This window comes from Pseudomonas sp. 1 R 17 (assembly GCF_900067035.1).
GTDB lineage: Bacteria > Pseudomonadota > Gammaproteobacteria > Pseudomonadales > Pseudomonadaceae > Aquipseudomonas > Aquipseudomonas marginalis.
The window spans coordinates 53,675-283,653 of sequence record NZ_FKLB01000053.1 but is presented as its reverse complement, the minus strand read 5'-3'; the positions used below and the strand labels follow the sequence as shown (position 1 = coordinate 283,653).

Below are 229,979 nucleotides of genomic sequence, written 5' to 3'. Positions count from 1 at the left end.
ACCAGCCGCTGCCTTGCAGCGGCTTTTGTATTTTCTGAAATAACGAAGTGGAGAGCCGCATGGTTCCCGTAATCGCCCTGGTGGGCCGACCTAACGTCGGCAAGTCCACCTTGTTCAACCGCCTGACCAGGACTCGTGACGCCATTGTCGGCGACTTGTCCGGTCTGACCCGTGATCGCCAATACGGTGAGGCAAAGTGGCAAGGGCGCTCCTACATTATTGTCGACACCGGTGGTATCTCCGGTGATGAGCATGGCATGGACGAAAAGATGGCCGAGCAGTCCCTGCTGGCCATTGAAGAAGCCGATGTCGTGTTGTTCCTGGTGGACGCCCGCGCGGGCTACACCGCTGCCGACCAGATGATTGGCGAGCACCTGCGCAAGCGCAACAAGCGTTCCTATCTGGTCGCCAACAAGATCGACAACATCGATCCTGAGGCGGCCCGTGCCGAATTCAGCCCGATGGGGCTTGGCGACGCGATCCCGGTCGCCGGTGCCCACGGTCGCGGCATCACCCAGATGCTGGAAGTCGCCCTGCGCGACTTCCCTAAGGATGACGCCGAGGAAGAAGAAGGCGAAGAAGAGATCGTTGCCGAAGGCGAGGAAGCCAAGCGCATTCCTGGCCCAAGCGAAAAAGACGGTATCAAGATTGCGATCATCGGTCGCCCGAACGTGGGCAAGTCGACCCTGGTCAACCGCATGCTCGGTGAAGACCGGGTAATCGTCTACGACCAGCCCGGCACCACCCGCGACAGCATCTACATCCCGTTCGAGCGTAACGACGAGAAGTACACGCTGATCGACACCGCCGGTGTGCGCAAACGCGGCAAGATCCACGAGGAAGTTGAAAAGTTCTCCGTGGTGAAAACCCTGCAGGCGATCAAAGACGCCAACGTGGTGATCTTCGTGATGGACGCCCGCGAAGGCGTGGTGGACCACGACCTCAACCTGCTGGGTTTTGCCCTCGAAGCCGGTCGTGCCCTGGTCATCGCGATCAACAAGTGGGACGGCATGACGCCGAGCGAGCGCGATTTCGTCAAGATCGAGCTGCAGCGCCGCCTGTTCTTCGTCGAGTTCGCCGATATCCACTTTATCTCGGCCCTGCACGGCACGGGTGTGGGTAACCTCTACGCTTCCGTACAGAATTCGTTCAAGTCCGCCGTTACCCGTTGGCCGACCAACCGTCTGACCCAGATCCTCGAAGACGCCGTTGGCGAGCACGCACCGCCGATGGTCAACAACCGCCGGATCAAACTGCGTTACGCCCACTTGGGTGGTGCCAACCCGCCGATTATCGTGATCCACGGTAACCAGATCGAGAAGGTGCCCAAGTCCTATGTGCGTTACCTGGAAAACACCTACCGCCGTGTCCTGAAACTGGTCGGTACGCCGATCCGTATCGAGTTCAAGGGTGGCGAGAACCCGTACGAAGGCAACAAGAACACATTGACTGACCGGCAGGTGAACAAGAAGCGTCGTTTGATGACTCACCACAAGAAGGCCGACAAGAAGCGCAGGGATAAAAAGTAGCAGCTGCAAGTTGTAAGCTACAAGCTGCAAGCTAAAGCGGGTTTGCTTGCGGCTTGAAGCTTACAGCTTGTAGCTCAAACCGCCAGGCACATAAAAGGGCTCTGAATGAGCCCTTTTATGTGCCTGGCGGTTTGCCCCTTGACCTGCTTGCAGCTTGCAGCTTAAAACTTGCAGCTCACCCGAAGGGGGCTCCCATGATCACCAGCAAGCTGCCAAATGTCGGCACGACTATTTTCACTACCATGTCGCAACTCGCTGCCGAAACCGGCGCGCTCAACCTGTCCCAGGGGTTTCCCGACTTCAATGGGCCTCAGGCTTTGCTCGATGCCGTGGGCAAACATGTCGCCAGCGGGCACAACCAATATTCACCGATGACCGGCCTGCCGGCCTTGCGCCAGCAAGTGGCGGCCAAGATCGCCCGCAGCTATGGCGCCACGGTGAATGCCGACAGTGAAGTGACCATCACCCCTGGCGCCACCGCCGCGATCTTCTGCGCGATCCAGGCGGTGATTCGCACTGGCGATGAGGTCATTGTGTTCGACCCCTGCTACGACAGCTATGAGCCCTCAGTCGAACTGGCCGGTGGCCGCTGCGTGCATGTGCAACTGAGCCTGCAAGGCTTTGCATTGGACTTCGAGAGGATCAAGGCCGCGCTGTCGCCACGTACGCGCATGATCATCCTCAATACTCCGCACAACCCAACCGGCGCGCTGATCAGCCGCGCCGAGCTGGACCAGTTGGCCGAACTGATCCGCGACCGCGATATCTACCTGGTCAGCGACGAGGTCTACGAACACCTGGTATTCGACGGCGTGCCCCACGTCAGCGTGCTGGCCCATGAAGAGCTGTACCCGCGAGCGTTCGTGGTCAGCTCCTTCGGCAAGACCTACCACGTCACCGGCTGGAAAACCGGCTACGTGGTCGCGCCACCGGCCCTGACGGCCGAACTGCGCAAGGTGCATCAATACGTCAATTTCTGTGGCGTGACCCCGTTGCAGTTCGCGTTGGCCGATTTCATGGCCGAACACCCGGAGCACGTCGATGAACTGCCGGGGTTCTACCAGGCCAAGCGCGACCTGTTCTGCGACCTGCTGGCACCGTCGCGTTTCAGCTTTAGCCGGGTGGCCGGTACCTACTTCCAGTTGGTCGATTACTCACAAATACGCCCGGACCTGGATGACGTCGCCATGTCCCTGTGGATGACCCGCGAGCATGGCGTGGCGACCATCCCGGTCTCGGTGTTCTACCAGAGCCCACCGCAAGGCCAGCGCCTGGTGCGCCTGTGTTTTGCCAAGCGCGAGGAGACGCTGCGACAAGCGGCTGAAAAACTATGCGTGATCTGACGGCATTGCCTGACTTGAATATCGCCCTGGTCCAGACCACCCTGGCCTGGCACGACCGCCAGGCCAACCTCGAGCATTTCGAGGGGCTGCTGGAGCAGGTCCGCGGCGCCGACCTGATCGTGCTGCCGGAAATGTTCACCACCGGTTTCTCCATGGCGTCGCAAACCCTCGCCGAGCCGGAAAACGGCCCGACCCATCAGTGGCTCCAGGCCCAGGCTGCGAAGTACAACGCCGTGATCACCGGCAGCGTGATCATCCAGGCCGCTGATGGCAGCCACCGCAACCGCCTGTTGTGGGCGCGGCCGGATGGCGAGGTGTTGCACTACGACAAGCGTCATCTGTTTCGTATGGCCGGTGAACACAATCACTACACCCCCGGCGAGCGCCAGGTGCAGTTCGAATTAAAAGGCTGGCGTGTTCGGCCGCTGATTTGCTACGACCTGCGCTTCCCGGTGTGGAGTCGGGATGCCCAGGACACTGACTTGCTGCTGTACACCGCCAATTGGCCGGGGGCGCGGCGCCAGCATTGGAACCGCTTGTTGCCGGCGCGGGCTATCGAGAACCTGTGCTACGTAGCGGCGGTGAATCGAGTGGGCACCGACGGCAAGGGCTTTGCCTACACTGGTGATAGCCAGGTGCTGGATTTCCAGGGTGAGAGCCTGCTGAGTGCGGGGGAGGCGGACGGGGTGTTCCAGGTGTGCCTGGACGCGGCTGAACTGGCGGCGTACCGCACCAGGTTTCCGGCGAACCTGGATGCCGATAGCTTTCAGTTTGTCTGACAGGCCGTTATCGGGGGCAACCCAAATCTGAAACTCAATAAAAAAGGCCCCTGGATTCTCACCCAGGGGCCTTCTGTATGACGGCGAAGGTTACGCCGCTTTCGCTTCCTGCTGGCTCAACGAGCGGTTCAGCGCACTGAACAGTGCCTTGAAGCTCGCCGTGGTGATGTTTTCATCAATACCCACGCCATGCACCGGGCGTTCACCGTTCACACGCAGCTCGATATAGGCCGCGGCCTTGGCGTTGGTGCCCGCGCCGATGGCATGTTCGTTGTAGTCCATGATCTCCACCCCAATCGGCAGGCCGGCTACCAGGGCTTCCAGTGCGCCGTTGCCTTTGCCTTTCCAGTGCAGGTTGGTTTCGCCCTGGCCCTTGCCCGAGACTTCCACTTCGACAAAGCTGTTGCCGTTTTCTTCCTGCAGGCGATGGCTGACCAGCGCGTACGGAGTGTTGGCTTGCAGGTATTCACGCTGCAGCAACGCGTAGATCTGCGGTGCGGTCATCTCCAGGCCCACACGGTCGGTTTCGGCCTGGACCACCTGGCTGAATTCGATCTGCATGCGGCGCGGCAAGCTGATGTCGTATTCCTGCTCCAGCAGGTAGGCGATGCCGCCTTTGCCCGACTGGCTGTTCACCCGAATCACCGCCTCGTAGCTGCGACCGATATCGGCCGGATCGATCGGCAAGTACGGCACTTCCCACAGCGCATCCTCTTTCTGCTGGGAGAAGCCTTTGCGGATCGCGTCCTGGTGAGAACCGGAGAAGGCGGTGTGCACCAGATCGCCGACGTACGGATGACGTGGGTGTACCTGGATCTGGTTGCACTCCTCGACGACTTTACGCACGCCGTCGATGTCGGAGAAGTCCAGCTGCGGGTCGAGGCCCTGGGTGTACATGTTCAAGGCCACGGTGACGAGGTCGACGTTACCGGTACGCTCGCCGTTACCGAACAGGCAACCCTCGACACGGTCCGCGCCGGCCATCAGGCCCAGCTCGGTGGCGGCTACGCCGGTGCCGCGGTCGTTGTGGGTGTGCAGGCTGATGATCACGCTGTCGCGACGGTTGATATGGCGACCGAACCACTCGATCTGGTCGGCATAGATGTTCGGCGTCGCGCACTCGACGGTGGCTGGCAGGTTGAGGATCATCTTGTGCTCAGGCGTCGGGTTCCAGACCTCGATCACGGCATCGCAGACTTCCTTGGCGAACTCCAGTTCGGTAGCGCTGAAAGTCTCCGGCGAGTACTCGAAGGTCCACTGGGTTTCCGGCTGCTGGGCGGCGTACTTGACGAACAGCTTGGCCGCGTTGACCGCGATGGCCTTGATGCCGTCCTTGTCCTGGTTGAACACGATGCGGCGGAACGACGGCGATGTGGCGTTGTACAGGTGCACGATGGCCTTTTTGGCGCCGCGCAGGGATTCGAAGGTGCGTGCGATCAAGTCTTCACGGCCCTGGGTCAGCACCTGGATGGTGGTGTCCTCGGGGATGTGGTTGTCTTCGATCAGGGTACGCACGAAGTCGAAGTCGGTTTGCGATGCGGCAGGGAACGACGCCTCGATTTCCTTCACGCCGACCGCGACCAGGGTCTTCCAGAAGCGCAGCTTTTTCACCGCGTCCATCGGCTCGATCAGCGACTGGTTGCCATCACGCAGGTCGGAACTGCACCAGATCGGCGCGGTGGTGATGGTTTTGGAAGGCCAGGTGCGGTCCGGGATATCGATGGTCGGAAACGCGCGGTACTTCGAAGACGGGTCTTTGAGCATGCTCATCGGGAAATCCTTTGTTGTAGGGGCCGAGAAAAGGCGGCCTGCCGTAGAACTGTTTTTAGGGATAAAACGTAAAGACGAGGCAGATCGATTCAGCCTGGCAGTCGTGCGCTGACGAGGCACAGGCTGCGGTGCTGGCGAAGCTGGATGAGGGTGTGAGAGGTTTTCATGGATTTAACCCTACCCGGGGGGGATAGGAGATGGCAAGCGCTCAAGAAAAATTGATAGAAAATCTACGGTTTCGCATTTTTGTAGTTTTTTATTGTTTGTTTTGTGGTTTTTTGTGGTTTTTATTTTGCTCATCTTCGTGGGTGCGCAATGGGCGGTTGCCGTACGGCGACGTTAGCGCCGGTACGGCATCCTGGGTTGCCTGCTACGGTAGTCGTAGATCATCAACGTTTTGCTTGAATTCAATATCCGGTTGTAAATCGGCGAAACTTGGGGAGGTAGTGTCTTTCGCGGCTGGGGGGATCGCCAAGCTTTTTGCGCCCTGGGGAGCCTCGATAATCGAGATTCCGACCCCTTTGTTCAACTCGGCAACCCCTGGAACACCGGCGGCCGTATTCATGTGCACGTTGCCAACCAACGCCACCCATTTCTCCCCCGGTGGTGTCTTCCCAATGATTTTTGTCGCGTAGTAATTGAAGTCTGACAAGCGCTCTTGGACGTAGCCTTGGTTACCAGCCCTGGCCGCGAAGTTATCGCTATGGGCTGTGAGGTAAGGATGCTCGAGCCCTATGACCTTAATGCCGTGTTTGTCGGCTTCCTGAATGAGGTCATACGGGGTCGGACTGTTTGGTGCATAGGTTGAGTAATCGTAAGGGCGGGGATAGGCATATCTCGCATCCTGAGGTTGATAGGCGCCGGCGCCGAACACTGGAGAGCCCTCGAAGTACGGGGCATTTTCGAGATAAATCGTTGTGACTCCGTTTGCTTTTAAGTTCGCCATGTTTTCAATGATGAACTTGTAGCCCCCTGGCTCGTCGTGAAGTTCGCCTATGACCAGGCCATTTACATCGGCTGGCGCCAAGGTCGATTTAATCAGTTGGGCCGACGTCGCATTGTCAGGGATGGCTGGAATGGCAGGCCGTGCCGGCAGTTGCCCCGCACTCATGCGGGCAAAGAAGTCCTGCACGTCACGCCTGAACCAACGCCTCAGTTGCCCGGTGGTGGCCGCGTTCCCGTCGAAGTCTCTGGCCGCTTGGCCACTGAGCACGCGATCCATATATTCGTCGCCCGGTGGTGAAGTTCGTCCTCTGTGCCTCTTGGCGCCGGGCAACTCACTCAGGCGCCATTCCCCTGTCCCGGTTGATTCCATGAACGCCACATTCTTGTAGATGCTGGGGGCATCCGACGGCACTTTGGGATCGATAATACTGACCCGTCCATGCCTGGCGTTGAACACAGAATAAATCTGGTAGGGGCGGTTGATTCCGGTGCTGTCGGTATAGCGGATGTAACAGTTTTCTCCCACTTGATAAATGCCATTGGCGTCTGGTCTGACGCCTCTAAGCGTGTCTTCAGGGACGGAATAGGCGCTCAGGTCTCGCGGTGGCGTAACGGATTGCGCGACGGGGCTGGGGATTGCCTGGGACGCCCTGATGCCCGCGCTGGTCGAAGGGACGGCAGGCGGGACAGGCGCGCCGGGCGGGGGCGTTCCCTGGGTGAGCAGCGACCTTGCGACGGGAGCGGCGGGGACGGGCGTTCCCGCCGCGCGAAACACCGGACGCAAAGGCGTGCTCGGCACATGGGGCAGGCCTGATGCAAGCGCGGTGAAGTCGGCGAAAAGGTTGACCCGGCCGCCGCGTGTGAGCAGTCCACCTGGCAAGTGCCGGGCATTGCCCTGGATGGTTTTCAGTGCCGCTCGGCCGAGCCGACTGCCCACCTTTACCCCGGTAGAAATGCCCTTGCCGATGACTGGTATGAAGTCCAGAAACAGGCTGCCCACCTCCACGCCAAACATGATCTTGTTACGCGTCGATTCGGCGTTCACTTCTGCGCTGCTGGTTGACTGGAAGTCGGCTTTATCGATTAGCAAGCGCGTCTGTTGAGTGAACAATTCATCGTGGATGTCTGTTTCCATCGGCTTTAGGGTTATGGAACCAGCGAGGCTTTTTCTTCCTTTGTCAAGAACCTCGGCGGCTGCAAGAAGGTCGGTGCCCCCACTGGTGACGACTCGGCGCGCAGCGTCCACGGATTGCTGAAAATCGTCCTTTTCCGTTGGCGATTTTCTGCTCTGGGTATAGGCCTGCCATTCTTTCTTCTCCAGCAGCGTCGTCAATGCGTCCAGGTTGGGCAGTTCCCTGAACGCCAGTCCGTCGGGGGCTCCGGGGCTGTAGAGCACCACAGAAGCGTCGGTTTGATTGCCGATGACCATCACGCCGCGAACCGGTAGGCCCAGCTGGAGCAGGGTGTTGGCAACAATCGTTTGTCCATCCACCTTCGCACGCTGGGCCGGATCCGGATGATCCAGAACCGCGTTGATCCACTGTACGCCCCGCTTCAAGGTCTTGTCGGTGCTGGCATCGGCTTGGAACCCACCGGGGTTGAGTTGTGCCAGGAAGGCTTCTTTCACCATCAAGTCGGCATTGCTGGCTTTCCACGCCTTGTGTAAATCAGCAGCCGGCCCCGATGCGGCATCCGGCGCCATGCGCGTCTCCAGCAGCTTGGTGTATTCGCCACCCACATCTGCGGTGTAGACCAGGTGCTTGAGTTGTTGTGTATCGAGGGTGATCGGCCGCCTCTGATCATCTGGAACCGGTGAGCCCTTGGTGTCTTGCAGCGCCAGGGTCATGGTGGTTTCGGTGTGCTTGTGGCTTTCGCCCATTTCCCAGTGGCTTGGGTTTTTCAGGGCCAGGTCGGACAGTGACAGATAGGTGATGGTAGTGGAGGGGGGTTGTGGAATGCCGGAGCGACCGAGGTGGAAACGCGTCTTGGTGACTACTTTAACCATCAGTTGATCGGCGTCCACATTGGCCTGGGGGTAAGCCTGTTTCAGCGCCTCATTCATTTGCGACGTGGCAAAGCTGGATAAGGACGGAATGTTTTCCAGCAGGGGGGCGAGTTGTTCAGCGCTCTTTGTCGCTTTCCCTTCCAAGTGGCTGTAGAGCAATTCTTGAGCGGGGCTGAGGTTTTTCAACCAGCCCGGCTGGCCTTTCTCGGCCAATTTCTCGTTACGCGCAAGCATGGCGTTGCTGCCGTCGACTTGTGCCGACCAGTCAGCGGCATCATCCAGGGCCGTCATGAGCGTCGGCCCCAGCGTTGATGTGGGGCTTGATGGCCGCTGCGGGGTGAATGTCCTGGCCATCAACGCATCGACTTCCGCGCCCTGGCGCTGGAGCAGCAAATTTATCCCCTCTGCCTGCACATCCCCGGCCAGGGGTGCCACGCCTAGCATCAAGTCATCCCCCGTAGGCGGCGACGCGCGGTTTTGCAGCGAAAGCGGCAGGCTTTGCCTCAACAGCTCGGCGGCCGGCCCGCCGCTGTCGAGCCGTTGCGCCAATGCTTCGCGTAACAGTGCCGGGGTTGCGAATTCCTCGAAACCTTCGCTGGGGGTATAGAGCACCACGGGGCCATTCTGGTCGTTGAGCTTAATCTCCCGACCGGTGGCAGGCCAGGTCGGGGTGGACGCTGAAGAGCCATCCTTGCTGGTGATCATGAACGCACCGGCGAAGGCTGCACCCTGTACTGTGCCGTCATCAATGGTGATGGGGTACACACCGGGCCTTGATCCGTCAGGCAGTTTACTTTCCCGTTCCTCTAGAGACGGGTAGCGCAGCGCGTTGTCGATCAACTCTTTACTGGCCGGGCTCAGCGTGCCGTCCATCTTGCGGATGGCTGCCAAGGTCGACAGTTGCTGTTTGTGGACCCATAACAGTTGGTCCTGTGGCGAGGGCGAGTTCGCTGAAAGCTGGGGCGTGGTCCAGTATTCCCGAAGCGTCTGAGCGTACTCGGTGGCAATGCTCCTGGCGATGGTGTGCAGCGAGGCGGTGGGCTGGAGGACATTGACTGCCTCATCGGGCGCTGGCCGGGTCACAAATTCGGTCCTGACCCCCGGTGTCTCGAATAGCTGTTTGCTCGGGTTGGCATAGATTTCCCGAATCGCACGGCTCAAGGCAGTCATTATCGGCTCGGAGGATTTCAACTGTTCTACGCCGTTGTTTGACGTATAGCTATTGAACGAAACCTTGTCCGGGTCGAGGGGATTCAGTTGAGGAAACGCCTGTGCCAGCCGTGTCTGCAAAAAGTTTTTGAAATCAGGACGCTGGCGTTGCTCTGAGGCCATCTCGTCCATGAGGCTGGAGTACTGTTCATTCAGTAGCTGCAGATCGCCGATCTTGAAGTGATTCGAGAGAGGGCTGCGGATGGCAGTGGCGGGGTTTATGTCCGATGAGTAAGGGGCGGAGAGGCTGGCGAGTCCCCGTATGGACGAACGAGACCTGGCGGGGGCGGGTTGTGGGCCTGGGCTGTCGTTCTGGACTGTTGGCGTAGATGATGCAGGGCGAGAAGGTGGAATAACGGTTTGGGGTTGCGCGGGCTTGAAGTCAGAGATATGCATTAAGGAAACTCCACAAGACTTGCTTTATGTGTCCTTGTGAGCGAATTGTCCTCCCTGGGACTCGATGTGTGGGTGGCAAGTCAAGCGATGACGGTTCCTTCGAAAATAGGCGGGAATGGCGACGCACTGTGTCGAGATCGGCGCCATGGTTGTTGAAAGAGGGCGGTCGTCAGTGACCGGTCTATACGTGGGGTTTGAACGTCCAGACCGGGCTGAATGCGCTGCCGCGTATCAGGGCTGGAAGGCGCCGATAAATATCGCAGGATCGACCCGTGCGTCATTGAGGCTGATATTCCAATGCATATGCGGCCCGGTCGCACGGCCCGTCGAGCCGACCTTGCCCACCACCGTACCGCGCACCAGTTGATCGCCGACTTTTACATCGATCTTCGACATATGGCAGAACATGCTGATAAAGCCCTGGCCGTGGTCGACAAACACGGTATTGCCATTGAAGAAGTAGTTGCCGGTCAGAATCACCTTACCGTTCGCCGGCGTCTTGATCGGTGTACCGGCCGGCACGGCAAAGTCCAGGCCCGAATGAGGATTGCGCTCTTCATCGTTGAAGAAACGGCGTACGCCAAACTTGCTCGACAGCGGCCCGTTCACCGGTTTGTCCAGCACCAGGTTGCTCGGCAGGTTCGGGCTGAAACTGCGATAGGCCTTGAGCTGCACGGCCAACTCGCCCTCGATGCGCTTGAGCTGCGCCGGGTCGGGGTTGACCTGGCTTTTGTTCTTCAGGGTGATGCGCTGTTCCGGGTATTTCTTGTAGCCGACGATAAACGGCAGGCTGCGCCCGCCGCTGCTGATGCGCTCGTTGCCCGGCTTGACCGTCAGCGGGATGCCGACAATCGCCAGCCAGTTGTCCTGCTCCTTCACCACCAGCACGGGTTTGCCCTGGTACGTGGCTTTCGGCGCGGTAGCCGAAGGGCCCAGTTCAACCACCGCAACGCCGCCGGGCACCGGCTTGTTCAAGGTACGGCTGATATAGCTGTCGGCATGAGCGTTAACGGCGAGGCATAGCAGCAACAACACACTAAAGAAACGTGGCATCAATCAATCCAATAACGAAAGGGTGACGGGGGTCAGGTGGTTATCTTCCACCCGCACCTGCAATTGGCCTTCACCGAGGCGCGCGGTGAGGCGCTGGCCGGTGTGGGTCTGCGCGGCGTTGCGGATGGCCTGGCCACGCTCGTCGAGCAAAATGCTGTAGCCACGGCCCAAGGTTGCCAGCGGGCTGACTACGTGCAACGTCTGCACCTGGCTTTGCAGTTGCAGGCGACGCGCCTTGAGGCCTTCGCGCATGGCGCGGGGCAGGCGTTCGGCAAGGCTGTCCAGGCGCTGGCGCAGCAGGGCCAACTGGCGCCCCGGATGCTGGCCGGCGAGACGGGTTTCCAGGCGGATCAGGCGTTCGCGGCGGGTATTGAGGCTGCGCTCGAAGGCGCGGCGCAGGCGCATATCCAGGTCATCCAGGCGCTGGGCCTGCTGGCGCAGACGTTCGCCGGGGTGCCGCAGGCGCCGGGCCATGCCTTCCAGGCGCAGGCGGTCGTGGGTCAGGCGATTGCGCATCAGCATCACCAAGCGGCGGTGCAGGCTTTCGACCTGGCGCACCAGGTTGCCGGCGTCGGGGGCCAGCAACTCAGCGGCCGCCGAAGGTGTGGGCGCGCGTACGTCGGCAACGAAATCGCTGATGGACACATCGGTTTCATGGCCGACGGCACTGACGATTGGCGTCACGCAAGCATCCACTGCCCGCGCCACGGCTTCTTCGTTGAAGCACCAGAGATCTTCCAGCGAACCGCCGCCACGGGCCAGGATCAGCGCGTCAAAGCCACGGGCATCCGCCAGCTTCAGCGCGCGCACAATCTGCGGGATCGCTTCGCGGCCTTGTACGGCGGTGGGGATCAACGTCAATTGCACCTGGGGCGCGCGACGACGGAACACGCTGATGATGTCGCGGATCACCGCACCGGTGGGCGAACTGATAATGCCGATGCGGCGCGGGTGCGCGGGCAGCGGCACCTTGCGTTCGGCACTGAACAGGCCCTCGGCGCTGAGTTTTTCCTTCAGGGCATCGAAGGCCAGGCGCAGCGCGCCATCCCCGGCGGGTTCGACGGTATCGAGGATCAACTGGTAGTCGCCACGGCCCTCGAACAGCGAGACCTTGCCGCGTACCTTCACCGCCAGGCCATCCTTCAACGCCTGGCGGACCCGCGCGGCGTTATTGCGAAACAGCGCACAACGCACCTGGGCGCCACTGTCCTTGAGGGTGAAGTACACATGGCCGGAGGCCGGGCGGGCGAGGTTGGAGATCTCGCCTTCGACCCAGATATTGGTGAACACGTCTTCCAGCAACACCCGCGCGCGGCCGTTGAGCTGGCTGACAGTCAGGACTTCGCGGTCCAGGCCCAAGCGGGCAAAGGGATCTTTAATCATGGACGGCAGTTTATAGGCATTCGTGCAGGGTTTGACAGAACTGCTCCACCAACGCGCTCGGTGACTGCTGGCAGGCCAGGGCGACGGTGCTCAGGCAGTCCGGGTCGGCCAGGGGCAAAAAGTGCACGTTGGCGGGGGCGATGTCCTGCATGGACTTTGGCAGCAAGGCTATACCGAAACCGGCCTGGATCAACTGCAACTGGGTGGTTTTGCGTGACATCACTCGCGCGGCCTTGGGGAAAAATCCCGCACGCATGCACAGTTCGGCCGACAGATAACTCAGGCCGCCACGCTGGGGATGGGGGATCGAGATAAACGCCTGGTCTTTCAGTTGCTCCAGTTCGATGGGCGCCTGGCTGCGTGCCAGCGCATGACTCGCAGGCACGGCCAGCAGCAGGGGTTCGCTGTATAAAGGCATGACCCGTACACCTTCGCGCTGGCGCAGCACGGGTAAACGCAGCACCCCGACTTCCAGGCGACCGTCGGCGATTTCTTCCAGCTGCGCTTCGGAGGACAGTTTGCCGATATCCATCGACACCCCAGGGCAGCGCTCCAGCCAGGTGCCGATGCCTTGCAGTAAAGGCCCGCTCATCGGCACGGTGCTCGAATGGCTGAGGCGCAGTGTGCCCAATTCGCCGTTGCCCACTTGGGTCGCCATCTGGCTGGCCTTGAGCAATTCGCCCAGCAGGTTGCGCGCCCGTGGATAGAAGGCTTCACCGGCGGCAGTCAGCCGCGGCTGGCGCGCGGTGCGTTCGAACAGCGGGGTTCGCAGTTGGTTTTCCAGCTCCTTGATCTGCCGGCTCAGGGCCGATTGCGCCACGAACAAACGTTCGGCGGCGGCACTGAAGCTGCCGCTGTCGGCGATTTCGACGAAGTAACGCAGTTGGCGGGTGGAGATCACACGTCATGCCTTTTCGAGATGGGTGGAGGGCTTTGAAGATATTAGTCGCATCCCTTACCGATGGCTAAAGTGATGGTCATCTCCAATAAGGAATTACCCATGAGCCCGGTTGAGCTGATGAGTCAGTGGTCGTTTGGTGGTATGGATTGGCTGGTGATCGGCCTGGGCGTGGTGGTGGCCTATATCGTGTTCGGCATCGCCGGTTTTGGCACGGCGCTGGTGGCGGGGCCGATCCTGATTGTGTTTATGCCGCTGTCGAAGATCATCCCGCTGCTGGTGCTGCTGGATTTCGTCGCGGCCTTCGGCGGCCTGCTGCAAACGCGCCGGGACGTGAACAAGCCGGAGCTGCTGCGATTGCTGCCGTGCATGGCGATTGGCTGCACCCTGGGCGTGGTGTTTCTGCTCAACCTGCATTCGGACCTGTTGCTGCTGCTGATGGGGCTGTTTATCAGCGCCTATGCGATCTACAGCCTGGCGGTGAAAACCCGGCCAACGCAGCTGGCCGCTGGCTGGTCGATCCCCATGGGCACCGTAGGCGGGTTGTTCGGTGCGTTGTTCGGCAGTGGTGGCTTTTTATATGCAATCTACCTCAACAGCCGCTTGCCCAAGGACGCGGCGCGCGCCACCCAAAGCGCGCTGATCAGTTGCAGCACGGTGGTGCGCCTGAGCCTGTTCCTGATCGCCGGGGTGTATGCTGACTGGCCGCTGTTGATGTTGGCGCTGTGCCTGCTGCCGGCGATGGCCCTGGGGCTGTGGTGTGGGCGCAGGCTGACCATGCGCATGTCCCGCGAGGCCTTCGTCCGGCTGGTGACGTGGTTGGTGCTGGCCAGTGGCATTGCGTTGATTGGGCGGTACTTGAGCACTTGACCTGATTTCTTCAGGGATTAAGCTGCCGTCCTCCCGGGCCTCATCGCGGGCTTGTCCGCGATGAGGCCAGAAGCCACGCCGCAGGTCTCCCATGAATTCCCAAAGCATCCTTGTCCCGAAAATCTCCACCTTGCCCGTCCACGAACCCCGCGCCCGGGCGATCGTGCGGTGGCTGGTGCGCAAGAACATCATCAAGGAAGAACTGACCACCTGTGGCCGCACCGGCAACCGCATGGCCTATGCCCTGGCCGACGGCGCCCGCGCCGTGGTGCTGCACCCCGAGGCGCTGCCGTTCAACGAGCCGGTCAACGGCCTGGAGATCATCTACAAGCGCTGCATCTATACCCCGGCCAAGGGCTTTCTCGAGGAGGCCGGCTGCCCGGAATGCCTCAAGGAAGTCGGCGAGGCGCTGTTCGAAAGCCTGGAAGACTGGATGCCCGGCCACACCGACAACTTCACCTGCCCGCTGTGTGGGCATGAAGATGACATCAACGGTTTTCTGTTCCTGCAGGCGTGCGGGTTTTCCAACCTGGGGTTCATCTTCAACAACTGGGCGGAGGCGGGGTTCAAGCAGAGCTTTATCGACGAATTCGCCGATTGGCTGGACCAGAAGATCAGCTGGGTCAAAGTCGAGCTGTAGTCCTTCTATCACTATTCCCAAATATGTCAGAGTTTTACATTGAGACCTGGGGGGTGTCTGAGTATAATGGCGCGCTTCCATTTTCCCGCTCGGGAGCCCCCGCGATGCTGCGTATCAGCCAAGAAGCTCTGACATTCGACGACATTCTCCTAGTGCCCGGTTATTCCGAGGTGCTTCCTAACGAAGTCAGTCTCAAGACCCGCCTAACCCGTGGCATCGAGCTGAATATTCCCCTGGTTTCCGCTGCCATGGACACCGTCACCGAAGCCCGTCTGGCCATTGCCATGGCCCAGGAAGGCGGCATCGGCATCATCCACAAGAACATGACCATCGAGCAGCAAGCTGCCGAAGTGCGCAAGGTCAAGCGTTACGAAGCCGGTGTGGTGAAGGATCCGATCACCATCGAAGCCGACGCTACCGTGCGTGACCTGTTCGACCTGACTCGCCTGCACAACATCTCCGGCGTTCCGGTACTGCACGATGGCGACCTGGTCGGCATCGTCACTTCCCGTGACGTGCGTTTCGAGAACCGTCTTGAAGTCACCGTCCGCGAAGTGATGACGCCTAAAGAGCGCCTCGTGACTGTCAAGGAAGGCGCCGACAAGAACGATGTGCGCGAACTGCTGCACAAGCACCGTATCGAGCGCGTGCTGATCGTCGACGACAAATTCGCCCTCAAAGGGATGATGACCGTCAATGACATCGAAAAAGCCAAGGCTTACCCGCTGGCCAGCAAGGATGACCAAGGTCGTCTGCGCGTCGGCGCTGCGGTCGGTACCGGCAAAGACACTGGCGACCGCGTGGCGGCCCTGGTCGCTGCCGGCGTTGACGTGGTAGTGGTCGACACTGCCCACGGTCACTCCAAAGGCGTGATCGACCGCGTTCGCTGGGTCAAGCAGAACTTCCCTGAGGTGCAGGTGATCGGCGGCAATATTGCCACCGGCGCGGCCGCCAAGGCCCTGGCCGAAGCCGGTGCCGATGCGGTCAAGGTCGGTATCGGCCCTGGCTCGATCTGCACCACGCGTATCGTTGCCGGTGTGGGCGTGCCGCAAATCAGCGCCATCGCCAACGTCGCCGCTGCCCTTGAAGGCACTGGCGTACCGTTGATCGCCGACGGCGGCATTCGTTTCTCCGGTGACCTGTCCAAGGCTATCGTTGCCGGTGCTTCCTGCGTGATGATGGGCTCGATGTTCGCCGGTACCGAAGAAGCGCCGGGCGAGATCGAACTGTTCCAGGGCCGTTCCTACAAGGCTTACCGCGGCATGGGTTCGCTGGGCGCCATGTCCCAGGCGCAAGGCTCTTCCGACCGTTACTTCCAGGACTCCTCGGCAGGCGCCGAGAAGCTCGTGCCGGAAGGCATCGAAGGCCGTGTGCCGTACAAGGGCACCCTGAGCGCCATCATCCATCAACTGATGGGCGGCCTGCGTTCCTCGATGGGCTACACCGGCAGCGCCGACATCGAAGAAATGCGCACCAAGCCAGAGTTCGTGCGGATCACCGGCGCCGGCATGGCTGAATCCCATGTCCACGACGTGCAGATCACCAAGGAAGCGCCAAACTACCGCGTAGGTTGAGGCTTCCAGCAAAATGTTAAGTAACCGGGGCTGTTCTTCAGCCCCGAGTTGTTTCTGATTCATTAGACGAGACTGACTTCATGGCCCTCGACATTCACGCCCACCGCATCCTGATCCTCGACTTCGGTTCCCAGTACACCCAACTGATCGCCCGCCGCGTGCGTGAAATCGGCGTGTACTGCGAACTGCACCCGTTCGACATGGATGACGAAGCGATTCGCGAATTCGCACCGAAAGGCGTCATCCTCGCCGGTGGCCCCGAGTCCGTGCACGAAGCCAACAGCCCGCGTTGCCCGCAAGCCGTGTTCGACCTGGGCGTTCCTGTCTTTGGTATCTGCTACGGCATGCAGACCATGGCCGAGCAACTGGGCGGCAAGGTTGAAGGTTCCGAGCTGCGTGAATTCGGTTATGCCCGTGTCGACGTGGTCGGCAAGAGCCGCCTGCTGGACGGCATCGAAGACCACATCGACGCCGATGGCCTGTTCGGCCTCGACGTATGGATGAGCCACGGTGATAAGGTCACCAGGATGCCGGAAGACTTCCACATCCTGGCCAGCACCCCGAGCTGCCCGATCGCCGGCATGTTCAGCGACGAGCGTCGTTACTACGGCGTGCAGTTCCACCCGGAAGTGACCCACACCAAGCAAGGCGGGCGCATCCTGTCGCGCTTCATCCTCGACATCTGCGAGTGTGAAGCCCTGTGGACCCCGTCGAAAATCGCTGAAGACGCGATCGCCAACGTACGCGCCCAGGTCGGCACCGACAACGTGCTGCTCGGTCTGTCCGGCGGCGTTGACTCCTCCGTGGTCGCTGCGCTGCTGCACAAGGCCATCGGCGACCAACTGACCTGCGTGTTCGTCGACAACGGCCTGCTGCGCCTGCACGAAGGCGAGCAGGTAATGGCCATGTTCGCCGAGAACATGGGCGTCAAGGTGATCCGCGCCAACGCCGAAGAGCAGTTCTTGAACAACCTGGCCGGCGAATCCGACCCGGAGAAGAAGCGCAAGATCATCGGCCGCACTTTCATCGACGTATTCGATGCCCAGTCCAACAAGCTGGACAACATCAAGTACCTCGCCCAGGGCACCATCTACCCCGACGTGATCGAGTCGGCCGGCGCCAAGAGCGGCAAGGCCCACGTGATCAAGTCCCACCACAACGTGGGTGGCCTGCCTGAGGAAATGAACCTCAAGCTGGTAGAACCGCTGCGCGAACTGTTCAAGGACGAAGTCCGCCGTCTGGGCCTGGAACTCGGCCTGCCGTACGATATGGTCTACCGCCATCCATTCCCCGGCCCGGGCCTGGGCGTGCGCATCCTCGGTGAAGTGAAAAAGGAATACGCCGACCTGCTGCGCCGTGCCGACCACATCTTCATCGAAGAACTGCGCAAGGCCGACTGGTACCACAAGGTCAGCCAGGCGTTCGTGGTGTTCCAGCCGGTTAAGTCCGTAGGCGTTGTAGGCGATGGCCGTCGTTACGCCTGGGTCGTGGCCCTGCGTGCCGTGGAAACCATCGACTTCATGACCGCCCGTTGGGCACACCTGCCGTACGAACTGCTGGAAACCGTCAGCGGCCGTATCATCAATGAGATCGAAGGTATTTCGCGCGTTACTTATGACGTGTCGAGCAAGCCGCCGGCGACGATTGAGTGGGAATAAGCAAGGCGAGCCTGAATGGCCTGCGTTGAGTGAGTAAAAAACCTGGCCTCGGCCAGGTTTTTTATTGCCTGTCAGGCAGGAAGCCGACTTTGCAGGCTCATGCCCATATTGGTAAGGGCGCTGGACAGCTGTTCCAGCGTGGGGAACCGTATGTCATGCACGCCTGCCCAGGCCGGGCGGTCGATGTAAAAGCTGCCGTCGGCCAGTCGATTGATGGGGGTCGCAACGATGCCCCTGTCTCTGCTGTGGTGCCGCAGGGTGTAGTTGCCCTGGTTTTTGTCGATCAGGTACATGCCCTTGCGAAACAGCAGTCGCTGCTGTTGCTCCAGCGTCCTGTGCACCGGCGGGGCTTCCACTTGTACGCGTAGGTCGGCATTCAAGGTGTCGAAGCTGTCGCCGACGCTTTCATGACTGGGGGCGTTGTCGCGATCAATGGCGATGCCGGGGTCGATACGCACCTCGTTACCTTGCCCCGGAAAGACCTCTTCTATACGCAGCCCGATACCTCCTTCCAGTTCACTGAGACCGGCGAATCCATTAAAGGTATTGATGTTTCTGGCCCCGGTCAGTACCAGCCATTTACCGCCGCCGTTCAGCGCTATGTCGGCTTGGATAAGGAGGTGGGCGAGGTAATTGCTCATCACCTGCTCTGAAAGATCGGCGATAGGGGTGGGGTATTTGTAATGGGCTGCGCAATCGATAGCCTGCACGCGTATGCCATTGGCCCTGGCGGTCTTGACCAGTTCCAGTTCATTGAACTGCCCGGATGGATCGGTGCCCAGCTTGCCAAGGTAGCTTTCCAGGTCCTCCGGCATCTTGCCGGTCTGGAAGTAGTGGTTCAGATCATCCTGGGCGAAGTCGTTGAGCAGGCGCCGCATATACAGGGTTTTCACGCCCTTGCGCGCGAAGAGCGGCATGTTGTTGATCAGCAGGCGGGTGCTGCTGATACGGTCCAGGGTTTCGCCGATGACGTAGCCCGGTAGGTCTTCGGGCAGGCGTTCGAGGACTTCTTCGAAGGCCGTTGTCGGTTCAAAGGCGGGGATGTCCGGACGAGGTGGCAGGCGGGTCCAGGACAGTTCCTTGTAGAAGTCTTGCGCCGATTGCAGCAGTTTGCGGTGCGTTTCGCCGAAGTAGTAGGTGAAGCGGTCAATACGGCCGAAGCGGCTGTGAACATGGGTTTCAGTGAGGCCCATTGCCCAGCGTTTCACTTCCGGGCGGGTGGATGGCGGGGTATCGAAGGGGCTGGTCACCCTGCGCAGCGAGTGGGGTGGCGTGGTCATCGCTTGTGGCGGTGGCGGGACCCGCGAGGGGGCCGGCCCCCGGGCGCTTTTGCTGGAGTTTCCCCCGCCGCCTTTCAAGCCGTTGCTGTGGGGCACAGGTTCCCATTCGTTGAGTTCGTTCAGGCGCACCGGCAGCGCGCCGGAAAAGCCATGGGGGTTGTTCGGGTCGACAATCGCCCAATGCCCACGACCGTTGGGGTCGGCTTCGTAGCGCACGTAATAGGCTTGATCGTTCATCAGGATGGCTTGCTGAGGCATGCCGTCGGAGGTCCGCAGGCTATAGACCTGCTGGAATTTTCCGGGGGCGGTATCCAGGTGTTCTCCTTCCAGTATCAGGTTGGCCTGGTAGGTGGCAGGTACCGCAGGCTCAGGCACCGGCGGTGCGCTGGCGGGCGCTGTGGGCGGCGTCAACTCAATGGGCTCCACTGCGAGGGTGTCGGCCGCTTCGGCGATATCGGGCATGACCCCGTCGGCTTTCAACAGTGCCAGGTTAAACAGCGTATCGATGGCACTGAATACCGCGCCCAGCTCCCCGGCGTGGCGTTCGGCCGGGGTCTTGCCGTTGATGGCCTGGTCGATGTTCAGGCCAAGATTTGCCGCACTGGCCCCCACGACCACCAACGCCACCGGCCAGCCGACCACGGCCATCGGGCCAAAGGTTTTGCCAAAGGCGTTCAGGTAGCCGATCCAGAGTTTCTTGCGCAGGTCGCCATTGCTGCGCAGGGAAAAATCCGCGTCATTGCGCATGCGCGTCTGACTCGATTGCGCCAGCCAGGTAAAGGCATCGTCCTCGATGGCCTGGTCGGCTTGATTGATCAGGCGGTGGTCCCAGGTGCCCCAGTCGACAAACAACTGGTCGAGTTGGTGGGACAGGCCCTTGTCCACCCAGTCCGGCGGCAGGGTACCCGCCAGGGCCTGGGCGGTGCGATAGATCAGCACGGGGGTGAGCAGCATCTGTTTCCACGTCACGGCAGCGGTGTCGTCCTGCTGGATCTGCGCCGACAGCGGGAAATGGGCCATGAAGCGGGCGCGGTTATCCGGGTGGCTGGTCTGGTTCAGCAGCCAGAAATGCAGGTCGGCAGGGGTCTCGAAACAGTGGAAGGCCTGTGACTCGCCCGGTACATAAAGGATTTGCCGCCCATCGCCGTCGACGATGCGCAGGATATCCGTGGCGGTATGTCCACCGATATCCAGCGCCGCCACACGCAGCCCGCCGGCTGAAGTGGCCTTGGCCTGCAGGTTGGACAGGGTTGGGGGCCAGCACAGATTGCTGGCCAGGGCCCGAATCACCGTCTGCAACTGTGACGTGGTGAGATCCCCGGCCTGTCGTGCTTGCAGGGCCTCGGCCAGGCAGTTGACCTTGGCCAGGGTGCGAAAATCATCGAAGTGAGCGCTCCAGAATGCATCCATGCGCGTGGTGTAGCGATCGCTGAAATTGATCGCCCAGAAGTCCTTGAGCACCGCGCTGGCGGACAGCCGCACTTCGTTATGCTGATCGAATAACCGCGCCTCGGCACCCTCGCGATAAAAGCCACCATCACCGTCGAGCAGGTCGGCATTGTCCTGGTCATGTACCTCGAAGCGGTGAATGACCAGCTGCGTCAGCGTCATCGACGCCTGGGGTTTTTCGTTGTGGCTCCAGCCCGTAAACGTCGCCGGGTCACCGACACCGCCGGTGAAGCGGTGCCAGTGCACGTGATCGGGATCCAGGGTCGCCAGACCGTGTTTTGCGAGAATCTCGCGGGCGGCCTCGATGGCCATCCTCTGCATGTTCGGGCACGCATCCAGCACGATGGGCGCCAGGGCCCTGAGTTGTTGCTGAGCGGCGGGGGAGGTGTCGGCAAGCGGCATGCTGCTCTCCTTAAGGGGGAAGAGCCGAGCATGCCAAGCCGTTTAGACGGGCGATGGGTAGATAGTTAGCGCCTGGCGATATCGGAGAAGTAAAACTTATCCAACGTATGCCGCGACTCGGTGTACTCGAACTGTCGCCCGTCCTGCAAAAACGTCTGGTTGCTCACCACGATCACATGGCTTTGCCCTTCGAGGTCCAGGTGCGTCTGGTCGTCCTTGCTGCGGGGCAGGGCTTCGATGGTGCGCTGGGCGTAGCTGATCTGCAGTTGCAAGGTCTGCTCGATGAAGGCGTAGATCGACTGTTCGGCGATCGCCTGGTCCAGGCCTGGGATCAGGTCGGCGACGAAGTGGTTGATGTCGAGGATCACCCGTTTGCCGCCGATGCGTCGTACCCGTTTGATGCGTGTGATGAGGCTGCCGGGTTCGGCCTCGATGTGTTGCAACAATGGGCCTTCCAGGGGGAGCTGGGTGAATTCGACCACTTCGGTGCGTACGTCATCGCCCAGGTCGGCGTGGGTTTCGTGAAAGCTGACGATGCCGCCGAGTTGGAACTCAATCGGGTTGGGCGAGAGCACGAAGGTGCCCTTGCCGTGGATCTTTTGCGCAAACCCACGTTCCTGCAGTTGCTCGATGGCGCGACGCACGGTGCCTCGGCTGGCCTGGTAGCTGTCCATCAATTCGGTTTCGGAGGGCAGGCGCGTGCCGCGTTGCAGGCGTTCGGTGGTGATGCTGGCAAGCAGATCGGTATAGATCTGGTTGTATTTGCTCATGGATAGGGCTCTGTGCCGCGTTGGCGTTCAAGGCAGGAACCTTAGAGGCAGAGCGGGAGTTTGTCCATTAGACCCATGGATTTCTGCGGCTTGCAGCACAGCGGTGTCCTGCAGGGAATAAACAAAATCAAACTCGTACAGACGAGTTGTTGCTTTAACTCGTCTGTACGAGTACTTTTGCCTTCGGCGTGCTGCCAATGACTGCCCCCAATAAAAAAAATCAAAGTGGAAACCAAGCATGAGCCACGACTATTCCAACATTGCCCGCGAGATCCTCGAGTACCTCGGGGGCAGCGACAACCTTGAGCAAGCTGCCCACTGCGTGACCCGCCTGCGCCTGGCGCTCAAGGATCCGAGCCTGGTCAACAACAGCGCGTTGAACCAGGTCGAACTGGTCAAGGGCTCGTTCTTCACCGGCGGTTTGTTCCAGGTGGTGATCGGCCCCGGCGAAGTGGAAAAGGTCTACGCCGCCCTGCGCGAACAGACCGGCCTCGCCGCCGCCACCATCGCCGATGTGAAGAAGAAGGGCGCCGACAAGACCAACGCCATGCAGCGCCTGGTACGGGTGTTCTCCGATGTGTTCATGCCGATCCTGCCCGCGTTGATCATCGCCGGCCTGCTGATGGGCGTGAACAACCTGATGGGCGCCAAGGGCATGTTCATCGAGGGCCAGACGCTGCTGGAGGCGTATCCGAACCTGGATGGCCTGTGGAGCCTGATCAACCTGATGGCCAACACCTCGTTCGTGTTCCTGCCGGCGTTGGTGGGTTGGTCGGCGGCCAAGCGCTTTGGCGGCAGTGAAATCCTCGGCATCGTGCTCGGCCTGATGCTGGTGCATCCCGATCTGCTCAATGCCTGGAACTACGGCAAGGCGGTCGCCGGGCTCGACGGCCAGAGCCTGCCGTACTTCGATATTTTCGGTTGGTTCAAGATCGAGAAAGTCGGCTACCAGGGGCAGATCCTGCCGATCCTGATGGCGGCGTATGTCATGAGCGTCATCGAGAAATGGCTGCGCGCTCGTGTGCCCAACGCCATTCAATTGCTGGTCGTGCCAATCACCACCATCGTCGTCACCGGCGTGCTCGCGTTGGCGATCATCGGCCCGGTGACCCGTCACCTCGGCATCCTGATCACCGAAGGCGTGGTCACCCTGTTTGACCTGGCGCCGATGGTTGGCGGAGCGATTTTCGGGCTGCTGTACGCGCCGCTGGTGATCACCGGCATGCACCACATGTTCCTCGCCGTGGACCTGCAACTGATCTCCACCCAGGGCGGCACGTTTATCTGGCCGATGATCGTGATGTCCAACCTGGCCCAGGGCAGCGCCGCGCTCGCGGTGTTCTACACCACCCGCAATGCGCGGGATAAAAGCATGGCCTCGACCTCAGCGATTTCCGCGTACTTCGGCATCACGGAACCGGCGATGTTCGGGGTGAACCTGCGCTTCAAGTTTCCGTTTTACGCGGCCCTGGTGGGCTCGGCGCTGGGCAGCATTTTCCTGTCGCTGAACAAGGTGCAGGCCTCGGCCATCGGCGTCGGTGGTTTACCTGGGTTTATCTCGATCGTGCCGCAATCCATCGCGATGTTTGTGATCGGGATGGTCATCGCGATGGTCGTGCCGTTTGTACTGACCTGTGCGTTGAGCATGAAGATTGTTCGGCCGGGTTATCGCGTCGCCTGATCAATCGCCATCGAGGCCCGAGAGGCCAGCACAAAACTCTACTGAAGGAACCCACCATGCAAGACTGGCAACACTCGGTGATCTACCAGATCTACCCCAAGAGCTTCCACAGCCACGCGGGTAACGCCACCGGTGACCTGCTGGGCATCGTGGACAAACTCGACTACCTCAAATGGCTGGGCGTGGATTGCCTGTGGATCACCCCGTTCCTGCGCTCGCCGCAACGGGACAACGGCTACGACATCAGCGACTACTACGCCATCGACCCCAGCTACGGGACCATGGCCGACTGCGACCTGCTGATCAGCGAAGCGGCCAAGCGTGGCATCAAGCTGATGCTCGACATTGTGGTCAACCACACCTCCATCGAGCATGAGTGGTTCCAGCAGGCGCGCAGCAGCCTCGACAACCCCTACCGCGACTTCTACATCTGGCGCGACCAGCCGAACAACTGGGAATCCAAGTTCGGCGGGTCAGCCTGGGAATACGAGGCGCAAACCGGCCAGTACTTCCTGCACCTGTTCGACCACACCCAGGCCGACCTCAATTGGGACAATCCCCAGGTGCGTGCCGAGGTGTTCAAGTTGATGCGCTTCTGGCGTGACAAGGGCGTGGGCGGTTTCCGCCTGGACGTGATCAACCTGATCTCCAAGCCCGCCGATTTCCCCGAAGACAACAGCGACGGGCGCCGCTTCTACACCGACGGCCCGAACGTGCATGAATACCTGCAGGAGATGCACCGCGAAGTCTTTGAAGGCCATGACCTGATCAACGTCGGCGAGATGTCGTCCACCAGCCTTGAGCATTGCATTCGCTACTCGCGGCCAGAGTCGAAAGAGCTGTCGATGACCTTCAACTTTCATCACCTGAAAGTCGATTACCCGAACCTGCAGAAGTGGGTGAAGGCTGACTTCGACTTCCTGCAACTCAAGCAGATCCTCTCCGACTGGCAACTGGGCATGCAGGCCGGTGGCGGCTGGAACGCGCTGTTCTGGTGTAACCACGATCAACCCCGGGTGGTCTCGCGGTTTGGTGACGACGGTGAGCATCGCGTGGTCTCGGCCAAGATGCTCGCCACCGCGCTGCACTTCCTCCAGGGCACGCCGTTCGTGTACCAGGGCGAAGAACTGGGCATGACCAATCCGGGCTTCGACAGCATCGATCAGTACCGCGATGTGGAGACCCTGAACATCTTCCGCCTCAAGCGCGATGCCGGTGAATCCGAAGCGGCGAGTATGGCGGCGATCATGCAGAAGTCCCGCGACAACGGCCGTACGCCGATGCAGTGGAACGCGCAGCCGAATGCGGGTTTCAGTAGCGGCGAGCCCTGGATCAGCCTCCCGGCGAATGCCGCGCAGATCAACGTTGAACACCAGCGCGACGATCCCGACTCCGTGCTGCATCACTACCGCGCACTGATCGCCCTGCGCCGTCACGAACCGCTGATTCAAGAGGGGGTTTACCGCCAACTGCTGCAAGACCATTTGCAGGTCTGGGCGTACCTGCGCGAAGGCCACGGCGAGCGCCTGCTGGTGCTGAACAACTTCTACGGCCAGCCCTGTGAGGTCCAGCTGCCTGGCGACGTGATCGAGGCCGCGACCGAGCAACGCCTGCTGATCAGCAACTACCCCGACTGCCCGCGACGCTCGGCCACGGTCGTCTTGCGTCCCTACGAATCGTTCGTGCTGCACCTGATTGATTGATACGCCCCCTGTAGGAGCGAGCTTGCTCGCGAAAAACCTGAGAGCGCCGCGTTAAACCAGTATCGCTGCGTAATCGTTGGCGTTCTTCGCGAGCAAGCTCGCTCCTACAGGGAATCGTGTCGTGCAAGGACAGTAATAAAACAATAAAAATAGAAGGAGCATTCATGAAAACAACAATAAAGCTGGGCCTCGTTGCATCCTGCCTGAGCCTGCCATTCGGCGCGCAGGCCCTGGAATTTGCCGGTTACTTGCGCAGCGGCGCGGGGACGTCGACAGGCAGTGGCAAGCAGCAATGTTTCCAGTTGCCGGGGGCGCAAACCAAATATCGACTGGGCAACGAATGCGAGCAGTACGCCGAACTGGAACTGCGTCAGGACCTGCTGACCCTCGACGATGGCTCGGTGCTCAGCGTCGACGCCATGGCGTCGCTGTACAACCAATACGACCGCGCCCTTAAATTCCAGGGCGAAGACAACGGCTCGGCGCGCATGCCGCAGATGTATGCGCAGTGGTCGAACCTGCCTGCCCTCAATGGCGGTTCGCTGTGGGCCGGTCGGCGTTACTACAAACGCAATGACATCCATATTTCCGACTTCTACTACTGGAACCAGAGCGCCACCGGCGGCGGAATCGAGGACGTGCTGATCGGCGACCTCAAGTACAGCTACGCCATTTCGCGCAAGGACAACCTGTACCAGAAGGAATACGCCACCCGTCACGACTTCAACGTCGCGGGCTTCAAGACCAACCCCGGCGGCGAGCTGGAGCTGGGCTTGAGCCATATCGAAAAGGCCGGCGGGCGCGACACCCACAGCGGCTGGGCGCTCACCGCGCAGCATGTGCAAAAAAACTTCCTGGGCGGCAAGAACAAATTCGCTTTGCAGTACGGCGAAGGCCCCGGCACCGGCCTGGGCTACACCGGCAATACCTTCCTGGATAACAGCAGCAAAAGTTATCGCGCCGTGGAGTTCTTCGACTGGCAGGTGACCCCGCGTTTTGGTGGGCAGATCGAGGCGGTGTACCAGAAGGATATTCGCCCCGGCAGCCAGGACCAGACCTGGATGTCCATCGGCGTGCGCCCTGCGTATGCGATCAGCGAACAATTCAAGTTGGTCACCGAGCTTGGGCATGATCAGGTCGATGCCACCGGCGGCACGCGCAAGCTGAGCAAATTTACCTTTGCCCCGACCTGGTCGCCCAACGGCCCGGATTTCTGGGCGCGGCCGGAAGTGCGTTTGTACTACACCTATGCGACCTGGAACGAAGCGGCCAAGCGTGCAGCGAATGAACTGGCGGCGGGCTCGGCGTTGTCCGACACCGGCGCCTATGGCACCGCGCGGCATGGGTCGAACGTTGGCGTGCAGGTTGAATACTGGTGGAAATAAGTCATCCATGGGATAGGCATCCACCCAAGGATCTTTACAGAACAAAACAGCAGGTGACGTCATGACCGCAACTCAACCCCTGGAACTGCTGGCGCCCTTGTCCGGCGTGCTGCTGGCACTGGACAAGGTGCCTGACCCGGTGTTCGCCAGCCGCATGATCGGCGACGGCCTGTGCATCGATCCCACCTCGCAGACCCTGTGCGCCCCCCTGGCCGGGGTGATCAGCAATATCCAGGACAGTGGGCATGCGGTCAGCGTCACCGACGACAACGGCGTGCAGGTGCTGATGCATATCGGCCTGGACACCGTGAGCCTGGCCGGCAAGGGCTTCACCCGCCTGGTCGAGGAAGGCCAGCGGGTAGAAGCCGGGCAAGCCTTGATCGAATTCGATGCCGACTATGTGGCACTCCACGCACGCAGTTTGCTGACCTTGATGCTGGTGGTCAGCGGCGAGCCGTTCACGCCGTTGGCAAGCGGCCTGGTGGAACGGGGCCAGCCGGTGTTGCAGGTAGCGCCCGGCAACCGGGTAGAGGAGGCCGATGAGGAGGAGGGCGATGCACGCTTCTCAAAGCCGTTGACCTTACCCAACGCCAACGGTTTACACGCGCGCCCGGCCGCCGTGTTTGCACAAGCCGCGAAAGGTTTTAACGCGAGCATTTACCTGCACAAGCAAACCCAGAGTGCCAACGCCAAGTCGCTGGTGGCGATCATGGCGCTGCAAACCGTGCAGGGCGATACCTTGCAAGTGAGTGCGGCCGGTGACGATGCCGAGGCGGCGATCCAAGCGCTGGTCGCGCTGTTGCTTGAAGGCTGCGGCGAGGCCATTGCGGCGCCGGCTGCACAGCTTGAAGCGCCCGTGCCGGTATCGTCGGCGACGCTGCTGCGAGGCGTTTGCGCATCGCCGGGATCGGCGTTTGGCCAGGTGGTCCAGGTTGCTGAGCCCGAGCTGAAGGTGACTGAACAGGGCGCTGGCGAGGCGTTCGAGCGCGGCGCTTTGGACCGTGGCTTGCTGGCTGCAACCGAAGCGCTGCAAGCCCTGCAAACCCAGGCGGCAGGCAGTGCCCAGGCGGAGATTTTCCGCGCCCATCAGGAATTGCTCGAAGACCCGACGCTGCTGGAACAAGCCCACGGCCTGCTGGCCGAAGGCAAGAGCGCCGCATTTGCCTGGAACAGCGCCACGGTCGCCACTGCCCAGCTGTTCCAGAACCTGGGCAATGCCCTGTTGGCCGAACGTGCGGCGGACCTCGCGGATGTCGGCCAGCGTGTGCTGAAGCTGATCCTCGGAATTCAAGACCGCGCCTGGGACCTGCCCGACCGCGCGATCCTGGTCGCCGAGCAACTGACGCCTTCGCAAACCGCCAGCCTCGATCCCCAAAAGGTGCTGGGGTTTGTCACCGTCGGCGGCGGGGCGACCAGCCATGTGGCGATCCTCGCCCGTGCCTTGGGCTTGCCGGCGATCTGCGGGGTGCCGGAGCAGGTCTTGGCGCTGGCGAATGGCAAGCAGGTGCTGCTGGATGCCGATAAAGGCGAGCTGCATCTGGCGCCGAACCTGGCTGAAATCGAACGCTTGGAAGTGGCTCGCCAACAACAGGTGCAGCGGCATCAGCGCGATGTGGCGCAGGCTGCGTTGCCCGCCATCACCCGCGATGGTCATCACGTCGAGGTCACGGCCAACGTCGCTTCGCTTCAGGAGGTGGAGCAATCCCTGACCCTAGGGGGTGAAGGCGTGGGCCTGCTGCGCTCGGAATTCCTCTACCTCGACCGTAACCGCGCGCCGAGCCCCGAGGAACAGGCCACCACTTACAGCGCCATCGCCCGTGCCCTGGGTACTGAACGCAACCTGGTGGTGCGCACCCTGGACGTGGGCGGCGACAAACCGTTGGCCTACGTGCCGATGGAAGCGGAGACCAACCCATTCCTGGGTTTGCGCGGGATTCGCCTGTGCCTGGAGCGTCCACAGCTACTGCGCGAGCAGTTGCGCGCCATCCTCGCCAGTGCCGGCCTGACGCGGCTGCATATCATGTTACCGATGGTCAGCCTGTTGTCGGAGCTGCACCTGGCGCGCAAGATCCTTGAAGAAGAGGCGCTGGCGCTGGGGCTTGTCGAGCTGCCGAAGCTGGGCATCATGATCGAAGTGCCGTCCGCCGCCTTGATGGCCGACGTGTTTGCGCCCCATGTGGATTTTTTCTCCATCGGCACCAACGACCTGACCCAATACACCCTGGCCATGGACCGCGATCACCCACGGCTGGCCAGCCAGGCCGACAGCTTTCACCCGGCGGTATTGCGCCTGATTGCCACCACCGTCAAGGCCGCTCATGCCCACGGCAAATGGGTGGGCGTCTGCGGCGCGTTGGCGTCGGAAGCGCTGGCCGTGCCGTTGTTGATCGGGTTGGGGGTCGATGAGTTGTCGGTCAGCGTGCCGTTGATCCCGACCATCAAGGCCACCGTGCGCGAGTTGGACCTGGTCGACTGCCAGAGCATCGCCCGCCAGGTGCTGGGCCTGGAAGAAGCCGCCCAAGTGCGCGAGGCCCTGCGCGACTATCAAACAGCCACCGTTGTGCTGGAGAACTGAGCATGTTGGATAAATTGAAGCAGGCGTTCTGGAAGGCCCTGACCCCGGATTTGATCGCCGAGACGGTCGAGGCACCGACGCAGAATCTGTTGTCGCCCGAAGTGCTGAGTGCGTTGGGGGGTGCGGATAACCTCAAGTCGCAACAGCGGGTGGCGCTGACGCGGGTGAGGGTGCAGTTGCAGGATGTGGGACGATTGGATGAGGCGGCGTTGAAAGCAGCGAGTGTGCCGGCGGTGATGGTGTTGCCGGGCGGTGTTGTGCACCTGATCACCGGTTTATAAGACGACGTCGATCAACGTTGAGCCATTTGAATGAGCTGCAGTTCGTGTGTGGTGAGCGGGCCTCTCTGGTGAGCAGGCTTTTTGTGGTGAGCGGGCTTGCCCCGCGCTGGGCTGCGAAGCGGCCCCAATAGGGCCGCCGCGATTTTTCAGGAAAACCGTAGCGCCTGGTTTTGGGGCGGCTTCGCCACCCAGCGCGGGGCAAGCCCGCTCACCACAAAAAGCCCGCTCACCACAAAAGCCCCGTCACTACAAAGGCCCGATCACCGGCCCGCTTACCACAAAGCGCTCTCCCACACGGGTACCTAGAGCTTCGGGTTGTCTTCCGGCGGTTTGGTCTTGTCCACACCCGGCACATGCAGATTACCTTCCACCACCTGGTTACCCTCCAGCTGGGGCTGGGTCACCCAGGTCAGGATGTCGTAGTAGCGCCGGATGTTCGCCACGAAGTGCACCGGCTCGCCGCCTCGGGCGTAACCGTAGCGGGTCTTGCTGTACCACTGCTTCTGCGACAGGCGCGGCAGCATCTTCTTCACATCCAGCCACTTGTTCGGGTTCAGGCCTTCCTTCTTCGCCAGGATGCGCGCGTCGTCCAGATGGCCGGTGCCGACGTTATAAGCAGCGAGGGCGAACCAGGTGCGGTCGGGCTCGGCGATCTTGTCGTCCAGCTCGTCCTTGATCTTGGCCAGGTACTTGGCGCCGCCCATGATGCTTTGCCTGGCATCCAGGCGGTTGGACACGCCCATGGCCTGGGCGGTGTTCTGGGTCAGCATCATCAGGCCGCGCACGCCGGTCTTTGAGGTGACCGCCGGTTGCCACAGCGATTCCTGATAACCGATAGCCGCAAGCAGGCGCCAATCGACTTTTTCTTCCTTGGCGTAGGCGCGAAAGTGTTTCTCGTATTTGGGCAGCCGCTGCTGCAAATGCTGGGCGAAGGTGTAGGCGCCGACATAGCCGAGTACATCGACGTGCCCGTAATAGCGGTCTTTAAGGCGTTGCAGGGTGCCGTTCTTTTCCACCTTGTCCAGGTAGCTGTTGATCTCGTTGAGCAGGCTGTTGTCGTCGCCGGCCGCCACGGCCCAGCTCTGGTTGCAGGCATTGCCGAGGTCGAACGCCACCCGTACGTTGGGGAAGTACACTTGGTTCATCGCCACTTCGTTGGAGTCCACCAGGGTCAGGTCGATTTGCCCCTCGTCCACCATGCGCAGCAGGTCGACCACCTCGACAGCATCGGATTCTTCGTATTCGATGGCCGGGTTCTGCTTTTTAAGCGCCGCCAGTTGTTCGGCGTGGGTGCTGCCCTTGAGCACCATGATCTTCTTGCCCACCAGGTCCGCCGCGTTCGTCGGGCGTGACTGGCCGTTGCGGTAGATGATCTGCGGGGTGACTTCCAGGTAAGGATGGGAGAAACGCACCTGTTGCTGGCGCTGCTCGCTGCTGACCAGGCCGGCGGCGGCGAGCACCGGGCCGTTGGGTTTGCCCAGCTGGCCGAACAGGTCATCGAGGTTGTCGGCGGTCTCGATTTCCAGCTTCACGCCCAGGTCATCGGCAAAACGCTTGACCAGTTCGTATTCGAAACCGGTTTCACCGTTGCGGTCCTGGAAGTAAGTCGCCGGGCTGTTTCGGGTAATCACCCGCAATACGCCATCCTCCTTGATTCGCTCGAGCGTGCTGGGTTTATCAACACAGGCGCTGAGCATCAGGAAGAGTCCGGTGACGATGAGCCATCTGGCGCATCGCGGGCGCAAAGCAGTTGGGGAGAACATCTGCGCAGTATACGCAAACGGCCCACGGCGCCATATCTCGACAGCGGCGGACTTGTCTGCTAGCGCCGCCAAAACTGTGCTGCAACCCGCAGAAACGTGGCTTGGCGCCCGATTGTGACGGTTAAAATAACTGCGCGGAATGCCTTGGATAACGCCCCGATAGCGTGCAAACCGTGCCAACTGACGTTCGGCAGCCGCCAGCGGTGCCGTTTCGGGTGCCGTTGGCGATGGTTTACGCTAGAATGCACGGCCTCAAAGCACACCCCTTCCCGAGGCTGTCCCGAAGATGTTGATCCTGCGCGGCGCTCCTGCCCTTTCTGCCTTTCGCCACAGCAAACTCCTTGAACAACTGAGCCAGAAGGTTCCAGCGGTTACAGGCCTGTATGCTGAATTTGCTCACTTCGCCGACGTTACCGGCGTCTTGACCGCCGACGAACAGCAAGTGCTCGCACGCCTTCTGAAGTACGGCCCAAGCGTTCCCGTTCAAGAGCCGACCGGCCGCTTGTTCCTGGTTCTGCCACGGTTCGGCACCATCTCGCCCTGGTCGAGCAAGGCCAGCGACATCGCCCGCAACTGCGGCCTGGCGAGCATCCAGCGCCTGGAGCGCGGTATTGCCTTCTACGTTGCCGGCCAGTTCAGCGACGCCGAGGCCGAGCTGATCGCCAGCAGCCTGCACGACCGCATGACCCAGATCATCGTCAGCCAGTTGGAACAAGCTGCCGGCCTGTTCAGCCACGCCGAGCCCAAGCCGCTGACCGCGATTGACGTGCTGGGCGGTGGCCGCGCTGCGCTGGAGAAGGCCAACACCGAGCTGGGCCTGGCCCTGGCCGAAGACGAGATCGACTACCTGGTCAACGCCTTCACCGGTCTCAAGCGCAACCCCCACGACATCGAACTGATGATGTTCGCCCAGGCCAACTCCGAGCACTGCCGTCACAAGATCTTCAACGCCAGTTGGGACATCGACGGCGAGAACCAGGAAAAAAGCCTGTTCGGCATGATCAAGAACACCTACGTGATGCACAGCGAAGGCGTTCTGTCGGCTTATAAGGACAACGCCTCGGTCATCGTCGGCTCGGTTGCCGGCCGCTTCTTCCCGGACCCTGAAACCCGCCAGTACGGCGCGGTGCAGGAGCCGGTGCACATCCTGATGAAGGTCGAGACCCACAACCACCCGACCGCGATTGCCCCGTTCCCGGGCGCGGCCACCGGTTCCGGCGGCGAGATCCGCGACGAAGGTGCCACCGGCCGTGGCGCCAAGCCAAAGGCCGGCCTCACCGGTTTCACCGTGTCCAACCTGCAGATCCCAGGCTTCGAGCAGCCGTGGGAAGTGCCGTACGGCAAGCCTGAGCGCATCGTCACCGCACTCGACATCATGATCGAAGGCCCGCTGGGCGGCGCCGCGTTCAACAACGAATTCGGGCGCCCGGCGCTGACCGGCTACTTCCGTACCTTCGAACAGTCCATCACCACCCCTCATGGTGATGAAGTGCGCGGTTACCACAAGCCGATCATGTTGGCCGGCGGCATGGGCAACATCCGTGAAGAACACGTCAAGAAAGGCGAGATCCTGGTCGGCTCCAAGCTGATCGTGCTCGGCGGCCCGGCGATGCTGATCGGCCTGGGCGGCGGCGCGGCTTCCTCCATGGCCACCGGCACCAGCTCGGCCGACCTGGACTTCGCTTCCGTACAGCGCGAAAACCCAGAGATGGAACGTCGCTGCCAGGAAGTCATCGACCGTTGCTGGCAGTTGGGTGACAAGAACCCGATCAGCTTCATCCACGACGTCGGCGCCGGTGGTTTGTCCAACGCCTTCCCGGAACTGGTCAACGATGGTGACCGTGGTGGCCGTTTCGAACTGCGCAACATTCCAAACGACGAGCCGGGCATGGCCCCGCACGAAATCTGGAGCAACGAATCCCAGGAACGTTACGTACTGGCGGTCGGCCCTGAAGACTTCGCGCGCTTCCAGGCCATCTGCGAACGCGAGCGTTGCCCGTTTGCCGTGGTCGGCGAAGCCACTGCCGAGCCGCAGTTGACGGTGACCGACAGCCACTTCGGCAACAACCCAGTGGACATGCCACTCGAAGTGCTGCTGGGCAAAGCCCCGCGCATGCACCGTTCGGCGGTGCGTGAAGCCGAGCTGGGCGATGATTTCGACCCAAGCGCCCTGGACCTGGCCGACAGCATCGAACGTGTGCTGCACCACCCGGCCGTGGCGAGCAAAAGCTTCCTGATCACCATCGGCGACCGCACCATCACCGGCCTGGTGGCCCGTGACCAGATGGTCGGCCCATGGCAGGTGCCGGTGGCCGACGTTGCCGTCACCGCTACCAGCTTCGACGTCTACACCGGTGAAGCCATGGCCATGGGCGAGCGTACGCCGCTGGCCCTGCTGGACGCCCCGGCGTCGGGCCGCATGGCCATTGGTGAAACCCTCACCAACATCGCCGCGTCGCGCATCGGCAAGCTGTCCGACATCAAATTGTCGGCCAACTGGATGTCCGCTGCCGGTCACCCAGGTGAAGACGCGCGTCTGTACGACACCGTGAAAGCGGTCGGCATGGAGCTGTGCCCGGAGCTGGGCATCACCATTCCGGTGGGCAAGGACTCCATGTCCATGGCCACCCGTTGGAACGATGAAGGCGTGGACAAGAGCGTCACCTCGCCGCTGTCGCTGATCGTCACCGGCTTTGCGCCGGTCACCGACATCCGCCAGACCCTGACCCCGCAACTGCGCATGGACAAGGGCACCACCGACCTGATCCTGATCGACCTGGGCCGTGGCCAGAACCGCATGGGCGCCTCGATCCTCGCGCAAACCCACGGCAAGCTCGGCAAACAGGCGCCGGACGTGGATGACGCCGAAGACCTGAAAGCCTTCTTCGCCGTGATCCAGGGCCTCAACGCCGACGGCCACCTGCTGGCCTACCACGACCGTTCCGACGGTGGTCTGCTGACCAGCGTGGTCGAGATGGCCTTCGCCGGTCACTGCGGCCTGAACATCGTGCTCGACAGCGTTGCCGAGGACGCCTCTGAAATCAACGGCATCCTCTTCAACGAAGAGTTGGGCGCGGTGATCCAGGTGCGCCAGGACGCCACGCCGGACGTCCTCGCACAATTCAGCGCCGCTGGCCTGGACGACTGCGTGGCGGTGATCGGCCAGCCGATCAACAACGGTGAAATCAACATCTCGTTCAACGGCGACACCGTGTTTGCCGGCCAGCGCCGCTTGCTGCAACGCCAGTGGGCCGAGACCAGTTACCAGATCCAACGCCTGCGTGACAACGCCGACTGCGCCGAGCAGGAATTCGACGTGATCCTGGAAGAAGACAACCCGGGCCTGAGCACCAAGCTCAGCTTCGACGTCAACCAGGACATCGCCGCGCCGTACATCAAGAAAGGCATCCGCCCACAGGTTGCCGTGCTGCGTGAGCAGGGCGTCAACGGCCAAGTGGAAATGGCGGCTGCATTCGACCGCGCCGGCTTCAATGCGATCGACGTGCACATGAGCGACATCCTCGCCGGTCGCGTTGACCTCAATGAGTTCAAGGGCCTGGTGGCCTGCGGTGGTTTCTCCTACGGCGACGTACTGGGTGCCGGTGAAGGCTGGGCCAAGTCGGCGCTGTTCAACAGCCGTGCCCGCGACGCGTTCCAAGGTTTCTTCGAGCGCAACGACAGCTTCACCCTGGGTGTGTGCAACGGTTGCCAGATGATGTCCAACCTCCACGAGCTGATCCCGGGCAGCGAGTTCTGGCCGCACTTCGTGCGTAACCGTTCCGAGCAGTTCGAAGCCCGCGTCGCCATGGTGCAGGTGCAGGAATCCAACTCGATCTTCCTGCAGGGCATGGCCGGTTCGCGCATGCCAATCGCCATCGCCCACGGTGAAGGCCATGCCGAGTTCGAAAGCGAAGAGGCGTTGCTCGAGGCCGATCTGTCCGGCTGCGTGGCCATGCGTTTCGTCGACAACCACGGCAAGGTCACCGAAAGCTACCCGGCCAACCCGAACGGCTCGCCGCGCGGGATCACCGGCCTCACCAGCCGCGACGGTCGCGTGACCATCATGATGCCGCACCCGGAGCGCGTGTTCCGCGCCGTGCAGAACTCCTGGCGCCCGGAAGAATGGAACGAAGACGGTGCCTGGATGCGCATGTTCCGCAACGCCCGCGTGTGGGTGAACTAAGACCGTGTACAAGCTCGCCTTCTTCGTGCCCGACAGCCATGTGGAGACGGTGAAAACCGCCGTCTTCGCTGCTGGCGGCGGACGCATCGGCGACTACGACCGCTGCGCCTGGCAAGTGCTGGGCCAGGGCCAGTTTCGCGCGTTGGACGGCAGCCAGCCGTTTATCGGGCAGGTTGGCCAGGTTGAAGTGGTTGAAGAGTGGAAGGTCGAGTTGGTGGTGGCCGATGAGTGGGTCAAGGCGGTTGTCGCGGCCTTGAAGCTCAGCCACCCCTACGAGACACCGGCGTATGAAGTGTGGCAGTTGGCAGATTTCTGATCGGCTGGCTGTTAAAACAAGAAACCCGCTGGGCCAGTTTGGCCAGCGGGTTTTTTGTTGGCTGTCATGCAATCAGGGCCAGGCCTTCAACGACTCAGGGCGCGGGGGTCAGCCCGACTTCCACCCGCAGTGCACTGATCAAGGTGCTTTCGTAGCTGAAGCGCTTGCCCTGCATCGGTTCCCAGCGGTCGACGTAATACAGGCCGTCAGCATTGACCTTGATGGGCGTCGACACAATTTCCCCGGTGCGCGAACGGTGCAGCACATTGTTCTGCGCCGGTGTTGGGCGTTCGATCAGGAAATGGCCGGGTCTTTTCAGCCGAGACCGGTCGACCGGAACGAACGGCGCTGGCGCCGTTAAGCCTTCCACACCGGCCTCCAGAACTAAGTCGCTACGCAAGGCCCTGGCATCGAGGTCTATGCCTTCGGAAAATGTCTCCCAGGTGCCGGGGCGAATGTTTCGCGCCAACGCGGGGGGCGTGTCCCTGACATGCAGGCTGACGGCACCTTGCAGTTCCGCCAGTCCGGGCACCCCCAGGTTGTTGTTGGTGTGAGTGCTGCCGATGAACGCGACCCACTTGTGTGGCCCATGCGCCGCCTGGTCGGCCTTGATCACATTTGAGGCGAAGTAGCTGAATATTTGGTTGCGCGTTACAGACATGTCCCCACCCAGCCCTTTGAGGTGATAACTGGCGGCGCAGTCCAGGGCGCGGACGCGCAAGCCGTGCTTGCCGGCTGCCTGGACGACTTCCGTGTACGTATCGCGGCCTTTGTAGCCGCGCATTTGCCCCTGGTCCAGATAGTTCAGGTAGCGCTTGAGGGTGTCCGGCAGGTGTTGGGTGCGCAGGAAAGTATCCAGCGCCTCCTGGTGCATATCGGTCAGCAGGTGTTCCACATACAGTGTCTTGAACTCCAGGGCTCTGAGTTTTTTCATCTGCTCGCGCAGCAGTCGCTTGCTCGATTGCGCAGCGTGCCCTTCACCGATCACCAGCCCCGTGAATTCGCTATGGCGGATGCTTTCGAGCAGCGCCTCTGGGTTTTTTGGTAAACCCAGGACTGAAGGCGCGGGCCTAGTGGGTGGCACGTGGTTGTCCAGGTAGGTTTCTGCATCTGTGTTCAGGCGTTCTCTCACGTTCTGGAAAGCCTGAAGCGCTTCGCGATGCTCCGGGTTCGTTGCGTAGTAGCGGGTATTGAGCCCATATCGCGTAGAGGTCTGTTGAGTGATGCTGTCCCTGAAAGATGGGGCTATATCGTAGTCGCTGAAATGGGTTGCGACGGCGATTGAGGCAACGGGTGTTGCCGGCTCGGGCGCCTTGTAGGCCGTGTGAAGGGTCAGTCGGTAGTCACCTTGAGCGAGTGGATCACCCGTTATGGCGCCAGGTTTGTCGACCCAGATACCCACCGGCTGGCCTGGGCCGACATCATCCACCCGCAAGGCCAGCGCGTCGTGCAAGTCGGCCAGGCCCGGCGTTTTATCGAAGGTACGCAGGCGCGAGGAATCCACTAACGCGATCCAGCGTGCGTCGGGCTCGTCGATGGCGTCGGTCTCGATGGTCTTGTGGGAATAGAAATTCCTCGAAGCGTTATCCCGCGGCGTAGTCACCGGGGTGTCACCCATTTGCAGGGCATCCTCCAGTTGATACGAGGTCGAGGCGTCGAGGGCTCTGAGTTTCAAGCCCTTTTTTTGCGCCTGGCGCACCAGGGCGACAAACGAATACTCGGCGTCTTCGGCGAAGCCAAACGCCTGGTCAATCGTCTTCAGGTGGCGTTCGATGTGCTGCCAGGATTTACCGGTGTTGAGCTTCTGCAATTTTGTGCGGAATAAATCGGCAGGCAGGTGCTCGATGTACAGGTACTTGAAGCCTTTGCTCAGCAAGCTGTCCATTTGCGTTATCAGGAGTTCTTTACTGGCGATGGAGCCTGGTGCCGCGCCGATGACCAAGTGCCGGTTTGCGGCCAAGGCATCGCTGGCCAGTAGTTGCGTAAATGAGGCGTCGGCGTCGATGGCCGGGACGTCGGCGCGGGCCGGCAACGGATCAAGGTGTTTGAAGAACGCTTCGGCGTCACTCGTCAAGCGTTCGGCCTGTTGCAAATAAGTGGTGCGCAGGGAGTGCAACTCGCTGGCGACGTGCCCCAGCGCGCCCTCCCGCGAGCCGAATTCCCATTCAGTCCGCTGCACGATGCTGGCCCGCACATCCGGATTGATCGCCAGTTCCAGTTTGCTCGCGTACTTCACCGGTATTTCATAGGGCTTGAGCGGCTCCGGTGTGTCGGGCAGTTTTTCATATTTAGGTGCGCCGCCGGTGATCCCGGTGCGGCTCCAGACGCCTTGCGCATCCGGGGCTGCCACGCGTGTGGTGGAGACCAGTTTGCCACTGGCCGGGTCCAGTCGGTAGAGCAGGTAGCGGCCGATGGGGTCCGGGGTTTTCTTCGCCCACAGCGCTTGGCCATCGAAGAGTACCGCTTGCATGTCTTCCAGGGCCAAGGGCTTGGGTTGCAGAGGCTGGACAAGTTTCAAGGCTTCGCTGGGGACGGCAGTGCGCCTGGCGATCGGGCTCACGGCGGGTCGGGCAAGCTGCCTGAGGGACACTAGGGCCGGGCGCAGATCGGTGAATGCGGCGCCGGCACTGTTGAGCATGTAGCCGATCAAGTGCTCCAGTGCGGCGCCGGTATCGCCCTGCTGGTAAGCGTGCAAGGCCAGCATGCCGTCCTTGAACGCCAGCAGCATGCCCAGGCTCAGGCTGAGGACGGGGAAGGGCGCGGTGGCAATCGCAGTGACCCACTCCACGCAGGTCCACAGAATACCGGTGATCATCTTGAGTCGATTGACCGTGGTGCCTTCAACATCGTCGATCTTGCGCTGCAGCTTCATGTTGTAAAGCGCTTGGCGCAGGTCCGGCAGGGGCACGCGGGTGGCGTCGTAGCGCGCAAGGCTGACGGAGGTCTTGTTCAGGTCCTCGGGTAATTGCGCCTTGGCGTTTTCCAGGAAAGTCCGTACTCGTGTCTGCGACTGGGCCCCTACCCGCAGGGTCAAATAGCCGACCATGCCGGGAATTTTTTTCAGCAGGTAATTGAACTGCCGGGCCTCGCGAAAGCTGATGCCATCCGGTGCGTTGGGGGTGTAGAGCAACGTCGGGAAGCCGCTGTGGCTGAACAGGAAGGTGTCGATGACCCACTCCCCGTCGACCAGCAGTCGATGGATGGCATAGGTGCCGCGCTGGTCGGTGGCGGTACTGCCCATGCTGGCGATACTGCGTTCAAGCCACTCCCAATCGACCCCGGCGATATGCCCTTGCAGGCGGCACTCCAAGGCAGCGTTCTGCATCTGGCGTTGGGTGATGCTCAGGGTTGCATTGCGCCGCAACTCGTAATCCGCGCTGCCGACATTCAATAGGCGGGCCCTGACCTCGTTGATGTAGCGCTGGCCGATCCACACACCGGTGACCGAGCGGGCGACCTTTTCTGCGGTCAGCGGGCTCAGGTCAATGCCGTTGGGACCTTTGAAGCGGGCCGCCCGCGAAAACTTTTCGTCGAGAAAACCCACGCCGTCCGCGTAGCCGTCACGGTACAGCTGGGTGTAGGTCAGCGGTTTCGGCGTCCAGGCGCCGAGCAGTGCCGGCGGCGAGAAGGCCCAGACGGTATCGGGGTCGACATCGTTCTGGTGACGTCCCAGCAGCTCGTTCAGGCGCTTTTTTGCCTGCTCATGCAGAAAGTCGGGGAAGCTGGGGAAGTGCGCATCGGACAGCGCAAAGACGTTGTAGGCATGCAGTGCACCCTCGGCGTCGTCAGCCAGTTTCAAAAGCTTCTGGCGGTTGGCGTTACTGGTGGAGCGGTACCAGTCCGGTGTGCTGAAGGCATAGTCGTCGACCCGTGTCGCCAGCACATGGGCCGACATGGCCTTGAGGCAATGAGCATGGTTGCCGATGTTGCCAAAGCGGACCTCTTTGTATTCCTCGGCATGAGGCTTGAAACTCAGGCCAGTCAAGACCTGCTTCATCGCTGCACGAAAGCGCAAGGCGACCCGCGTGATCAGGTAATCGGTGAGGGTGCCGGGCGGTTGTTTCGAACCGTTGTCCAGGCTCCAGCCAAGGATGTGCTGCTGGCAGGCAACCTCATCGTCGAATGCCTGGAATTGCTGCCGCCCAGGTGCCTCAGGGGTACACAGCAGCAGGCGTATGACCTTGCCGTTGCCGTCGCTCTGGCGCAGCACCCACATATCCTGCAACTGGGCCTCATGCAGAGACAGGGTTGCGGCGCTCAGGCGGGCGTCGGTGCCTTGGCGCAGGGTCTGCACCAATTGGAAGTCGTCTTCACTGAGATGGCCCTCGAGCACGGCGGTATAGGCCAGCGCGTTGATCCTTTGGTCGAGCATCTGTTCGATCGCGAGGCTGGTTTCGGGTTTTGCATGCATCTGTTGTTGCGCAGCGGCGAAGTCGAGGCGCGGTTGCAAGGTGCTAAGCGTCTGTACCAGCCAGGTCACGGTGAGGTCCTTGTATGCCTCTGGCAGTGGCGCTTCTTGATAGGTGAGCGTGGTTTTTTTCAGGAAGTCCGAGCCCGTCTGCTCGTCACCTTCGTGCAGCCCGCGCAGGGTCAGGTCGATCAGGTTGCGGTCGTGTTCGTACTCGCCGATGGGGGAGACGTAGCGACGGGTAGTGATCACCAGGCGTTCCGGTTCCAGGTCGTGGATATCCAGGTCTTCGCTCAGCCGCTCCAGCAGTTGATAGCGGGCCAGTGTTGCAGGCGTGGTGACCGGTCCCAGCAGTTCAAGCAGGTGTTGGCGGGCGGTGTTGTAGTCTGCCAGGTGCCTGGCCAATTCGGCCCGGCGGGTTTCGCTGGCGCTCCGGTACCAGTCCGGGGCGCTCTGGCGCAGGTAGCGCTCCAGCACGCGCTGGGCACGCCATGCCAGGCGTGCGGCCAGGTCGGGCAGGGACGCGACGATGGCGTGGTCCAGTGCGCTGATCAGCGTGTCCACGGCCTGCTCGGGGTTGTTCACCAGGCTCAGGGCATGGTCAATGTCTGCGTTGCGCTTATCGATCAGGGCGTTGTAGGTGTGTTCGAACAGCGGCCGGTCATTGATGGGCGTCAGTGCCAGCGGCCAGATCGCGCCGGGGCTGATGTGGTGGTAGCGCACCGGCAGCAGGTGCATGAAGTCGCGGCGTTGCGCGGCGTCATCCATGCCGCGCTGCAAATGCGCGTTCAGTTGAGGCAGGGAGCCAAAGGTTTCAATCCCGCGCGTGGGGGTGAACAGCATCACTTCGCCCACGGCCGGCATGGAGGAAAGGTCGGTGACGACCGGGCTGGTGCGTTCGGTCAGGACAAAGGCCCCGGCCAGTTCGATGGTTTGTGCTTGATAGTCCAGGGTCAACGCATAGAAACCAGGCCGCAGTGTGCTGCCCAGCGGCACACGCTCCAGCATGGCCTGTTGTTGCGGGTGCAGCAGACGGTCCTGGGCGCTCAGGGCGGTTTCGTTGGCAAGGGCAGTGAAACCGGCTTCAAAGGTCATGAAGGATTTACGCGGTTTTCCGTCGATCTGCTCGTAACGGTCGAGGTGTTCCAGATGGGTGTTGAGTGTGGCCTTGAGCGTGACCAGTTGTTGGGGCAGGTCAGCCTGTTTCAGCGATTGGTAAAGCGTTCGGCTCTTGTGCAGGAACTGCTGCCGGTAGCTCGCCAGGATTGCGTTGGTTTTTTCCAGATAGGCCTGTTCGGCTGAGGGTTTGTGTTCTGGCAACAGCGGTGCTTCGACATTGAGCAGGTGATGACCGATCTGATTGAGGTTGCTTTCGATGCCTTCAAAGGCCTGGGATGGTGTGTTCACAGGCGCGCTCTCCATGCTGATGATAGGAACCTCAGCATGGAGCGCTGCACCGTTGGCAAGGCGGTAGATAAGTCGCGATGTCAGGCGCTGGTGTGCACCGGATCACGGTTGGCCAGGGCCTTGAGCGCGCTGCTCAAGCCCTGGGCCGATTCACCCACCAGCAAGTGCCAGATGCCGTCGTCGAGCTGGCGGATTCCCTGGCAACCCAAGGCTGTGAGCTGCTGCTCGGACAGCGCTTGGTCATCAGCCAGCTTCAAGCGAATGCGGCTCATGGCCACGCACTCCAACTGCAACACATTACGCGCACCGCCCAGTGCATTCAGCCATTGTTCGGCGTGTGGCGGGGTGACAGCGCCGGCCTCGGGTTGAGCGGGGGCCGAGGGCGACGATGGCTGGCCGGACGTGGGCATGGCCAAGCGAATCTCGTCGGCAATGCTGTCCGCCAGTGGGCCCACCACCACCTGCAAGCTGCCGCCGTTACCGGGGCGCACCACGGCCATCGCGCCCAGGGCTTTGAGCTCTGCATCCACGGCCTTGTTGCGATCGACCATGTCCAGGCGCAGGCGTGTGGTGCACGCGCCGACACTCAGCAGGTTGTCAGCGCCGCCCAGCGCACGGATGTAGGCGCTGGCCCGTTGATGGTCGGTCATGACTTCGGTCGGGGCGGCCTGGATATCTTCCCGGCCCGGTGTCTTGAGGTTGAAGCGACGGATGCAGTAGCTGAACACGCTGTAGTAGATCACGGCATAGGCCAGGCCCACCGGCACCATCAGCCAGCCATTGGTGGACTTGCCCCAGCCCAGCACCATGTCGATAAACCCACCGGAGAAGGTAAAGCCCAGGTGGATGTTCAGCAAATTGGTGACGGCCATCGACAGGCCTGTGAGCAGCGCGTGCAGCAGGTAAAGGAACGGCGCGAGGAACATGAACGCGAATTCGATGGGTTCGGTCACGCCGGTCAGGAAGGAGGTCAGCGCCATCGACAGGAAGATCCCGCCCATGACTTTGCGCCGCTCCGGCAGGGCGTTGCGGTACATCGCCAGGCAGGCAGCGGGCAGGCCGAACAGCATCACCGGGAACATCCCCGTCATGAACTGGCCGCCCTTGGGGTCGCCGGCGAAGTAGCGGGTCAGGTCGCCAGTGACCACCGCACCGGTCAGCGGGTCGGTGAAACTGCCGAACACAAACCACGCCATGTTGTTGAGGATATGGTGCAGGCCGGTGACGATCAGCAGGCGGTTGAACACGCCAAACACGAACGCGCCGAGGCTGCCGCTTTCCATCAGCAATACGCCGAAGCTGTTGATCCCGTGCTGGATAGGCGGCCAGATCAAGCCAAATATCACCCCCAGCGCCACCGCTGAAAACCCGGTGACAATCGGCACAAACCGCCGCCCGCCGAAGAACGCCAGGTACTCCGGCAGCTTGATGTCCTTGAAGCGGTTATACAGCGCACCGGCCATCAAGCCGCTGGCGATACCGGCGAGCATGCCCATGTTGATGGTAGTGTCCATCACCTTGAGCGTGGAGATCATCACCAGGTAACCAATTGCCCCGGCCAGGCCTGCGGTGCCGTTATTGTCACGGGCAAAACCCACGGCAATACCGATGGCGAAGATCAGCGCCAGGTTGGCGAAGATCGCCTGCCCGGCATCGTGCATCACCGCGATGTTGAGCAAGTCGGTGTCGCCCAGGCGCAGCAAGAGACCGGCGATCGGCAAGATCGCGATCGGCAGCATCAGCGCACGGCCCAGGCGTTGCAGGCCTTCAATAAAGTGTTGGTACATGGCGTGTCTCCTTTTTTCTTGTTGTTGTCAGCTCAGCGGCCAGTGGTGTTGACAGGCTTGGCGAACCGCCCTGGCGCTGCTCAGGTCGAGCAGGCCGAGGCTCAGTTGCCGGCATTGCGCCGCGTCCAGGTGGCGGACGCGGTCCTTGATTTCGCCGATCTGCGGCGGGCTGACCGACAGCTCGCTGACCCCCAGGCCGACCAGTACCGGCGTGGCCAGCGGGTCGCTGGCCAAGGCCCCGCAGACACCGACCCAGCGGCCATGCCTGGCCGCGCCGGCGCAGGTCTGGGCGATCAGCCGCAGCAATGCCGGATGCAGCGCATCGACCCGCGCAGCCAGGCCGGCGTGGTCGCGGTCCATCGCCAGGGTGTACTGGGACAGGTCATTGGTGCCGATGGATAAGAAGTCCGCGTGCTCGGCCAACTGCTCGGCCATCAGCGCGGCGGCGGGCACTTCGATCATCACCCCCAGCTCCGGGCGCTGGGTCAGTTCCAGCTCGGCGCACAATTGATCCAGGCGTTGGCGAATGTGCAGCAGTTCGTCGACTTCGCTGACCATCGGCAGCAGGATGCGGCAGCGCTCCAAGGGGCACACTTGCAGCAGCGCACGCAGTTGCTGATCCAGCAGCTGCGGGCGTACCTGCGCCAGGCGAATACCGCGCAGGCCCAAGACCGGGTTGGCCTCGACGGGCAGCGGCAGGTAGTCGAGTTGTTTGTCGCCGCCCACATCGATGGTGCGGATGATCACCGACTTGTCGCCCATAGCATCCATCACAGCTTGATAGGCTTGGCGCTGCTCCTGTTCATCCGGCGCCGTGCGGCGGTCGACGAAGAGGAATTCGGTGCGCAGCAGGCCGACACCGTCAGCGCCATTTTCAAAGGCCACCTGGGCCTCGGCGCTGGAGGCGACATTGGCGGCCACTTCGATGTTCACGCCATCGCGGGTTTGCGCCGGTTGTTGGGCCTGGGCCTGTTGCTGCCGGCGACGCACTATCTGCGCGTCGCGGATCCGGTGGACTTCGGCATGACGCGCCTCGCTGGGGGCCAGTTCCAGGCGGCCGTTGCCGGCGTCGAGCACCACGCGCTGGCCGTGCGGCACATCGAGCACCTCAGCGCCCAACGCGACGACACATGGCAAGCCTTTGCCCCGCGCCAGGATGGCGACATGGGACGTGGCGCCACCTTCGGCCATGCAGATCCCGGCAGCCTGTTGCGCGCTCAGTTGCAGCAAATCCGAAGGGGTCAGTTCATGGGCGCTGACAATCGCTCCCGCAGGCAATTCGAAATGCCAGGCTTCACCCAACAGTGCGCGCAGGACCCGTTGTTGCAGGTCGCGCAGGTCGTTGGCGCGTTCGGCGAACAGCGGCTTGCCCAGGGCCAGCAATACCGCGCACTGCGCCTGGATCGCATCACGCCAGGCATGGGTGGCGGCGCTGCCGTGTTCGATAGCTTCGGTGGCGGCGTCCAGCAGGGCGGGGTCTTCGAGCAGGGCCAGGTGGGCGGCGAAGATCTCTTCTTCTTCGACGGCCTTGCGTTGGCGAGCCTGGTCCAGGGTGCTGCGGATTTCACCGCGCACCTGCTCCAGGGCTGCGTCCAGGCGTTGCAGTTGTTCGTCAGTGACGTGATGGCCGGGGTCCGACGGCAACTCGATACCCGCCAGCCGAAACAACGGCCCGCAGACCAGTCCCGGTGCCGCGCACACGCCCTGCAACACATCAACTTCCGTGGTTGCCCGGCGCGGCATGGCGACGACCGGTGCGTGGGGTTCAGCCTTGACGGCGGCGGACAAGGCCGCGACCAGCGCCTGCAGCGCGGCTTCGGCGTCCTTGCCGCGACAGGTCACGCGCACCTCGTCGCCTTCGCCAATGCCCAGCCCCATCAGACCGATCAGGCTGTCGCAGGCGGCCGACCTGGCGCCGAAGTGCACCTGCGCCTGGCTGCTGAAACCCTGGGCGGTCTTGCGAATCAACGCCGCCGGTCGTGCGTGCAGGCCGCCACGGTGCGTCACGTGCACGCTGGCGCTGGCTTCGGCGACGGCGTAATCCACAGCCGTTTGCTGCGCTGCGTTCGCACGCGGCACAACCTGCACCAAGGGGTCGCCCTGCTTGACGGTTTTCGCGGCCAGCGGGCGCATTTCAAAGTGTTCGCCATTGGTGAGGATGATCAGGCTGACCAGGCTTTTGCACTGGCGGGCAATACGGTCCAGGTCAAAGCGCACCAGCGCCTGGCCATTGCTGACCCGGGCGCCTTCCTTGACCAGCAGGGCAAACCCTTCGCCGTTCAATTCGACCGTGTCGATGCCGATGTGCAGCAACACTTCGGCGCCGTTGTCGGCGCGTATCGTCAAGGCGTGGCCGGTGCGGGCGACGTGGATGACCACGCCATCGCACGGCGCATGCAGGCAATCGTTGAGCGGGTCGATCGCCATGCCGTCGCCCAGGGCGCCGCTGGCGAACACGTCGTCAGGCACGTTGCCCAGGGCCAGTAACGGCCCGCTGAGGGGGGCGTTGAGGGTCAGTTCATTATTGTTGTTGGGCATGGGCACGGTACTCATCAGGAAAGCGCGACTCAGTGAGTGCGGGTAACTTTGCTCAGGTGGCGCGGCTGGTCCGGGTCCATGCCTCGGGCGACGGACAGGCCGGCCGCCATGACATAGAAACTCTGGATCGCCAGGATCGGGTCCAGGCTCGGGTGTTCGGCGCGGCTCAGGGTCAGGTCGCGTTCGGCGATATCGTCCGGTGCTGCGAGCAGCACGCGGGCACCGCGTTGGCGCATATCGGCGGCCAGGCTCAACAAGCCGGCTTGCTCGGCACCCCGTGGTGCGAAGACCAGCAGCGGGTAGTCCGCGCCGATCAAGGCCATCGGCCCGTGGCGTACCTCGGCGCTGCTGAAGGCTTCGGCCTGGATCGCCGAGGTTTCCTTGAGCTTGAGCGCCGCTTCCTGGGCGATGGCAAAACCGGCGCCCCGGCCGATCACCATCAGTTGCTGGCAGCCGCGCAGCGCCTCGATGGCGGGCGTCCAGTCCTGCCCGGCGGCTTCACGCAGGCCTTCGGGCAGGGCCTGGCAGGCTTGCAGCAAGTCGGGCTCCTGGTTCCAGTGGCCGATCAACAGCGCGCTGGCGCTGAGGGTGGCGATAAAGCTCTTGGTCGCGGCCACGCTGAGTTCCGGCCCGGCGCACAGGGGTACATGGAATTCGCAGGCGGCTTCCAGCGGCGAGTCTTCGGCGTTGACCAGCGAGATGCTCAAGGCGCCACGCTTGCGCAGCAGGCGCAAGCTGTTGACCAGGTCCGGGCTTTGCCCCGACTGGGAGAAACCGAACGCTACCTGGCCGCTGACTTTCATGGGTGCTTGCAACAAGGTCACCACCGACATCGGCAACGACGCCACCGGGATGCCGACATGCTGCATGGCCAGGTAGGCGAAGTAGCTGGCGGCGTGGTCCGAGCTGCCCCGCGCAATGGTCATCGCCACCTGCGGCGGCTGGCGGCGCAGGCGGCCGGCGACTTCTTCCAGCAGTGGGCCCAGGCGTTGCAGTTGTGCCGCGACGGCGTCAGCGGAGGCCAAGGCCTCTTCAAGCATTTTTGAAGACAATGGTTTCTCCTTCGACCATGACGTCGGTGAGGTGCAGGGAGCGGTCCAGGCGTACGCAGTCGGCAAAGCTGCCCGGTTGCAGGCGGCCGCGTTCTTCCAGACCCAGGTAATCCGCCGGAAATTGCGACAGGCGTTGTGAGGCTTCGCTGATCGGCAGGCCGATCTTCACCAGGTTGCGCAGCGCCTGGTCCATGGTCAGCGTACTGCCGGCCAGGGTCCCGTCGGCCAGGCGTACACCGCCCAGGCATTTGGTCACGGTGTGGCTGCCCAGCTTGTATTCGCCATCGGGCATGCCGGCGGCGGCGGTGGAATCGGTGACGCAATACAGGCACGGGATCGCCCGCAGGGCTACGCGCATGGCACCGGGGTGCACATGCAGCAGGTCCGGAATCAATTCTGCGTACTTGGCGTGGGCCAGCGCGGCGCCGACGATGCCCGGCTCACGGTGATGCAACGGGCTCATGGCGTTGTACAAATGGGTAAAGCTGGTGGCGCCGGCGGCGAGGGCGGCGACGCCTTCTTCATAGCTGCCCAGGGTGTGGCCGATCTGCATGCGCACGCCGCGCTCGCTGAGGGCGCGGATCAGGGCGTCGTGGCCGGCGATTTCCGGGGCGATGGTGATCACCCGGATCGGCGCCAGGCGCAGGTAGGCTTCGACTTCGGCCATCAAGGCGGTGTGGGCGAAGTTGGGCTGCGCGCCGAGTTTTCCCGGGTTGATGTAGGGGCCTTCCAGGTGCACGCCGAGTACCCGGGCGCTGCCCGTAGGACGCTGCTCGCAGAAGCGCCCGAGTTGGCCGAGCACGCTGGAGATTTCATCCACCGGCGCGGTCATGGTGGTGGCCAACAGCGACGTCGTACCAAAACGCACATGGGTGCGGGTGATGGTCTCGAAAGCGTCGGCGCCTTCCATGATGTCTTTACCGCCGCCGCCGTGGACGTGCAGGTCGATAAAACCCGGCAGTAGGTAGGGCAAATCGTTGTCGGCCGGGTCGCAAGGTTCGCCCTCGATGGCGATGACTTTGCCGTGCTGGTGCACCAGGCGGCCGCGCATCCAGCCGTGGGGCGTGAGGATATTGTCTTCGGACATGGGCAGTTCTCTAAGGCCGCAACTCGGCGGCAAAGTCGTAGCGGCGCAGTTCTGCGACGAAGTCGTAGTAGTCGTTGCGGCAGTAGGTGTCGGTGATTTCGATCGGCGTGTTGTCGGCGGTGTAGCCCACGCGAGTCATCAACAGCATGGCGGTGCCGGGGGCGATGCCCACCAGTCTGGCGAACTCGTCCGAGGCATTGATCGCCTGGATGTGTTGCAGGGCGCGCACGATGGGCTTGCCGATGCTTTCGAGGTATTCGTACAACGAATTGCCGATGGCTTGCGGCTGCGGCAGCACCGAGGCGGGCATGGCGGTCATCTCGATGGCCATCACTGTGTCATCGGCTTTGCGCAGGCGTTTGAGGCGCGCCACCTTGTCGGTCGGCGACAGGCACAGGCGTATCAGCTCTTCGTGGGTCGGCGGCGTGATGTCGCGCTCCAGCCATTGGGAGCTGGGCACGAAGCCTTTGAGGCGCAACATTTCGCTGAAGCCCGACAGGCGTGACAGCGGCTGCTCCAGGCGTGGCGTGATAAAGGTGCCGGAACCCTGGCTGCGGCGGATCAGGCCTTGGGCGAACAACACTTCCAGCGCTTTACGGGCGGTCACCCGCGAAATGCTCAGCTGTTCGCTGAGGGCGCGCTCCGAGGGCAGGGCCTGTTCGGATTTCCACTGGCCGGCATGGATCGCCGCTTCCAGGTTGCGGGCCAATTGCAGGTACAGCGGCGTGGATTGTTTGTCGTCGGGACGCAGCGTCAGGATGGGGTTCATCTATGAGGTTTCCGATGCGGTTATTGGAGTGTTGTCGCCCGGTATTGGCCGGAAGCTAATACCACTTAAATACCATGTCAATGCTGCCAAAACGGTGCGAGTACCGGTTTCAGGGCGCCTTAATGGTGCCCGGTATAAAGTGGTATTAGAGAGGTCTTTATCGCGCGCAGAAGTGCGCAGCCCGCGCGGTGAACTGGTATTCACCGGCAGGCGTGGGAGGGGGAGGGAAATATTTTTAATTAAATTACGAACGGTCGAAGATTTACGGGCGGATCTCGATCAGCGTGCCGTCCTTGACCAGGTTCCAGACTTCGCGCATATCGACGTTGCGCATACCGATGCAGCCGTCTGTCCAGTCCAGGGTGTGGAACCACTGCTCCGGGTAGTCTTCGGTGTCGGGCGTGCCGTGGATCATGATCATGCTGCCGGGCTTCACCCCTTCGCGGCGGGCGCGGGCGGCATCGCTGATATTCGGGTAGGAGATGTGCATGGACAGGTAGTAGCGGTCGCTGGTCTTGCGCCAGTCGATCCAGTACAGGCCTTCCGGGGTGCGGCGGTCGCCCTCGATCAGCTTGTGGCCCTTGGGGTTTTTGCCCAGGGAAATCCGATAGGTCTTGAGGGGCTTGCCGTCGTTGATCAACTGCAATTGGTGGGCGGACTTGAGCACCAGGACTTTTTCGACCGTCTTGCCGCCCAGGGTTTCCACGGTAGAGGCCGGCGAAAGCGTGGCGAACGACAGGCAGATCAGAGCAAGCAACCAACGCATTAAAACGGTATCCCTGTGGCGACGAGCTGCCGAATGGTTATTGGGCGGGCTTTGAAGAAAGAGGTGGCACGGCTTCGCTGCGCACCGGGAAGGACTGCTGGCGGCGGTCGGCGAAAAAGTATTCTAGGGTACGCCCGACCGTGCGGAAAGCCAGCTCGGACCAAGGGATGTCCGCCTCGTCGAACAGCTGCACTTCGAGGCTTTCGGGGCCGGCGGCGAAGTCCAGGTCGACCAGTTCGGCGCGGTAGAAGATATGCACCTGGCTGATATGCGGCACGTCGATCAGCGTATAGATCGCCAGGTTGCGCACGCGGGCGCAGGCTTCCTCCAGGGTTTCGCGCGTGGCGGCCTGTTCGACGGTCTCGCCGTTTTCCATAAAACCGGCGGGCAGGGTCCAGTAACCCAGGCGCGGCTCGATGGCACGACGGCACAGCAGCACTTTATCGCCCCACACTGGCACGGTACCGGCGACGATATTGGGGTTCTGATAGTGGATGGTGGAGCAGTGATCACACACAAAACGCAGGCGCCCGTCGCCTTCGGGAATGCGTTGGGTCACCGGTTTACCGCACTGGCTACAGAAATTCATGCTGGGGTTCCTGGAAAGTGCGCCTATCTTGGCGTGGCGGGCGGGGGCCTGCAAGTTGTCGTTTAGCGACACCTGCCGGGTTTTGGGGTTGGGCACCCGCACGCTTTGGTGCATGATGCAAGGTAGCCAACAGACCGAGATGACTCATGCTGGACGAGCTACTTCGCCGGGTAAGCAATCACACCCCCCACACGCTGGAAACCGACGGGCGTTTCCCCGAGGCCGCGGTGCTGGTGCCGATTACCCGCAGTGACGAACCTGAGCTGATCCTGACCCTGCGCGCCAGCGGCCTGTCGACCCATGGTGGCGAAGTGGCCTTTCCCGGCGGGCGCCGCGACCCCGAAGACCCGGACCTGATCTTCACCGCCCTGCGTGAAGCCGAAGAAGAAATCGGCCTGCCCCCCGGCCTGGTGGAAGTCATCGGCCCACTGAGCCCGCTGATCTCCCTGCACGGCATCCGGGTCACGCCCTATGTGGGGGTGATCCCCGACTACGTCGAGTACCTGGCCAACGATGCTGAAATCGCTGCCGTCTTCAGCGTTCCCCTGGACTTTTTCCGACAGGATCCACGCGAACATACCCACCGAATCGATTACCAGGGTCGCAGTTGGTACGTGCCCAGTTATCGCTTCGGCGAATACAAGATCTGGGGCCTGACGGCAATCATGATCGTCGAGTTGATCAATCTGCTTTATGACGACGCCCAGATAAGCCTGCACCAGCCGCCCAAGAGCTTCATCAATACCTAAGCCGTCGTTTGAACGGCCAGCCGTGAGGGAACAGCATGAAATACCGCCTGGGCGATGCCCGCGTCGAGACCCATCCACACAGCTGGGTGGCGCCGAATGCCACGCTGGTGGGCAAGGTCAAGCTGGAGGAGGGCGCCAACGTCTGGTTCAACGCGGTGCTGCGTGGCGACAACGAGCTGATCCTGATCGGCAAGAACAGCAACGTCCAGGACGGCAGCGTGATGCACACCGATATGGGCTACCCGCTGACCCTGGGCACCGGCGTGACCATCGGCCATAACGCCATGCTGCATGGCTGCACGGTCGACGATTACAGCCTGATCGGTATCAACGCGGTGATCCTCAACGGCGCCAAGATCGGCAAGCACTGCATCATCGGCGCCAACGCGTTGATCGGCGAAGGCAAGGAAATCCCCGATGGCTCCCTGGTGATGGGCTCGCCGGGCAAAGTCGTGCGTGAGTTGACCGACGCACAGAAGCGGATGCTGGAAGCCAGCGCCGCGCACTATGTGCATAACGCCCAGCGTTACGCGCGGGACCTGGTTGAGCAGGAAGAATGAACCCGATTGAACGCCCCGTCGCCTCGCCGTGCGTGAGCATTTGTGCGCTGGACGATGACGATATCTGCACCGGCTGCCAGCGCACCGTGGATGAGATTACGCGTTGGAGCCGCATGGACAACGCCGAGCGCCGGGTGGTGTTGGGGTTGTGCCATGAGCGGGCGGTGGCGAGTGGGTTGGTGTTTATGGTTTCTGGGAAATCCGGTGCCTGATAGACCGCCATCGGGGCAAGCCCCCTCCCACACTTGACCGCGTTTGATCTGTAAGAATGCGGTCAACATGTGGGAGGGGGCTTGTCCCCGATGAGGCCCTCCCAGACGACATATTTCAAAATGTGAAGTACCCTGTGCCCCTTGTTCACAGGTCCCTCGCCCCATGCTCTTCCTGATCGCCTACATCAGCAGCGTCGTGCTGATCAACTTCGCCTTCTCCACTGCCCCGCACCTGGACGTCATCTGGTCGGCCTGGGGCGGCCTGGTGTTTATTCTGCGCGACATGGTGCAAACCCGCTTCGGCCACGGGGCGATCATCGCCATGCTGGCGGCGCTGGTGTTGTCGTATATCACTTCGGACCCGTCCATCGCCCTGGCCAGCGCCACGGCATTCGCGGTGTCGGAATGCATTGACTGGCTGGTGTTCAGCATCACCAAGCGCCCGCTCCACGACCGCCTGTGGATAAGTTCGGCGCTCAGCATTCCCCTTGATACCTTTATCTTCTTCGGCCTGATCGGTGCGCTCACCCCTGCCGTGGTGGGCACCGCCTTGGCGTCGAAGTTCGCCGGGGTCACGGCGGTGTGGCTGATCATGGCCTGGCGCATCCGCAAGCGGGCCGTCGCCAACTGAGGCCAATTTTTACAGTTCATGTAAAATGCCGGCCTTTCTCCCCATGATCCGCTCCCCTGAGGACCTGAGATGACCCGAATCGGAACTCCATTGTCGCCAACCGCGACCCGCGTTTTGCTGTGTGGCTGCGGCGAGCTCGGCAAGGAAGTGGTAATCGAACTGCAACGCCTGGGCGTTGAAGTGATTGCCGTGGATCGCTACGCCAATGCGCCGGCCATGCAGGTTGCGCACCGTAGCCACGTGATCAACATGCTCGACGGCGCCGCCCTGCGAGCCGTCATCGAAGCCGAAAAGCCGCACTTCATCGTGCCGGAAATCGAAGCCATCGCCACCGCGACGCTGGTTGAGCTGGAAGCCGAAGGCTTCACCGTGATCCCGACTGCGCGCGCCACGTCGCTGACCATGAACCGTGAAGGCATCCGTCGCCTGGCCGCCGAAGAACTGGACCTGCCGACCTCGCCGTACCATTTCGCCGACACCTTCGAGGACTACAGCAAGGCCGTCCAGGACCTGGGTTTCCCCTGCGTGGTCAAGCCGGTGATGAGTTCGTCGGGCAAGGGCCAGAGCCTGCTGCGCAGCGCTGACGACGTGCGCAAAGCCTGGGATTACGCCCAGGAAGGCGGACGTGCAGGCAAGGGCCGAGTGATCATCGAAGGTTTTATCGACTTCGACTACGAAATCACCCTGCTGACCGTGCGCCACATCGGCGGCACCACCTTCTGCGCGCCGGTCGGCCACCGTCAGGAGAAAGGCGACTATCAGGAATCCTGGCAGCCACAGGCCATGAGCCCGGTTGCGCTGGCAGAGTCCGAGCGCGTCGCCAAAGCCGTGACCGAAGCCTTGGGTGGCCGTGGTCTGTTTGGCGTGGAACTGTTCATCAAGGGTGATCAGGTGTGGTTCAGCGAAGTGTCGCCACGCCCGCACGACACGGGTTTGGTGACGTTGATTTCCCAGGACCTGTCGCAGTTTGCCCTGCATGCGCGTGCCATCCTGGGCTTGCCAATCCCGTTGATCCGTCAGTTCGGGCCTTCGGCGTCGGCGGTGATTCTGGTGGAAGGGCAGTCGACCCAGACCGCGTTTGCCAACCTCGGCGCTGCACTGAGCGAGCCGGACACGGCGTTGCGTCTGTTTGGTAAGCCAGAAGTGAATGGCCAGCGCCGCATGGGCGTGGCGTTGGCGCGGGATGAATCGATTGAAGCGGCTCGGGCCAAGGCGACCCGTGCTTCCCAGGCGGTTGTGGTAGAGCTTTAAAGCATCGGGAGCAAGCCCCCTTCCACATTTTGATCGCATTGTTCCAGTAGAAATGCGGTCAAAATGTGGGAGGGGGCTTGCTCCCGATAGCTGTTTATCAGACGACCTTGTTCAAATCGTTATCCCGCGTCTCTTTCAGGCACAGCACAGCAATCAAGCTGAGCAACGCTGCCGCCGACACATACCCACCGACATAACTCAGCCCACCCATCGCCACCAGCTTGGTCGCGAAGAACGGTGCAGCCGAAGCGCCCACAATCCCACCCAGGTTATACGCTGCCGAAGCACCGGTATAACGCACGCGGGTCGGGAACAGTTCCGGCAGCATGGCGCCCATCGGCGCGAAGGTTACGCCCATCAGGAACAGCTCCAGCGCCAGGAACAATGCCACGGCCCAGGTCGAACCGTGGGTCAGCAGGGGCTCCATGGTGAAGCCGGACAGGATCGCCAGGATTGCGCCGACGATCAGCACCGGCCTGCGTCCGTAGCGATCACTGGCCAAGGCGGCCAAAGGCGTGGCAAGGCCCATGAACAATACGGCAAAGCACAGCAGCCCAAGGAATGTCTCGCGGCTGTAGCCCAAGGTCGACACGCCGTAGCTCAGGGAAAACGCAGTGGTGATGTAAAACAGCGCGTAGCACACCACCATCGACGCGGCGCCCAGCAGCACCGGCAGCCAATGCTGGCTGAATAACTCCACCAGCGGCACTTTCACCGGCTTTTCCTTGGCCACGGCGTTGGCGAACACCGGAGTTTCGTGCAGTTTCAAGCGTGCATACAGGCCGACCATCACCAGCGCCGCGCTGAGGATGAACGGAATACGCCAGCCCCAACTGCGGAACTGCTCGTCGTTGAGGCTCATGGCCAGGATCAGGAACAGGCCGTTGGCGGCCAGGAACCCGAGGGAGGGGCCCAGTTGCGGAAACATGCCGAACCAGGCGCGTTTGCCTTTGGGCGCGTTCTCGGTGGCCAGCAAGGCGGCGCCGCCCCATTCCCCGCCCAACCCAAGGCCCTGGCCGAAACGCAGCACGCACAACAGGATCGGCGCCCAGGCCCCGATGCTGTCATAGCCGGGCAGCAAACCGATCAGCGTGGTGCACACGCCCATTAGCAGCAACGAGGCCACCAGCGTGGATTTTCGGCCGATACGGTCGCCAAAGTGGCCAAACAATGCCGAGCCCAGCGGACGCGCGATAAAGGCGATGCCAAAGGTCAGGAATGACGCCAGCATCTGCGCAGTGCCGGAGGTCTGCGGGAAGAACACCGGGCCGATCACCAGGGCTGCGGCGGTGGCGTAAATATAGAAGTCGTAGAACTCGATGGCGGTGCCGACGATGCTCGCGGTGGCGACTCGTGCAGTCGAGTTGGTCGGGGCGGCGGTCGCAGCCTCGTTATAGGTGGTGCTCATTGAGTTATCCCTGACAGTCGTTGCGCGTTTGGACGCGGATTATTATTGGGTCGAACCCCCTTGGATCAGGGTAGTGCGCGGGGCGGCTCGGGATGGGAGCGAACACCGGTCAGACACGATGCAGCGGAGCCTGGACGCGCGGAGTGCGGGTAGCACGCGGTCGGGCGGGGCTTGGGTAAGCCGCAGGGATTATAGGAAGGGGTGTGTGGATCCAACAAGGGGCTGACACGCTGCAAATCCAAATGTGGGAGGGGGCTTGCTCCCGATGGCAGTGGGTCAGTCCCCGAATGCAGTGAATGGCACACCGCTATCGGGAGCAAGCCCCCTCCCACATTGGATTTTGGTTTGTCAGGAGAGCTATGCGGCGACAGGCACTCGGCTGGTGTGCCAGATCAGCACTTTCGCTACGCGGTTGTCTTCGGTCTCGAGGATTTCCAGGCGATAGCGCCCGATCTTAAGGCACACCGCGCAATCCGGAATGGTTTCCAGCGCTTCGGTCACCAGGCCGTTGAGGGTCTTTGGGCCGTCGCTGGGCAGGTGCCAGCCCAGGCTCTTGTTCAGTTCGCGGATCGAGGCGGCGCCATCAATGATGTAGCGGCCGTCGGTCTGGGCTTCGATGTGCGGGTTGTCGGTGCTTTGCTCACTTTCGAATTCACCGACGATTTCTTCGAGGATGTCTTCCAGGGTGACGATGCCCAGCACTTCGCCGTACTCATCCACGACCATGCCCAGGCGCCGCTGCTGTTTGTGGAAGTTCAGCAGTTGCAGTTGCAGTGGGGTGCTTTCCGGGACGAAGTAGGGTTCGTGGCAGGCGGCGAGCAATGCGTCCTTGGTCAGGCTGGCATCGGGCAGCAGGTGCTGGACCTGGCGGGTATTGAGCACGGCCTGGACCTGGTTGATATCACTGTGGAACACCGGCAGGCGGGTGCGCGGGGAGGTGCGCAGTTGTTCGATGATGTCTTCAATCGAGTCGTCGAGGTTGATGCCGTCCACTTCACTGCGTGGCACCAGGATGTCATTGACCGTGATGTTGTCCAGCGCGTGGATGCCAGGCATGCCGGGGGATCGGTCGGCGTCGGCATCAGGCTCGGGTTTGTCATCGTGGTCGGGTAGCGGTTCATCGCTCTTTTTAACCACCCCGGATTTGCGCGCAAACGGGCGCAATAACAGCAGGCTGATGCCGTTGAGCAGCCAGGCCAGGGGATAGAGAATTTTCAGCGGTACGCCCAGCAGCGTATTGCCAAAGCCCAGGATCGCTTGCGGATAACGGGTGGCCAGGGCGCGCGGCAGGTAGTCGGCCAGCACCAGCAGGAGTGCACAGGACATCAGCCAGCCGAGCCAAGGGCCGTTCTGTGCCCAGGCATAAATCGCCAGCAGGGTGCAGAGAATCACCACGGCGGCGCGACACAGGCTGTTGCACAGGATCAGGCTGTGACGCGGGAAATTCAGGCGGGCGGCCGCTTTGTCTCCCTGGCGAGTGCCGGGGCGCAGGGCCAGCAGGTGCTGTTGTGCGGCTTCGATGGCGGTAAACAGCCCGGCCCATAACACCAGCAAGGCGATTACCGCGAGCATCGGCCCCAGGGGCAAGTTGTCCATGATTGCTGCCCGTCAGATATGCAGGATGTATTCGCGAACCAGCTTGCTGCCGAAATAGGCCAGCATCAGCAGGCAGAAACCGGCCAGGGTCCAGCGGATCGCTTTATGCCCGCGCCAGCCGAGGCGGTTGCGGCCCCACAGCAGCACGCTGAACACGATCCAGGCCAGGCAGGCCAGCAGGGTCTTGTGCACCAGGTGCTGGGCAAACAGGTTTTCGACGAACAGCCAGCCGGAGATCAGCGACAGCGAAAGCAGGGTCCAGCCGGCCCACAGGAAACCGAACAGCAGGCTTTCCATGGTTTGCAGCGGTGGGAAGTTCTTGATCAGGCCGGAAGGGTGCTTGTGCTTGAGTTGGTGGTCCTGCAACAGCAGGAGCAGGGCCTGGAACACCGCGATGGTGAACATGCCATAGGCCAGGATCGACAGCAGGATATGCGCGAGGATGCCGGGCTCTTCGTCAATCACCTGTACGGTGCCGGTGGGGGCGAACTGCGCCAGCAGCACCGTCAGCACGCCCAGGGGAAAGAGCAGGACCAGCAGGTTCTCGACGGGGATCCGGTAGCAGGCCAGCAATGTCAGCGCGATGACTGCTGCAGCGATCAGGCTGGCGGCGCTGAAAAAGTCCAGGCCCAGGCCAACCGGGGTCATCAGGTGGGTGAACAGGCTCGCGGCGTGGGCCAGCAGGGCGAGGACGCCCAGGCCGACCAGCAGGCGTTTGTCCGCCTTGGTGCCTTGGGCAAGACGAGTGCCCTGATAGAGGGTCGCAGCGGCATAAAGGAGTGCGGCGGCGAGGCTGGGTAGCAAACTGGGTGACAAGGGGACCATAAATCCTGATAGACAAGCCCGAAAGGCGCTGAGTTTGGCATACACCTGCGTTCCACGAAAGACTCCCGGACCAGACAGCGGGTGTGCATGGACGCAGTCTTCGCTATAATCCGCGATCTGCCCACGCCGCAGGCTCGTCGAGCGCTGTGTTTAATAGCGATTTACCACAGCCTGGGCTGCCATTACCTCGGTCTACCAATGCATTTCGATGATTAGGGCCTGAAAGGATCGCGCATGTTTGAAAACTTGACTGACCGTCTCTCGCAGACGCTGCGCCATGTAACCGGCAAGGCCAAGCTGACCGAGGACAATATTAAAGACACCCTGCGCGAAGTGCGCATGGCGTTGCTGGAAGCCGACGTGGCCTTGCCAGTGGTGAAGGACTTCGTCAACTCGGTCAAAGAGCGCGCAGTGGGCACTGAAGTGTCCCGCAGCCTGACGCCGGGCCAGGCCTTTGTGAAGATCGTCCAGGCCGAGCTCGAAAGCCTGATGGGCGCGGCCAACGAAGATTTGAACCTCAGTGCCGTGCCACCGGCCGTCGTGCTGATGGCCGGTCTGCAAGGTGCGGGCAAGACCACCACCGCCGGCAAGCTGGCGCGCTTCCTTAAAGAGCGCAAGAAGAAGTCCGTGATGGTGGTATCGGCCGACGTGTACCGTCCGGCGGCCATCAAGCAGCTGGAAATGCTCGCGGGCGAAGTGGGCGTGACCTTCTTCCCGTCCGACCTGAGCCAGAAGCCGGTCGACATCGCCAACGCCGCTATTAAAGAAGCAAGGCTCAAGTTCATCGACGTGGTCATCGTCGATACCGCCGGTCGCCTGCACATCGATGAAGAGATGATGGGCGAGATCAAGGCGCTGCATGCCGCGATCAACCCGGTCGAGACGCTTTTCGTGGTCGACGCCATGACCGGCCAGGATGCGGCCAATACCGCCAAGGCCTTCGGCGACGCGCTGCCGCTGACCGGCGTGATCCTCACCAAGGTGGACGGCGACGCCCGTGGCGGTGCCGCGCTGTCGGTGCGTGCCATCACCGGCAAGCCGATCAAGTTCATCGGTATGGGCGAGAAGAGCGAAGCGCTCGAACCGTTCCACCCTGAGCGTATCGCCTCGCGTATCCTCGGCATGGGTGACGTGCTCAGCCTGATCGAACAGGCCGAAGCGACGCTCGACAAGGACAAAGCCGATAAGCTTGCTAAAAAGTTGAAGAAGGGCAAGGGCTTCGACCTCGAAGACTTCCGCGACCAACTGCAACAAATGAAGAGCATGGGCGGCCTTGGCGGCCTGATGGACAAGCTGCCGAACATCGGCGGTGTGAACCTGGCGCAAATGGGCAATGCCCAGGGCGCGGCAGAGAAGCAGTTCAAGCAGATGGAAGCCATCATCAACTCCATGACCCCGGCCGAGCGCCGCGACCCTGAGCTGATCAGCGGTTCGCGCAAGCGTCGGATCGCCATGGGTTCCGGCACCCAGGTGCAGGACATCGGGCGCTTGATCAAGCAGCACAAGCAGATGCAGAAGATGATGAAGAAATTCTCCGCCAAGGGCGGAATGGCCAAGATGATGCGCGGCATGGGCGGTATGTTGCCCGGCGGCGGCATGCCGAAAATGTAAAGTATTCGAGCGGGAGTTCACTCCTGCTCCGACCCACAGGGATGTGGGATCTCCAGCAAACCCGCCGTTGGCGGGGGCTGACCTGCCGTTTTAACCGACGGCTCTCTAGCAGATCTGAATGGCCCGCTGATAGGCGCCAGAAAAAGACATTTGCAAAAGTCCGGATATTCCTTAGAATATGCGGCCTTTCGGGCACCTATGCCCGCTGTGCATTTAGATTTGCAGCACCGACTACAGGAACGATGTTCACATGCTAACAATCCGTCTTGCCCTTGGCGGCTCCAAAAAGCGCCCGTTTTACCACTTGACCGTAACTGACAGCCGCAACCCACGTGACGGCTCTCACAAGGAACAAGTAGGTTTCTTCAACCCGATCGCTCGTGGTCAAGAAGTCCGCCTGTCCGTGAACCAAGAGCGCGTAGCCTACTGGCTGAGCGTTGGTGCACAACCGTCTGAGCGTGTTGCCAAGTTGTTGAAGGACTCGGCTAAGGCCGCAGCCTGAGCAATATGAACGCGACGCCAACTGTTGCTGATGATTTGATCGTTATCGGCAAGATTTATTCTGTTCATGGCGTTCGCGGCGAAGTGAAGGTGTATTCCTTTACTGATCCGACTGAAAACCTGTTGCAGTACAAGACCTGGACGCTCAAGCGCGAAGGTAGTGTGAAACAGGTCGAGCTGGTCAGTGGACGCGGGAGCGATAAGTTCCTGGTCGCAAAGCTCAAGGGTCTTGATGATCGTGAAGAAGCTCGTCTTCTGGCCGGTTATGAGATCTGCGTGCCGCGCAACCTGTTCCCTGAATTGACCGACGGCGAGTACTACTGGTACCAGTTGGAAGGTCTGAAGGTTATTGATCAACTCGGGCAATTGTTCGGGAAAATCGATCATCTTCTGGAAACCGGCGCCAATGATGTAATGGTGGTCAAGCCTTGCGCTGGCAGCCTGGATGATCGCGAACGCCTGTTGCCCTATACCGAGCAATGCGTGTTGGCTGTCGACCTGGCGGCGGGCGAGATGAAGGTGGAATGGGACGCGGACTTCTAAGCGTGGCTAATTTGCGCATTGAAGTGATCAGTTTGTTTCCCGAGATGTTCTCCGCCATCAGCGAGTACGGCATCACCAGTCGGGCGGTGAAACAGGGGCTGTTGCAGCTCACCTGTTGGAACCCGCGAGACTACACGACGGATCGACATCACACTGTGGACGATCGCCCATTTGGCGGTGGCCCGGGCATGGTGATGAAGATCAAGCCCCTGGAAGACGCGTTGGCTCAGGCCAAGGCAGCCGCCGGGGAGAAGGCGAAGGTTATTTACCTGTCCCCTCAAGGCCGCCAGCTGAAACAGGCTGGGGTCCGCGAACTGGCGAATGAGGAAGCACTGATCCTGATTGCCGGTCGCTATGAAGGCATTGACGAGCGTTTTATTGATGCTCATGTCGATGAAGAGTGGTCGATTGGGGACTATGTCCTGTCTGGCGGCGAGCTGCCGGCGATGGTCCTGATAGATGCGGTTACACGACTGCTGCCTGGAGCTTTAGGGCATGCGGACTCCGCGGAGGAAGACTCCTTCACGGACGGTTTGCTGGATTGCCCGCACTACACCCGACCGGAGGTGTATGCGGATCAGCGTGTTCCCGACGTATTGCTAAGTGGCAATCACGCACACATCCGGCGTTGGCGTTTACAGCAGTCCCTTGGTCGGACCTATGAACGACGCGCCGATCTTCTGGAAAGCCGCTCGCTTTCTGGAGAAGAGAAGAAGCTGCTCGAGGAATACATCCTCGCGCGGGACGATAGTTAACAACGTATCGATGGTAGGTCCATTGACTTACCTTAGGAGCACAGCATGACTAACAAAATCATCCTTGCACTCGAAGCAGAGCAGATGACCAAAGAGATCCCTACCTTTGCCCCGGGCGACACCATTGTCGTCCAGGTGAAAGTGAAGGAAGGCGACCGTTCGCGTCTGCAAGCGTTCGAAGGCGTGGTAATCGCCAAGCGTAACCGTGGTGTGAACAGTGCTTTCACTGTTCGTAAAATCTCCAACGGTGTTGGCGTAGAGCGTACTTTCCAGACCTACAGCCCGCAAATCGACAGCATGGCCGTCAAGCGTCGCGGTGACGTACGTAAAGCCAAGCTGTACTACCTGCGTGACCTGTCCGGTAAAGCAGCTCGCATCAAGGAAAAACTGGCTTAAGTCCAGCTTCCCGATGCAGAAAAAAGCAGCCTACGGGCTGCTTTTTTGTGCCCGCGATTTGAGGTCCGGGATAGGATCTACCTGATTCCGCCATTTTTCTGTTCGAGTCCCTATGCCCGCCATCGACCACCCCCTGATCGACCGTTTCCTCGATGCCCTATGGCTGGAAAAAGGCCTGTCAGATAACACCCGCCAGGCCTACCGCAGCGACCTGGCGCTGTTCAACGGCTGGCTGCAGGAGAAACACCTGGAACTGATCAATGCCGGCCGCGAGCTGATCCTCGATCACCTGGCCTGGCGTCTGGAGCAGAACTACAAACCCCGTTCCACTGCACGATTTCTCTCCGGTGTGCGTGGCTTTTATCGCTATTTGCTCAGGGAGAAACTGATTACCCTCGATCCGACCCTGCAAATCGATATGCCGCAACTGGGCAGGCCCTTGCCCAAATCCCTGTCGGAAGCCGACGTCGATGCCTTGCTCGCTGCGCCCGACCTCAGCGAAGCCATCGGCCAGCGTGACCGCGCCATGCTGGAAGTGTTGTATGCCTGTGGCCTGCGGGTCACGGAGCTGATCAGCCTGACTCTGGAGCAAGTCAATCTGCGCCAGGGGGTGCTGCGGGTAATGGGCAAGGGCAGCAAGGAGCGGCTGGTGCCGATGGGGGAGGAAGCGATTGTGTGGGTCGAGCGCTACATGCGCGATGCCCGTAGCGAGCTGCTTGGCGGGCGGCCCAGCGATGTGCTGTTTCCCAGCCAACGCGGCGAACAGATGACCCGCCAGACGTTCTGGCATCGCATCAAACACCAGGCCAAGGTCGCGGGGATCGGCAAGAGCCTGTCGCCCCACACTTTGCGCCATGCATTCGCCACCCATTTGCTCAACCACGGTGCGGATTTGCGCGTGGTGCAAATGCTGCTCGGGCACAGCGACTTATCCACCACCCAGATCTACACCCATGTGGCGCGTGCGCGCTTGCAGGATATGCATGCCAAGCACCACCCGCGAGGCTGAAAAGCGCCAATTTATTCCTCCACGGGCTGCCCTGCGGCCCAACTGTGGTAGGCTTTGCCGGTTAGCAAAGGGGACCGCCCGCACCCGTGTTTCCGTATTGGCGCGCCTGCACCCGTCCCTGCATCTGCCTTCAGGAGTTTCCATGCGCTTGACCCAGATTATTGCCGCCGCAGCCATTGCGTTGGTTTCCACCTTTGCCGTCGCCGATGACGCTGCCGAGCAGACCATCCGCAAGAGCCTGGCCAACCTGCAACTCGACACCCCGATCGAAAGCATCAGTGCCAGCCCCATGGCCGGCCTGTATGAAGTCAAGCTCAAGGGCAGCCGCGTGCTGTACGCCAGTGCAGACGGTCAGTACATCGTCCAGGGCTACCTGTTCCAGCTCAAGGACGGCAAGCCGGTCAACCTGACCGAGAAAGCCGAGCGCCTGGGCGTGTCCAAGCTGATCAACGGCATCCCGGTGGCTGAAACCGTGGTTTACCCGGCTATCGGCGAGACCAAGACCCATATCACCGTGTTCACCGACACCACCTGCCCGTACTGCCACAAGTTGCATGCCGAAGTGCCTGCGCTGAACAAGCTGGGTGTGGAAGTCCGCTACGTAGCGTTCCCGCGCCAGGGCCTGGGTTCGCCAGGCGACGAGCAGTTGCAGGCCGTATGGTGCTCGGCCGACAAGAAAGCGGCCATGGACAAGATGGTCGATGGCAAGGAAATCAAGGCCGCCAAGTGCGCCAACCCGGTGTCGAAGCAATTTGCCCTGGGCCAGTCCATCGGCGTCAACGGTACACCGGCCATCGTTTTGGCTGACGGCCAGGTGATTCCGGGCTACCAGCCGGCACCACAAGTTGCCAAACTGGCGCTGGGTGCCAAATAAACCAGCATCGTCGAACCTTTGGCGATCATGGCTCGTGGATAAGTCGACGGGCCATTAATTGAAAGCCGCAGTTGTGTGGCTGTTTTTCACGGCCGACCTAGCGTCGGCCGTTTCATGGGGAGTTCTTCAGTGAAACCGGTCAAAGTAGGCATCTGTGGGTTAGGGACCGTCGGTGGCGGCACCTTCAACGTACTTCAGCGTAATGCTGAAGAAATTTCCCGCCGTGCAGGGCGTGGGATTGAAGTGGCGCAAATTGCCACGCGTTCGCCAAAGCCTCAGTTCCAAACGACCGGTATTGCGATTACCAACGATGTCTTCGCCGTGGCCACCAACCCTGAAATCGATATCGTCATCGAGCTGGTGGGCGGTTACACCGTGGCTCGCGAGCTGGTGCTCAAGGCCATCGAGAATGGCAAGCACGTGGTCACCGCCAACAAGGCGCTGATCGCCGTACACGGCAACGAGATCTTCGCCAAGGCCCGCGAGAAGGGCGTGATCGTGGCGTTCGAAGCCGCCGTGGCCGGTGGTATCCCGGTGATCAAGGCGATCCGTGAAGGCCTGTCCGCCAACCGCATCAACTGGGTGGCCGGCATCATCAACGGCACCGGTAACTTCATCCTCACCGAAATGCGCGAGAAGGGCCGTACCTTCGAAGACGTACTGACCGAAGCCCAGGCCCTGGGGTATGCCGAAGCCGACCCGACATTCGACGTGGAAGGCATCGACGCGGCGCACAAGCTGACCATCCTGGCGTCCATCGCCTTTGGTATCCCGCTGCAGTTCGACAAGGCCTACACCGAAGGCATCACCCAGTTGACCACTGCCGACGTGAACTACGCCGAAGCCCTGGGCTACCGCATCAAGCACCTCGGTGTCGCGCGCAGCACCCCGGCGGGAATCGAGTTGCGTGTGCACCCGACGCTGATCCCGGCTGACCGCCTGATCGCCAACGTCAATGGGGTGATGAACGCCGTGATGGTCAACGGTGATGCCGCTGGTTCCACGCTGTTCTACGGCGCCGGTGCCGGCATGGAGCCGACCGCTTCGTCGGTGATCGCCGACCTCGTGGACGTGGTGCGCGCCATGACCAGCGACCCGGAAAACCGCGTGCCGCACCTGGCCTTCCAGCCGGATTCGCTGTCGGCCCACCCGATCCTGCCGATCGAGGCATGCGAAAGCGCCTACTACCTGCGCATCCAGGCCAAGGATCATCCGGGCGTGTTGGCCCAGGTGGCCAGCATCCTGTCGGAGCGCGGTATCAACATCGAGTCGATCATGCAGAAGGAAGTCGAGGAGCAGAACGGCCAGGTGCCGATGATCCTGCTGACCCACCGGGTGCTCGAGCAGCACATCAACGATGCCATCCAGTCCCTGGAAGCTCTCCAGGGTGTGGTTGGGCCGGTAGTACGGATTCGCGTCGAACATTTGAATTAATCCAGCTGCAAGCTATTGGCTGCAAGCTGCAAGTAAAAGCCGATCAGCTTTAACTTGCCGCTTGTAGCTTGAAGCTTGAAGCTCAAACCAAAGGTTTGCTTTTATGCGCTACATCAGCACCCGCGGCCAGGCACCGGCCCTGAATTTCGAAGACGTCTTGCTGGCAGGCCTTGCCACTGACGGCGGCCTGTACGTGCCGGAAAACCTGCCACGCTTTACCCAGGAAGAAATCGCTTCGTGGGCCGGCCTGCCGTACCACGAGCTGGCGTTCCGGGTGATGCGCCCGTTCGTCACCGGCAGCATCCCCGATGCGGATTTCAAAAAGATTCTGGAAGAGACCTACGGCGTGTTTTCCCACAGCGCCATCGCGCCTCTGCGCCAGCTCAACGGCAACGAATGGGTGCTCGAGCTGTTCCATGGCCCGACCCTGGCGTTCAAAGACTTCGCCCTGCAACTGCTGGGTCGCCTGCTGGACTACGTGCTGGAGAAGCGCGGCGAGCGCGTGGTGATCATCGGCGCCACCTCGGGTGATACCGGTTCGGCCGCCATCGAAGGCTGCAAGCACTGCGAAAACGTCGACATCTTCATCCTGCACCCGCACAAGCGTGTCTCGGAAGTACAGCGCCGCCAGATGACCACCATCTTCGGCGAGAACATCCATAACATCGCCATCGAAGGCAACTTCGACGACTGCCAGGAAATGGTCAAGAACAGCTTCGCCGACCAGGACTTCCTCAAAGGCACACGCCTGGTGGCGGTGAACTCGATCAACTGGGCGCGGATCATGGCCCAGATCGTCTACTACTTCCACGCCTCGCTGCAGTTGGGTGGCCCGGCGCGCTCGGTGTCGTTCTCGGTGCCGACCGGCAATTTCGGCGACATCTTCGCCGGCTACCTGGCCCGTAACATGGGCCTGCCGGTCAACCAGTTGATCGTCGCCACCAACCGTAACGACATCCTGCACCGCTTCATGAGCGGCAACCAATACGTCAAGGAAACCCTGCACGCCACCTTGTCGCCGTCCATGGACATCATGGTGTCGTCGAACTTCGAACGCCTGCTGTTCGACATGCACGGTCGCAACGGCGCAGCCATTGCCGGCTTGATGGACACCTTCAAGAGCGGCGGCGGTTTCAGCGTTGATGAAGAGCGCTGGACCGAAACCCGCAAGCTGTTCGACTCCCTGGCCGTGGACGACGCGCAGACCTGTGAAACCATCGCCGAGGTCTACGCCCAGACCGGCGAGCTGCTCGACCCGCACACCGCCATTGGGGTGAAGGCCGCCCGCGAATGCCGTCGTAGCCTGGATATCCCGATGGTGATCCTCGGCACCGCCCATCCAGTGAAATTCCCGGAAGCGGTGGAGAAGGCGGGTGTCGGCAAGGCGCTGGAACTGCCGGTGCACCTGACCGACCTGTTCGAGCGTGAAGAGCGTTGCACGGTGCTGCCGAATGACTTGAAGGCGATGCAGGCGTTTGTCAGCCAGCATGGCAATCGTGGCAAGCCTTTGTAAGGCAGGTCACCAAGACAAAAACGCCGCTTTCCCTTCCTTGGGTCAGCGGCGTTTTTTGTTTCTGGCAGGCCCGACAGCGTGCCGTTTACAAGAGCAACTTAATCGCTACTCCAGTAATCGAAGCAATCGTTGCGACCACGGCCATTGCTACGCCCATGGGGTACCAGAAAGTTTCACAGTTTATTTTCAGGGATTCCGATCTGAGCTTGTCTTGCTCAGCCTGCATGCGTGATATTTCTGCGTAAATGCGCCTTACATCGGCATGCATTTTCTCCATCGTCGCCAGTCGCTCATCGTTTTCCACCATCGCATTCCTCCTTCGCAATAAGGGCCTTTGGCATACGCTTTACCCACGTGGCACTGTGATCAGCGCTCATCGAGTATAGGATTCACCCATGGCCTGCGCGGCAGGGGAAGCCCAAAACAGCAGCCCATTGCGTAAGCATTTATGTGCCGCCGTTTTTTGCCTGTCATGTTGCAAGCGCATGCTGGAAACGTCATCCCCCGACAACCCCGCATAAACGAAAAAGCGAACTTTCCTACGTCACAACCAGTCACTTAGGATAGATGCAGCTCCCGTTTACAAGAATGTTTGCGAACTATTGAGTGGTGATCGAGATGGAAAGTATCAGCCTATTGCTCGAAGAGGCACTGAGCCCTTATCAGGTGACGTTGACCACCGCAGGTGTGCAGGAAGAGTGCCTGGTAACCGTGAAGAACCCCGCCGGTGCGATCATGGTCGAGCGTGAAGTCGACCGGGCGCAATTGCTCGATAAGCGCCTATTGGTGGATGTGGTGGATTGCCTGCTGCGTGATCTCAAGATCGCTGAAGGACGCCTGGAACCCTCGGTCATCGCGGCCTTGCGCAACGCCGCCCAGACCCGCAGCGCTGCCGTTGCATGAAGAATTGTTTATAGATGGAAACTTCCCACGTCATGGCCGGTCAGATTTCGTAACAGCAAGAGCAAACATTGTGCTCCGGTGTTTGTGCCTTGTTGTACTGGTCTTTGTAGGCCACGTTTAACCCCGAAGTGTCTCCCCACTCTTCGGGGTTTCTTTTTGCCTGGGATTTGTCACGGCGCCGGCGAGTCCTGGAAAAAGCTCGGGTTGTCTCGCAGGTAATGTTCACGCATGACAGGGTCCAGCCAGGCGGCATAGGACTGTTGTACTTGTGCCAGCGGGAGGCTGGGCAGAACCCGGTTGATCCGTTCCATGGCTTCGCGCCCCTCAGGTGTATCCGAGCAGCCGATATGCGTGCGCTGGTAAGGCGCTGTGCCCTTGATGGGGTAGAAGCTGAGGTCTTCGGCTGCGATCCCCTGTTGCATCGCGTGGTAGCGGATTTCCGGCCAATAGCCCAGCACTGCCTCCAGCCGGCCCAGGCGCTGCATCTGCAGCAAGCTGCCAAGGGCATCGTTGCCGTAGTGCAGTGCCAGTTTGTGTGTGTCGGCCTGTTTCAGTCGCTCATCGATAACGGCGCCGTAGCTGCGTTCCGCGATCGCGCCTACCCTTGCCTTAGGGGCGTCGAAGAAGGCCTGCAGGTCAAATTGGCCGTCTACGATAAACGCCGCCAGGGCGCCCTGCTGGCTGCGTCGGATCGTGATGCCATTACTGGCGACCACAAACGCCTGCCTGGAAAATACGATGTACCTGGCCCGCTCGGCCGTCCACAGCAAGGATGGATCGCAGGTGAGCGTGGGTTCGCGCAGCATCTGCATGCCGCGCGCGCGATTGACGTGCATTACCTGGTGGCGATATTCCGGCAAGTGTCCGATCAGTATCGGCAGCAACTGGTCCAGGGCACCCTGGCCTTTGCCTGGCCCTTCGAAGATGGTCAGCGGCGGCAAGTCGCGCAATAACCAGATCAACGTGCCCTCTGCGCTCGCCGGTACGGGCCAGCCGCCGGCCAGCATGGCGGCCAGGTACAGCGCAATGAGCCAGTGTTTGCAGCCGTGGGGCATCAGATTGCACCTTGCTCACGCAGGCGGACAATGGCGGCGGCGTCGTATCCCAGTTCGCCCAACACCACGCCGTTGTGTTCACCCAGTTGCGGCCCCACCCATTCGCAACTGCCCGGTGTGTCCGACAGCTTGGGCACGATGCCCGGCATCTTGAAGTCCTTGCCGCCGGGAAGCCGGGCCTTGAGGAACATCTCGCGCGCGAGGAATTGCGGGTCGCCCAGCATGTCCTCGGCGCTGTAGATACGGCTGGCGGGCACTTCAGCCTTGTTGAGTTGCTCCACCACCTGCTCCAGCGGCAGCGAGTTCACCCAGCGATCAATCACGCCATAGAGTTCATCGCGACGGCTATCGCGCCCGTCATTGCTGGCCAGTTGTGGATCGTTCGCCAGGTCTTCCCGGCCGATGGCACTCATGAAGCGTTTGAAGATGGCATCGCCGTTGGCACCGATCTGTACGTGCTTGCCGTCCGCGCTGGTGTGGATCGACGACGGCGTGATGCCTGGCATGATGTTGCCGGTACGTTCGCGAATAAACCCGAATACGTCGAACTCGGGGATCATGCTTTCCATCATGGCGAAGATGGCTTCATACAGCGCCACATCGACCACCTGGCCCACACCGCCGTTAACCTCGCGATGACGCAGCGCCATCAAGGCGCCGATGACCGCCCACAGCGCGGCGATGGAGTCACCAATGGAGATTCCGGTGCGCACCGGCGGGCGATCTTCGAAACCGGTGATATAGCGCAGCCCGCCCATGGACTCGCCCACTGCGCCAAACCCGGGCTGGTCTTTCATCGGCCCGGTCTGGCCAAAACCCGAGAGGCGCACCATCACCAGTTTCGGATTCAGCCCATGCAGGGTTTCCCAGCTCAGGCCAAGCTTCTCCAGTACGCCGGGACGGAAGTTTTCGATCAGGATGTCGGCGTCTGCCAGCAGTTGCTTGAGAATCGCCAGCCCGTCCGGGTGCTTGAGGTTCAACGTCAGGGACTTTTTGTTGCGCGCCTGCACAAACCACCATAACGAGGTGCCTTCATACAGCTTGCGCCATTTGCGCAACGGGTCGCCGCCGTCCGGGGATTCGACCTTGACCACCTCGGCACCGAATTCAGCACAAATGCGTGAGGCGAAGGGCCCGGCGATCAGGGTGCCGAGTTCGATGACTTTCAGGCCGGCAAGCGGTTTGGCATTAAACGACATGGGGATCCTTGTCTGCGCAGAACGGTGATGTGAAGCCTTTTAACATAGGCGAGCAGGCCAGGGATAAGGATGATGCAGCGCAGGATTCGTTGAATGGCCTCGCCATCGGTTAGACTGGCCGCCTTTCCCTGTCTCTAGAAGCCCGTTCATGGCCCAGCCGTCCACGACCTACAAATTCGAACTCAACCTCACCGACCTCGACCGTTCGGTGTACGAGAGCGTCAAGCAGACCATCGCTCGCCACCCCTCGGAAACTGAAGAACGCATGACCGTGCGTCTGCTGGCCTACGCCCTTTTTTACAACGAACAGTTGGCGTTCGGTCGTGGCCTGTCAGATGTAGACGAGCCAGCTCTGTGGGAAAAAAGCCTGGATGATCGGGTTTTGCATTGGATCGAAGTCGGCCAGCCGGATGCCGACCGCCTGACCTGGTGCTCGCGCCGCACCGAGCGCACCAGCCTGCTGGCATACGGCAGCTTGCGCGTTTGGGAGGGCAAAGTGGTGCCGGTGGCGAACAACCTGAAGAATGTACACATCGCAGCAGTGCCCCAGGAGATTCTGGAGGTCCTGGCCAAGGACATGCCCCGCGTGATCAAGTGGGACGTGATGATCAGTGAAGGCACGATCTTCGTCACCGACGACCGTGGCCAGCACGAAGTGCAACTGCAATGGCTGGTCGGCGAACGCGGTTGAATTGGAGCTGCAAGCCTCAAGCTACAAGCTACAAGCTACAAGCTTGAAGCTTGCAGCTAATATCCCCCTACAGAGAACTCCCCAACGTCCCATGCGTATCGATCCCCGCCCGTTGCCCGCCGTCTTGCCCTTCCTGGGTGAATTGCCACCGCTATTGACCCGTCTCTACGCCGCTCGTGGCGTGCAGTCCGAGGCCGAGCTGGACAAGAGCCTGGCGCGGTTGATTCCCTATCAGCAGCTCAAGGGCATCGACGCGGCGGTGGACTTGCTGGTGACGGCATTAGAGCAGCGCCAGCGCATCCTCATCGTCGGTGACTTCGACGCCGATGGTGCCACCGCCAGCACCGTAGGTACCCTGGGCCTGCGTTTGCTCGGTGCGGCCCATGTCGATTACCTGGTGCCCAACCGCTTCGAATACGGCTATGGGCTGACCCCGGAAATCGTCGCTGTGGCCCTGCAGCGCGAGCCGCAGTTGCTGATCACCGTGGACAATGGCATCTCCAGTGTCGAAGGCGTGGCGGCGGCGAAAGCGGCGGGGTTGCAGGTATTGGTGACCGATCACCACTTGCCTGGTGATGAGCTGCCAGCGGCGGATGCCATCGTCAACCCGAACCAGCCGGGCTGTGAGTTCCCGAGCAAGGCCCTGGCCGGCGTGGGCGTGATCTTCTACGTACTGATGGCCCTGCGCGCGCGTTTGCGCAGTTTGGGCTGGTATGAAAACAAGCCTCAACCCAACATTGGCGAGCTGCTCGACCTGGTCGCCCTGGGCAGCGTCGCCGACGTGGTTCCCCTGGACGCCAATAATCGCATCCTCGTGCATCAGGGCCTGGAGCGTATTCGTGCCGGTCGCGCACGGCCGGGGATCAAGGCGATCCTCGAAGTGGCCAAGCGGGATGCAGCGCGCATCACCTCCACCGACCTCGGCTTTATCCTCGGGCCACGCTTGAACGCCGCCGGGCGCCTGGACGATATGAGCCTGGGCATCGAATGCCTGCTCACCACGGATTTCGCCGCGGCACGGGAAATGGCCGCACAACTGGACGGCATGAACCAGGACCGCAAATCCATCGAGCAGGGCATGCAGCGCGAAGCCCTGGCTCAGCTCAAGGACTTGCCGGTGGACTCAATGCCCTACGGCTTGTGCCTGTTTGATCCGGACTGGCACCAAGGTGTGATCGGCATTCTTGCGTCGCGCATGAAGGAACGGTACTTCCGCCCCACCATTGCCTTCGCCGATGCAGGCGATGGGCTGCTCAAGGGCTCAGGGCGCTCTGTGCAAGGCTTCCACATCCGCGATGCCCTGGCGGTGGTCGCGAGCCAGCACCCCAACCTGATCAGCAAATATGGCGGCCACGCCATGGCGGCGGGGTTGACCTTGCCCGAGGAAAACTTCCCACTGTTTGCCGAGGCCTTTGACGCCGAAGTGCGTCGGCAGCTGCGCGAAGAAGACCTCACCGGGCGCCTGCTGTCCGATGGCACCCTGGCGGTGGAAGAGTTTCACCTGGAACTGGCGCGCGCATTGCGCCACGCCGGGCCGTGGGGGCAGCACTTTCCCGAGCCGTTGTTCCATGGCGTGTTCCAACTGGTCGAGCAGCGGGTAGTAGGGGAGCGGCACCTGAAAGTGGTGCTCAAGAGCGAATGCGGGTCGGTGAAGCTCGATGGCATTGCCTTCGGCGTCGACCGGGAAGTCTGGCCGAACCCGACCGTGCGTTGGGTGGAGTTGGCCTACAAGCTGGATGTGAACGAGTTTCGTGGCAATGAAACCGTGCAATTGATGATCGCGCATATCGAACCGCGTTAAATCTCACTGACACCACAAACAACTGTGGGAGGGGGCTTGCCCCGATAGCGGTGTTTCAGTCAGCTTACCTCTAGCTGACCCACCGTCATCGGGGGCAAGCCCCCTCCCACATTTTTTATCGCCTACAGCCTGAGATTACTCGGCTTTGTCCTTGGCCTGGTGCTTGACGATGATATCCACCAACCGCTTGGCCAGTGCCGGATAGTTCTCATCGAAGTGATGCCCGCCCGGCAGTTTCACCGCCTCGCCCACGGCGGTCTTGTCGGTGCAGCCACTCTCGTCGACTTCTTCGGCACCGTAGATGCACACCACCTTGTCAGCCGGCAGCTTGGCCATTTCCGGGCCGGTCGCGGCTTCTTTGCCGGCGTTGCCCAGCCAGCCTTCCACTTCGATTTCAAAGCTGCCGGTGCGGGCGAAGGCCAGCAGGATGATGACGTCCACACGCTGTTGTTCGTTTTCCGGCAGGCGGTTGTAGATCGCCGGCAGTACGTCGGCACCGAACGAGTAACCGGTCAGTACAAAGCGCTTGGTGCCCCACTTCTGCCGGTAGTGCTGCATCAGCTCGGTGAGGTCCTTGGCGCTTTGTTCCGGGGTCTTGTGCTGCCAGTAGTAGCGCAGGGTGTCGATGCCGACCACCGGGTAGCCGATCTTGGCCATTTCGCCGGCCACGTCGCGGTCGAGGTCACGCCAGCCGCCATCACCGGAAAGGAACAACGTCACGGTGTCCTTGGCCTGGCCAGCCGGCACTTCCACCACGGGAATCGCCAGGCCGCCGTTGTCCGAACCCACCAGTTGCTTGCGCAGTTCGTTGTTCAGCACTTGCGGATAGTGAATGTCGTAGTCGCTGATACTGGTAGTGGCGCGCGGGGTGTCACGTACGAAACTGGCGCTTTCATCGTCAGGGTTGTCGTTCCAGGCCACCAGCCAATTACCGTGTGCGGCGGTTTTCGGCAGTGGGTCCTTGCACCCTTCCTGCACCAACGCGAAGCCGACGGAGATGGCGTTGGCCTTGTCGTCGCTCTGAGTGGCCAGCCAGCGCCAGGCGAGGGCGGCGCCAGGGCCGATGCCGCTGACCAGGGTCGCGGGGCCCTTGAGCTGGCCCAGGGCGCTTTGCAGCGCTTGTTCCTGGAGCTTGCAGTCATCCTTTGGCAGGATCACCTGGACGATCTGCGCCTTGCCGCCCTGGCTCAGGGTAATCAACTGGCTATCGGTCAGTGTTTCGTCAGCCATCACCGCCACCGCGACGCGGGCTTTCGGGGTGCCGGCCGGGGTCACGCGGGTCATCACCGAGCCGTCGGCCTGGGGCAGTTGCTCCAGGGTCGGCTGCGGGGCAGGGCGGTTCCAGAACCAAAAGCCGCCACCCAGGACCAGGGCGAGCAGCACTACAAAGGCCAATACATACCGCCAGGAGCGTCGAATCATCAGCGTTTCACCAATCCAGTCAAGCCGCCCGCGATCAGGGCGGCGGTATCGGCCAGTGCCACCAGCGGGTCAAGTCCCGCGGGCACGGCCATGTAACGGGGTTCCCAGTCAGGCTGGAACTTGTCTTTGAAGCGGCGCAAGCCTTGGAAGTTATACAGTTGCTCGCCGCGACGGAACACCATCGAGCCCAGGCGCTGGGTCAGTGGCGCGCCGCGTCGCGGTTGCAGGCCCGACAATGGCACCATGCCGAGGCTGAAGCGGGCGTAGCCGTGACTCTTATAGTGTTGAATCAGGCCGACCATCATGAATTCCATGGTCAACTTGGGCGCATCCGGGTGGGCGCGCATCAGGTCGAGACTGGCCAGGTCGTGGTTGTAGGTCTCGAGCAGGTTGGCGAAGGCCACCGGGCGGCCTTCGAAGCGAATGATCGCGATACGAAAGTGCTTGAGGTAGTCGTCGCTGAAGCGTCCGAGGGAAAAGCCTTTTTCCCGCACATTCTTACCGGTAAGCCAGGCGTCCGAGATGACTTTTAATTCATCCATCGGTGCCGTGCCGGGTTCAAAGATCTCCAGGGACAGGCCGTCCCGGGTGCCACGGTTCCAGGTGTAGCGCAGGTCCTTCATCTCTTTGCCCTTGGCTTCCAGGTCAAAGCGTTTCAGGTCGACGCGGGCTTCCTCGCCCAGCTTGATCGCGGTGAGGCCGATGTCCATGTAATAGGGCAGGTTCTCGGCGCGTACCTGATAGAACACCGGGCGCGCATGATGGATGTCGCACAGGTCGCGGAACTGCCAGATCATTTCGGCACGGGGCTGGGTCGGACCGATCGGGTCATACAAGGCCACCAGGCTGCGGCCGCGACGGGCATACATCAGGAACGCTTCGTCATTCGGGTGGAACAGCAGCGCCTTGTCGCCGGTCAGCGCCAGGCCGCCGTCGGGTTGCGACGATGCCATCAGGATCTTGCTGGCGCGTTCCAGCTCCTCGGGTGTCGGCAGGTGGATCACCGGGCGTGCGGTGCGCAGCAGCCAGGTCAGCGAGACGATGACCAGCAGCACGGCGGCGCCCAGCAGCGAGCGCAGGCCGCGCGGGGCATTGGCATCGAGGGTGAACTGCCACCACAGTTGATGGCTGTACGGTACATCTTGATACGCGAACAGCAGCAGCCAGATAGAAGCCCCCAGCACACAGACGCTGGCCACCAGATACAGCGGTGAGAAAGGCAGCTCGGTCAGGCGGCTGGCGCGATAGAACGAGCGGCGGAAGATCGCCAGCAGTATCGCCGTCATGGTCATCAGGCTGGCTTCTTCCCAATCGAACCCCTTGAGCAGCGAGAGCAGGGCGCCCACCAGCAGCAGCACCATGGTCAGCATCCACGCAGCCGACAGGCGTCGACGCAGGCCCTGGGCCAGCAACAGGCACAGCACGCCGATCAGGCTGGCACCGAAGTGCGAGGCGTCAATCAGGCGGTGGGGGATCAGGAAGCCGATGTTTTCCAGGCGTGAGTCGATTTCTGGCGTGGCGCCGGAAAACAGCAGGACCACGCCGGACAAAAAAACCAGTACGGCCAGCACCGGCGCCGCCAAACCCGAGGCTACCCGCAGGCTTTGCTGAGTCTGGAACAGGCGCTGCGCTTCGTTGACCAGCAGGAATACGCAGGCGATCAGCAGCGGCAGGACCACGTAGATCATGCGGTACAGCAGCAGGGCGGCAGCCAATGGCGCGGCACCGAGCTTGTCGGCGAATGCGGCGAGCAGGATGGCTTCAAATACGCCCACGCCCCCTGGCACATGGCTGAGCACACCAGCGGCCAGCGCCAGCAGGTACACGAGCAGGAACGGGCCGAAAGGCGGTGCTTCCGGCAGCAGCATATAAAGGACGGTGGCGGCAGCGGCAACGTCCAGTGCGGTGATGATCAGTTGCAGGAATGTCAGGCGGCGACCGGGCAGACGCAGGGTCCGACGCCCGGCTTTTACCAGCAGGTTGTCCGGGTAGGGTTGTTCCGGCAGGCGGCGGCGATAGATGCCGATGCACAACATGGCCGACAGCAACAGCACTGCGCCGGCAACGCCGCCGAGCACCGTTTGTGGCAAATGCAGGTAGGTCGACGCTGCCGGCAAGTTGCTCAGCGTGGCCAATGCAGCCAGCGGGGGCAGGGCGCAGCCCAGTGCCAGGCTGGCGAACACGGTCATGTGGGCGACTTCCGAAGCCCCGATGCCATGGCGTGCATATAAACGGTAGCGTACCGAGCCGCCCGAGAGCATCGACAGGCCAATGGCATTGCCGATCGCAAAGGCAGTAAAGCCGCCAAGGGCCAAGGTCTTGGCCGGCAGGTTCACCCCGGCATAACGTGCGCCGGAAAATTCATAGCCCAACAGAATGACAAAACCGGCGACGGCGGCGGCGAATGCGCCGAGCAACGCGGGCCTGGGCACTTCCAGGATCGAATCGTGGAGGGCGTAGAGGTCCAGTTCCAGCAACAGGTGTCGGCAGGCGATCAGGGCGATAGCGAACAGCAACAAGGTAACGGCCAGCCCGATGGGTTGCCGGTATTTGCTCAACAGATCCAGCCAGCGCAAGCGGGTGGGGGCGATAGGTTGTTCTGCTGTGACGGTGTCTTGTGGTTCAGACGAGTTGGCGCGCATCAATCACCTCGTGGATTGTGCGCGACAGGATGGAGGTATCCAGCCAAGTTACCAATCCCTATGGACAAAATAATTACAAATATTAACGCGGATCACCGGGGGCGGCGACTGCGGCCATTGGTCGTAGAGGCGTAAGCATAGCGTGCAATGAGATGGACTCTACAAACCGTGTACGGTTTCATGAAAGATGCCATGCCATTGTTTCAGAAGAACTTTTTCATCGGATACAAAAAAGGCCACTCTTTCGAGTAGCCTTTTTTGATGTTTGGTTGCGGGAGCCGGATTTGAACCGACGACCTTCGGGTTATGAGCCCGACGAGCTACCAGACTGCTCCATCCCGCGTCTGTGGGCGGCATTCTACAGCCAGATGGCGAGGTGTCAACCGTTAATGAGCCGATGGGTCAAATAAGTGTGAAATAGCTGACATGTAACCTAAGTTCGCGATTGAAAACGCTTTTTGTAGTGAGCGGGCTTGCCCCGCGCCGGGCTGCGGAGCAGTCCGTGGTGAAGTGCACACTATCTTGTGTGGGGCTGCTTCGCAGCCCAGGACGGGACAGCCACAACAAAAAAGGCCACTCTTTCGAGTAGCCTTTTTTGATGTTTGGTTGCGGGAGCCGGATTTGAACCGACGACCTTCGGGTTATGAGCCCGACGAGCTACCAGACTGCTCCATCCCGCGTCTGTGTGTCGGCATTCTACAGAGGATCACGAGTGTGTCAACCTGTGAATCGAAGAAAAGCGCTTGTGGTTCAATCGGTTAGGTCTCCATGCGGGGCCATTTGAGGCGTGCGGGCCAGTAGGGCCAAGGGTTTCAGCTCTATTGGAAGGCTAATTTCGATTGAGAAAATAAATTCATCTAGGAAATTTCCTACCACTCAATCGGAAGATTCAAACTACTGGTGCTATATACAGGGGTGGATGCGATACTGGCCACCCGTTGGATTACACCCGCCTTTCTACTTATGACGCAGCGCAAAATCATCCACGTTGACTGTGATTGCTTCTACGCCGCCATTGAGATGCGCGATGACCCGAGCCTGGCGCAAAAGCCCCTGGCAGTAGGTGGGTCGGCAGATCGAAGGGGCGTGATCGCTACATGCAACTACGAAGCGCGGGCGTATGGGGTGCGTTCCGCCATGTCGTCGCGACATGCCCTGAAGCTCTGCCCGGACCTGACCATCGTCAAGCCGCGCATGGATGCCTATAAGGAGGCGTCGAAGGAAATCCAGACGATCTTTCGCGACTACACCGACTTGATCGAGCCCCTGTCGCTGGACGAGGCCTACCTGGATGTCTCCGATAGCCCGCACTTTGGCGGCAGCGCCACGCGCATCGCCCAGGACATTCGGCGCCGGGTCTCCAACCAATTGCACATCACCGTGTCCGCCGGCGTGGCGCCGAACAAGTTCTTGGCCAAGATCGCCAGCGATTGGAAAAAGCCCAACGGCCTGTTTGTCATCACCCCGGATCAGGTCGAGGACTTTGTCTCCCAACTGCGGGTAAGCAAGTTGCACGGCGTGGGCAAGGTGACGGCAGACAAGCTGGCGCGCCTGGGCATCGAAGACTGCCTGCAATTGCGCGAATGGAACAAGCTGGCGCTGGTACGTGAGTTCGGCAGCTTTGGCGAGCGCTTGTGGAGCCTGGCCCGTGGGATAGATGAACGTGTGGTGCAGAACGACAGCCGGCGGCAGTCCATCAGTGTGGAAAATACCTACGATGTGGACCTGCCGGATCTCTCAAGCTGCCTGGCGAAACTGCCCGAACTGATGGAGACCCTGGCAGGGCGCATGGCGCGTATCGACAGCAGCTACAAGGCGGGCAAGCCGTTCGTTAAGGTGAAGTTTCATGACTTTACCCAGACGACGTTGGAGCAGGCGGGCGCGGCGCGGGATCTGGAGAGTTATCAACAGTTGATGACCCAGGCGTTCAATCGCGGTGGGAAACCGGTGCGGTTGTTGGGGATTGGGGTGCGGTTGCTGGACCTGAGTGGCGGGAACGAACAGTTAGAGTTCTCCTGGTAGAAGCCGGGAAAAAATGTGGGAGGAAGCAAGCCCCCACATTTGGATCTGCAGCGTTTTCGAAGCCTCAGCGTGCTCCGGGATCCGCCACCAACCGCCCCGCATCCTTGGTCAACGCCTGCAGGAATTCCTGCTGCAACTCGGGATCATTGCGGGTCAGTTCGATCAGGCTTTGTTCCAGTTCGCTGGCTTCTTCCTCCAGGCCCAGCTCCGACAGGCGCTTGACCCGGTGCACCCACTGGCTGACTTCATCGTCTTCCAGGTCGTCGTAGATCAGGCCGTGGGCTTCCAGCAACTTGCCGCGCAGGGTGCTGCTGATCGCCAGGGTCGAGTCCGAGTGCACGTCGTCCTGGCCATCTTCCACGCTGATCTTCAAGGTCGTGACGCGGTTCAGGTCCTGCTCGGCAAACGGGCTGTCCAACAGGTTCAGGCGCAGCACGCCGTTGCGGTCGGTGGTCAGCTCATGGGTCTGTTTGCCGGCGGTGACCTGGACCGGGCGCTCGCTCCAGGGCAGGCTCGAATACTCCACGCGTTTGTCGCGCTGGACTTCATCGATACCCGCCAGGTTCTGTTGCGCGCGCCCATGGGATTGCACGTTCATGAACGGGTTGAGACCGTCCACGCCGTAGGTCAGCCAGTCGTGGGTCATGCTGGTCGGCAGGTTGCCGAGGGCGAAGATGTTCGCCACGTTGGCGCCCGCACCCGCGACCAAAGCCAGTGCACCCAGGGGCATCTCATAGAGTTTGCGCCAGGGCTGGTAAGGCGTGTAGCGATCGTAACGACGGGTAACTTCGAATTCGGTGACCTCAAAGGTCTTTTGCTCGTGAATGCGAACCCGGCGTTGCGGCAGTTCCAGCACTTTGGGTTCGCCTACATCGATCTGCAGGCTGTGGTCGAGCAACTTACGCTCGACCCGCTCCTCGTGCTCACTGCGTTGCGACATCTGATTGGCGCAGCCGCTGACCAGCAGGGCGCCGCACAAGGCGGCGCCCCCCAGGGCTCTGGTGTTTCGCTTGAACATGACGTCTCTTGATCTGGTTTTCAGCGACGAATACGCGCCTGGAGGAAAGACAGCACGTCAGCCACCGGCAAGGGTTGGGCTTCGGCTTCGGTCCGGCTCTTGTATTCCAGATTGCCATCGGCCAGGCCGCGGTCACTGACCACGATCCGGTGCGGGATGCCAATCAGCTCCATGTCGGCGAACTTGATGCCCGGGCTGGTTTTCTTGTCGCGGTCATCCAGCAGCACTTCAAAACCAGCGGCCGTCAGTTCGGCATACAGTTTGTCGGTGGCTTCGCGTACTTGCTCGGTTTCGTAACGCAGTGGTACCAGGGCCACCTGGAAAGGCGCGAGGGCGTCACTCCAGATAATGCCTTTCTCGTCGTTGTTCTGCTCGATGGCAGCGGCAACCACGCGGGAAACGCCAATGCCGTAGCAGCCCATGTCGAGGGTAATCGGCTTGCCGTTCTCGCCCAGCACTTCGCACTTCATCGCCTTGCTGTACTTGTTGCCCAGCTGGAAGATGTGCCCGACTTCGATGCCGCGCTTGATTTCCAGGGTGCCCTTGCCGTCCGGGCTTGGGTCGCCGGCCACCACGTTGCGCAGGTCGGCCACGGTCGGCACCGGCAGGTCACGCTCCCAGTTCACGCCGAAGTAGTGCTTGTCGTCGATGTTCGCGCCGATACCGAAGTCGCTCATCAACTCGACCGAGCGGTCGATGATGATCGGCAGCGGCAGGTTCAGCGGGCCGAGGGAACCGGCACCGGCGCCGATGGCGTCGCGCAGTTCGGCATCGCTGGCCATGACCAGCGGGCTGGCCACGCCAGGTTGCTGGGCGGCCTTGATTTCGTTGAGTTCGTGGTCGCCACGGATCACCAGGGCGATCAGCTTGCCTTCTTCTTCGGCGTGCACGATCAGGGTCTTGATGGTCTTTTCAATCGGCAGATTGAATTTCTCCACCAGGGCCGCGATGGTCTTGGTCTCTGGCGTATCCACCAGGCGCAGTTCTTCAGCCGGGGCTGGACGGGAGGTTTCCCGTGGCACGGCTTCGGCTTTCTCGATGTTCGCCGCGTAGTCGGAACCGTTGCTGAACGCGATATCGTCTTCGCCGGACTCGGCCAGCACGTGGAATTCGTGGGAGCCGGCACCGCCGATGGAGCCATTGTCCGCTTCAACCGCCCGGAACTTCAGGCCCAGGCGCGTGAACACATTGCAGTAAGCCTGGTGCATGCGGTCATAGGTGACCTGCAGCGATGCCTGGTCAGCGTGGAACGAATAGGCGTCCTTCATGATGAATTCGCGGCCGCGCATCAAACCGAAGCGTGGACGGATTTCATCGCGGAATTTGGTCTGGATCTGATACAGGTTCAGAGGCAGCTGTTTATAGCTGCTCAACTCGTTGCGCATCAGGTCGGTGATCACTTCTTCATGGGTCGGGCCGGCGCAGAAGTCGCGGCCATGACGGTCCTTGAAGCGCAGCAACTCAGGGCCGTACTCTTCCCAGCGCCCGGATTCCTGCCACAGCTCGGCCGGTTGGGTGCTCGGCATCAACACTTCGAGAGAGCCGGCGGCGTTCATTTCTTCGCGAACGATGGCTTCGACCTTGCGCATCACCTTCAAGCCCATGGGCAGCCAGGTGTACAGGCCCGAGGCCAGTTTGCGGATCATGCCGGCGCGCAGCATCAGCTGGTGGCTGATCACGACCGCATCGGAAGGCGTTTCTTTCTGTGTGGCGAGCAAATATTGACTGGTACGCATGGTAGGCCGTTGTCGGTTGCTTGGACTTGAAATGACTTGGGATTGTACGGGCGCAAACTGCCGCCGTACAGGCATCAGAATGCAGGGCTGTCTGTAGGCGCAGAGCTTGCTCGCGATGGGGGCGCCGCGGTCTGGCTTTTAAAGGGCCCCCAGAATCAGTCCTCTACCTGCGGATTCAACCGAATCCGCCGATTCTCCTGATACCAGTGCAACGCAATCAGCAGCAATGTCGGCACGCCCAGCATGCAGGTGATCAGGAAGAAGTTGTGGTACCCGAACTTCTCCACCATCACCCCCGAATACCCGCCGATCAGGCGAGGCAACAACAGCATGATCGAGCTGAGCAGCGCATATTGGGTGGCGGAAAACTTGAGGTTGGTCAGGCTCGACAGGTAGGCCACGAATGCCGACGTGGCCAGGCCCGAGCTGAAGTTATCCAGGGAGATGGTGAAGATCAGCATCTGCAGGTCGGGGCCCATGTCGGCGAGCATCACGAACAGCAGGTTGGTCCCCGCCGACGTCACGCCGCCGATAAACAGGATCGGCAGGATGCCGAAGCGCACGATCAGCAGGCCGCCCATGCCGGCGCCGAGCAGGGTCATGATCAGGCCGAAGATCTTGCTGACCCCGGCGATCTGATCCTTGGTAAAGCCCTGGTCGATGTAGAACACGTTGGCCATCACGCCCATCACTGTGTCGGACATGCGATAGGTGGCGATCAGCCCCAGCAGCAGCAATGCCTGCCAGCGGTAGCGCAGGATAAAGTCGTTGACCGGCGTGAGCACCGGCGCCAGGCCCCGTCGGCCCATGGCCGACAGGCACAGTGTGGTGAGAATGATATAGAGAATGGCGCGCAGGAACGCGCGGTCGTCCATCAGCAAGTCCCACAGGCTGACGCCCTGGAACAGCACGCTGGCGAAGTCGGTGTTGAACAGCTGGGTGAACATCGCCGGTACGGACACCAGCAACACGATCAGCACGAACACCGACACCAACTGATGCACGAAGCTGTAGCGCCCGGCCTGCAACTGGGTGCGCAGCGGTACATTCGGTTCGCGCATGAACAGCGTGGTCAGCAGCGCCGGGATCATCAGCACGCCGAACAGCACATAGGTGCCGGTCCAGGCCGAGTGCTTATAGTTGAAGCCGGTGGAGCCGAAGCCTTCGGCAAAGAACAACGCACCGGCCGTGGCCAGCAGGGCGGCGATGCGGTAGCCGGACATATAGCTGGCGGCCAGGGCGGCCTGGCGGCTGTCGTCGGCGATTTCCAGGCGATAGGCGTCGACCGCGATGTCCTGGGTGGCGGAAGCGAAGGCCACCACGACGGCAATGGCGATCAGCCAGGACAGGTGTTTCTGCGGGTCGCAGAAGCCCATGCCGATCAATCCGAGGATCACCAGCGACTGTGCAAGCACCAGCCAGGAGCGACGACGTCCGAGTTTACCGAGCAGTGGCAGACGCCATTGGTCGAGCAGCGGCGACCAGACCCATTTGAAGGCGTACGCCAAACCGATCAGGCTCGCATAGCCGATGGTCTCGCGGGCCACACCGGCCTCACGCAGCCACACCGAAAGCGTCGAGAACACCAACATGTAAGGCAAGCCGGCGGCAAAGCCGAGCAACAACAGCACTAACGTCGAGGGGCTGGCATAGGCGGCGAGCGCGGCGCGCCAGGTTTTACGGGGCATGGGCTGGAGTCTGCCTCAGATTCACGGAAACAAAGCGCGCACTCTAACCGCTGTGCTCTACCGGGCGCCAGCCATGGCGCTGAATATCCACGCGATTGTTGCGCACCGTGACGCCCTCATCACGCAAGCGCGCCCGTTGCTCGTCGCCTGAGGCGCTGCCCACCGGCAGACTTATCCGACCACCGGCACCCAGCACGCGATGCCAGGGCAATGTGGTGCCCTCGGGAAGTTGGCTCAAGGTACGACCCACCCAGCGCGCGGCGCGTCCCAGCCCGGCCAGTTGCGCCAGTTCGCCGTAGCTCACCACGCAACCGGCGGGGACTTGCGCCAGGGTCAGGTACAGCGCGGTGCGGCGCATTTCGGCGGGGGTTTGTGGGGCATCGGCAGGCTGATTGACTGTGGGCATATCCGTTGGGATCTTCGGTCTTTTGTAAGAAACGTCTGTAAGTATGCTGTTGAGAATTGAACTCAACACAAATCCTTGAGTCAGTCCTAGCTATCTAACACGATAATCGCCCCTTTTCGCCAACCTTGAGCTCCCCATCCGCTTATGTTGTCCAGAACCCTGCTGTGCCTCGCTGTCTTCAGTGCCTCCACGCCCCTGCTGGCCGATACCGTCTGGTTAAAAAACGGTGATCGCCTGACCGGCAAGATCAAGGTCTTCGACGGTGGCAAGCTGCTGATCCAGACCGACTACGCCGGCGCCATTCCGGTGGACTGGAAGCAGGTGAAAACCCTGGAGAGCGACCAGGAGTTGCTGGTCAAGCAGGACGCCTACACCGGCGAGAAGGCCAAGTCCCTGCAGGCGGCGGACGATGGCAAGGTGGTGCTGGCCAATGGCGAGGCGCCCAAGACCGTCGAGCTGGCAAGTATCCAGCAGATCATCAAGCCCAAGCCGGTGATCGAAGACCTGGTGTGGAAGGGCAATGTCGACATGGCGCTGGACTACAAGCGCGCCGAAAAAGACACCAATGACTACGACATCGACTTCAAGACCACCGCGCGCCATGGCCAATGGCGCCATACCGGGCAGGGCGAGTACAACCGCGAGTTCCAGGACGACGTCACCACCACCGACAACTGGGCGCTGGAGTATGACCTGGACCGCTTCATCACCGAGCACTGGTTCTGGCAGGGGCGCCTGACCTACAAGCGCGACAAGGTTGAAGACCTGGCGCGTCAACGTACCGTCGGTACCGGCCCGGGCTACCAGTTCTGGGACGACGAGCTGGGTGCGTTCTCCCTCGGCTCGCTGGTCAACCGCACCGATTACGAGTACGCCGATGGCGGCAAGGACAACTTCTATTCCTTGGCCATGAAGTGGAACTACAACCGCTACCTGGTGGGCAAGACCGTTGAGTTCTTCACCAATGGCGAGGTGGGCAAGCCTATCGACGGCCCGGCCGAGTACTCCCTGGATGCGGAAATGGGCCTGCGCTATAAAGTCACCGAGTGGGCGTCGCTCAACCTCAAGGCCGAGCGCGACGTGATCAGCGGCGATTCGGAAAGCAGCCTGAGCAAGACCCGCTATACCGCAGGCTTCGGCGTCGCCTGGTAATCGAGCCGCTGGCAACCGGCGCGTAGATTGATTACCTTGTGTTGAGATCCATTCCCATACGCTATGGGCGGCCGAATACCCGAGGAGTCATACGTTGAGCACGCAGGTTGCCAAGAACGCCCGAGAGCTGTTGCTCAAGGAATACCGTGGGGCTCTCTCCACACTGTCCAAGGCCATGCCCGGCTTTCCGTTCGGCTCGGTCGTGCCGTATTGCCTCGACGAGCAGGGCCGCCCGCTGATTCTGATCAGCCGTATCGCCCAGCACACCCATAACCTGCAAAAAGATCCCAAGTGTTCGCTGCTGGTCGGCGAGCGTGAAGCGGATGATGTGCAGGCCGTGGGGCGCCTGACCTACCTGGCCGAAGCCGAGAAACTCGAGGACCCGGTCGCCATCGAAGCAGCGGCCGAGCGCTATTACCGCTACTTCCCCGATTCGGCCAACTACCACCAGGCCCACGATTTCGATTTCTGGGTGCTCAAGCCGGTGCGTCACCGTTATATCGGCGGGTTTGGCGCGATTCACTGGGTCGACCAATTGACCCTGGCCAACCCCTTCGCGGGCAAGGCCGAGCGCAGCATGATCGAGCACATGAACAGCGACCACACCAAGGCCATTGCCCATTACGTCGAGTTGGCCGGCTTGCCTGCTTTCGAACCTGCGCAATTGGCCGGCATCGACAGCGAAGGCCTGCATCTGCGCATCGGCCAGGCTTTGCACTGGCTGCCGTTTGCGGCGTCTTGCAACACGCCGACACAAGTACGTGAAGCCCTGGTTTCATTGGCCCACGCCGAGGTCTGGCCGAAAAAAGCCGTCGCTGAAGCTTGAATTCACGAAACGGCGACGTCATCTAAGGTGGACTGGCAAGGCATTCTTGCGTTGAGGAACCTTTTGATGCGCCCTTTTTTATTGCTCTTTCTGCTGTTCCCGGTGTTGGAGCTGTTCGTATTCGTTCAAGTCAGCGGTGCGATCGGGTTTTTCCCGGCCCTGTTGCTGATCATTCTCGGCTCGATGCTCGGCGTCCTGGTGTTGCGCGTCGCCGGCCTGGCCACGGCGCTGCGTGCCCGTGAGAGCCTGAACCGCGGCGAACTGCCGGCCCAGACCATGCTCGAAGGCCTGATGATGGCGTTGGCGGGCGGCCTGTTGATCCTGCCGGGCTTTATCAGCGACGTAGTGGGCCTGGTGATGCTGCTGCCGTTCACCCGCAAATTGCTGGCGGGCAAGATGCGCCAGCGCGCCGAAGAGGCCGCTATTCGCCAACGTGCGTTCGCCGACGACCTGCAACCCCGTGGCGGCCCGGCTCCGCGCCAACCGTTGGGGCGAGAAGGCGACGTGATCGAAGGCGAGTTCGAACACCGCGACAGCAAATAACCGCTTCACTGGCACGGCACCTTCGGGTGCCGTGTTGCTTTTATAGGCAGGCAGACGCAAAAAAAATCATCGCCGGCCCCTTGTAATAAGCTTATGCGCCCTTATGTAACGGTCACCGCAAGGTTTCTGGTGGCGACACCGGACAGACTTCCGTGTTTCGCCCAGCGAACCGCGACCGGCACTGCCGGAATACAACCCGCCGGTATCGATACCGGCCGATGAAAAACACAATTAGGAGAGATCGACAATGAGCAAGCTTCGTCCTCTGCACGACCGCGTCGTAATCCGTCGCAGCGAAGAAGAAAAGAAAACCGCTGGCGGTATCGTTCTGCCAGGTTCGGCTGCTGAAAAAGCCAACCACGGTGTGATCGTCGCTGCAGGCCCAGGCAAGACTCTGGAAAACGGTGACGTACGTGCGCTGGCCGTTAAAGTCGGTGACAAGGTTGTATTTGGCCCTTACTCCGGCAGCAACACTGTGAAAGTCGACGGCGAAGACCTGCTGGTTATGGCTGAGAACGAGATTCTCGCCGTTCTGGAAGACTGATTTCCCCGCTCATTTTCCCGTTACTACAAAGTATTTAAGGAATATCGATCATGGCTGCTAAAGAAGTTAAATTCGGCGATTCCGCCCGTAAGAAAATGCTCACCGGTGTCAACATCCTGGCTGACGCAGTAAAAGCGACCCTGGGCCCGAAAGGCCGTAACGTGATCATCGAGAAGAGCTTCGGCGCTCCGACCATCACCAAGGACGGCGTTTCCGTCGCCAAAGAAATCGAACTGGAAGACCGTTTCGAAAACATGGGCGCGCAGCTGGTCAAAGACGTTGCCTCCCGTGCCAACGATGACGCAGGCGACGGTACTACCACCGCCACCGTTCTGGCTCAGGCGATCGTCAACGAAGGCTACAAGGCCGTTGCTGCCGGCATGAACCCGATGGACCTCAAGCGCGGCATCGACAAGGCCACCATCGCCATCGTCGCTGAGCTGAAAAACCTGTCCAAGCCTTGCGCCGACACCAAGGCTATCGCCCAGGTAGGCACCATCTCCGCCAACTCCGACAGCTCCATCGGCGACATCATTGCCGAAGCCATGGAAAAAGTCGGTAAAGAAGGCGTGATCACCGTTGAAGAAGGCACTGGCCTGGAAAACGAACTGTCGGTTGTCGAAGGCATGCAGTTCGACCGTGGCTACCTGTCCCCGTACTTCGTCAACAAGCCGGAAACCATGGTTGCCGAGCTGGACAGCCCGCTGATCCTGCTGGTCGACAAGAAGATTTCCAACATCCGCGAAATGCTGCCAGTGCTGGAAGCCGTTGCCAAAGCCGGCCGCCCACTGCTGATCGTTTCCGAAGACGTTGAAGGCGAAGCCCTGGCGACCCTGGTTGTGAACAACATGCGTGGCATCGTTAAAGTCGCAGCCGTCAAGGCTCCAGGCTTCGGCGACCGTCGCAAGGCCATGCTGCAGGACATTGCCGTCCTGACCGGCGGTACCGTTATCTCCGAAGAGATCGGCCTGAGCCTGGAAAGCGCCACCCTGGAAAACCTGGGTAGCGCCAAGCGCGTGACCATCTCCAAGGAAAACACCATCATCGTTGACGGTGCTGGCGTTGACGGCGACATCCAATCGCGCATCACTCAGATCCGTGCCCAGGTTGCCGAGACGTCTTCGGACTACGACCGTGAAAAACTGCAAGAGCGCCTGGCCAAGCTGTCCGGCGGCGTTGCAGTGATCAAGGTTGGCGCGGGTTCCGAAGTTGAAATGAAAGAGAAGAAAGCCCGCGTTGAAGACGCCCTGCACGCAACCCGCGCAGCCGTCGAAGAAGGCGTGGTACCTGGCGGTGGCGTCGCGCTGATCCGTGCCCTGGAAGCCCTGACCAACCTGGCCGGCGACAACGCTGACCAGAACGTCGGTATCGCTGTGCTGCGTCGTGCGGTTGAAGCACCGCTGCGTCAGATCGCTGCCAACTCCGGCGACGAGCCAAGTGTTGTGGTCAACGAAGTCAAGAACGGCAAAGGTAACTACGGTTACAACGCTGCGACTGGCGTCTATGGCGACATGATCGAAATGGGCATCCTGGACCCTACCAAGGTGACTCGTTCCGCGCTGCAGGCCGCAGCCTCCATCGGTGGTCTGATCCTGACCACCGAAGCTGCAATCGCTGACAAGCCAAAGGCTGAAGGCTCGGCTGGCGGCGGTATGCCAGACATGGGCGGCATGGGTGGCATGGGCGGCATGATGTAAGCCAGCCTTACCCCTGTACTGAAAAAGCCCCGCCTGCAGTGATGCAGGCGGGGCTTTTTTGTGGGCGGCGGCTTGGGCTCAGGTGGGCGCCGCGCGCTTGGATGGCCGGTACAGCAACAGGCAATACAGCCCCAGGCAGATCAGCCAGCAGAAAATTGCCGTCCACACGTTATGGGAAAAGAAGTGCGCGCCTTGCATCATACGGCTGACGGAAAAAACGCTGCCCAAGCCGACGGCGAAGATGAATGCGTAGCGCGCCAGGCGCGGCTGCCGGTCACGCAGTGCAAAAAACAGGGCGAACAAGGCGAACCCGGTGGCGGCATGACCGCCTGGCCAGCAGCGCCCGGGTTTATCGGTGGGCGGGCGAGGGCTCAGCAGTTTGCTGTAGGTTTCCTGACCGCCGAATTCCTGGACGCTCCACGGGCACTGGACGCCGGTGATGGTTTTCAGCGGAGCGACAAACGCGGTCGCCAGCCCGAGTGACAGCACCAGGCAGCCCAGTTCACGACGATAGGGTTTGAGCCGTCGGAGAATAAACGTGCCGGCAAATCCCAGGATCGCCAGGACCGAGAACAGGATGACCAACTGTTTGGCACGATCATGCAGGATGTCTTCGAGGAAGAAACTGTAACGCCCGATGAAGCCGCCCTCCGCGCCGTTGTAGAACAGCTTGGCGAGGTTCATGTCCAGCGAGGTCAGCTCCAGCAGCAGCAATAGGAGCGCAGCGCCGCCGGGGATGCCCAGGCAGAGCCATAGGTTGAGAGGTTTGGAGACGGGGACGGCGGGGGTGGTTCCCATGGTGGACCCTGGTGAAAAACGTCCCGTACTGACCTGTACGGGGCGTTTTGGTTAGCGCGTGCTCAGTGCCGGGGCCTCTTCCTTGGGCGCTCTCCAGCTCAGTAACTGTTGTTTGAAGTCATAGCTGGCGGCCTGGTAGTAGGTGATCGCCCGCTGGATCAACGGGTCATCGCTGCCGACCCGCAACTCCTGGCTCTCACCCAGGGCCTGGTCGTGGCGGCGCAGGCCCAGGCGTGGGCTGAGAATGGCCAGGTCCTTGCCGTCGAACAGGCCCAGGTGCTGGTAGTTGCCGAGCACCACCCGAGGTGGCAGTGGGTTGTCTTGCAGCAGGTTGCGACCAAAGAAGGTGGATTCGTAGCTCAGGTTGAGCAGGCCCAGCAGCGTGGGCGCCAGGTCGATCTGGCTGGCCAGTTGTGCGCTTTCCCGTGCGTCGATCAGCTTGGGCGCATAGATGAACAGCGGAATCTGGTAGTTGGTGATGGGCAGGTCTTCCTTGCCTGCGCTGCCGGCGGTGTGGTCGGCGACGAAGATGAAGATCGTGTTATCGAACCAGGGTTTTTGGCGGGCGGCTTCCAGGAATTGGCCGATGGCGTGGTCGGTGTATTTCACCGCGCCGTCGCGGCCATTCCCGGATTTGATGTCGATACGCCCATCCGGGTAGGTGTAGGGGCGGTGGTTGGAGGTGGTCATCAGTTGCAGCAAAAAGGGCTGCTGCTTGGCGTAGTCGGTGTCGGCCAGTTTCAGGGTTTGGTTATACAGGTCCTCGTCAGCCATGCCCCAGGCGTTCTTGAACGAGATTTCTGACTCGGGCACGCTGCTCTGGTCCACGACGCGATAACCGTTGCCGCTGAAAAACGCGTTCATGTTATCGAAGTACCCGCGCCCGCCGTACACAAACACGCTGTCGTAACCGACGGCCGTGAGCTGTTGCCCCAGGCTGGCGAAGCCGCTTTCACGACCGATGCGCTTGACGATCGAGCGCCCGGGCGTGGGTGGAATCGCCAGGGTGATCGCCTCCAGGCCACGGTCGGTGCGAGTGCCGGTGGCATAGAAATTATTGAAATACAGGCTCTGTTTACGCAGCGCATCCAGGTTAGGCGTGAGGTTGCGCTCGTCGCCGTTGCTGCCCATGTACTTGGCGCTGAAACTTTCGATGGTCACCAGCACGACATTGGGTTTGCGCGGCGTGCCCGGATTGGTGATGGCGCGGCGGATATCCAGCGAGTCCTGGCCGATAAAGCGGGCGTTGGGTTCGCTCAGCTCTGTACGCAGTTGCGTGGCGATAACCTCAGTCGGCAGGGTTTTGTAGAACTGTGGGTAATCCAGTTCGTTGTTACGGAATGCGGCGAAAAACTGATACGGACCATTGCTGGCCAGTTCGTTCTTGTAGGCGTTGCCGCCCTGGGCTCGCGGGCTGTCCTGGCTGACCAGTTGCAGGCTGAGGCCAGCAATCACCAACAGGGCCAGGGCATTCACCAGGCGACCGCGCATCGGCGGCAGTGGGGCGCTCATCGCCGCATTGAACGGCTTGCGCAAGGCCAGGCTCAAGACAATCGCCAGCATGGCGAGCAGGCTCAGCAGTTTGCCGATCGGGTAGGACTCGAGCAGGTTGTTCAACACCTCGTCGGAGTACACCAGGTAATCGACGGCAATGAAGTTGAAGCGCACGCCGAATTCATCCCAGAACAGCCACTCGGCCACCGAGGTAAACAGCATGGCGAACAGGCTGACGGTGAGCACGGCCTGCAGGAACCAGCGGTGACCGCGACGGCGCCACAGCACGGGCGGGCACAGCAGCAAATACAGACCCAGCGGCAGTGCCGCATACGCCAGGAAACCCAGGTCGTACAGCAGGCCCACGCCAAACACCGGCAACAGGTTGCCGCCGACTTCATCCAAATGGGTGATGAGCAGCACGCCACGAGTGAGCAGGAAAATAACCAGCCAGGCACCGGTTACCAACAGCAAATAGCGCATTGGCGCCGTCTTGAGCAACCCCATGTCCATGTTCCTTATATCAATGGGGGGCGATCTTCTGCCTGACACTGTAGTCAGTTTGTGAAGCTATAGTGAAAAACTCGTTGGTAGGCTGAATCGGTTGAAAACCTATATTGGCACGCCTTTCCGCTCTATCCCTGAGCCACACTTGGCCTTAAGCTGCGCGAGCCAACACGGCCGTTACCGCGTACGGAGACACTGCCCATGCGAATTCTATTGGTTGAAGACAACCGCGATATTCTGGCCAACCTGGCCGACTACCTGGGGCTAAAAGGCTACACCGTGGACTGTGCGCAGGACGGTTTGTCGGGCCTGCACCTGGCCGCCACCGAGCATTACGACTTGATCGTGCTCGACATCATGCTGCCTGGCATCGATGGCTACACCCTGTGCAAACGCCTGCGTGAGGACGCGCGCCGCGACACGCCGGTGATCATGCTCACTGCCCGCGACCAGTTGGATGACCGGCTGCAGGGCTTCAAGTCCGGCGCCGATGACTATTTGCTCAAACCGTTTGCCCTGTCGGAACTGGCTGCGCGCATCGAAGCGGTGCTGCGCCGTGCCCAAGGCGGCGGTCGCCGCGCCCTGCAAGTGGCCGATCTGAATTACGACCTCGATACCCTGGAAGTGACCCGCGAAGGGCGCCTGCTCAAGCTCAACCCGGTCGGCCTGAAGCTGCTCGCGGTCTTGATGCAGAAAAGTCCCCACGTATTGCGTCGGGAAGTGCTGGAAGAGGCGCTGTGGGGCGATGACTGCCCGGACAGCGACAGCCTGCGCAGCCATGTCCACCAGTTGCGCCAGGTGATCGATAAGCCGTTCGCCAAGCCGTTGCTGCAAACCGTGCATGGTGTGGGTTACCGCTTGGCCGAGGGCCGTGATGGAGTTTAAGCAAAGCCTTGCCCAGCGGATCATCATCGCCTTTGCCTTGATGAGTGCGTTGGTGGCGGGGGCCTTCGCCATGGGCATCGTCGCCACCGTGCACCTGGTGGAAGAGAAGTTGATCTCGGCAGGCTTGGGCGGTGACCTGCAGCGCCTGCTGCTGATGGACACCGTCGAGGACTGGCGGCACCGGCCCGAGCCCGACCAGCTATTTTACTTCAGCGGTGGCCCCGGGGATTTTGAATTGCCCAAGGACCTGCGGCATCTGGAACCAGGGTTTCATGAGGTGTTTCGTGAGGCGTTGTCGTACCACGCCATGGTAGAAGTGGTCGACGGTCGGCGCTATGTGCTGCTGCAGGATCAAAGCGATTTCGAAGAGCGCGAGCGCGTGCTGTTTGCCGTGGTGCTGGTGGGCTTCGTGCTCAGCCTGGCGCTGGCGGTATTCCTCGGCTGGGTGCTGGCCCGTAAAGTGATGGCGCCGGTGGTGCGCCTGGCTCGCCAGGTGCGGCACCGCGACCAGTTGCTGGGCCTGGCGCCGCCCCTGGCACCGGACTACGCGGCCGACGAAGTGGGTGAGCTGGCGGTGGCCTTCGACGCCACGCTGGGGCGCCTGCGCCAGGCGTTGTCCCGCGAGCAGTTGTTCACCAGCGATGTCAGCCACGAACTGCGCACGCCTTTGATGGTGCTGGCCAGTTCCTGCGAACTGCTGCTGGAAAACCCGGCTATCGATCAGCGTGGGCGTAACCAGGTCGAGCGAATCGCCCGGGCCTGCGAAGAAATGCGCGAACTGGTGCAAACCTTCCTGATGCTGGCCCGGGCTCAGCATGATGAGGGGAGCATGTCGCCTAGGGCCAATCTGTCCCAGGTCGCTGATGATCTGCTCGGCATCTGGCGCGAGCCCATCGAACACAAGGGCCTGGAGTTGATCTACCAGCCGGGCGACCCGCTGGATACGCGCTACAACGCGACCTTCCTGCATGCCGTGATGGGCAACCTGTTGCGCAATGCCCTGCATTACACCGAAAGCGGCTTCATCCGGCTGACCCTGGAGCCGACCGGGTTTGTGGTGGAAGACAGCGGCGTCGGCATTCCCGAAGACAAGCGCGAAGCGATGTTCGAGCCGTTCGTCCGCGGCAGTGAGAAGCGCGGCGAGGGTCTGGGGTTGGGTTTGTCACTGGTCCAGCGCATCTGCGAGAACCAGGGCTGGAGCGTTACCCTCAGCACCGTGGAGCCCAATGGCTGTCGCTTTCATGTCCAGTTGAGTCAGGTCAACGCCTGAACGTTCCCGCTGCCGTTATCCTGCCAGAGATCCCCGTAATTCGGCGAAGATGGCCCCATGATATTGCTTGTATCTGTAAAGTCTTGAAATATATGAGATTGGACAGGACAAGTTTTTCACAAGGGGTTGACCTGTTGATCACAGGACGCTGCTTAAGGTTGTAGGCATCAGCAACTGGAGATCCGTTGATGCCTACCCCGATCAAGCTCGAATTTTCCGAAAAGTACGACGATCAGCACGCCCACGAATATTTGCTCAAGCATCAGGACAATCTGGCTCGCCGGTTGTCCCACAAACGCGACGAGCAACTGGCCCGTGGCGCGTTGGCGATGGCCGGCGAGCCTGGCCTGGTGCTGGACCTGCCGTGTGGCGCCGGGCGTTTCTGGCCGCTGCTGGCGGAAAAACCCAACCGTGTGATCATCGGCGCCGACAATTCGGCCTCCATGTTGAAGGTCGCGATGGCCGCCCAGCCCGCAGAAGTGGTGAAAAGGGTACGACCCTTGCAGACATCTGCCTTCGATATCGATTTGCCGGATAACTCAGTCGACAGCATTTTCTGTATGCGCCTGCTCCACCACATTGGTGATCCGGCGCACCGTCAGGCAATTCTGCGGGAGTTTCAGCGGGTTACCCGTGACAGCGTGATCATTTCGCTGTGGGTCGATGGCAATTTCAAAGCCTGGAAACGCAAGCGTCTGGAAGGAAAGCGTCGCAAGACAGGTGAGCAGGAAGGTTACCAGAACAGATTTGTGTTACCGGCTGCTACTGTTGAAGCAGAGTTCGAGCAAGCCGGATTCCGTGTTCAGGAATCCCTGGACTTCATACCGCTGTACGCCATGTGGCGGGTGTATGTATTGCGCAAGAGGTAACAGGATGGCAGTTGAGTGCGTAGCAGGCAGTCACGTAGCTCCCGAAGAACGCTTCGATTATTTCTGGCGTCAGCAAGGCGAATGGGTCGAAGAGCCCAATCGCCGGCGTGGCGGTGAAAGTGGTGTACAGCGTGTAATGACTGCCAATGGCCGTTTGCTCTACAGCAAGCGCCAGACGGGCCATATCTACCGCAGTTGGCTGCACCCGTTCGGACGCCCCACGGTGCTGCGCGAGCGTGATGCCCTCAGGGGCCTGCGACTGCTGGATGTTCGCGTGCCCGAAATGGTCTTTTGTGAGGCGCGTCGTGACCCCGAGCACCACTGGAAGGCGCTGCTGGTAACCGCCGCCCTAGACGGCTTCGACGAAATTGAAAACTGGTACGCCGCCGGTGGTCGCGAAGAGTATGGCGAGCAGGTGCACGAGCGCTTGCTCAAGGAGTTGGCTGCCACCCTGGCCCGCATGCACAAGGGCCGCTGGCAGCACGGTTGCCTGTACATCAAGCATATTTTCGTGCGGGTGACGGGCGAGGGCGACTCGGCCCAGGTGGAAGTGGCGCTGCTGGACTTCGAGAAATGCCGCCAGCGCTTGACCGCTTATCGGGCAGCCTCCCATGACATGTTGCAGTTGCGTCGCCATTCGTCGTGGAACAGCACCGACTGGGAAAAACTCAGCTACTTTTACCAGACGGCGTTTGGCAGCGCTATCAAGGGTTTAACCAAATGAAGCTAGAAATAGCACGAGGTTTGTTCCTGGTCGGGGCGATGGGCATTGCGGCCCTGGCCCTGGCCGCATGGGAGCAACCTCGCACACAGGTGCTCAGTGCGGTGCAAGGTGGCGGGCAATGCCTGTTGCCCCGCGTCGCCAAGGCGAGTGCGGCGGTCAAGCCTGATCATGAGTTGCTGTTGTTCATGTTTGGGATGTCCCAAGGGATGAGGCCGCAGAGTTGAAACGATTCAAACCCCCGAAGAAGGGCCTTGCGATGCGAGGCCCTTTTTTTTACCTTCCAACCTTACTCGCAACGCGGCTGCTACAAGAGCCTCACCCCCGTAGATACCGTCTTATCGCAAATCCGTAGATACCGTCTTATCCAACACCGCGCAAATCCGTAGCAGCTGCCGAGCGCAAGCGAGGCTGCGTCAGGCGCGCTGCCGATTCAGGCTCGAGTCGCGGCCGACGCAGCCTCGCCAAGGCTCGACAGCTGCTACGGGGGGCGGTGTTGGATAGACGGTATCTACGCAGGTCAGATCAGATGCAGGTGGTTATCCCAGAGCCCCGCCGGTAATTCCAACGGTTTGGCGACCAGCTGTTTCTGGCGGCAATCGTAGTAGCGGCAACGGCCCTGGCCCGAGGTGACGACAAACCCGTCCGCCACTGCGCCGACGCCTGCGCAATCGGGCAACGGTCCATCCAGGCGCAGCTCGGCGGTGTCCATGTCCCAGATAAAGAAGCGGTTACCACGGGGTGCGGTCAACGCCACCAGGCGCAACTCGCTGTGCACGGCGACGCTGGCGGTGTAATGCCCCATGGCCTGCAACTGCTCATCGGCCACCGGGAACGCCACGAACGGCTGGCCCGGGCGCTTGATCGCCAGCAACTCGGAGCGCTCCTGGGACGGTCCCATGAACTGCTGGCCGGTGAGAAGGGTGCCATCGCTGGCGATGCCCATATGGCGCACGCTGTTCATCTGCTGGCCGAGGGTTTCCTTGCTGATCAGCGTGCCGTCACGGTGCATCAGCACCAGGCTCGGTTCCATGGCGTTGAGGTTCATCTCCACGCGGCTTTCGGCTTCGGTGCGAATGCCGCCGTTGGCTACCACCAGGGTTTCGCCGTCGGGCATCCACGACACCTGGTGCGGGCCGATGCCATGGGTGGAGATCTCGCCGCTGTGCACCAGGCGCTCGCCTTCGAACTTGTACACACCGAGCAGGCCACGGCCGGGGTCTGACGTGTCGTTCTCGGTGGCGTACAGCCAATTGCCGCTCTTGTGGATAACCGCATGGCCGTAGAAGTGGCGGTTGGCGTTCGAGGTGAGGGTTTGCAACAGCGCGCCGTTACGCAGGTCGATCAGGTAACTCTCGGTGCCTGGGCGGCGGGCAACAAACAGTGCAATCGGCAGCGTCGGGTGGTTGATGATGTCGTGGCAGCGCTGGCCGACCTGGGTGGCGAACACCTGCTTGCCGTCCAGCTGAAAGCCCACGGCATAGTGCTTGCCGTCTGCATCATCGCGCGCCGACAGCAGCAGCGGGCCCCTGTCTTTCCCTTTGAACAGCGTCCAGCCACCCAACGTGAGTGCGCTGAGCAGCACGCTGCCGATCGCCAAAGCCTGTCGCCTGAGCATCATCAGTCACCGTCGTTGGCATTGAAGCCCAGTTGGATCCCCAGCGCCTTGGCCAGCTCGCCTTCGTGCAGGCGGTGGACGACGTTGAGGCTGTCGTAGATGTCGTTGAGCTGCTGGCGTCCGGCGTCATCGTTCAACAGTTCGTTGAGGGTGCGCTGGTTGCTGGCGAACAGTTTCAGCGCGGCGGCATAGGCCGCGTCGATCTTGTCGGCCAATGGCTTCTGATCCGCCGGCAGCAAACCACGCAGGCCCTTGTTGTCCACGCCGACCCACACGGTCTGGGCGGCGGCGAGGCTGGCTTCCAGGCTTTGCAGGGACGACTGGCTGCGCCATGCATCGGCCTGGAACGGCTGCGGGATGCCCTTGGTCTGGCGGCCCATGGGCGTGCCGAGTTTTTTCTTCAGGGTGTCCAGTGCGGTCACTTGTACGCGCAGCAGATCGGCGATGGCTTCGTGGGAATCAGCGTAGCGCTGGTTCGGAAACTTGCTCATCTGCGCGAGCATGCCGTCGGTGCTGTTCCAGCTGGCCAGGATCTCTTCGGCCAGGGCTTTCTGGCGCTCACCAATGGCCACCAGCAGCGGACAGTAACGGGCTTTCTGCGCATCGTCGGCGATGTCGGTCCTGGCGTCGTAGAGGATGTATTCGTAGGCCGACAGGCCCTGCACCACCACGCTGGACTTGGCCAGTGCGGCACCGTCGATCTGCGGCTGGGCGGCGACCAGTTGCTCGACCTGGCGGCCCACCAGGTTCTTCTTGTCCGGCCAGAACTGCACCTGCCACGAGCGGTTGCCCTCGGCCAGTGGGCCGATCAGCAGCGGTTGCAACTCGGCCCAGGCTTTTTGCGCGTGGAGGAAGTCGGCGCGGGCGGTGTCCAGGCTTTCTTTGCCCTGGCAGTAGGCCAGGGCGCTGACGGCCAACTGGCGGTCGGCTTCGACCCAGCGGCTGTAGGTCGGCAGGATCACCTGCTTGGCGATCGCCGCCGAGGTCACGGCTTGCGGGTCTTGTGGCGAGCAGGCGCCCAGGGCGAGGGCGGCCAGGCTGGTGAACAACAACTTGGGACGGAACATGTCGAGCTCCCTTCTGTAATTGGGGCGAAGCTTATAAAGAATTCAGGAACGCCAGCAACGCAGCGCGCTGCTCGGCATTGAAGGACAACACATGCTGCTGCGCCGCTTGTGCTTCGCCGCCGTGCCACAACACGGCTTCGAGCAGGTTGCGGGCGCGGCCGTCATGCAGGAACTGGGTATGACCACTGACGGTCTGCGTCAGGCCGATGCCCCACAACGGCGGCGTGCGCCAGTCGCGGCCACCGGCCTTGAATTCCGTGCGGTTGTCGGCCAGGCCTGGGCCCATGTCGTGCAACAGCAGGTCGCTGTAGGGGCGAATCACCTGGTTGGCCAACTCGGGTTCGGCGGCATTCGCAGCGGTGGTGAACGTCGGTTTATGGCAACCCTGGCAACCGGCCTGGTAGAACAGGTTTTTCCCGGCCAGCACCTGCGGCGTGTCGACGTCGCGGCGCACGGGCACGGCCAGGTTGCGCGTATAGAACAGCACCAGGCGCAGGATGTTGTCGCTGACTTCCGGCTCGCCATCGGGGCCATTGCCGTTGGGTGCCTGTTTGCAGGCGACTTGGGCGTCGGTGCAGTCATCGAAGGGTCTCAGGGAGGTGGTGAGGCCCATATCACCAGAGAACGCGTGAACATTTTGTTGATTGAGATTGGGTTGCCCGGCTTTCCAGCCAAAACGCCCGAGTACGGTTGTTTGCTCGGCGTCATCCCAGACCCGATTCGCCCTGCCGACGAGGGCTTCCTTGTCGGCGGTCTTCGGGTCGGTATTGCGCAGGATGTCCGCGTCGCTGATGGCTTCGAGCAGGCCCAGGCCGATCATCGGCGGGGCGATGCGTGCGGAGAAGCGCGTGTCCGGATGCATCGGGCCATAGCCGAGCTGGGTGATTTGCAGGTCGGGCTTGCGCAGCTCGACGACGGTGCCGTCCTTAAAGGTGACGTTGACCGGCGTGTAGTCGACGCGCACCTTGCCTTCTGGTTCGACGCCGGGCACGGCCATGTCCTGCAATTGCCCGCCGTAGACGGGCTCGGGCACCACCCCGGCTTGCTCGATGAGCTTGGCGTAGGGCGCCTGGTCCTGGGTAGACAGGGGAATCGACAGGCGCACCAGCATCGACACCGCATTGGCCGCGTCGGGCAGCGGCGGGTGGCCACGGCCGTCCTTGATATGGCAGTTCTGGCAGGCGTTGGTGTTGAACAGCGGGCCCAGGCCATCCCGGGCGGTGGTGGTGGACGGCGCGATCACCCAGGGGCTGCGAAAGAAGCTGTTGCCCACGCTGAAATCCAGGCGGCGCGTGGGCGACAGGTTGGCCGAGGGCAGGGAAAACGCATTCTGGTCGCGCTTGTTCACCGTCGTCGCGCCGCCCGCTCGCGATTCACCCGGCTCGGCCTTGGTGAAGCGTGGGGCGTCGTCGCAGGCGGCCAGGCTCAAGGCCATCAACGCTGCGCACAGGCGAAAAAGCGAACGAAACATCGAGTTTCCCGGACGAAGGCTGGAAATAAGGTCGCAAAGTCTAACAGGGCGGGGCGGATTGAATAAGAGCAATTATCGTTTGGTGGCATCCCGATTCATTCCCGCTAGAATGACCGCACATTTTTTTCTGGAGGTGGCCAATGCAGGCTCTCGACGCTTTGCTCAACCGTGTTTCCGTGCCGCGTTTGCTGGAACCGGCACCGACCCAGGAGCAGCGCGATGTGCTGTTCGCCGCAGCCATGCGTGCGCCCGACCACGGCCAACTGCGCCCTTGGCGTTTCCTTACCGTGGAAGGTGCCGCCCGTGAGCAGATGGGCACGCTGTTGGCCGAAGCCGCCCGTTTGCAGGACGCCGATGCTCCCCAGGCTGTCATCGAAAAGGCCCAGAACGGCCCGCTGCGTGCACCGCTGGTGGTGGTGGTGATTGCCCGCCTGCAGGAGCACTTCAAGGTGCCCAAGTCTGAACAACTGTTGGCAGCCGCCTGCGCGGCCCACGGCATTCTGCTGGCGGCCTATGCCCAGGGGATTGGTGCGGTGTGGCGCACGGGTGAGTTGTCCTATTCGGCCCACGTGGCCAAAGGCCTGGGGCTGACGGCGGATGAGGAGGTGATTGGCTTCCTTTATTTGGGTACACCGCAGAACCCGCCGCGTACGGCGCCGAAGGAAGATGTGGCGGCGTTTGTGAAGGCCTGGACGGGTCTCTAAGCAGTAGGCGATCAAAATGTGGGAGGGGGCTTGCCCCCTCCCACATTTGACCATTGGTGTGTCTTACACCTTGAATTGATCCATGAGTTTCATCTGCTGGCTGGCCAACGCATTGAGCTGGCTGCTGATGGCCGCCGATTCGGTGGCCTGGCCGGTGAGGGTTTCGGTCACGGTGCGGATCGCCGAGACGTTGCGGTTGACCTCTTCGGCCACGGCGCTTTGCTGCTCGGCGGCGCTGGCGATTTGCAGGTTCATGTCGCTGATCACCGTCACCGCATCACTGATCTTGCCCAGGGCCTGCGCGGCTTGATGGATCTGCCCGGCGTTACTCTGGGCCTGGCTCTGGCTCGAGTGCATGGTTGCCACCACGCCACGGGTGCCGCTCTGGATGCGTTCGATCACCAGGCGGATTTCCTCCACGGAATCCTGGGTGCGCTTGGCCAGGTTGCGCACTTCGTCTGCCACCACCGCAAACCCCCGGCCGCTTTCCCCGGCGCGTGCGGCTTCGATCGCCGCGTTGAGCGCCAGCAGGTTGGTTTGCTCGGCAATGCTGCGGATCACTTCCAGGACTGAACCGATCTGCTCGCTATTGACCGCCAGGGCTTCGACTTCGCCCACCGCCTTGCTGACTTCTTCGGCGAGGGTGGTGATGTCGCGGGTGCTCTGCTCGATGATCGACATGCCTTCACGGGCCGACTGATCGGCGCCGCGTGCCGCGCTGGCGGCATTGGAGGCGCTGTTGGCGACGTCATGGGCGGTGGCGCTCATTTCGTTGGACGCCGTGGCCACCTGGTCGATTTCGCGGAACTGCACCTGCATGCCTTCGCTGGTCTGGCGTGCGATGGCCGAGGACTGGTCAGCCGTGCCACGGGCTTCGGTGATGCTTTGCTTGATCTGCGCGATGGTCGGTTGCAGCTTGTCGAGGAAGCGGTTGAACCAGTTCACCAGTTCGCCCAGCTCATCCTTCTTGGCGTAGGCCAGGCGCTGGGTGAGGTCGCCGTCGCCGCTGGCGATGTCTTTAAGCATGGCTGCCACGCTGTTGATCGGACGGGTGACGCCGGTGGCGGTGAGCCAGATCAGCAGCAAGCCGAGCAGGCCGGCGGCGGCACCGACCAGCAGGGCCTTGAGGGTGCCGCTGGCCTGGGCTGCGTCGAGCACGCCTTGAAGTTTCGTGCTGTCGGCAAGCATCACGTGTTTGGGCAGTTTGATCACTACGCCCCAGGCTTTGGCATCGGCAATGGGCTTGACCGGGTAAACCGCGCGGATGGTGTCGCCTTGTTCGCGGTTGACATAGCTGCCACTGGCGAGCAGTTGCACGATCTCCTTGCCTTCTGCACCGAGGGTGTCGACCAGGTTTTTTCCAACCTTGGCGGGTTCGCCACTGTAGGCCGCAATCAGGCCGTTGCTGGAAATGATCTCAAGGTGTGCCGCACCGTCGAACAGCTCTTTTTGCGCGGCGTCCGTGCTGGCTTGCAGGGTGTTGAGGGCGATATCGACACCGACCACGCCAATGACTTTCCCGTCCACGATCATCGGCAAGGAGATGGTGGTCATCAGTACCGGTGTGCCGGTCACCGTGTCTTCATATGGGTCCAGCAGGCAGGTGCTTCGGGTGTCCCGGGGGCAGGTGTACCAAATGTTATAGGGCGTTCCGCTGAGGTTGAGGGTGGTCTTGGTCAGGTCTTCCTCGAGCATGATGGTGTTCAAGGGTTCACCACCGACGCGGTTCCAGTAGCTGGAGAAGCGGCCTTTTTCATTGGACGCGCGGGTCTTGTCATTGGCGAACTCGCTGTCCTTGCCGTCCAGGCCATAGGGCTCGAACGCCAGCCAGATGCCGAGCACTTTGCTGTTGCGTTCGAAGGTGGTTTTCAGGCTCTGGTTGAGTTCTTCACGCAAGGCGCCGGGGTCCAGCGAGCGCTTGGTGGCCAGGTTGCGCAGGTCTTTGACCTGATCGGCGATGGCGGTGATCACGGTAAGATTTTCACCAAAGGTTTTCCGCAGCAGCACGGCTTGCTCCGCTGCCTTGGCTTGCAGCAGGTTCTGCACGCTGCTGGTGAGCATTCGCGAGCTTGAATCGCTGATCAGATGGTCGTTCTGGTTGGTTTCGTAAAGGTTGATGCTGATGATCAACGCTATTACGCCCAGCAGACATAGCCCGGACAGCAGCACGATTTTCAAACGTATGGAGAGGGTGTCGAACATAGGTTCACTCGCGAATGGGCGTGTGGAAATGCATGCAATCCAGGGCCAAGTCCATTCAGCGCTATGTCTGAAACATCGGCGTAACAAATCAATTCATGAGAGATAGGCGATGGGCGGTAGGAAAGCGGCTACAGCCGGCGTCACACGGGCTGTGCGAGCCGTTCCGGGCGTGACCAGATCCACAGGTTGCCCAGGCTCATCCCGGCAATCGCCAGGTAGATCGGCCAGCCGTGGTCGAGCATCACCAGCATCAGGATGGCGCACAGCAGCATGCTCACGGTGGCACTGACTTTGGCCCGGCGCGCGATGATCCTGCCGTTGCGCCAGTTGAACAGGATCGGTCCGAACAGGCGGTGGTTTTCCAGCCAGGCACTGAGGCGCGGTGAGCTTTTGGTCGCGGCCCAGGCGGCCAGGAGGATGAACTCGGTGGTGGGCAAACCCGGCACCACAATCGCCACCAGCCCGATGCCCAGGCTGACGTAGGCCAGCAGGCCGAAGAGGATCTGTGCGATTTTCGAGGTGGATTGGGGTTTGCGGGTCATGGTGTGTGCAAAGTAGGGGATAACAAAAGAGTCGGCATTGAAATGCGGTTTAAATGTGGGAGGGGGCTTGCTCCCGATAACGGTGCATCAGCCAACAAATAGGTACCTGACCCTCCGCCATCGGGGTGCAAGCCCCCTCCCACAGTTGATTGCATTTCAATGTGGGCGATCAGGCCAGTTCAGGGGCGCTAGCGTACGCCTGTTCCAGCAACACGGTGAAGCGTACAAACGCATCCACCGCGCCTTTTTCCGCTGCGGCTTCTTCCTCGGCGCTCAATTGCAACGCATCCAGGGTGCGAGTGAAGCTTTTCCAGCCTTCGGCGCGACCACCGGCCGGCTCACCCAGGTGGCGGGCACCGAAGGTTTCGCTCAGGCCCAGGCCTACGGCGCGCTTGATCAGGAACGCAGCGCCCAGCTTGGAACCTTCGGACACGAAGAGCCAGCCCAGGGCTTCGGCCTTGCTCGGGTTCTTCAGTGCGCCCGCGACCGGGGCGGGCACTTCGGTGTCCAGGTCAGCCAGGTCCAGCTTGGCGGCCTCGGCGCGGCAGCGTTCGGCCAGGTCGGGCACGATCTTGATCAGTTCGGCATCGTTGTACAGGGCTACCAGTTCTGACTGGAACAGGTATTGCGCCACCACGAACCGCGCGAAGTTGGCCTGGGTTTCAAACGGGGCGTGGGCCTTGACCAGCGCATCCAGCTTGGTATGCGGCTCGTTGGTGATCTGGTTCAGGCGCTGGGAGCGCAGGCTTGGGCGTTCTGCGGTAGAAGAAGCGGTCATGAAAAAGTCCTTGAGAAGGGGGAGCGCCTTATGGCCCTTAAAGAGAGCTGTTATCAACTAGACGAACAAGAAGACGCGGCACAGTAAAAAATCCTCACCTCGCCGCTGAAATTTCGACGAGGTGAGTCGGGTGTCGTCAGATGTCCCAGATCAGGTTGATCGCAACGTTGCGGCCCGGCTGGGTCAGGCGGTCGAGGTTGGCCGGTCCGGTCACCGCGGCTTCGCCGACACTGTCGTAGCTGCGTACGTCATCCCAGTTCCAGTACTTCTTGTCGGTGAGGTTGTAGAGGCCGCCGTTGATGGTCACGTCCTGGGTGACTTTGTAGAAGGCGGTCAGGTCGACAACACCGAAGCCCGGAGTCTTGAAGGGCCCGCTGGTGTCGCCGTCCGGCGCGTGGAAGGTACTGCTGTCGACGCGATCCTGCTTTTTCACCAGGGTCCAGCTCAACAGACCACCGTAGTTGTCCTGGTCGTAGCCCAGGCCAAACACGCCCTTGAGCGGGTTGACGCTGTTCAGCGGCTCGCCGTTATCGTCGTTACGACCGTAGGCATAGGACACCGAACCCTGGGTGTAGAGGCCCTGCGGGGCGCCGAATGCATCCAGGTTCAGGCGCCCTTTGGCTTCGGCCCCTTTGATGGTGGCGCGCTTGATATTGATGGCCTGGAACTGTTCGACCGTGCCGCCGACGACGGCGTTGTCCTCATCGATAAAGTCGCGGTACTTGTTGTAAAACACGGCGATTTCAAAGGATCCCTCGTCAAATTTGCCGCGAATCCCGGTTTCGATGCCCTTGCTGGTTTCTGGCTTGAGGTCGGGGTTGGGTTCGACGGTGTAGCCCAGGTTGAGGTTTTCAAAGCGGCCGTACAACGCCTTGGCGGATGGCGTACGGAAACCTTCGGCATATTGGCCGAACCAGGTGTATTGATCCGTCAGGGCGTAAGTCAGGCCGAACTTGGGCGTCACACGGTGCCAGGTTTTTTCCTTGTCGCTCACCGGGTCCGCGCCTGTCGGGTTGACGGTGTTGAGGAACGCCTGGGTCAGCTTGGGTTTGAGCTGGGTGTAGTCGTAGCGCACGGCGGGCAGGAAGGTCCATTTGTCCCAGCTGATCTGGTCCTGTGCGAACAGCGAATACGTGTTGATGGTCGGGTCGGGGAAGTCGCTGGACTTTTTCACGCTGTCAGTGGCAATCGGGCTGGGCGCGCCGATGGCGGTGCAGCCACTGCCGACGGCCACACAGGTCGCGCCGCCCTCGCGCGAGCCGGTGACTTTCTGCTGCTTGAGGGTGGTGCCGTAGGTCACTTGGTGATCGGTTTCACCGAGGCTGAACGCTTTGTCCAACTGAGCATCGAAAATCCACTGTTTTTCCTGGTACAGCGTGTCGCGGGTACGCAGGACACGACGACCTGACTGATAGATCTCGGCAGTGGTCTGGTCGGTCTTGGCGATCTGGTAGTTGAGGCTGGTCTTGATCCGGTCGGCAATCGGCGACTCAAGGGCGAAGCTGTTTTCCAGGCCGAAACGTTCGCGGGTAATGGTGTCGTTACCACGGCGATCACGGTACAGGTTGAAGCCTCGGCCGCCGATGAACGGGCCGCCCACCGCGTTCTTCAGGTTGACGTCGCGATCATCCTTGTACTTCTCATAGGTCAGGCCCAGGCGGTTGTCATCGCCATAGTTCCAGCCGAGCTTGGCCAGGATGTTGGTGGTGCGCGCGTCTTCGGGGTTGGCGCCGGTACGGGCCAGGCCGGTGGCGTTGTTGCCGTCGTAGGATTCGGTCTCATGGCCATTGCGCTGGCTCAGGTGCAGCAAGCCATCGAAGTCCTGCACGCGGCCGGCGACGGTGCCGGAGGTCAGCCAGCTTTCGTCGGCGGAACTGTAGCCGGTCTTCAGGCGTGCGCCGACGTCCTGGCCGGGCTTGATGATGTCGTCCGGGTCGAGGGTGAAGTAACTCACGGCACCGCCGATGGCGCTGCTGCCGTAGAGGGCCGAGGCCGGGCCGCGCAGGATCTCGACGCGCTTGACGATCTCCGGGTCGACGTAGTTGCGGCGGGTCTTGGCGTAGGGGCCGTTGAAGAAGTTGTCGGGCACTTCCACACCGTCCACCTGGGTGAGGATGCGGTCGCCGTCGATCCCGCGGATGTTGAACCCGGCATTGCCGGCACGGGTGCCAGCGCCGCCGACCGAGACGCCGGGCTCGTAGCGCACCAGTTCACGGATGGTGTTGACGTTCTGGCGGTCCAGTTCTTCGCGATCATGCACGCTGACGGTGCTGGGTACGCTGTTCACATCCTGCGCGTTACGGGTGGCGCTGATGGTCACCTGTTGCAGGTTGAGGGTGCTGCCCGCCGTGCGCTTTTCCAGGACGATGTTGTTGTTGCCCAGCTTGCGGTAGCTCAGGTTGGTCCCCACCAACAGCCGGTCCAGGGCTTTCTCCGGCGACAGGGCGCCGCGCACCCCAGGGGACGACACACCCTGGCCCAGCTCGGCGGGCAGGCCGACTTGCCAGCCGGTCACGCTGGTAAAGGCGTTCAGCGCCGAAACCAGTGGCTGTTGCTCGATGCTGAAGCTGTAGTTGCCGTGGTTGCGGGCGGCAGGTTCGGCGGCAGTGGCGGCCATCACTGGCGAACCGGCCAGCAGGATGGCGGCGGTCAGCAAGGACAGCACGGGGGAGGAGGACCGGCGGTTGAAACGAGAGGACATCGAGAGCGCTCCGGAAGGTACGAATCTTATAGTTGCGAACCGAACCAAATAGGAATCAGTTGCATTGGCTAAGACGAGACGTACCGCCGAAGGCTATCGAGTAAAAATAATTCTCATTTAGTTCAAAATCACCAGCGCGGGGTATTCCGACAATGTGGCTGAGGTGATGTGGGCCAGGGAGCGCACCACATCCAGGGGTTGGTCGAGGCGGTAGTTGCCGGTGACGGCAACGCTGGCGAGCTTGTCGTTGGTGTTGACGATCCAGCCGGGGTAGTAGCGACGCAGCTCGGCGAGCACTTCGCTCATCGGGCAGTTTTCGAAAATCAGCCGGCCTTGCACCCAGGCCAGGTCCTTGCTGGCATCCAGCCGGGCCGGTTGGCCAAAGCCCTTGGGCCCGATGCGGATGCTTTCGCCGGCACTCAGGCGCACGCGGGCATCGTCGAAGGTGTTGCTCAGGTCGACATCGCCGCGCTGCACCTGCACCTGGGCTTCGCCGTTGAGGTAGCGCACGGCGAAGGCGGTATCACGCACGCTGGCGCGCACGGGGCCGGCGTCGATTTCCAGGGGCAGGCCATGGCCGGGCATGATTTCGAAAAAGGCTTCGCCCTGGTACAGGCGGACGATGCGCTGGTGGTCCTTGATGCTGCTGGAAAACGCCGAATTGGTGTTCAGCAACACTTTCGAGCCATCGTCCAATTGCAGGCGCTGGCGTTCGCCCACCACCGTGAGATGGTCGGCTTGCAGGCGTACCGGCAGGTTGCTGAAGCTGAACAGGCCGATCAACAGCACGGCGGCGGTGGCCAGCGGTTTCCAGTGCGGCTTGATCCGGCGCCAGCCCCTGGGTTTGCGCGGCGCGGCCAGGGCGACGGCGGCGCTGTGTACCGGCGCGCCACCCCAGGCGGCCTGGGCCTTGCCGAAGGCGTGGACGTGGGCGGGGTCTTGGGCCAGCCAGGCTTCGAACTCGGCCTGCTGCCCGGGCGCTGGGCACTGCAAGGCGATCAGCCAGTCGAGGGCCTGGTCCATAGCCGTGTCTTGCAACACCTCATGAGCCAGCTCATGGGGGCGCAGTTTATTCGGGTCCGTCACGGTGTTCCTCGGGTCTTCGCCACGTTTTATTCATCTTTCCTACAGCTTGGGTCGACAATTTCGTCGGCTGAAGCTTAAGGCCGATCCAGTCTTTCGGCCACACCTACACAAATGGCCATGATCAATTTCAGTTCCTTTTGCACGGTGCTCAAGGACACGTCCAACTGATCGGCGATCTCCTGGTAGCTGCAACCGTGCAGGCGGCTGAGGATGAAAATCTGCTGCTGGCGCGCGCTCAACTGGCCGAGGCTGATGCTCAGGTGCTCAAGCAATTGCTCGGCCTGGGTGGCGTCTTCGGGGGTGCTGATGGGGGCGGCGACGCTTTGCAGGATGTCCAGTGGCACATCTTCCTGCAGGGTGCGCGCCTGAACCCTGCGCGAACGCAAATGATCCAGCGCCAGGTTGCGCGCGGTCTGGTAGACGAAGGGTTCGAGGTGATCGATCGGCCGCTCGCTGAGGGCCCGGGTGACGCGCAGGTAGGTTTCCTGCAACAGGTCCTCGGCGGTGCTGTGGTTATTCACCATCCGCTGCAAGGTGCGTAGCAGAATCACCCGTTGGGTGAGAAAGACTTGGTTGAAGCGAGATTGGCTCACAGTGATACCAGACCGATTTGCAGTTAATGATAATGCTTATCATCAACTCAAATGGCAAGTGGCTATTTCTGTGAGCCTACATGGGGCCAGTGTGGGAGGGGGCTTGCTCCCGATGCAGTGTGTCAGTCGATGCATTCATCACTGATACCCCGTCATCGGGAGCAAGCCCCTCCCACAAAAGCCATTCCACAAAGGGTGTTATTCGGCGTTACACAAAGCCAGGCAGTTATCCAGCATGCGGTTCGAGAAGCCCCACTCGTTGTCATACCAGGCCAGCACTTTCAGCAACTTGCCGCTGACCTTGGTGTGGTTGGCATCGAAGATCGACGACAGCGGGTTATGGTTGAAGTCACTGGAGACCAGCGGCAGGGTGTTATAGCCGAGGATCTTCGAGTGTTGGCTGGCTTCCTTGAGCAGTGCGTTGACTTCGTCGGCAGTGGCGTCTTTCTTCAACTGCACGGTGAGGTCCACCAGCGACACGTTGATCACCGGTACACGCACGGCCATGCCGGTCAGCTTGCCTGCCAGCTCCGGCAGCACCAGGCCCACCGCTTCGGCGGCGCCGGTCTTGCTTGGGATCATGTTCTGGGTGGCCGAACGCGCGCGGTACGGGTCGGTGTGGTAGACGTCGGTCAGGTTCTGGTCGTTGGTATAGGCATGAATCGTGGTCATCAAGCCGCTTTCGATACCCAATTCGCGGTGCAGCACCTGGGCGACCGGCGCCAGGCAGTTGGTGGTGCATGACGCGTTGGAGATGATCTGGTGGGATTGACGCAGGATGTCGTGGTTCACGCCGTAGACCACGGTCGCGTCCGCGCCTTTGGCCGGGGCGGAGATGATCACCTTGCGTGCACCAGCGGTAATATGGGCGGCAGCCTTGTCACGGTCGGTGAACAGACCGGTGCATTCGAACACCACGTCGACCTTGTGCGCCGCCCACGGCAGGTCGGCCGGGTTGCGAATGGCACTGACGGCAATCCGGTCACCATTGACGGTCAGGCTTTCCTGATCGTGGGCGACCTCTGCATCGAAAGTGCCGTGCACGGTGTCGTATTTGAGCAGGTGGGCATTGATCGAGCTGTCGCCCAAATCATTGATGGCGACGATCTGCAAATCCTGGCGATAGCCTTGGGTATACAGTGCGCGCAGGACATTACGGCCGATACGGCCAAAACCATTGATTGCGATACGAAGAGTCATTGGAAAGTGCCTGTCGTCGATTTGTTGTAAGAATTACAAGATTATTCGCATAAAAATAGAAAACAAGCCTTTTTAGTGGCAATATTTTGTTCAATCTACAACGAGTGACCTGAATCAACTGGTCCGATGATCCAAACGACTCTCTGCCATCCCATGAGCTGCGGGCGTTTGATCAGCATAGACACTCAGGTCGCCACATCCGTTAGCCTGGAGTTCTACACATGCATCCCCGCGTCCTTGAGGTCACCGAACGGCTTATCGCCCGCAGCCGCGCCACTCGTGAGGCTTACCTTGCGCTCATTCGCGGCGCAGCCAGCGACGGTCCGATGCGCGGCAAGCTGCAATGCGCCAACTTCGCCCATGGCGTGGCCGGTTGCGGCACCGAAGATAAAAACAGCCTGCGCATGATGAACGCCGCCAACGTGGCAATTGTTTCGTCATATAACGACATGCTCTCGGCGCACCAGCCGTACGAACATTTCCCGGAACAAATAAAGAAAGCCCTACGCGAAGTCGGCTCGGTCGGCCAGTTCGCCGGCGGCACCCCGGCCATGTGCGACGGCGTGACCCAGGGCGAGCCCGGCATGGAACTGAGCCTGCTCAGCCGTGAAGTCATCGCCATGTCCACGGCGGTAGCGCTGTCCCACAACATGTTCGACGCGGCGCTGATGCTGGGCATCTGCGACAAGATCGTGCCCGGCCTGATGATGGGCGCGCTGCGCTACGGCCATCTGCCGATGATTTTCGTACCGGGCGGGCCGATGCCGTCGGGCATCTCCAACAAGCAGAAGGCCGATGTGCGCCAGCGCTACGCCGAAGGCAAGGCCACTCGCGAAGAGCTGCTGGAATCGGAGATGAAGTCCTACCACAGCCCCGGCACCTGCACCTTCTACGGCACCGCCAACACCAATCAACTGCTGATGGAAGTGATGGGCCTGCATTTGCCGGGTGCCTCGTTCGTCAACCCGTACACGCCGCTGCGTGACGCCCTGACCCGCGAAGCCGCGCACCAGGTCACGCGCTTGACCAAGGCCAACGGCAACTTCACGCCGATCGGCGAGATCGTCGATGAGAAATCCATCGTCAACGCCATCGTTGCGCTCAACGCGACGGGCGGTTCCACCAACCACACCCTGCACATGCCGGCCATCGCCATGTCGGCGGGCATCATCCTCACCTGGGACGACATGGCCGACCTCTCCGAGGTGGTGCCGACCCTGTCCCACGTGTATCCAAACGGCAAGGCCGACATCAACCACTTCCAGGCAGCGGGCGGCATGTCGTTCCTGATCCGCGAGCTGCTTGAAGCCGGCCTGCTTCACGACGACGTCAACACCGTGGCCGGCAAGGGCCTGAGCCGTTATGTCCAGGAACCATTCCTGGTCGACGGCGAGCTGGTATGGCGCGATGGCCCGATCGAAAGCCTCGACGAAACCATCCTGCGCCCGGTGGCGCGCGCGTTCTCGCCGGAAGGCGGCCTGCGTGTGATGGAAGGCAATCTCGGCCGCGGAGTCATGAAAGTCTCTGCCGTAGCGCCTGAGCATCAGATCGTCGAAGCGCCGGCGGTGGTGTTCCAGGACCAGCAGGACCTGGCTGATGCGTTCAAGGCCGGCCAGCTGGAAAAGGATTTTGTCGCCGTGATGCGCTTCCAGGGCCCGCGCTCCAACGGCATGCCGGAACTGCACAAGATGACGCCGTTCCTCGGCGTGCTGCAGGACCGTGGTTTCAAGGTCGCACTGGTGACAGACGGGCGTATGTCCGGCGCGTCGGGTAAGATCCCCGCCGCGATTCACGTCAACCCCGAAGCCCAGAGCGGCGGGCCACTGGCACGGGTCAAAGATGGCGATATCATTCGCGTGGATGGCGTGAAGGGCACCTTGGAGCTTAAGGTGGACGCCGAAGAATTTGCAGCGCGCACGCCTGCCACGGGCCTGTTGGGCAATAACGTGGGGGCCGGTCGCGAGCTGTTTGCATTTATGCGCTTGGCCGCAAGCTCCGCAGAGCAGGGCGCCAGCGCCTTTACCTGTGCCTTGGAGACGCTTAAGTGAAGCTAGCGCTGGTCGGTGACATCGGGGGTACCAACGCCCGTTTTGCGTTGTGGCGAGATCAGGCACTGCATTCGATCCGGGTGCATGCCACGGCTGATCACCAAAGCCCTGAGGACGCGATCAAGGTCTACCTCAAGGAAGAAGGCCTGCAAATCGGCGACATCGGTGCGGTGTGCCTGTCGGTCGCCGGGCCGGTGAGCGGGGATGAATTTAAATTCACCAACAATCACTGGCGCTTGAGCAAGACTGCGTTTTGCCAGGCCTTGCAGGTGGATGAGCTGCTGCTGGTCAATGACTTCTCGGCCATGGCCCTGGGCATGACGCGTCTTAAACCCGACGAATTCCGCGTGGTCTGCCCTGGCACGCCGGAACCGTTGCGTCCGGCGGTGGTGATCGGTCCGGGCACCGGCCTGGGTGTCGGTACCCTGCTGGACCTCGGTGCAGGTCGTTACGCGGCGTTACCGGGGGAGGGCGGCCACGTCGACCTGCCCCTGAGCAGCCCGCGGGAAACCCAGCTGTGGCAGCATATCTACACCGAGATCGGCCACGTCAGCGCCGAAACCGCCTTGAGCGGTGGCGGTCTGCCGCGGCTGTACCGGGCGATTTGTGCGGTCGATGGCCACACACCGGTGCTCGACACCCCTGAAGCCATCACGGCGGCGGGCCTGGCGGGCGATCCGGTGGCCATGGAAGTGTTGGATCAATTCAGCATCTGGCTGGGCCGGGTAGCCGGCAACAATGTGCTGACCACTGGTGGGCGCGGTGGTGTGTATATCGTGGGTGGGGTGATTCCGCGGTTTGCCGACTTCTTCATCAACAGCGGTTTTGCCAGGAGCTTCAGTGACAAAGGCTGCATGAGCGACTACTTCAAGGGCATCCCGGTGTGGCTGGTGACTGCGCCGTATTCCGGGTTGACCGGGGCTGGCGTCGCATTGGAACAGGCGTTTGCCTGACCCGCACCACCTATAACAACAAGGAGGACCCCGTGAGCGTAATCAGTAAATCGATTCTCCTCGTCGACGACGACCAGGAAATCCGCGAATTGCTGCAGACCTACCTCAGTCGCGCCGGTTTCCAGGTGCGTGGCGTGCCGGATGGCGCGGGGTTCCGCCAGGCGATGAACGAGGCGCCATGCGACCTGGTCATCCTCGATGTGATGCTGCCGGACGAAGACGGTTTCAGCCTCTGCCGCTGGATTCGCCAGCACCCGCGCCAGGCGCAGGTGCCGATCATCATGCTCACCGCCAGTTCCGACGAAGCCGACCGCGTGATCGGCCTGGAACTGGGAGCCGACGACTATATCGGCAAGCCGTTCAGCCCCCGCGAGTTGCAGGCGCGGATCAAGGCCTTGCTGCGCCGCTGCCAGTTCGGCCAGGAGCGCAGCGGCAATGGCGATGTGCTGGTGTTCGACGAATGGCGCCTGGACATGATCAGTCATCGGCTGTTCCACGTGGATGGCGAAGAGGTGATCCTCTCCGGTGCCGACTTTGCCCTGCTCAAGCTGTTTCTCGATCACCCGCAGCAGATTCTCGACCGCGACACCATCGGCAACGCCACCCGTGGCCGCGACCTGATGCCGCTGGACCGGATCGTCGACATGGCTGTCAGCCGCCTGCGTCAACGCCTGCGCGACACCGAAAAACCCCCGAGGCTGATCCGCACCGTGCGCGGCAGCGGTTATCAACTGGCAGCCAGCGTGGTTGCCGGCAATGCCCACTGAGCCGCTGAGCGAACGCCGCCGGCGCTTCCCGGTACCGCGCTCCCTGCTGGGGCGCATGTTGCTGCTGACCTTGCTCGCGGTGCTGTTCGCCCAGGCGCTGTCCAGCGTGATCTGGGTCTCGCAGTTGCGCGCCACCCAGCTCGAAGGCCTGGTCACCAGCGCCCGTAGCCTCGCGCACTCGATGACCGCCAGCGTGAGTTATTTCCGTTCGTTGCCGGTGGCCTATCGGCCGTTGGTCCTTGACCAGTTGCGCAGCATGGGTGGTACCCGTTTTGTCGTGACCCTCAATGATCGGCCACTCGACATGCAAGTGTTGCCGCAAACCCCGCGCAAGCAGGCGGTGCTGGTGGCCGTGGATGAAGTCCTGCGCCAGACCCTGGGCGCCGACGTGCCTATCTCGGTGGAGTTCGTCAGCGCCGAAGACCTGCGCATCTTCAACGCCGGGTTGAAACTGGATGAGTTGCCGCGCTCCTGGGCCCATTACGCGCTGACCCTGGAACCCGTCAACCCGCCGGTATTGGTCACCCAGATCGAACTCGCCCCCGGCGAATGGCTGTACATCGCTTCGCTGTTGCCCGAGCCCTACACCAGCCTGGAAGAACAGGGCCTGCCGTCCCAGCAGGTGTGGTTTATCGTGCTGACCAGCGGCTTTTTGCTGCTGTTCATCGGCCTGCTGGTGCACTGGCAAAGCCGGCCGCTCAAGCGCCTGGCGCGGGCGGCGCGTGACATGTCCCTGGGCGCCGATGTGGAACCGGTAGCCGAAGGCGGCGGCAGTGAAGTGGTGGAAGTGGGTCGCGCGTTCAATGCGATGCGCGAACGCATCAGCCGTTACCTCACGGAGCGCAGCCAATTGTTCAGCGCGATTTCCCACGACCTGCGCACACCGATTACCCGCCTGCGCCTGCGCGTGGAATTGCTCGAAGACGAGAACCTGCAAACCAAGTTCGGCCGTGACCTGGATGAGTTGGAGTTGCTGGTCAAGGGCGCGCTGCAATGTGTAAAAGACACCGATATCCACGAGAACATCCAGCCGGTCGACCTCAACCATGTGCTCGAATGCCTGGTGGAGCCTTATGTAGCGCCCAACGGCAACGGCCGGGTCACCCTGGACGGCGCAGCAGTGGCGGCGTACCCGGGCAAGCCGCTGGCGCTCAAGCGCTGCATCGGCAACCTGATCGACAATGCCTTGAAGTACGGGCAGAACGCCCATTTGCGTATTGAGGACGATGGCGCGGAGTTCATCCTGCACGTCGACGACGAAGGCCCTGGCGTGCCGGAACAGCGTTTGGAACAGGTCTTCGAACCGCATTTTCGCCTGGCCGGCCAGCAGCAGGGTTACGGTTTGGGCTTGGGTATTGCGCGCAATATTGCCCATAGCCATGGCGGTGAAGTGAGTTTGCAGAATTTGCGTGAGGGGGGCTTGCGGGTCACCCTGCAACTGCCCCGGACCCTGGACTGACTTCTCCGTAGCTGCCGAGCGCAAGCGAGGCTGCGTCAGGCGCGCTGCCGATTCAGGACCGAGTCGCGGCCGACGCAGCCTCGCCGGGGCTCGACAGCTGCTACGATGCCAACCCATCAAGGCCTCACCCCCGTAGCAGTTGCCGAGCGCAAGCGAGGCTGCGTCGGGCGCGCTGCCGATTCAAGCCCGAGCCGCGACCGACGCAGCCTCGCCGGGGCTCGACAGCTGCTACGGGGTTTTGCGCGGTGCGGGATAAGACGGTATCGACGGAAAGGGGGTCAGACGCTTTGGCGCAGTCGTGCCAAATCCCTCAGCGGCGGTGCCCCAAACAACCGGCTGTACTCCCGGCTGAACTGCGACGGGCTTTCATACCCCACCCGATACCCCGCCGCCGACGCTTCCAGCCCTTCGGCAATCATCAGTCGACGTGCTTCCTGCAAACGCAGCTGCTTCTGGTACTGCAGCGGGCTCATGGCCGTAATCGCCTTGAAACGGTGATGCAGGGTCGAGACGCTGAGGTTCACTTCCTTGGCCAGGTCATCGATGCGCAGCGGTTGTTCGTAGTTGCCATTGAGCCACTTGATCGCCTGGCTGACGCGATGGCTCTGGCTGTTGGCCACGGCAATTTCATACAGGCGATAACCCTGGGGACCTCGCAGCAGGCGGTAGAGGATTTCACGGTTGATCAGCGGCGCCAGCATGGCAATGTCTTTGGGCGTATCCAGCAGGCGCGCCAGGCGCAGCACGGCGTCGAGCAACTGGGGGTCGATGCGGTCCACATACATCCCGCGCGATGTCGGGCGCGTGGGCACGCCCATGGGGCCGGCCTCGGCGATCAAGGCGGTGAGCTGCGCCGGGTCGATATTGATGCGCACTGACAGGTTCGGATCTTCCGGCGTGGCATCGATGATTCGCCCGGCCACCGGCATCGCCACCGAGAACACCAGGTAATTGAGCGGGTCGTAGGCAAAGATTTCGTCGGCCAGGCGCACTTCCTTGCTGCCGTTGGCGAGGATGCACAACGCCGGCTCCACCAGTACCGGCATGAAGTCACGCGGCGTGTTGTGGCGGTTCAGGAACAGTGACGTAATCGCCGTGCCATAGGAGCCGTCTTCCCAGGTATGACGATGCACGATGCTCGCCAGCTCGGCGCGCTGTTTTTCCGTCTCGGCGTCGAGGGGCATGGACTGTTGTTCGGGCGACGGCATAAGGCGTCCTCTGCATGCTTTTTTGATGGGCTCAGCTTAGCGGCGGCTTTTCAAACAGTGTTAGGTCGATTCTGCACAATCCTTGCCTGATCCTGCGACGTGTCGTGAATCAGGCAAGTTCTCGGGCTGTCATGTCCCTGAAATAAGGCGTTTGCCTGTGGAATCGAACCGGCGGTCCCTACGTCCTCTCTACGCTTCTCGCAGGATTGTGCAATAAGCCTGCAGGAATTGACTAACCGCGCCCGCACCCGCGCCGTTATCTTTGATCCTGTGGCAACACGCCCTCACAGTGCTTGCCGAGCATCACTTCTCAACGGGAGAGTCGAACATGTCCACCCCCATTCCCGCGAGCCATATGGCCTTTATCCGCGCCCGCACCGGGTGCAGCACCGAACTGGGTGCACGCTTGAGCAGTTTGATCGAACCGGGCCGTCAGGCTCAGGGTTGCCTGCAATTTTCGTTGCAGCATTCCCAGGTCGATCCCGATGTCTGGTTGATCTCGGGTTTCTGGAGCAGCGAGCAGGCGATGAGCGCCTACTTCAACTCGCCGGCCCTGATGATCTTCACCGAGCTGTTGAACGACATGGTCGTGCGCAGCATGGACTTCCAGACCTTCACCGATGCCTCCGCCGCCAATGCCTACGGCGAGTACCTGCAACTGGCCGGTTAATGGTTAGAATGGCCAACTTTTCCATTGGCCAGGACCTGCAACATGGCACGTAAACAATTTGCCCACCACGAAGCCGTATCCGCCGTAGTACCAGGTGAAGGGGGCTACAGCGCCGCCGTCGCCGTCAAGGCGCTGGATGGCATGGGCGCACCGCAGTTTCACAAGATCCTGGATGGACAGACCTTCAAGACCGCCTCCGACGCCGATGATGCAGCCACCGTGCAGCTCGAGCGGCTGATCGATGTGGATGAAGAGGGTCAACTGACCTGGGCGAGCGCCGCGAGCTGAACAACGCCGACCCTCTAATGTGGGAGGGGGCTTGCTCCCGATAGCAGTGTGTCAGTCAACAACGATGTTGGATGTGCCATTGCCATCGGGGGCAAGCCCTAATGCCAGTCAGTTAAGCGTACATCGCCTCCTGTAGGAGCGAGCTTGCTCGCGAAAAACGTCAACGATAACGCGTGCTTCCTGAATGAACGCGGCGCCTGTGAGTTTTTCGCGAGCAAGCTCGCTCCTACAAAAAGCCTTAACTGACTGGCATTAGGGCAAGCCCCTCCCACTTTTTTGGTGTATTTCAGTCAGGGTTTGCTGGCGCCTGGGCGATACATCTTGAACAGCGCCTCCGGGCCCAACTGGAAGTAGTCCGCCGGGCCGCCGCCGCGCAGGATCGGTTCGGCGGCGGCAGTGTCGTACACCCCATCCTTGAGCAGCCACTTGGCAATGTGCACCGCGACCACCTCGCCCAGCACCAGCCAGCTGGGCACCAACTGCTGGTCGGCGCGCTGCAGCTGGATGATCTGCGTCACCTTGCACTCGAACGACACCGGGCTCTCGCCCACTCGCGGCACGCCGACGATTTTCGACGCCACCGGTGTCAGGCCGGACAACTCGAACTCATTCACCTCCGGCGAGACGGCCGCGCAGCTCTGGTTCATCTGCTCGGCCAGCGGGCGGGTGGCCAGGTTCCACACAAACTCGCCGGTCTGTTCGATGTTGTTCAGGCTGTCTTTGCGCCCGACGCTGGAAAACCCAATGATCGGCGGAATGTAGTTGAACGCATTGAAGAAACTGTAGGGCGCAAGGTTCAGGCGCCCGTTACTGTCGTGAGATGAAATCCAGCCAATCGGCCGTGGCCCGACAATGGCATTGAACGGGTCATGTGGCAGGCCATGGCCGTTGGCCGGTTCGTAGAAGTGGATAGCGTCAGACATGGCCGGGTTCCTGCTGCGGGGTTCTGGGAGGCAGCCATAGTGCAATCCATGGCGACGAATTTCCATCGGCCCTATGGAATTTTCATTCAGCGGCCACCTATTTTTCACAGCGGCCCGTTCAGTCTGCGCCCAAGGTCGATACCCCCTATAAGACTGAGCCTCGGAGCCTTCTACCGCATGAATAAACTTCCTCAGATCACCCTGGCGTTCTGGGTCATGAAAATCTGCGCAACCACCCTGGGCGAAACCGCCGGGGACTTGTTGTCGATGACCCTGAACGTCGGTTACGCCATCAGCTCGATGATCCTTATCAGCGTGTTCCTGGTCACTCTGGTGACACAACTCTGGTCGAAAACCTACAACCCGGTGCTGTACTGGATCGTGATCCTGTCCACCAGCACCGCCGGCACCACCATGTCGGATTTCATGGACCGCACTCTGGGCCTGGGCTATGCCACCGGGTCGATGATCCTGATCGTGATCCTGATGATCATCTTTGCGATGTGGCATCTCAGTGGTGACTCGCTGAACGTGAACAAGGTGCAGACTTTCCGAGGCGAGCTGTTCTACTGGATGGCGATCCTGTTCTCCAACACCCTGGGCACTGCGTTGGGCGACTTCCTGGCGGACGATTCGGGGCTCGGCTTTGCCGGTGGCGCCTTGTTGATTGGTTCGACCATCGCCGCGGTGCTGGCGCTCAAGTACTTCACCCAAATCTCGTCGGTGCTGTTGTTCTGGGTGGCGTTTGTACTGACCCGGCCGTTTGGTGCAACCCTGGGCGACTTCCTGACCAAGCCCCATGAAAAGGGCGGGTTGGATTTCGGCACCATTGGATCATCGGCGGTATTGGCGGCGGTGCTGGTGGTGATGATTGCCGGGGCGTCGTATGCACAGCGGCGGCATGGCCGGAGCCCGGTAGCAGAGGTGTCCTGATTCAACAGGTGGGAGCGGGCAAGCCCGCTCCCACATTTGTTACTGCATCCAACCGTTAGTCCGTGGTGATGCGCGAATGCTTGCGTGTGTCCTTCATGGTCACATAGACCACCAGCGACACCGCAATACACGCAGTCACATACCAGTAGTAACCGGTTTCCATCCCGATGCTCTTGAACCACAGCGCGATGTATTCAGCGGTACCGCCGAAGATCGACACGGTCAGTGCATAGGGCAGGCCTACGCCCAGGGCGCGGATTTCGGTTGGGAACAGTTCAGCCTTGACCACGGCGTTGATCGAGGTGTAGCCGCTGACGATGATCAGCGCGGCCATGATCAGGAAGAACGCGCCCCACCAGGTCTGGATAGTATGCAGGGTGGTGAGGATCGGTACGGTGAACAGTGTGCCGAGGATGCCGAAGGCGATCAGGATCGGCCGACGCCCGACTTTGTCCGACAGCCCACCGACGATCGGTTGCAGGCACATGAACAGGAACAGCGTTGCCGCCGAGATCGTGGTGGAATCGGAAATGCTCATGCCGACGGTGTTCACCAGGTACTTCTGCATGTAGGTGGTGTAGGTGTAGAAGGCCAGGGTGCCGCCCATGGTCAGGCCGACCACGGTCATCAGTTCCTTGGGGTGGCGCATCAAGGTGCGCATGGCGCTTTCCTTGGCTTTTTCCTTCTTGGTGAACGACTCGGTTTCTTCCATGCCGCGACGCAGGTACAGCGCGACCACTGCGCACAGGGCGCCGATGGCGAACGGGATACGCCAGCCCCAGTCGTACAGTTGCTCGGTGGTGAGCACTTGTTGCAACACGATCAGTACTGCCAGGGCGATAAGCTGGCCGGAGATCAGGGTCACGTACTGGAAGCTGGAGAAGAAACCGCGACGTTCCTTGGTGGCCATTTCACTCAGGTAGGTGGCCGAGGTGCCGTATTCGCCACCGACCGACAAGCCTTGCAGCAGGCGGGCGAACACCAGCAGGATCGGTGCGCCGACGCCGATGGTTTCGTAACCGGGGCTCAGGGCGATGATCAACGAGCCGAAGCACATCAGCAGGACCGACGCCATCAGTGCGGCTTTGCGACCCGCACGGTCGGCGTACAGGCCCATCAGCCAGCCACCGATCGGACGCATCAGGAAGCCCACGGCGAAGATCGCGGCGGTGTTGAGCAATTGGGCGGTGGTATCGCCTTTCGGGAAGAAGGCTTTAGCGAAGTACAGCGAGAACGCGGCGTAGACGTACCAGTCGTACCACTCGACCATGTTGCCGACCGACCCGCTGAAGATCGATTTGATGCGGCTGGTGGTGGTGCGTTCTTTGGCCGGCGCGGCCGCCGACCCCAGGGGCAAGGTGTTGGAGTTATCCATTGAAGGATCCTTCATCTAGTTGTTTTTATGGAGCGGCGCGAGCGCAGCCTGGCTGGGGCTATAGCAGGAGCTGTGCCAGGTAGATGAAGGCCCGGTCTAGAAGGGGCTCGGGTTTATTTTGAGCGGAAAGTCGCTGATGCTTTTTAGGGGGATGAGCGGAAATTCGCTCATTCATCTTTCAGGAACATGTCCCTGGCCAACCCATGGCGCTGCATCTTTTCGTTGAAGGTGCGCCGTGGCAGCTGCAACTCCGCCAGCACCGCCTTGATATCACCTTTATGCCGGGTCAATGCGGCCTTCAGGCAATGGGCCTCGAACGCCTCCTGCTGCGCGGCCAGCGATTGCCCGGCTTCGATGCCTTCCGGTTCCGGTTCGCCAAGGCCCAGCACCTGGCGTTCGGCGACGTTGGCCAGTTCGCGCACATTGCCCGGCCAGTCATGGCTGAGCAGGCGCCCCAGTTGCGCGCCGCTCAGCGGTTCCACGCTGCGACCCAGGCGCTCGGCGGCGCTTTGGGCAAAGTGATCGAACAGCAGCGGGATGTCTTCGCGGCGCTCGCGCAGAGGCGGCAGGCGCAGTTGTGCAACGTTCAGCCGATAGGCCAGGTCTTCGCGAAAGCGCCCGGCGCGGGCTTCTTCCAGCAGGTCCGGCTTGGTGGCGGCAATGATGCGTAAATCCACATGAATGCTTTGATTGGAGCCCAGGCGTTCCAGCTTCTGATCCTGCAATACCCGTAACAGCTTCACTTGCTGGGCCAGGGGCATGCTTTCGATTTCATCGAGGAACAGCGTACCGCCATGGGCGTACTCCAGTTTGCCGATGCGCTTGCCCTGGGCACCGGTGAAGGCGCCGCTTTCGTGGCCGAACAGTTCGGCCTCGAACAGTTGCTCGGGAATCGCCGCGCAATTGAGCGCCACAAACGGTTTTTTCGCGCGTGGGCCGAAGTCATGCAGGCAGCGGGCGACCAGCTCCTTGCCGCTGCCGGTCTCGCCACGGATCAGCACGTTGACCGGCAAGGTCGCCAGGTCGAGTACCTGCCGGCGCAGGTTCTGCAAGCCCCGGGACACGCCGAGCAGGCTCGACTCCAACTGTGCCCGATGATCGGCCTGTTGGTGCAGGCGGCGGTTTTCCAGGATCAGCCCGCGCTTGTCCAACGCGCGGCGCAGGCTGTTGAGCAAGGCATCGGGGCTGAAGGGTTTTTCCAGGAAGTCGTAGGCGCCGTCGCGCATGGCTTCGACGGCCATCGGTACATCGCCATGCCCGGTCAGCAGGATGACGGGCAGGTCGGCGTCACGGCGTTGCACTTCGGCCAGCAGCTCCAGGCCGCTGAGCCCGGGCATGCGCACGTCGCTCAGGATCACCCCGGGAAAGTCCTTGGGCAGTTGCGCCAGGCAGGCTTCGGCGCGGCTGAACAACTGCACCTCGAACCCCGACAAGCTCAGCCATTGCTCGACGGCCGTACGAATGCTGGCTTCGTCATCGACCACAATCACCGCGTTCAACATAAGTCGGGTGTCTCCAGCGCGATAGGCAAGGTCAGGGTAAATACCGCGCCGTCGCCACGGTTACTGGCGCTCAGGCGTCCGCCCAATTCGTGCACGATAGCGTAGGAAACCGCCAGGCCCAAGCCGAGCCCGTCGCCCACCGGCTTGGTGGTGAAGAACGGGTCGAACACGCTGTTGAGGTGCTCTTCGGCAATCCCGCCGCCGCTGTCGCTGACCGTGAGTTGCCACAGTTGCTGATCGGCGTGCAGGCGGATTTTCAGGCGCTTGCGGGGTTTGTCGGCCATGGCGTCGAGGGCGTTGCGCAGCAGGTTGATCAGCACCTGTTCGAGGCGGATCGCATCGCCGCGTACCCAGGCGGGGCGGGTCAGGTCGAGCACGGTGCCGATGGCTTCATCACGCAGGCGCGCGTCGAGCAGGTGCAGGGACTGGTCGACCACGGTGGCCAGGTCGAGGCGTTCGCGCAGGCCGCTGGGGCTTTTGCGCGCAAAGGTCTTGAGATGGCCTGTGAGGGCGGCCATGCGTGTGAGCATATCGTCCAGCGGGGTCAGGGCCTTGTAGGCGTCGTCCACCCGACCGTGGTCCAGCAGCAACCGCAGGGTCGCCAACTGCATGCGCTGGGCGGTCAGCGGCTGATTGATCTCATGGGCGAGGGCGGCGGACATCTGCCCCAGCGCCGCTAACTTCGCCGATTGCACCAGGCCATCCTGGGCAGTGCGCAGGGCCTGGGTGCGCTCTTCCACAAGCTGTTCGAGTTCTTCGCGGCTGCGCTGGCGCAAACGGGCCAGGCGCCAGCGTTGGCTGAGGAACAGCACCAGGAACACCAGCGCCAGCCAGGAGCCGGCGGCGGCAAGGCCGGCGTTGCGCTGGTCCTCAAAGGCGAACTGGGGTTTGCGCAACAGGTGCAGGGTCCAGCCCTCGGCTTTCAGCGGCAGGGACTCCCAGATGTAATTGGCGTTGCCTTCGGGGCCGTTGACGCGCATCAGGTGGCTGTTTTCGTCGAAGCGTTGCAACGTCTGGGTGTCCAGCGGCTGCAGTTGTTTCTTGTCGTATTGGCGGGTGGCCTTGAGTTCGACCAGGTCGCTGGCCGACAACGGGTGCAGGTTGCGATAACGCCAGCCCGGTTGGTTGGCGATAAACACGATGCCGCGCGCGTCGCTGACCAGCAACAGGTCATCACCCTGGGCCCATTCGCGCTCCAGCTCAGGGAATTCCAGTTTCACCACCATGGCGCCAAGGAACTGCTCGTGTTCATCCAGCACGGCGCTGGAGAGGAAATACCCCGGGATCCCGGTGGTCACGCCGACTGCGTAAAAGCGCCCGGTGCCCTGGCTCTTGGTCTGGCTGAAATACGGCCGAAACCCGTAGTTGTGCCCGACATAACTGCTCGGCAAGTTCCAGTTGCTGGCGGCCACGGCCAGGCCTGTGCGGTCCATCAGTTCCAGGGTGGAGGACTGCGCCGCACCGTTGATGCGTTCGAGCTTGCGGTTGAGCAGGTCCTGGGTGCCGGCGTCCAACGGGCCTTTGAGCGCGTTGATCATCTCCGAGTCCAGCGCCAGCACAGCGGGCAGGGCGCGGTAGCGTTCGATCAGGGTGTGCAGGGAATTGGCGTACAGCGCCAGTTGCTGGTTGGCGCGTGCCGCATCGTCCACCAACGCCTGGCGTTCGGCATGGCGTGTGGCCAAGGCAGCGGCCAGCAACGCACCGGCGATGATCAGCAGGGAATAGCAGGTCAGGCGCAGGGGACGAGGGATCACGATCATACGGTGATGGGCAGGCACGGTAAGGGGAGTGCACCATAGCATGAGCGGCTTGGGTCTTGTGGTGAGGGGCTGTCGTGGCTGAAGGGGAGAGTGGGTTTATTGTGGTGAGCGGGGCAAGCCCGCTCACCACAATAAACCCGCTTGCCATAGGTGAATCAGCAGGCAATAAAAAAGCGACCGGGCCATGGGCCGCAGTCGCCTTTATCCTTGCGGGAAAGTGCTTACTGCACTTCTACCGCCAGGCTTTCACTGATCTTTTTCTGCCAGATGGCCGGACCGGTGATGTGGACGGATTCGCCCTTGCTGTCCACCGCAACGGTGACCGGCATGTCTTTCACGTCGAACTCGTAGATCGCTTCCATACCCAGTTCGGCGAAGGCAACCACACGCGACTTCTTGATGGCTTGGGCCACCAGGTAAGCAGCGCCGCCCACGGCCATCAGGTACACGGCCTTGTGGTCCTTGATCGCTTCGATCGCGGTAGGGCCACGCTCGGATTTGCCGATCATGCCCAGCAGGCCGGTTTGCTCGAGGATCTGACGGGTGAACTTGTCCATCCGCGTCGCGGTGGTCGGGCCAGCCGGGCCAACCACTTCTTCGCGCACCGGATCAACCGGGCCGACGTAGTAGATAAAGCGACCCTTGAGGTCCACCGGCAGGTTTTCGCCCTTGTTCAGCATCTCGACCATGCGCTTGTGCGCGGCGTCGCGACCGGTGAGCATCTTGCCGTTGAGCAGCACGGTTTCGCCCGGCTTCCAGCTCTGCACTTCTTCCGGGGTCAGGGTGTCGAGGTTGACGCGACGGGCCGATGGACCGGCTTCCCAGACGATTTCCGGGTAGGCGTCCAGCGGTGGCGCTTCCAGCGACGCCGGGCCCGAACCGTCGAGCACGAAGTGCGCGTGACGGGTGGCGGCGCAGTTGGGGATCATGCACACCGGCAGCGAAGCGGCGTGGGTCGGGTAGTCCATGATCTTTACGTCGAGCACGGTGGTCAGGCCACCCAGGCCCTGGGCGCCGATGCCCAGTTGGTTGACCTTCTCGAACAGCTCCAGGCGCATCTCTTCGATACGGTTCTGCGGGCCGCGCTTTTTCAGCTCGTGGATGTCGATGGATTCCATCAACACTTCCTTGGCCATCACCGCGGCTTTTTCGGCGGTGCCGCCGATGCCGATGCCGAGCATGCCCGGTGGGCACCAGCCGGCGCCCATGGTCGGAACGGTCTTGAGCACCCAGTCGACGATCGAGTCGGACGGGTTGAGCATGGCCATTTTCGACTTGTTCTCGGAACCGCCGCCCTTGGCCGCCACATCCACTTCCACGGTGTTACCCGGGACGATGGAGTAGTGGATCACGGCCGGGGTGTTGTCCTTGGTGTTCTTGCGTGCGCCGGCCGGGTCGGCCAGGATCGATGCGCGCAGGACGTTTTCCGGCAGGTTGTAGGCGCGACGCACGCCTTCGTTGATCATGTCGTCCAGGCCCATGGTGGCGCCATCCCAACGTACGTCCATGCCCACGCGCACGAACACGGTGACGATACCGGTGTCCTGGCAGATCGGGCGATGGCCGGTGGCGCACATGCGCGAGTTGATCAGGATCTGCGCGATGGAGTCACGGGCTGCCGGCGATTCTTCGCGCAGGTAGGCCTCGTGCATCGCCTGGATGAAATCAACGGGGTGGTAGTAGGAAATGAATTGCAGGGCGTCGGCAACGCTCTGAATCAGGTCGTCTTGCTTGATCACGGTCATGAGTCGCGCTCCTCTATAAGGGAACATTCAATAAAGGTGGGCTCAGTGGGGTGCATCGGTCGGCTGAGTCCACCTTTCCAAGGCACGCCAAGTGGTGCAGGCGCGACGCTAAAAAGGCGCGGCAGTATAACCCGGCACGGTGGCCGATACACCCGACTATGGTCAAACTGTCGCAGGCATGATTCCCTGTGCGCACCCCTTGTGATTGAGTCCTTCCATGCCTGAACTGTACGTCGGCGAACGCCATTGGTCGGTAGCCACCGGCAGCAACCTGCTGGATGCCTTGAACCAGGCGGGTGTGGCTGTGCCCTACAGTTGCCGTGCCGGCAGTTGCCATGCGTGCCTGGTGCGGTGCCAGGGCGAGGTCGAGGACCGTCAGCCCGCTGCCTTGAGCCCGGCACAACGCCAGGAGGGCTGGCGCCTGGCGTGCCAGTGCCAGGTGATCGGCGATCTGCAGGTCGAGGCGTTCGACCCGCTGCGGGACGGCCTGCCGGCCCAGGTGGTGGGGGCCGATTGGTTGAATGCCTCGGTGCTGCGCCTGCGGCTGCAACCGGAGCGTGGACTGCGGTATCGCGCCGGGCAGCACCTGGTGTTGTGGGCCGGGCAGGTGGCACGGCCTTATTCCCTGGCCAGCCTGCCTCAGGAGGATGCATTCCTGGAGTTTCATATCGATTGCCGCCAGCCCGGCGCATTCAGCGATGCCGCGCGAGCCTTGTCGGTGGGTGATCGCCTGCGCCTGGGAGAATTGCGTGGCGGCGCGCTGCAATACGATCCCGACTGGCAATCCCGGCCGCTGTGGCTGCTGGCTTCCGGTACCGGCCTGGGGCCGCTGTGGGGTGTGCTGCGCGAGGCGTTGCGCCAGGATCACCAGGGCGCCATCCGTATGATTCACCTGGCCCATGATGCCGACGGTCATTACCTGGCCGGACCCCTGGCCGAACTGGCTGCGCATCATCCGAACCTGACGTTGGAGCTGTGGACTGCGGCCGAGTCGGCCCAGGCATTGGCGCAACTGCGGCTTGTTTCCCGGCAAACCCTGGCCTTACTCTGCGGGCATCCTGTCAGCGTCGAGGCCTTCTCCAAGCGCCTGTTCCTGGCGGGACTGCCGCGCAATCAACTGCTGGCCGATGTGTTCCTGCCCCGTGGTTGAGTGCTGAATTCCACTGCCGTGAGACTCGCCATGACCGACGCCATCCTGCTGCAACGCGAGCGCGGGCTGCTGACTCTGCAGCTCAATCGCCCGGACAAGAAAAACGCCCTGACCCGAGCCATGTACAGCCAATTGGCCGAGGCGTTGGAGCAGGCCGATGCGGACCCGCAGGTCAATGCCGTGCTGATCCAGGGCAGCAGCGAGTGTTTTACGGCCGGCAACGATATAGGCGATTTTCTCGAGCAACCGCCCGGTGACCTCGACAGCCCACCGTTTCACTTTATGAAAAGCCTGCTCAACTGCCGCAAGCCGGTGATCGCAGCCGTAGCGGGTGCGGCGGTGGGGATCGGCACGACCCTGCTGCTGCATTGCGACCTGGTGTACATCAGCCGCGATGCCCGGTTGCGCATGCCGTTCGTCAATTTGGGGCTGTGTCCGGAGTTTGGGTCGAGCCTGATCCTCCCGCGTTTACTGGGGCACGCGAAGGCGGCTGAACTGCTGTTGCTGGGTGAGGGCTTCAGCGGCGAACAAGCGGCCGCGTGGGGGATTGCCACCGAAGCGTTGGGCAGTGGCGAAGCGGCATTGGCCAAGGCGCGGGAAATGGCCGAGCGCTTTGAAACCCTGACGCCGGGAGCGGTGCAGGTCTGCAAGCAGTTGATGAAGAGCGTGGACCGTGAGCAGTTGCGGCAAGTGATCGAGGAAGAGGGGGCGTTGTTTGTGCAGCGCTTGAAGTCGCCGGAAGCGATTGCGGCGTTGTCGGGGTTTATGGACAGGCGCTAACCCCATGTGGGTGCGACGATTCGACATGCTCCCTGCCACACGGAAAGCAAAAAGCCCCGCCATTCACATGGCAGGGCTTTTGTTTTTCAGCCTGTCACTCAGACCATTGGGTCGCCAACGTGCAGGATCTTCATGCCGTTGGTGCCGCCGATGGTGTGGTAGCTGTCGCCTTTGGTCAGGATGACCCAGTCGCCTTTCTCCACTACGCCGCGCTTGATCAACTCGTCGATGGCCGCCTGGCTGACTTCATGGGGCGGCAACGACGCCGGGTCGAACGGCACGGTGTATACGCCACGGAACATGGCCGCACGGGCCTGGGTTTCGCGGTGCGGGGAGAACGCGTAGATCGGTACCGAAGAACGGATACGCGACATGATCAACGGCGTATAGCCACTTTCGGTCAGGGCAATGATCGCTTTCACGCCCGGGAAGTGGTTGGCGGTGTACATGGCGGCCAGGGCAATGCTCTGGTCGCAGCTTTCGAACACTTTGCCGATGCGGTGGCTGGAGGTCTTGCTGGTCGGGTGCTTTTCGGCACCGACGCAGATACGCGCCATGGCCTGCACGGCTTCCAGTGGGTACGGGCCGGCGGCACTTTCGGCCGAGAGCATCACGGCGTCGGTGTAGTCGAGCACGGCGTTGGCCACGTCGGACACTTCGGCGCGGGTCGGCATCGGGTTCTGGATCATCGACTCCATCATCTGGGTCGCGACGATCACCGCTTTGTTGTGGCGGCGTGCGTGCAGGATGATCTTCTTCTGGATACCGATCAGTTCGGCGTCACCGATTTCCACACCCAGGTCGCCACGGGCAACCATCACCGCGTCGGACGCCTTGATCAGGCCGTCGAGGGTTTCATCATCGGCCACGGCTTCGGCGCGCTCGATCTTCGCCACCAGCCAGGCGGTACCGCCGGCTTCGTCGCGCAGTTTACGGGCGTATTCCATGTCGGCAGCGTCGCGCGGGAAGGATACGGCGAGGTAGTCCACTTCCATTTCAGCGGCGAGCTTGATGTCGGCCTTGTCTTTTTCAGTCAGGGCTGGGGCGGTCAAGCCACCGCCGCGACGGTTGATGCCTTTGTGATCGGACAGCGGACCGCCGATGATCACGGTGCAATTCAGTTCGGTCGGGGTCGCGGTGTCAACGCGCATCACCACGCGACCGTCGTCCAGCAGCAGCTCGTCACCGACGCCGCAATCCTTGACCAGGTCCGGGTAGTCGATACCCACGACGTCCTGGGTGCCTTCGGTCAGCGGGTGGCTGGTGGAGAAGGTGAATTTGTCACCGATCTTCAGCTCGATACGCTTGTTGGCGAATTTGGCGATACGGATTTTCGGGCCTTGCAGGTCACCCAGCAGTGCGACGAAGCGGCCATGTTTGGCGGCCAGGTCACGCACCAGCTTGGCGCGAGCCTTGTGCTCGTCCGGGGTGCCGTGGGAGAAGTTCAGACGGGCAACGTCCAAACCAGCCAGAATCAGCTGTTCGAGGACTTCCGGCGAGTTGCTTGCCGGGCCAAGGGTGGCGACGATTTTGGTACGACGGACGGACATGCACAGACTCCTGAGTTCAAGCGCTGAGGAAGGCTACTATGCTCTTTGGTTGTAGTCATTGTTCGTTTGCACTACTTATCGACGATTCGCTTGTTTTCGCGCCGGTTGAATAGATGAACATCCTTGAAGATTTTTGACGAGGGGTCGATACACTGCACAAGACAGGAGAACCTTCATGCGAATTTTGCTCATTGCTGCCCTTGCCGTCAGTGTTGTCGGCTGCACCCGTTGGTCGATGGACCACCATTTGAACAATGCCTACCGTGCATACAAGGTCGGGGATTGCGAGCGCGTCACCTTGGAGCTATCCCAGGTCGACCGCGAGAGCCGTACACGGCGTTATGTACAGCCGGAAGTTTCGATGTTGCGCGGGCAATGCCTGGAACGCCAGAAACTGTTCGTCGACGCCGTGCAAACCTATCAATTCATCATTAACCAGTACCCGTCGAGCGAGTACGCCTACCGTGCCCGCGCGAGGCTGGATACCTTGCAGCAACTGGGCCATTACCCCGGTGCGAGCGTGGCACAGCCGCGGCCCGCCTCTTTGTAATGGCATTCGTCATTTAATAACTGGCCCGTTGCCAGTCTTGGGCTATTCTTTCAACGTTCGTTTGTACAAGTTTCTATTCGAACGGATGCAGGGCCCGGATTCGGCAGCTGTCGAGTGACAAAATGTTGTCCGTTGTCACACCGAGATCCAGGGAGAGCGAGCAATTGCGCTCGTTCCGAATCACTGGCACGGCCAGAGTCATGGCCACTGGATGGCGATCTCACCATGTTTACCGACCGACGGATCGAGCGGCATCAACTACCGTATTTCCTGCAAGTGTTTAACCGTGTCACCGACAAACCCATAGGTTTTTTGGGTAACGTCTCTGACGACGGGCTGATGTTGGTCAGCCAGTTACCCATGATGGTCGATGTGGACTTCGAGTTGCGCTTGAAGATACCCGGGGCTGACGACACGTTCCATGTCATTGACATCACCGCGACCTGCCTGTGGAGCCATGAAGATATCAACCCGCAGCACTATGATTCCGGGTTCAGCGTGCTTGAAGCCCCCGAGGAATATGGGCAACTGATCAACGTGCTGTTGCAGTACTTCAGTTTTGATTCCTTGGAGGCTTCGGCCTAGAAGCGGCGCGCTGTCGACGCGGCCGGGGTGCTGCTGTCCCTGCCGCAGTCGTGCGCTTTTTTAGAATACTCCGGCTTTCTTCCAACCCAGGTAGCGTGTCACCAGGGCCGCGCCCATTTCTGATGGCAACGTATCCAACGCCGACAGGCCGTGGGCGTTCATGCGGTCATGCAATTCATCCCGAGTATTGAGGTAGTCGACAGTGCCGCTGTAGGCCAGGGCTTCGGGCAAGGTTTGTACGGGGGATTGGCGCAGTCGATCGAGTACTTCCTCACGCATACTCGCCACCAGCACCCGATGTTGACGACTGATGCGCTTGACGGCGGAGAGCAGGGCTTCGTCGTCCTCATCCCGCAGGTTGCTGACAATAATGACCAATGCCCGACGTTTCTGCCGGGCCAGCAGTTGGCTGGCCGCTGCCTGGTAGTCGGCGGTTCGGCGGCTGGTGTCCAGGTCATAGACCGTATTGAGCAACAGATTCAATTGGCTGCTGCCCTTGACCGGTGCCAGGTAGCGTGGCTGGTCAGTGGCAAAGGTGCACAACCCCACCGCATCGCCCTGGCGCAGGGCCACATAACTGAGCAGCAGGCAGGCATTGAGGGCGTGGTCGAAATGGGACAGCTCGTCATCCTGGCTGCGCATGCGTCGGCCGCAATCGAGCATGAACACGATCTGCTGGTCGCGCTCGTCCTGATACTCCCGGGCGATGGGGGTACGTTGCCGAGCGGTCGCTTTCCAATCGATTTGTCGCAGGCTGTCGCCCTCACGAAACTCGCGCAGCTGATGAAACTCCAGTCCCAATCCTCGTCGTTGCCGTTGACGTACCCCCAGTTGGCTCAGCCAGTTATCCACACCCAGCAGTTGTGCCCCGTACAGGCGGGCGAAGTCCGGATAGACGCGGGTGGCATCCTCGGTTTCGATAAAGCGCCGTGCAGACCAGAGCCCCAAGGGACTGGGCAGGTGGATTTCGCAGCGACTGAACGCGAAATGCCCACGCCGCAAGGGGCGCAGACGATAACCCAGCTCACTGCGTTCACCAGGGTGCAGTTCGATGGACTGGGGCAGGTTTTCCACGCCCAGCCCGTCGGGGATGTGATCGAACACCTGCACTGTCAGCGCCTGTGGGTAGTCATGTTCCAGGGACAGGCGGACTTCGCCCCAGCGCCCCAGCGCCAGGCTGCCGGGCATCTGCCGGTGCACGCGTGGTGAGGGTCGGCGGCGCAGTCGCAGTGCGTCGAGCATGGCCAGCAGCAACAGCGCCAGGAGCAAGCCCCATGTTATTGAGTGCAAGGTCTCGGGTACCTTGAACTGCAAGGCGGCCGCAGCGCCCAGCAGGATACTCAAGCCCAGCAGTACGCTGAGCCAGGCTAATAACAGACGGGTCGGTTTCATGGACGGGTCATTGCCGGGGGGCCGGAATCTGGTCCAGCAGCTGCTTGAGCACCTGGTCGACCTCCAGCCCGTCTATATCCAGTTCTGGCGCAAGGCGTACCCGATGACGCAGTACTGCCAGGGCACAGTCCTTGATGTCATCCGGTGTGACGAACTCGCCTGCGCGTAACAAGGCCCGTGCGCGGGCGCCGCGTACCAGGGCGATGGAGGCTCGCGGGCCGGCGCCTATGGCCAGTCCCGGCCAACTGCGGGTTGCTCGCGCCAGGCGCACGGCATAGTCGAGCACGTGTTCATCCAGGGGCAGTTCACTGGCGATCCGTTGCAGCTGCAGCACGTCCTCGGCCTCCAGCACGGTGCGCAACGGTTGCACGTCCAGCATGTCGGCCCGTGATGAGCGTGTCACTTCGCGCACCATATCCAGTTCCTGCTGCGCATCGGGGTAGTCCATGCGTACCTTGAGCATGAAACGGTCCAGTTCGGCTTCCGGCAGGGGGTAGGTGCCTTCCTGTTCGATGGGATTTTGCGTGGCAAGTACCATGAACGGCTGGCCAATGGGCAGCGCCTCGCCTTCGAGGGTGACTTGCCGTTCCTGCATGGCTTCGAGCAGGGCTGCCTGGGTCTTGGCCGGAGCGCGGTTGATTTCGTCGGCCAGCAACAAGTGGGTGAATACGGGCCCCTTGCGCAGCTTGAACTGTTCGGTGTGCAGGTCGTACACCGCGTGGCCGGTGACATCGCTCGGCATCAGGTCCGGTGTGAACTGGATCCGCGCGAATTCGCCGTCAAAGCAACGGGCCAGGGCACGTACCAGCAAGGTCTTGCCCAGCCCGGGGACACCCTCGAGCAATACGTGGCCGCCGGCGATCAGCGCGGTGAGTACATCATCGATTACCTGATCCTGCCCGATCACCGCCTTGCGCAGTTCAATGCGCAGGGCCTGGGCCTGCTGGCTGGCGCGTTGCAGAGAGTCGCCGGGCAGGGTGTTAGCGCTGGGAAATTCGCTCATAGGGCATTCCTGAGGGTTTGCAGGCACGCCACCTGCCGGCTGAAATCGGCACTGGAAAGCCGTTTCGTCGGGAGTGGGCCGAGGGCCTGGCTGATGACGTGGGAGGGTTGGCGCGTCAGGTGGGCAAGTACTCGCCCCTGTTCCGTATTGTCGAGATGTTCAAAGCCAGGATGACGCCGCCGTGCGGCGCGCAGGATGTCGCGCTGCAAGGCCTGCAACAGTGTGCCTTGGCCGCTGCGACGCAGCAGGAAGTCGGCGCTGGCTTTCAGATGCTCCTGCAATTGCCGGCGTGCCTTGGGGGCGGGCGCCTGGATTGGGCCCTGGCGCATACCTGCCTGCCAGAGTGCCAGGGCAATCAGGGCAATGAGCGCCACCAACGCCTGGGGGAAATAACGCAGCAGCAGGGTGAACAGGTCATCTACGTCGCCGTTGAACAACAAGGTTACGGCAGTGCCCTGGGTCAGATGCCACAGCAGCCAGGCATTGTCGTGTTTGCCAATGTCCGGCGTTTTCCACAGCTCGCTGTCGGTGATCACCGTTACGCGGCCTTGCCCGAGGTCGAGTTGCATCAAGTGGCTCGACCGCGCGCTATTGGCTGAAAATTGTGCCAGGTGCTTGGGGTCGATGAGATTGAAGTCGGTGTCGAAACTGAAATAGACCGGGGCTGTGTCGTTGTCGACATACAGTTTGGTCAGGTCCGGTGCTTTATTTTTGCGGGTCGGGGCCGGGGCGGGGGCGTCGGGTTCATCGCTGAGGACTTGGTGGATAGGCAGGCGATCGAGCAGCAGGTCGCCGCTCTTGCCGGTTTCGTCGTCCCACAGGGCCTCGGCGACTACCAGTAGATGGCCGCCGGACCTGGCCCAGTCCAGGAGTTGCCCTGCCTGGCGTGGCGACATGTTGCCGCGTTCGCCCAGCAACAGCAGGCTGTTGCCCTTGGCGGGCAGGCTCGCCAGGCGTTCCAGGCCATTGGCGCGCTCCACGGCCAAGCCTTGCAGGCGCAGAAAGTGTTCGGCTGCCAGGTAAGGATTGGCCTGGGCTTCCGGGGAGGGGCCGCGGTCCACCACTTCTTCATAGGGGATCGCTTTGCTCCATGCGTAAAAACCGCCCGCTCCAAGCAGGCACGCCAACAGCAGCCCCACCCACAGTAATGGCCGGTTCATCGGACGCCTCCCGCACTGAACAGGGCACGCCAATCGTTGCACAATGTCTGCTGGACTGAGACCGGGGGCAGGTGATGGCCATAGGCGAGGTTTTGCCAGTGCCGCGTCAATTCATCACTGAAGGCCAGCAACTGCGGCTGCTGCAATTGGTGAACCCGTTGCAGGATCTGGCCTTCGGTGTCAGCACTTTTAAGGGGCAGGTTGAAGTCATGCAGCAACCTGCTCAGCAGGCCACGATACAAAAGGCCGAGGGCCTCCCGTGGCTGGGTAGACCAGAGTTGCTCGGCGGCGCTGGCGATATCCTCGGGCAGGGTCTCGGCGCCCAGTTCCAGGCCGAACAATTGCGCGGGTGGTGGTTTCGCTGCTTTGGGTGTACGTGCCCCGCGCAGGCTGACAAAGGTGTGCAACCAGTCCCGATAACGCCAGGCCAGCAGGGCCACACCACCGATCAGCAGGCTCCATAACAGCACTTCCAGGCCTTGGGCGACAGGCTTGAACGTGTTGCTGTTGAGGTTGTCCAGCAGCGCTTGCAGCCACGCCGGAAGTTTGCCGTCACTGTGTGCCTTGTTTTTAACGACGGGCTTTTCTTCGCCAAAGCGATAGCGGGTGACGGTTTCCGGATTTTTGAAGGGCGGCTTGTCCAGCAGCGACTTGATGGACTGGCTTGCGCTTTGGGGAGGTAGTGGCTTGGCGTCATCCGCCATGGCGGGCAGGTTGAATGGCAGCAAGGTCAGCCCGATCACCAGCACTAACAGTGGCGCCACACTGCTCAGACGCTGGCGCAGGCGGCGGAATACCAGCTCCAGGTCCCACGCCTCCAGCAGGGTGCGGCGATTGAGATAAAGGCTGAAACCACAGGCAACATAGATGGGCTCCCAAAACACCAGGATCAAGGCGTAGAAGGCGTTGCTCAAGTGTTCCAGCCAGACCCCCTCGGAGCCCGTCGCCAGCGCCAGCCGTTGCCAATCCCAATCCCAATCCAGTTCAAGCTGTTGCGGAATGAATAGATAGAACAGCGCCATGCAGCCGAACCACAGGCCGATTTCCAGGTGCACCCCAACGGTGGTCAACCAGCGCGCGGCTCCTGCATTGCGCTGCAGCAGCACGCCCAGGCGTTTCTGGCGCGCCTGGCCGTCCAGGCCTTCGAGCTGGCTGACCGGCATTACAAAACTGCGGCTGAGGCTAAGTCGGCGCCAGGTCAGGCTGGCCAGCAGTTGGTGGTTAAGCAGTCTTGGCCATTCGCGCACGGCCTGCTTAAGGCTGGGTGTTTCGCCGAACAGGGCTTTGGAGAGGATATATAAAGGCAAGCGGTCGAACGCCGGTTTGAGCCACCAGAACAGGAACATGGCTGTGGACGGGTATTTCCATAGCAACGCGGTAAGCAGGGCAAAAACCGGCAGGGTCACCAGCGCCCAACTGCTCATCAATAGCAGGCGATGTTCCCGGGCCATTAATACCCCAAGGTCCATGGCCTCCCATGCGGTACGCGGGCGAATCGCCACGCTGGCATTACTCAGGCGCATGGCGAGTCCGTCCGGCAAGGGTCAGGTAAGCCGCCACCAGCAGCCAGAGTGCAGCACCCACCAGGTATTTGATCCAAGGGGCGATCTGGGTGGTGGAAGACCAGTAGGCCTCGATAAATGCTGCGATCAGCAGGAACACCATGACACCGCACAGCAATTGCACACTCTTGCGCGCTGCGAGCCGCAGGGATTCGCCACGGGTCAGTTGCCCCGGGGCGATCAACGCCCAGCCCAGTTGCAAGCCTGCGGCACCGGCGAGTGCTATGGCCGTCAACTCAAAGGCCCCATGGCCGATGACAAATGACCAGAAGGTCTGCCCATAGCCGATTTCGGTCAGGTGCCCGGAAACCGCGCCGATGATCAGCCCGTTGAATATCAGGAAAAACACACTGCCCAGGCCGAACAGCAAGCCGGCGGCAAATGTCTGAAAGGCGATACCGATGTTGTGCATGACGTAGTAGCCAAACATCATCCAGTCTTCGCTCGACGCACGTTCGGCGGCGCGCCCCAGCCGGCTGGCCTCGGGGTCATACATGCCCTGCATCTCTGCCACCTGCTGGGGGCTGACAATGCTGTAGATCAGGTCGGGGAACAGGTAGACCAGCAGGGCAATGCCCAGCAGGCTGCCAAAGAACAGCAGGCTGGCAATCAACACGAAACGCCACTGTTCTCGCACCAGACGCGGAAAATCGGCCAGGACGAAACTCAGCACGTTCGCGGCCAATTGGCTGCGGTGGCGATACAGTTGTTGATGGCCGCGCAATGCCAGTTGTTGCAGGGGATCCACCAGGTAACTGCTGTAGCCGCGCTCCTGGGCGAGGGCCAGGAGCTGACATAGACGCCGGTATTGATGAGGGAAATCGGCCATATCACTGGCCTTGGCCTTGCCGTGTTCCAACTGCTTCAGTTGTTCGGCAAAAGCTTGCCATTGGTGTTGGTAACGGCTTTCGAAAAGACTCTGCTTCATGTCGGCCCCAGCAGGCCGCGGGCCACACCGTTGAGTTGCTCCACGGCGCGGGCCGGGGACACCTGCAGCGGCGTCGCGAGGATCGAGGCGAGTTCGTGTACCCGTTCAGGGGACAGTTCGCCCTGGCGTTCGGCGAAGCCAAGAATCGCTCGCTGTTCACTCAGGTCCAGGGCAAACGACAAGCGCAGGGCTGCAGCTTGGGGCACCTGGGGACGTGCCAGAGGCTGTTCGCGGTAGACCACCAAGGTGCCAGCGGCCAGGTCGCCAAGGCGTTTGAAATGAGGATGTTGCAGGCAACTGATTGCGCCGAGAAAGTAGCCGAAAGGCAGCATGTCGACAAACCGCAGGAGGTTGCGGATCAGCGACGCCGACCAGCCTATGGGGGTACCGTCGTCCTGCACGACCCGCAAGCCCATGACCTGTTTGCCCGGTGAGCAGCCCTGGTTGAGTACCTCGAACAGCACCATGTACCACCAACTGACCAGGAACAGCAGAAGCGACCCCAGGCCAACACCTATATTGCCGAGCAACGCCAATGGCACCAGCAGCACGCCCATGATCACTGCACGTGCGCCGAGGTCGAAGGCAAATGCCAGCGCCCGTGGCACCAGGCCGGCTGGGCGCAGCGGCAGGTCGATGCCCTCCGGGGTCTCGATCTGGTAGAGGGTGTCCAATGGGGCTGATGGCATCGCGATCCTTGGCAGTGCAGAGCGGCTGGAGACACGGATGCTAACAGTGTCGGTGATGGAAGCAACTACTCAAGGTTTTGCTGGATGTTTGTACAGTAGAATTGGTGCTGGCCCCGAACACGGCTGAACGCCTAGACTTCGTCGATCTTCAGCACAGGAATAGCCCGTGACCTCCATTTTCTGGTACGACTATGAAACCACCGGCATCAACCCGCGCAGCGATCGCCCACTGCAGGTTGCCGGCATTCGTACGGACCTCGATCTCAACGAGGTCGGCCCGCCGGTCAATCTTTACTGCAAGCCCAGCGACGACATCCTGCCCCATCCCGCCGCCTGTGCCATTACCGGCATCACCCCTGTAACACTGGCGGAAAAAGGCCTGGCCGAGGCCGATTTCATGACCCGTGTACATGCCGAACTGGCGGCCCCGGGGACGTGCGGCGCAGGCTACAACACCTTGCGGTTTGACGATGAAATGACGCGCTACAGCCTGTATCGCAATTTTTTCGACCCCTACGCGCGGGAGTGGCAGGGCGGTAACAGCCGCTGGGACCTGATCGACGTGGTTCGCACTGCCTACGCCCTGCGCCCGGAAGGCATCGAGTGGCCCCAGCAGGACGGGCGCGTGACCCTCAAGCTCGAGCGCCTGACCGCCGCCAACGGGATTGACCACGGCCAGGCCCACGATGCGTTATCCGACGTGCGTGCCACCATCGCCCTGGCTCGCCTGGTGCGCGAGAAGCAGCCCAAGCTGTACGACTGGCTGTTTCAACTGCGCAGCAAGCAACGGGTGATGGACCAGGTGCGCTTGCTGCAACCCATGGTGCATATCTCCGGACGTTTTTCTGCCGAGCGTCATTACCTGGGGGTCGTGCTGCCCCTGGCCTGGCACCCGCGCAACCGCAATGCGCTGATTGTCTGCGACCTTGGGCTCGATCCCCAGGGGCTGCTGGACCTGGATGCCGCTGCCTTGCGCCAACGCCTGTACACCCGTCGTGAGGACCTTGCCGAGGGCGAGCTGCCGGTGCCGCTCAAGTTGGTGCATATCAACCGTTGCCCCGTGGTCGCGCCCTTGAACGTACTGCGGGCCGAGGATCGTGAACGCCTGCAATTGGATATGGATATTTGCCAGGCGCGGGCGCTGCGGCTAACTGACGCACAGGCACTTTGGCGCGATAAGTTGGCAGTCATTTACGCCGAGGAAGATTTTGCACCGAGTTCAGACCCGGAACAGCAGCTTTACGAGGGTTTTATCGGGGATCGTGATCGACGCTTATGCGAGCAAGTCCGGGCGGCTGAGCCTGCGCAATTAGCCAGCCAGCAGTGGCCTTTTGATGATCACCGTTTGCCTGAATTATTGTTTCGCTACCGGGCGCGTAACTTCCCCGATACGCTGAACAGCGAGGAGCTACAACGCTGGAAACTTTTCTGTCAGCAACGTTTGGCAAATCCTGAATTCGGCGCGCCGAATACCTTGGAGGCATTTAATCACGCTCGGCAGGAGTTGGCCGTTAGTGCGACGCCGTTTCAGCAGCAGGTGCTGGAGCAATGGCAGAGATATGCTGACTCTTTAGCCGCTCGTGTGAATCGGTAGTAGCGGTTTGTAGAAAAGACGGTCAATAAAAAACGCCAGCAAGCTGGCGTTTTTAATGGGTCGCGTATCAAGCGCAGACCGGGTGAGGCTTAGCCCAGCAGGGTAGCCCAGCCTTCAACCACGTCACCGCCCCACTTGGCTTTCCACTCTTTCAGGGTTTTGTGGTTACCGCCTTTGGTTTCAATCACTTCGCCGTTGTGCGGGTTCTTGTATTGCTTGACCTTGCGAGCACGCTTGGTACCGGTAGTTTTCACGGCGCCACGGGGTGCTTTAACTTTCGACTCTGGATCCAGCAGCGCGATGATGTCACGCAGGGATTTGGAGTATTCACCCATGAGGGTGCGCAGTTTGCCTTCGAATTCCAGCTCGGTTTTCAGTTTGTCATCTTGGGACAGGTTCTTCAAACGAGCTTGCAGCTCTTTGATAGCTTCTTCGGTGGCACGGTATTCGTTGATCAGAGACATGTGGACTACCTTATGTAGAACGCTGATTGACAGGGATAGTGGTCCAATAATAGTCAGGCGGTTTCCCCAAGTAAACATTTAAGCGCGTATTCAGGTGAATTACTTTGAATGTTTGTGAAGACGCTATGCAATCGAGTTAATTAGTAGGGGGCTACCCCGAAAATAATCTCCTTGAAATTTGCATAATTGCTGCAGCGTGCGCTGTTCATTCATATAGCGATGGTAAAACCATGCGCTATTAAGGGACGTGGCCAGGGCAACGGATCAGAATAAGGCTCATCGAATACTGCAGTTTTTCTGCACAATCGCTAGAATGGCGGCCTTTGCGAAGTTCTGGAGTTCCCCCCTAATGCGCACTTTTCGGCTGGTGATTGCTTGCCCGGACCGGGTCGGCATCGTTGCCAAAGTCAGTAACTTTCTGGCCTCCCACAACGGCTGGATCACCGAGGCGAGCCATCACTCGGACAACCTCAGCGGTTGGTTCTTCATGCGTCACGAAATCCGTGCCGACACGCTGCCCTTTGGTCTTGAAGCGTTCCGCGAGGCATTTGCGCCCATCGCAGAAGAGTTTTCGATGACCTGGCACATCACCGACACCGAGCAGAAAAAGCGCGTGGTGTTGATGGCCAGCCGCGAATCCCACTGCCTGGCCGACTTGCTGCACCGCTGGCACAGCGACGAGCTGGACTGCGAGATCGCGTGCGTGATCTCCAACCATGACGACCTGCGCAGCATGGTCGAGTGGCATGGCATTCCCTATTACCATGTGCCGGTCAACCCGCAGGACAAGGAGCCGGCATTCGCCGAGGTCTCTCGCCTGGTCAAGCAGCATGAGGCCGACGTGGTTGTGCTGGCGCGCTACATGCAAATCCTGCCGCCTGAGCTGTGCCGCGAATACGCAGGCAAGGTGATCAACATTCACCACAGCTTCCTGCCTTCGTTCGTGGGGGCCAAGCCTTACCACCAGGCTTCCCTGCGTGGCGTGAAGTTGATTGGCGCAACCTGCCATTACGTCACTGAAGAGCTGGATGCCGGTCCGATCATCGAGCAGGACGTGGTGCGTGTCAGCCACAGTGACAGCATTGAGGACATGGTGCGGTTTGGCCGTGATGTCGAGAAGATGGTGCTGGCCCGTGGCCTGCGCTATCACTTGGAAGACCGCGTGCTGGTGCACGGCAACAAGACGGTCGTATTCTGATTCAAGCGTCTTGGTTGAACAAAGAAGGGCCTGGGCGTTAAATCGCTGCAGGCCCTTTTTCATTCCCCGCACTTTTCAGGACCAGGCCATGACCGACCCACTTGATAAAGCCACGTCCAAGGCGCCTGCTACGTTGGGTGAGGGCTGCCTGAGTCGTTACGACCCGGAGGCGCTGGAGCCGGAAGACGGTACGGACTTTCCGGGAGCAGCCGAGCTGTGGGAGCAATTGCACGAGGCCGATGAATTGCCCGTTTCCCCTGGCCGAGGTGCTTGAGCGACCACCTGTTCAGCCAGCCAGGCAGCCTTGGTCAGCGGTGTTCGCCCTGCGTTGAGTAGGCGTTGTACGGTTTCAAGCCAATAGCAGCGAGAGAATGCGTGGCGCATGTCCACCGGGTGCACGCCCAGGCGAATCACCGGGGCGGCGTGCCAGCGCTGTTCGCGACGATCGCTGATGACTCTGGACACCCCTCGGCGCCATGCACTGCGCGCACTCCAGGTCAGGCCCGGGGCGTCGATCGGCGTGAAATCGGGCAGTCGATACAGATGCTGCGGGCTGCTGGTGTAGCTCAGCGGTAGTTGGCGCAGGGCCTCGCGAGTGCCCTGGCTCATTAACCAGGCGGGTGCGACGAAGCCGTGCAACGGCCAGTCATGACGCCGGAATACTTCAATGCCATCCTGAAGACGATCAAGAGCCTGGGCTTGAGACAGTTGATAGAACTCAGCCTCATGGGTGTAGAGGCGGCGCATGAACCAGTCTTTGGGTGTGCGCGGTGCTGGTTGATCATCGCAATGGTAGTAACCGTGCAAGGCAAGTTCATCGCCCTTGATCACGCGGCGATCCAGCAGGCGTTGAAAATCGCCGTGGGCAGTCAAGGCGTCGCGATGATGGAAGTCCGGCACCACCAACCATGTGATTGGTACGGCACCCAGGGCATCGACGGCTTCGACAAAGGGCCGATAGTCGGCCCAGTTGTGCGGCGCCACATCGTGCAGCACCAGTAATACCGAGCGCTCATGCATGGGAAGGCATCGGCTTGTGACTGCCCAGTACCGCGTGGTAGTGGCCGAGCAGGCTGTCGACCACCGTATACCAGGCGTAATGTTGTTCTACATGACGCCGAGCCTGAGCGCCCAGGCGCCTGCTGCCGAGGTTGAACAGCTCGCGCACCGTATCGGCCATCGCCCTTGGATTGTTTGGCGCGCACAGCAGGCCGCAGCGTTCGTCGACTATCTCCGTGAACGCGCCAGCCGCCACCGCGATTACCGGTATGCCGCAAGCCATGGCTTCGAGGATGACCAGGCCAAAGGTTTCCTGGTCGCCGCCATGCAGCAAGGCATCGGCACTGGCCATCAGCCGGGCGACATGCTGTGCCGGGCGAAACCCCTCGATGACGGTGACATTGGCCGGCACGCTGGTCGGCATGCCGGAGCCCACCAGCACCAAGTGATAGCCGTCCCCCAGCCGTTTCATGCAGCGAAGCAGGATCGGCAGGTTTTTTTCCTTGGAACCGCGCCCCGCAAAGATCAGCAGGCGGGTGTCTGCGCCGATCCCCAGCTCGGCGCGCAGGCCTGGGTCGCGGGCGTCAGGGGTAAAGGTTTGCAGGTCGACGCCCAGTGGTTGGACGAACACATTCTTCACGCCGAGCCCCATGAGCTTGTCGGCCATTACCTGGCTGGGCGCCAGTACCCGGTCGAAACTTCCATAGAGTTTGCTGACATAGGCTTCAACGTTCGGGGCAAACCAAGACCCCATGCGGTTGCTCACCAGTAACGGTAAGTCGGAGTGGTAAAAGCCGATCACCGGCACATCCAGCTGGCGCCGGGCATCCAGCGCGGCCCAGGCGGTGAGATAGGGATCACCTACCTCGATCAGATCGGGCTGTAAATCGTGCAGGACATTTCGCCAGGGGGAGAGGCGAAGGGGGAAGCGGTAGCCTTTGCCGAAGGGCAGCGCGGGAGCCGGTACCTTGAAGATGCCATCCTGATTGCTCCATTGCGCGCCGGGAATCAACAGGCTATGGCGAATGCCGGGCTTGAGCCCCAGGCGTCGGTGCTTGGCGTCCAGGTAAGTGCGCACGCCGCCGCTTGTCGGGGCGTAGAACATGGTTATGTCAGCGATATGCACGATGAACATCCCTCCGATCCATTGCTCTCCTAACGTGGACCTGAGCTAAGGATAGATGTTCGGTTGGCGTTCATCGTGAAAACAGTGTGGGAGCCTGACCGGCTCCTGCGGTAGTTCAGATCCGGAAGCTGCCCACCAGCTGTTTCAACCGTGCCGCCTGCTGTTCCAGGTCGGCGCAGGCGCGCAGCGTCGATTGCAGGTTTTCCACGCCTTCCTGATTGAGGGTGTTGATCTCGGTGATGTCCATGTTGATCGACTCCACGACCGAGGTCTGCTCTTCAGTGGCGGTGGCCACCGACTGGTTCATGCCGTCGATCTCGCCAATGCGCTGGGTCACGCTGTTCAAGCGTTCGCCGGCCAGGTTGGCGATTTCCACGCTGTCATGACTGTGGCGCTGGCTGTCGCTCATGGTGCTGACCGAGTCACGGGCACCGATTTGCAGTTCCTCGATCATCTTTTGTACCTGCTGTGCCGACTCCTGGGTGCGATGGGCCAGGTTGCGCACTTCATCGGCGACCACCGCAAACCCGCGCCCGGCTTCCCCGGCGCGTGCGGCTTCGATGGCGGCATTCAGTGCCAGCAGGTTGGTTTGCTGGGAAATACTGGTGATTACCTCAAGAATCTGGCCGATATTCACCGTCTTGCTGTTAAGTGCTTCGATATTGCTGCTTGAGGCACTGATCATTGCAGACAGCTGAGTCATCGCCTTGATATTGCGTTCAACTACCTGTTGACCGTCTTCGGCCAATTGCCGTGCGTCACTGGCCTGGTTGGAGGCTTGGGCGGCGTTACGCGCGATTTCCTGTGCGGCGGCGCCCAGTTCGTTGATCGCGGCGGCAACGCTGTTGGTGCGGTTGGCCTGTTCGTCGGAATTGACCATCGACGAGTTGGACGCACTGACAACCCGCAGTGCGACTTCATTCACCTGTTGGGTGGCCGAGGACACTTCGCGGATGGACGTATGAATCCGCTCCACGAAGCGGTTGAATGCAGTGCCCAGGGTGCCGAACTCATCGTGATTCTGGATGGTCAGGCGGCGAGTCAGGTCACCTTCGCCGTCGGCGATGTCTTGCATGGCACGGGTCATGAGGTGCAGCGGTTGCAACAGCACGCGAATCAGCATGCCCAACAAGGCAATGATGATCACCACCGCAATGAGCGTGGCGATCACCGCCGAGGTGCGAAATTCGCTGAGCATGGCGAAGGATTTGTCTTTATCCACCGAAATGCCCAGGTACCAGTTCACCGACGGCAGGCCCTTGATTGGTGTGAAGGTCACGATGTTGTCCTTGCCATTGGCTTGGACTTCACTGAAGTCGCCGCTGATCTTCGGCGTGTTTTTTGGATACATGTCGGCCAGGGTTTTCATCACCAGGCTTTTGTCCGGGTGTACCAGCACCTTGCCGTCGGCGCTGACCAGGAACGCGTAGCCCATGCCGCCGAAGTTCAGCGCGCCGATGTTATCCACCAGGGTTTGCAGGCTCAGGTCGCCGCCCACCACGCCAATGCTCTGGCCGCCTTTAGCGCTGGGGGTGGCGATGGAGATGATCAACTGCCCCGTAGCGGCATCGATATACGGTTCGGTCAGCGTCGAGCCGTTGCTGCTTTGGGCGCCCTTGTACCAAGGCCGAACGCGTGGGTCGAAGCCATCTGGCATCTTCGTGTCGGGGCGGATGGTGAAGGCCCCTTTGCTATCGCCCACGTAGGTAGCCATGAAGGACGACGTCAGGGCTTTCTGTTCCAGCAGGCTGGCAACGGTCGAAGGCTCAGGGTTGATGGCGATGTTTTGCGCCGCGTTTTCCACCAGCGCAATGCGCCCGGTGAGCCAGGTCTGAATGTTGCTGGCGGTGACATCGCCCATTTCATGCAGGTAATTGTTAAGGTCGTCGCGAATGGCATTGCGTTGCAGGTAGTCGTTGTAGAGGGTGAACAGTGCGAAGGCCGCGATGACGATAAGGGAGGCTGCAAGCAGGATTTTATGGCTGAAACGCAGATTTTTATTCATAGCTTGAAGGGTCCGCTAAGGTCTTAATATCCGAAGCGCGTCCTTGTGGAACACGCGGGAGGGTAGCGTCAAAAAAGGTTGATATTTCCGTTGGTCCCTGTAGGAACTATCTGAGCGTTTTTTAGACTTTGTAGGTCTCACATCTGTCTTATCGACCTGGCGACATTAAAGATTAACCATGGGTGACGAAATGCCTGACTCCACGCAACTCCTTATCGGTGCCGGTCTTGACGGCCAGCCCATTGCCCAGGCCATGCGCCTGGCCAACCGTCACGGTTTGATCGCCGGCGCCACGGGCACAGGCAAGACGGTCACGTTGCAACGTCTGGCCGAAGCGTTCAGTGATGCGGGCGTCGCGGTATTTGCCGCAGATATCAAAGGTGACCTCTGTGGCCTGGGTGCCGCCGCCAACCCTCAGGGCAAAGTCGCAGAGCGCATCGCCGGCATGCCGTTCCTTAATTACACGGCCAAGGCGTATCCCGTCACGCTGTGGGATATCCACGGGCAGTCCGGTCATCCATTGCGCACCACCATCAGCGAAATGGGGCCGTTGTTGCTCGGCAGTTTGCTGGAGCTCACGGACAGCCAGCAGTCGGCCCTTTACGCGGCGTTCAAGGTGGCGGATCGCGAAGGCCTGTTGCTGCTGGATCTCAAGGACCTCAAGGCCCTGCTCAACCACCTGCGTTATCACCCGGAGTTGCTCGGCGAGGATGCGGCGCTGATGACCACCGGCTCCAGCCAGGCGCTGTTGCGGCGTCTGGCAGTATTGGAGCAGCAGGGCGCCGAGGCGTTGTTTGGCGAGCCGGCCCTGCAGCTTGAAGACATCTTGCAGCCCACCCGCGAGGGACGCGGGCGTATCCATCTGCTGGACGCCAGCCGCCTGGTGCATGAAGCGCCGAAGGTGTACGCGACCTTCCTGTTGTGGTTGTTGGCGGAATTGTTCGAGCAACTGCCCGAGCGCGGCGACGCCGACAAACCGTTGCTCGCGCTGTTTTTCGACGAGGCGCATTTGTTGTTTGCCGACACGCCCAAGGCTTTGCAAGAGCGCTTGGAACAAGTGGTGCGGCTGATCCGTTCCAAGGGCGTGGGGGTGTATTTCGTCACCCAATCGCCGGGCGACCTGCCGGACTCCGTGCTGGCGCAACTGGGTTTGCGCATCCAGCATGGCCTGCGGGCGTTCACCACGAAAGAACAGAAATCCTTGCGAGCGGTTGCAGACGGGTTCCGGCCGAACCCGGCGTTTGATGCGTTATCGGTGTTGACCGAGCTGGGCACGGGTGAGGCATTGGTGGGCACCTTGCAGGAAAAAGGTACGCCGGAAGTCGTCCAACGCGTACTGGTCGCGCCGCCGCAATCGCGAATCGGGCCGCTCAGTTTGGCTGAACGCGCTGCATTGGTGGCCAGTTCGCCCTTGCAGGGGCGCTATGACAAGCCGATTGATCGCGAGTCGGCCTATGAAGTGTTGATGGCGCGCAAGGCGCTTGGACCGACCGAAGAGGCCAGGCAGGCCGACGAGGAGCCCAGTTTCACTGACAAGGCCGGGGCGTTTCTGGGAACCACCGCAGGCAAGGCGCTGAAATCCGCGATGCAGCAGGCCGCCAATCAGATGGGGCGCCAACTGGTGCGTGGTTTGCTGGGGTCTTTGCTGGGCGGCAGTAAGCGCAAGTAGCGGTTCAAGGTTTGGGCTTGCCATGGGCGGCCAGCCGCTCAAGTGCCGCGCGCAAGCCTGGATCGCTGATGCCGTCGGCCGTGGCCTGAATCGTCTCGGCCGCCGTCTCCGACAAGTCCATCGTGTGGCCCGCCGCGCCTTGCTGCACGGTCGGCGGCTGCACCTTGAACTGGATGCGCGTCAAGCTGGCGAACTCATCGAATGCCATCAATTGACGCTGCAGGCGTTTTTGCTGATAGCGCAGGCGGGTCGCCCAGTGACCATCTGTGACAATCAGCAGCAGGTTGCCTTCACGCCAGGACGCCACGTGGCAATGCTCACGGGCGGCCGGTTGAAGTTGGCTTTCGAGGAGGCGTTGCAAATGGCCCAAGCGTTGCGCATGGCCAAAGATGGCTTTCAACGGCTTGGCTTCGCGAAGCAACACGCTGGGCGCGCGGGCTGTAAGAGGGCGAAATGCCATGATTGGACACCTTAAGTAACAGAGCGGCCATCTTAGCAGAAAGCGTCTACGCGGCCCCGGGCAATGCATTGCCGGGGCTTTATCCACAAAATCAATGAGCTCCACGGGTTGAAGTTCGCGCAAAAGCCCTTATTTTAAACAAGCCCTCTCACAGCCCCTTGCCCGCCTCGGGGAACAACGCCACTTTCCTCACCCACGATTCCGGGTAGAATGCGCGTTCGCATGCGGCCGTGAGGGCTGCTCGGGCCACTCACGGTGCGCCCTCCATCCCTATGTGTGGAAGAACCTGCCGATATGTTTGCGCCTTTGTTAAAGAAACTTTTTGGAAGCAAGAATGAGCGCGAAGTCAAACGCATGCTCAAGACGGTGCAGCTGGTCAATGCCTTCGAAGAGCAGATGGTTGCCCTTTCGGACGAGCAATTGCGCGCCAAGACCGAAGAGTTCAAGGCCCGCATAGCCAAAGGTGAAACCCTCGACAAGCTGCTTCCCGAAGCCTTTGCGGTTGCCCGTGAAGCCGGTAAGCGTGTCATGGGCATGCGCCACTTCGACGTCCAGTTGATCGGCGGCATGACCTTGCATGAAGGCATGATTGCCGAAATGCGTACCGGTGAAGGCAAGACCCTGGTAGCAACCCTGGGTGTTTACCTCAACGCACTGTCCGGCAAGGGCGTGCACGTTGTGACGGTGAACGACTACCTGGCTCGCCGGGACGCCAACTGGATGCGCCCGCTGTATGAGTTCCTCGGCCTGACCGTAGGCGTGGTAACGCCGTTCCAGCCGCCGGAAGAGAAGCGCGCCGCCTACGCCGCCGACATCACCTACGGTACCAACAACGAATTCGGTTTCGACTACCTGCGCGACAACATGGCGTTCAGCATGGAAGAAAAATTCCAGCGCGAACTCAACTTTGCCGTGATCGACGAAGTCGACTCCATCCTCATCGACGAAGCCCGTACCCCGCTGATCATCTCCGGCCAGGCCGAAGACAGCTCGCGCCTTTACACCGAGATCAACAAGTTGATCCCGCGCCTTGAGCAGCACATCGAGGAAGTGGAAGGCGTGGTGACCAAAGAAGGTCACTTCACCATCGACGAGAAGACCCGCCAGGTCGAACTCAACGAAGCCGGTCACCAGTTCGTCGAAGACATGCTGACCCAGATCGGCCTGCTGGCCGAAGGCGAGAGCCTGTACTCGGCCCATAACCTGGGCCTGCTGACCCACGTGTATGCCGGCCTGCGTGCCCACAAGCTGTTCCATCGCAACGTCGAATACATCGTGCAGGATGGCCAGGTCGTACTGGTCGACGAACACACCGGCCGTACCATGCCGGGCCGTCGTCTGTCCGAAGGCCTGCACCAGGCCATCGAAGCCAAGGAAATGCTCAACATCCAGGCCGAAAGCCAGACGTTGGCGTCCACCACCTTCCAGAACTACTTCCGCCTGTACAACAAGCTGTCCGGCATGACCGGTACCGCCGACACCGAAGCGTTCGAATTCCACCAGATCTACGGCCTGTCGGTGGTGGTCATCCCGCCGAACAAGCCGCTGGCCCGTAAAGATTTCAACGACCTGGTGTTCCTGACCGCCGAAGAGAAATACGCGGCGATCATCAACGATATCAAGGACGGCATGGCCCAGGGTCGTCCGATCCTGGTAGGTACCGCCACCATCGAGACTTCCGAGCACGTGTCCAACCTGCTCAACAAGGAAGGTATCGAGCACAAGGTCCTCAACGCCAAGTTCCACGAAAAAGAAGCCGAGATCATCGCCCAGGCCGGTCGCCCGGGTGCGCTGACCATCGCCACCAACATGGCCGGTCGTGGTACCGACATCCTGCTGGGCGGCAACTGGGAAGTGGAAGTGGCTTCGCTGGACGATCCGACCCCTGAGCAGATCGCCCAGATCAAGGCTGACTGGCAGAAACGCCACCAGGCCGTGCTGGAATCCGGTGGCTTGCAGGTGATCGCATCCGAGCGCCACGAATCCCGTCGTATCGACAACCAGCTGCGCGGTCGTGCCGGCCGCCAGGGTGACGCCGGTTCCAGCCGTTTCTACCTGTCCCTGGAAGACAGCCTGATGCGCATCTTCGCCTCGGATCGGGTGAAGAACTTCATGAAGGCCCTGGGCATGCAGTCCGGTGAAGCGATCGAGCACCGCATGGTGACCAACGCCATCGAGAAGGCCCAGCGCAAGGTAGAAGGCCGTAACTTCGACATTCGTAAGCAACTGCTCGAGTTCGATGACGTCAACAACGAACAGCGTAAAGTGATCTATCACATGCGTAACACGTTGCTGGCCGCCGACAATATTGGCGAAACCATCGCCGATTTCCGTCAGGACGTGCTCAACGCCACTGTCAGCGCACATATCCCGCCACAATCGCTGCCTGAACAGTGGGATGTCGCCGGTCTGGAAGCTGCGTTGAAGAGCGACTTCGGTGTCGACTTGCCGGTCCAGCAATGGCTCGACGAAGACGACCACCTGTACGAGGAAACCCTGCGCGAGAAGCTCATGACCGAGCTGCTGGCCGCGTACAACGAGAAAGAAGAGCAGGCGAGTGCCGAAGCACTGCGCACCTTCGAGAAGCAAATCGTACTGCGCGTGCTGGACGACCTGTGGAAAGACCACCTGTCGACCATGGACCACCTGCGTCACGGCATCCACCTGCGTGGCTATGCCCAGAAGAACCCGAAGCAGGAGTACAAGCGCGAGTCGTTCACGCTGTTCTCCGAGTTGCTGGATTCGATCAAGCGCGATTCGATTCGCGTGCTGTCCCACGTTCAGGTGCGTCGCGAAGACCCGATCGAGGAAGAAGCGCGCCTGCGCCAGGAGGCCGAGGCACTGGCTGCGCGCATGCAGTTCCAGCACGACGAGGCACCCGGTCTGGAAGCGCCTGAAGTATTGGGTGAAGAGGTCGATGTGGCCCTGGCCCAGACCCCGGTTCGTAACGAGCAGAAGCTGGGCCGCAACGAACTGTGCTGGTGCGGTTCGGGCAAGAAGTACAAACACTGCCACGGCGAAATCAACTAAGATTTTTGCCTGACGCTGCTACACCCCGCGCCGCGACCGGCCCCTGCCGTCGCGGCGTTTTGCCATTAATTTCACCGTCGATCACGACGGCACAGACATCACCTATTTTTAAGGAGCGCATTCATGGCTGTTGGTCTTGGTCCTTTGCCCACATTGCACCCGGTTGCCGGTTTTGAGCTCGGTATCGCTTCGGCCGGCATCAAGCGCCCAGGGCGCAAGGATGTGGTGGTGATGCGCTGTGCCGAAGGCTCGACCGTTGCGGGCGTGTTCACCCTCAACGCCTTCTGCGCCGCGCCGGTGATCCTGGCCAAGCAGCGTGTTGCCGGCTCGATTCGTTACCTGCTGACCAACACCGGCAATGCCAACGCCGGTACCGGCGAGCCGGGGCTGGTCGCCGCTGCGCGCACCTGTGCCAAGCTGGCCCAACTGGCCGGCGTGGACGCCAGCCAAGTGCTGCCATACTCCACCGGCGTCATCGGTGAGCCGTTGCCGGTCGAAAAAATCGAAGGCGCCCTGCAAGCCGCGCTGGACGACCTGTCCGTGGATAACTGGGCGGCAGCCGCCACCGGCATCATGACCACCGACACCCTGCCAAAAGGCGCGAGCCGCCAGTTCGTGCACGACGGTGTGACGGTTACCGTGACCGGTATCAGCAAGGGCGCGGGCATGATTCGCCCGAACATGGCCACCATGCTTGGCTATATCGCCACCGACGCCAAGGTTTCCCGCGATGTGCTGCACAGCCTGATCCTGGACGGCGCCAACAAGTCGTTCAACCGCATCACCATTGATGGCGATACGTCCACCAATGACTGCTGCATGCTGATCGCCACCGGCCAGGCCAACCTGCCGGAAATCACCGAGGCCAGCGGCCCGCTGTTCGCGGCGCTGAAGCAGGCGGTGTTCGAGGTGTGCATGGACGTGGCCCAGGCCATCGTGCGTGACGGTGAAGGCGCGACCAAGTTCGTGACCGTTGAAGTCAACGGCGGCGCCAACCACCAGGAATGCCTGGATGTCGGCTACACCGTGGCCCACTCGCCGCTGATCAAGACCGCGCTGTTCGCCTCCGACCCGAACTGGGGCCGTATTCTGGCTGCCGTCGGCCGTGCCGGCGTGCCGGACCTGGACGTGAGCAAGATCGACGTGTTCCTGGGTGACGTATGCATCGCCAGCCGTGGCGCCCGTGCCGAGACCTACACCGAAGCCCAGGGTTCGGCGGTGATGCAGCAGGAAGAAATCACCATCCGCATCGAACTCGGTCGCGGTGAGTGCAGCGAAACCATCTGGACCACCGACCTGTCCCACGAGTACGTGAAGATCAATGCGGAATACCGCACCTGATAGAAGAGGATAAGCGCGGTGAAACGAGTGCATGTAGCAGCAGCGGTGATCCGCGGTGTCGACGGCAGGATCCTGCTGGCGCGCCGTGCCGATACCCAGCATCAGGGCGGCCTGTGGGAGTTTCCCGGTGGCAAGGTGGAGGCCGATGAGTCGGTCGCCACGGCCCTGTCCCGTGAGTTGCAGGAAGAGCTGGGTATCCAGGTCACCACGGCGCGACCGCTGATCAAGGTGCAACATGACTACCCGGACAAGCAGGTGTTGCTGGATGTCTGGGAAGTCTCGGCCTTTACCGGCGAGCCCCACGGTGCCGAGGGACAACCGCTGGAATGGGTGGCCCCGCGCGATCTGTCCCACTATGAGTTCCCGGCGGCCAATGCGCCGATCGTGGCGGCTGCGCGCTTGCCGGCCGACTACCTGATCACGCCGGGCGAGCTGGAAACGCCCACGCTCTTGCGCGGGATCCAGAAGGCTATTGCCGGTGGCATCAAGCTGATCCAGCTGCGGGCGCCCAACGGTTACGACCCCAAGTACCGCGACCTTGCGGTAGATGCGGTGGGCCTGTGCGCCGGTAAGGCGCAGTTGATGCTCAAGGGACCGTTTGAATGGCTCGGGGACTTCCCGGCGGCCGGCTGGCATATGACCTCGGCCCAACTGCGCAAATATGCGAGCAAGGGCCGGCCGTTGCCGAAGGATCGCTGGTTGGCGGCGTCATGCCATAACGCGGAAGAACTGGCGTTGGCGGAGTTGATGGACGTGGATTTTGTCACGCTGTCGCCGGTGCAGCCGACCCAGACCCATCCCGATGCGCAGCCGTTGGGCTGGGAGCAGGCGGCAGAGTTGATCCGTGGGTTCAGCAAACCGGTGTTTCTGTTGGGTGGGGTTGAGCCTGCGCAGCGGGAGCAGGCGTGGGAAGCCGGCGCTCAAGGTGTCGCAGGAATTCGGGCGTTCTGGCCTGAGGTTTGATGCTGTTCTGAAGGGCGCTATCGGGAGCAAGCCCCCTCCCACATTCGACCGGGTTCCACCTTTGGAATGTGATCAAAGTGTGGGAGGGGGCTACACCCCGATGAGGCCCTATCAGTCACCGAATCATCATCAGTGTGGCTTCGCCGCCGCCTGCCACAACACTTCTGCAACACCCTGGCGCTTGGCAATCACCCGCGCCGCCACAAACAGCAAATCCGACAGCCGATTGATATACGCCAACCCCACCCCTTCCAACGGCTCGACCGCATTCAAATGCTGACAGCGCCGCTCGGCACTGCGCGCCAGGCTGCGGCACACATGGGCCTGGGCAATCAGCGCTGAACCACCGGGCAAGATGAAATTCTCCAGGGGCCCGAGTTCTTCGTTCCAGCGATCGATCGCCGCTTCCAGCCGATCCACTTCCGCCGCGTTCAATGCCTTGTACTCCGGCATTGCCAACTCCCCACCCAGATCGAACAATCGATGCTGGCAAGGCGTAAGCACCTCGATCACGTCCTGTAAGCCTGGATGCTGCCCGCCGAGGGCTTCGAGATACGCCAGCAGTAACCCCAACTGGCTATTCAGCGTATCGACCTCTCCGATGGCTTCCACCCGGGGATGGTCCTTGGGCACGCGGCGGCCGTCGCCGAGGCCGGTTTCGCCTTTATCGCCGGTGCGGGTGTAAATCTTCGACAGGCGAAAGCCCATGGTCAGTGCTCCAGTTGGGTGAGTTCGTAAGGTGGCAGTTGGCCCGCCAGGGGCAGGCGCAAGGTGAAGCAGGTGCCTTGGCCGAGGGTGGAATGCACCTCCATCTGGCCCTTGTGGTTGTTGGTGATGATGAAGTACGACACCGACAGCCCAAGCCCGGTGCCCTGGCCGATTTCCTTGGTGGTAAAGAACGGCTCGAAGGTGCGTTTACGCACGTTTTCGCTCATGCCGATGCCATTGTCTTCCACCTGGATTTCCGCCCACGGCGGGTTAAGGCGCGTGCGCAGGATGATGCGTCCCGGTTCGCTGTCGTCCTCGCGCAGGTGAATGGCCTGGGCGGCGTTTTTCAGCAGGTTGAGCAGCACCTGTTCCAGTTCGTTGGCCGTGCCGGGCACGGGGCCCAGTTGCGGGTCGAACTGACGGATGATTGCCTGGCCCTTGAAATCGAAGCCAATGGCCAGGTCAAAGTCGTTACCGGCGATTTCTACCGCCTGGTCGATCAGCGCCGGCAGGTCGCAAGGCGCCATCTGCCGGTTGCTGCGGCGGCTGAAGCTGAGCATGTGGGTGACGATTTTCGCCGCCCGTGCCCCCGCCTGCTGGATACCGTCGAGCAGTTGCGGCACTTCGCGGCTTTGCAGGTAGCGGTTAACGGTGTCCAGCTCAACCCCCACCTGTTCGGCGTGTTCCAGGTTCTTGGGCAAGTCGGGGGACAGGCGCCGGCGAATGTTCTGCACGTTATGCAGGATCGCCCCCAGCGGGTTGTTGATCTCGTGGGCCATGCCGGCGGCAAGTCCGCCGACGGAGAGCATTTTTTCCGACTGCACCATCATCTCTTCCAGTGACAGGCGCTGGGTGATGTCGTCGATACGGATCACTACACCGCGCCCGGCACCGCCCATCAGCGGGTAGAAGGTCAGGGCGTAATGCTTGGGTTCGTCGTCCTTGATCCAGGTGACGCGCTCGATGCGTTCCACCGTGTGTTGTTCCACCGTGGCCTTGATCTGCGGCAGGTACGGCTTGAGCGGCTGGAAGGCGAGGTAGATCGGTTGATTCAGCGCTTCATCCAGGCGCGTGCCGGACAGGGCCGTGGCCTCCTGATTCCATTGGGTGACGTAGAGCTGTTCGTCCAGGGCGATCAGTGCCGAAGGCATCGAGTCGATGATGCTGTTCAGGTAGTTCTGGAAACCGGTGAGCTTTTTCTCGATCTTGCTGCGCACCTGGACTTCCAGCTCCAGCTTGCGGTTGGTGTGGCGTGTCTCTTCGGCCAGGCCTTGTGCCTGGTCGTAGGCCGCCTGGGAGTCGTCCCGCGCGCGCTTGAGCTGCTGCTCCCGGGCTTCGATGCGCGACAGCATGGTGTTGAAGGCTTCGGCGAGGCTGCCGATTTCATCGCGGTTGCCCCGGCCGGCACGCAGGGCGTAGTTCTCTTCGCGGGTGACCTGGCGTGACAGCTCTTCGAGTTCATGGATCGGCCGGGTGATCAGGCGTTTGATCTGCCGGGCGATGATCAACCACAGCAGCACACTGAAAATCAGGATGCCCAGGCTCGCCGTCAATGTGCCGGTATAGAAGGCCACCGGCAGCTCACTGCTGGCCACCAGCAGCAGGTGGCCGGACGGTTGGCCGGGACGGGGCAGGGTGATGACCTGGTTACTGCGAAATTCGGTCACGCGCCAGGCTTCGATATGCCGGTAGTTGTCCGGCAGGTGCAGGCGATCGCCGTGTTGCATCTGCGCCAGGCGATTGCCTTCGCCGTCGTACAGGGCGGCGGCGCGCAGAGGCGAATAGCTGGTCAGTTCATTGAGCAGCGCATCGGCCTTGGCCGGGGATTCAAGGGCTTCGGCGGCTAGAGCCGGGTTGGATACCAGCCGGCCGATGGCCTGCAAGGCCTGGGGGGCCATGCTTTCCTGGGAGATCCAGTAGGCGGCGCTGATAAAGGTCAGGTTGGCCACCAGCAGGACGGTGGTCAGCAGCACCAGCAGGGCGGCCAGCAGTTTCTGCCCGACCGGTAGGTTTTCTAGACGCTGGCGCAGCGGCATCAGGGTTTTCCCAGGTGATAGACAGGCGGGCAGGGTAGCGCGTGCCTCAGTCGCGGGGCAATCCGCGTGCAAGTAACTGCTCGACCAGGCGCACTTGCAGTTGTTGCACATGGGGCAGGCTCAATTGGTGACGGGCGGCCGCCTGGCAAGCATAGCCCAACAAGTAGCTGATTTCGGTGCGGCGGGCGTTGGCCACGTCCTGGTACATGGAGGAATAATTGGCGGCCGTGGCCTGGATAACCCGTTCCACTTCCTGGTGCAGATCCAGCGCGGCGGTGGGTTGGCCGCAGCATTCCAGCAGTTCGCCAAGCTCGGCACACAGGGTCGCGACTTCACATTGATGGCTCTGCAGTTCGCCATTGCGGCACTGGTAAAGCACCGTCAGCGGGTTGATCGCGCAATTGAGCGCCAGTTTGCGCCACAGGCGCGTCAGGATGTCGGTACTCCATTCGTGGGGGATGCCCGCAGCGTGCAGGTCATCCAGCCACAGCGGCGGAGTAGGGTGGCTCGCGTCCCCCAGCCAGGTGTAGCCATGGCCGGCGAACACCACGCGCCAGTCACCGTCGCGAAACGCGCCTTCGGTGCTGGAGGCAAAAATGCAGCGCGCCTGGGGCAGTTGCGCGGCCACCGCGTCTTGGCTGCCGAGGCCGTTCTGCAGCAGGATCAGCTCGGCGTCCGGTGCGAGGCGGTGTTGCAGTTGTGCGACAGCGCCCTGGGCGTCGTAGGCCTTGCACGCTACCAGCAGGCGATGAATCGGCTCGGGGCTGTAGGGCGTTTCAGCGAACACCGAGTAGGTATGGGCGACGCCGTGTTCCACCAGGGTCAAGCCGGGTGAAGCCCGGTAGCTGGCCAGGCGCGTGGCATCGCGCAGGATCAACCTGACGGGTAAGCCGGCACGAGCCAGGCGGGTGGCCCACAGTGTGCCCAGGCTGCCCGCGCCAAGAATATGCCAGGTGGTCGACATCAGTTTCTGCTCCGTAGGGTCGCTCACAGTGAACGGGACGAAAGAACCGCTATAATGCCCCGGCATTTTAGCTCTGGCGCGCTCCATCTCTACTGAGCCCGCCCCTTATATTGGAGAAATCACATGCCTTCGTTCGACGTGGTATCTGAACTGGACAAACACGAAGTCACCAACGCCGTCGAGAACGCCGTCAAGGAGCTGGACCGCCGCTATGACTTGAAAGGCAAGGGCAGCTTCGAATTCAAGGAAAAGGAACTGACCGTCAACCTGACCGCTGAAGCCGATTTCCAGCTGGAAGCGATGATCGAGATCCTCAAGCTGTCGTTGGTCAAGCGCAAGATCGACGCGCAGTGCCTTGAAATCAAGGACGCCTACGCCTCCGGCAAGCTGATGAAGCAGGAAGCCGTACTCAAGGAAGGTATCGACAAGGAGCTGGCAAAGAAGATCGTTGCCCATATCAAGGATGCCAAGCTGAAAGTCCAGGCGGCCATCCAGGGTGAGCAGGTTCGTGTCACCGGCAAGAAGCGTGATGACCTGCAGGATGCCATTGCCGCCCTGCGCGCCAAGACCTTCGACATGCCGCTGCAGTTCAATAACTTCCGCGACTGATGGCACATTGGGGAACCTGCGGGCGTTTTCGGCGTCCCACGCCCCAGAGCCAGCGCCTGCTCTTGAGCCCTACGGGGCTCATTTGCGTTTTCAGGCAGTCAATAAGCCGCACATTCGCCATACAGGAGAAGCTACATGGATTTAAACGCTGAAATGGATCACTTGATCAAGACCTCACAGTCATGGATCCCGATGATCATGGAATACGGCAGCCGGGTGTTGCTGGCGGTGATCACCCTGGCCATTGGCTGGTGGCTGATCAACGTATTGACCCACCGCGTGGGCCGCCTGCTGGCCATGCGTAACGCGGACCTGGCGCTGCAGCACTTCATCACCAGCCTGGCGAACATCGCGCTGAAAGTCATGCTGATTGTCAGTGTGGCCTCGATGATCGGCGTGGCGACCACGTCGTTCGTCGCCGCCATCGGTGCCGCTACCCTGGCCATCGGCCTGGCGTTGCAAGGCAGCCTGGCGAACTTTGCCGGTGGTGTGCTGATTCTGTTGTTCCGCCCGTTCCGCATTGGTGACTGGATCGAGGCCCAGGGCACCTCCGGGACTGTCGATAGCATCCAAATCTTCCACACCGTGCTGCGTACCGGTGACAACAAGACCGTCATCGTGCCCAACGGCATCCTGTCCAACGGCATCATCACCAACACCAACCGTCAGCCGACCCGCAAGGTGGTCTTTGATGTGGGTGTGGACTACGAGGCGGATCTGCAAAAGGCTCGTGAAGTGCTGCTGGAGCTGTCAAAAGATCCGCGTGTACTGACGGATCCTGCTGCGGTGGCCGTGGTGTCGACCTTGGGCGATAGCTCGATCACTGTTTCCCTGCGCTGCTGGACCAATACCCCGGATTATTGGGATGTAGTGTTCATGTTGAATGAACTGGCGCGTGATCGTTTAAAGGCTGCGGGGATTGATATTCCATTTCCGCAGCGCGTTATTCGAGTGATGCAGGAAGCAGCTCCGAAGTAAGTGAAAGAAGCGCGTTTAACTTGGCCGAAAGGTCAGGTTAAACGTGTCACTTGAATCTCGTTAGTTAGCTTGCTAGTTATTTACTGAAATAAAACTGCAATGAAAAAGCCGCTCCCTTGTAAACAGGGGAGCGGCTTTTTTGTTTAAGGCCGGGGCCTTAAGTCATCGTTGTAATTGAACCGGCAATTACAAGATGTTCAGCGGGTATTGCGCGATCAGACGCAGTTCGTCGAGGGAACCCGAGTAAACCTGATCAGATGAGCGATAGGTCGCCTGACGTACGCGCAGGCTCAGGTCTTTGGCTGGACCGCTCTGGATCACGTATTTGGCTTCGATGTCGCGTTCCCACTCTTTACCATTGTTAGTGGTCGAGGTGTTGGCGCCAGTACCTTTCACATAACGAGTCATGAAGCTCAGGCCTGGGATGCCAAAGGTCGCCATGTTCAGGTCATAGCGAGCCTGGTAGGACTTCTCGTCTTCAGCGTTGAAGTCGGAGCGGGCGATGGAGTTGGCCAGGAAAATCGTGCCGCCGCCGTCTACGCCGTAGCCGTACTGGCCGTCGCCGCTGACCTTCTGTGCTGCCAGGGTGAAGGTGTGAGCGCCAATGGTGTACGCGCCTTGCAGGCTGAACGCACGGTTGTCGAGCTTGGTGGTGCTGTCTTTGTCAGCACGGACCAGGCCGGCGCCGTCGCTCTTGGTGTCGTAGATGTTGAAGTCGACAGCCACGGACTGGTCATCGCTGAGCGCGTGGGTCCAGTTGACGTTGGCGTAGATCTTCTTCCAGTAGTCTTCCACTTTCGAGTAGTAGAGGCTGGTGGTGAACTCTGGGGTCCAGGAGTACACGCCGCCCACGAAGTTGGCGTCTCGCAGGCCACGGCTCGAGCCTGGTTCGGAGCTGGCGATACTGTCGCGGTAGGTTTGATCCTGGGCAACGATCGAGGTGAAGTGACCGGCTTCCAGTTTCAGATCTTTGATTTCGTTGCTGGTGATGGAGATGCCTTGCGGCAGTTCCGGCAGCAAACGGCTGTCATCGGAAGCGAACACTGGAGCGGTGGTGTACTGATCACCGATCTTCAGGACCGTATTGGACATACGGAACTTGATGGCTGCGCCGCCTTTGGAGTAGTCATCCTGCGAACGGCCGTCGGAACCCTCTGGGAACAGACCGGTGCCGGCACGGCCTTTGCCGCTGTCCAGCTTGACGCCCAGCAGGCCGATCACGTCGACACCGACACCGATGGTGCCTTGGGTGTAACCCGAGCTGAAGAGGCCGTGGAAGCCAAGGCCTGTTTCTTCGATACGGCTTTGTTCTGCACCGTGGTTACGGCGGTCACGGCTGAAATACAGGGCCCGCGTCAGAATGCTGGCTGTACTGTCCTCGATAAAGCCCTTGGAATCGTCCTGGGCGGACGCCATTGCGAACTGCGAGGTGCCTGCTGAAACAGCCAGGGCGATCATGCTCCACTTCATCACGCGCATCGTGATTTGCTCCTTTGGTTTTAGGAAGAGTACTGCCGTCCCACCTGTATTTTTATCTGGGCGGCTCTTTCTTTTTTGTGTCGGCGCAAAGTTATATCACGCAGACTCTATTGACGATACTTACCCATCTTTCCTTTCAGCTTCTTTACGAGGCTGTCGTAAATTGCTAGTTCCATGTCGCAAATTCACAGTCCGAATGTAACGGGACTGACAACTTCAATGCTGTTTTCAAACGTCTTTCAGAGTTTGTCGTCTTCCTTGGTATGCATTGAAACGCCACTGTTTTTTATCGCGAAACACTCACTTCCCTGCAGGTGCCGTTGTCGACGATAGGGGGGTGAATGCAACAAGCGCGCCCAAACTGGTAACTGAATGTCATTTTTTCGTGAAAAACGTTACGACGGTGTAAAAACCGCATAAGTACGGGCTTTTTACGCCGTTTGGTTTGGGCTTGACGCCCGTGTGTTACCGCTGTTGGGGGGGCAAAAAAAACGTTGCCCGAGGAAAACGTTACCGGTCCACCCCCATGAGTGGGTAGTTGGCGGATCTCTTTGAGGCACAAGTGGGTCATTTTGGTGCATCCCGGTGAGGCCCGAGTTAGCGTAGCTCAATTATTCGCCTGCATCGAAAGGGTGCGGTTTTTTTCTCCGGATGCGCCGGGGCTCTCCCGTATTCGCCGTGAAGCCGCCTGCATTCAAAGGTATGCTGGGCGCCGGAACTTGACCTGCCAAACGGAGTGCCCGTGGTGTTCGCCTTAGACCAACGCCTGCAACAAGACACACTGGTGATCGGGGACTTCCCGTTGTGCCGCCTGCTGCTGTCCAATGACTCGAATTACCCCTGGTTCATCCTGGTGCCACGCATCAACGGTATCAGCGAAGTGTTTCAGCTGGATGTCGCAGATCAACAGATCCTCTGGAAGGAAACTACGTTGCTGGCGCAGTTACTCAACGAAGGCCTGGGCGCCGACAAGATGAATATCGGTGCGCTGGGCAATGTCGTCAGCCAATTGCACGTGCATGTGATCGTACGTAAGCGTGATGACGCCGCGTGGCCTGCGCCGGTTTGGGGCAAGCATCCGGCCCAGCCGTACACTGAAGAACAAGTGGCGGCCATTCGTGTGCGCCTGCACGCGTTGCTGCCTGCCGACTTTATCTTTACCCAGGGTTGAACCATGGACTTGCAAGACCGCGTTACCGATCTGGAGAGCCGCCTGGCCTTTCAGGACGACACCATCGAGACCCTCAATGACATCCTGGTCGTCCAGCAGCGCGCGGTTGAACGCCTGCAGCTGCAGATGACCGCGCTGCTCAAGCGTCAGGAAGAAATGGGCGGCCAGTTCGAGACGTCCGAAGAAGAGGCGCCGCCACCGCACTATTAATCCGAGTGCAATAAAAAACCGCGACCCAGCCAAGGCTGGATCGCGGTTTTTTTGCTGCGACGGCTGGAATCAGCGACGCGGCAGGGCTGCGATCACGTCTTCGGCTTGCAGGCCTTTGTCGCGATTCATCACGGAGAACTCCACGCGCTGGCCTTCCACCAGGACGCGATGACCTTCGCCACGGATAGCCCGGAAGTGGACGAAGATGTCGTCGCCCGAATCGCGGGAAATAAAGCCGAAGCCTTTGGAGGTGTTGAACCACTTGACGGTACCGGTATCCCGATTGGTCATGTCGTAGTTTTGCGACGCGGCCGCCGGGGACGAACGGTAGAAGCTGATGGCCAGGTGAAGAACGATAGCGACCACAGCAATCACCAGGCTGAGCAGGATGGCCGGATGGCCGCCCACTTCAGGCATAGGTGCCAGGAGGGTGAGGGTTTGTACGACAACGGTCAGTACCAGCAGCGCGCTGACCAGGTTTTGCAGTTGATGACGTGTGCCTTTGTTCCAGTAAGGGATTACGGGAGCGAGCGTCAGGTTAAGAAGGCCGAACAAGGCCAGGTACAGAGCGTCGTGTTGTTGCAGGTAGGGCAGGCTTTCAGGCTGCAGGCTCGGGATAAAGGACAGCAGCAACGCTGCAACGCCCGTTAGCAGGTGGACGATTTTCAACATTTTGATTAACTCACGTTAAGACGGATCACAAGGAAGAGCTGACTGGCACGGTTCGCTTCTGAACAATGGGAGGCGTTGGGCACGTGCGCGGGTATCAGCCTATGCCGCTTGCCGTGGAAATTAACGACGGCGACACGCTGCCTATTTAACAGCAAAGGCCGTGCCTACTCAAATCGAGCATTTTCCGCGGTTGAAAGGGGCGTGGCATTTCTGCGTGAAACGCTTGTCCTAGACATGTGCAGGGGTTTCTGGCGGCCTTAAAGAAAATTTCCGACATGCCCAAAGGCTTGTACTGCACGGGCTGACAGGTCGTGCAGGGGCGATTTGCCGCATGTCGCCCGAGGGTGTCGGGCTGCGTCTCTGCGGCGCTCTTGCTAGAGTGGTCGTGCACCTGATCAATGAATGCTTGTCAATTGAAGGGGATAAACATGGCAATCGATATCGGTATCAGTGAAGAAGATCGTAAATCCATCGTCGATGGGCTTTCACGGCTGCTTTCCGATACCTATGTACTGTACCTGAAGACCCACAACTTCCATTGGAACGTCACGGGCCCCATGTTCCGTACGCTGCACCTGATGTTCGAAGAGCAGTACAACGAACTGGCGCTGGCGGTGGACGCCATAGCCGAGCGTATCCGTGCCCTGGGTTTCCCGGCACCGGGCGCCTATTCGATCTACTCCCGCCTTTCCTCCATCAAGGAAGAAGAGGGTGTTCCCAGCGCAGAAGAGATGATCAAGCAACTGGTGGCGGGCCAGGAGGCGGTCACGCGTACCGCACGTGGTATTTTCCCGTTGCTCGACAAGGTCAGCGATGAGCCGACCGCGGACCTGCTGACCCAGCGCATGCAGGTTCACGAGAAAACCGCGTGGATGCTGCGTTCCCTGCTCGAAAGCCAGTAAACGACAGCCACAGTGGCGCCATTGTGGCGCCACTTGCTTGTTTCCACGCATTTCCTGGCGTTGTCCTACGCCTATCAACGCCCCGTCTTCTGGCTGCCTGCCTCGTCCTGCTGTCTTATAGGGCCACTGTCCAATGGGAGAACCCATGGGCTGTTGTTTGGCAATGGAGTGTCAGGTGTATGTCACGTGGAGTGGATGTGGGAGTGATGGAAACCGGTGGTTTCCACAAGATAAGCGTCGACCCCTTCGCCAAGGGGTTCGATATGGGGCTGGCCAAGCCATTGTCCCGATCGGTAAGGCTCAACGGATTTTCTACTTGTCTTCGGCTTGAGCAGATCTATTGGAATATCCTCACGGAAATAGCCAGGATCAATGCCTGCTCTGTCAGTGCATTGCTGTCCTATGTCGATCGGGAAGTGCACTTGCGGTATGGAGGAGTGAAGAACTTCAGTGGGTTGGTCAGGGTAGTGTGTGTGGTTCATCTGTTAAAGGGCCGTGCTGCCTCGCCAAGCCCTGAGTAATCGGCAGGCCTCGGGGCCGGTCCGCTGTCGAGGTGGGCCTGCCCCGGGCAGAAAGCCGGCTGCGCTGCCTTGATTTACCAGATATAATCCCGCGCTTTGCTGCTGCCGGGGCTTTCTCCCTCTGCTCTTTATCAGGAGCGGGCGCGGCACAGTAACGATCGACCGCCGAGACATCGCCATGCCCATGTATGACTATCAATGTGCTTCCTGTGGACATCAGTTGGAAGCCATCCAGAAGATCAGCGCAGCGCCGCTGGTCGATTGCCCGGCCTGCCAGGCACCCGAGCTCAAGAAGATGTTGTCCATGCCGGGCTTCCGCCTGAGCGGCAGCGGCTGGTACGAGACCGATTTCAAGACCGGTTCGAAGAAGAACCTGGCGGGCGGCGACAAAGCAGACTGAGTTGAACTCCATGCGCAGGCTCCTGCATTATCCGTCCCCTGCTTTAATGTACGGTGACGAGGCAGGCCTCCACCGAATTTCGAATTACGAGAAGTGAAACCACTACCATGATGCGCAGCCACTATTGCGGCCAACTGAACGAGACCCTGGATGGTCAGGAAATCACCCTTTGCGGATGGGTTCACCGTCGCCGCGACCACGGCGGGGTGATCTTCCTCGATATCCGTGATCGTGATGGCCTGGCCCAGGTGGTATTCGATCCGGATCGCGCCGAAAGCTTCGCCGCCGCTGACCGTGTGCGCAGCGAGTACGTCGTGAAGATCACCGGCAAGGTTCGCCTGCGTCCGGCCGGTGCCGTGAACGCGAACATGGCGTCCGGTGCGATCGAAGTGCTGGGCTACGAGCTGGAAGTACTGAACGAATCGGAAACCCCGCCGTTCCCGTTGAACGAATACTCCGACGTCGGCGAAGAAACCCGCCTGCGCTACCGCTTCCTGGACCTGCGTCGTCCGGAAATGGCCGAGAAGCTGCGCCTGCGTTCGCGCATGACCACCAGCATCCGCCGCTTCCTCGACGAGAACGGCTTCCTTGACGTCGAAACGCCTATCCTGACCCGGGCCACCCCGGAAGGCGCGCGTGACTACCTGGTGCCTAGCCGTACCCACGCCGGCAGTTTCTTCGCCTTGCCGCAGTCGCCGCAGCTGTTCAAGCAGCTGCTGATGGTGGCCGGTTTCGACCGTTACTACCAGATCGCCAAGTGCTTCCGCGACGAAGACCTGCGCGCCGACCGCCAGCCGGAATTCACCCAGATCGACATCGAGACCAGCTTCCTCGATGAAAAAGAGATCATGGGCATCACCGAGCAGATGATCCGCAACCTGTTCAAGGAAGTGCTGGACCTGGAGTTCGGCGAATTCCCGCACATGACCTTCGAAGAAGCCATGCGCCGCTACGGTTCGGACAAGCCAGACCTGCGTAACCCGCTGGAACTGGTGGACGTGGCCGACCAGCTCACCGAAGTTGATTTCAAGGTGTTCAGCGGCCCCGCCAACGACCCGAAATGCCGCATCGCCGCCCTGCGCGTGCCTGGCGGCGCGAGCATGCCGCGCAAGCAGATCGACGACTACACCAAGTTCGTCGGCATCTACGGTGCCAAGGGCCTGGCGTATATCAAGGTCAACGAGCGCGCCAAGGGTGTTGAAGGCCTGCAGTCGCCAATCGTGAAGAACATCCCGGAAGCCAACCTCAATGTGATCCTGGATCGCGTGGGCGCGGTCGACGGCGACATCGTGTTCTTCGGCGCCGACAAAGCCAAGATCGTCAGCGAAGCCCTGGGCGCGCTGCGGATCAAGCTGGGCCACGACCTGGACCTGCTGACCTGCAAGTGGGCACCGATGTGGGTCGTCGACTTCCCGATGTTCGAAGAGAACGATGACGGCAGCTTCAGCGCCTTGCACCACCCGTTCACCGCGCCGAAGTGCTCGCCCGAAGAGCTGGAAGCCAACCCGGCAGGCGCGCTGTCCCGCGCGTATGACATGGTGTTGAACGGTACTGAGCTGGGTGGCGGTTCGATCCGTATCCACCGCAAAGAGATGCAACAAGCGGTCTTCCGCCTGCTGGGCATCAACGAAGCGGAACAGGAAGAGAAGTTCGGCTTCCTGCTCGACGCCTTGAAATACGGTGCGCCGCCCCACGGTGGCCTGGCTTTCGGCCTCGACCGCCTGGTGATGCTGATGACCGGTGCCCAGTCGATCCGTGAAGTGATCGCGTTCCCGAAAACCCAGAGTGCTGCGGACGTCATGACCCAGGCTCCGGGCGTGGTGGATGCCAAGGCATTGCGCGAGCTGCATATCCGCCTGCGCGAGACGCCGAAGGCTGAGTAAGGCTGCTGCGTGAAAGCGCACTGAGGTTTACGCAGTCTAAAAAGGCGCATCTTCGGATGCGCCTTTGCGTTACAAGGGGTGTATCCCACCCGGGGTGGGGTTGATAAGGTTTCTAGAGAATTTCGGAGTTGTGTTATGGCTGGCCATTCCAAGTGGGCGAACATCAAGCACCGCAAAGAGCGTCAGGATGCCAAGAAAGGCAAGATTTTTACCAAGTGGATCCGTGAGCTGACGGTCGCTGCCCGCCAGGGCGGGGGTGACCCGGGCTCCAACCCGCGTCTGCGCCTGGCCCTGGACAAGGCCCTCGGCGCCAACATGAGTCGTGACATTATCGACCGTGCCGTGGCCCGTGGGGCCGGCGCTGCCGACACCGACGACATGGTCGAGTTGACCTACGAAGGCTACGGCCCGGGTGGCGTGGCGGTGATGGTCGAATGCATGACCGATAACCGCAACCGTACTGCCGCCGCCGTGCGTCATGCGTTCAGCAAGTGTGGCGGCAACCTGGGGACTGACGGTTCGGTGGCCTACCTGTTCGAACGCAAGGGGCAGATCTCCTTCGCGCCGGGTGTGGATGAAGATGCGCTGATGGAAGCGGCGATGGAGGCGGATGCCGACGACGTAGTGACCAATGAAGATGGCTCCATCGACGTGTTTACCTCGTTCGCCGGCTTCTACGCCGTGCGTAATGCCCTGGAAGCGGCCGGTTTCAAAGGCTCCGACGCCGAGATCGTGATGCTGCCGACCACCAGTGCCGAGCTGGACCTGGACGGTGCGCAGAAAGTGCTGAAGATGCTCGATATGCTCGAAGACCTGGATGATGTACAGAACGTGTATTCCAACGCCGACATCCCGGAATCCGTGGCCGAACAGCTAGGCTGAAGAATGACGTAGATCCAAATGTGGGAGGGGGCTTGCTCCCGATGGCGGTGTATCAGTCAGCCTATGTCTAACTGGACGATCGCCATCGGGAGCAAGCCCCCTCCCACATTAGAACTACGATGTATCAAAAAATGTGTTTATCCGACCTGCAGGCGTTATGACTTTAATCCTAGGTATCGACCCCGGTTCGCGCATCACCGGTTTTGGTGTGGTGCAACACACCCCGCGCGGCTGCGTCTACGTCGCTTCGGGCTGTATCCGTACCGGCGCAGGCGAGTTGGCTGAGCGCCTGCAGATCGTCTATCGCGGCGTGCGTGAAGTGATCCAGACCTACGGACCGGTCACCATGGGCATCGAAAAAGTGTTCATGGCAAAAAACGCCGACTCAGCCCTTAAACTCGGACAAGCCCGTGGCGCCGCCATCGTGGCAGGGGCCGAAGAGGGCATGGAAATCGCCGAATACACCGCGACCCAGGTCAAGCAGGCCGTGGTCGGCACCGGTGCGGCCAATAAAGAGCAGGTGCAGATGATGGTCATGCACATGCTCAAGCTCACCTCAAAGCCGCAGATCGATGCCTCCGACGCCCTGGCCATTGCCATTTGCCATGCACACACGCGCTCCAGCCTGCTGCCTCACGGCCTGGGCATGGCACGCAGTCGTGGCGGGCGCCTGCGTCTCTGATAGCATCAGCGCAATCGTTATTTCCGGTCAGGCCTCGCTCTGACCCCAAGCTTTAAGGATCTGAACCGTGATTGGACGCTTGCGCGGCACCCTGGCTGAGAAACAGCCGCCGCACCTGATTCTGGATGTAAACGGGCTGGGGTATGAGCTGGAAGTGCCCATGACCACCCTGTACCGCCTGCCGTCGGTCGGTGAACCTATAACGCTGCATACCCATCTGGTGGTGCGCGAAGACGCGCAACTACTCTATGGTTTCATTGGCAAGCGCGACCGCGACTTCTTCCGCGAACTGATTCGCCTTAATGGCGTGGGGCCTAAATTGGCCCTGGCGTTGATGTCGAGCCTGGAAGTGGATGAGCTGGTACGAGCCGTTTCGGCCCAGGACACCTCAGCGCTGACCAAGGTACCGGGCGTGGGCAAGAAAACCGCCGAGCGCCTGTTGGTAGAACTCAAGGACCGCTTCAAGGCCTGGGAAGTGGTGCCGAGCATGTTCGCCCTGGTGCCGAACCAGCCGGATATGCCGGCGGGCCAGGTCGCGAGTGCTGAAAGCGACGCCGTCAGTGCGCTGATCTCCCTGGGCTACAAACCCCAGGAGGCCAGCAAGGCCGTCTCGGCCATCAAGGACAAGAACCTGAGCAGCGAAGACATGATCCGCCGAGCCCTGAAGGGAATGATTTAAGTGATTGAAGCTGATCGTCTGATCGCGGCCACCGGGCCTCGTGACCGTGAAGAAGTCCAGGACCGCGCCATCCGGCCCTTGAGCCTTGCCGACTACATCGGCCAGCCCACCGTGCGCGAGCAGATGGAGTTGTTTATCCAGGCCGCGCGCGGGCGCAGTGAGTCCTTGGACCATACCTTGATCTTCGGCCCGCCGGGGCTGGGTAAAACCACCCTGGCCAACATCATTGCCCAGGAAATGGGCGTGTCGATCAAGTCCACCTCCGGCCCGGTGCTGGAGCGGCCAGGTGATTTGGCGGCGTTGCTCACCAACCTCGAGCCCCATGACGTGCTGTTCATCGACGAGATCCACCGGCTCTCGCCTATCGTCGAGGAAGTGCTGTACCCGGCGATGGAAGATTTCCAGCTCGACATCATGATCGGCGAAGGCCCGGCGGCCCGCTCGATCAAGCTCGACTTGCCACCGTTCACGCTGGTGGGCGCGACGACCCGTGCGGGCATGCTGACCAACCCGCTGCGAGACCGTTTCGGCATCGTTCAACGTCTGGAGTTCTATAGCACTACCGATCTGGCGACCATTGTCAGCCGTTCGGCCAGTATTCTCGGCCTGCCCCTGGACCCGGAGGGCGCGTTTGAAATCGCTCGTCGGGCCCGGGGCACGCCACGGATTGCCAACCGCTTGTTGCGTCGTGTGCGTGACTTTGCCGAAGTACGGGCCAAGGGGCATATCACCAAGGCCGTGGCGGACCTGGCCTTGAACCTGCTGGATGTGGACGAGCACGGCTTCGATCATCAGGATCGACGCCTGCTCTTGACCATGATCGAGAAGTTCGACGGCGGCCCGGTGGGTGTCGACAGCCTGGCGGCGGCCATCAGTGAAGAGCGCCATACCATCGAAGATGTGCTGGAGCCGTACCTGATCCAGCAGGGCTATATCATGCGTACGCCAAGGGGGCGGGTGGTGACGCGCCATGCCTATCTGCACTTCGGGTTAAACATTCCGTCACGATTGGGGGAGATGCCCGTAGTAGACGAATTCCTTGATGCAGTGGACGATTAAAAGCTTCACGCCAGTCGATTTATTCGATGTTTGTGCTGTCCTAGTGGCTGGCGTCGTCATTCAGTCACTGGATATGTTTTTCGAGAATGAAAAAACAGTTGCCCCACCGGATTGGCAACCTGAGGAGTAAGCACTAGAGTATGCGCGCGCAAAACGGGGATCAGTCGTTCGCACATCGCTGTCGCGTTTATTACGAGGACACCGATGCCGGCGGCATCGTGTATTACGTCAATTATCTCAAGTTCATGGAGCGGGCTCGTACCGAGCGGCTACGGGAGCTGGGCTTTGCCCAATCCCAGCTGGCAGGGGAGGACCTGTTATTCGTCGTGCATTCCAGCGAGGCGCGTTACCACGCACCGGCGCGACTGGACGACGAGCTGCTGGTCAGCGCTGAAGTAATCGAATTGAACCGTGCCAGCCTGCGTTTCAAGCAGCAGGTCAGGCGGGCAACGGATGCAACGCTGCTCTGTGAGGGGCAGTTCCTGGTGGCGTGTGTGCGCACCAATAGTTTGAAACCTCGGGCCATTCCCGAAACTCTACGTGCGGCCTTTGCCGCCGTGAGCGGCGCGGGTAAACAATCAAAGCAGGAGATTTAGCGTGGAACCTACCGTCGTCGACCATTCCTCCATGTGGAGCCTGGTCAGCAATGCCAGTGTCGTGGTTCAACTGGTGATGCTGACCCTGGTAGCCGCATCGGTTACCTCTTGGGTCATGATTTTTCAGCGCAGCAACCTGCTGCGCGCCGGTCGACGTGCCCTGGAGAGCTTTGAAGAGCGCTTCTGGTCGGGTATCGACCTGTCCAAGCTGTACCGCCAGGCCGGCAGCAACCCGGACCCGGACTCGGGCGTCGAGCAGATCTTCCGCGCGGGCTTCAAGGAATTCTCGCGCCTGCGCCAGCAGCCGGGTGTTGATCCGGAAGCGGTCATGGAAGGCGTGGCCCGTGCCATGCGCGTCGCCATTTCCCGTGAAGAAGAGAAACTGGAGCAGAGCCTGCCGTTCCTCGCTACCGTCGGTTCCGTCAGCCCGTACATCGGCCTGTTCGGTACGGTGTGGGGGATCATGAACTCGTTCCGCGGCCTGGCCCAGGCCCAGCAAGCGACCCTGGCCACCGTGGCCCCGGGTATTGCCGAAGCCCTGATCGCCACCGCGATCGGCCTGTTCGCCGCTATCCCCGCAGTAATTGCCTACAACCGCTTTGCTGCAACCAGCGAAACGTTGATCAGCCGTTACTACACCTTCGCCGATGAGTTCCAGGCGATCCTGCACCGTAAAGTGCACACCAGCGAAGAATAAGCAGGTAATTCCCAATGGCTTTAATCGCTCGAGCTCGCAAAAAGCGCAAGCCGGTCGCCGAGATGAACGTAGTACCCTACATCGACGTGATGCTGGTGCTGCTGGTGATCTTCATGGTGACCGCGCCGATGCTCAACCAGGGCGTGAAGGTTGATCTGCCCAAGGTTTCCAGTGAAGCCTTGCCGCAGGACAACAACACTCAGGTCCTGACCATTTCGATCAAGGCTGACAAGACCTATTACTGGAACCTTGGCAGCGAAGTCGACACCCAGAAGCAACAGGACAAGGCCTTGACCCTGCCGGCGATGACCGATGCGGTGACCAAGATCATTCGCTCCGGCAACGAAGGCGGCAAGCACACCCAGGTGTTCATCCGCGGCGACAAGTCGGTCGACTACGGTTCCGTCATGGGCGCCATGGGCGGGCTGCAGAAGGCCGGCGTCGGTAACGTTGGCTTGATTACCGAGGCGCCCTGATGCAGCAACAGCGAGAGCCGTCCGCCTCGGAAAGCTTCTTCTGGCCTAGCGTCTGGGCAATTGCCCTGCACGTCCTGGTCTTTGGCATGTTGTTCGTCAGCTTTGCCATGACTCCGGACCTGCCGCCAGCCAAGCCGATCGTGCAGGCGACCCTGTATCAGCTGAAATCGAAAAGCCAGGCCACCACCCAGACCAATCAGAAGATTGCGGGTGAGGCCCAGAAGTCGGCTGCGCGCCAGACTGAAGTCGAACAGATGGAACAGAAGAAGGTCGAGCAGGAAGCGGTGAAGGCTGCTGCGGAACAAAAGAAAGAAGAGGCGGCTCAAAAGGCCGAGGAATCGAAAAAGGCTGACGAAGCCAAGAAGGCCGACGAGGCGAAAAAGGCTGATGAAGCCAAGAAAGCCGAGAAAGCTGCCGAAGCTAAAAAAGCTGAAGAGAAACAATTGGCTGATATAGCCAAGAAGAAATCTGAAGAAGAAGCCAAGAAGGCTGCCGAAGAAGAGGCCAAGAAAAAGGCCGCTGAAGACGCCAAGAAGAAAATAGTCGAAGACGCGAAGAAGAAAGCCGCCGAAGACGCCAAGAAAAAAGCTGAAGCAGACGAGGCGAAGAAGAAAATCGCCGACGACGCGAAGAAGAAAGCTGCCGCCGATGCCAGCAAGAAAAAGGCCCAGGAAGCAGCGCGTAAATCCGCCGAAGAGAAAAAGGCCCAGGCCTTGGCAGATTTGCTCTCCGACACGCCGCAGCGTCAGCAAGCCTTGGCCGATGAGCGTGGTGATGAAGTCGCGGGCAGTTTCGACGACCTGATTCGGGCGCGGGCAGCAGAAGGCTGGACACGTCCACCTTCGGCACGCAAAGGCATGACAGTAGTGCTGCAGATCGGCATGTTGCCGGACGGTACGGTGACTTCGGTCAGCGTGGCCAAGTCCAGTGGTGACGGTTCGTTCGACAGTTCGGCGGTTGCCGCGGTCAAGAATATTGGCCGGTTGACCGAGATGCAGGGAATGAAACCAAGCGACTTCGCTCCCTATCGTTCATTCAAGATGACATTCACACCTGAGGATCTAGCCTTGTGAGAAACCTTCTTCGAGGAATGCTTGTCGTTATTTGCTGTATGGCAGGGATAGCGGCGGCGGATGAAAAGAACATCCTGGTCACCAGCGGCAGCGATCGGGCCACCCCGATCGCGGTAGTGCCGTTTGGCTGGCAGGGCGGCAGCGTGCTGCCGGACGACATGGCCCAGATCGTCAGCGACGACCTGCGCAATTCCGGTTACTACGCACCGATTCCGAAAGGCAACATGATCAGCCAGCCGACCCAGGCCAGCGAAGTCATCTTCCGTGATTGGAAAGCGGTGGGCGCGCAGTACCTGATGGTCGGCAGCATCACGCCGGCCGGCGGTCGCCTGCAGATCCAGTACACCTTGTTCAACGTGGCCACTGAGCAGCAGGTCCTGACCGGCAGCGTATCGGGTACCGCCGAACAACTGCGCGACATGGCCCACTACATCTCGGACCAGTCGTTTGAAAAACTCACCGGTATCAAGGGGGCGTTCTCGACACGCCTGCTTTATGTAACGGCCGAGCGTTTCTCCGTAGACAACACTCGCTACACCCTGCAGCGTTCGGACTACGACGGTGCGCGGGCAGTGACCTTGCTGCAATCCCGTGAGCCAATCCTGTCGCCGCGCTTCGCGCCGGACGGCAAGCGTATTGCCTACGTGTCTTTCGAACAGAAGCGTCCGCGTATCTTCGTCCAGCACATCGATACTGGCCGTCGTGAGCAGATCACCAACTTTGAAGGCCTCAACGGTGCACCGGCCTGGTCGCCGGATGGTTCGCGCCTGGCATTCGTACTGTCCAAGGACGGCAACCCGGACATCTACGTGATGAACATGGCTTCGCGCCAGATCAGCCGCGTGACCAGCGGTCCTGGTATCAACACCGAACCGTTCTGGGGCAAGGATGGTTCGACCATCTACTTCACCTCGGACCGCGGCGGCAAGCCACAGATCTACAAGACCAGCGTTGGCGGTGGGGGCGCGGAACGCGTGACCTTTATCGGTAACTACAACGCCAATCCTAAGCTTTCGGCTGATGAAAAGACGTTGGTGATGATTCACCGTCAGGATGGTTTCACTAATTTCCGGGTTGCGGCCCAGGATTTGCAGCGTGGAACGGTAAAAATCCTCACAGATACCAACCTTGATGAGTCAGCTACTGTTGCGCCCAACGGCACCATGGTAATCTACGCCACCCGCCAGCAGGGCCGGGGAGTCTTGATGCTCGTGTCCATTAATGGACGCGTAAGGCTCCCGCTTCCTACCGCACAAGGCGAAGTCAGAGAACCGTCCTGGTCCCCTTACCTGAACTGACGCGGCGCTACAAAAAGAAGTACTTAACACACTGGGGTTCATTAGGAGTTTCACGATGGAAATGCTGAAGTTTGGTAAGTTTGCTGCTCTGGCTCTGGCTCTGTCCGTAGCCGTTGGTTGCTCGTCTAAAGGCGGCGACAATGCCGGTGAAGGCGCAGCTGTTGATCCAAACGCTGGTTACGGCGCTAACACTGGTGCAGTTGACGGCTCCCTGAGCGAAGAAGCTGCTCTGCGCGCTATCACCACTTTCTACTTCGAATACGACAGTTCGGACCTGAAACCAGAAGCCATGCGCGCTCTGGACGTTCACGCGAAGGACCTGAAAGCTAACGGCGCTCGCGTTGTTCTGGAAGGTAACACTGACGAACGTGGTACTCGTGAGTACAACATGGCACTGGGCGAGCGTCGTGCGAAAGCCGTTCAGCGCTACCTGGTACTGCAAGGTGTTGCTCCAGGCCAACTGGAACTGGTTTCCTACGGTAAAGAGCGTCCAGTTGCTACTGGCCACGACGAGCAGTCCTGGGCTCAAAACCGTCGCGTCGAACTGCGTAAGTAATTCGTCATGCGAACGTGCCGTCGTGCTCTAACTGTATTGGCTCTCAGCCTCGCCCCGCTTGCGGTGTGGGCTGCGGTTCCTGTGGAAGATAGCAACTCTGGCTATAACAATAGCGGGAGCAGTTATCCGCCAGCGGGTTATGGCACGAATGGCGCCTATGCTGGGGGGGCGGCTACGTCCGCTCCCTCGGCACAGGGCGAACTGTTCAACCAGCTGCAACGCATGCAGGATCAATTGGCGCAGCAACAAGGCACCATTGAAGTTCTGCAAAATGAGGTGCGTCAGCTGAAGCAGGAAGGCCTGGAGCGTTACCAGGATCTTGATCGACGTATAGGAGCCGGTGTTACACCTGCCGCTACTCCTGATAATTCTTCTGCCGGTGGCGCGCCCAGCGCGGCTATCGGTGGTGCAGCAGGGGCCGCCGCTGCGAGCCAAGCCCCTGCCGCCAGCAGTGAACCGGGTGATCCGGCGAAGGAAAAGCTGTATTACGATGCAGCCTTCGACCTGATCAAGGCCAAGGATTTCGATAAGGCCAGCAAAGCCTTTACCGCCTTCCTGGGCCGCTACCCAAACAGCCAGTACGCGGGCAACGCCCAATACTGGTTGGGCGAGGTGAATCTGGCAAAGGGTGATCTGCAGGGGGCGGGCCAGGCATTTGCCAAGGTCAGCCAGCTGTACCCCAAGCACGCCAAGGTGCCCGACTCGCTGTATAAACTCGCTGACGTAGAACGCCGCCTGGGTCATACCGACAAGGTCAAAGGCATTCTGCAGCAGGTCGTAGCCCAATATCCGGGTACCTCCGCTGCACAGTTGGCCCAACGGGATCTGCAACGCTTGTAAGCGATGCAGCCGTTTAGAAGAAACCCGCGCCTGGCGCGGGTTTTTTCGTTAGAATCCACGCCCTTTTATGACACACGCTTCCTGGGGCCTACGCGTTGGCGGGGTTCCTTGAAGTGCCTGACGGAGGCGGACAGCCTGTTTAGCTGTTACGCCCGTGGCGACTATGCAAGACACATTACGCATCACCGAAGTTTTTTACTCGTTACAGGGTGAAACGCGAACCGCTGGCCTGCCCACGGTTTTTGTGCGCCTGACCGGTTGCCCCTTGCGTTGCCAATACTGTGACAGCGCCTACGCCTTCAGTGGCGGCACTGTGCGCACCCTCGAAGACATCCTGGAGCAGGTTGCCGGCTACCGGCCCCGCTACGTCTGTGTAACGGGTGGCGAGCCCCTGGCCCAGCCCAACGCCATCCCCTTGCTCAAACAGCTGTGTGATGCCGGTTACGAGGTCTCCCTGGAAACCAGTGGGGCCCTGGATATTTCCGCTGTAGACCCGCGTGTCAGCCGAGTGGTTGACCTCAAGACGCCGGGCTCCAAGGAAGTGCACCGCAACCGCTACGAGAACATCGAACTGCTGACGCCCAACGATCAGGTCAAGTTCGTGATTTGTTCCCGTGAAGACTACGACTGGGCCAATTCCAAGCTGATCCAGTACGGCCTTGACCGCCGTGCCGGTGAGGTATTGTTCTCTCCCAGCCACCACGACCTGAACGCGCGCGATCTGGCCGACTGGGTGGTTGCCGATAACCTGCCCGTACGCCTGCAATTGCAGCTGCATAAATACCTGTGGAACGACGAACCGGGGCGCTGAGATGACTGATCAAAAGCGCGCGGTCATCCTGCTGTCAGGTGGCCTCGATTCCGCAACGCTAGTGGCCATGGTTCGCGCCGAAGGTTACAGCTGTTACACCATGAGCTTCGACTACGGTCAGCGCCACCGCGCCGAGCTGGATGCAGCCGCCCGTGTGGCCCGAGACTTGGGCGTGGTCGAACACAAGGTGATTGGCCTGAACCTCGACGGCATGGGTGGCTCGGCCTTGACCGACAGCACTATCGACGTCCCAGAGGCCCCCACCCAAGGCATCCCGGTTACCTACGTACCGGCACGCAACACCGTGTTCCTGTCCCTGGCCCTGGGCTGGGCGGAGGTTCTGAGTGCCCGTGACATCTTCATCGGGGTTAACGCGCTTGATTACAACGGCTACCCGGACTGCCGCCCCGAATACGTCGAGTCGTTCGAGCGTATGGCCAATTTGGCGACAAAAGCCGGGGTAGAAGGGCAGGGTTTCCGGATCCAGGCACCGCTGCAAAACCTGAGCAAGGCCGCTATCGTGAAGGCTGGCGTAGGACTCGGTGTCGATTACTCGCTGACAGTTTCCTGCTATCAGGCAGACGATGACGGCCGTGCCTGTGGGAAATGCGACAGCTGCCGGCTGCGTGCAGAGGGCTTCCAGATGGCCGGAATTACGGACCCGACGCGTTATTTCTGATTTATTTCAAATAAGGTGTTGAATAATCCTTAGAAATCAGTATTATACGCGCCACCACACAGCGGGTCGTTAGCTCAGTTGGTAGAGCAGTTGGCTTTTAACCAATTGGTCGTAGGTTCGAATCCCACACGACCCACCATTTTTGGCGGTTTAGAAAATCCGGAAGGCCCACGCAAGTGAGGATTTCCGGGTTTTTTTTTGCCTGCGATTTGGTGCTTACCTGCCGGTGCGCAATGCACCCAAGCTATACCAGCATTTGGCAAACCTCCCTGTTGACTCTCCTGTTACGGGCACACCCTATCCTGCCCGCTCGACTTTTCAGGATGAAGTGATGATGAGCAAGCGAGTACTGGTGATTCTGGGGCACCCCTCAACCGACAGTTTCTGTGGGGCATTGACCGACACCTATGTGAAGGCGGCCACAGAGGCCGGGCACGATGTGCGTCTGTTACGCCTGGATGCACTGCGGTTTGATCCAGTGCTGCACGATGGCTACAAACAGGTTCAGTTGCTGGAGCCCGATCTGCTCAAGGCCCAGGCCGATATCACGTGGGCTGAGCACCTGGCGTTTGTCTATCCCATCTGGTGGGGCGGAATTCCGGCCCTGATGAAAGGCTTCTTCGATCGAATATTCCTTCCCGGATTTGCCTTCAAGTATCGCGAAGGCAAAGCCTTTCCCGACAAGCTTTTGAAGGGGCGCACGGCCCACCTGCTGGTCACGATGGATACCCCGCCGTGGTACTACAAGTGGGTCTACTGCATGCCGGGCCTGCACCAGATGCGCAAGACTACCCTGGAGTTCTGCGGCATCAAACCATTGAAGACCCTCACGTTCGGGCCGATCCTCGGTTCCGGCGACTCCCAGCGCGAAGCCTGGCTCAAGCAAGCCCAGGCTATTGCTTGCCGCTGACATAGCCGTTGCACAGCATCGCCTTGCAGCAGGCGATGCCGGCTTTATCCCTGCCAATTACACTGCCTTTTGCCACCTTCGGGTTTCCGACCCCGTAGACATGTGTGAAGATGCGGCGCGCCAAAGTACGCGCCTCTTCTGCGCCATAAAAAAGGACTTTTACATGTATATCGGCAAAGCTGCCCAGTTGTCGGGCACGACAGTCAAGACGATCCGCCACTATGAAGACATTGGTTTGCTGCCGCCGCCGGTGCGCGAAGGGAAGTATCGGGTCTATAGCCAGCAAAGCGTTGAGCTGCTGACGTTTATCAAATGCGCTCAGCAGTTGGGCTTCAAGCTCAAGGAAATGCAGGCGATCCTTCAGGATCACCGGGGCCAGGAGCTGCCGTGGGATTTGGCCAACCAGGCGATTGCGGATAAAAAGCTCGAGCTGAAAGCCCAGATCGAAGGGCTGCAAAACATCTACGACGGTCTTGAGCAGTTCGAAAGCAACCTCAAGGACGCCCGGTACCAATGCCAGTTTGAGCCTCTTTCCAAAACGGTCTGAACGAACTTGCTGCATGAACACTGCCCGCTGACGGCTATGTGCTTGAGGTGATGTCTGAAGGCGGGGGAGACCCAAGGTACCATTGCGGTTTTTTAATCGACAGGCACACGCGTCAAAGCCAGATTAGGCTTTTGAAACCATTGGATATTCTGTAGCCTTGCGCAGCTTCACCTTTACCCGTGCTTGATGAACACAATCACTTCGTCCGGCGGCGCCCGAAGGGCTCCAGAGCCGGTGGTACACTCGACTTTCGCGCTACTGCGCCTGCAGGTCTTGCGAACATGACGCACATTTCCGAACGCCTACTGGTTCAAGCCCACCTCGACGCCAAGCAGCCCAAGGCCCTCAGCGCCGAGGAAGAGGCGAGCCTGCGTGCCGCCATTGCTGCCGAGCTCAAGGCTCAGGACGCGGTGCTGGTTGCCCACTTCTATTGCGATCCGGTGATCCAGGCCCTGGCCGAAGAAACCGGCGGCTGTGTCTCCGACTCCCTGGAAATGGCCCGCTTCGGCGCAGCCCACCCGGCCAAGACCGTACTGGTCGCCGGTGTACGTTTCATGGGCGAGACCGCCAAAATCCTCACCCCCGAAAAACGCATCCTCATGCCGACCCTGGAAGCCACCTGCTCCCTGGACCTGGGGTGTCCGGTGGATGAGTTTTCGGCGTTCTGCGACCAGCATCCCGAACGCACCGTGGTGGTGTATGCCAACACCTCGGCGGCGGTCAAGGCCCGGGCCGATTGGGTGGTGACCTCCAGCTGTGCGCTGGAAATCGTCGAAAGCCTGATGGACAACGGCGAGACCATCATCTGGGGCCCGGACAAGCACCTGGGTACCTACATCCAGCGCCAGACCGGCGCCGACATGCTGCTGTGGGACGGTGCGTGCATCGTCCACGAGGAGTTCAAGTCCAAGCAGTTGGAAGACATGAAGGCGCTGTACCCGGACGCAGCGATCCTGGTGCACCCGGAATCGCCGACCTCGGTGATCGAACTGGCCGACGCGGTGGGCTCCACCAGCCAATTGATTGCGGCGGCACAGCGGCTGCCGAACAAGACCTTCATCGTGGCGACCGACCGCGGCATCTTCTACAAGATGCAGCAGCTGTGCCCGGACAAGGTCTTCGTCGAAGCGCCCACGGCCGGTAACGGCGCCGCGTGCCGCAGTTGCGCACACTGCCCGTGGATGGCGATGAATACGCTGGAGCGCACGCTGCAGTGCCTGCGTGAGGGCAGTAACGAGATATTCGTCGAGCCGTCGGTGATTCCTCACGCCGTGCGACCGCTCAAGCGCATGCTGGATTTCACCCAGGCTGCGCGCCTGAGGCTGGCCGGTAACGCCTGAATCGAGGCGAGCTCGGTTGAAAATGTGGGAGGGGGCAAGCCCCTTCCCACATTTTGATCTCCAATAAGAAGGGTATTATTTCTTTTGCTTCGGGATGCGCACCAACTGCGTATCCGAGTAGATGTCATGCCAGCTGCGTTTGTGCTTGTCGAACAACGACCAGACAAACCCCAGCCCCACGCACAACCATGACGCAATCGACACCACAAAGCGCAACAGCGCCTGCCACAGGCTGATCCGCGAGCCGTCGGCGTTTTGCACGCGCACGCCCCAGACCTGCATGCCCAGGGTTTGCCCGGAATGGGTCCAGAACTTGGCAAAGAAACCAAACAGCACAAAGAACAGAATCGTCGACAGCAGCGGGTCACCGTCCAGTGCGCCGGATTCGGTGAGGGTGCGCATCCTGGCTTCGCCCACGAACGCGATCCATACCAGCTTGTAGATAAACGCGGTGACGATCAGCAGCGCGGTGCACAACAGGAAGTCATAGAACATCGCTGCCAGGCGACGGCCCAGGCCAACGGCGGGGAACTCGCCTTGGGGACTCAGCAAGGGTTTGGACATGGCAGGGCTCTCAGAGGAAAAAAATCATTTTACGGAATAGCGCCCATAAAAAAGCCCCTGATGTCATGTCAGGGGCTTTTTGTCGCAGGAAGGATCAGCCTTCTGCTTGTACTTCGTCAGCCTGCATGCCTTTCTGGCCTTGAACTGCAACGAAGGTGACCTTCTGGCCTTCCTTCAGGCTTTTGAAGCCGTTGCCTTGAATAGCGCGGAAATGCACGAACAGATCCGGACCGCTTTCTGGAGTGATAAAACCAAACCCTTTCTCGTCGTTAAACCACTTGACGGTACCGCTCTGACGATCAGCCATTTTCTTATTTCCTTGACGCTAAAAATTAATGACAGCCCCTTTCACATGAAAGAGTACTGGGCTGGGTTGCAGGAAAGTAAGAGACGTCGAACGGGTTGTAGCACAACTACTTCAGCTACTGCCCAGGTCCAGGTTCCAAGCGACCCATGCAAACACAGTGGGCAAACTCTACGCCAACTAATGGAGAAAAAACAAGCCCTGGCAAAAGCCCAGGTTTTGCTCGGCCTCATGACACTTCGTTGAATAATGTGGAACCGACTTATTCGATAGAATGGGTCACTTGTTATAGGTTAATTCCTATAATAATGCCTATCGTTGCTGCACTGTTTTATGGCGGTTGCGTTACAGATTAGTGCACGTTAACGCAACCGCGTTACTTATAGGAACAGTCAATCAGCCACGATAGTAACGTTGCGGCACAAATGGCATTTTGCTTACACGAAGTGGCACTTTTTTCCCACGCACCAACGCAGAGACTTCGGTGTCCAGTGCGGTGAATGCGCTGTCCAGGTAACCCATGGCCAGTGGGCCACCCAGGCTCGGGCCAAAGCCACCGCTGCACACGCTGCCGATCACGCTGCCGTGTTCGTCGACGATCTCTGCGCCTTCACGTACGGGTGTGCGTTCCTGGGGCAGCAGGCCTACGCGCTTGCGGCTTACACCGGTTTGCTGCTGGGTGAAGATGCGGTCGGCACCCGGGAAGCCACCGGCACGCGCACCGTCGGTGCGTCGGGCCTTGGAGATTGCCCACAAGAGGCTGGCTTCGATCGGGGTGGTCTCAGTGTTCATGTCGTGGCCGTACAGGCACAGGCCGGCTTCCAGGCGCAGCGAGTCACGGGCGCCCAGGCCGATGGCCTGCACTTCGTCCTCGGCCAGCAGGCTGCGCGCCAGGCTTTCGGCGCTGGCGGCAGGCACGGAGATTTCAAAACCGTCTTCACCGGTGTAGCCCGAGCGGCTGACGTAGCAGTCCACGCCCAGCAGGCGCACCGGGGCGAATTGCATGAAGGTCATCCGGGTGACTTCCGGGGCCAGGCGCGCCAATACCTTCACTGCGGCCGGGCCTTGCAGGGCCAGCAGCGCGCGTTCTTCGAACAGCGGCTCGATGCGGCACTGCTCGCCGATATGCTGGCGCAGGTGCGCCAGGTCCTGGTCCTTGCAGGCCGCGTTGACTACCAGGAACAGTTCGTCGTTACCCAGGTTCGCCACCATCAGGTCGTCGAGGATGCCGCCCTGGTCATTGGTGAACATGGCGTAGCGCTGCATGCCGACCGGCAGGTCGATGATGTCGACCGGCACCAGGGTTTCCAGGGCCTTTGCGGCATTGGCGCCGGTCAGGCGGATCTGGCCCATGTGGGACACGTCGAACAGCCCGGCCTGTTCACGGGTGTGCAGGTGCTCCTTCATCACGCCCAGTGGGTATTGCACCGGCATGTCGTAGCCGGCGAAGGGCACCATGCGTGCACCCAGCTCGAGGTGCAGGGCGTGCAATGGGGTTTTCAACAGGGTTTCGGTGGACATGTTCAGCTCCTGAAAAACGTGCCGGCGCGCCTTTAGGCGTCAGCACTCGATAATGTTGACCGCTAAACCGCCACGGGCGGTTTCCTTGTATTTGCTTTTCATGTCGGCGCCGGTCTGGCGCATGGTGCGGATGACCTTGTCCAGCGAGACGAAGTGTTGCCCGTCGCCACGCAAGGCCATGCGCACCGCATTGATGGCCTTCACCGAGCCCATGGCATTGCGCTCGATGCAGGGCACCTGCACCAGCCCGCCAATCGGGTCGCAGGTCAGGCCGAGGTTGTGTTCCATGCCGATCTCGGCGGCGTTTTCCACCTGGGAAACCGTACCGCCCAATACTTCGCACAACGCGCCAGCGGCCATGGAGCAGGCCACGCCGACTTCACCCTGGCAACCGACTTCGGCCCCGGAGATCGACGCGTTTTCCTTGTACAGAATCCCGATGGCGGCGGCGGTGAGCAGAAAGCGCACCACGCCGTCTTCATTCGCGCCGGGGATAAAGCGCATGTAGTAATGCAGCACCGCCGGCACAATCCCGGCCGCGCCGTTGGTGGGCGCCGTGACCACGCGCCCGCCGTTGGCGTTTTCTTCGTTGACGGCCAGGGCGTACAGGTTGACCCAGTCCAGCACCGACAACGGGTCGCGCAGGGCCGACTCCGGGTTCTTGCACAACTGGCGATGCAAGGCGGCGGCACGACGCTTGACCTTCAGGCCGCCGGGCAAGATGCCTTCGTTGCGACAGCCGGCTGCCACGCAGTCCTGCATCACCTGCCAGATCTTCAACAGGCCGGCACGGGTTTCCGCTTCCGGGCGCCAGGCACTTTCATTGGTCAGCATCACCTGGCTGATGGACAGACCGTAGGTGGTGCAATGGCCGAGCAAGTCCTTGGCATGCTTGAACGGGAACGTCAGTGGGGTGGCGTCTTCGACGATCCGGTCCGCACCGGCGGCGTCTTCATCCACCACAAAACCGCCGCCCACCGAGTAGTACTCGCGGCTGCGGATCTGGATACCCGCCGCATCAAAGGCACGAAAAATCATGCCGTTGGGGTGGTAGGCCAGGGGTTTGCGAATCATCGCCAGGTGTTCTTTCTCGTTGAACGCAATGCTGTGTTCGCCGAGCAGGTTCAAGCGACCGTCGCCGCGCATCTGCGCCAGGCGTGCGGCCACGGTTTCGGTGTTCACGGTGTCCGGGTGTTCGCCTTCCAGGCCCAGCAGCACGGCCTTGTCGCTGCCGTGGCCTTTGCCGGTGGCGCCGAGGGAGCCATAGAGTTCCACCTTGATGCCGGTGGTGGCGCTCAGCAGGTTGTCACGCTTGAGGCCCTCGACGAACCGAGCGGCCGCACGCATGGGGCCGACGGTGTGGGAACTGGAGGGGCCGATGCCAATCTTGAACAGGTCGAACACGCTTAAAGACATGAGTTGTTCTCCGGTTTCTTGTTATGTATTGGGTGGTACTCGGTCAATGTGGGAGGGGGCTTGCTCCCGATGGCAGTGTGTCAGTCAACAGAGATGTTGAATGTAAAACCGCCATCGGGAGCAAGCCCCCTCCCACATTTGATTGAGTTCAGCCTCAGGTTACGCGTAGCTCTCGATTGAAGGGCATGCGCATACGAGATTGCGATCACCAAACACATTGTCAACCCGGCCAACCGGTGGCCAGTACTTGCCTTCGATCAACGAAGCGACCGGGTACACCGCTTGTTCACGGCTGTATGGGTGGCTCCATTCGCCAACCAGTTCCGCCGCGGTGTGTGGTGCGTTTTTCAGCGGGTTGTCGTCCTTGTCCAGGGTGCCGTTTTCCACCGCGCGGATTTCTTCGCGGATGGCGATCATCGCGTCGCAGAAGCGGTCCAGTTCTTCCTTGGACTCGCTTTCGGTCGGCTCGATCATCAGCGTACCCGCCACCGGGAACGACATGGTCGGGGCGTGGAAGCCAAAGTCGATCAGGCGCTTGGCCACGTCATCCACGCTGATGCCGCTGCTGTCCTTCAGCGGGCGCAGGTCGAGGATGCATTCGTGCGCCACCAGGCCGTTGCTGCCGGTGTACAGCACGGGGTAGTGCTCTTCGAGCCGACGGGAAATGTAGTTGGCATTCAGGATCGCCAGCTGCGACGCGCGCTTGAGGCCTGCGCCGCCCATCATGCTGATGTACATCCAGGTGATCGGCAGGATGCTTGCACTGCCGAACGGTGCCGCACACACCGCGCCTTCCTTGCGCGCCATGGCCGCGTGGCCGGGCAGGAAGGGCGTGAGGTGGGACTTGACGCCAATCGGGCCAACGCCCGGGCCGCCACCGCCGTGGGGGATGCAGAAGGTCTTGTGCAAATTCAGGTGGGACACGTCGCCGCCGAACTTACCCGGTGCGCACAGGCCAACCATCGCGTTCATGTTGGCGCCGTCGATGTACACCTGGCCGCCGTTGTCGTGGATGATCCCGCAGATTTCGCGGATACCTTCTTCGAACACGCCGTGGGTGGACGGGTAGGTAATCATCAGCGCGGCGAGGTGCTCACGGTGCTCGATGGCCTTGGCGCGCAGGTCTTCGATGTCGACGTTGCCACGGGCGTCGCAGGCGGTAACCACCACACGCATGCCGGCCATGTTGGCGGTGGCCGGGTTGGTGCCGTGGGCCGACGATGGGATCAGGCAGATGTCGCGACGTGCTTCGCCACGGCTCTGGTGATAGGCACGGATGGCCAACAGGCCGGCGTACTCGCCCTGGGAACCGGCGTTCGGCTGCAGGGAGATCGCGTCATACCCGGTGGCCGCGCAGAGCATGGCCTCCAGGTCGGAGGTCAGTTGCAGGTAGCCGGCGCTTTGCTCGGCCGGGGCGAACGGGTGCAGGGCACCGAACTCGGCCCAGGTCACCGGGATCATTTCACTGGCGGCGTTGAGCTTCATGGTGCACGAGCCCAGCGGGATCATGGTGCGGTCCAGGGCCAGGTCCTTGTCCGCCAGCTTGCGCAGGTAGCGCATCAGCTCGGTTTCCGAGTGATAACGGTTGAACACCGGATGGCTGAGGATCGGTGACTGGCGCAGCAATGCGTCGGGCAGGCGGCTGTCCACCGTGGCGTTGACGTCCGGCAGGGCTTTGCCATTGGCAAAGATCGTCCACAGGGTTTCGATATCGCCTTGGGTGGTGGTTTCGTCGACCGAAAGGCCAACCCGCCCGGCGTCCACCACGCGCAGGTTGATGCGCTGGGCGCGGGCCTTGTCGTGCAGCGCAGCGGTGTCGGCGCCGGTGTGCAGGGTCAGGGTGTCGAAGAAGTGTGCCTGCTCGACCTTGAGGCCCAGCGCGGTCAAGCCCTTGGCGAGCATCGCGGTCAGCTGGTGAATGCGCTTGGCGATCTGGGTCAGGCCCTTGGGCCCGTGGTACACGGCATACATGCTGGCGATGTTGGCGAGCAGCACTTGCGCGGTGCAGATGTTGCTGGTGGCTTTCTCGCGGCGGATATGTTGCTCGCGGGTCTGCATGGCCAGGCGCAGGGCCGGCTTGCCGAAGCGGTCTACCGACACACCGACCAGACGCCCCGGCATGTCGCGCTTGAACGCATCCTTGGTGGAGAAGTACGCCGCGTGCGGGCCACCGAAGCCCAGCGGCACGCCGAAGCGTTGCGCGCTGCCGATTGCCACATCGGCGCCGAACTCACCCGGCGGGGCCAGCAGGGTCAGGGCCAACAGATCGGCAGCCACGGCCACCAGGGCGTTGGCGGTATGGAAACGCTCGGTCAGCGCGCGGTAGTCGAACACGTCACCGTTGCTGGCCGGGTATTGCAGCAGGGCGCCGAAGAACCGGCTGACATCGGTCAGTTCGCGCTCATCGCCGACCACCACGTCGATGCCCAGCGGCTCGGCACGGGTGCGCAGTACGTCGAGGGTTTGCGGGTGGCTGTGGACCGAGGCGAAGAAGGCGTTGCTGCCCTTGTTCTTGCTCAGGCGCTTGCAGAAGGTCATGGCTTCGGCGGCGGCGGTGGCTTCATCGAGCAGCGAGGCGTTGGCGATCGGCAGGCCGGTGAGGTCGCTGATCAGGGTCTGGAAGTTCAGCAGCGCTTCCAGGCGGCCTTGGGAAATTTCTGGCTGGTAGGGGGTGTAGGCGGTGTACCAGGCCGGGTTTTCCAGGAGGTTGCGCAGGATCGGCGACGGCGTATGGCAGTTGTAGTAGCCCTGGCCGATGTAGGTCTTGAACAGTTGGTTCTGGCTGGCAATGGCCTTGATCCTGGCCAGGGCCTCGGCTTCGCCCAGGCCGTCTTCCAGGCCGAGCACGCTGGTGCCCTTGATGCTTTCCGGGATCACGCTGGCGCTCAGGGCTTCCAGGGAATCGAAGCCCAGGCTGGCGAGCATCCGCTGCTCATCTTCCTGGCGCGGGCCGATGTGGCGGGCGATGAACTCATTGGCGGTGCTGAGATTGATGGTCATGGCGCGCTCCTCAGGCTTCGGCGTTGGCTTTGATCAGGCGGTCGTACGCGTCCTGATCCAACAGTTTAGCTACCGCACCGGCATCGGCCGGTTTAAAGCGGAAGAACCAGCCTTCGCCCAGCGGGTCTTCGTTGACCAGTTCCGGGCTGCCATCGAGCTTGGCGTTCACTTCCAGCACTTCACCGTCCAACGGCATGTACACGCCGCTGGCGGCCTTGACCGATTCAACCGTGGACGCTTCAGCGCCCTTGTCATAGGCCTGCAACTCCGGCAGTTGCACGAAAACCACATCACCGAGCGCGTTCTGCGCGAAAGCGGTGATACCCACGGTGACGCTGCCGTCAGCTTCGGCGCGCAGCCATTCGTGATCTTCAGTGAAACGCAACTCGCTCATGGAAACTCCTCAGGGCCAGAATCGTCTGGTGGGCGGGATTGGAATAATGGGGAGTTGCTTAGCAATATCGCGGCCAACCTTATTAATCCGTTATAAATCAATAAGTTAATAAATATGGGTATAGGCTTATGCGGTTTAGCTGTAGCGATTTCGCTACAGTCAGGTCGGGGAAAAAAAGCCTATGTGGATCAAAGCCTTGCATGGCGCGCAAAAAGCAGGGCTGTAGCGAAATCGTTCCACTGTAGCGCTTTCAGTACAGCGGATGTCGTTCTCAGACCAAAACTTGGAAATGCATTCCATGCAGCGAGTCAGGGCTTGTTTGGAATGCCGTACTTGCGCAAGCGGTGGGCGATGGCGGTGTGTGAGGTTTGCAGGCGGCTGGCCAACTGCCGGGTCGAGGGGTAACTGACGTAGAGTTTCTCCAGCAGGCTGCGCTCGAAGTCCTCGACGGCCTGTTCCAGGCTATCGACTTCGCCGTCGTTCTGGCGGGCCACGGAGGTGCCGGCGATGTCCAGGTCACCGATGTCCACCAGGCTGCTTTCGCAGATGGCGGCGGCGCGGAAGATCACGTTCTGCAACTGGCGCACATTGCCCGGCCAGCGGTTGCCCAACAGCGCCGGATAGGTGCCGGGCGCCAGGCGGCACACCGGGCGCTGGATCTGCGCACAGGCCTGTTGCATGAAGTAGCGGGCCAACAGCAGGATGTCCTGGCCGCGCTCACGCAGGGGCGGCACTTCGACGTTGAGCACGTTGAGGCGGTAGAACAGGTCTTCGCGGAAGGTACCTTCGCTGACCATTTTTTCCAGGTCGCGGTGGGTGGCGCTGAGGATGCGCACATTGACCTTCACTTCGCGGTCGCCGCCGACCCGGCGGAAGCTGCCGTCGTTGAGAAAACGCAGCAGCTTGGCTTGCAAATAGGGCGACATTTCGCCGATTTCATCGAGAAACACCGTGCCCTGGTTGGCCAGCTCCATCAGCCCCGGCTTGCCGCCGCGTTGGGCGCCGGTAAAGGCGCCGGGGGCGTAGCCGAACAATTCACTTTCGGCGAGATTCTCCGGCAGCGCCGCGCAGTTCAGCGCCAAAAACGGCGCACTGTGGCGCGCGCTGATGGCATGGCAGGCCCGCGCCACCAACTCCTTGCCGGTGCCGGTTTCGCCCTGGATCAACAGCGGCGCATCGAGCGCGGCCACCCGTTGTGCGCGTGCCTTGAGGGTGCGGATCACCGGGGATTCGCCCAGCAGCGCATCAAAGCCTTCGGCATGATCGTGGTGCAGCGCCGACAGTTGTTCGCCGATGCGGTTGGGTTGGTACAGGGTGAGCAGGGCGCCGGCATCGGTGATCGGCGTGGCGTCGAGCAAAAGCGTCTGGCCGTTGACGCTGATTTCACGCAAGGGCAGGCGAAAGCCGTTTTCCAGCAAGGTGTCCAGCAAGGCCGAGTCATTGAACAGCTCGGCGATACTTTCCCCGGCCGGTTCGCGACCGTACAGCGCGATCAGCGCCGGGTTGGCCAGCAGGATCTTGCCCGCGCTGTCCAGGGCCAGCACCGGGTCGGTCATGGCCGCCAGCAGGGCGTCGAGTTGCAGGTGGCGGCGTTGGCCGGGAAGGATGTCCACCACCGTCACCGCTTGTACGCCGTGCACGCTGAACAGCGCGTCACGCAGCTCTTCGAGCACGTCGGCGCTGAGGGTCGGCGCATCGATATAGACGTTGGGCGGCACCATTTCCACCGCATCCAGGTTGAGATTGCGCCCACCGAGCAAGGCCAGGACTTCCTGGGTAATGCCGACGCGGTCGATGAAGCTGACGTGGATACGCATGGGGCGCTTAGCAGTTCTGGAGAGTGGGAGGCGGCAAGTATGCCTTGGAGCGGGGCACAGGTGAAATCTGACAAATAATGGAGATCAAAATGTGGGAGGGGGCTTGCTCCCGATGGCGGTGTGTCAGCTGAAAATAAGCTGACTGACACCCTGCTATCGGGAGCAAGCCCCCTCCCACATTTTGCACAGTGTTGTGTCAGTCCTACCGGGTTATTCCAAGTGTTCAGGTTTGATCGGGTCCCCGGATTTCACATCCAGTTGATGCCGTACATCCTCGAACATCAGGTCGTACTGTTTGTGCATCGAGCCATTGAGCACTGCCATTTTCGGCATCCCATACTTCTGCGCGATGTTCATCGCATGCCGGGCAAAGTCGAATGCCTGGTCCTTGGGCAAGAAGAACTCTTCCTTGAGGTCCTTGCCCTGCACCGAGCCGTGCAGCTTGAACAGCATGCCCTTGCCTTCCCTTGGGTCCTGGCTGACTTCGTAGTCGATACACAGGTTGTAGCTGTAGTCGTCCTTGTTCAGCGCGTGACGTTCGACGTGCAGGTGACCGGGTTCAAAGGTGGCCATAGGCGTATCTCCTCTACTTCACAGATAGGTGATGCCAGGTGTCGCCGTGCTGATGCGTGTGCCGGCGCTGCCCTGGACGATGGCTTCGATGTCGGAGAGTGAACCGATCACCGCGGTTTTGCCAGTCTGGCGGGCGAACTCGCAGGCGGCTTGCACCTTGGGGCCCATGGAACCGGCGGCGAAGCCGAGTTTTTCCATGTCGTCGGGGTGGGCCTGGCCGATGGCTTTCTGGGTCGGCTTGCCGAAGTCGATAAAAGCGGCGTTGACGTCGGTGGCGATCACCAGCAAATCGGCGTCCAGTTGCGTGGCCAGCAACGAGGAGCACAGGTCTTTGTCGATCACGGCTTCGATGCCTTTGAGCTTGCCGTCTTCACCGTACAGGGTCGGGATACCGCCACCACCGGCGCAGATCACGATGGCGCTTTTTTCCAGCAGCCACTTGATCGGGCGAATCTCGAAAATACGTTTGGGCCGTGGGCTGGCCACGACGCGGCGATATTTATCGCCATCCGGGGCGATGGCCCAGCCTTTCTCGGCGGCGAGTTTTTCCGCTTCGGCCTTGGAGTACACCGGGCCGATGGGCTTGGTCGGGTTCTGGAAGGCAGGGTCCTTGGCGTCCACTTCCACCTGGGTGAGCAGGGTGGCGAACGGCACTTCGAAGTCCAGCAGGTTGCCCAGTTCCTGTTCGATGATGTAGCCGATCATGCCTTCGGTCTCGGCACCGAGCACGTCCAGCGGGTACGGCGAAACGCTGGTGTAGGCCGCCGCCTGCAACGACAGCAGGCCGACCTGCGGGCCATTGCCGTGGGCGATGACCAGTTCGTTGCCGGCATGGATCTTGGCGATCTGTTCGGTGGCGATGCGGATATTGGCGCGTTGGTTGTCTGCGGTCATGGGTTCACCACGGCGCAGGAGGGCGTTGCCGCCCAGGGCTACGACGATGCGCATATTGCAATCCTTCTAGAGCTCGTAATCCTTTGTAGGAGCGAGCTTGCTCGCGAAGGAGGTCAACGATAACGCGCCCATCCTGAATGAACGCGGTGCCCTTGAATTTTTCGCGAGCAAGCTCGCTCCTACAGTGGGATCGCAGCAGGGTTTAGATATCCGCGAGTGCCGACACCAGGATCGCCTTGATGGTGTGCATGCGGTTTTCCGCCTGCTCAAAGGCGATGTTGGCCGGTGACTCGAAGACTTCCTCGGTCACTTCCACACCATTGGCCAGGTTCGGATAACGTGCGGCGATGTCCTTGCCGACCTTGGTTTCGCTGTTGTGGAACGCCGGCAGGCAGTGCATGAATTTCACCCGAGGGTTGCCCGAGGCTTTCATCATCTTGGCGTTGACCTGGTACGGCAGCAGTTGCTCGATGCGTTCGTCCCACGCTTCCACCGGCTCACCCATGGACACCCAGATATCGGTGTGGATGAAGTCCACGCCCTTGACGGCTTCTTTCGGGTCTTCGGTGATGGTAATGCGCGCGCCGCTTTCCTCGGCGAAGGCCTGGCACTGTTTGATGAAGTCTTCATGGGGCCACAGGGCTTTCGGCGCGCCGATGCGCACGTCCATGCCGAGCTTGGCGCCGATCATCAGCAGCGAGTTACCCATGTTGTAGCGCGCGTCGCCCAGGTAGGCGTAGCTGATGTCATGCAGCGGCTTGTCGCTGTGCTCGCGCATGGTCAGGGTGTCGGCGATCATTTGGGTCGGGTGGAATTCGGCAGTGAGGCCGTTGAACACCGGCACGCCGGCGAACTTGGCCAGTTCTTCGACGATTTCCTGCTCGAAGCCACGGTATTCAATGGCGTCGAACATGCGACCGAGTACGCGGGCGGTGTCTTTCATGCTTTCTTTGTGGCCGATCTGCGACGACACCGGGTCGATATAGGTGACGTGGGCACCCTGGTCGTGGGCCGCCACTTCGAAGGCGCACCGGGTGCGGGTCGAGGTTTTTTCGAAGATCAGCGCGATGTTCTTGCCTTGCAGGTGCGGACGCTCGGTGCCGGTGTATTTGGCGCGCTTGAGGTCGCGGGACAGATCCAGCAGGTAATTCAGTTCGCGGGTGGTGTGGTGCATCAGCGACAGTAGGCTGCGGTTGCGCATATTGAAAGCCATGATGGAATCTCCTTAATAGTCGATAGGGTCGCGGATGATCGGGCAGGTCATGCAGTGGCCGCCGCCACGGCCACGGCCGAGTTCACCGGCGCTGATGGTGATGACTTCCACGCCGGCCTTGCGCAGCAGGGTGTTGGTGTAGGTGTTGCGGTCGTAGCCGATCACTACGCCAGGCTCCACGGCCACCACGTTGTTGCCGTCGTCCCACTGCTCGCGTTCGGCGGCGAAGCTGTTGCCGCCGGTCTCGACCACGCGCAGGGCCTTGAGGTTGAGCGCTGCGGCCACGGTCTCGAGGAAGTTGGTTTTCTCCCGCTGAATGTCGATGCCGTGGGGTTTGCTTTCGTCAGGGCGCAGGGTGAAGGGCACGATCTGGTTGACCACTTCGGGGAAGATGGTCACCAGGTCGCGGTCGCAGAAGCTGAACACGGTGTCCAGGTGCATCGCCGCGCGGGACTTCGGCAGACCGGCAACGATCACCCGTTCCACCGCTTTGTTCTTGAACAGGTTGCGCGCCAGTTGGCCGATGGCCTGGTGGGACGAACGCTCGCCCATGCCGATCAACACCACGCCATTGCCAATCGGCATGACGTCACCGCCTTCCAGCGTGGCGGCACCGTGTTCCTGGTCGGGGTCGCCGTACCAGATCTGGAAGTCCGCGTTGGTGAACTCGGGGTGGAATTTGTAGATGGCGCTCGCCAGCAGGGTTTCCTGGCGTCGCGCCGGCCAGTACATCGGGTTGAGCGTCACGCCGCCGTAGATCCAGCAGGTGGTGTCGCGGGTGAACTGGGTGTTGGGCAGCGGCGGCAGGATAAAACTGGCGTGGCCGAGGAAGTCGCGGAACATCTCGATGGTCTTGCCACCGAAGCTGCTCGGCAGGTCATCGGCTGACACGCCACCGATCAGGAACTCGGCGATCTTGCGCGGCTCAAGGCTGCGCAGCCAGGAGCTGACTTCCTCGACCAGGCCCAGGCCCACGGTGTTGGAAGTGATCTTTCGTTCCAGGATCCAGTCCAGGGCTTCGGGGTTGGCAACGATATCGGTCAGCAGGTTGTGCATTTCCAGCACATCAATGTCCCGTTCGCGCATCTTGGTCACGAAGTCGAAATGGTCGCGCTTGGCCTGGGCTACCCAGAGCACGTCATCGAACAGCAGTTCATCGCAGTTGTTAGGGGTCAGCCGCTGGTGGGCCAAGCCTGGGGAGCACACCATGACTTTGCGCAGTTTGCCGGCTTCGGAATGTACGCCGTACTTCACTTTTTCCGTGGTCATTACAGATCCTCCAGTGAACATCAGTTACAGAGTCAGGAAGCCGTCGTAGAGGCCATAGGCAGCCACCAGGGCGCCAATGACGACTGCGGCGAAAATCAGCTTCTCGACGTTGGTGAAAATCGGTTTGCCCAGTTCATGCTTGGCCTTGGCGAACAGGATCGCGCCGGGGGCATAGAGCAGGGCGGACAACAGCAGGTACTTGGTGCCGCCGGCATAGAGCAGCCAGACCGCGTAGATCAGTGCGACCGCGCCGATAAACAGGTCCTTCCTGCGCTCCTTGAGGGCGTTTTCGTAGGTTTCGCCGCGTACCGCCAGCAGCAGCGCGTAGGCCGCCGACCACAGGTAAGGCACCAGGATCATCGAGGTGGCGAGGTAGATCAGCGACAGGTAGGTACTGGCGGAAAACAGCGTGATCACCAGGAATATCTGGACCATGGCGTTGGTCAACCACAGGGCGTTGGCCGGCACATGGTTGGCGTTTTCCTTGCGCAGGAACTCCGGCATGGTGTGGTCCTTGGCGGCGGCGAACATGATCTCCGCACACAGCAGCACCCACGACAGCAGCGCACCCAGCAACGAGATGATCAAGCCGACGCTGATCAGCACCGCACCCCAGTGGCCCACCACATGCTCCAGCACGGCGGCCATCGACGGGTTCTGCAGCTTGGCCAGCTCCGGTTGGGTCATGATGCCCAGGGACAGCACGTTCACCAGCATCAGGAACAGCAGCACGGTGATAAAACCGATCACGGTGGCCTTGCCGACGTCGCTGCGTTTTTCGGCGCGTGCCGAGAAGATGCTCGCGCCTTCGATACCGATGAACACCCACACGGTGACCAGCATCATGTTGCGCACCTGGTTCATCACGCTGCCCAGGTCCGGGTTCTTCACGCCCCAGATGTCAGCGGTGAAAATGTCCAGCTTGAAGGCGAACACGGCGATCAACACGAACAGCACCAGCGGCACCACCTTGGCGACGGTGGTCACCAGGTTGATGAACGCCGCTTCCTTTATCCCGCGCAGCACCAGAAAGTGCACGGCCCACAGCAAGACCGACGCGCCAATCACCGCCGCAGGCGTATTGCCTTCGCCAAAGATCGGGAAGAAGTAACCGAGGGTGCTGAACAGGAGGACGAAGTAACCGACGTTGCCCAGCCAGGCGCTGATCCAGTAACCCCAGGCCGACGAAAAGCCCATGTAGTCACCGAAGCCGGCCTTGGCGTAGGCGTAGACGCCGCCGTCCAGATCAGGTTTGCGATTGGCCAGGGTCTGGAAGACGAAGGCCAGGGTCAGCATGCCCACGGCGGTAATTACCCAACCGATCAATACCGCGCCAACATCGGCACTGGCGGCCATGTTTTGCGGCAGAGAGAAGATCCCGCCGCCAATCATTGAGCCGACGACAAGTGCAACCAGTGCACCCAATCGAAGTTTTCCGGGAGATTCAGACATCGCATAACTCCAATGCAGGAGAAGAGAGACCACAGAATAATTCCGTGCGCTAATCAAACAGCTGACTCAGATCACTTCATTGGCACATTCCATTGTGAATTAATGACTTAGACTGGAAAGTCGTGGGCAATAGTTTTCCGCGCAAAGGCGCTTTCCAGAGCGATCTCTGCGGTTTGGTCAATCATTTAGTGCTGCGTATGGACGTTTGAAACTAGCCCGTTTTCCTGAATGTGCAAACTTTTCGCAATGGCGACAATAAAGAGCTTGGAAGCGACAAAGTATTCGGCGTATTTAAAATCTAGATAAGCCTAAACTATGCAAACTGTCATGCCGCTGAGTTATGAGCGTGGCGGTTTTATCGCTGTCTTTAATAAACGCTACACTCGCTGAGTTAATTAGTTGAGTGCATGGTTGTCCGCTCAAATTTTATTCAGGAGTCTGCATGTCTCAACCGGCCCAGAAACTTCGGCTTGGCGCCCTGATTGCCTTGGTGGTGGGCTCGATGATTGGCGGGGGGATCTTCTCGTTGCCGCAGAACATGGCCGCGCGCGCGGAGGTGGGCGCGGTGTTGATCGGTTGGGCGACCACCGCCGTGGGCATGCTGACCCTGGCGTTTGTCTTCCAGACCTTGGCCAATCGCAAGCCGGAACTGGATTCCGGGGTGTACGCCTACGCCAAGGCGGGTTTCGGCGACTACATGGGTTTTTCGTCGGCCTGGGGTTACTGGATCAGCGCGTGGATGGGCAATGTCGGTTATTTCGTGTTGCTGTTCAGCACCCTCGGCTATTTTTTCCCGGTGTTCGGCCAAGGCAATACGCCGGTGGCCATCGGCTGCGCATCGTTGCTGCTGTGGGCCGTGCATTTCCTGGTGATGCGCGGGATCAAGGAAGCCGCGTTCATTAACCAGATCACCACCGTGGCCAAGCTGGTGCCGCTGCTGATGTTCGTGGTGATCGCCGCCGTGGCGTTCAAGGCCGATATCTTCACTGCTGACATCTGGGGCCTGGAAAAGCCGCAATTGGGCAGTGTGGTGGACCAGGTGCGCAATATGATGCTGGTCACGGTATTTGTGTTTATCGGCATTGAAGGCGCCAGTGTGTATTCGGCGCGGGCCGAGAAGCGCGCGGACGTGGGGCGGGCCACGGTGATCGGCTTTCTCGGCGTGCTGGCGCTGTTGGTGCTGGTGAATGTGTTGTCCCTCGGCATCATGAGCCAGGCGGAGCTGGCCGGCCTGCAAAACCCGTCCCTGGCCGGTGTGCTCGAGCATATCGTCGGTCCCTGGGGCGCGTTGCTGATCAGTATCGGCCTGGCCGTGTCGCTGCTGGGGGCCTTGTTGTCCTGGGCGCTGCTGTGTGCCGAGATCCTCTATGCCACCGCCCATGACAAGACCATGCCGGCCTTCCTGAAAAAGGAAAATGCCAACCAGGTGCCGGTCAACGCCTTGTGGCTGACCAATGTGATGATCCAGGTCTTCCTGGTGATCACGCTGTTTTCCCACAGCACCTACACCACCCTGATCTACCTGGCGTCGTCGATGATCCTCGTGCCTTACCTGTGGTCGGCGGCTTACGCGGTGTTGCTGAGCGGGCGTGGTGAAACCTATGAAGGTGCCCACCGCCATCGCATCAAGGACCTGCTGGTGGGGTTGATCGCCCTGGGTTACGCCGTATGGTTGCTCTACGCCGGGGGCCTTAAATACCTGCTGCTGTCGGCGCTGCTGTATGCGCCGGGCGTGATCCTGTTCGCCCTGGCCAAGCGCGAACAGGGCCAGCCGTTGTTTACCCACGTTGAGAAAGGCATTTTCAGCTGCGTGATCGCCGGTGCAGGGCTGGCGGCGTATGGGTTGTACAGCGGGGTGTTGTCGTTGTGATGGGGTGACGGTACTGGCCTCATCGGGAGCAAGCCCCCTCCCACATTTTGAATATGTTCACCCATCAAAGTGTGGGGGGCTTGCTGCCGATAGCGGCCGTCAAGTCACCATTGAGGCCGGTGGGAGCCCAATTCTCCCGCCGGCAAATCCCATTGCAATGGCGTACCGCTGATAGTCAGCGGGGGCAGCAGCCGATGGGCCTGGCCCCAGGCGGTCTGTTCGACGACCAGGCCTTGATCCCCTGGTTCTTCCTCGCGCAACGACGGTTGCTCGGGCACTTGGCCTGCTTGCACCAGTAACGTTGCGGTGCGTGCCAACGACAACCGCGCCGAACCACCGCGCCCCGACTGCAGCCGTTCGCCCAGCGCCTGAATCGCACTGGCCGCCATCAGATACCCGGTCGCGTGATCCAGCGCCTGCAACGGCAGTGGCACCGGTTTATCCGCGTGTTTCCAGAGCATGCCGGCCTCGGCGATCCCGCTGCTCATCTGCACCAGGCTGTCGAAGCCCCGGCGATTACGCCACGGGCCGCTCCAGCCGTAGGCGTTGAGGCTGACGTCGATCAGGCCTGGGGCGAGGTGTTGCAGTTCGGGGGCGGTGTAGCCCAGATGCTCCAGGGCGTCAGCGCGGTATCCGTGGAACAGGATGTCGGCGTCCCTGAGCAAACGCTCGAAAACCCGCCGACCTTCGGGCGTTTTCAGGTCCAGGCGCGCGCAGCGTTTGCCCAGGGTCATTTCCGGGACTACACCGGGTTCGTTCCAGGTGGGTGAGTCGATGCGCAGTACATCCGCGCCGAGGCCGGCAAGGAAACGACTGGCCACCGGGCCGGCCAATACGCGGGTCAGGTCCAGCACCTTGAGGCCGGCCAGCGGGCGTGCCAGCGAACCGTGCCAGGGTTTGTCGGTCGTGGTTTCGAAGGTCTGGCGTTGGACCAGCGCCTCGGCGTTCACCGCCAACCCCTGCGGATGTTGCTGCCAGGCTTGCCAGGCACGCATCTGCGCGGCGCAGCCACCTTGGTCGACAATCGCCTGTTCCAGTTCTGCCGCGTTCCACGCCGCGACCTTGCCGGCCATCCCGGCGCGGTCGGCGACCTTGCCCAGCACCCGCTCGGCGGCGGCACGGTGATGAGGCGCGTTGGTATGCAGGCGAATCCAGCCATCGGCGCTGGCGTAATCGCCGGCCACCGGATCCCACAACGGTGGCACTTGCCAGCCCAGCGGGCGGATCGAGGACGAGAACCAGAAAGAGGCGAGGCGTCGGTCCACACTCACCTCGGGCTGGCGCCCGGTCTGTTGCCGGATCAACTGGGCGACGGCCTGCCCGGCGGCGCCGATGCTGGCACTGGCCAGCTCGGTGACAGCGAAGGTCGAGGGCAGGGCGCCAGCCTCGGTGAAGGTCAGCGGGATGTGGGGTAGATCGAGTGCGGCTTGGATGGGAGTCAGCAGGTCAGTCATCAAAGGCCCTCCGTAAGAGAGGGGCCACTATAGAAGATCATCACACCGGCGTGACAACTCCCGGTTCCAACGGCAGGTCGATGCTGGCGATAAAACCACCGGCTGGGTGATTGGCCAGGATCAGGCTGCCACCGTGGCGTTCGGCCGCGCGTCGCGCGATCGCCAGGCCCAGGCCGTGGCCTTGGGCGGTCTGGCCGGGAGCGCGGTAGAACGGTTCACCGAGTTGGCTCAGGTGTTCGGCGTCCACGCCGGGGCCATGGTCGCGCACGCTGATCAGGATACGTTCGCCCTGGCGCTGGGCGTGCAAATCGATCGGTTGCCCCGGCGGGTTAAAGCGCTGGGCATTGCGCAGCAGGTTATCCACAGCCCGTTCGATCATGGTCGGCCAGCCCTTCAGTTGCAGGTCTGCGTCGGTGCTCAGTTGCACCACCTGGTCCGGCGCGCTGAGTTGGGCATCCTTTTGCAGGGTTTTGAGCAGGGGGATGAGGTCGATGTCTTCGGCGCTGGCATTGTCGGCATCGACGCGGGCCAGCACCAGGATCTCGCTGATCAGCGCTTCCAGGCGGTCGCATTCGCGGGTCAGGCGTGGCCAGAGTTTTTCCCGTTCTTCGGGGCTGGCGCGCTCGGCCAAGGCCAGGGCGATGCGCAGGCGCGCGAGGGGCGAGCGCAGCTCATGGGACACGTCGCGCAGCAGCTGGCGTTGACTGCCGATCAGGCTTTGCAGGCGTGCGCCCATGCGGTTGAAGTCGGTGGCGAGTACGCCGAACTCATCGCGGCGGTTAGCCAGTTGCGCCAGGCTGTTCTGCTGGTAGGTGGCCTGGCCGAGGTCATGCACGGCGCCGCGCAGGCGGCTTAGTGGGCGGGTGATGGACAAGGTGACGAACAGGCTGAACAAGGTCAGTACCACCAGGGCAATCGTCAGTGCGCTCAAGGGCCATGCCAGGCTGCTGCGGTGCCACTCGTCCAGTTCCGGGTGCGGGATGCGGTAGATCAACAGGTAGGTGTCGCCGGTCTTCTCGCTGGTGTACTCGGCGGTCAGGCGTCGCCAGGGCAGATGGCCTTCCTTGCTGTCGTTCTGTCGGGCTTCAAAGGCGGCGGCGCGGCGCGGGAAGGTGCCGCGCACCACCGGCTCGCCGCTTTCGTTGAGCACTTGCACGTCGATGTGGTACTGGCGCTTGCGCTGTTGCAGCAGGTCCTGGGCGGCATCCTCGCCCTGGGCTTCGTAGAGTTGGGTCCACTCTTGCGCGAGGTTATTGAGGCCGGGGTGGCGGCTGAGAATCCAGGCATCCTGGTTAAGCATGTGCCCAAGCAGGATCGACAACCCGGCAACCAGGGCGATGGCCAGCCAGAAACTGGCCAGGATGCGCCAGAACAATGAACGCACAGGAAACCCTCAAACAGGAAAAGCCCAGTGGCGGTGGCCACTGGGCTGGGAGTGTTAACGCGGGTGCATTATTGCGCTTTTTGCGGCTGTTGCGCTTTCCAGGCCTGGAATTCCTTCCATTCTGCACGGCGCTGTTCTTGCTTCTTGACGATCTCGTCGAACTTCTTCTGCTGGTCAGGCTTGAGCACGGCACGGATATCGGCCTGGGTTTTCTGCTTGCCGGCGGCGATTTCATCCTGCATGGCTTTCTGGTCGGCGGCCGGGAGTTTGTCCAGGTACTTTTTGACCAGGTCCTTGCGAGCGTGCCATTGGTCACCCATCAGCTTGCCGATCTGCTCGCGCTGTTCGCGGCTCAGGTCCAGTTGGCTGAAGGGGCCGCCTTTGCCACGCGGACCGTGTTCACCGCCGTGGCCCGGGCCACCCATCATGTGCCCTTCAGGGCCGCCCATCGGGCCCGGGCCTTCAGGCAGTGCGGCCATGGCAACGGTCGGCAGGGCGGCGGCGAACATCAAAGCGATAAGGGTCTTGCGCATGGTGATTCTCCTGTCTCTATTCCGGTGAGTCCGGATGTGAGTAGATTACGGAGATCAAGGTCAGCCGCCGTCAGGAGAGGGTAAAGGTTTGGTAAGGGGGGCGGCAGCTGCAAGTTTTTAGCTGCAAGCGGCAAGTAACAGCTTTTCACTTGCCGCTTGTAGCTTGCAACTTATAGCTGCCTCTAGAGGCTGTAATAGTAGCCCCGGCTGCGCAACGCCACGATCCGTGGCCGGCCATCGGGGTGAGGGCCGATCTTCTTGCGCAGGTTGCTGACGTGCATGTCCAGGCTGCGATCGTAAAGGGTCAGCTTGCGGCCCAGGGCGATTTGCGCCAGTTCCTGCTTGTCCAGTGGTTCGCCGGGCTGGCGCAATAATGCTTCCAGCAGGCGGCTTTCGGAGACGGTGAGGGTGAATTCCTGCTCATCGATGCTGACCACGCCGCGCACCGGGCTGAAGCACAGGTCGCCCAGTTCCAGTTGGCTGGACACGGCGGCCGGGTGGCTGCGGCGCAATACCGCGCGCAGGCGCGCGGTGAGTTCGCGTGGGTCGCAGGGCTTGGCCAGGTAGTCGTCGGCGCCCAATTCCAGGCCGAGGATGCGGTCCAGGGGTTCGCCCCGCGCCGAAAGCATCAGCACCGGCAGCTCCGGATGGTCGTTGCGCAATTGCTTGAGCAGCTCCAGGCCGCTGCCGTCGGGCAGCATCACATCCAGTACCACCGCCGCCGGGGCGCTGTCGGCCAAGGCTTTGCGCGCGCTCAAGCCATCGTGGCAGGCGCGCACCTGGAAACCTTCCTGGCTCAGCCAACTGCTCAGCAGCTCGCAGAGCTCCTGGTCATCATCTATCAGTAACAGCTCGCTCATGACTCACTCAATTTAGCCATTGTCGACGGCGACGGTGCCCACCGCTGGCGAAGATCCCGCACAACAGGGCGATCAGTGCGACGGCCCCACCCGTGACGAACCATTGTTGCTGCTCGGTCAGCCAGCGGGTCAAGGCGCCGCCCTGTGCATCTTTGAGTTGCTGGGCCAGGCGTTGGTTCTCCTGGCGAAGGCGACTCAATTGAGCGCTTTCGCGGGTGGCATCCGCGCTTTGCAGTTGCTTGCTCAGTTCTTCACGCTGCCGCTCGCTTTCTTTCAAGCGTTGCTGCAACTCGGTGATCTGGGCGCCGGCGCTCAAGGACAGGGGCGTGGAACTGCCGGTGCTCGAGGTTTCTTCAGCGTGGGCCGTAGCCCCGATCATTAACACTGCCAACAGACACAACTGACGTAAGCGCATCGGAACTCCTGATTCCACACGAATATTCAGAACGTTGTCGGCAGGTTGCCGAAAATAATGAGCAATTAGGAGTGCGCCGTACTCAATAGGTTCGGCGCAATCGGGATCAGGGCAGGACTTGCTTGAAGGGTTTGATCACTACGTCGGCGTAGACCCCTGCGGCGACATAGGGATCGGCCTTGGCCCAGGCCTGGGCATCGGCCAGCGAGGCGAACTCGGCGACGATCAGGCTACCGGTAAAACCGGCGTCGCCCGGGTCGTTGCTGTCCACGGCCGGGTGCGGGCCGGCCAGCACGATGCGGCCTTCGGCTTGAAGGACTTTCAGGCGCTCGACGTGGGCCGGGCGCACGGACAGGCGTTTTTCCAGCGAGTTGGCAACGTCGGTGGCAATGATGGCGTAGAGCATGTCAGTCCTCGGTTTTCGGCGTAGTAGGCTCGGTGTCATGCAGGTGGCGCGACAGGTAGATGCCCTGGGCGACCAGGAACAGCACGGTCATGCCCAGGCTGCCGAACACTTTGAAGTCGACCCAGTAGTCCTGGAAGGTAAACGCCACGAACAGGTTGGCGGCACCGCAGAAGATGAAAAACACGATCCAGGCCACGTTCAAGCGTGTCCACACCGGTTCCGGCAGGGTCAGTGCGTGGCCCATGATCCGCTTGATCAGCAGGCGATCACCGATGAAGTGGCTGCCGATGAATGCCAGGGCGAACAGCCAGTTCACCACCGGCGCTTTCCATTTAAGGAAGGTTTCGCTGTGGAAGGCCAGGGTCAGGCTGCCGAAGACCAGGCAGGCGACCAGGGTCAGCCACTGGCTTTTTTCCAGTTTGCGCTGGGAAATGAAGATGGCGCCGTAGACCACCACAGAGCTGATGATGAGCACGGCGGTGGCGCTGTAGATGCCGCCGACAGTCAGCTCATGGCCGGCCAGGTCGATGACCCTGGGGTCGAGTTTGTAAACGATGAAAAACAGCAACAGCGGGATGAAGTCGATGAATTGTTTCACAGTAAGAGCCAGAAGCTGGATGTGGCGGCATAATAACAAACATCCTTGGTTGCGATAGCGCCAGCTGACTTGAGGTTACACACCCCCGTGAATGTTGATTTGCACTGCCACAGCACGGCCTCCGACGGCGCCCTGGCGCCCGCGGTACTGGTTGCGCGTGCGTTTGAAAAAGGCGTGCGAGTCCTCTCGTTGACCGACCACGACACCCTCGAAGGCCTCGACGAAGCGCGTACAACGGCCCATGCCCTGGGCATGCAACTGGTCAACGGGGTGGAATTGTCCTGCACCTGGGGCGGCGCCACCATTCATGTGCTCGGCTACGGCTTCGATCAAAAAGCGCCGCCGCTGGTGGAGGCTATCGCGCAATTGCACGATGGCCGCTGGCTGCGGTCCGAAGAAATAAGCCGAAAACTCAGCCTCAAAGGCATGCCCAACGCCCTCGACGGCGCCCGCGCCCTCCAGCAGGAACTGGGTGACAGCGGCAACGCGCCGGCCCGTCCGCACTTTGCCGACTGGATGGTGCGTGAGGGTTTTGTCAAAGACCGCGCCGAAGCCTTTCGCAAGTGGCTGGGCGCCGGCAAGTTGGGCGATGTGAAGCAACATTGGCCGACCCTCGAAGACACCGTCGAGACCCTGCGGGCCTCCGGAGCCTGGGTCAGCCTGGCGCATCCCTGGCATTACGATTTCACCCGCAGCAAGCGTCGCAAGCTGATTGGCGACTATATTGGAGCGGGCGGTCACGCGATCGAAGTGGTCAACGGCTTTCAACCCGCCGAACAGGTGGGCAGCCTGTCGATCCTTGCCCGCGAATTTGGTCTGCTGGTCAGCGCCGGCAGTGACTTTCATGGCCCTGGCGGCTGGTCCGAGATCGGCGAGTACCGCGCGGTCCCGGAAGATTTGCCGCTGTTGTGGGGGAGATTCAAGCATGACCCCATTATTGCCACCGTCTGAACAGGTAGAACCCGTGAGTCAATTCTTCCAGATTCATCCGGAAAACCCCCAGGCGCGCCTGATCAAGCAGGCCGTAGAGATCATTCGCGCCGGCGGTGTGGTGATCTACCCAACCGATTCGTCATACGCCATCGGTTGCCAGATCGGTGACAAGGGCGCAGTCGAGCGTGTCAGACGCCTGCGCCAGCTGGATGACAAGCACAACTTTGCGCTGATCTGTAGCGACTTGTCCCAGCTGGGCCTGTTCGCCAAGGTCGACACCGGCACCTTCCGCCTGCTCAAGGCCCACACGCCAGGGCCCTACACTTTTATCCTCAACGCCACCCGCGAAGTGCCGCGCCTGCTGCTGCACCCGAAAAAACGCACCATCGGCCTGCGGGTGCCGGAGCATCCCATCGCCCTGGCGTTGCTGGCCGAGCTGGGTGAGCCGTTGATGAGTGTGTCGCTGATCATGCCCGGCGACACCGAGCCCCTGGAAGACCCGTACGAGATGCGCCAATTGCTGGAAAAACAGGTGGACCTGATCATCGACGGCGGTTTCGGCGGCAACAAGGCCTCCACCGTGATCAACCTGGCCGACGGCGAACCTGAAGTGATCCGTGTCGGTTGCGGCGATCCTGCGCCCTTTATGGCCGAGGCCTGAATGTCAGCCGTGGAAACCGTCGACAGCCAGGCGGGCGCCCAGCAGGAGCTGCCGTTTGCCATGGTATACGGCCAGGCGGTGCTGGAAATGCCGCTGGACCTGTACATTCCGCCGGACGCCCTGGAGGTCTTCCTTGAGGCTTTCGAGGGCCCGCTGGACTTGCTGCTGTACCTGATCCGCAAGCAGAACATCAACATCCTCGACATCCCGGTGGCGGAAATCACCCGCCAGTACATGGGCTATGTCGAGTTGATGCAGTCGGTACGCCTGGAACTGGCTGCCGAGTACCTGGTGATGGCCGCCATGCTCGCCGAGATCAAGTCGCGCATGCTGTTGCCGCGCGCGGAGACGGTCGAGGCCGAAGAGGACGACCCGCGCGCCGAACTGATCCGCCGGCTGCAGGAATACGAGCGCTTCAAGGCCGCCGCCGAAGGTATCGACGGCCTGAGCCGCGTCGGCCGCGACGTGGTGGTACCCAAGCTCGACGCCCCCGAAGCCCGCGCGCGCAAGCTGCTGCCGGACGTGAGCCTGGAAGAGTTGCTGATGTCCATGGCCGAGGTGCTGCGCCGTGGCGATATGTTTGAACACCACCAGGTCAGTCGCGAGGCCCTGTCCACCCGCGAGCGTATGAGCGATGTGCTCGAACGCCTCAAGGGCGGCGGGTTTGTGCCGTTTGTGGAGCTGTTCACGGCGGAAGAAGGGCGCCTGGGGGTGGTGGTGACCTTTATGGCGGTCCTCGAGCTGGTCAAGGAGTCCTTGGTCGAGCTGGTCCAGAATGAGCCTTTTGCGGCTATCCACGTGCGGGCGCGAGCCGAATAAAGAGCTGAAACGATGAATCTGACTGAACCCCGCGAATTGGCCCCGTTGCTGGAGGCCTTTCTCCTGGCCTCGGGTAAACCGCAATCCCTGGAGCGTCTGTTCGAACTGTTTGAGGAAGCCGAGCGCCCTGAACCGCCGGTGTTCAAGAAGGCGCTGGAAATCCTGCGCAAATCCTGCGACGGCCGCGCCTTTGAACTGCGTGAGGTGGCGTCGGGTTATCGCCTGCAGATCCGTGAGAAGTTTTCCCCGTGGGTCGGCCGCCTCTGGGAAGAGCGCCCGCAGCGCTATTCACGGGCGATGCTGGAGACCATGGCGCTGATCGCCTATCGCCAGCCCATCACCCGTGGCGAAATCGAGGACGTGCGGGGCGTGGCGGTCAACAGCCATATCGTCAAGACGCTGCTGGAGCGTGAGTGGATCCGTATCGTCGGCTACCGCGACGTGCCCGGCAAACCGGCGATGTTCGCCACCACCAAGGTGTTCCTCGACCATTTCAACCTGAAAAACCTCGACGACCTGCCGCCCCTGGCCGAATTGCGTGAGATGGAAGCCGAGCCGGTGCTCGACTTCGACGACGCCCCGGTCCCGGCGAGCCTGCAGGAACTGGCCGACGCCACCGCCGAGCCGGAGGAGCCGAAGGACGAAACCAGTTTCCACACGTTGTTGCTGGAACTGGACGACATGGAGCAGGGCATCAAGACCGACTTTGATGACTTGCTGCGCGATGGTGCGGCCGAGCCGGAAGCCCAGGTGAGCGTGGAGGTCGAACCTGAACCTGAGGACGATATCCTCGGCGTGGCCGAAGCCCGCGAAAAACTCCTGGCCGCCGTCGCCGCCCTCGAACAACCGCCCCTGAGCGACGAAGAAGACGAAGCCCGGGCACTGGCCGAAGCCATCGAGAACGAACGCCGCCAGTTCGAAGACTGACGCAGTCGAATGCGGGGCCTGGGGCACCACCGGTCGGCGGAAAAAACCATGACCTGGCGCTTATCGACTAGTCTCTGATGCGCAACGCGCGCCATGGGCGTATGATTCGCGACCCTTTGCCGACCTATTCGGCCAAAGCCCCGCTTTCAACACTCTTCAGGCCACGCCTGAATCGACCCACCGGGAGGTGCTTAAGATGAACGATAAAGACCAGAACGACAGCCAGGAAATCGGCCCTGCAGGCGAAAAGCTGCAAAAGGTGCTGGCGCGTATCGGCGTGGGCTCGCGCCGCGACGTCGAAGCCTGGATCACCCAGAAGCGCATCAAGGTCAACGGCGTCGAGGCCACCCTTGGCCAGCGCGTCGACCTGCACGATGCAATCACCATTGATGGCAAGGTCATCAAGCGTGAAGAGGCCGCCGAATCGGTGCGCCGCGTGATCATGTACAACAAGCCCGATGGCGAGATCTGCACCCGTGACGACCCGGAAGGCCGTCCGACCGTGTTCGACAAGATGCCCAAGCCCAAAGAAGGCCGTTGGATCAACATCGGTCGTCTCGACATCAACACCACCGGCTTGCTGATGTTCACCACCGACGGTGAACTGGCCAACCGCCTGATGCACCCGTCCTACGAGATGGACCGCGAATACGCCGTGCGTGTGCGTGGTGAAGTCGATGATGAGATGATCGAACGCCTCAAGGCCGGCGTGGTGCTGGAAGACGGCCCGGCCAAGTTCACCGACATCAAGCAAGCCCCGGGCGGTGAAGGTTTCAACCACTGGTACCACTGCGTGGTGATGGAAGGCCGTAACCGTGAAGTGCGTCGCCTGTGGGAATCCCAGGGCCTGGTGGTCAGCCGCCTGAAGCGCGTGCGTTTTGGCCCGGTGTTCCTCAACTCCGACCTGCCGATGGGCCGCTGGCGCGAAATGAGCCAGTACGAAGTCGACATCCTCAGCGCCGAAGTCGGCCTGACGCCGGTCGCCATGCCGCAGATGAACGCCAAGAGCAAAGACAAGCTCGATCGTATGCAGCGTAAATCGTCGCGCCCCGTGGCCCGCACCGAACGTGTTGCCCGCACCCTGCGCCCGGCGCTGGATGCACCGGCTACCGGGGGGCGTATCTCACGTCAACCGCACATCGAAGGCGAGCGTCGCCCAACCGCGCCATCGCGCCAGGAAGGCGAACGTGCGCCACGCACCCCACGCCCAGCCGGTCGTGGTGACGCGCCAAGCGGTGGTCGCAGCAACCGTGGTGACGCCGGTCGCGGTGCTCCAGCATCCGATCACCCAGCCGACAGCGCCAACACCAAGCGCCCGGCCAAGCCAGCGCCGAAAAAGCGCCCAGGCCTGAAACTGGTCGCGGACGAGCCATCGGGCAAGCGCCGTGGCGCACCGGCCGGTTCAGGTCAACGTCCAGGCTTTGGTCGCAAGAAACCGCAGTGATGTAACCGCGGCACACAAACGCCAACCCTAGGGTTGGCGTTTGTGTGCCTTGGAATAGAGGTAAAACATGTGGGAGGGGGCTTGCTCCCGATAGCGGTGTATCAGCTTGCCAATCCGGCGACTGACGCACCGCTATCGGGAGCAAGCCCCCTCCCACAGTTGGATCTCCATCATTTTCAAGGTCGGTGATCAGAACGCAAAGGTGCCGTCAAAGACGGGTTTGTCATCCAACGCCAACACCCCACTGGCAAAGATCAGGTCCAGGTGATGGCTGCCTTTCTGCCCGCCACCCAAGCCCAGGTGCAAGCCGCAGTGGCGCTCCTCGAACCCGGCATTGCGCGCATACAGGTCCTTCACCCCTTCATTGGTGCCAATCCCCAGTTCCTCCACCCGGCGATTGGACGGGTTGGCATTCAGGTATTTATTGAAGTCGTCGGCCAGCCCCGGCACGTCACTGGCCACGCTGCAGATGGTCGAGTTTTCGATCCACAGTTCCAGTGGTGACTGCAGCACGCCGTACTTGCGTGCGAAGGGGATGGTGCTGAGAAAGGTGCCGACAAACCGCACCTGACCATTGATGGCCTCGCTGTGGGTGGCGATTTCGCCGGGGGCCAGGTCGTGGTTGCCGATGCCGTTGATATTGGTCCACTTCTTGATGCTGCTCATGGGCGCCTGCAGGCGTGAGCCGTGTTTGTCGGTAAAGCTCAGCACAGCGGCTTGGGACATGCGCCGGATCAGCGTGGCGTTGAGGTCGGCGATGCGCTGCGGCTCGACGCTGAAAGTGTCGTAGAAGTAGTCGCCGTAATCCTTGAACAGCAGGGATTTCTTCCAGTGTTCGGCCATCACGCCTTGCAGGGCACGGATGAAGTCCGGGCCTTCAGCGCGCGGGTTGGGCAGGGTGGAGGAATCGTAGAGGAACAGGTACAGGTCGCAGGCTTCGATGGCCTGCGCCAGGCTGTCGCTGTCGGCCAGGTCCAGGCGCTGCACCTGGAAGTTGAAACGGGCGGCGCTGCTCTGGGCGATCGCCTGGGCGATGGCGTCGTAGCGCTCGGTGTGGCCCAGCAGCACAGTGGGGCAGTTCAGGCCGCTGAGGGCCGGATGGTGTGCAAGGTAGTAGAGAAAGTGTTCAACGGCGCGGGCCTTGTCCATGACGTATGTCCTTGTGTGCCTTGGGTAAGGAGGCAGGTGCCGTGCACAGCACCTGCCGAATACGTGCCGGGTGTCAGAAAGGCCACATCGCCGTGCCAAATGGCACCACGGCATCGGCTTGCATCATTTCAACGGCGGCCTCGTGGGTCGGCGCTTCAAACCAATCGTCGAGCTGCAGTTCGGTTTCCAGGTCGTTTTCCAGTGCTTGCATGGTGTATCTCCTAGAGGACGTTGTTTGAGAACGGCTTGCCAGCGGGCTTCGCTGGGCAAGTGAAAGAACCTAGGTGAGAGTGTTTGGTAATGCAAAAATTTTATTGACACGGTCTCATTTGGATTTTTTCTTCTGTTTTTTCGCCGGCTTTTTTTCTTCAGCAAATACAGTGAGCTGGCATCGCTAATGGTGATGAATTTTCCTACCGCCATTTTTTCAAAAACTTACAGCTGTAACGCAGATTTTCCATGCTGTAACGATTAATTTACGTGCACCTCGCGGCATGATTGGCCTATTTACCGCTGTAAGGAATACCTGACAGATCGTCGCACGTGCTCTGCGGGTGCGGCTTGAAGCTGTCGAGCGGTGTACAATGCGCCGCGTTTTACTGTGACCCCCTTGCGTAACCACGCAAAAGGCCAAGACCTCAGGGTTTACCCGCCCTGATCACTCCGCCTGGCCACGAGCCCGGCGGGTTCGATTTCGTCACAGATAAAAACAAACAGGTGACGCATGACCGTTAGAAAGACGCTGTATTCCTGGTGCCTGCGCTGGGGTTTGAGCGGCGCTGCTTGAGTCGGTAATTCAAGGCAGCAACCTGCATTCAACATCATCAAACCTTGCGTGAGACCCTTTTCATGAGTGAACCCCATTGCTCTTCAGGCGAGCTGAAACGCGGCCTGAAAAATCGGCATATCCAGTTGATCGCCCTTGGTGGCGCCATCGGCACCGGCCTGTTCCTGGGCTCGGCCGGCGTGCTCAAATCCGCCGGCCCGTCGATGATCCTGGGTTATGCCATCTGCGGCTTCATTGCCTTCATGATCATGCGCCAGCTCGGCGAAATGATCGTCGAAGAGCCGGTCGCCGGTTCCTTCAGCCACTTTGCCCACAAGTACTGGGGCGGTTTCGCCGGCTTCCTGTCGGGCTGGAACTGCTGGATCCTGTACATCCTGGTGGGCATGTCCGAGCTGACAGCCGTCGGCAAATACGTGCACTACTGGTGGCCGGAGATCCCGACCTGGGTCTCGGCGGCGGCGTTCTTCGTGCTGATCAACCTGATCAACCTGGCCAACGTCAAAGTCTTTGGTGAAGCGGAGTTCTGGTTCGCCATCATCAAGGTGGTCGCCATTGTCGGCATGATCGCCCTGGGCAGCTACCTGCTGGTCAGTGGCAGCGGCGGCCCGCAAGCCTCGGTGAGCAACCTGTGGGAACACGGCGGCTTCTTCCCCCATGGCGTCAGCGGCTTGGTGATGGCCATGGCGATCATCATGTTCTCCTTCGGCGGCCTGGAAATGCTCGGCTTTACCGCCGCCGAAGCCGACCAGCCACGCACTGTGATCCCCAAGGCGATCAACCAGGTGATCTACCGCATCCTGATCTTCTACATCGGCGCCCTGGTGGTGTTGCTGTCGCTGACACCATGGGACAGCCTGCTGGCCACCCTCAACGCCTCCGGCGATGCCTACAGTGGCAGCCCGTTCGTGCAGGTGTTCTCGATGCTGGGCAGCAACACCGCCGCGCATATCCTCAACTTCGTGGTGTTGACGGCGGCGTTGTCGGTGTACAACAGCGGCACCTACTGCAACAGCCGCATGCTGCTGGGCATGGCCGAGCAGGGGGATGCGCCCAGGGCGCTGGCCAAGATCGACAAGCGCGGCGTGCCAGTGCGTTCGATCCTCGCTTCGGCGGCGGTCACGCTGGTGGCGGTGTTGATGAACTACTTCATTCCGCAACATGCGCTGGAACTGCTGATGTCACTGGTGGTGGCCACGCTGGTGATCAACTGGGCAATGATCAGCTTCTCCCACTTCAAGTTCCGCCAGCACATGAACCGCACCGGCCAGGCGCCGTTGTTCAAGGCGCTGTGGTACCCGTACGGCAACTATGTGTGCCTGGCGTTCGTGGTGTTTATCCTGGTGATCATGCTGATGATTCCGGGGATCCAGGTGTCGGTGTACGCGATCCCGGTGTGGGTGGCGTTTATGGCGGTGTGTTATTGGATCAAGAACAAGCGCAGTGCTGAAGCGGCGTTGAACACCGCGAGTGCGGCGTTGAAGTAAACAGGCGCCTACCTGGAAAACCCCGCATCCTGTATAGGGCGCGGGGTTTTTGCATTTTGAAGCCGTCAACTTTTTGAAATCACACCGCTCATGTATTCATTCAAGTCGCGAAAGTCCTTAACGTTCCAGGCATGCGGCGGGACCTTTACTCCATTCTCGCGCAGCGTTTTTGGGATCAGGTCTCCATTCGGGCGAAGTATGACCGACGACACAATAACGCCCGGGTAAGCCGCCAGCCGTTTTTTGAAGGCTGGGGTTGTCAGGTCAGGTGTAGGCGGGTTGGTTTTCCTGGCCAACGGTCCCGTTGCCTTGAGGTCTGGCCCGTGGCACATGGCGCAGCGCTGTGAATAGAGGTTTTTGCCATTGGCGTTATCTGCAAAGGACAGTGACGTTTGAATGAGTGATAAGGTGCCGAGCAAAGTGATCAATAGTCTTTTCATTGTCATGCGTCCTTGTTGTTGAGGTTGTTGTCCTGATTGGGCGTGTCTGTTGCCTAGGGTTTATTGAGTGATGCTGGTTATTTCCAACAACGTGCACCTGCCCGATGCCGAAATCGAGTTGACCGCCATCCGCGCCCAGGGCGCCGGAGGGCAGAACGTCAACAAGGTGTCGAGCGCGGTGCACCTGCGGTTCGATATTCCGGCGTCGTCGCTGCCGGCGTTCTACAAGGAGCGACTGCTGGCACTGCGTGACAGCCGTATCACCAGCGAAGGCGTGCTGGTGCTCAAGGCCCAGCAGTACCGGACCCAGGAACAGAACCGCGCCGACGCGCTGGAACGCCTGGTGGAGCTGATCCTCACTGCCACCAAGGTCGAGAAGAAGCGCCGCCCGACCAAGCCCACCCTGGGCTCGAAAAAGCGGCGCCTGGAATCCAAGACCAAGCGCGGCAGCATCAAGGCCGGGCGCGGCAAGGTCGACTTCTAGGCATCGCGCGCTTCGCGGGCCTTGGGCGCTTGCCGGTACAGGTAGACACTCAGCAGCAGCCCACCGAGGGCGGCGAGGGCGGCGAACAGGAAGATCGACGCAAAGCCGAAACCTGCCGCCACGGCCCCGGCCAGCGGCCCGGTAATGCCCAGCGACAGGTCGATAAACAGCGAATAGGCGCCCACCGCCGAACCACGGCTGGACGCGGGCACCAGGTTGACCGCCTCCACCCCCAGCGCCGGAAACACCAGGGAAAAGCCGAAACCGCTCAACGCTGCGCCGGCCAGGGCCAGGTTGGCATCCGGCGCCAGCCACAACAGCAGCAGGCCGAGGATCTCCACCGACAGGCAAGCGATTGCCACGCGAAAGCCGCCGATACGGTTGATCAGGTTGCCGAACAGCAGGCGCGCACCGATAAAGCTGGCGCCGAACAGGCTCAATGCCCACACCGCATTATCCCAATGCTGAGTGGTGTAATACAGGGTGATAAAGGTGGCGATGGTGCCAAAGCCGATGGAGCCCAGGGCCAAAGCGCAACCGTGGGGCAACACCCGGCCCAGTACATTCATGAACGGCAGGCGCACGCCGGCGACGATGGGCGCAGCCACTTTGTTCCAGGCCAGCAACAGGCCGACGACCGCCAGCAGGATAATGCTGACGCCCATGCTCCACAGCCCGAAATTCCTCACCAGCAGCACGCCCAACGGTGCACCGACCGCCAGCGCGCCGTAACTGGCGATACCGTTCCACGAAATGACCTTGGCGGTATTGGCCGCGCCCACCCGGCCAATGCCCCAGCCGATGGCGCCTGAGCCCACCAGGCTTTCTGCGCTGCCCAGTACCAATCGACCGATGAGCAGGCTGGCCAGGCTGACGGCCGGCACGCTCGAAAACCACGCCGCAAGCAACATGAACACGCCGCTCGCGCCGCAGCCCACCAGGCCGATCAGCACCGCCCGCTTGCTGCCCAGGTTGTCGATGATTTTGCCTGCATACGGGCGGCTCAACAGCGTGGCCAGGTATTGCACGCTGATCACCAGGCCGGCGATCACCGCGCCGTAGCCCAGTTCACTGTGGACATAGCCCGGCAACACGGCCAGGGGAATGCCGATATTCAGGTAGCCGATAAAGGTGAACAACACGATGGAAACAACTTGCAGCGTGACCGCCATGGGGCGCTGGGTATCTGGCATGGGAGAGGTCCACTGTCGCAGCAGGTAAAGATAGGCTGCTAATGATACCGGGGCTTGGGCGTGCGCAGGGCGGTAAAACGCAAAAACGTCAGATCAAAAAGACGTCAGGCTTGAAGGGGGGCGAGTAACTGGGTGGTGACCAGGGCGGCCAGGGCGTTTTCCTGGGTGCCGAAGCGCTTGAGCAGCAAGGCTTGTTTGTCCGCGCTGAGGCGGTTCCACACGTCGACCATCTGCAGGGCGGTGTCGAGTACGGCGGTGTCCGGGAGGGTGTCTGTCATGGCGGGTACCTCGGGGTGATTCAGGCAGTGTGGAAAGCGTTCAAAGGTCCGCTTTCCACACGGTCTGGTACGGCGTCAGTCCTGGCTCTTGCTGTCGACTGGTTTTGCTTGTTTGGCCTCAGGCTGCTTCGCGCTGGCCTGCTGCGGTGTTGGCTGCTCAGTTTCGTGCAGGCTTGGGAAGGGGAGATTAGGTATCTCGTGCATCGTCGTCGCTCCTCGCAAAGTCTGTTTTTTCAATCGCAGGTGATTCCGCGCTCTCAAAAAGCCTTGGCAGGATACAGCACTGTAAATGACAAAAAGACTTTTATATCGCCGGGTGTACGAACCTTTTATCGTTTTTACGCAAGTGACAAGAGGTCACACCGTTCAGAACGGCACCTTGCCGAGGATCATGTCGCGGTACATCACAAAATCCCCGAGCAAGCTGTAGAACGGGTGCTGGAAAGTCGCCGGACGGTTCTTTTCGAAGAAGAAATGCCCGATCCAGGCAAAACTGTAGCCGGCAATCGGCACGGCCAATAACAGCCCCAGTGAGCCTCGGCCGATGGCATAGGCCAGGATGCCGATCACCAGGGTAGTGCCGATAAAGTGCAGGCGCCGGCAGGTGCTGTTGCCGTGCTCGGTCAGGTAATAAGGGTAAAACTCGGCAAAGCTGTTGAATCGCTTGAGGTTTTCCACTACGGCCGGCCCTTTGATTGTTGTGCCGCCGAACAGATGTTCGGCGGGGAGCTTATTTGAGTCTAGAGTGATCAGTGGTAACAGCCAGTGACAATAGATGCCACTTTAGTATCCTTGGCTTTCCTGGCTGCCGTTTTGAGCCTGCTTTATTCAAGAAGACGCCATGAGCGAACGAACAACGTCTGCAAGCTGGGCGATGGGGATAGTCAAGGCACTGGAAATGGACGGCCTGGATTGCCGCGCCTTGTTCAAGCAACTGGGCCTGGACTACGCCGCCCTGAGTGACCCCGATGCGCGGTTCCCGCAGGACTCCATGACCCGCCTGTGGCAGCGCGCGGTCGAGTTGTCGGGCAACCCGGCGATTGGCCTGAACATGGGCAAGGTGGTGCGCCCGGCGTCGTTTCATGTGGCCGGTTACGCCTTGATGTCCAGCAACACCCTGGCCGAAGGCTTCATGCGCTTGGTGCGTTACCAGCGGATCATCGCCGAAAGCGCCGACTTGAGTTTTCGACTATTACCTGAAGGCTATGCGCTGATTCTGACGGTGCATGGCGATCATCTTCCGCCGACCCGACAAAGCGCCGAAGCCTCCCTGGCCTGTGCGTTGGCGCTGTGCGGCTGGCTCACCGGGCGGACCCTGCAACCCCGCAAAGTGCTGTTGCAGGGCGATCAACCGGGGGACCTGGCCCCCTATAAACAAGCGTTCCATGCCCCGCTGGAGTTCGATGCGCCGTATGACGCGCTGATCTTTGAGCGCGCCGACATGGACGCGCCGCTGCCCACGGCCAACGAGGCCATGGCGCTGTTGCACGATCGATTTGCCGGTGAGTACCTGGCGCGTTTCTCCGAAAGCCGCGTGACCCACAAGGCGCGGCAGGTGCTGTGCCGGCTGCTGCCCCAGGGCGAACCCAAGCGCGAAGTGGTGGCCAAGACCCTGCACCTGTCCCAGCGCACCTTGCAGCGGCGCCTGCAGGAAGAAGGCACGAGTTTCCAGACCCTGCTCGACGACACCCGCCGCGAACTGGCCGAGCAATACCTGGCGCAGCCGCGCATGACCCTGTTGGAGATTGCCTACCTGCTGGGCTTTGCCGACCCGAGCAACTTCTTTCGCGCGTTTCGCCGCTGGTTTGATGCCACGCCCGGCGAATACCGGGCGCGGCTGCAGGACGCGTCGACGGTCAGTGACGCCAGAACGCCGGAATGCACAGAACAAAGACTGTGATGATTTCCAGCCGGCCCAGCAGCATGCCCAGGGACAGGATCCACTTGGCCGCATCCGGCAGGCTGGCGAAGTTGCCGGCCGGGCCAATGGTTTCCCCCAGGCCCGGGCCGACGCCGGACACGGTGCTGGCGGCGCCGGTGAGTGCGGTCATCCAGTCCAGGCCCAGCAGCGACAAGGCCAGGGCGATGGCGCAGATGGTAATGGCGAAGAAAAACGAAAAGGTCAGGATCGAACGCACGATCTCTTCGTCGAGACGGTGGCCGTTGTACTTCTGCTTGATTATCGCGCGCGGGTGAATCAGCTGGTTCAAGTTGGCCTTGAGCAGGATATAGGCGACCTGGAAGCGGAAAATCTTGATCCCGCCCGCCGTGGAGCCGGAACAGCCACCGATGAAGCCCAGGTAGAAAAACAGCATCAGTGAGAAATTGCCCCACAGGCTGTAGTCCCCCAGTGCAAAACCGGTGGTGGTCACTACCGACGTAACGTTCAACGCCACATGGCGCAGGGCATCCAGCCAATGCAGGTTGGTGGTCCACCAGTACCAGGTGCCGAGCACCAGCCAGGTCACCAGCAACAAACCGAGCAAGCCCTGTACTTGCTGATCCTTGATCAATGCCTTGCGATTACCCCGCAAGGTGGCCACGTACAGGGTGAACGGCAAGCTGCCGAGGATCATCACCACTACCGCCACCCAGTGCACCGCCGGTTGTTTCCAGTGCGCCAGGGACTCGTCCGAGGTGGAGAACCCACCGGTGGAAATCGCCGACATCGCATGGTTGATCGCATCGAACAGGCCCATGCCGGCCCACCAGAACGCCAGGCTGCCGAGGATGGTGATGCCGACGTAGGCCGCCACGATCAGCCGCGCCACCATGTGCGAGCGGGGCATGACCTTCTCCGAGCGGTCCGAGGATTCGGTCTGGAACAGGCGCATGCCACCGATGCGCAGCAGCGGCAGGATCGCCACCGCCATGCCGATAAAGCCGATGCCGCCGAGCCAGTGCAGCAGCGAGCGCCATATCAAAATGCCGGGGGACAGGGTGTCCAGGCCGCTCAGCACCGTGGAGCCGGTGGCGGTGATGCCGGACATGCTTTCGAAAAACGAGTCGGTGTAGCTGATGTGCTGGGTCAGCAGGAACGGCAGCGCGGCGAATACGCATACCACCACCCAACTGCTGACCGTGAGCAGGTACATGTCTCGCGGACGCAGGTGCACGTGTTCGGGACGCCCGGGAATCACCAGGGCAAGCCCGGCGACAAAAGTGATCAGGCTGGCCCAGAGGAACGAGGGCAGGTCGCTGGTCCGTTCGAAAATCACCAGGGTGGCCATGGGCACGACCATGGCGATCGCAAGGGTGATCAGGAAGATGCCGATGATGAAACCGATGATGCGTAGGGTCGGCAACGCCATGAAGTAAGCTCGAAATAGGGCAGAGGCGCCATTCTACCTGGGGTGCAGGGCATGTAAACCGGCGGATTTGGGCACAACATGGATCAAATGTGGGAGGGGGCTTGCTCCCGATGTCGGTGTGTCAGTGAAGGAAGTATCTACTGAGCCACCGCTATCGGGAGCAAGCCCCCTCCCACATGGGTTTGCGGTGGTAAAGACAGTGCACAAAAAAGGCGACCCGAAGGCCGCCTCATTCAACACCGCGCTGATCAGAATTCGTGATCAGCGTTATCCGGGTTCAGGTCGCTGATGCCCAGCTTGCCGGCAGCGGCTTCGATCGAGCCGGTCTGCTTGACCAGGGCGGCGATGGCGTCACGCACGATCTGGTTACCTGCGTCGTTACCGGCCGCGATCAACTGGTCGTAGTGCTCACCCTTGTTGGCGTGATCAACCATGACCTGGATCTTCGCTTCGGTCGCCGCCAGGTCCGCTTTCAGCGCGGTATCGGCAGCCGGGTCGGCCTTGGCCACCAGGGACGACAGGCTGGCGCCGGTCAGTTTGGTGCCGTCGACGCGGGTGTACTCGCCCAGGTAGACGTTGCGGATGCCCTTGGCGTCGTAGAAGTGCGAGTAGTGGGTGTTGTCGCTGAAGCAGTCCTGTTCGTCTTCCGGCGAGTTGGCTTCCAGGGAAACCTTCATGCGCTCACCGGCCAGCTCGCCCAAGGACAGGCTGCCCATGCCGAACAACATTTTGCGCAGGCCGTCGGTGGCAGGTTCTGCCTCCAGGGTGGCGCGGTAGTTGTCTTCGACGTTGGGTTTCCAGTTGCCGACCATTTCCTGCAGGTCGCTGACCAGCAGTTGGGTCACGGCGGTCAGGTAGGCGCGGCGGCGCTCGTTGTGGCCGCCGGTTGCGCCGTCGCCGGTCAGGTAGTCCGACGCAGGGCGGTTGCCCGCGCCCGGGCCGGTGCCGTTCAGGTCCTGGCCCCAGAGCAGGAATTCGATGGCGTGGTAGCCGGTGGCGACGTTGGCTTCGGAACCGCCCAGCTCATTGAGGCTGGCGAGTTTTTCCGGGGTGATGTCCTTCACGTCGACCTTGTCTTCGCCGACCTGGACTTCGGTGTTGGCGATGATGTTGGCGGTAGCGCCCGGGTTGCCCAGGGCGTGTTCGTAGGATTTGTCGACGTAGTCGATCAGGCCTTCGTCCAGGGGCCAGGCGTTAACCTGACCTTCCCAGTCATCGATGATGGTGTTGCCGAAGCGGAACACTTCGCTCTGCAGGTACGGAACGCGCGCGGCAACCCAGGCGGCCCGGGCGGCTTTCAGGGTTTCGTCGTTTGGTTTGGCGAGGAAGGCGTCGATTGCGGTTTGCAGGGTTTTTGCCGTGGACTCGGCATCGCTGTACACCGCGAAGACCATGTCGGCGTAATGCGCAACCACGGCCTTGGCGGCCGCTTCATCGACCTGGCCGGCAGGGGTGGCAGCCGCTGGAGCGGTGGTGCTGGCAGCCGGGGTCGGCGCCTGGTTTGCTGCGGGCTTGTCTTTACCTTCGCCGCAACCGGCGAGAGAAATGGCAATGGCCAGCAGACTGGCGGTGGCCAGGGGCATACGAATCATGGCGAACATCCTGCTTCGGTTGTTGATGGGCGCGCGGGGGTCGCGCAAAACTGCGACATAATGCGAAAGATTTGCATTTTGTGTAAAGGGTTATACGCGGGAAATATTCAGTATCGTTTTGCCCGCTCAGAGAATGGCCGCGCCATTGCGCTCCGCCTGCTTCAAAAAAGCCGCCAACTCCCGGGCCGGCAGGGGTTTACTGTAGTAGTAACCCTGACCTTCATGGCAACCCTCGGAGATGATGTAGGCCTCCTGCTCCGCGGTTTCCACGCCTTCCGCGATGACCTGCATGCCCAGGCTTTTGCCCAGTTGGATAATGGCGCGAACGATGGTGGCGTCGTCATCGTCGTCCAGCAGGTCCTGGACGAAGCTTTTGTCGATCTTGATCTTGTCCAGGGGCAGGCTTTTCAAATAGCTCAAGGAGGAATAGCCGGTGCCGAAGTCATCAATCGCGATCAATGCCCCGGAGCGGCGCAGGCTCAACAGGTGTTGGGCGGCGGTGCTGATGTCTTCCATCAGGCCGGTTTCGGTGACTTCCAGCTCCAGGCTGCGCGGCGGCAGGCGGTAGATCTGCATCAGGTTGTTGACCACCCGTGGCAGCTCGGTGTGGTGCAACTGCACGGTGGACAGGTTGACCGCCATGCGCAGTTCGGTGAAGCCCAGGTCATGCCATTCGCGCAATTGTCGACAGGCCTGGTCCAGTACCCATTCGCCAATCGGAATAATGGTGCCGTTCTGTTCTGCCAGCGGGATGAACAGGTCCGGCGGCACCAGCCCGTGTTCCGGGTGCTGCCAACGGATCAGGGCTTCCACGCCTACCACACGCTGGTCGCGATAGCTGATCTGCGGCTGGTAGACCAGGTGGAACTGGTCGCGGCTGAGGGCATCGCGCAGGTCTTTTTCCAGCTCGCGGCGGCGGCGCATTTCGCTGTCGACGCTGGCGATATAGAACTGATAGCGGTTGCGAGAGCGGCTCTTGGCCAGGGTCATGGTCTGTTCGGCTTTTTGCAGCAGCTTCTCGGTGCTGTCGCCATCTTCGGGAAACAAGGTGATGCCGATGGTGGCGCGCAGGCGAATTTCCTCGTGGTCGAGGGCGAACTCCGCCTCCAGGTCGTCGAGGATACTTTGCGCCAGTTCGGCCGCTTCGTAGGGCTGGTCGATATCGGCCTGTACCAGCGCGAACTGGTCGCCCCCCAGGCGGGCGAGGGCGCCGAGGCGACCGCTGTGGGCGCGCAGACGGTCGGCCAGGGCCAGCAGCAATTTGTCGCCGGCCTGGTAGGTAAACTGCTCGTTGACGCTTTTGAAGTCATCCAGTCCCACGCACAGCACCGCAACCCGGCGCTGGCGGCGACCGGCGTCGATGAGGATCTTGTCCAGTTGCTCCTGCAGTTTCTGGCGGTTGGGCAGGCCGGTGAGGAAATCGTACTGGGCCATGCGCAGCAGGCTGGATTCCGCCTCATGGCGCAGGTGGGTGTTGCGCTCGATGGATTCGAGCAACTGGTTGGCGGTGTTGATCCACAACCCCAACTCGTTGCGCTCGTGGCCCTTGAGTTGCGGGATCTTGTGCTCGCTGGGGCGGTCCGGGTTGATCGATGTCAGGTGTTCGATAATCCGCGACAGCGGCTTGGTCAGCAGCCAGTGGTAAACCAGGTACAACACCAGGCCCATGGCCAAGGCGCGTAACACGCCGGAAATGAAGATGATCACCGAACTGACAATAAAGCCCTGGCCGTACGTGGCGGTGTCGAGGGTAATGCTCAGGTCACCGTAATATTCGCTGTAGGGGCCTTTGCCGACCAAGGCAGTGGTGAAGGTGCGTTCCCGGCCAAGAATCAGGTCGGTGAGCCAGCGGCTGGGGGAGTGCTGCAAGGCACGGCTTTTTTCTGCCAGCATGGTTTCGTTGGGATGGCCGATGGAGGCCATGCGCACCGCCTCGTCCTGGAACAGCCCCTCTATCACCTGCATGCCCATCTCGCGGTCCAGGCTATAGACGGCCTGGGTCGAGGGGTCGCGAAACATGTCGAGGATGCGCTGGGCATCACCGGCCACGGCCTGGCGCGTCTTGTAGGCATCGAAAACGATCTGCGCCACGCTCAGCGTCACGCCCACGATCAACGCCGACAGCAGCACGACCCGTAGCAACTTCACCGACAAGCTGTTTTTGAGTTCCAGCTTCAAAGGGGCATTCCTTGTCTCATGCGGGTGGCCTTCAATATGCCATGAGTATTGGCAATCTGAGGTTGGCAGTCAAAGGGACATTGGGGCATAAGCTCAATTGACGTTTTGGCTGACCAGCATTGAGAGGTACCAACGCAGATCGGTGCCTGGCAGACGTGGATAAAGAATCAGCATGCGGTACAAATATTGACTGGAGAGAAGGCGGAGCCGGTCCGCCTTCTGCGAGCCGGCGGTGTTAGTAATTAACCGGACCCTGTGGTTGTTGTCCTTCCCCGCCGATCTTTTCGCCGCCACCGGCTATGTCGATTTCCTCGTTTGCCATGTCCATTACTCCTTTGGCCAGATCCATACCCTTATCAAGAAGTCCCGTTATCATTGGGATTGCGCCCGTTGCCGCCGACATAGGATCCATCGTAATTCCTCACACGTGATTAAGAGGTTTATTCCTCCTACCCCTTGTGTGGTGAATCCTATTGGTGGGTTCCAGTATTTCTGGCTTGCCTATGCTGCACCCACAAAAAAGCCCGGCAATCGCCGGGCTCTTTCTACTGCAAGGGTTGCTTAGGCAGTGAAGGTCTTGCCTTCGAACTGCTCAGCGACGAACTTCCAGTTGACCAGGTTCCAGAACGCTTCCACATACTTTGGACGTACGTTGCGGTAGTCGATGTAGTAGGCGTGTTCCCACACGTCGCAGGTCAGCAGCGGGGTGTCGCCGCTGGTCAGCGGGTTGCCGGCGCCGATGGTGCTGGCCAGGGCCAGGGAACCGTCAGCCTTTTTCACCAGCCAGCCCCAACCGGAACCGAAGGTGCCGACGGACGTCTTGGTGAATTCTTCCTTGAACTTGTCGAACGAACCGAACGCGGCGTTGATGGCTTCAGCCAGCGCGCCGGTGGGTTGGCCGCCGGCGTTTGGTGCCAGGCAGTTCCAGTAGAAGGTGTGGTTCCAGACCTGAGCGGCGTTGTTGAAGATGCCGCCCGAAGAAGATTTGACGATTTCTTCCAGGGTCTTGCCTTCGAACTCGGTGCCTGGCACCAGGTTGTTCAGGTTCACGACATAGGTGTTGTGGTGCTTGTCGTGGTGGTATTCCAAGGTTTCCTTGGAGATGTGCGGCTGCAGGGCATCGTGTGCGTAGGGCAGCGGCGGCAATTCGAAAGCCATGATGATTCTCCTAATCAGGTCAGTTGCGGTGAGCGCAAGGCCGATCACGGGCGGCCAAACAAGCGCCGGGGAGTTTGTACTCTTTGCGGCGCAGGGTCCGGATCATAGCACCGGGGGTGCGGCAAAACCACGCAACAACTGTGTGGGATAGAGGTTCCAGAGCGTTTTGGAATATTCATCAGGCGCTGATCAATTGATAGGCCACGCTGAACATCATCGCCGCTACCAACAGGTCCAACAGGCGCCATGTCGCCGGGCGTGCCAGCCATGGCGCCAGCCAGGCCGCGCCGAGCGCCAGGGTGGCGAACCACAGCAACGATGCACTCGCGGCCCCGGCCACGTAGGCGCCGGGTTCGGTTTGTTGCGCGCCCAGTGAGCCGATCAGCAGCACCGTGTCCAGGTACACATGAGGATTGAGCAACGTGACCGCCAGGGCGCTGAGCAATACGGCGCGCAATGAGCGGACCTTGAGGTCGCCCCCTTGCTCCAGGCCCTGTGTCGAAAACGCCCGGCGCAGCGCCAGGGTGCCGTACCACAGCAGGAACGCGGCGCCGCCCCAGCGGGCAATCGCCAGCAGCAGCGGGTTTTGTGCCAGCACCGTCGCCAGGCCGAATACCCCGGCGGCCACGAGCAAGGCGTCGCACACCACGCACAACGCCGCCACCGGCAGGTGATGTTCACGGCGCAGGCTTTGCGCCAATACAAATGCGTTTTGCGTGCCGATGGCCATGATCAGCCCCAGGGCCACCAATAATCCGTTCAGATAGCTTTGCCACATAACCATTACTCCGAAGTCGCTGCCAGTTGCCGCAATACGTCCATGGCTCGCTCGGCATCCGCACGGCCGACGAACAGGTGGTCGTGGTAGTAGCCGGCGATCACGTTGCAACTGATCCCGGCTTTGCCGAGTGCGCTGGCGAAGGCGGCCGTCAGGCCCACGGCTTGCAGCGCTGAATGCACATTCAGGGTGATCCACGCGGCGATGTAGTCGAACGCCAGCCCGGCCTGTTCCGCCTGCCGGCGCTCCAGGATCAGGGTCAGGCCTTCCAGCTCGCGAAAGCTGCCGATGGCCTCGCAACCGGCCGGGATACGATGGTCAGGCAGGGTGCAGAACACGTAGTCACCGTCATTGAGCTGCGGGCTCATGCTGCGCAGCAGGGTTGCCAGGGCGGTTTCGCCAGCCATGGTGAAGGTTCCTTTTAAAGAGAGAAGCGATGCTGGCTATTCTCGTGGTCCAGGCTGTATAAGAAAAACCAATATTGCTGATCGCTCATTAGAGAAACTGATGTTCGACTATAAATTGCTTTCCGCCCTGGCGGCGGTGGTGGAACAGGCCGGCTTCGAGCGCGGTGCCCAGGTATTGGGGCTGTCGCAATCGGCGATTTCCCAGCGCATCAAGTTATTGGAAGCACGCATCGGCCAGCCGGTGCTGGTGCGGGTTACGCCGCCGGCGCCCACCGATATCGGTCGGCGTTTGCTTAACCATGTGCAGCAGGTGCGGCTGCTGGAGCGCGACCTGCAAAGCCAGGTGCCGGCGCTGGACGAAGAAGGCATGCCTGAACGCCTGCGCATCGCCCTGAATGCCGACAGCCTGGCCACTTGGTGGGCCGAGGCGGTCAGCGACTTCTGTGCCGAGCAGCATTTGCTGCTGGATCTGGTCGTAGAAGACCAGACGGTGGGACTCAAGCGCATGCGCGCCGGGGAAGTAGCCGCCTGTATCTGCGCCAGCGAGCGCCCGGTGGCCGGAGCCCGCAGCCTGTTGCTCGGCGCCATGCGTTATCGGGCGTTGGCCAGCCCTGCATTTGTTGCACGGCATTTCCCCCAAGGTGTGCGTGCCGAGCAACTGGCGCGCACACCGGCACTGGTGTTCGGCCCGGATGATTTCCTGCAGCACCGCTACCTGGCGTCTCTGGGCGTGGACGGCGGTTTCGAACACCATTTATGCCCATCGTCCGAAGGCTTTATCCGCCTGGCGGAAGCCGGGCTCGGCTGGGGGCTGGTGCCTGAGTTGCAGGTGCGCGACCAACTGGAAAAGGGCGTGTTGGTCGAGTTGATGCCAGATAAGCCCATCGATGTACCGTTGTACTGGCATCATTGGCGCAGCGGCGGGCAGCTGTTGGGCCTGTTGACCGACCACCTGGCCCAAGCCTGCGGACAATGGTTGGTGCCGTTGGACTGATGGCGGTCGTCAAGGCAACTGCGATGAAAAATGAAAGAACACGGGGTAATACATGAAGATTCTGGTCACCGGCGCAAGCGGCTTCATCGGCGGGCGCTTTGCGCGTTTCGCCCTGGAGCAGGGCCTGGACGTGCGGGTCAACGGGCGGCGCGCCGAGGGTGTGGAGCACCTGGTTCGACGCGGTGCCGAGTTTATCCAGGGTGACTTGAGTGATGCCGACCTGGTGCGCGACCTGTGCCGCGATGTCGAAGCCGTGGTGCATTGTGCAGGCGCCGTGGGCTTGTGGGGGAAGTACCAGGACTTCCATCAAGGCAACGTGCTGGTGACTGAAAACGTCGTGGAAGCCTGCCTCAAGCAGCGCGTGGGCCGTCTGGTGCACCTGTCGTCGCCGTCGATCTACTTCGACGGGCGCGATCACCTCGGGTTGACCGAAGAGCAAGTCCCCAAGCGCTTCAAGCATCCCTATGCGGCCACGAAGTACCTGGCCGAACAGAAAGTGTTCGGCGCCCAGGAGTTCGGCCTCGAGGTGCTGGCCCTGCGCCCGCGTTTCGTCACCGGTGCCGGTGACATGAGTATTTTTCCGCGCCTGTTGAAGATGCAGTGCAAGAACCGCCTGGCTATCGTCGGCGACGGTCTCAACAAGGTCGACTTCACCAGTGTGCACAACCTCAACGAAGCGCTGCTCAGCAGCTTGCTGGCCACCGGTTCGGCCCTGGGCAAGGCCTACAACATCAGCAACGGCACGCCGGTGCCGGTGTGGGATGTGGTCAATTACGTGATGCGCCAAATGGAGCTGCCCCAGGTGACCCGTTATCGCTCCTACGGCTTGTCTTACAGCGTGGCGGCGCTTAACGAAGCCTTTTGCGCAATGTGGCCCGGTCGTCCGGAGCCGGCGTTATCGCGCCTGGGCATGCAGGTAATGAACAAAGATTTCACCCTCGACATCAGCCGGGCCAGGCATTATCTGGATTACGAGCCCAAGGTCAGCCTGTGGACTGCCCTCGACGAGTTCTGCAGTTGGTGGAAGGCCCAGGATCCCGGGTTCAAATAAGGTCACAACAGGCAACACATCGGGAACCGAATTCCAGGTTCCGGGTCGATCAACGCGATGGGGTTGGGGTTTATACTCCCGTCGCTCGGCTTTCCAGCCAGCTAACTCACCGATTCAGGGTTGATTCATGCGTAACGATGCCAAAGACGATTTCGACAACATTCCCAGCCTGCGGGCCGATCTTGGGGATGACGATGATTTCGAACCTTCCCCGGCCACCTCGGTGCGTTCGCGCAACACGCCCGTGGTCAAGGTCAAGGGCGCCAGCACCGGCCCGCTGTGGGCATTGATCGGCGCGCTGCTGATCGCCTTCGCCGGCCTGGCCTGGTGGAGCTTCCAGCAGATTTCCCTGATGGGCCAGCAGTTGGTAGCCACCCAGGAAAGCTTTGCGCGCATCAGCGAAGAAGCGGCAGGGCGCCTGCAGGACATTTCCGGCAAGGTCGTAGCCAGTGAAGCCAACGTGAACAACGGCAGCGAAGCGCTGAAACTGCAGATCAAACAGCTGGAAACCCAGTTGCTGGAGCAGGGCAAGCAGCAACTCGGCGTTGCCGGCCAGGCCACCGAGCTGGACAAGCGCCTGGCGCAAATGACTGCCAGCACCACTGAGCTGTCGAGCGCCAATGCCAAGCTGCAGGGCCAGGTGCAAGCCTTGACCGATGCAGTGGCCACCCTGAAGGCAGCGCAGGGCGATGCCGGCAAGCGCGATACGGAGATAAAGGAATTGGCTGCTGATGTGGCCGCCTTGAAAAAACAAGGTAACCCGAGCGCAGCCATCGCCCGTCTTGAGCAGGACCTCGTGGTACTCAAAAGCGCCCAGGACAGCCAGCCGGCCAACAGCGATGCGCCGACCAACAAGGAGTTCGACGTGTTCCGCATCCAGACCACCCGCAATATCACCACCTTGCAGAGCCAGGTGCAGAACCTGAATCAGCGCCTGAATGCGCCGGCGGCAGCAACGCCGCTCGGCCAGTAATATCGGGCCTGTGGCAAGCTTGCTTGCCACAGGCCGCCTAGCGGCTTGAATGTCACCATCTGGTGACATTTCCCATCCCCTTCGTTACTTGCCCCCACCTTGCCCTTGTTTAGACTCCGGTCATCCCACAAACAATAATAAGGGCCACCCATGACCACGCGACCACTGCCTGCCAGCAGTTGGCTGAATGCACCTGCCCATCACGACTGGCTCGCCGCCGAAGGGCAGCGCCTGCTGGCCTTCGCCAAGGCCTCCCGTCTGCCTGAGGGTTTTGGCAACCTCGACGACAGAGGCCAGTTGCCGGCCGATGCTCGCGCCGAAACCATGAATACCGCGCGCATGACCCACAGCTTCGCCATGGCCCATGCCATGGGCTTGCCGGGTTATGCCGAATTGGTGGCGCACGGTGTTGCGGCCCTGGGCGGACCTTTGCGTGACAGCGAACACGGTGGCTGGTTCGCCGTGCCCCAGGCCCTGGACGGCAACAGCGGCAAGGCGGCCTACCTGCATGCCTTTGTCGCCCTGGCCGCCAGCTCGGCCGTGGTGGCAGGCGCGCCCGGTGCGCAAAATCTGCTGAACGACGCCATCCATATCATCGACCAGTTCTTCTGGAGCGAAGAGGAGGGCGTGATGCTCGAATCCTTCGCCCGGGACTGGAGCGGCGTCGAAGCCTATCGCGGCGCCAACAGCAACATGCACGCCACCGAAGCCTTCCTGGCCCTGGCCGATGTCACCGCCGACACACGTTGGCTGGATCGCGCCCTGCGCATCGTCGAGCGAGTGATTCATACCCACGCCGCCGCCAACCAGTTCATGGTAATCGAGCATTTCGACGCGCAATGGAAACCCCTGCTCGATTACAACGAAGACAACCCCGCCGATGGCTTCCGCCCGTATGGCATCACCCCTGGCCATGGCTTTGAGTGGGCGCGGCTGGTGCTGCACCTGGAAGCCGCGCGCCTGCAGGCCGGGCTGGCCACGCCGGACTGGCTGCTGAGCGCCGCCAAGGGCCTGTTTGCCAGCGCCTGCGACTATGCCTGGGCCGTGGATGGCGCCCCCGGTATCGTCTACACCCTGGACTGGAACCACCGCCCGGTCGTGCGCGAGCGTCTGCACTGGACCCACGCCGAAGCCAGCGCCGCTGCCCAGGCCTTGCTCAAACGCACGGGTGAGCTGCATTACGAAACCTGGTACCGGCGTTTCTGGGAGTTTTGCGACACCCATTTCATCGACCGCCTCCACGGCAGCTGGCACCACGAACTCAGCCCGCACAACCAGCCCAGCAGCACCATCTGGGGCGGTAAACCGGACCTGTACCATGCCTGGCAAGCGGTCGTGCTGCCTGCACTGCCCCTGGCACCGAGCATGGCCAGCGCTTTAGGCGCTGGGTGTTATGTCACCAAGTGGTGACATTTGTGCATCCCTTTGTTACCTGTGCTCGAAAAAACCATGTTTAAACTCCGTGCAGCGCAAGCTCCAGACTTGCATGCATAACAACAAGAAAAGGTATTCAGATGAACGCGATTAATCGCCTCGCCGTAGCTATTTCCGTTGCCTCGTTGTTTCCCCTCAGTGCATTTGCCGCCGACTCCAAAGGGACGGTTGAAGTTGTGCATTGGTGGACCTCGGGTGGCGAAAAAGCGGCTGTAGATGTCCTGAAGGCCCAAGTCGAGAAAGACGGCTTCACCTGGAAAGACGGCGCCGTCGCAGGTGGCGGTGGCGCTACTGCCATGACCGTGCTGAAAAGCCGCGCGGTCGCCGGCAACCCGCCAGGCGTTGCCCAGATCAAAGGCCCCGACATCCAGGAGTGGGCCTCTACCGGCCTGCTCGACACCGACGTCCTGAAGTCCGTCGCCAAAGACGAAAAATGGGATTCCCTGCTCGACAAGAAGGTCTCCGACACCGTGAAGTACGACGGCGACTACGTTGCCGTACCGGTCAACATCCACCGCGTGAACTGGCTGTGGATCAACCCGGAAGTCTTCAAGAAAGCCGGTATCACCAAGAACCCAACCACCCTCGAAGAATTCTACGCCGCCGGCGACAAGCTCAAGGCCGCGGGCTTTATCCCGCTCGCCCACGGTGGCCAGCCTTGGCAGGACAGCACCGTGTTCGAAGCGGTGGTCCTGTCGGTAATGGGCGCCGATGGCTACAAGAAAGCCCTGGTCGACCTCGATAACGCTGCGCTGACCGGCCCGGAAATGGTCAAGTCCCTGACCGAGCTGAAGAAAGTCGCGACCTATATGGACGTCGACGGCAAAGGCCAGGACTGGAACCTCGAAGCAGGCAAGGTCATCAACGGCAAGGCCGGTATGCAGATCATGGGTGACTGGGCCAAGTCCGAATGGACTGCCGCCAAGAAAGTCGCCGGCAAAGACTACGAGTGCGTAGCCTTCCCGGGCACCGACAAAGCCTTCACCTACAACATCGACTCCCTGGCGGTGTTCAAGCAGAAAGACAAAGGCACTGCTGCTGGCCAGCAGGACATCGCCAAAGTCGTGCTGGGTGAAAACTTCCAGAAGGTGTTCAGCATCAACAAGGGCTCGATCCCTGTTCGCAACGACATGCTGAACAAAATGGACTCCTACGGTTTCGACTCCTGCGCCCAGACTGCCGCCAAGGACTTCCTGGCTGACGCCAAGACCGGCGGCCTGCAGCCAAGCATGGCGCACAACATGGCCACCACCCTGGCGGTGCAAGGTGCGTTCTTCGATGTCGTGACCAACTACATCAACGACCCGAAAGCCGACCCGGCCGACACCGCCAAGAAACTCGGCGCTGCGATCAAGTCTGCCAAGTAACGGTTGACCTTGTGAGGGGGATCCCTGACCCCTCACAAGGCGTGCTTCTGTAGTCCTTTTTCCCTGTATTGGATTTCCCCATGAGTTCTGTTGCTGTGTTCAGCAAAGCCTCGCCGTTCGATGCACTGCAGCGCTGGCTACCCAAACTGGTGCTGGCGCCCAGCATGTTCATCGTGTTGGTGGGTTTCTACGGCTACATCCTGTGGACGTTTGTGCTCTCGTTCACCACCTCTACGTTCCTGCCAAGCTACAAATGGGCGGGTCTTGCGCAATACGAGCGGTTGTTCGACAACGACCGTTGGTGGGTGGCGAGCAAGAACCTGGCGCTGTTCGGCGGGATGTTCATCGGCATCACCCTGGTGATCGGCGTGACGCTGGCGATTTTCCTCGACCAGAAAATCCGCCGCGAAGGTTTTATCCGCACCATTTACCTGTACCCGATGGCGCTCTCGATGATCGTCACCGGTACCGCCTGGAAATGGCTGCTCAACCCGGGCATGGGCCTGGACAAACTCCTGCGTGACTGGGGCTGGGAAGGCTTCCGTCTCGACTGGCTGATCGACCCGGACCGCGTGGTCTACTGCCTGGTGATTGCCGCCGTGTGGCAAGCCTCCGGTTTCATCATGGCGATGTTCCTCGCCGGCCTGCGTGGCGTTGATCAGTCGATCATCCGTGCCGCCCAGATCGACGGCGCAAGCCTGCCGCGCATCTACTGGAGCGTGGTGCTGCCCAGCCTGCGTCCGGTGTTCTTCAGTGCGGTGATGATCCTGGCGCACATTGCGATCAAGAGCTTCGACCTGGTGGCGGCCATGACGGCCGGTGGCCCGGGCTATTCGTCCGACCTGCCCGCCATGTTCATGTACTCGTTCACCTTCAGCCGTGGCCAGATGGGCATGGGCTCGGCCAGTGCAATCCTGATGCTCGGTGCGATCCTCGCGATCATCGTGCCTTACCTCTACTCCGAGCTGAGGACCAAGCGTAATGACTAGTCTCGCTGCCAAACCTGCCATCAGCCTGAGCCGCATCGCGATCTACGCGGTGTTGATCCTCGCTGTATTGCTGTACCTGGTACCGCTGGTGGTGATGTTGCTCACCAGCTTCAAGACCCCGGAAGACATCAGCACCGGCAACCTGTTGAGCTGGCCGACCGTGGTCAGCGGCATCGGCTGGGTCAAGGCCTGGGCCACCGTGGATGGCTACTTCTGGAACTCGCTCAAGATCACCGTGCCGGCCGTGCTGATTTCCACCGCCATCGGTGCATTGAACGGTTATGTGCTGTCGTTCTGGCGCTTCCGTGGTTCGCAGCTGTTCTTCGGCTTGCTGTTGTTCGGCTGCTTCCTGCCGTTCCAGACCGTGCTGCTGCCTGCGTCGTTCACCCTCGGCAAGATGGGCCTGGCCAGCACCACCACCGGCCTGGTGTTTGTGCACGTGGTGTACGGCCTGGCGTTCACCACGCTGTTCTTCCGTAACTACTACGTGAGCATCCCGGATGCGCTGATCAAGGCGGCACGCCTGGACGGGGCCGGTTTCTTCACCATCTTCCGTCAGATCATTCTGCCGATGTCCACGCCGATCATCATGGTCTGCCTGATCTGGCAGTTCACCCAGATCTGGAACGACTTCCTGTTCGGTGTGGTGTTCTCCAGTGGCGACTCCCAGCCCATCACGGTGGCGCTGAACAACCTGGTCAACACCAGCACCGGGGCCAAGGAATATAACGTGGATATGGCGGCGGCGATGATCGCCGGGCTGCCGACCCTGCTGGTCTATGTGATCGCAGGCAAGTATTTCGTGCGCGGCCTGACGGCCGGCGCGGTCAAGGGGTAATCATGGCTACGCTTGAACTTCGCAATGTAAACAAGACCTATGGCGCCGGCCTGCCCGACACCTTGAAGAACATCGAACTGTCGATCAAGGAAGGGGAGTTCCTGATCCTGGTCGGCCCTTCGGGTTGCGGTAAGTCCACGCTGATGAACTGCATCGCCGGCCTGGAGACCATCACCGGCGGCGCGATCATGATCGGCGACCAGGACGTCAGCGGCATGAGCCCCAAGGACCGTGACATCGCCATGGTGTTCCAGTCCTACGCGCTGTACCCGACCATGAGCGTGCGCGAGAACATCGAGTTCGGCCTCAAGATCCGCAAGATGCCCCAGGCCGACATCGACGCCGAAGTGGCGCGCGTGGCCAAGCTGCTGCAGATCGAACACCTGCTCAACCGCAAGCCGGGCCAGCTCTCCGGCGGCCAGCAACAGCGCGTGGCCATGGGCCGGGCCCTGGCGCGTCGGCCGAAGATCTACCTGTTCGACGAACCGCTGTCGAACCTCGATGCCAAGCTGCGCGTCGAGATGCGTACCGAAATGAAGCTGATGCACCAGCGCCTCAAGACCACCACGGTCTACGTGACCCACGACCAGATCGAAGCGATGACCCTGGGCGATAAGGTGGCGGTGATGAAGGACGGCATCATCCAACAATTCGGCACGCCGAAAGAAATTTACAACGACCCTGCTAACCTATTTGTGGCAAGCTTTATCGGTTCACCACCGATGAACTTCGTTCCTATGCGTCTAAAACGCAAGGACGGGAAGTTGGTGGCGCTGCTCGACAGCGGCCAGGCGCGATGCGAATTGTCGCTGGGTATGAACGACGCCGGCCTGGAAGACCGTGATGTGATCCTGGGCCTGCGCCCGGAGCAGATCGTGTTGGCGGCGGGTGAGGGTAATGGTTCATCGAGCATTCGTGCCGAGGTCCAGGTCACCGAGCCGACCGGCCCGGACACACTGGTGTTTGTGCAGCTCAATGACACCAAGGTCTGCTGCCGTTTGGCGCCTGATGTGGCGCCGCAGGTGGGCGAGACCCTGACACTGCAATTCGATCCATCCAAGGTATTGCTGTTCGACGCCAACACGGGCGAGCGCCTCGGCACTGCTTCTTCATTGCCCGCACAGGGGCATGCGGACAACGTGGCCCAATTCAAAGGTCGCTGAAGTAGATAAGTTGTTGTTTTAGATGAAAAAAAAAGTAACCCGCGTTAGATAAAAACAGTTTAATAACAATAAAGACGAGGATGTAGGGATGAAAAAGCAACACAACAACACTCGGCTGATCTGCCAACTGTCAGCAGCAGCAGCCCTTGTACTGTCCGCCAATGCGATGGCGGCCGATGCATTCAGTGTCGACTCCAAGTGGATGACCGGTGATTGGGGCGGCGAGCGTACCAAGCTGATCGAGCAAGGTATCGACATCAAGGCTGACTACGTAGGGGAAATGGGCGCCAACCTGCGCGGCGGCTACAACGACGACAGGACCGGCCGTTACTCCGACCAGTTCGGGTTGGGCGTGGCGCTGGACCTGCAAAAGCTGTGGGGCTGGGATAACACCCAGGCCAAGATCCAGCTGACTAACCGTAATGGCCAGAACATCTCCAACGACCGCATTGGCGACCCGCGTGCCGGCACGCTGAGCTCGTCCATGGAAGTCTACGGTCGTGGCCACATGGTGCGTCTGACCCAGTTCTGGATTCAGCACCAGATGTTCGACAACAAGCTGGACGTGAAGCTCGGCTACTTCGGTGAAGGCGAAGACTTCAACACCTTCCCGTGCGACTTCCAGAACCTGTCGTTCTGTGGCTCCCAGGTCGGCAACTATGTAAACACCTGGTACAACTGGCCGGTCAGCCAGGCCGCGATCCGCGTGAAGTACAACATCACGCCTGAGCTGTATGCGCAAATCGGTGCATACAACCAGAACCCGTCGCAGCTGGAGCACGGCAACGGCTTCAAACTCAGCGGCAGCGGCACCAAGGGCACCGTGATTCCGGTGGAGTTGGTCTGGTCGCCGAAGGTGAATAACCTGCCGGGCGAATACCGTGTGGGTTACTACAAGAGCGCCGCCGATGCTGCTGACGTTCGTGAAGACGTCAATGGCAACGATGCTGCTACCACCGGTGCGGCCTACCGTACCCGCAGCAGCAAAAAAGGCTACTGGTTCGTTGCCCAGCAGCAACTCACCACCCATAACGGCGACGCTTCCCGTGGCTTGAACATCGCCGCCAACGCGACCTTCCACGACAAGGAAACCAACCTGGTCGACAACTACCAGTCGTTGATGCTGGTGTACAAAGGCCCATTCGACGCGCGTCCGAAAGATGACGTCGGTATTGGTGCTGCGCGTCTGCACGTCAACGATGACGTGAAGAAAAACGCCGAACTGCTGAATGCCGCCAACGGCGTGGCCGACTACGACAACCCGCTGTTCTCGCCGATCCGCGAAACCGAGTACAACTTCGAAATCAACTACGGTTTCCACGTCACCAACTGGCTGACCGTGCGTCCCAACCTGCAATACGTTGTCCAACCGGGCGGCGTGGATAAAGTCGACAACGCGCTGGTGGCGGGCCTGAAAATTCAGTCTACGTTCTAACGCTGTTGCGATAAGCTCCTTCTCTCTGTGCGCATTTTGCGGGTAGCCATGGCTATCCGCTTTTTTTTGGGTGGCACTGTGATATTTGGGACCGTGGCACATGCATGAGCAACCGCTGCAACGCTTTTTCAAATCCCTGCGCGAGCGTCCGGTGTTCGCCTGGGAGCGCTTTCAGATGCGCGACGTGTTGGTGATCGACCATCCGCTGTGCCAGGCGGTGTTCAGTCGCCAGGGCGCGCAACTGTTGCACTTTCAGCCCCGTGGCCAGAAACCCTGGCTGTGGTGTGCGGCCAAGTGGCCGCAAGTCGGCGCCATCCGTGGCGGCATACCGGTGTGCTGGCCGTGGTATGGCCGCCATCCGAGCGAAAACGCATGGCCTTCCCATGGTTGGGCGCGGTTGATCGACTGGAAGCTGCTCGACAGCAGCAGCGACGACGACGGCGTGCGCCTGCACTGGCAATTGCAGCTGTGCGACTGGCAGGTCGACCTGCACGCGCACCTGGGCGACACCCTGGAATTGCGCCTGAGCACCGAGCACCAGGATGAGTTGCCGTGCCAGTTGAGCCATGCTTTGCACGCTTACTGGCGTATTGGTCACGTCGATGAGATAGCGCTGTCTGGGCTCGACGGCGCGCACGGTTACGACCAGCTCAATCGCCAGGCGTGCCAGCAGGAAGGCGAACTAAGGGTTGATGGCGGCTGCCAGCGGGTGTTCCAGCACGATGGCGAACTGCACCTCAAGGATCACGCCTGGCAGCGTGAATTGTGCATTGATACCGGCGACAGCGCCGACACCGTCGTATGGCATCCCGGCAGCCGGCCGCTGCTGGGGGTGAGCTTCAACGAAGCGTCGGGGTTTGTGTGCGTGGAGTCGGCGATGGCCGGGGCGAGTCTGGCGCCGGGGGAGAGGGCGCATCTCAGTTTGCAGGCGCGGGCAGGCGCCTAGCACATTGTCGTAGATACCGTCTTATCCGACACTGCGCAAAACCGTAGCAGCTGCCGAGCGCAAGCGAGGCTGCGTCAGGCGCGCTGCCGATTCAAGCCCGAGTCGCGGCCGACGCAGCCTCGCTTGCGCTCGGCAGCTGCTACGGTGGCAGGGGCTTAGTTGAACTCATCCCCCACCGGATACCGGCTGTCATTCAAGCTCTCTTTGATCTTGCGCAAATGCGGCTGGAAATCCACTCCACGGCGCAAGGTCATACCGGTCGCCAGCACATCCAGCACCGTCAACTGAATGATCCGTGAGGTCATCGGCATATAGATGTCGGTGTCTTCGGGCAGCGGAATGTTCAGGCTTACGGTACTGGCCTTGGCCAGCGGCGAGTTCTCGGCGGTTACGCCCAGCACCGACGCACCGTTTTCCCGGGCGATACGCGCCACTTCCACCAGCTCACGGGTGCGCCCGGTGTAGGAAATAATCACGAACAGCTCGCCCGTGTGGGCCACCGAGGCGATCATGCGTTGCATCAGCACGTCGGCGTGGGCGGTGACCGCCAGGTTGAAGCGGAAAAACTTGTGCAGCGCGTCCATGGCCACCGGGGCCGAAGCGCCCAGGCCGAAGAAGTGGATCTGCCGCGCCTGGATCAACAGGTCCACGGCCTTGCTGATCAGGGCCGGGTCCAGGGCCTGGCAGGCGGCGTCCAGCGAGGCGATGGCGCTGCCAAAGATCTTCTGGGTGTAGGCCTCGGGGTTATCATCGGCCTCCACGGCGCGGCTGACATACGCTGCGCCACTGGCCAGGCTTTGCGCCAACTGCAATTTAAGTTCAGGGTAACCGCTGACGCCGAACGAACGGCAGAAACGGTTGACCGTCGGTTCACTGACCGAGGCGGCCTGGGCAAGGGCTGCGATGGAGAAGCGGGTCGCCTGCTGCGGGTTGAGCAGGATGACCTCGGCCACTTTTTTCTCAGCCTTGTTCAATTCTTCGAGGCGGTTCCGGATCTGTTCCAGAAGATTTCGCACGCGGTCCATTCAGTCTTTCCTTCGGGCGACGATGCAAATAAAGGGTGGCAACCAATCGACGAGTGGCCTTTTGCGGTGGCCTATCCTACTGAGGGTAGCTGAACACCACCACTCGGAATGCGTATTTCCGGAAAATGTTGTGGTTATTACTACATTTTTCCTTGAGTGATGCCTTGAAAAAAGGTATTTGTAGCTTAACTTGATAAAAGAACAAACATCATGCCTTCGATAACCGTAGAACCCTGCACCTTTGCCCTGTTTGGCGCCTTGGGTGATCTGGCGCTGCGCAAGTTATTTCCTGCCCTCTATCAACTCGATGGCGCCGGGCTGCTGCACGACGATACCCGTATCCTGGCCCTGGCCC

The 229,979-nt window shown here is 61.0% G+C and carries 199 protein-coding genes, 3 tRNA genes and 4 pseudogenes (1 of these 206 cut by a window edge); 106 read left to right on the top strand and 100 right to left on the bottom strand.

Translation table 11 applies throughout. The features are described 5' to 3' along the window. Window positions 1-59: 59 nt before the first annotated feature. From der to BFP99_RS19360, 3 genes are all read left to right on the top strand, one after another. On the top strand, window positions 60-1,529 hold the full coding sequence (der, locus tag BFP99_RS19370; RefSeq protein WP_065924863.1) for a ribosome biogenesis GTPase Der: 1,470 nt from the start codon (window positions 60-62) through the stop codon (window positions 1,527-1,529). 194 nt (window positions 1,530-1,723) lie between these two features. After that, window positions 1,724-2,872: a pyridoxal phosphate-dependent aminotransferase gene (locus BFP99_RS19365; RefSeq protein WP_065924862.1), complete on the top strand. Its 1,149-nt coding sequence runs from the start codon at window positions 1,724-1,726 to the stop codon at window positions 2,870-2,872. After that, on the top strand, window positions 2,860-3,651 hold the full coding sequence (locus BFP99_RS19360; RefSeq protein WP_065947925.1) for an amidohydrolase: 792 nt from the start codon (window positions 2,860-2,862) through the stop codon (window positions 3,649-3,651). Before BFP99_RS19365 ends, BFP99_RS19360 begins: the two co-directional genes overlap by 13 nt. Window positions 3,652-3,741: 90 nt before the next feature. Here the strand turns inward: BFP99_RS19360 and leuA are convergent, their stop codons facing one another. The 5 genes from leuA to BFP99_RS19335 all read right to left on the bottom strand — a co-directional run bounded on the left by leuA (window position 3,742) and on the right by BFP99_RS19335 (window position 13,313). Next, entirely contained in the window at window positions 3,742-5,421 is a 1,680-nt protein-coding gene (gene leuA, locus BFP99_RS19355; protein WP_027605424.1) for a 2-isopropylmalate synthase, read from the bottom strand. 370 nt (window positions 5,422-5,791) lie between these two features. After that, window positions 5,792-9,712, bottom strand: a complete 3,921-nt coding sequence (locus tag BFP99_RS19350) for a membrane-targeted effector domain-containing toxin (RefSeq protein ID WP_065947924.1) — start codon at window positions 9,710-9,712, stop codon at window positions 5,792-5,794. Window positions 9,713-10,207: 495 nt separating this feature from the next. Next, the gene (locus BFP99_RS19345; protein ID WP_065924858.1) at window positions 10,208-11,029 is read right to left on the bottom strand and encodes a M23 family metallopeptidase; all 822 of its coding nucleotides are present in this window, start codon (window positions 11,027-11,029) and stop codon (window positions 10,208-10,210) included. Between the two features lie 3 nt (window positions 11,030-11,032). Beyond that, complete coding sequence (gene xseA / locus BFP99_RS19340) at window positions 11,033-12,412, bottom strand: exodeoxyribonuclease VII large subunit (RefSeq protein ID WP_065924857.1); 1,380 nt, start codon at window positions 12,410-12,412, stop codon at window positions 11,033-11,035. A 10-nt stretch (window positions 12,413-12,422) separates the two neighbouring features. Further along, a complete protein-coding gene (locus BFP99_RS19335) occupies window positions 12,423-13,313 on the bottom strand; it encodes a LysR family transcriptional regulator (protein ID WP_065924856.1) in 891 nt (296 codons plus the stop codon). A 99-nt stretch (window positions 13,314-13,412) separates the two neighbouring features. Here BFP99_RS19335 and BFP99_RS19330 point away from each other — a divergent pair, with 99 nt between their 5' ends. The 4 genes from BFP99_RS19330 to guaA all read left to right on the top strand — a co-directional run bounded on the left by BFP99_RS19330 (window position 13,413) and on the right by guaA (window position 18,052). Then, a complete protein-coding gene (locus tag BFP99_RS19330; RefSeq protein ID WP_065947923.1) occupies window positions 13,413-14,180 on the top strand; it encodes a sulfite exporter TauE/SafE family protein in 768 nt (255 codons plus the stop codon). 91 nt (window positions 14,181-14,271) lie between these two features. Continuing rightward, window positions 14,272-14,820: a sugar ABC transporter ATPase gene (locus BFP99_RS19325; RefSeq protein ID WP_065924854.1), complete on the top strand. Its 549-nt coding sequence runs from the start codon at window positions 14,272-14,274 to the stop codon at window positions 14,818-14,820. A 104-nt stretch (window positions 14,821-14,924) separates the two neighbouring features. Beyond that, window positions 14,925-16,394, top strand: coding sequence for an IMP dehydrogenase (guaB, locus tag BFP99_RS19320; RefSeq protein WP_017478674.1), 1,470 nt, complete (start codon window positions 14,925-14,927; stop codon window positions 16,392-16,394). 80 nt (window positions 16,395-16,474) lie between these two features. After that, window positions 16,475-18,052, top strand: coding sequence for a glutamine-hydrolyzing GMP synthase (gene guaA / locus BFP99_RS19315; protein ID WP_027605430.1), 1,578 nt, complete (start codon window positions 16,475-16,477; stop codon window positions 18,050-18,052). A 71-nt stretch (window positions 18,053-18,123) separates the two neighbouring features. Here the strand turns inward: guaA and BFP99_RS19310 are convergent, their stop codons facing one another. Both BFP99_RS19310 and treR read right to left on the bottom strand, forming a co-directional pair. Next, a complete protein-coding gene (locus BFP99_RS19310) occupies window positions 18,124-21,183 on the bottom strand; it encodes a membrane-targeted effector domain-containing toxin (protein WP_065947922.1) in 3,060 nt (1,019 codons plus the stop codon). A gap of 65 nt (window positions 21,184-21,248) precedes the next feature. Next, window positions 21,249-21,953: a trehalose operon repressor gene (treR, locus tag BFP99_RS19305; RefSeq protein ID WP_027605432.1), complete on the bottom strand. Its 705-nt coding sequence runs from the start codon at window positions 21,951-21,953 to the stop codon at window positions 21,249-21,251. A 238-nt stretch (window positions 21,954-22,191) separates the two neighbouring features. Between treR and treP the strand changes: the two genes are divergently transcribed. The 5 genes from treP to BFP99_RS19280 all read left to right on the top strand — a co-directional run bounded on the left by treP (window position 22,192) and on the right by BFP99_RS19280 (window position 29,578). Then, window positions 22,192-23,634: a PTS system trehalose-specific EIIBC component gene (treP, locus tag BFP99_RS19300; protein WP_065947921.1), complete on the top strand. Its 1,443-nt coding sequence runs from the start codon at window positions 22,192-22,194 to the stop codon at window positions 23,632-23,634. Window positions 23,635-23,690: 56 nt separating this feature from the next. Then, window positions 23,691-25,337: an alpha,alpha-phosphotrehalase gene (gene treC, locus BFP99_RS19295; protein ID WP_065947920.1), complete on the top strand. Its 1,647-nt coding sequence runs from the start codon at window positions 23,691-23,693 to the stop codon at window positions 25,335-25,337. Window positions 25,338-25,501: 164 nt separating this feature from the next. Next, window positions 25,502-26,722: a maltoporin gene (locus BFP99_RS19290; RefSeq protein WP_065947919.1), complete on the top strand. Its 1,221-nt coding sequence runs from the start codon at window positions 25,502-25,504 to the stop codon at window positions 26,720-26,722. A gap of 61 nt (window positions 26,723-26,783) precedes the next feature. Further along, window positions 26,784-29,297: a phosphoenolpyruvate--protein phosphotransferase gene (gene ptsP / locus BFP99_RS19285; protein ID WP_065947918.1), complete on the top strand. Its 2,514-nt coding sequence runs from the start codon at window positions 26,784-26,786 to the stop codon at window positions 29,295-29,297. 2 nt (window positions 29,298-29,299) lie between these two features. Next, window positions 29,300-29,578 (top strand): PTS transporter subunit EIIB, encoded by a 279-nt coding sequence (locus BFP99_RS19280; protein WP_065947917.1) that lies wholly within the window; start codon window positions 29,300-29,302, stop codon window positions 29,576-29,578. 302 nt (window positions 29,579-29,880) lie between these two features. On the opposite strand, the gene mltF is transcribed toward BFP99_RS19280, so the two are convergent. Further along, complete coding sequence (gene mltF, locus BFP99_RS19275) at window positions 29,881-31,341, bottom strand: membrane-bound lytic murein transglycosylase MltF (protein WP_065947916.1); 1,461 nt, start codon at window positions 31,339-31,341, stop codon at window positions 29,881-29,883. A gap of 286 nt (window positions 31,342-31,627) precedes the next feature. Here mltF and purL point away from each other — a divergent pair, with 286 nt between their 5' ends. Further along, entirely contained in the window at window positions 31,628-35,524 is a 3,897-nt protein-coding gene (purL, locus tag BFP99_RS19270) for a phosphoribosylformylglycinamidine synthase (RefSeq protein ID WP_065947915.1), read from the top strand. Window positions 35,525-35,528: 4 nt separating this feature from the next. Beyond that, the gene (locus BFP99_RS19265) at window positions 35,529-35,840 is read left to right on the top strand and encodes an NGG1p interacting factor NIF3 (protein ID WP_065924847.1); all 312 of its coding nucleotides are present in this window, start codon (window positions 35,529-35,531) and stop codon (window positions 35,838-35,840) included. A gap of 94 nt (window positions 35,841-35,934) precedes the next feature. On the opposite strand, the gene BFP99_RS19260 is transcribed toward BFP99_RS19265, so the two are convergent. The 8 genes from BFP99_RS19260 to BFP99_RS19225 all read right to left on the bottom strand — a co-directional run bounded on the left by BFP99_RS19260 (window position 35,935) and on the right by BFP99_RS19225 (window position 50,243). Continuing rightward, entirely contained in the window at window positions 35,935-41,655 is a 5,721-nt protein-coding gene (locus tag BFP99_RS19260; protein ID WP_256098182.1) for a membrane-targeted effector domain-containing toxin, read from the bottom strand. Between the two features lie 80 nt (window positions 41,656-41,735). Further along, entirely contained in the window at window positions 41,736-43,442 is a 1,707-nt protein-coding gene (gene nagE, locus BFP99_RS19255; RefSeq protein ID WP_065924845.1) for an N-acetylglucosamine-specific PTS transporter subunit IIBC, read from the bottom strand. A 27-nt stretch (window positions 43,443-43,469) separates the two neighbouring features. Further along, on the bottom strand, window positions 43,470-45,980 hold the full coding sequence (ptsP, locus tag BFP99_RS19250) for a phosphoenolpyruvate--protein phosphotransferase (RefSeq protein ID WP_065947913.1): 2,511 nt from the start codon (window positions 45,978-45,980) through the stop codon (window positions 43,470-43,472). Between the two features lie 29 nt (window positions 45,981-46,009). After that, window positions 46,010-47,032 (bottom strand): SIS domain-containing protein, encoded by a 1,023-nt coding sequence (locus tag BFP99_RS19245; RefSeq protein WP_141690797.1) that lies wholly within the window; start codon window positions 47,030-47,032, stop codon window positions 46,010-46,012. Then, the gene (nagA, locus tag BFP99_RS19240) at window positions 47,013-48,119 is read right to left on the bottom strand and encodes an N-acetylglucosamine-6-phosphate deacetylase (RefSeq protein ID WP_065947912.1); all 1,107 of its coding nucleotides are present in this window, start codon (window positions 48,117-48,119) and stop codon (window positions 47,013-47,015) included. The genes BFP99_RS19245 and nagA overlap by 20 nt, the downstream gene beginning before the upstream one ends. Window positions 48,120-48,129: 10 nt before the next feature. After that, window positions 48,130-48,888, bottom strand: coding sequence for a GntR family transcriptional regulator (locus tag BFP99_RS19235; RefSeq protein WP_065947911.1), 759 nt, complete (start codon window positions 48,886-48,888; stop codon window positions 48,130-48,132). A gap of 262 nt (window positions 48,889-49,150) precedes the next feature. Continuing rightward, window positions 49,151-49,654: a L,D-transpeptidase family protein gene (locus BFP99_RS19230; protein ID WP_065947910.1), complete on the bottom strand. Its 504-nt coding sequence runs from the start codon at window positions 49,652-49,654 to the stop codon at window positions 49,151-49,153. Window positions 49,655-49,691: 37 nt separating this feature from the next. Further along, window positions 49,692-50,243 carry an NUDIX hydrolase gene (locus BFP99_RS19225; RefSeq protein ID WP_065924840.1) on the bottom strand — a complete coding sequence of 184 codons (552 nt, stop codon included), beginning with the start codon at window positions 50,241-50,243 and terminating at the stop codon, window positions 49,692-49,694. 146 nt (window positions 50,244-50,389) lie between these two features. Here BFP99_RS19225 and BFP99_RS19220 point away from each other — a divergent pair, with 146 nt between their 5' ends. From BFP99_RS19220 to purT, 5 genes are all read left to right on the top strand, one after another. Continuing rightward, window positions 50,390-50,992 (top strand): CoA pyrophosphatase, encoded by a 603-nt coding sequence (locus BFP99_RS19220; protein ID WP_015885706.1) that lies wholly within the window; start codon window positions 50,390-50,392, stop codon window positions 50,990-50,992. 35 nt (window positions 50,993-51,027) lie between these two features. Next, window positions 51,028-51,552 carry a gamma carbonic anhydrase family protein gene (locus BFP99_RS19215; protein ID WP_065924838.1) on the top strand — a complete coding sequence of 175 codons (525 nt, stop codon included), beginning with the start codon at window positions 51,028-51,030 and terminating at the stop codon, window positions 51,550-51,552. Beyond that, window positions 51,549-51,764, top strand: a complete 216-nt coding sequence (locus tag BFP99_RS19210) for a DUF1289 domain-containing protein (protein WP_065924837.1) — start codon at window positions 51,549-51,551, stop codon at window positions 51,762-51,764. The genes BFP99_RS19215 and BFP99_RS19210 overlap by 4 nt, the downstream gene beginning before the upstream one ends. 163 nt (window positions 51,765-51,927) lie before the next feature. Then, window positions 51,928-52,395 (top strand): VUT family protein, encoded by a 468-nt coding sequence (locus tag BFP99_RS19205; RefSeq protein WP_065924836.1) that lies wholly within the window; start codon window positions 51,928-51,930, stop codon window positions 52,393-52,395. A gap of 69 nt (window positions 52,396-52,464) precedes the next feature. Then, window positions 52,465-53,646, top strand: coding sequence for a formate-dependent phosphoribosylglycinamide formyltransferase (gene purT, locus BFP99_RS19200; protein ID WP_065924835.1), 1,182 nt, complete (start codon window positions 52,465-52,467; stop codon window positions 53,644-53,646). A gap of 97 nt (window positions 53,647-53,743) precedes the next feature. Here purT and BFP99_RS19195 read toward each other — a convergent pair whose 3' ends face one another. The 3 genes from BFP99_RS19195 to BFP99_RS19185 all read right to left on the bottom strand — a co-directional run bounded on the left by BFP99_RS19195 (window position 53,744) and on the right by BFP99_RS19185 (window position 57,475). Further along, window positions 53,744-55,054 carry an MFS transporter gene (locus BFP99_RS19195; RefSeq protein ID WP_065947909.1) on the bottom strand — a complete coding sequence of 437 codons (1,311 nt, stop codon included), beginning with the start codon at window positions 55,052-55,054 and terminating at the stop codon, window positions 53,744-53,746. 357 nt (window positions 55,055-55,411) lie between these two features. Continuing rightward, on the bottom strand, window positions 55,412-56,650 hold the full coding sequence (locus BFP99_RS19190) for a transporter associated domain-containing protein (protein WP_065947908.1): 1,239 nt from the start codon (window positions 56,648-56,650) through the stop codon (window positions 55,412-55,414). Window positions 56,651-56,662: 12 nt separating this feature from the next. Further along, a complete protein-coding gene (locus BFP99_RS19185) occupies window positions 56,663-57,475 on the bottom strand; it encodes a cytochrome C assembly family protein (protein ID WP_065924832.1) in 813 nt (270 codons plus the stop codon). 234 nt (window positions 57,476-57,709) lie between these two features. Here BFP99_RS19185 and ffh point away from each other — a divergent pair, with 234 nt between their 5' ends. From ffh to thrC, 9 genes are all read left to right on the top strand, one after another. Continuing rightward, the gene (gene ffh / locus BFP99_RS19180) at window positions 57,710-59,086 is read left to right on the top strand and encodes a signal recognition particle protein (protein WP_065924831.1); all 1,377 of its coding nucleotides are present in this window, start codon (window positions 57,710-57,712) and stop codon (window positions 59,084-59,086) included. 250 nt (window positions 59,087-59,336) lie between these two features. Continuing rightward, on the top strand, window positions 59,337-59,588 hold the full coding sequence (gene rpsP / locus BFP99_RS19175; protein WP_003238923.1) for a 30S ribosomal protein S16: 252 nt from the start codon (window positions 59,337-59,339) through the stop codon (window positions 59,586-59,588). Between the two features lie 5 nt (window positions 59,589-59,593). Beyond that, a complete protein-coding gene (gene rimM, locus BFP99_RS19170) occupies window positions 59,594-60,130 on the top strand; it encodes a ribosome maturation factor RimM (protein ID WP_027605457.1) in 537 nt (178 codons plus the stop codon). Then, window positions 60,112-60,885, top strand: a complete 774-nt coding sequence (trmD, locus tag BFP99_RS19165; protein ID WP_172681501.1) for a tRNA (guanosine(37)-N1)-methyltransferase TrmD — start codon at window positions 60,112-60,114, stop codon at window positions 60,883-60,885. The genes rimM and trmD overlap by 19 nt, the downstream gene beginning before the upstream one ends. Before the next feature lie 45 nt (window positions 60,886-60,930). Further along, window positions 60,931-61,281: a 50S ribosomal protein L19 gene (rplS, locus tag BFP99_RS19160; RefSeq protein ID WP_003175895.1), complete on the top strand. Its 351-nt coding sequence runs from the start codon at window positions 60,931-60,933 to the stop codon at window positions 61,279-61,281. Window positions 61,282-61,393: 112 nt separating this feature from the next. Continuing rightward, window positions 61,394-62,290, top strand: a complete 897-nt coding sequence (gene xerD, locus BFP99_RS19155) for a site-specific tyrosine recombinase XerD (protein ID WP_065924830.1) — start codon at window positions 61,394-61,396, stop codon at window positions 62,288-62,290. 142 nt (window positions 62,291-62,432) lie between these two features. Next, complete coding sequence (locus BFP99_RS19150; RefSeq protein WP_027605460.1) at window positions 62,433-63,164, top strand: thioredoxin fold domain-containing protein; 732 nt, start codon at window positions 62,433-62,435, stop codon at window positions 63,162-63,164. Between the two features lie 129 nt (window positions 63,165-63,293). Continuing rightward, window positions 63,294-64,598, top strand: a complete 1,305-nt coding sequence (locus BFP99_RS19145) for a homoserine dehydrogenase (RefSeq protein WP_065924829.1) — start codon at window positions 63,294-63,296, stop codon at window positions 64,596-64,598. Between the two features lie 103 nt (window positions 64,599-64,701). Beyond that, entirely contained in the window at window positions 64,702-66,111 is a 1,410-nt protein-coding gene (gene thrC / locus BFP99_RS19140) for a threonine synthase (protein ID WP_065947907.1), read from the top strand. Between the two features lie 85 nt (window positions 66,112-66,196). Here thrC and BFP99_RS19135 read toward each other — a convergent pair whose 3' ends face one another. Beyond that, window positions 66,197-66,418, bottom strand: a complete 222-nt coding sequence (locus BFP99_RS19135) for a hypothetical protein (RefSeq protein WP_027605463.1) — start codon at window positions 66,416-66,418, stop codon at window positions 66,197-66,199. A 311-nt stretch (window positions 66,419-66,729) separates the two neighbouring features. On the opposite strand from BFP99_RS19135, the gene BFP99_RS19130 reads away from it, so the two are divergent. Continuing rightward, complete coding sequence (locus BFP99_RS19130) at window positions 66,730-67,014, top strand: DUF3509 domain-containing protein (protein ID WP_065924827.1); 285 nt, start codon at window positions 66,730-66,732, stop codon at window positions 67,012-67,014. Between the two features lie 170 nt (window positions 67,015-67,184). On the opposite strand, the gene BFP99_RS19125 is transcribed toward BFP99_RS19130, so the two are convergent. Both BFP99_RS19125 and BFP99_RS19120 read right to left on the bottom strand, forming a co-directional pair. Then, the gene (locus BFP99_RS19125) at window positions 67,185-68,069 is read right to left on the bottom strand and encodes a TIGR02285 family protein (protein WP_065947906.1); all 885 of its coding nucleotides are present in this window, start codon (window positions 68,067-68,069) and stop codon (window positions 67,185-67,187) included. After that, entirely contained in the window at window positions 68,069-69,268 is a 1,200-nt protein-coding gene (locus BFP99_RS19120; protein WP_027605466.1) for a CaiB/BaiF CoA transferase family protein, read from the bottom strand. The genes BFP99_RS19125 and BFP99_RS19120 overlap by 1 nt, the downstream gene beginning before the upstream one ends. Window positions 69,269-69,416: 148 nt before the next feature. On the opposite strand from BFP99_RS19120, the gene BFP99_RS19115 reads away from it, so the two are divergent. Both BFP99_RS19115 and recJ read left to right on the top strand, forming a co-directional pair. Beyond that, on the top strand, window positions 69,417-69,959 hold the full coding sequence (locus tag BFP99_RS19115; protein ID WP_032890801.1) for a YaeQ family protein: 543 nt from the start codon (window positions 69,417-69,419) through the stop codon (window positions 69,957-69,959). 91 nt (window positions 69,960-70,050) lie between these two features. Next, entirely contained in the window at window positions 70,051-71,760 is a 1,710-nt protein-coding gene (recJ, locus tag BFP99_RS19110) for a single-stranded-DNA-specific exonuclease RecJ (protein WP_065924825.1), read from the top strand. 135 nt (window positions 71,761-71,895) lie between these two features. On the opposite strand, the gene BFP99_RS19105 is transcribed toward recJ, so the two are convergent. The 4 genes from BFP99_RS19105 to BFP99_RS19090 form a co-directional block, all read right to left on the bottom strand. Then, complete coding sequence (locus tag BFP99_RS19105) at window positions 71,896-73,182, bottom strand: virulence factor family protein (RefSeq protein ID WP_065947905.1); 1,287 nt, start codon at window positions 73,180-73,182, stop codon at window positions 71,896-71,898. Further along, window positions 73,182-75,824 carry a bifunctional lysylphosphatidylglycerol flippase/synthetase MprF gene (gene mprF / locus BFP99_RS19100; protein WP_065947904.1) on the bottom strand — a complete coding sequence of 881 codons (2,643 nt, stop codon included), beginning with the start codon at window positions 75,822-75,824 and terminating at the stop codon, window positions 73,182-73,184. The genes BFP99_RS19105 and mprF overlap by 1 nt, the downstream gene beginning before the upstream one ends. 266 nt (window positions 75,825-76,090) lie before the next feature. Next, window positions 76,091-76,167: transfer RNA gene (locus BFP99_RS19095), tRNA-Met, on the bottom strand. Between the two features lie 260 nt (window positions 76,168-76,427). After that, window positions 76,428-76,504: transfer RNA gene (locus BFP99_RS19090), tRNA-Met, on the bottom strand. A 283-nt stretch (window positions 76,505-76,787) separates the two neighbouring features. Between BFP99_RS19090 and dinB the strand changes: the two genes are divergently transcribed. Continuing rightward, a complete protein-coding gene (gene dinB / locus BFP99_RS19085; protein ID WP_027605471.1) occupies window positions 76,788-77,846 on the top strand; it encodes a DNA polymerase IV in 1,059 nt (352 codons plus the stop codon). A gap of 64 nt (window positions 77,847-77,910) precedes the next feature. Here the strand turns inward: dinB and BFP99_RS19080 are convergent, their stop codons facing one another. The 4 genes from BFP99_RS19080 to BFP99_RS19065 form a co-directional block, all read right to left on the bottom strand. Then, window positions 77,911-78,864 (bottom strand): hypothetical protein, encoded by a 954-nt coding sequence (locus BFP99_RS19080; RefSeq protein WP_065947903.1) that lies wholly within the window; start codon window positions 78,862-78,864, stop codon window positions 77,911-77,913. A gap of 20 nt (window positions 78,865-78,884) precedes the next feature. Next, the gene (locus BFP99_RS19075) at window positions 78,885-80,600 is read right to left on the bottom strand and encodes a proline--tRNA ligase (protein ID WP_027605473.1); all 1,716 of its coding nucleotides are present in this window, start codon (window positions 80,598-80,600) and stop codon (window positions 78,885-78,887) included. A 155-nt stretch (window positions 80,601-80,755) separates the two neighbouring features. Beyond that, window positions 80,756-82,288, bottom strand: coding sequence for an AmpG family muropeptide MFS transporter (locus BFP99_RS19070; RefSeq protein WP_065947902.1), 1,533 nt, complete (start codon window positions 82,286-82,288; stop codon window positions 80,756-80,758). A 43-nt stretch (window positions 82,289-82,331) separates the two neighbouring features. Beyond that, window positions 82,332-82,694, bottom strand: a complete 363-nt coding sequence (locus BFP99_RS19065) for an MGMT family protein (RefSeq protein WP_043293512.1) — start codon at window positions 82,692-82,694, stop codon at window positions 82,332-82,334. Window positions 82,695-82,838: 144 nt separating this feature from the next. On the opposite strand from BFP99_RS19065, the gene BFP99_RS19060 reads away from it, so the two are divergent. The 5 genes from BFP99_RS19060 to groL all read left to right on the top strand — a co-directional run bounded on the left by BFP99_RS19060 (window position 82,839) and on the right by groL (window position 87,456). Then, entirely contained in the window at window positions 82,839-83,846 is a 1,008-nt protein-coding gene (locus BFP99_RS19060; protein ID WP_027605476.1) for a DUF481 domain-containing protein, read from the top strand. A 94-nt stretch (window positions 83,847-83,940) separates the two neighbouring features. Then, a complete protein-coding gene (locus BFP99_RS19055) occupies window positions 83,941-84,672 on the top strand; it encodes a HugZ family pyridoxamine 5'-phosphate oxidase (protein WP_065947901.1) in 732 nt (243 codons plus the stop codon). A 66-nt stretch (window positions 84,673-84,738) separates the two neighbouring features. Next, on the top strand, window positions 84,739-85,215 hold the full coding sequence (locus BFP99_RS19050; protein WP_024077215.1) for an FxsA family protein: 477 nt from the start codon (window positions 84,739-84,741) through the stop codon (window positions 85,213-85,215). A 247-nt stretch (window positions 85,216-85,462) separates the two neighbouring features. Further along, window positions 85,463-85,759: a co-chaperone GroES gene (groES, locus tag BFP99_RS19045; protein WP_003175874.1), complete on the top strand. Its 297-nt coding sequence runs from the start codon at window positions 85,463-85,465 to the stop codon at window positions 85,757-85,759. Window positions 85,760-85,809: 50 nt separating this feature from the next. Further along, window positions 85,810-87,456 carry a chaperonin GroEL gene (gene groL, locus BFP99_RS19040; RefSeq protein WP_065925015.1) on the top strand — a complete coding sequence of 549 codons (1,647 nt, stop codon included), beginning with the start codon at window positions 85,810-85,812 and terminating at the stop codon, window positions 87,454-87,456. Window positions 87,457-87,534: 78 nt separating this feature from the next. Here the strand turns inward: groL and BFP99_RS19035 are convergent, their stop codons facing one another. Then, window positions 87,535-88,254 (bottom strand): phosphatase PAP2 family protein, encoded by a 720-nt coding sequence (locus tag BFP99_RS19035; protein WP_065925016.1) that lies wholly within the window; start codon window positions 88,252-88,254, stop codon window positions 87,535-87,537. 51 nt (window positions 88,255-88,305) lie between these two features. Beyond that, entirely contained in the window at window positions 88,306-90,255 is a 1,950-nt protein-coding gene (locus BFP99_RS19030; RefSeq protein ID WP_065947900.1) for an LTA synthase family protein, read from the bottom strand. 201 nt (window positions 90,256-90,456) lie between these two features. On the opposite strand from BFP99_RS19030, the gene colR reads away from it, so the two are divergent. From colR to BFP99_RS19005, 5 genes are all read left to right on the top strand, one after another. Beyond that, window positions 90,457-91,140, top strand: coding sequence for a two-component system response regulator ColR (gene colR, locus BFP99_RS19025; protein ID WP_027605482.1), 684 nt, complete (start codon window positions 90,457-90,459; stop codon window positions 91,138-91,140). Continuing rightward, the gene (locus BFP99_RS19020) at window positions 91,130-92,410 is read left to right on the top strand and encodes a sensor histidine kinase (protein ID WP_065947899.1); all 1,281 of its coding nucleotides are present in this window, start codon (window positions 91,130-91,132) and stop codon (window positions 92,408-92,410) included. Before colR ends, BFP99_RS19020 begins: the two co-directional genes overlap by 11 nt. Before the next feature lie 188 nt (window positions 92,411-92,598). Then, window positions 92,599-93,279: a class I SAM-dependent methyltransferase gene (locus BFP99_RS19015; RefSeq protein ID WP_065925019.1), complete on the top strand. Its 681-nt coding sequence runs from the start codon at window positions 92,599-92,601 to the stop codon at window positions 93,277-93,279. Between the two features lie 4 nt (window positions 93,280-93,283). Beyond that, window positions 93,284-94,003, top strand: a complete 720-nt coding sequence (locus BFP99_RS19010; protein ID WP_065925020.1) for a lipopolysaccharide kinase InaA family protein — start codon at window positions 93,284-93,286, stop codon at window positions 94,001-94,003. Then, window positions 94,000-94,227, top strand: a complete 228-nt coding sequence (locus BFP99_RS19005; RefSeq protein WP_027605486.1) for a hypothetical protein — start codon at window positions 94,000-94,002, stop codon at window positions 94,225-94,227. The genes BFP99_RS19010 and BFP99_RS19005 overlap by 4 nt, the downstream gene beginning before the upstream one ends. Window positions 94,228-94,520: 293 nt before the next feature. On the opposite strand, the gene BFP99_RS19000 is transcribed toward BFP99_RS19005, so the two are convergent. From BFP99_RS19000 to BFP99_RS18990, 3 genes are read right to left on the bottom strand one after another with little or no spacing between them, the layout of a single operon-like run. After that, a complete protein-coding gene (locus tag BFP99_RS19000) occupies window positions 94,521-95,618 on the bottom strand; it encodes a DUF1513 domain-containing protein (protein WP_065925029.1) in 1,098 nt (365 codons plus the stop codon). Window positions 95,619-95,620: 2 nt separating this feature from the next. Further along, a complete protein-coding gene (locus BFP99_RS18995) occupies window positions 95,621-96,685 on the bottom strand; it encodes an imelysin family protein (RefSeq protein ID WP_065947898.1) in 1,065 nt (354 codons plus the stop codon). Window positions 96,686-96,716: 31 nt separating this feature from the next. Further along, window positions 96,717-98,156 carry a di-heme oxidoreductase family protein gene (locus BFP99_RS18990; RefSeq protein WP_065947897.1) on the bottom strand — a complete coding sequence of 480 codons (1,440 nt, stop codon included), beginning with the start codon at window positions 98,154-98,156 and terminating at the stop codon, window positions 96,717-96,719. Between the two features lie 140 nt (window positions 98,157-98,296). Here BFP99_RS18990 and BFP99_RS18985 point away from each other — a divergent pair, with 140 nt between their 5' ends. Further along, window positions 98,297-98,860, top strand: a complete 564-nt coding sequence (locus BFP99_RS18985; protein ID WP_065925023.1) for an NAD(P)H nitroreductase — start codon at window positions 98,297-98,299, stop codon at window positions 98,858-98,860. A 63-nt stretch (window positions 98,861-98,923) separates the two neighbouring features. Here the strand turns inward: BFP99_RS18985 and BFP99_RS34150 are convergent. The 8 genes and pseudogenes from BFP99_RS34150 to gap all read right to left on the bottom strand — a co-directional run. Beyond that, a pseudogene (locus BFP99_RS34150) lies at window positions 98,924-99,454 on the bottom strand (methyl-accepting chemotaxis protein); the annotation flags it as partial. A 375-nt stretch (window positions 99,455-99,829) separates the two neighbouring features. Further along, window positions 99,830-100,921 (bottom strand): annotated as a pseudogene (locus BFP99_RS34145) (cache domain-containing protein); the annotation flags it as partial. A 281-nt stretch (window positions 100,922-101,202) separates the two neighbouring features. Beyond that, window positions 101,203-101,604 carry a YbaN family protein gene (locus tag BFP99_RS18975; protein ID WP_027605492.1) on the bottom strand — a complete coding sequence of 134 codons (402 nt, stop codon included), beginning with the start codon at window positions 101,602-101,604 and terminating at the stop codon, window positions 101,203-101,205. 169 nt (window positions 101,605-101,773) lie between these two features. After that, on the bottom strand, window positions 101,774-102,382 hold the full coding sequence (locus BFP99_RS18970) for a biliverdin-producing heme oxygenase (RefSeq protein ID WP_065925026.1): 609 nt from the start codon (window positions 102,380-102,382) through the stop codon (window positions 101,774-101,776). Between the two features lie 136 nt (window positions 102,383-102,518). After that, complete coding sequence (locus BFP99_RS18965) at window positions 102,519-105,083, bottom strand: TonB-dependent receptor (protein ID WP_065947895.1); 2,565 nt, start codon at window positions 105,081-105,083, stop codon at window positions 102,519-102,521. Window positions 105,084-105,200: 117 nt separating this feature from the next. Next, window positions 105,201-106,169, bottom strand: coding sequence for a FecR family protein (locus tag BFP99_RS18960; protein ID WP_065947894.1), 969 nt, complete (start codon window positions 106,167-106,169; stop codon window positions 105,201-105,203). A 74-nt stretch (window positions 106,170-106,243) separates the two neighbouring features. Beyond that, window positions 106,244-106,762: an RNA polymerase sigma factor gene (locus tag BFP99_RS18955; protein WP_065925863.1), complete on the bottom strand. Its 519-nt coding sequence runs from the start codon at window positions 106,760-106,762 to the stop codon at window positions 106,244-106,246. Between the two features lie 198 nt (window positions 106,763-106,960). Further along, window positions 106,961-107,962, bottom strand: coding sequence for a type I glyceraldehyde-3-phosphate dehydrogenase (gap, locus tag BFP99_RS18950; protein ID WP_065925864.1), 1,002 nt, complete (start codon window positions 107,960-107,962; stop codon window positions 106,961-106,963). 221 nt (window positions 107,963-108,183) lie between these two features. On the opposite strand from gap, the gene edd reads away from it, so the two are divergent. From edd to BFP99_RS18930, 4 genes are read left to right on the top strand one after another with little or no spacing between them, the layout of a single operon-like run. Then, window positions 108,184-110,010 (top strand): phosphogluconate dehydratase, encoded by a 1,827-nt coding sequence (gene edd / locus BFP99_RS18945; RefSeq protein WP_027605498.1) that lies wholly within the window; start codon window positions 108,184-108,186, stop codon window positions 110,008-110,010. After that, window positions 110,007-110,963: a glucokinase gene (locus tag BFP99_RS18940; protein ID WP_065925865.1), complete on the top strand. Its 957-nt coding sequence runs from the start codon at window positions 110,007-110,009 to the stop codon at window positions 110,961-110,963. Before edd ends, BFP99_RS18940 begins: the two co-directional genes overlap by 4 nt. Window positions 110,964-110,995: 32 nt before the next feature. Further along, window positions 110,996-111,730 (top strand): response regulator, encoded by a 735-nt coding sequence (locus tag BFP99_RS18935; protein ID WP_024077192.1) that lies wholly within the window; start codon window positions 110,996-110,998, stop codon window positions 111,728-111,730. Beyond that, window positions 111,720-113,189 (top strand): ATP-binding protein, encoded by a 1,470-nt coding sequence (locus tag BFP99_RS18930; protein WP_027605500.1) that lies wholly within the window; start codon window positions 111,720-111,722, stop codon window positions 113,187-113,189. Before BFP99_RS18935 ends, BFP99_RS18930 begins: the two co-directional genes overlap by 11 nt. A 278-nt stretch (window positions 113,190-113,467) precedes the next feature. On the opposite strand, the gene BFP99_RS18925 is transcribed toward BFP99_RS18930, so the two are convergent. Next, complete coding sequence (locus BFP99_RS18925) at window positions 113,468-114,397, bottom strand: AraC family transcriptional regulator (protein WP_065947893.1); 930 nt, start codon at window positions 114,395-114,397, stop codon at window positions 113,468-113,470. A 328-nt stretch (window positions 114,398-114,725) separates the two neighbouring features. Between BFP99_RS18925 and BFP99_RS18920 the strand changes: the two genes are divergently transcribed. Beyond that, window positions 114,726-115,067, top strand: a complete 342-nt coding sequence (locus BFP99_RS18920) for an antibiotic biosynthesis monooxygenase family protein (RefSeq protein ID WP_065925866.1) — start codon at window positions 114,726-114,728, stop codon at window positions 115,065-115,067. Between the two features lie 42 nt (window positions 115,068-115,109). Then, on the top strand, window positions 115,110-115,355 hold the full coding sequence (locus BFP99_RS18915) for a hypothetical protein (protein ID WP_053135736.1): 246 nt from the start codon (window positions 115,110-115,112) through the stop codon (window positions 115,353-115,355). 290 nt (window positions 115,356-115,645) lie between these two features. On the opposite strand, the gene BFP99_RS18910 is transcribed toward BFP99_RS18915, so the two are convergent. Next, entirely contained in the window at window positions 115,646-116,278 is a 633-nt protein-coding gene (locus BFP99_RS18910; RefSeq protein ID WP_065925867.1) for a flavin reductase family protein, read from the bottom strand. A 177-nt stretch (window positions 116,279-116,455) separates the two neighbouring features. On the opposite strand from BFP99_RS18910, the gene BFP99_RS18905 reads away from it, so the two are divergent. After that, window positions 116,456-117,211, top strand: a complete 756-nt coding sequence (locus tag BFP99_RS18905) for a COG4705 family protein (protein ID WP_065925868.1) — start codon at window positions 116,456-116,458, stop codon at window positions 117,209-117,211. A gap of 55 nt (window positions 117,212-117,266) precedes the next feature. Here the strand turns inward: BFP99_RS18905 and BFP99_RS18900 are convergent, their stop codons facing one another. The 4 genes from BFP99_RS18900 to BFP99_RS18885 all read right to left on the bottom strand — a co-directional run bounded on the left by BFP99_RS18900 (window position 117,267) and on the right by BFP99_RS18885 (window position 123,593). Beyond that, the gene (locus tag BFP99_RS18900) at window positions 117,267-118,586 is read right to left on the bottom strand and encodes an MFS transporter (protein ID WP_065925869.1); all 1,320 of its coding nucleotides are present in this window, start codon (window positions 118,584-118,586) and stop codon (window positions 117,267-117,269) included. A gap of 167 nt (window positions 118,587-118,753) precedes the next feature. Next, window positions 118,754-120,088 carry a sigma-54-dependent transcriptional regulator gene (locus tag BFP99_RS18895; RefSeq protein ID WP_065925870.1) on the bottom strand — a complete coding sequence of 445 codons (1,335 nt, stop codon included), beginning with the start codon at window positions 120,086-120,088 and terminating at the stop codon, window positions 118,754-118,756. After that, the gene (locus BFP99_RS18890; RefSeq protein WP_065925871.1) at window positions 120,082-121,848 is read right to left on the bottom strand and encodes an ATP-binding protein; all 1,767 of its coding nucleotides are present in this window, start codon (window positions 121,846-121,848) and stop codon (window positions 120,082-120,084) included. Before BFP99_RS18890 ends, BFP99_RS18895 begins: the two co-directional genes overlap by 7 nt. A 221-nt stretch (window positions 121,849-122,069) precedes the next feature. Further along, a complete protein-coding gene (locus tag BFP99_RS18885) occupies window positions 122,070-123,593 on the bottom strand; it encodes a fumarate hydratase (RefSeq protein ID WP_065925872.1) in 1,524 nt (507 codons plus the stop codon). Between the two features lie 217 nt (window positions 123,594-123,810). Between BFP99_RS18885 and BFP99_RS18880 the strand changes: the two genes are divergently transcribed. After that, window positions 123,811-124,743: an iron-sulfur-binding ferredoxin reductase gene (locus BFP99_RS18880; protein ID WP_065925873.1), complete on the top strand. Its 933-nt coding sequence runs from the start codon at window positions 123,811-123,813 to the stop codon at window positions 124,741-124,743. A 30-nt stretch (window positions 124,744-124,773) separates the two neighbouring features. After that, window positions 124,774-125,523, top strand: coding sequence for an enoyl-CoA hydratase-related protein (locus tag BFP99_RS18875; RefSeq protein WP_065947892.1), 750 nt, complete (start codon window positions 124,774-124,776; stop codon window positions 125,521-125,523). A 98-nt stretch (window positions 125,524-125,621) separates the two neighbouring features. On the opposite strand, the gene pyk is transcribed toward BFP99_RS18875, so the two are convergent. Next, a complete protein-coding gene (gene pyk, locus BFP99_RS18870) occupies window positions 125,622-127,073 on the bottom strand; it encodes a pyruvate kinase (RefSeq protein WP_027605512.1) in 1,452 nt (483 codons plus the stop codon). Window positions 127,074-127,248: 175 nt separating this feature from the next. Between pyk and BFP99_RS18865 the strand changes: the two genes are divergently transcribed. Next, window positions 127,249-127,623 (top strand): hypothetical protein, encoded by a 375-nt coding sequence (locus BFP99_RS18865; RefSeq protein WP_025854787.1) that lies wholly within the window; start codon window positions 127,249-127,251, stop codon window positions 127,621-127,623. 225 nt (window positions 127,624-127,848) lie between these two features. Beyond that, a complete protein-coding gene (locus tag BFP99_RS18860) occupies window positions 127,849-128,208 on the top strand; it encodes a PilZ domain-containing protein (protein WP_065925875.1) in 360 nt (119 codons plus the stop codon). Between the two features lie 60 nt (window positions 128,209-128,268). Here the strand turns inward: BFP99_RS18860 and BFP99_RS18855 are convergent, their stop codons facing one another. The 6 genes from BFP99_RS18855 to BFP99_RS18830 are packed head-to-tail and all read right to left on the bottom strand — an operon-like array spanning window position 128,269 to window position 134,942. Next, a complete protein-coding gene (locus tag BFP99_RS18855) occupies window positions 128,269-129,600 on the bottom strand; it encodes a DUF58 domain-containing protein (RefSeq protein WP_065947891.1) in 1,332 nt (443 codons plus the stop codon). A 7-nt stretch (window positions 129,601-129,607) separates the two neighbouring features. After that, window positions 129,608-130,603, bottom strand: a complete 996-nt coding sequence (locus tag BFP99_RS18850) for an AAA family ATPase (RefSeq protein WP_065947890.1) — start codon at window positions 130,601-130,603, stop codon at window positions 129,608-129,610. Beyond that, complete coding sequence (locus BFP99_RS18845; protein WP_065925878.1) at window positions 130,600-131,763, bottom strand: DUF4350 domain-containing protein; 1,164 nt, start codon at window positions 131,761-131,763, stop codon at window positions 130,600-130,602. Before BFP99_RS18845 ends, BFP99_RS18850 begins: the two co-directional genes overlap by 4 nt. After that, window positions 131,760-133,286 (bottom strand): DUF4129 domain-containing protein, encoded by a 1,527-nt coding sequence (locus BFP99_RS18840; protein WP_065947889.1) that lies wholly within the window; start codon window positions 133,284-133,286, stop codon window positions 131,760-131,762. Before BFP99_RS18840 ends, BFP99_RS18845 begins: the two co-directional genes overlap by 4 nt. Continuing rightward, window positions 133,273-134,253 carry a stage II sporulation protein M gene (locus tag BFP99_RS18835; protein ID WP_065925880.1) on the bottom strand — a complete coding sequence of 327 codons (981 nt, stop codon included), beginning with the start codon at window positions 134,251-134,253 and terminating at the stop codon, window positions 133,273-133,275. The genes BFP99_RS18840 and BFP99_RS18835 overlap by 14 nt, the downstream gene beginning before the upstream one ends. Next, entirely contained in the window at window positions 134,250-134,942 is a 693-nt protein-coding gene (locus tag BFP99_RS18830; protein WP_065947888.1) for an RDD family protein, read from the bottom strand. Before BFP99_RS18830 ends, BFP99_RS18835 begins: the two co-directional genes overlap by 4 nt. 166 nt (window positions 134,943-135,108) lie before the next feature. Between BFP99_RS18830 and sbcB the strand changes: the two genes are divergently transcribed. Further along, on the top strand, window positions 135,109-136,536 hold the full coding sequence (gene sbcB / locus BFP99_RS18825; protein ID WP_065947887.1) for an exodeoxyribonuclease I: 1,428 nt from the start codon (window positions 135,109-135,111) through the stop codon (window positions 136,534-136,536). A gap of 89 nt (window positions 136,537-136,625) precedes the next feature. Here the strand turns inward: sbcB and mvaT are convergent, their stop codons facing one another. Then, the gene (mvaT, locus tag BFP99_RS18820; protein ID WP_003175830.1) at window positions 136,626-137,000 is read right to left on the bottom strand and encodes a histone-like nucleoid-structuring protein MvaT; all 375 of its coding nucleotides are present in this window, start codon (window positions 136,998-137,000) and stop codon (window positions 136,626-136,628) included. 349 nt (window positions 137,001-137,349) lie between these two features. On the opposite strand from mvaT, the gene purU reads away from it, so the two are divergent. Together purU and BFP99_RS33670 are read left to right on the top strand one after the other, a co-directional pair. Continuing rightward, window positions 137,350-138,198 carry a formyltetrahydrofolate deformylase gene (gene purU, locus BFP99_RS18815; protein WP_015885632.1) on the top strand — a complete coding sequence of 283 codons (849 nt, stop codon included), beginning with the start codon at window positions 137,350-137,352 and terminating at the stop codon, window positions 138,196-138,198. 88 nt (window positions 138,199-138,286) lie between these two features. Further along, complete coding sequence (locus BFP99_RS33670) at window positions 138,287-138,472, top strand: hypothetical protein (protein ID WP_074847545.1); 186 nt, start codon at window positions 138,287-138,289, stop codon at window positions 138,470-138,472. 8 nt (window positions 138,473-138,480) lie between these two features. Here the strand turns inward: BFP99_RS33670 and BFP99_RS18810 are convergent. From BFP99_RS18810 to BFP99_RS34135, 4 genes and pseudogenes are all read right to left on the bottom strand, one after another. Next, window positions 138,481-139,218, bottom strand: a pseudogene (locus tag BFP99_RS18810) (DUF2334 domain-containing protein); the annotation flags it as partial. Next, window positions 139,211-140,332 carry a glycosyltransferase family 4 protein gene (locus BFP99_RS18805; RefSeq protein ID WP_065925883.1) on the bottom strand — a complete coding sequence of 374 codons (1,122 nt, stop codon included), beginning with the start codon at window positions 140,330-140,332 and terminating at the stop codon, window positions 139,211-139,213. The gene BFP99_RS18805 and the pseudogene BFP99_RS18810, both read right to left, overlap by 8 nt. Window positions 140,333-140,438: 106 nt before the next feature. Continuing rightward, complete coding sequence (locus tag BFP99_RS34140) at window positions 140,439-141,203, bottom strand: methyl-accepting chemotaxis protein (RefSeq protein WP_370671262.1); 765 nt, start codon at window positions 141,201-141,203, stop codon at window positions 140,439-140,441. A gap of 93 nt (window positions 141,204-141,296) precedes the next feature. Further along, window positions 141,297-142,328: pseudogene (locus BFP99_RS34135) on the bottom strand (cache domain-containing protein); the annotation flags it as partial. A 190-nt stretch (window positions 142,329-142,518) separates the two neighbouring features. On the opposite strand from BFP99_RS34135, the gene BFP99_RS18795 reads away from it, so the two are divergent. Further along, complete coding sequence (locus BFP99_RS18795) at window positions 142,519-143,997, top strand: helicase HerA-like domain-containing protein (RefSeq protein WP_065947940.1); 1,479 nt, start codon at window positions 142,519-142,521, stop codon at window positions 143,995-143,997. 4 nt (window positions 143,998-144,001) lie between these two features. Here BFP99_RS18795 and BFP99_RS18790 read toward each other — a convergent pair whose 3' ends face one another. Further along, entirely contained in the window at window positions 144,002-144,457 is a 456-nt protein-coding gene (locus BFP99_RS18790; protein WP_027605525.1) for a DUF721 domain-containing protein, read from the bottom strand. Window positions 144,458-144,751: 294 nt separating this feature from the next. Here BFP99_RS18790 and secA point away from each other — a divergent pair, with 294 nt between their 5' ends. The 3 genes from secA to BFP99_RS18775 all read left to right on the top strand — a co-directional run bounded on the left by secA (window position 144,752) and on the right by BFP99_RS18775 (window position 149,791). Further along, window positions 144,752-147,487 (top strand): preprotein translocase subunit SecA, encoded by a 2,736-nt coding sequence (gene secA / locus BFP99_RS18785; protein ID WP_027605526.1) that lies wholly within the window; start codon window positions 144,752-144,754, stop codon window positions 147,485-147,487. Between the two features lie 123 nt (window positions 147,488-147,610). Continuing rightward, on the top strand, window positions 147,611-148,828 hold the full coding sequence (gene argJ, locus BFP99_RS18780; RefSeq protein WP_065925885.1) for a bifunctional glutamate N-acetyltransferase/amino-acid acetyltransferase ArgJ: 1,218 nt from the start codon (window positions 147,611-147,613) through the stop codon (window positions 148,826-148,828). Window positions 148,829-148,846: 18 nt separating this feature from the next. Further along, complete coding sequence (locus tag BFP99_RS18775; protein ID WP_065947886.1) at window positions 148,847-149,791, top strand: Nudix family hydrolase; 945 nt, start codon at window positions 148,847-148,849, stop codon at window positions 149,789-149,791. 129 nt (window positions 149,792-149,920) lie between these two features. Here BFP99_RS18775 and BFP99_RS18770 read toward each other — a convergent pair whose 3' ends face one another. From BFP99_RS18770 to BFP99_RS18760, 3 genes are read right to left on the bottom strand one after another with little or no spacing between them, the layout of a single operon-like run. Then, complete coding sequence (locus BFP99_RS18770; RefSeq protein ID WP_065939170.1) at window positions 149,921-150,499, bottom strand: cob(I)yrinic acid a,c-diamide adenosyltransferase; 579 nt, start codon at window positions 150,497-150,499, stop codon at window positions 149,921-149,923. Window positions 150,500-150,501: 2 nt separating this feature from the next. After that, on the bottom strand, window positions 150,502-152,535 hold the full coding sequence (locus BFP99_RS18765) for a sensor histidine kinase (RefSeq protein WP_065925888.1): 2,034 nt from the start codon (window positions 152,533-152,535) through the stop codon (window positions 150,502-150,504). A gap of 46 nt (window positions 152,536-152,581) precedes the next feature. Further along, the gene (locus BFP99_RS18760; RefSeq protein WP_065947885.1) at window positions 152,582-153,499 is read right to left on the bottom strand and encodes a putative 2-dehydropantoate 2-reductase; all 918 of its coding nucleotides are present in this window, start codon (window positions 153,497-153,499) and stop codon (window positions 152,582-152,584) included. Between the two features lie 123 nt (window positions 153,500-153,622). Here BFP99_RS18760 and BFP99_RS18755 point away from each other — a divergent pair, with 123 nt between their 5' ends. Together BFP99_RS18755 and BFP99_RS18750 are read left to right on the top strand one after the other, a co-directional pair. Further along, complete coding sequence (locus BFP99_RS18755; RefSeq protein WP_053135814.1) at window positions 153,623-154,108, top strand: YajQ family cyclic di-GMP-binding protein; 486 nt, start codon at window positions 153,623-153,625, stop codon at window positions 154,106-154,108. A 135-nt stretch (window positions 154,109-154,243) separates the two neighbouring features. Then, window positions 154,244-155,086: a mechanosensitive ion channel family protein gene (locus BFP99_RS18750; protein ID WP_065925890.1), complete on the top strand. Its 843-nt coding sequence runs from the start codon at window positions 154,244-154,246 to the stop codon at window positions 155,084-155,086. A 186-nt stretch (window positions 155,087-155,272) separates the two neighbouring features. Here the strand turns inward: BFP99_RS18750 and BFP99_RS18745 are convergent, their stop codons facing one another. Then, on the bottom strand, window positions 155,273-156,565 hold the full coding sequence (locus BFP99_RS18745; RefSeq protein WP_027605533.1) for an OprD family porin: 1,293 nt from the start codon (window positions 156,563-156,565) through the stop codon (window positions 155,273-155,275). A gap of 745 nt (window positions 156,566-157,310) precedes the next feature. Between BFP99_RS18745 and BFP99_RS18740 the strand changes: the two genes are divergently transcribed. Together BFP99_RS18740 and BFP99_RS18735 are read left to right on the top strand one after the other, a co-directional pair. After that, window positions 157,311-157,736, top strand: a complete 426-nt coding sequence (locus BFP99_RS18740) for an HIT domain-containing protein (RefSeq protein WP_065925937.1) — start codon at window positions 157,311-157,313, stop codon at window positions 157,734-157,736. Window positions 157,737-157,739: 3 nt separating this feature from the next. Next, window positions 157,740-157,946 carry a SlyX family protein gene (locus BFP99_RS18735; RefSeq protein WP_065925891.1) on the top strand — a complete coding sequence of 69 codons (207 nt, stop codon included), beginning with the start codon at window positions 157,740-157,742 and terminating at the stop codon, window positions 157,944-157,946. Window positions 157,947-158,015: 69 nt separating this feature from the next. Here BFP99_RS18735 and BFP99_RS33885 read toward each other — a convergent pair whose 3' ends face one another. Then, entirely contained in the window at window positions 158,016-158,618 is a 603-nt protein-coding gene (locus BFP99_RS33885; RefSeq protein ID WP_005790922.1) for a cold-shock protein, read from the bottom strand. A 428-nt stretch (window positions 158,619-159,046) separates the two neighbouring features. Here BFP99_RS33885 and BFP99_RS18725 point away from each other — a divergent pair, with 428 nt between their 5' ends. From BFP99_RS18725 to nadA, 21 genes are all read left to right on the top strand, one after another. After that, entirely contained in the window at window positions 159,047-159,520 is a 474-nt protein-coding gene (locus BFP99_RS18725; protein WP_065947884.1) for a Dps family protein, read from the top strand. A gap of 179 nt (window positions 159,521-159,699) precedes the next feature. Then, entirely contained in the window at window positions 159,700-160,041 is a 342-nt protein-coding gene (locus BFP99_RS18720) for a ribbon-helix-helix domain-containing protein (RefSeq protein WP_065925893.1), read from the top strand. 178 nt (window positions 160,042-160,219) lie between these two features. Beyond that, the gene (locus BFP99_RS18715; RefSeq protein WP_010208103.1) at window positions 160,220-160,441 is read left to right on the top strand and encodes an FmdB family zinc ribbon protein; all 222 of its coding nucleotides are present in this window, start codon (window positions 160,220-160,222) and stop codon (window positions 160,439-160,441) included. Between the two features lie 107 nt (window positions 160,442-160,548). After that, window positions 160,549-162,324, top strand: coding sequence for an aspartate--tRNA ligase (aspS, locus tag BFP99_RS18710; protein WP_027605538.1), 1,776 nt, complete (start codon window positions 160,549-160,551; stop codon window positions 162,322-162,324). A gap of 135 nt (window positions 162,325-162,459) precedes the next feature. Then, window positions 162,460-163,206, top strand: coding sequence for a YebC/PmpR family DNA-binding transcriptional regulator (locus BFP99_RS18705; protein WP_027605539.1), 747 nt, complete (start codon window positions 162,460-162,462; stop codon window positions 163,204-163,206). A gap of 157 nt (window positions 163,207-163,363) precedes the next feature. Continuing rightward, the gene (gene ruvC, locus BFP99_RS18700) at window positions 163,364-163,888 is read left to right on the top strand and encodes a crossover junction endodeoxyribonuclease RuvC (RefSeq protein ID WP_065925894.1); all 525 of its coding nucleotides are present in this window, start codon (window positions 163,364-163,366) and stop codon (window positions 163,886-163,888) included. 67 nt (window positions 163,889-163,955) lie between these two features. Continuing rightward, window positions 163,956-164,567, top strand: coding sequence for a Holliday junction branch migration protein RuvA (gene ruvA / locus BFP99_RS18695; RefSeq protein ID WP_003175802.1), 612 nt, complete (start codon window positions 163,956-163,958; stop codon window positions 164,565-164,567). Then, entirely contained in the window at window positions 164,568-165,626 is a 1,059-nt protein-coding gene (gene ruvB, locus BFP99_RS18690) for a Holliday junction branch migration DNA helicase RuvB (RefSeq protein ID WP_065925895.1), read from the top strand. It begins immediately after the preceding gene. A gap of 140 nt (window positions 165,627-165,766) precedes the next feature. After that, window positions 165,767-166,222: a tol-pal system-associated acyl-CoA thioesterase gene (gene ybgC / locus BFP99_RS18685; protein WP_032890914.1), complete on the top strand. Its 456-nt coding sequence runs from the start codon at window positions 165,767-165,769 to the stop codon at window positions 166,220-166,222. A gap of 1 nt (window position 166,223) precedes the next feature. Beyond that, window positions 166,224-166,919 (top strand): protein TolQ, encoded by a 696-nt coding sequence (gene tolQ / locus BFP99_RS18680; RefSeq protein WP_053135845.1) that lies wholly within the window; start codon window positions 166,224-166,226, stop codon window positions 166,917-166,919. Window positions 166,920-166,942: 23 nt separating this feature from the next. Beyond that, window positions 166,943-167,395, top strand: coding sequence for a protein TolR (gene tolR, locus BFP99_RS18675; RefSeq protein ID WP_161793227.1), 453 nt, complete (start codon window positions 166,943-166,945; stop codon window positions 167,393-167,395). After that, window positions 167,395-168,468, top strand: a complete 1,074-nt coding sequence (gene tolA / locus BFP99_RS18670) for a cell envelope integrity protein TolA (RefSeq protein WP_065947883.1) — start codon at window positions 167,395-167,397, stop codon at window positions 168,466-168,468. Before tolR ends, tolA begins: the two co-directional genes overlap by 1 nt. 17 nt (window positions 168,469-168,485) lie before the next feature. After that, entirely contained in the window at window positions 168,486-169,766 is a 1,281-nt protein-coding gene (tolB, locus tag BFP99_RS18665; RefSeq protein WP_043293513.1) for a Tol-Pal system beta propeller repeat protein TolB, read from the top strand. Window positions 169,767-169,821: 55 nt separating this feature from the next. Next, complete coding sequence (gene pal, locus BFP99_RS18660) at window positions 169,822-170,322, top strand: peptidoglycan-associated lipoprotein Pal (protein ID WP_003209827.1); 501 nt, start codon at window positions 169,822-169,824, stop codon at window positions 170,320-170,322. A 6-nt stretch (window positions 170,323-170,328) separates the two neighbouring features. Then, the gene (gene ybgF, locus BFP99_RS18655; protein WP_065947882.1) at window positions 170,329-171,162 is read left to right on the top strand and encodes a tol-pal system protein YbgF; all 834 of its coding nucleotides are present in this window, start codon (window positions 170,329-170,331) and stop codon (window positions 171,160-171,162) included. Window positions 171,163-171,325: 163 nt separating this feature from the next. Further along, a complete protein-coding gene (queE, locus tag BFP99_RS18650) occupies window positions 171,326-171,973 on the top strand; it encodes a 7-carboxy-7-deazaguanine synthase QueE (RefSeq protein WP_027605545.1) in 648 nt (215 codons plus the stop codon). Between the two features lies 1 nt (window position 171,974). Continuing rightward, window positions 171,975-172,652: a 7-cyano-7-deazaguanine synthase QueC gene (gene queC, locus BFP99_RS18645; protein WP_065925898.1), complete on the top strand. Its 678-nt coding sequence runs from the start codon at window positions 171,975-171,977 to the stop codon at window positions 172,650-172,652. Between the two features lie 63 nt (window positions 172,653-172,715). Further along, window positions 172,716-172,791: transfer RNA gene (locus BFP99_RS18640), tRNA-Lys, on the top strand. A 192-nt stretch (window positions 172,792-172,983) separates the two neighbouring features. Then, complete coding sequence (locus BFP99_RS18635) at window positions 172,984-173,562, top strand: NAD(P)H-dependent oxidoreductase (RefSeq protein ID WP_065925899.1); 579 nt, start codon at window positions 172,984-172,986, stop codon at window positions 173,560-173,562. A 163-nt stretch (window positions 173,563-173,725) separates the two neighbouring features. Further along, complete coding sequence (locus BFP99_RS18630) at window positions 173,726-174,109, top strand: MerR family transcriptional regulator (RefSeq protein ID WP_065947881.1); 384 nt, start codon at window positions 173,726-173,728, stop codon at window positions 174,107-174,109. 281 nt (window positions 174,110-174,390) lie between these two features. Then, window positions 174,391-175,449: a quinolinate synthase NadA gene (gene nadA, locus BFP99_RS18625; protein ID WP_065925901.1), complete on the top strand. Its 1,059-nt coding sequence runs from the start codon at window positions 174,391-174,393 to the stop codon at window positions 175,447-175,449. A gap of 75 nt (window positions 175,450-175,524) precedes the next feature. On the opposite strand, the gene BFP99_RS18620 is transcribed toward nadA, so the two are convergent. The 12 genes from BFP99_RS18620 to arcD (BFP99_RS18565) form a co-directional block, all read right to left on the bottom strand. Further along, a complete protein-coding gene (locus tag BFP99_RS18620; RefSeq protein ID WP_065925902.1) occupies window positions 175,525-176,013 on the bottom strand; it encodes an RDD family protein in 489 nt (162 codons plus the stop codon). Between the two features lie 94 nt (window positions 176,014-176,107). After that, window positions 176,108-176,320 (bottom strand): cold-shock protein, encoded by a 213-nt coding sequence (locus BFP99_RS18615; RefSeq protein WP_014339904.1) that lies wholly within the window; start codon window positions 176,318-176,320, stop codon window positions 176,108-176,110. A 393-nt stretch (window positions 176,321-176,713) separates the two neighbouring features. Continuing rightward, a complete protein-coding gene (gene gcvT / locus BFP99_RS18610) occupies window positions 176,714-177,838 on the bottom strand; it encodes a glycine cleavage system aminomethyltransferase GcvT (protein ID WP_065925903.1) in 1,125 nt (374 codons plus the stop codon). A gap of 39 nt (window positions 177,839-177,877) precedes the next feature. Then, on the bottom strand, window positions 177,878-179,254 hold the full coding sequence (locus BFP99_RS18605) for an L-serine ammonia-lyase (protein WP_065947880.1): 1,377 nt from the start codon (window positions 179,252-179,254) through the stop codon (window positions 177,878-177,880). A 159-nt stretch (window positions 179,255-179,413) separates the two neighbouring features. Beyond that, complete coding sequence (gene gcvP / locus BFP99_RS18600; RefSeq protein WP_065947879.1) at window positions 179,414-182,254, bottom strand: aminomethyl-transferring glycine dehydrogenase; 2,841 nt, start codon at window positions 182,252-182,254, stop codon at window positions 179,414-179,416. Window positions 182,255-182,264: 10 nt separating this feature from the next. Then, complete coding sequence (gcvH, locus tag BFP99_RS18595) at window positions 182,265-182,648, bottom strand: glycine cleavage system protein GcvH (protein WP_027605554.1); 384 nt, start codon at window positions 182,646-182,648, stop codon at window positions 182,265-182,267. Window positions 182,649-182,956: 308 nt separating this feature from the next. Then, the gene (locus BFP99_RS18590; RefSeq protein ID WP_065925906.1) at window positions 182,957-184,465 is read right to left on the bottom strand and encodes a sigma-54-dependent transcriptional regulator; all 1,509 of its coding nucleotides are present in this window, start codon (window positions 184,463-184,465) and stop codon (window positions 182,957-182,959) included. A gap of 210 nt (window positions 184,466-184,675) precedes the next feature. Beyond that, the gene (locus BFP99_RS18585; RefSeq protein WP_065947878.1) at window positions 184,676-185,038 is read right to left on the bottom strand and encodes a DUF5064 family protein; all 363 of its coding nucleotides are present in this window, start codon (window positions 185,036-185,038) and stop codon (window positions 184,676-184,678) included. 18 nt (window positions 185,039-185,056) lie between these two features. Next, complete coding sequence (gene arcC, locus BFP99_RS18580) at window positions 185,057-185,986, bottom strand: carbamate kinase (RefSeq protein ID WP_065925908.1); 930 nt, start codon at window positions 185,984-185,986, stop codon at window positions 185,057-185,059. 148 nt (window positions 185,987-186,134) lie between these two features. Then, a complete protein-coding gene (locus tag BFP99_RS18575) occupies window positions 186,135-187,145 on the bottom strand; it encodes an ornithine carbamoyltransferase (protein ID WP_015885593.1) in 1,011 nt (336 codons plus the stop codon). Between the two features lie 12 nt (window positions 187,146-187,157). Beyond that, window positions 187,158-188,414: an arginine deiminase gene (arcA, locus tag BFP99_RS18570; RefSeq protein ID WP_027605560.1), complete on the bottom strand. Its 1,257-nt coding sequence runs from the start codon at window positions 188,412-188,414 to the stop codon at window positions 187,158-187,160. 24 nt (window positions 188,415-188,438) lie between these two features. Beyond that, entirely contained in the window at window positions 188,439-189,866 is a 1,428-nt protein-coding gene (gene arcD / locus BFP99_RS18565; RefSeq protein ID WP_065925910.1) for an arginine-ornithine antiporter, read from the bottom strand. A gap of 442 nt (window positions 189,867-190,308) precedes the next feature. On the opposite strand from arcD (BFP99_RS18565), the gene arcD (BFP99_RS18560) reads away from it, so the two are divergent. Beyond that, the gene (gene arcD / locus BFP99_RS18560) at window positions 190,309-191,736 is read left to right on the top strand and encodes an arginine-ornithine antiporter (protein ID WP_065947877.1); all 1,428 of its coding nucleotides are present in this window, start codon (window positions 190,309-190,311) and stop codon (window positions 191,734-191,736) included. Window positions 191,737-191,840: 104 nt separating this feature from the next. Here the strand turns inward: arcD (BFP99_RS18560) and BFP99_RS18555 are convergent, their stop codons facing one another. The 7 genes from BFP99_RS18555 to BFP99_RS18525 all read right to left on the bottom strand — a co-directional run bounded on the left by BFP99_RS18555 (window position 191,841) and on the right by BFP99_RS18525 (window position 197,386). Beyond that, window positions 191,841-193,190: a CoA transferase gene (locus BFP99_RS18555; protein WP_065947876.1), complete on the bottom strand. Its 1,350-nt coding sequence runs from the start codon at window positions 193,188-193,190 to the stop codon at window positions 191,841-191,843. 40 nt (window positions 193,191-193,230) lie between these two features. Continuing rightward, window positions 193,231-194,574 (bottom strand): sensor histidine kinase, encoded by a 1,344-nt coding sequence (locus BFP99_RS18550; RefSeq protein ID WP_065947875.1) that lies wholly within the window; start codon window positions 194,572-194,574, stop codon window positions 193,231-193,233. 68 nt (window positions 194,575-194,642) lie between these two features. After that, window positions 194,643-195,107 carry an LTXXQ domain protein gene (locus BFP99_RS18545; RefSeq protein ID WP_027605565.1) on the bottom strand — a complete coding sequence of 155 codons (465 nt, stop codon included), beginning with the start codon at window positions 195,105-195,107 and terminating at the stop codon, window positions 194,643-194,645. Window positions 195,108-195,289: 182 nt separating this feature from the next. Further along, window positions 195,290-195,967 carry a response regulator transcription factor gene (locus BFP99_RS18540; protein ID WP_027605566.1) on the bottom strand — a complete coding sequence of 226 codons (678 nt, stop codon included), beginning with the start codon at window positions 195,965-195,967 and terminating at the stop codon, window positions 195,290-195,292. A gap of 7 nt (window positions 195,968-195,974) precedes the next feature. After that, on the bottom strand, window positions 195,975-196,382 hold the full coding sequence (locus tag BFP99_RS18535) for a translation initiation factor 2 (RefSeq protein WP_027605567.1): 408 nt from the start codon (window positions 196,380-196,382) through the stop codon (window positions 195,975-195,977). Window positions 196,383-196,488: 106 nt separating this feature from the next. Further along, window positions 196,489-196,788, bottom strand: coding sequence for a YciI family protein (locus BFP99_RS18530; RefSeq protein WP_027605568.1), 300 nt, complete (start codon window positions 196,786-196,788; stop codon window positions 196,489-196,491). Between the two features lies 1 nt (window position 196,789). Next, complete coding sequence (locus BFP99_RS18525; protein WP_065925914.1) at window positions 196,790-197,386, bottom strand: septation protein A; 597 nt, start codon at window positions 197,384-197,386, stop codon at window positions 196,790-196,792. An 87-nt stretch (window positions 197,387-197,473) separates the two neighbouring features. Between BFP99_RS18525 and BFP99_RS18520 the strand changes: the two genes are divergently transcribed. The 5 genes from BFP99_RS18520 (at window position 197,474) to rluB (ending at window position 202,170) form a co-directional block, all read left to right on the top strand. Next, window positions 197,474-198,337, top strand: coding sequence for a PHP domain-containing protein (locus tag BFP99_RS18520; protein ID WP_065925915.1), 864 nt, complete (start codon window positions 197,474-197,476; stop codon window positions 198,335-198,337). 13 nt (window positions 198,338-198,350) lie between these two features. Continuing rightward, window positions 198,351-198,980 carry an L-threonylcarbamoyladenylate synthase gene (locus tag BFP99_RS18515; protein ID WP_027605571.1) on the top strand — a complete coding sequence of 210 codons (630 nt, stop codon included), beginning with the start codon at window positions 198,351-198,353 and terminating at the stop codon, window positions 198,978-198,980. 120 nt (window positions 198,981-199,100) lie between these two features. Further along, window positions 199,101-199,799, top strand: a complete 699-nt coding sequence (locus tag BFP99_RS18510) for a segregation and condensation protein A (RefSeq protein ID WP_169898658.1) — start codon at window positions 199,101-199,103, stop codon at window positions 199,797-199,799. 12 nt (window positions 199,800-199,811) lie between these two features. After that, window positions 199,812-200,726, top strand: a complete 915-nt coding sequence (gene scpB / locus BFP99_RS18505; RefSeq protein WP_065925917.1) for an SMC-Scp complex subunit ScpB — start codon at window positions 199,812-199,814, stop codon at window positions 200,724-200,726. Window positions 200,727-200,922: 196 nt separating this feature from the next. Next, a complete protein-coding gene (rluB, locus tag BFP99_RS18500) occupies window positions 200,923-202,170 on the top strand; it encodes a 23S rRNA pseudouridine(2605) synthase RluB (protein ID WP_027605574.1) in 1,248 nt (415 codons plus the stop codon). A gap of 189 nt (window positions 202,171-202,359) precedes the next feature. Here the strand turns inward: rluB and BFP99_RS18495 are convergent, their stop codons facing one another. After that, entirely contained in the window at window positions 202,360-203,319 is a 960-nt protein-coding gene (locus tag BFP99_RS18495; protein ID WP_065925918.1) for a leucyl aminopeptidase, read from the bottom strand. A gap of 73 nt (window positions 203,320-203,392) precedes the next feature. Next, entirely contained in the window at window positions 203,393-203,530 is a 138-nt protein-coding gene (locus tag BFP99_RS33325; RefSeq protein ID WP_003175756.1) for a hypothetical protein, read from the bottom strand. A gap of 638 nt (window positions 203,531-204,168) precedes the next feature. Here BFP99_RS33325 and BFP99_RS18490 point away from each other — a divergent pair. Continuing rightward, window positions 204,169-205,590 (top strand): amino acid permease, encoded by a 1,422-nt coding sequence (locus BFP99_RS18490; protein WP_065947874.1) that lies wholly within the window; start codon window positions 204,169-204,171, stop codon window positions 205,588-205,590. Between the two features lie 65 nt (window positions 205,591-205,655). On the opposite strand, the gene BFP99_RS18485 is transcribed toward BFP99_RS18490, so the two are convergent. Further along, window positions 205,656-206,030, bottom strand: coding sequence for a cytochrome c (locus BFP99_RS18485; RefSeq protein WP_065947873.1), 375 nt, complete (start codon window positions 206,028-206,030; stop codon window positions 205,656-205,658). Between the two features lie 70 nt (window positions 206,031-206,100). Here BFP99_RS18485 and arfB point away from each other — a divergent pair, with 70 nt between their 5' ends. Next, window positions 206,101-206,514, top strand: coding sequence for an alternative ribosome rescue aminoacyl-tRNA hydrolase ArfB (gene arfB / locus BFP99_RS18480; protein WP_065925922.1), 414 nt, complete (start codon window positions 206,101-206,103; stop codon window positions 206,512-206,514). Here the strand turns inward: arfB and BFP99_RS18475 are convergent. From BFP99_RS18475 to BFP99_RS18470, 3 genes are all read right to left on the bottom strand, one after another. Next, on the bottom strand, window positions 206,511-207,707 hold the full coding sequence (locus BFP99_RS18475; RefSeq protein WP_065947872.1) for an MFS transporter: 1,197 nt from the start codon (window positions 207,705-207,707) through the stop codon (window positions 206,511-206,513). The genes arfB and BFP99_RS18475 overlap by 4 nt on opposite strands. Window positions 207,708-207,811: 104 nt before the next feature. After that, complete coding sequence (locus BFP99_RS33320) at window positions 207,812-207,985, bottom strand: hypothetical protein (RefSeq protein ID WP_162844272.1); 174 nt, start codon at window positions 207,983-207,985, stop codon at window positions 207,812-207,814. Window positions 207,986-208,351: 366 nt separating this feature from the next. Further along, the gene (locus tag BFP99_RS18470) at window positions 208,352-208,663 is read right to left on the bottom strand and encodes a DUF962 domain-containing protein (protein ID WP_027605580.1); all 312 of its coding nucleotides are present in this window, start codon (window positions 208,661-208,663) and stop codon (window positions 208,352-208,354) included. A gap of 163 nt (window positions 208,664-208,826) precedes the next feature. Here BFP99_RS18470 and BFP99_RS18465 point away from each other — a divergent pair, with 163 nt between their 5' ends. After that, a complete protein-coding gene (locus BFP99_RS18465; RefSeq protein ID WP_065925924.1) occupies window positions 208,827-209,885 on the top strand; it encodes an AraC family transcriptional regulator in 1,059 nt (352 codons plus the stop codon). On the opposite strand, the gene BFP99_RS18460 is transcribed toward BFP99_RS18465, so the two are convergent. The 7 genes from BFP99_RS18460 to BFP99_RS18435 all read right to left on the bottom strand — a co-directional run bounded on the left by BFP99_RS18460 (window position 209,842) and on the right by BFP99_RS18435 (window position 217,409). Further along, a complete protein-coding gene (locus BFP99_RS18460) occupies window positions 209,842-211,296 on the bottom strand; it encodes a TrkH family potassium uptake protein (protein WP_065947871.1) in 1,455 nt (484 codons plus the stop codon). The two genes, BFP99_RS18465 and BFP99_RS18460, sit on opposite strands and share 44 nt — an antisense overlap. A gap of 248 nt (window positions 211,297-211,544) precedes the next feature. Next, window positions 211,545-212,888 carry an imelysin family protein gene (locus BFP99_RS18455; protein WP_027605583.1) on the bottom strand — a complete coding sequence of 448 codons (1,344 nt, stop codon included), beginning with the start codon at window positions 212,886-212,888 and terminating at the stop codon, window positions 211,545-211,547. A 126-nt stretch (window positions 212,889-213,014) separates the two neighbouring features. Beyond that, a complete protein-coding gene (locus BFP99_RS18450; RefSeq protein WP_027605584.1) occupies window positions 213,015-215,066 on the bottom strand; it encodes a putative bifunctional diguanylate cyclase/phosphodiesterase in 2,052 nt (683 codons plus the stop codon). A 235-nt stretch (window positions 215,067-215,301) separates the two neighbouring features. Continuing rightward, complete coding sequence (locus tag BFP99_RS33315; protein WP_161985734.1) at window positions 215,302-215,478, bottom strand: hypothetical protein; 177 nt, start codon at window positions 215,476-215,478, stop codon at window positions 215,302-215,304. A 149-nt stretch (window positions 215,479-215,627) separates the two neighbouring features. Continuing rightward, window positions 215,628-216,224 (bottom strand): superoxide dismutase, encoded by a 597-nt coding sequence (locus BFP99_RS18445; RefSeq protein ID WP_003212997.1) that lies wholly within the window; start codon window positions 216,222-216,224, stop codon window positions 215,628-215,630. A 178-nt stretch (window positions 216,225-216,402) separates the two neighbouring features. Then, the gene (locus BFP99_RS18440) at window positions 216,403-217,002 is read right to left on the bottom strand and encodes a LysE/ArgO family amino acid transporter (protein ID WP_065925927.1); all 600 of its coding nucleotides are present in this window, start codon (window positions 217,000-217,002) and stop codon (window positions 216,403-216,405) included. Between the two features lie 5 nt (window positions 217,003-217,007). Beyond that, the gene (locus tag BFP99_RS18435) at window positions 217,008-217,409 is read right to left on the bottom strand and encodes an ACT domain-containing protein (protein WP_065947870.1); all 402 of its coding nucleotides are present in this window, start codon (window positions 217,407-217,409) and stop codon (window positions 217,008-217,010) included. Between the two features lie 100 nt (window positions 217,410-217,509). Here BFP99_RS18435 and BFP99_RS18430 point away from each other — a divergent pair, with 100 nt between their 5' ends. The 10 genes from BFP99_RS18430 (at window position 217,510) to BFP99_RS18385 (ending at window position 228,599) form a co-directional block, all read left to right on the top strand. After that, window positions 217,510-218,403, top strand: a complete 894-nt coding sequence (locus BFP99_RS18430) for a LysR family transcriptional regulator ArgP (RefSeq protein WP_065925928.1) — start codon at window positions 217,510-217,512, stop codon at window positions 218,401-218,403. Between the two features lie 52 nt (window positions 218,404-218,455). Next, complete coding sequence (locus tag BFP99_RS18425) at window positions 218,456-219,454, top strand: NAD-dependent epimerase/dehydratase family protein (protein ID WP_065947869.1); 999 nt, start codon at window positions 218,456-218,458, stop codon at window positions 219,452-219,454. A 127-nt stretch (window positions 219,455-219,581) separates the two neighbouring features. Beyond that, the gene (locus BFP99_RS18420) at window positions 219,582-220,427 is read left to right on the top strand and encodes an ATPase (RefSeq protein ID WP_065947868.1); all 846 of its coding nucleotides are present in this window, start codon (window positions 219,582-219,584) and stop codon (window positions 220,425-220,427) included. Window positions 220,428-220,577: 150 nt separating this feature from the next. Continuing rightward, a complete protein-coding gene (locus BFP99_RS18415) occupies window positions 220,578-221,837 on the top strand; it encodes a D-mannose isomerase (RefSeq protein ID WP_065925931.1) in 1,260 nt (419 codons plus the stop codon). 104 nt (window positions 221,838-221,941) lie between these two features. Continuing rightward, the gene (locus BFP99_RS18410) at window positions 221,942-223,228 is read left to right on the top strand and encodes an ABC transporter substrate-binding protein (RefSeq protein ID WP_027605591.1); all 1,287 of its coding nucleotides are present in this window, start codon (window positions 221,942-221,944) and stop codon (window positions 223,226-223,228) included. An 80-nt stretch (window positions 223,229-223,308) separates the two neighbouring features. Next, window positions 223,309-224,217 carry a carbohydrate ABC transporter permease gene (locus BFP99_RS18405; RefSeq protein WP_003175732.1) on the top strand — a complete coding sequence of 303 codons (909 nt, stop codon included), beginning with the start codon at window positions 223,309-223,311 and terminating at the stop codon, window positions 224,215-224,217. Continuing rightward, window positions 224,210-225,055 (top strand): carbohydrate ABC transporter permease, encoded by an 846-nt coding sequence (locus BFP99_RS18400; protein WP_027605592.1) that lies wholly within the window; start codon window positions 224,210-224,212, stop codon window positions 225,053-225,055. Before BFP99_RS18405 ends, BFP99_RS18400 begins: the two co-directional genes overlap by 8 nt. Before the next feature lie 2 nt (window positions 225,056-225,057). Continuing rightward, window positions 225,058-226,218: an ABC transporter ATP-binding protein gene (locus BFP99_RS18395; protein WP_065947867.1), complete on the top strand. Its 1,161-nt coding sequence runs from the start codon at window positions 225,058-225,060 to the stop codon at window positions 226,216-226,218. Between the two features lie 88 nt (window positions 226,219-226,306). Further along, the gene (locus BFP99_RS18390; RefSeq protein WP_065947866.1) at window positions 226,307-227,653 is read left to right on the top strand and encodes a carbohydrate porin; all 1,347 of its coding nucleotides are present in this window, start codon (window positions 226,307-226,309) and stop codon (window positions 227,651-227,653) included. Between the two features lie 100 nt (window positions 227,654-227,753). Continuing rightward, window positions 227,754-228,599 (top strand): D-hexose-6-phosphate mutarotase, encoded by an 846-nt coding sequence (locus BFP99_RS18385; RefSeq protein WP_065947865.1) that lies wholly within the window; start codon window positions 227,754-227,756, stop codon window positions 228,597-228,599. Window positions 228,600-228,754: 155 nt separating this feature from the next. Here the strand turns inward: BFP99_RS18385 and BFP99_RS18380 are convergent, their stop codons facing one another. Continuing rightward, a complete protein-coding gene (locus BFP99_RS18380; RefSeq protein ID WP_169898656.1) occupies window positions 228,755-229,615 on the bottom strand; it encodes a MurR/RpiR family transcriptional regulator in 861 nt (286 codons plus the stop codon). A gap of 219 nt (window positions 229,616-229,834) precedes the next feature. On the opposite strand from BFP99_RS18380, the gene zwf reads away from it, so the two are divergent. Continuing rightward, window positions 229,835-229,979, top strand: the 5' portion of a protein-coding gene (zwf, locus tag BFP99_RS18375) for a glucose-6-phosphate dehydrogenase (protein WP_027605596.1). Its footprint extends 1,322 nt past the window's final position; the window shows 145 of its 1,467 coding nt (coding positions 1-145); it begins with the start codon at window positions 229,835-229,837; the stop codon falls past the right edge of the window.

What these genes read in the sequence shown, in the direction of transcription:
- der (WP_065924863.1), top strand. Translation starts at nt 60, where the DNA reads ATGGTTCCCGTAATCGCCCTGGTGGGCCGACCTAACGTCGGCAAGTCC.
- BFP99_RS19365 (WP_065924862.1), top strand. Translation starts at nt 1,724, where the DNA reads ATGATCACCAGCAAGCTGCCAAATGTCGGCACGACTATTTTCACTACC.
- BFP99_RS19360 (WP_065947925.1), top strand. Translation starts at nt 2,860, where the DNA reads ATGCGTGATCTGACGGCATTGCCTGACTTGAATATCGCCCTGGTCCAG.
- leuA (WP_027605424.1), bottom strand. Translation starts at nt 5,421, where the DNA reads ATGAGCATGCTCAAAGACCCGTCTTCGAAGTACCGCGCGTTTCCGACC.
- BFP99_RS19350 (WP_065947924.1), bottom strand. Translation starts at nt 9,712, where the DNA reads ATGGACGAGATGGCCTCAGAGCAACGCCAGCGTCCTGATTTCAAAAAC.
- BFP99_RS19345 (WP_065924858.1), bottom strand. Translation starts at nt 11,029, where the DNA reads ATGCCACGTTTCTTTAGTGTGTTGTTGCTGCTATGCCTCGCCGTTAAC.
- xseA (WP_065924857.1), bottom strand. Translation starts at nt 12,412, where the DNA reads ATGATTAAAGATCCCTTTGCCCGCTTGGGCCTGGACCGCGAAGTCCTG.
- BFP99_RS19330 (WP_065947923.1), top strand. Translation starts at nt 13,413, where the DNA reads ATGAGCCCGGTTGAGCTGATGAGTCAGTGGTCGTTTGGTGGTATGGAT.
- BFP99_RS19325 (WP_065924854.1), top strand. Translation starts at nt 14,272, where the DNA reads ATGAATTCCCAAAGCATCCTTGTCCCGAAAATCTCCACCTTGCCCGTC.
- guaB (WP_017478674.1), top strand. Translation starts at nt 14,925, where the DNA reads ATGCTGCGTATCAGCCAAGAAGCTCTGACATTCGACGACATTCTCCTA.
- guaA (WP_027605430.1), top strand. Translation starts at nt 16,475, where the DNA reads ATGGCCCTCGACATTCACGCCCACCGCATCCTGATCCTCGACTTCGGT.
- BFP99_RS19310 (WP_065947922.1), bottom strand. Translation starts at nt 21,183, where the DNA reads ATGCCGCTTGCCGACACCTCCCCCGCCGCTCAGCAACAACTCAGGGCC.
- treR (WP_027605432.1), bottom strand. Translation starts at nt 21,953, where the DNA reads ATGAGCAAATACAACCAGATCTATACCGATCTGCTTGCCAGCATCACC.
- treP (WP_065947921.1), top strand. Translation starts at nt 22,192, where the DNA reads ATGAGCCACGACTATTCCAACATTGCCCGCGAGATCCTCGAGTACCTC.
- treC (WP_065947920.1), top strand. Translation starts at nt 23,691, where the DNA reads ATGCAAGACTGGCAACACTCGGTGATCTACCAGATCTACCCCAAGAGC.
- BFP99_RS19290 (WP_065947919.1), top strand. Translation starts at nt 25,502, where the DNA reads ATGAAAACAACAATAAAGCTGGGCCTCGTTGCATCCTGCCTGAGCCTG.
- ptsP (WP_065947918.1), top strand. Translation starts at nt 26,784, where the DNA reads ATGACCGCAACTCAACCCCTGGAACTGCTGGCGCCCTTGTCCGGCGTG.
- BFP99_RS19280 (WP_065947917.1), top strand. Translation starts at nt 29,300, where the DNA reads ATGTTGGATAAATTGAAGCAGGCGTTCTGGAAGGCCCTGACCCCGGAT.
- mltF (WP_065947916.1), bottom strand. Translation starts at nt 31,341, where the DNA reads ATGTTCTCCCCAACTGCTTTGCGCCCGCGATGCGCCAGATGGCTCATC.
- purL (WP_065947915.1), top strand. Translation starts at nt 31,628, where the DNA reads ATGTTGATCCTGCGCGGCGCTCCTGCCCTTTCTGCCTTTCGCCACAGC.
- nagE (WP_065924845.1), bottom strand. Translation starts at nt 43,442, where the DNA reads ATGTACCAACACTTTATTGAAGGCCTGCAACGCCTGGGCCGTGCGCTG.
- ptsP (WP_065947913.1), bottom strand. Translation starts at nt 45,980, where the DNA reads ATGCCCAACAACAATAATGAACTGACCCTCAACGCCCCCCTCAGCGGG.
- nagA (WP_065947912.1), bottom strand. Translation starts at nt 48,119, where the DNA reads ATGTCCGAAGACAATATCCTCACGCCCCACGGCTGGATGCGCGGCCGC.
- BFP99_RS19235 (WP_065947911.1), bottom strand. Translation starts at nt 48,888, where the DNA reads ATGAACCCCATCCTGACGCTGCGTCCCGACGACAAACAATCCACGCCG.
- BFP99_RS19230 (WP_065947910.1), bottom strand. Translation starts at nt 49,654, where the DNA reads ATGCGTTGGTTGCTTGCTCTGATCTGCCTGTCGTTCGCCACGCTTTCG.
- BFP99_RS19225 (WP_065924840.1), bottom strand. Translation starts at nt 50,243, where the DNA reads ATGAATTTCTGTAGCCAGTGCGGTAAACCGGTGACCCAACGCATTCCC.
- BFP99_RS19220 (WP_015885706.1), top strand. Translation starts at nt 50,390, where the DNA reads ATGCTGGACGAGCTACTTCGCCGGGTAAGCAATCACACCCCCCACACG.
- BFP99_RS19215 (WP_065924838.1), top strand. Translation starts at nt 51,028, where the DNA reads ATGAAATACCGCCTGGGCGATGCCCGCGTCGAGACCCATCCACACAGC.
- BFP99_RS19210 (WP_065924837.1), top strand. Translation starts at nt 51,549, where the DNA reads ATGAACCCGATTGAACGCCCCGTCGCCTCGCCGTGCGTGAGCATTTGT.
- BFP99_RS19205 (WP_065924836.1), top strand. Translation starts at nt 51,928, where the DNA reads ATGCTCTTCCTGATCGCCTACATCAGCAGCGTCGTGCTGATCAACTTC.
- purT (WP_065924835.1), top strand. Translation starts at nt 52,465, where the DNA reads ATGACCCGAATCGGAACTCCATTGTCGCCAACCGCGACCCGCGTTTTG.
- BFP99_RS19195 (WP_065947909.1), bottom strand. Translation starts at nt 55,054, where the DNA reads ATGAGCACCACCTATAACGAGGCTGCGACCGCCGCCCCGACCAACTCG.
- BFP99_RS19190 (WP_065947908.1), bottom strand. Translation starts at nt 56,650, where the DNA reads ATGGACAACTTGCCCCTGGGGCCGATGCTCGCGGTAATCGCCTTGCTG.
- BFP99_RS19185 (WP_065924832.1), bottom strand. Translation starts at nt 57,475, where the DNA reads ATGGTCCCCTTGTCACCCAGTTTGCTACCCAGCCTCGCCGCCGCACTC.
- ffh (WP_065924831.1), top strand. Translation starts at nt 57,710, where the DNA reads ATGTTTGAAAACTTGACTGACCGTCTCTCGCAGACGCTGCGCCATGTA.
- rpsP (WP_003238923.1), top strand. Translation starts at nt 59,337, where the DNA reads ATGCTAACAATCCGTCTTGCCCTTGGCGGCTCCAAAAAGCGCCCGTTT.
- rimM (WP_027605457.1), top strand. Translation starts at nt 59,594, where the DNA reads ATGAACGCGACGCCAACTGTTGCTGATGATTTGATCGTTATCGGCAAG.
- trmD (WP_172681501.1), top strand. Translation starts at nt 60,112, where the DNA reads ATGGGACGCGGACTTCTAAGCGTGGCTAATTTGCGCATTGAAGTGATC.
- rplS (WP_003175895.1), top strand. Translation starts at nt 60,931, where the DNA reads ATGACTAACAAAATCATCCTTGCACTCGAAGCAGAGCAGATGACCAAA.
- xerD (WP_065924830.1), top strand. Translation starts at nt 61,394, where the DNA reads ATGCCCGCCATCGACCACCCCCTGATCGACCGTTTCCTCGATGCCCTA.
- BFP99_RS19150 (WP_027605460.1), top strand. Translation starts at nt 62,433, where the DNA reads ATGCGCTTGACCCAGATTATTGCCGCCGCAGCCATTGCGTTGGTTTCC.
- thrC (WP_065947907.1), top strand. Translation starts at nt 64,702, where the DNA reads ATGCGCTACATCAGCACCCGCGGCCAGGCACCGGCCCTGAATTTCGAA.
- BFP99_RS19135 (WP_027605463.1), bottom strand. Translation starts at nt 66,418, where the DNA reads ATGGTGGAAAACGATGAGCGACTGGCGACGATGGAGAAAATGCATGCC.
- BFP99_RS19130 (WP_065924827.1), top strand. Translation starts at nt 66,730, where the DNA reads ATGGAAAGTATCAGCCTATTGCTCGAAGAGGCACTGAGCCCTTATCAG.
- BFP99_RS19125 (WP_065947906.1), bottom strand. Translation starts at nt 68,069, where the DNA reads ATGCCCCACGGCTGCAAACACTGGCTCATTGCGCTGTACCTGGCCGCC.
- BFP99_RS19120 (WP_027605466.1), bottom strand. Translation starts at nt 69,268, where the DNA reads ATGTCGTTTAATGCCAAACCGCTTGCCGGCCTGAAAGTCATCGAACTC.
- BFP99_RS19115 (WP_032890801.1), top strand. Translation starts at nt 69,417, where the DNA reads ATGGCCCAGCCGTCCACGACCTACAAATTCGAACTCAACCTCACCGAC.
- recJ (WP_065924825.1), top strand. Translation starts at nt 70,051, where the DNA reads ATGCGTATCGATCCCCGCCCGTTGCCCGCCGTCTTGCCCTTCCTGGGT.
- BFP99_RS19105 (WP_065947905.1), bottom strand. Translation starts at nt 73,182, where the DNA reads ATGATTCGACGCTCCTGGCGGTATGTATTGGCCTTTGTAGTGCTGCTC.
- mprF (WP_065947904.1), bottom strand. Translation starts at nt 75,824, where the DNA reads ATGCGCGCCAACTCGTCTGAACCACAAGACACCGTCACAGCAGAACAA.
- dinB (WP_027605471.1), top strand. Translation starts at nt 76,788, where the DNA reads ATGACGCAGCGCAAAATCATCCACGTTGACTGTGATTGCTTCTACGCC.
- BFP99_RS19080 (WP_065947903.1), bottom strand. Translation starts at nt 78,864, where the DNA reads ATGTTCAAGCGAAACACCAGAGCCCTGGGGGGCGCCGCCTTGTGCGGC.
- BFP99_RS19075 (WP_027605473.1), bottom strand. Translation starts at nt 80,600, where the DNA reads ATGCGTACCAGTCAATATTTGCTCGCCACACAGAAAGAAACGCCTTCC.
- BFP99_RS19070 (WP_065947902.1), bottom strand. Translation starts at nt 82,288, where the DNA reads ATGCCCCGTAAAACCTGGCGCGCCGCGCTCGCCGCCTATGCCAGCCCC.
- BFP99_RS19065 (WP_043293512.1), bottom strand. Translation starts at nt 82,694, where the DNA reads ATGCCCACAGTCAATCAGCCTGCCGATGCCCCACAAACCCCCGCCGAA.
- BFP99_RS19060 (WP_027605476.1), top strand. Translation starts at nt 82,839, where the DNA reads ATGTTGTCCAGAACCCTGCTGTGCCTCGCTGTCTTCAGTGCCTCCACG.
- BFP99_RS19050 (WP_024077215.1), top strand. Translation starts at nt 84,739, where the DNA reads ATGCGCCCTTTTTTATTGCTCTTTCTGCTGTTCCCGGTGTTGGAGCTG.
- groES (WP_003175874.1), top strand. Translation starts at nt 85,463, where the DNA reads ATGAGCAAGCTTCGTCCTCTGCACGACCGCGTCGTAATCCGTCGCAGC.
- groL (WP_065925015.1), top strand. Translation starts at nt 85,810, where the DNA reads ATGGCTGCTAAAGAAGTTAAATTCGGCGATTCCGCCCGTAAGAAAATG.
- BFP99_RS19035 (WP_065925016.1), bottom strand. Translation starts at nt 88,254, where the DNA reads ATGGGAACCACCCCCGCCGTCCCCGTCTCCAAACCTCTCAACCTATGG.
- BFP99_RS19030 (WP_065947900.1), bottom strand. Translation starts at nt 90,255, where the DNA reads ATGGGGTTGCTCAAGACGGCGCCAATGCGCTATTTGCTGTTGGTAACC.
- colR (WP_027605482.1), top strand. Translation starts at nt 90,457, where the DNA reads ATGCGAATTCTATTGGTTGAAGACAACCGCGATATTCTGGCCAACCTG.
- BFP99_RS19020 (WP_065947899.1), top strand. Translation starts at nt 91,130, where the DNA reads ATGGAGTTTAAGCAAAGCCTTGCCCAGCGGATCATCATCGCCTTTGCC.
- BFP99_RS19015 (WP_065925019.1), top strand. Translation starts at nt 92,599, where the DNA reads ATGCCTACCCCGATCAAGCTCGAATTTTCCGAAAAGTACGACGATCAG.
- BFP99_RS19010 (WP_065925020.1), top strand. Translation starts at nt 93,284, where the DNA reads ATGGCAGTTGAGTGCGTAGCAGGCAGTCACGTAGCTCCCGAAGAACGC.
- BFP99_RS19005 (WP_027605486.1), top strand. Translation starts at nt 94,000, where the DNA reads ATGAAGCTAGAAATAGCACGAGGTTTGTTCCTGGTCGGGGCGATGGGC.
- BFP99_RS19000 (WP_065925029.1), bottom strand. Translation starts at nt 95,618, where the DNA reads ATGCTCAGGCGACAGGCTTTGGCGATCGGCAGCGTGCTGCTCAGCGCA.
- BFP99_RS18995 (WP_065947898.1), bottom strand. Translation starts at nt 96,685, where the DNA reads ATGTTCCGTCCCAAGTTGTTGTTCACCAGCCTGGCCGCCCTCGCCCTG.
- BFP99_RS18990 (WP_065947897.1), bottom strand. Translation starts at nt 98,156, where the DNA reads ATGTTTCGTTCGCTTTTTCGCCTGTGCGCAGCGTTGATGGCCTTGAGC.
- BFP99_RS18985 (WP_065925023.1), top strand. Translation starts at nt 98,297, where the DNA reads ATGCAGGCTCTCGACGCTTTGCTCAACCGTGTTTCCGTGCCGCGTTTG.
- BFP99_RS18975 (WP_027605492.1), bottom strand. Translation starts at nt 101,604, where the DNA reads ATGACCCGCAAACCCCAATCCACCTCGAAAATCGCACAGATCCTCTTC.
- BFP99_RS18970 (WP_065925026.1), bottom strand. Translation starts at nt 102,382, where the DNA reads ATGACCGCTTCTTCTACCGCAGAACGCCCAAGCCTGCGCTCCCAGCGC.
- BFP99_RS18965 (WP_065947895.1), bottom strand. Translation starts at nt 105,083, where the DNA reads ATGTCCTCTCGTTTCAACCGCCGGTCCTCCTCCCCCGTGCTGTCCTTG.
- gap (WP_065925864.1), bottom strand. Translation starts at nt 107,962, where the DNA reads ATGACTCTTCGTATCGCAATCAATGGTTTTGGCCGTATCGGCCGTAAT.
- edd (WP_027605498.1), top strand. Translation starts at nt 108,184, where the DNA reads ATGCATCCCCGCGTCCTTGAGGTCACCGAACGGCTTATCGCCCGCAGC.
- BFP99_RS18930 (WP_027605500.1), top strand. Translation starts at nt 111,720, where the DNA reads ATGCCCACTGAGCCGCTGAGCGAACGCCGCCGGCGCTTCCCGGTACCG.
- BFP99_RS18925 (WP_065947893.1), bottom strand. Translation starts at nt 114,397, where the DNA reads ATGCCGTCGCCCGAACAACAGTCCATGCCCCTCGACGCCGAGACGGAA.
- BFP99_RS18920 (WP_065925866.1), top strand. Translation starts at nt 114,726, where the DNA reads ATGTCCACCCCCATTCCCGCGAGCCATATGGCCTTTATCCGCGCCCGC.
- BFP99_RS18915 (WP_053135736.1), top strand. Translation starts at nt 115,110, where the DNA reads ATGGCACGTAAACAATTTGCCCACCACGAAGCCGTATCCGCCGTAGTA.
- BFP99_RS18910 (WP_065925867.1), bottom strand. Translation starts at nt 116,278, where the DNA reads ATGTCTGACGCTATCCACTTCTACGAACCGGCCAACGGCCATGGCCTG.
- BFP99_RS18905 (WP_065925868.1), top strand. Translation starts at nt 116,456, where the DNA reads ATGAATAAACTTCCTCAGATCACCCTGGCGTTCTGGGTCATGAAAATC.
- BFP99_RS18900 (WP_065925869.1), bottom strand. Translation starts at nt 118,586, where the DNA reads ATGGATAACTCCAACACCTTGCCCCTGGGGTCGGCGGCCGCGCCGGCC.
- BFP99_RS18895 (WP_065925870.1), bottom strand. Translation starts at nt 120,088, where the DNA reads ATGTTGAACGCGGTGATTGTGGTCGATGACGAAGCCAGCATTCGTACG.
- BFP99_RS18890 (WP_065925871.1), bottom strand. Translation starts at nt 121,848, where the DNA reads ATGATCGTGATCCCTCGTCCCCTGCGCCTGACCTGCTATTCCCTGCTG.
- BFP99_RS18885 (WP_065925872.1), bottom strand. Translation starts at nt 123,593, where the DNA reads ATGACCGTGATCAAGCAAGACGACCTGATTCAGAGCGTTGCCGACGCC.
- BFP99_RS18880 (WP_065925873.1), top strand. Translation starts at nt 123,811, where the DNA reads ATGCCTGAACTGTACGTCGGCGAACGCCATTGGTCGGTAGCCACCGGC.
- BFP99_RS18875 (WP_065947892.1), top strand. Translation starts at nt 124,774, where the DNA reads ATGACCGACGCCATCCTGCTGCAACGCGAGCGCGGGCTGCTGACTCTG.
- pyk (WP_027605512.1), bottom strand. Translation starts at nt 127,073, where the DNA reads ATGTCCGTCCGTCGTACCAAAATCGTCGCCACCCTTGGCCCGGCAAGC.
- BFP99_RS18865 (WP_025854787.1), top strand. Translation starts at nt 127,249, where the DNA reads ATGCGAATTTTGCTCATTGCTGCCCTTGCCGTCAGTGTTGTCGGCTGC.
- BFP99_RS18860 (WP_065925875.1), top strand. Translation starts at nt 127,849, where the DNA reads ATGTTTACCGACCGACGGATCGAGCGGCATCAACTACCGTATTTCCTG.
- BFP99_RS18855 (WP_065947891.1), bottom strand. Translation starts at nt 129,600, where the DNA reads ATGAAACCGACCCGTCTGTTATTAGCCTGGCTCAGCGTACTGCTGGGC.
- BFP99_RS18850 (WP_065947890.1), bottom strand. Translation starts at nt 130,603, where the DNA reads ATGAGCGAATTTCCCAGCGCTAACACCCTGCCCGGCGACTCTCTGCAA.
- BFP99_RS18845 (WP_065925878.1), bottom strand. Translation starts at nt 131,763, where the DNA reads ATGAACCGGCCATTACTGTGGGTGGGGCTGCTGTTGGCGTGCCTGCTT.
- BFP99_RS18840 (WP_065947889.1), bottom strand. Translation starts at nt 133,286, where the DNA reads ATGCGCCTGAGTAATGCCAGCGTGGCGATTCGCCCGCGTACCGCATGG.
- BFP99_RS18835 (WP_065925880.1), bottom strand. Translation starts at nt 134,253, where the DNA reads ATGAAGCAGAGTCTTTTCGAAAGCCGTTACCAACACCAATGGCAAGCT.
- BFP99_RS18830 (WP_065947888.1), bottom strand. Translation starts at nt 134,942, where the DNA reads ATGCCATCAGCCCCATTGGACACCCTCTACCAGATCGAGACCCCGGAG.
- mvaT (WP_003175830.1), bottom strand. Translation starts at nt 137,000, where the DNA reads ATGTCTCTGATCAACGAATACCGTGCCACCGAAGAAGCTATCAAAGAG.
- purU (WP_015885632.1), top strand. Translation starts at nt 137,350, where the DNA reads ATGCGCACTTTTCGGCTGGTGATTGCTTGCCCGGACCGGGTCGGCATC.
- BFP99_RS33670 (WP_074847545.1), top strand. Translation starts at nt 138,287, where the DNA reads ATGACCGACCCACTTGATAAAGCCACGTCCAAGGCGCCTGCTACGTTG.
- BFP99_RS18805 (WP_065925883.1), bottom strand. Translation starts at nt 140,332, where the DNA reads ATGTTCATCGTGCATATCGCTGACATAACCATGTTCTACGCCCCGACA.
- BFP99_RS34140 (WP_370671262.1), bottom strand. Translation starts at nt 141,203, where the DNA reads ATGGTCAATTCCGACGAACAGGCCAACCGCACCAACAGCGTTGCCGCC.
- BFP99_RS18795 (WP_065947940.1), top strand. Translation starts at nt 142,519, where the DNA reads ATGCCTGACTCCACGCAACTCCTTATCGGTGCCGGTCTTGACGGCCAG.
- BFP99_RS18790 (WP_027605525.1), bottom strand. Translation starts at nt 144,457, where the DNA reads ATGGCATTTCGCCCTCTTACAGCCCGCGCGCCCAGCGTGTTGCTTCGC.
- secA (WP_027605526.1), top strand. Translation starts at nt 144,752, where the DNA reads ATGTTTGCGCCTTTGTTAAAGAAACTTTTTGGAAGCAAGAATGAGCGC.
- argJ (WP_065925885.1), top strand. Translation starts at nt 147,611, where the DNA reads ATGGCTGTTGGTCTTGGTCCTTTGCCCACATTGCACCCGGTTGCCGGT.
- BFP99_RS18770 (WP_065939170.1), bottom strand. Translation starts at nt 150,499, where the DNA reads ATGGGCTTTCGCCTGTCGAAGATTTACACCCGCACCGGCGATAAAGGC.
- BFP99_RS18765 (WP_065925888.1), bottom strand. Translation starts at nt 152,535, where the DNA reads ATGCCGCTGCGCCAGCGTCTAGAAAACCTACCGGTCGGGCAGAAACTG.
- BFP99_RS18760 (WP_065947885.1), bottom strand. Translation starts at nt 153,499, where the DNA reads ATGTCGACCACCTGGCATATTCTTGGCGCGGGCAGCCTGGGCACACTG.
- BFP99_RS18755 (WP_053135814.1), top strand. Translation starts at nt 153,623, where the DNA reads ATGCCTTCGTTCGACGTGGTATCTGAACTGGACAAACACGAAGTCACC.
- BFP99_RS18750 (WP_065925890.1), top strand. Translation starts at nt 154,244, where the DNA reads ATGGATTTAAACGCTGAAATGGATCACTTGATCAAGACCTCACAGTCA.
- BFP99_RS18745 (WP_027605533.1), bottom strand. Translation starts at nt 156,565, where the DNA reads ATGCGCGTGATGAAGTGGAGCATGATCGCCCTGGCTGTTTCAGCAGGC.
- BFP99_RS18735 (WP_065925891.1), top strand. Translation starts at nt 157,740, where the DNA reads ATGGACTTGCAAGACCGCGTTACCGATCTGGAGAGCCGCCTGGCCTTT.
- BFP99_RS33885 (WP_005790922.1), bottom strand. Translation starts at nt 158,618, where the DNA reads ATGTTGAAAATCGTCCACCTGCTAACGGGCGTTGCAGCGTTGCTGCTG.
- BFP99_RS18725 (WP_065947884.1), top strand. Translation starts at nt 159,047, where the DNA reads ATGGCAATCGATATCGGTATCAGTGAAGAAGATCGTAAATCCATCGTC.
- BFP99_RS18720 (WP_065925893.1), top strand. Translation starts at nt 159,700, where the DNA reads ATGTCACGTGGAGTGGATGTGGGAGTGATGGAAACCGGTGGTTTCCAC.
- BFP99_RS18715 (WP_010208103.1), top strand. Translation starts at nt 160,220, where the DNA reads ATGCCCATGTATGACTATCAATGTGCTTCCTGTGGACATCAGTTGGAA.
- aspS (WP_027605538.1), top strand. Translation starts at nt 160,549, where the DNA reads ATGATGCGCAGCCACTATTGCGGCCAACTGAACGAGACCCTGGATGGT.
- BFP99_RS18705 (WP_027605539.1), top strand. Translation starts at nt 162,460, where the DNA reads ATGGCTGGCCATTCCAAGTGGGCGAACATCAAGCACCGCAAAGAGCGT.
- ruvC (WP_065925894.1), top strand. Translation starts at nt 163,364, where the DNA reads ATGACTTTAATCCTAGGTATCGACCCCGGTTCGCGCATCACCGGTTTT.
- ybgC (WP_032890914.1), top strand. Translation starts at nt 165,767, where the DNA reads ATGCGCGCGCAAAACGGGGATCAGTCGTTCGCACATCGCTGTCGCGTT.
- tolA (WP_065947883.1), top strand. Translation starts at nt 167,395, where the DNA reads ATGCAGCAACAGCGAGAGCCGTCCGCCTCGGAAAGCTTCTTCTGGCCT.
- tolB (WP_043293513.1), top strand. Translation starts at nt 168,486, where the DNA reads ATGCTTGTCGTTATTTGCTGTATGGCAGGGATAGCGGCGGCGGATGAA.
- pal (WP_003209827.1), top strand. Translation starts at nt 169,822, where the DNA reads ATGGAAATGCTGAAGTTTGGTAAGTTTGCTGCTCTGGCTCTGGCTCTG.
- ybgF (WP_065947882.1), top strand. Translation starts at nt 170,329, where the DNA reads ATGCGAACGTGCCGTCGTGCTCTAACTGTATTGGCTCTCAGCCTCGCC.
- queE (WP_027605545.1), top strand. Translation starts at nt 171,326, where the DNA reads ATGCAAGACACATTACGCATCACCGAAGTTTTTTACTCGTTACAGGGT.
- queC (WP_065925898.1), top strand. Translation starts at nt 171,975, where the DNA reads ATGACTGATCAAAAGCGCGCGGTCATCCTGCTGTCAGGTGGCCTCGAT.
- BFP99_RS18635 (WP_065925899.1), top strand. Translation starts at nt 172,984, where the DNA reads ATGATGAGCAAGCGAGTACTGGTGATTCTGGGGCACCCCTCAACCGAC.
- BFP99_RS18630 (WP_065947881.1), top strand. Translation starts at nt 173,726, where the DNA reads ATGTATATCGGCAAAGCTGCCCAGTTGTCGGGCACGACAGTCAAGACG.
- nadA (WP_065925901.1), top strand. Translation starts at nt 174,391, where the DNA reads ATGACGCACATTTCCGAACGCCTACTGGTTCAAGCCCACCTCGACGCC.
- BFP99_RS18620 (WP_065925902.1), bottom strand. Translation starts at nt 176,013, where the DNA reads ATGTCCAAACCCTTGCTGAGTCCCCAAGGCGAGTTCCCCGCCGTTGGC.
- BFP99_RS18615 (WP_014339904.1), bottom strand. Translation starts at nt 176,320, where the DNA reads ATGGCTGATCGTCAGAGCGGTACCGTCAAGTGGTTTAACGACGAGAAA.
- gcvT (WP_065925903.1), bottom strand. Translation starts at nt 177,838, where the DNA reads ATGTCCACCGAAACCCTGTTGAAAACCCCATTGCACGCCCTGCACCTC.
- BFP99_RS18605 (WP_065947880.1), bottom strand. Translation starts at nt 179,254, where the DNA reads ATGTCTTTAAGCGTGTTCGACCTGTTCAAGATTGGCATCGGCCCCTCC.
- gcvP (WP_065947879.1), bottom strand. Translation starts at nt 182,254, where the DNA reads ATGACCATCAATCTCAGCACCGCCAATGAGTTCATCGCCCGCCACATC.
- gcvH (WP_027605554.1), bottom strand. Translation starts at nt 182,648, where the DNA reads ATGAGCGAGTTGCGTTTCACTGAAGATCACGAATGGCTGCGCGCCGAA.
- BFP99_RS18590 (WP_065925906.1), bottom strand. Translation starts at nt 184,465, where the DNA reads ATGCGTATCCACGTCAGCTTCATCGACCGCGTCGGCATTACCCAGGAA.
- BFP99_RS18585 (WP_065947878.1), bottom strand. Translation starts at nt 185,038, where the DNA reads ATGGCCACCTTTGAACCCGGTCACCTGCACGTCGAACGTCACGCGCTG.
- arcC (WP_065925908.1), bottom strand. Translation starts at nt 185,986, where the DNA reads ATGCGCATCGTCGTAGCCCTGGGCGGCAACGCCCTCCTGCGCCGTGGT.
- BFP99_RS18575 (WP_015885593.1), bottom strand. Translation starts at nt 187,145, where the DNA reads ATGGCTTTCAATATGCGCAACCGCAGCCTACTGTCGCTGATGCACCAC.
- arcA (WP_027605560.1), bottom strand. Translation starts at nt 188,414, where the DNA reads ATGACCACGGAAAAAGTGAAGTACGGCGTACATTCCGAAGCCGGCAAA.
- arcD (WP_065925910.1), bottom strand. Translation starts at nt 189,866, where the DNA reads ATGTCTGAATCTCCCGGAAAACTTCGATTGGGTGCACTGGTTGCACTT.
- arcD (WP_065947877.1), top strand. Translation starts at nt 190,309, where the DNA reads ATGTCTCAACCGGCCCAGAAACTTCGGCTTGGCGCCCTGATTGCCTTG.
- BFP99_RS18555 (WP_065947876.1), bottom strand. Translation starts at nt 193,190, where the DNA reads ATGACTGACCTGCTGACTCCCATCCAAGCCGCACTCGATCTACCCCAC.
- BFP99_RS18545 (WP_027605565.1), bottom strand. Translation starts at nt 195,107, where the DNA reads ATGCGCAAGACCCTTATCGCTTTGATGTTCGCCGCCGCCCTGCCGACC.
- BFP99_RS18540 (WP_027605566.1), bottom strand. Translation starts at nt 195,967, where the DNA reads ATGAGCGAGCTGTTACTGATAGATGATGACCAGGAGCTCTGCGAGCTG.
- BFP99_RS18535 (WP_027605567.1), bottom strand. Translation starts at nt 196,382, where the DNA reads ATGCGCTTACGTCAGTTGTGTCTGTTGGCAGTGTTAATGATCGGGGCT.
- BFP99_RS18530 (WP_027605568.1), bottom strand. Translation starts at nt 196,788, where the DNA reads ATGCTCTACGCCATCATTGCCACCGACGTTGCCAACTCGCTGGAAAAA.
- scpB (WP_065925917.1), top strand. Translation starts at nt 199,812, where the DNA reads ATGAATCTGACTGAACCCCGCGAATTGGCCCCGTTGCTGGAGGCCTTT.
- rluB (WP_027605574.1), top strand. Translation starts at nt 200,923, where the DNA reads ATGAACGATAAAGACCAGAACGACAGCCAGGAAATCGGCCCTGCAGGC.
- BFP99_RS18495 (WP_065925918.1), bottom strand. Translation starts at nt 203,319, where the DNA reads ATGGACAAGGCCCGCGCCGTTGAACACTTTCTCTACTACCTTGCACAC.
- BFP99_RS33325 (WP_003175756.1), bottom strand. Translation starts at nt 203,530, where the DNA reads ATGCAAGCACTGGAAAACGACCTGGAAACCGAACTGCAGCTCGACGAT.
- BFP99_RS18490 (WP_065947874.1), top strand. Translation starts at nt 204,169, where the DNA reads ATGAGTGAACCCCATTGCTCTTCAGGCGAGCTGAAACGCGGCCTGAAA.
- BFP99_RS18485 (WP_065947873.1), bottom strand. Translation starts at nt 206,030, where the DNA reads ATGAAAAGACTATTGATCACTTTGCTCGGCACCTTATCACTCATTCAA.
- arfB (WP_065925922.1), top strand. Translation starts at nt 206,101, where the DNA reads ATGCTGGTTATTTCCAACAACGTGCACCTGCCCGATGCCGAAATCGAG.
- BFP99_RS18475 (WP_065947872.1), bottom strand. Translation starts at nt 207,707, where the DNA reads ATGCCAGATACCCAGCGCCCCATGGCGGTCACGCTGCAAGTTGTTTCC.
- BFP99_RS33320 (WP_162844272.1), bottom strand. Translation starts at nt 207,985, where the DNA reads ATGACAGACACCCTCCCGGACACCGCCGTACTCGACACCGCCCTGCAG.
- BFP99_RS18465 (WP_065925924.1), top strand. Translation starts at nt 208,827, where the DNA reads ATGAGCGAACGAACAACGTCTGCAAGCTGGGCGATGGGGATAGTCAAG.
- BFP99_RS18460 (WP_065947871.1), bottom strand. Translation starts at nt 211,296, where the DNA reads ATGGCGTTGCCGACCCTACGCATCATCGGTTTCATCATCGGCATCTTC.
- BFP99_RS18455 (WP_027605583.1), bottom strand. Translation starts at nt 212,888, where the DNA reads ATGATTCGTATGCCCCTGGCCACCGCCAGTCTGCTGGCCATTGCCATT.
- BFP99_RS33315 (WP_161985734.1), bottom strand. Translation starts at nt 215,478, where the DNA reads ATGGATCCTATGTCGGCGGCAACGGGCGCAATCCCAATGATAACGGGA.
- BFP99_RS18445 (WP_003212997.1), bottom strand. Translation starts at nt 216,224, where the DNA reads ATGGCTTTCGAATTGCCGCCGCTGCCCTACGCACACGATGCCCTGCAG.
- BFP99_RS18440 (WP_065925927.1), bottom strand. Translation starts at nt 217,002, where the DNA reads ATGTGGCAAAGCTATCTGAACGGATTATTGGTGGCCCTGGGGCTGATC.
- BFP99_RS18435 (WP_065947870.1), bottom strand. Translation starts at nt 217,409, where the DNA reads ATGGCTGGCGAAACCGCCCTGGCAACCCTGCTGCGCAGCATGAGCCCG.
- BFP99_RS18430 (WP_065925928.1), top strand. Translation starts at nt 217,510, where the DNA reads ATGTTCGACTATAAATTGCTTTCCGCCCTGGCGGCGGTGGTGGAACAG.
- BFP99_RS18425 (WP_065947869.1), top strand. Translation starts at nt 218,456, where the DNA reads ATGAAGATTCTGGTCACCGGCGCAAGCGGCTTCATCGGCGGGCGCTTT.
- BFP99_RS18420 (WP_065947868.1), top strand. Translation starts at nt 219,582, where the DNA reads ATGCGTAACGATGCCAAAGACGATTTCGACAACATTCCCAGCCTGCGG.
- BFP99_RS18415 (WP_065925931.1), top strand. Translation starts at nt 220,578, where the DNA reads ATGACCACGCGACCACTGCCTGCCAGCAGTTGGCTGAATGCACCTGCC.
- BFP99_RS18410 (WP_027605591.1), top strand. Translation starts at nt 221,942, where the DNA reads ATGAACGCGATTAATCGCCTCGCCGTAGCTATTTCCGTTGCCTCGTTG.
- BFP99_RS18405 (WP_003175732.1), top strand. Translation starts at nt 223,309, where the DNA reads ATGAGTTCTGTTGCTGTGTTCAGCAAAGCCTCGCCGTTCGATGCACTG.
- BFP99_RS18400 (WP_027605592.1), top strand. Translation starts at nt 224,210, where the DNA reads ATGACTAGTCTCGCTGCCAAACCTGCCATCAGCCTGAGCCGCATCGCG.
- BFP99_RS18395 (WP_065947867.1), top strand. Translation starts at nt 225,058, where the DNA reads ATGGCTACGCTTGAACTTCGCAATGTAAACAAGACCTATGGCGCCGGC.
- BFP99_RS18390 (WP_065947866.1), top strand. Translation starts at nt 226,307, where the DNA reads ATGAAAAAGCAACACAACAACACTCGGCTGATCTGCCAACTGTCAGCA.
- BFP99_RS18385 (WP_065947865.1), top strand. Translation starts at nt 227,754, where the DNA reads ATGCATGAGCAACCGCTGCAACGCTTTTTCAAATCCCTGCGCGAGCGT.